The sequence below is a fragment of the Fulvimonas yonginensis genome, from assembly GCF_037137055.1.
GTDB classification, from domain to species: domain Bacteria; phylum Pseudomonadota; class Gammaproteobacteria; order Xanthomonadales; family Rhodanobacteraceae; genus Frateuria_A; species Frateuria_A yonginensis.
The window spans coordinates 1-220479 of sequence record NZ_JBBBNY010000003.1 but is presented as its reverse complement, the minus strand read 5'-3'; the positions used below and the strand labels follow the sequence as shown (position 1 = coordinate 220479).

Below are 220479 nucleotides of genomic sequence, written 5' to 3'. Positions count from 1 at the left end.
CGCGTGCCCGGCGCCTGGGAGATCGCGCTGGCCGCGCACAAGCTCGCCAACAGCGGCAGCTACGCGGCGGTGATCGCGCTGGGTGCGGTGATCCGCGGCGCCACCCCCCACTTCGACTACGTCGCCGGCGAATGCGCCAAGGGCCTGGCCCAAGCCGCATACAGCTCGGGCGTGCCGGTGGCGTTCGGCGTGCTCACCACCGACAGCATCGAGCAGGCGATCGAGCGTGCCGGCACCAAGGCTGGCAACAAGGGCGCCGATGCCGCACTCGCCGCGCTGGAGATGGTCAACCTGTACGGGAAGCTGTGATGGCCGCACCCCAAGGTATCGACCTGGCCGCCCGTTCGCGCGCCCGCCGGCGCGCGTTGCAGGCGCTCTACGCCTGGCAGCTGTCCGGCAGCCACATGAACGCGGTGATCGACCAGTTTCGCCACGAGCAGGACATGGAGGTGGCCGACCAGGACTACTTCGAGGACCTGCTGCACGGCGTGGAGACCCACGTCGACACCCTCGACGCCGCGCTCGAGCCCTACGTGGACCGCGAGGTCGCGCAGATCGACCCGATCGAGCGCGCGGCGCTGCGCCTGGCCGCGTATGAACTGAAGTACCGCCTGGACGTGCCCTACCGCGTGGTGATCAACGAGGCGATCGAGGTGACCAAGCGCTTCGGCGCCGACCACGGGCACAGCTACGTCAACGGCGTGCTCGACAAGCTCGCCGGCGAGCTGCGCGCGGCCGAGAAGGGCGCCCGCTAGGCAGGCCGGGTGTCGGCCCGGCCTGCCGGCCAGAGCCCGGTCACTTGCCGCAGTCGCGGCTGTTGTCGGCGATCGCCGCGATGCGCCACTGTCCGTCGACGCGCACCAGGTTGAACACGTCGGTGCCGCAATGATGCGGTTTGCCCTCCAGCAGGAAGGTGTAGGGCGCCCAGACCACGGCCAGGTCGTCGTCCACCAGCACCTTCGGTGTGCCGATGCGCTCCTCGATGCGCTCCTTGCCCGGCTTCACGTGGTCGACGAAGGCGCCGAGGGTGAGCTGCACGGGCTTGCCGTGGCGCATCAGCGTGGCGGTGCCTTCGGGCAGCACCTGCGCGCGCATGGCAGCCTGGTCGTAGCGGGCCATGCCGTCGAAGAAGGCATGCACCGGCGCGAGCGGCGCGGCGCTGGGCGCCGCCGCGATGGCCGGCGCGACCCCGGCGGCGGCCAGGGCGAGGCCCGCCAGCAGCATCCGCTGCGGGCGCGAGGCGGGGAGCGTACGGATGAAACGGGGCAGGGCATGGCGCATGGGTGTCTCCCGTGGAATCGCGCCGATTCTGCCAGCATCCCGGCGGGCCGGCGGCATGCCCTTCGGCACAGATGCGGCTTGCCATCGGCCCCGCGCGAATGCTCTGCTTGCATGCCCCCCTTGAGGCGCTGCGATGGAATTCCGCCTGATCGACCGCATCCGCGAACGCACCGCGCTGGCGCGCGGGGACGTGCGCCTGGGCATCGGCGACGATGCGGCGGTGCTGGCCGTGCCGGCCGGGCAGGAACTCGCGGTGGCGATCGACACGCTGGTCGAAGGCGTGCACTTCCCGCGGGGCACCGCGCCGGCCGCCATCGGCTGGAAGGCGCTGGCGGTGAATCTGTCGGACCTGGCCGCGATGGGGGCCGCGCCGGCCTGGGCCCTGCTCGCGCTGACCCTGCCGTCGGCCGAGCCCGGCTGGGTCGACGGCCTCGCCGAGGGCTTCGCCGAGCTCGCCGGCGAGCACGGCCTGGCGCTGGTCGGCGGCGACACCACCCGCGGCCCGTTGTGCCTCAGCGTGGCGGTGCACGGTTTCGTGCCATCCGGCCAGGCGCTGACGCGGGCGGGCGCGCGACCGGGCGACGCGATCATGGTCACCGGCACGCTCGGCGACGCGGCCGGCGGCCTGCGCCTCACCCGGGAGGGCGCCATGCCGGATCGCATGCGTGTCGATCACGCCCATCTGCTCGCCCGGCTCGACCGTCCGACGCCACGCGTGCGCGCAGGGCTGGCGTTACGCACGCGTGCGCACGCGTGCATCGACGTGTCCGACGGCCTGCTGGCCGACCTCGGACACCTCTGCGCGGCCAGTGGGGTGGGAGCCGAGCTCGACGTGGAGACGCTGCCGCTGTCGGCCGCCCTGCGGACGGTGTTCGGTGCGGCGGCCGCGCGCGAGTGCGCGCTGGCGGGGGGCGACGACTACGAACTCTGCTTCACCGTGTCGCCCGAGGACGTGACCGACGTGGAGTCGGCGCTGGCCGCCGTGGCCTGTCCGGTGAGCCGCATCGGTCGCATCGTGGCAGGCGAAGGTGTGCGCGTGCCGGGCGCGGCGGTACCGTCATCGGTCGGCTGGGATCACTTCGCTCGGTAGCACGGGCGCCGCATTTGTAGGAACGGGCGTGCCCGCGATAGCTTGTGCGGCCCCTTGCGAAGCGCATCGCGAGCACGCTCGCTCCTACAGGTACGGGAATACCGATGGTCGACAGGAAAAAACTCACCCCCGCGCAGCGCCGCCGGTTGCTGGCCTCGCCCGCGGGATGGATCGCCTGCGGCCTGGGCTCCGGCCTGGCGCCGGTCGCGCAGGGCACCTTCGGGTCGCTCGCCGCGCTGCTGCCCTGGCTGTGGCTGCGCACCCTGTCGCCATCGCTGTACGTGGCGGCGTTGGCACTGGCTTTCGCATTGGGCGTGTGGGCCTGCAACGTCGCGGGACGCGCGCTGGACGTGGACGACCACCGCAGCCTGGTGTGGGACGAGTTCGTCGGGCAGTGGCTCGCGCTGCTGCCGCTGCTCTGGCTGCCGGCGCCCGGGTGGATGGTCGCGGCGGGCTTCGTGCTGTTCCGCCTGTTCGACGTGTGGAAGCCCTGGCCGATCGGCTGGCTGGATCGGCACCTCAAAGGCGGGCTGGGCGTGATGGCGGACGATGCCGTGGCGGGCGCGCTCGCCGGCATCGTGCTCGCGCTTGCTGCTGCCATCATCTGAGTTGCGATTGCAGAGACCCGATTCACGCGGCATGAATCCGCCCTTGGCGAGCCCCGTTATCCAATGAACGTTCAGGCGTAGAGCCTGCTGCGTTCCGACCGTTGGGCGGACGCTGCGGGTTCGACCGCGCGAGGAACGGTCGAGACGGGCCACGGACCTGCCCCGGCTGCACATGGGTGCGGTATGCGTGGAGGGTTTCCCCATGCGTCGTGGCCGATTGTCTCATCACGCCAGTGCGCTCCACGAAACGAGCGAGCAGCAGGCAACCGTCCGGGGCCTCGATCCCACCCAACTGGGGGAGCGGATCAAGCAGGCCGAGCTCGGTTTCATCACGCACAACGACCCGGTGTTGCAATCAGGCAATGAGTGGCCGTGGGGCATCGCTCTGTCCGGTGGCGGCATACGCAGTGCGACGTTCTCGCTGGGCGTATTGCAGGCGCTGGCCGAAAACAACCTCCTGCGCTGCTTCCACTACCTGTCGACAGTCTCCGGTGGCGGGTATGCCGGGGCGTTCGTGCAAGGGCTCATCCAGCGCAAGGGTGTCGAGCGCGCGCGTGACATCCTCGCCTCGCACGTCGACCGGGAGGATCTGCAGAAGCCGGTGCTCCATCTTCGCGAGTACAGCAACTACCTGAGTCCCCGCAAGGCGCTGCTTTCCGGCGACACGTTGGGAATGGTGGGTACCTACATCCGCAACGTCGTGCTCATCCAGATCCAGGTGCTGGCGCTGGCTGAAGGGGGACACCAGGTTTGAGGAACCGGGACAAGGCGAAAAATAAAGGGATGAATCGGGACGAAAACCACGAACGGCGCGGGTTTGCGGTGCATTGAGGCGCGCCAGGCGCGTGGGACGTAGGTTTGCAAAGTCGGGCCGCGATTCCACCGCACAGACACTACATTTGCAAATTGAAGCCGGCAGCGAGCCGGCTTTTTTGTGCCTTCGAAAAGCGTTCGAGGCGGGGGCGAAGGCAGGTCACGGGCGCGTCAGCGCGCCGGCGGAACGCCGGGCGGGTCGCAGGCGGCGTCCAGGTTGGCGCCCAAGCGCCCCAGGTGAGCGACCAGCTGCTCGAGCTGGTCCACGTCGAGGCCCGTGATGGCCTCGTGGTCCTGGGCATAGACAAACGCGTCCAGGTGTTCCTGGAGCGAGTAACGCGAGGCCAGCAGCCGTGCCTCCTGCATGAGCCAGCGGCGCCGCGTAAGCCCGATCGGGCCCTGCTTGCGGCGAATGGTGGCGATATCGGGCACGGAGGCGCTGGCCAGGAGGCGCCTCACGCGGGTGACGCGAGCTTCATTCATGGGTTGAGCCCCTGTTGTGGTGGCCTCAGACCCCGGCAGCCTTCCTTGCAAAGCGCAGAACCGTGGCCTGGGGCAGCCCTTCCACCAGGAGCTCGTAGAGCAAGCTGACCAGCTCGGCGTGATCCGCCGGCGACAGCACCTTGTTGCCCAACGACTCGCTGGCAAGCTGCATCGCCATCATCAAATCTTCACGTCTCACAGCCTGCGAAGCGTGTTCTGGCGCGGGTTCCCACGGGTTTGCCTTCTTTTCGCCGATGCCGGTAGCGACCCACTCCATCCGCACGTTTGCGGCCAAGCAGAGTCGAGCCACGGCAGTGAACGGCGGCTCCGCCGCGCCACGCTCGTACTTGTTGAGCATGTCGGTCGAGCGGCCAGCAATGTCCGCCGCCTTTTGGCGTGATGGCAGCTCGTCCAGTACCGCAGATAAGCGTCGTCCGAGTTCAACCAGGTAACCCGGATGGCTCGTCTTTGTTTGGCCGCTCTCGTCCGACATCGCTGCAAACCCTTGTTTTGACCGCATAAAGTAGCCTGCGCCGCCTAATGTCGGCGCGGCATGAACACGGATGCCGCTTATCTGCTTGACCATGCCGCAGATAAGCGTATATTTGCGCCGTAGACATGACCCAAGGGGACCCACAGACATGACCACAAGCGCGGCGCCAAAAAAGCCAGTCCCGCAGGACTGGCATCCGGCTGATGTGATCGCGGCCTTACGCAAAGTCGGCTGGTCGCTGCAGCAGCTGGCGCTGGCCCACGGCTACACCTCCCGCACGGCGCTCGCGAATGGAATGCACCGGCCTTACCCCAAGGCCGAGCAAATCATCGCCGGCACCCTCGGCATGAAGCCGGGCCAGATCTGGCCAAGCCGCTACGAGGCTGACCAGGTCACACCCAACCGCGGTGCGCCCGGCGCGAAGCCGCGCCGGCCGGACCACATCAAGCTGGTTCAGCCTATCACCCGGCGTGCCCGGGGCAATAACCAATCCGCGGCGCAGAAGTAGATATGCGTCGCCGCGATTCCAGCACCCTGGACCTCTTCGAAGTTCCACGACCGGTGGCGCCGTTGCCCGGGTCTATGGACTACCGGGCCGTCGTGGCGCACCTGGTTGGCGAGATGCTGCGTGAATCCGGCAAGGACCGCTGGACGGTGGCATCGGATATGAGCCGCCTAGCCGGCAAGGAAGTGAGCAAGTACATGCTCGACGGCTACACCGCCGAGAGCAGGGACGAGTTCAACATCCCCGCCTATCTGGTACCGGTGGCCGAAGTGGTCTGCCAGTCCCACCTCTATTCCAACTGGCTGGCCAGCATCCGCGGGGGGCGCATGCTCATTGGGCGCGATGCCCTAGCAGCGGAGCTGGGCCGAATTGAGCGACAGCGCGATGAACTGGCTACGCAGGCCCGCCAGTTGAAGGACACGCTGCGGAGGTCCAACTGATGGCCGACGGCAGCATCTCCGAGCGCTGGTACGCCGCAACCGATCTGGTGGGGCTCCCGGGCATGCCGGGCACCGACCGAAACATTCGCGCCAAAGCCGACCGAGAGGGATGGACATCCCGCCCGCGTACCGGACGCGGCGGCGGCAGGGAATACGCCTTCAGTAGCCTCCCACCGGCCGCCCAGGCGGCACTGCTGCTGCGCGAGCGTCCGCAGCAGGCGCCCACCCGTCGCAACAGCCTGGCCCCGACCGACGAGCAGCTCCGCTCCGCCTGGCAACGCTTCGAGCGGGCCAAGCAGCCGATGAAGGACGTGGCCGCCATGCGCCTGCGGGCCTTGCACACGGTCAACGCCCTGGTCCGCGCCGGCACGCCGCTGATGCAGGCGCGCGACACCGTCGCCGCTCAGCTCCAGCGCGATGGCATCCGGGGCGGCAGCGCGGCCAGCATCGCCCGCTGGCAGCAGGACGTGGCCCACGCCGGTCCGCAGGACTGGCTGGCGCTGCTGCTGCCGCACTACACCGGCCGCACGGCTACCGCCGAGATCGAGCCGGAAGCCTGGGAGCTGTTCAAGGCGGACTATCTGCGCCTCGAGCAGCCCACCGCGAGCAGCTGCTACGACCGCCTGCAGCGTATCGCCGCCACCCGCGGCTGGGAGCTGCCCAGCCTCAAGACCTTCACCCGCAAGGTGGAGCGCGAGCTGCCGCGCGCGGTGCGCGTGCTGGCCCGCCAGGGCGAGGAGGCTTTGCTCAAGACCTACCCGGCGCAGGAGCGCGATCGCTCCCTGATGGCCGCCCTGCAGGGCGTCAACGCCGACGGCCATCGCTGGGACCTGATGGTGCGTTTCCCGGATGGATCCGAAGGGCGCCCCTGCATCCTGGGCTGGCAGGACCTCTACAGCGGCAAGCTGCTGGCCTGGCGCCTGGGCGACAACGAAAACAGCGACATGGTGCGCCTGAGCTTCGGCGACATGCTGCGCCAGTTCGGCATCCCGGGCAGCGTGTACCTGGACAACGGCCGCGCCTTCGCCAGCAAGTGGATGACCGGCGGCGCGCCCAACCGCTACCGCTTCAAGATCCGCGAGGAAGACCCGGCCGGCCTGATCACCACCCTGGTCGGCGCCGAGAACGTCCACTGGGTCACGCCGTATCACGGCCAAGCCAAGCCGATCGAGCGCATGTGGCGCGACTTCTGCGACCGCATCGCCAAGCACCCGGAGTTCGCCGGCGCCTACGTCGGCAACAACACCCTCAACAAGCCGGAGAACTACGGCAGCCGGGTGATCGAGTGGGCCGACTTCGAGCGCGTGGTCACCAGCGAGATTCACGCGCACAACGCCCGAATCGGTCGCCGCACCAAGGTCTGCGCCGGCGTGCACAGCTTCGACCAGGTGTTCGCAGCCAGCCTCGCGCACATCACGGTGCGCCGGGTCAGCGAGGAGCAACTGCGCCTGCTGCTGCTCGCCGCCGAGGCCGTCACCGCCAGCCCGATCGACGGCAGCGTGCGCCTGGCCGGCAACCGCTACTGGACCGAGGCCCTGTCCGAGCACGCGGGCCGCAAGGTGGTGCTGCGCGTCGACCCCTGGCACCTGCAGGGCGTAGCGCACGTCTATGCGCTGGACGGGACCTACATCGCCGAGGCGCCGTGCACCGCCGCCGTGGGCTTCGCAGACGTCAACGCAGCCCGCGAGCATGCACGTGGCCGCAAGCAGTACAAGCGCGCCGCCAAGGACATGCTCGCCGCAGAGCGCCTGATGGACGCTGCCCAGGTCGCCGCCCAGCTGCCCGATGCCACGCCGCCGAGCCTGCCGCAATCGACCGTGGTCGCGCCGGTCTTCGTCCGCCACGGGCAAAAGCCTGAACCCAAACCCGAGCGCGCCGCCGCTACCGGCACCGAAGGCCCGAGTGCGCTCGACCTCCTGATGTTCCAGCGGGCCCAGCAGATGAAGAAAGACCACCTTTAAAAGCGCCGCGGCGGGTGTTGGCGCACCCGCCGCGACTAGGCCGAAGCACCACCACCGAAGGGGAAACCAACAATGAGCGACACCGCAGCCGTAACCGCAATCTATCAGGGCGACGACGCCCTCCGCGAACAGGTCCGCGCCGCAATGGCGCGCGACAAGCGCCTCAGCCAGGCCATCGTTTCCAAGGAAGCGGGCGTCAGCCCGACCACCTTGAACCAGTGGCTCAACGGCAAGTACGCCGGCGACAACGAAGGCATCGACAACAAGGTGCGCATCTGGCTGGAAGCCGACCAGGCGCGCCGCGCCGCCGGCAGCACCATGCCCACGGCGCCGGGCTTCGTGACCACGCCCACTGCCGCGCGCGTTCTTGGTGCGCTGGCCTACGCCCAAATGGCCGGCGACATCGCCGTGACCTACGGCGGCGCCGGCCTGGGCAAGACGAGCGCCTGCGAGCACTACCGCGCCTCCAGCCCGAACGTCTGGATCGCCACTATGCGGCCCAGCACCGCGGGCGTGGTCACCTGCCTGCAGCAGGTGTGCAAGGCCCTGGGGCTGGACACGGTCGGCGGCGCGCTCGCACTCTCCGAGCGCATTGCCAAGCGCATCCGCGACACGCACGGCCTGCTGATCGCCGACGAGGCGCAGCACCTGTCGGTGGCTGCCCTGGACGAAATCCGCGCGATCCACGACGAGACCGGCGTCGGTATCGCGCTGGTGGGCAATGACGGCGTGTTCGCCCGTATGGCTGGCGGCCGCAACGCGCAGCAGCTGGATCGGCTGTACTCGCGCGTCGGCAAGCGCCTCAACCTGCGCCAGAGCAGCGAGGCCGACATCGTCGCGCTGATCAGCGCCTGGGGTGTGGACGACGCCAAGTGCCGCGCCACCCTGATCGAGATCGCCCGCCGCCCGGGCGCACTGCGCACGCTCACCAAGACCCTGCGCCTGGCCAGCATGCATGCCAGCGCCGAAGGCCGCCAGGTGTGCTGCGAGGACGTCCGCGCGGCGGCCACCGAGCTGATGGAGGGCGGCAAGTGAACATGCCCGCCATTGCCGCCAACACCGCCGCTCCCTGCGCTGCGGTCACGCATCACAGCCAGGTTCGGTACGAGCTGGGCATGGTCGCCAACGGTAGGGAGCCACGCGCCCATCGCGCGCTGCTCCTGCGCGCCATCGCCGCCGAGGCCATGCAACTGGCTCGGAACCTCGAGAGCCTGGACGCGGATCCGAGCATCCGCGCCCGCCGCGACGAGGACCTGATCCGCGTCGAGCTACCCGGGCAGCCGCCCAGGCTGATGTGCGACGCGGACGCCGCGGCCCTGCGTGACCAGTTGGAGGTGGCGCTGCACGTGCCGCCATCCGACCAGGCCAACCGGCCGAGCCGGCTGTGAGGTAGCCGCCATGCAGCCCGACCTGTTCTGCAGCCAAGACCTGACGCCCGACACGGTGCTGGCGGTCCTGCAGCACTGCGTCGGTGAGGGACACGGACGCACCGCCGAGCAGCTGGTGCACACGATCACGGGGCGCAAGGGCGAAGCCGACCAACGGCGCCTGCGCCAGGTGATCGAGGCACTGCGCACCGCTGGCCACCGGATCTGCGCCCATCCCTCGCATGGCTACTACCTCGCGGCCACCGACGACGAATTGGACCGGGCGTGCGGCTTCCTGCTCGACCGGGCCATGACCTCTCTCCGCCAGGTGAGCGCGATGAAGCGCGTGGCCCTGCCGGATCTACGCGGGCAGCTGGGGCTGCCCCTGGAGCCACAACCATGAAGGTTTTGAAGGGCATTCAAGAGGCGATTGAACTGCGCCTGCAGCGCCAGAGCGTTGCTGTGCTCGAAACCGCCCGCAAGGTCGCCAAGTGCGTCACCTACCTGCACGTGCACGGCTGCACCGTACAGCAGGTGGTCATCCGCCCCGACTACGCCGTGATCGACATCGACCAGCCATCGGAATGGCTCAAGGGCTCGATCGCGGTCCGCCGAGTTCGCGGTGACCAGCGCGAGCTGCAGATGGTCACCAAGGTCCTGGATTGCCAGGTGCAGTGGATCGTGCGCGAAGCGCACCCGCTGCTGCGCCGGGAGGGCTGACAGATGAAGTTCGCAGTCCACACCGACCAAGGCGTGTTCCACGTCGACGCCAAGAGCCCGAAGGAAGCCCGGGAGATCGTGGAGAAAAAGCACGATGTCCTGATCTCGAAGGTGAAGGTTGTCGGCAACCAACCCCGCCAGAGGGAGGGCTAAGCCGTGCCCCGCACCCGGACCGAGCTGCTGCGCGTGCTCACGGCCGCCGCAGGCCTGCCCATGAACGTCGACCAGATCGTGGAGCAAATGCCCGTCGGCACCGACCGCAAGAAGGTCGGCGAGCTGTGCCGCGAGCTGAAGGACCAGGGCCTGCTCACCGCCACTGTCGAGGAGGGACGCGTGGCCTACGCCCTGGCCGACCCGCTGCCCGCGAACGTGACGCCCATAAACGGGCGGCGCCAGAACAGGCCCGAGTCGACGATCGACAAGGTCCGGGAGCTGCTCGGCAAGGCCACGGAGCCCATGACGCTGTCCGACATCGTCGCCGCCCTGCCAGGAGAAGAGCAGAAGAAGATCCAGCGGGTGCTGCACCAGGGGACACACCGCGGCGAGTTCGAGTCCAAGCCCGCCGGTGCGCGCGCCAAGGCCTACGCGCCCAAGGGCGGCGGCATCGCGATCGCGATCGCCAGCTCGCCCGCGTCCGCCGATGCCCCGGCACCCAGCGACTCGACCGACCAGGCCGCGCCCGGCTCGCCGCTCGAACAAGCGCTGCACAGCGCCGAAAAGGCCCGCGACGCCTACCTGGAGTTCGTCGTCGCCAGCCAATCCGTGTGGCAGGCACTGGAGACCAGCGTCACCGCCTGTCGCGCCGCCCTGGAGGCCCAGCGCCATGCCTGACCAAGACGACGACGAGCTGCCGCCCTGGCTGGGCGAACGCATGCGCCGCACCACCAACGAAATTTTCCGCGCCGATTGGGAGCGCGGCCTAGACGAGGAACCGCAGGAATGAACCAGATGACTATCCCGCCCGGCCACCGCATGGACGCCCAGGGGCGCCTGGTGCCGGAATCCAAGATCAAGCCGATCGACAAGACGCGCGACGAGCTGGTGCGCGAGCTGTACGCCGAGGCCGAGGACCTGAACCAGCGCATACGCGCCTTCAAGACCAAGGTGCACCAGGACATCGCCGCGTTCGTGCAGTTGTCCGCCGAGCAGTACGACGTGAAGCTGGGCGGCGACAAGGGCAACGTCCACCTCACCAGCTTCGACGGCGAGCTCAAGGTGCTGCGCGCGATGGCCGAGCTGATCATGTTCGACGAGCGACTGCAGTCGGCCAAGGACCTGATCGACCAGTGCCTGCGCGAGTGGACCGCCGATGCGCGACCCGAGATCTCGCTGCTGGTCCAGGACGCCTTCCGCGTCGACGCCACCGGCAAGATCCGCACCGGCGCCGTGCTGGCCCTGCACCGCCTCGACATCGAGGACGAGCGCTGGCAGCGCGCCATGACCGCGATCTCCGAGGCCGTCCAGGTCGTGGGCACCAAGAGCTACGTGCGGTTCTACAAGCGCGACGCCAACGGCCAGTACAAGGCCCTGTCCCTCAACATCGCGGAGGTCTGACATGGAGATTGGGGGAGACCTCCTGCAGCTGCAGGTGAACACGTCCGGCGCCTGGCGCAATGTGCTGGCCTTCGAGGCCGACCGCCGCGACCAGGTGCTGGCAGGCCTATCCGCCCTCGCTGGCGTGCTGGGTGACAGCGCCCAATGGTGTCTCCTGCACCCGAATGGCCGCCGCGAGTGGCTCCACGACATCGGCGCCCGGGTGCGTGCCTGGGCCCCGGTGACCGGCGAGGAGCCTGCGCCGCTGCAGGACGTGGAGATCAGCGTCTTCGCGCCGGGTGACGAAGAGCCGACCACGTTCATGGCCTATCGCAAGCAGGCCGGCTCCGAGCTGTTCTACCTCAGCGGCACGCCTGACCAGGTGGTGCGGGGCGCGTACGCGTGGCGCGAGACCGACCAGGCCGCGCCGCTCAGCCTGCGGAGGAAGGCAGCATGAGCCGAGGTGAGTACACGGCACGCTGCGCGGCAAGGGATACGCGCCGCGCGATCGAGAAGGTCCGCAAGGCGATGGAAGCGCTCCGCGACTGCGCGCGGTGCTGGGGAGACCTCGACCATATCGCCGAGATGGACCTCGCCTGCTTGGCGGAGCTGCCTGAGGACGTCGGTCGCCTCCAGGACTGGCTTGACGAGCAGTACCCGAAGCGGCCCCGCCGCAAGCGGGGTGTCGCATGAAGGCCGGCGTGCTGTTCCGCTGGGGCAGCCTGTGGGTGGGCGCGCATTGGTCGCGCGCCAACCGCCGGCTGTGCATCAACCTGGTCCCGTGCGTCACGCTCTGGATCACCGCGCCAGGCGGGGTGACGCCATGAACCGCGCCGCCATCCTTCGCAAGATCAAGGCATGCCTGCGCCTGGCCGCCTCGCCGAACGCCAACGAAGCCGCCGCGGCGCTTCGCCAGGCGCAGGCCATGATGGCCGCCCACGGCATCAGCCACGCCGAGGCGATGGACGTGGGCGAGGCCGAGGTAGGCACGCGCTGCCGTGGTGCGACGCTCACGCAGTCGCTCAGCTTCCTGGTGTCGGTGGTGGCGGATGGCTTCGGTGCCAAACCGGTGATCATCCGCACGTGGGGCAAGACCGTCATTCGGTTCTACGGGGTGGACGGCGCCGCCGAAGTCGCGGCGTATGCCTTCACCGTTCTGCGCCGCCAGATGGATGCCGATCGACTGAGGCACATCGCCCGCGTGCGCAAACGCGCCAACCGCGAGGCCCGCGGCGAAACCTTCGCCCTGGCGTGGGTGAGTGCCATCTACCACCTATTCCCCAAGGCCGAGTTGGTCGAGGGCAAGGGCAAGGCCATCGATGACCTGATGCGGCTGCGCCACCCCAACGCCACCACCAGCGCCGGGCGTGACCTGACCAGCAAAGGCAAGACCAACGACAACGATGCCGAGGCCGGCTACCTGGCCGGTAAGGCGGCGCAGCTGCATCGGGCCATGAAAGGCGCGTCGCCGCGAGCCCTGGAGCACCAGTCATGAGCGCGCAACGCGACCCTCGCACCGACCCGCGCCAAGGCGACCGCATCACGGTAGCCGACGAGACCCGCGAGGTCGAGCTCGTGCGCGGCGGGCGGGTCTACTACAGCTGGCCCGGCAGGCTGGCAGTGCGCTCGATGTTCGCCAGCAGCTGGGAAGCCTGGTCGGCGAACGCCACTGAAGTCGTGGCAGCACCCGAGGCGGGAGGCTAGATGTGCCATGTCGAAGCTCCGCGGTTTCCAGGACACCTCTCCGTCCGACGTCGTCTGGTGGCTCGCGCATTGGCTGCTCTTGCATGGGCGCCTGCCTCGTCCCGCTCAGATTCAGGAACGCTTCGGCATGAGCCGGGCGACTTCCTGGCGGTATTACGGCTGGGCGAAAGAGAAGCAACAGCAGATCAAGGCCCGGGAGGGCTCGTATGACCTATCCGAACTCTAAGAAGGGCGACCCTCGCGTGCGCCAGCTCGCGGCGATCCACGTGCTGGCCAGCAAGCGTCTGCGCCTGGACCGCGAGACCTACGAGCTGCTGCTGCAGCGCGTGGCTGGCGTGTCCAGTTCGGCCGACCTGGACGCGCGCGGGCGGGCCAAGGTGCTCGACGAGATGCGCCGCCTGGCTGACGAAGGCGAGAAGCAGATGGACAACGCCGTGAGCCTGCCCGACGCGCCGCAGAACGTGCGTGATGAGGTCGCCGGCATGGTGGCCAAGGTGGGCGCCATCCTGGCCGAGTTGGGCAAGGGCTGGAACTACGCGCACGGCACCGCGAAGCGGATGTTCAAGACTGACCGTGTCGAGTGGCTGCGCCCGGACCAGTTGCACCGCTTGGTGGCGGCACTGCAGATCAGCGCCAACCGGCAAAGGAGGAAGTGATGGCCGGCAAAACGAAGAACGAGCCCATGTGCGCGGTGAAGATCGGCTACTACACCTACCTGATGCCGGCGACAGCCGGCATGAAACTGGTGCAGCTGCTCCAACAGGCCGTGGAGTGCGAAGAGCACTACGAAGACGCCGGCTACGTGTATGTCGCCGGCGACCAGGTGAATGTGTCCTACCGCAATGTGCGCAACGGCCAGATCAGGATGCCGAGCGGCAGCATGACGCCCGCACGGCGAAGTCTGCCGAGCCTTCCGAGGCAGCTTGGCTTCGACGACTGATGCATATGCACCCTGAAGAGGTCGAGGAGCGCAAGACCGCCTTCCAGGACCACTGGCGCCGACGGGCGCTGCCGGAGGTCATGAAAATCCGGCCCGTCTATCAGGGCGTCATCCACCAGCTGCTCAAGGCAGCGTTCTACGCCGGCTCCAACTGGGAGCGGCGCAAGCATGAACCCACGCAGCTAGGGGGCTGCGACTGATGACCGAAAAGACCATTTCCGTGGAACAGAAGATCGGCTGCACTGCAGGCGCGCGATTCGCTGAGGGCGTCATCAGCGGATTGAAGGCCGAGCCGATCAGCGACCAAGCCTTCGAGGCGTTCCTGCTCAACCTCAACGCAGGTCTGATGGGTTACGCGGCGGGCCGCCTGGGACACGACCGCGCGCGTGCGCTGGCTGCAGCGATGGCGTCGACGGTCGAGAAAGGGATCGCCATCATCAGTGAAGGCGCGCCGTCGCGGGTGCAATGACGATGCACGTGACCTGTCCCACCTGCAGCGAAGCCTTCCCGATCGCCGCCGGCTTCCAGGAGGCGGATGGCAAGCGCTTCGGCGTGTTGCTGGCCAGCATGGAGCCGGCGCTCGGCCGCGCCACCGTCGAGTACCTCTCGCTGTTCAGCCCCGCCAAGCAGAAGCTGCGCCTGTCGAAGGCGGTGAAGCTGGTAGAGGCGTTGGATGTCCTGGTGCGCACCGGCATCGTGTGCCTCGACGAGCGCACCAGCGCCAGCCGACCGGCCACCGTGGCCATGTGGGTCGACGGCATCCAGCAGATGCTCGCCCAGCGCGCCCGCCTGACCCTGCCGCTGCAGAACCACCACTACCTGCGCAGCGTGGTCTACGGCATCGCGGACCAGGCCGACGCCCAGGCCGAGCGCAGCGCCGAGGCCAACAAGCGTGCCGGTCGGCACCTGGAGCCCGGCGCCAGCCAGGCACCCACCGATGCCGCCGCTCGCCAGCGCCGCGTGGAGTTGAACAACGCCCTGATGGGCGTCGATTCGGACGTGCGCCTGGGCCTGTTGACGCCGGAGCAGGCCGAGGTGCGCAAGGCGGAGATTCGCACCAGGTTCGGAGGCGGCAATGGGTGACATGTTCGAGACCGCGCCGGTCGACGCGACGCTCGCCGGCATCGAGGCGCCCAGCGACAACTGGCCCAGCATGCTGGCCGAGCTGGTCGACGTGCTGCGCGCCACCTTCCAGCGGCGCGGCCGCAGCGAAGCGGAGGCGATCACCGAGGCCCAGCAGGCCGCGATGGCGATCGGCGAATACCTGGGTGGCCGCCAGGTCTACCTGCCGCGCGGCGATCGCCTGCGGGACTGGCTGCGTGACCGGACGATCTACCTCGAGTACAACGGGCGAAACAAGGCACTGCTGGCGCAGCGCCACGGCATCACTGAACGCCGCGTGGAGCAAATCGCGGCCGAGCAGCGGGCGATCCACATCCGCCGGATCCAGCCCGAGCTGTTCCCGCGCTGATCGCCGGCAAATTGCGCGCGCGATCGGCGCGCTGTTAGGATTCCTCGCATCCCACCTCCAAGCCCTCGCCTCACCAGCGGGGGCTTTTTCTTGAGCGAAGCCCTTCGCCCACGCTCGCCTCACCCGCTCGCACATCCTGACGCCACGGCGTGTTTCCCCTGCACGCCGTAGCCGGCGGGCCGGGTTACCTCCCCTGAGCCCGGCTCGCCGGCACCTCTTCAGCCGAAGGAGTGCACATGGCGAGCATCAAAGACCGTTTGAGCAGGGCTTACGAGCACTTCGCGGCCGTGTTGGATGGCTTCGGCCGCATGGCGCTATGGGCGCTCCTGTCGATCGTGGTGCTGCTGGTGATCGCGGTGCTGTTCAACCCCGCCAAGTTCGGCAGCTACCTGTGGATCGTCTCGAAGCTCAGCCTGGCGGCCGTCATGGGCTACGGCTTCGATCGCGCCGCCAGCCCGGACGCGCGGCCCTCCCAGTTGGAGGGCATCGAGCGCGCAATGGCGCAGACGCGCCGCGCCACGCTGATGGCGGCAACGATCATCGCGGCGGGGCTGATGCCGTGAACGCCAGCCTGATCATCTTCATCGTCATGGTGGTGCTGGGTGTATGGAAAATCCCCAGCACCGAACGCGAGGCGCGCTCGCCACTGGCTCCGTACCGGGCGTTGTGGGGCGTGCTTTACCTCCTGATCGCATTCGTGGCGTGGTGCGCCTGGGCAGGTGCCCGATGAGCCTCCTGGGCCTTGTTCTCGGCATGCTGGGCATCGGCTGGATGTTCTGCGCGGTCCTGCCGGTGGTGCCGTACGCCTGGCCGAGCCGGCGCGCATCCAGCCTGCTCGGCGGGCTGCTGTTCCTGATCGGGGTGGTCCTGGTCTTCGCGAGCCCCGCCGAAGCCGCAACGCCGGCGAGCGTGAGCCCCGTCGTCCGACCCACAGTGGCCGTGCCCGAAGTGAGCGCCATGTACCGGCGCTGGGTGGAGCAGGCGGTCGCCGAGGAATGGGGCGTGGACGGCTCGCCCGCACGCCTGGCTGCGCAGCTCCACCAGGAGTCCAGCTGGAACCCGAAGGCTCATAGCCCCGTGGGTGCCGAGGGCCTGGCGCAATTCATGCCCGGGACCGCCCGCTGGATCGCCCAGCGCTTCCCCGATCGGCTGGGTGGGTTCGACCCCTGGGACCCGCAGCAGGCCGCGCTGGCGGCGGCGATCTACGACGCCTGGCTGGCCGATCGAAATCCAGGCGCCAGTCAGTGCAGCACCTGGTCCTTCGCGCTGTCGGCCTACAACGGCGGTGAGGGCAACCTACGCCAGGAGCAGGCGCTCGCTGTCAGGGCTGGGCGCGATCGCCGACGCTGGGCCGGCAACGTGGCGGACATGCGGGCGCGCTCGCAGGCGGCGTGGCGCGAGAACCGGGCCTACGTGCGCCGCATCCTGATGGTGCTGGAACCCGCCTACATCGACGCCGGCTGGGCCGGCCAGGCGGTGTGCGCATGAAATGGAGCGAGGGCTTTGCGCTTCTACTCTGCTGCGCCGCGCTGCTCGTGCTGGGCTTCGGCCTTGGCAGCCAGCACCAGGCAGGCAAAGACAGCGCTCGCATCGTCCAGGCCGAGAGCAAGGTGGCGTCGGCGGCCGAGGACACCCGGGCAGCGCGAGCGACGGTCGCGGACGTCCAGGCCCGCCTGGATCAGCAGAAGCGCGACCTCCAGACCGCCCGCTTCATTGCCAACGCCGCGCTCGATGCGCGCGATGCGCTGCAGAAGCACCTTGACGACATGACCGCTCAACGAACCGCCGAGGCGGAGAAGGCTGCCCGTGAAAGCCCCGACTGTGCCGACCTGCGTCGGCTTCCTATCTGTCCTGCTGTTGCTGAGCAGTTGTTCGGCGCTGCACCGGCAGCCGCCGCCTCGGCCGCAAGCGGTCATTGAGGTGCCGGTCCCGGCCTACCGGCCGCTGGACCGCAGCCTCACCCGGCCGATCGCCGAGCCACCGGTGCCGCCGCAGCGCTGCAGCCTCAAGGGCAAGCCCGCCTGGTGCGCGATGGACGGACTGATCTGGATCGAGCAGTGGCGCGGCAAGGTACGGGAGGCGAACGCCGACCGGGCAACGGCCGCCAAGGTCTCGGCAGGCACCGACCCGTGACGCCCTTCGAGAAGGACGTGGACGCGCTGGTGCGGCGTCTGCGGTCCGAGCGGGCCGAGGTGGAGCAGACCGCCCGGCGCCTCACGGGAGCAGAGCGCAGCGCCGCCGTCGCACACGGCAACGTAAAGGAGGCCGTCGCCAACGAACTGCGGCGGCTGATGTGGAAGCACGGTCTGGGCGAGCAGCCGGCCGAGAAACCGAAACGGTGACCCTTGAACGACGACATCGACCGCGCCCAAGAGCAGCAACAGCGTGACAACGACATGGCGCTGCAGCGCGTCCGCGAGCGCATCGCGGCCAGCTTCCAGCCGCGCGACGCCTCGGTGGATGGCACGTGCATCGACTGCGACGACGCTATCGAGCCCGAGCGCCTGAAGGTGCTCGCCGGCAAGACCAGCCGTTGCGCGAGCTGCGCCCACGACCACGAACAGCGCACCCGGGGGTTCCGATGAACGAGACGATCGCCGCCGTGATCATCGCCCTGCTGGTGGTCAATCTGATCGGCCTGCTGGTGGTCGGTGTCCGCGTGAGCGGCCAGAGCACCGAAACCCGGAATCACGAAGGCCGGATCACGAGGTTGGAGGAGCAGGTGAAGAACCTGCCCACCCACCGCGATCTGACCGACCTACGTGGCGCCATCAGCGAAGTGGTGGAGACCGTCGCCCAGATCAGCGGGCAGACCCAAGCCATGACCCAGATGCTCCGCTCGATCCAGGAGCACTTGCTGGAGAACGATCGATGACCAAGACCTTTGCCGAACGCCTGCGCGAAGACCGCCGGCTGGTCATGTTGCGGCTGCTGTCCGAGCAGCCGGGCTACCGCATGAACAGCTCCAACCTGCACGCCGGCCTGCACCACCTAGCTGTGGCCGCCACCCGCGACGACGTCGCCACGGACCTGCACTGGTTGAAGGACCAGGGCATGGTGCTGCTGGAGCCGGTGCCGGAGGTGCCCAGCCTGTACCTGGTCACCATTACGGCCCGCGGCGGGGACGTCGCGGCCGGCCACGCCAACGTGCCGGGCATCAGCCGCCCGACGCCGCGCTAAGTCCATGCCGCGCCAGTCGAGCATCAAGCGCCTACCGGCCGCGCAGCGCAGCTTCCTGGAGAAGCTGATCCGCGAGGACCGCTTCACCCTGGACGAGATCATCGCCCAGGTGCGTGAGCGCTTTCCCGCCGCGCAGGTCCCCAGCCGCAGTGCGGTGGGCCGGTACAAGCAGAACGTCGACGAGCTGGCCGGAAGGATGCGCGACATCCAGGCCGCCGGTACCGCGCTGGTGACCGAGTTGGGTGAAGACCCGAACGATCGCGCCGGCCAGCTCCTGGTGCAGGCGGTGACCACGCTGGCCACCCACGCCGCGCTCAAGGCGACCGACGCCGAGGCCGAGGAGCTGTCGATCAAGGAGATCGGTCAGTTGGCGCGCGCCGCGCACGCGACCATGCAGAGCCGAAAGATGAGCCTGGCGGAACGGCAGGAGATCGCGCGCCTGGCCCGCGAGCAGCTGCAGGCCGAGCAGGCCGAGAAGCTCAAGGACGTGGTCAAGGCCGGCGGCATGACCGAGGCGACCGCCGAGGCCATCCGCAAGCAGATCCTGGGCATCGCAGCGTGACTACGCTCGACACCGCCATCCGCGAGGCGCTCCCGAACACCGCCAGCAGCGCGGTGCCGGCGGCGCTGCTGCCTTACCAGCAGCGCTGGCTGGCCGACGACAGCGACCTCAAGGTGGCCGAGAAGAGCCGCCGTACCGGCCTGACCTGGGCCGAGGCGGCCGACGACGTTCTGATTGCTGGCCGCGCCCGCGACGCGGGCGGCATGAACGTCTATTACATCGGCTACAACATGGACATGGCCATCGAGTACATCGAGGCCTGCGCCATGTGGGCGCGCACCTTCAGCCAGGCGTGCGGCACCGTCGAGGAAGGCGAGGAGCTGTTCGACGGAGGCAACGACGAGAAGGCGATCAAGACCTACACGATCCGGTTCGCCTCGGGCTTCCGCATCGTGGCCTTGTCCAGCCGCCCGGCCAACCTGCGCGGCAAGCAGGGCGTGGTGGTGATCGACGAAGCGGCTTTCCACGGCCAGCTCGACGAGCTGCTCAAGGCGGCGATCGCGCTGCTGATGTGGGGCGGCAAGGTGCGCGTGATCAGCACGCACGACGGCGTGGACAACCCGTTCAACCAGCTGATCGAGGACATCCGGGCCAAGAAGCGCGCCGGCAAGGTTCACCGCATTACCTTCGAGGAGGCGTGCGCCGAGGGGCTCTACAAGCGCGTATGCCTGCGCCAGGGCAAGGCCTGGACGCAGAAAACGGAAGACGCCTGGAAGGCCGCCATCCGCAAGACCTACGGCGATGCGGCCAGCGAGGAGCTCGACGCAATCCCGTCCCAGGGTTCCGGGAGCTGGCTTTCCGGCGCGCTGATCGAGGCGCGCATGGAGCCGGTGCCGGTGCTGCGCTACACGTGCCCGCCGGGCTTCGAGAAGGAACCGGACACCTACCGCTACCAGGTGATCCAGGGGTGGCTCGACTTCGAGGTGGCGCCGCTGCTGGCGGCGCTGGATCCGCGCCTGCAGAGCGTGCTCGGCGAGGACTTCGGCCGCACTGGCGACCTGACCGTGATCACGCCGGCGCAGATCCAGCAGAACATGACGCGCCGCGTGCCGTTCATGCTGGAGCTGCGCAACATGCCGCACCGCCAGCAGGAACAGATCTTGTTCTTCATCGGCGATCGGCTGCCCAACTTCGTCAAGGCCGCCGTCGACGCCCGTGGCAACGGCAGCGCCGTGGCTGAGTTCCTCGCGCAGCGCTACGGCTGGTCGCGCGTCGAGCTGATCATGGCCACCGACGGCTGGTACCGCGAGCAGATGCCGCCGCTCAAGGCCGCGTTCGAGGACGGCACGATCAGCATTCCGCGCGACAAGGACGTCGCCAGCGACCTGCGCCTGGTGAAGATGATCCGCGGCGTGGCTCGCGTACCGGAGGAGCGCACCACCGGCAAGGACGGCAACAAGCGCCACGGCGACGCGGCGATCTCCATCGCGATGATGCATTACGCCAGTCGCCACCCCGGCGCCCCGATCGAGTTCGAGTCAGTACCGCAGCACCCGCGCGGCTTCGACAACCTGCGCGACGCGCGCCTGTCCATGCGCGCGGATGACGGCGAAGACCTCGCCCTACCGGAACCGAAAGCATGGTGACCACCTCCCGCATCCTGGGCCCCGACGGGCAGCCCATCCGCACGGCCGACCTGGTCGAACCGCAGACCAGCCGCACGCTGCAGCTGCGCAACGAATGGCAGAACCATCCCAGCCGCGGCCTCACGCCCTCACGCCTGGCGGCCATCCTGGACAACGCCGAGCAGGGCGACCTGGTCGCGCAGTGCGAGCTGTTCGAGGACATGGAGGAAAAGGACGGCCACCTGGCCAGCGAGATGCTCAAGCGCCGCGGCGCCATCAAGCAGCTCGACTGGGACATCGTGCCGCCGTCCAGCCCCTACGCGAAGGAAAAGGCCAACGCCAAGCAGCTGAAGGAGCTGCTCGCCGAGATCCCGGACTTCGAGGAGATGCTGTTCGACGTCACCGACGCGATCGGCAAGGGCTACTGCTGCCTGGAGATCGAGTGGCACCGCCTGGACGGCTACTGGCTGCCCAAGACCGTCACGCACCGCCCGCAGAGCTGGTTCACCGTCCATCGCGGCTACCGCGAGGAGGTGCGCCTGCGCGACGGCACCGCCGAAGGCGAGCTGCTGCAGCCGTTCGGCTGGATCACGCACACGCACAAGGCCAAGAGCGGCTACCTGCCGCGCGCGAGCCTGTTCCGCGTGCTGGTGTGGCCGTACCTGTTCAAGAACTACAGCGTCGCCGACCTGGCCGAGTTCCTGGAGATCTACGGCATCCCGCTGCGGGTGGGCAAATACCCGCCGGGCAGCAGCAAGGCCGACAAGCTCACCCTGCTGCGCGCGCTCTCCGAGCTGGGGCACAACGCCGCCGGCATCGTGCCCGACGGCATGAGCCTGGAGTTCCACGACGCGGCCACGGGTGACCCGGACGCCTTCCAGGCCATGATCGACTGGTGCGAGAAAACCCAGTCCAAGGTGATCCTGGGCGGCACCCTCACCAGTCAGGCCGACGGCAAGACCAGCACCAACGCCCTGGGAAAGGTCCACGACGACGTGCGCAAGGACCTGCGCGACGGTGACGCCAAGCAGATCGCCACCACGCTCAGCCGCGACCTGATCTACCCGATCGCGGTGCTCAATGGTCTGGCGGACAACATCCGGCGCGCCCCGCGCATGATGTTCCCGGTCGAGGAGACCGAGGACATCACGGCCTATTCGACCGCGCTTCCTGCGCTCGTCAGCATCGGCATGAAGATCCCGCGCAAGTGGGCGCAAGAGCGGCTAGGCATCCCCGAGCCCGAGGCCGACGACGAGGATCTGCTGCAGGCGGCGAAGCCGGCCGCGCCGACCAACCACGTGGCCGGCGAGGATCCCGCCGCCACCGCGGCGGCGACCGCCCAGCTGCCGGGCACGCCGCAGGATCCGCCGGCCCGCATGGTCGACCAGCTGGACAAGACGGTGTCGCCGGTGATCGCCGGCTGGCTGGAGCAGATCCGCGCCCTGGCGAACCAGGCCGAGTCGCTCGACCAGCTGCGGGAGGGCCTGATGGAGCTGCTGCCCGACCTCAGCCTCGACGACTACGCCGAGGCCATGCGCCAGGGCCTGGCGGCGGCGGCGCTGGCCGGTCGCTACGAGATCCTGCGGGAGGCGGGTGCATGAACGCCGCACAGCGTCGGGTCAACCTCCGCAGGCTGCGCCGCGAAGTCACGCGCCTGGGCCTGAAACCAAACGCCTGGCAGTGGGGCAATGCCTACGCCCTGCACCGCCTCATCAAGTGGTCGCCGTACTGTGGCTGACGGCTCCGTCTCCTACGGCTCGGTCCCGTTCAAGGAACAGATCGCGTTCTTCCGGCGCAAGACCAACACGCCGACCGAGCGCTGGACCGACCTGTGGCAGGAGGAACACGACCACGCCTTCATGGTGGCCGGCGCCAACCGCATCGACCTGCTGGTCGACCTGCGCCAGGCGGTGGACAAAGCAATCGCCGAAGGCGCCGGCCTCGAGGCGTTCCGTCGCGACTTCGACCAGATCGTGGCCAAGCATGGCTGGAGCTACACGGGCGGGCGCGACTGGCGCACGCGGGTCATCTTCGAGACCAATCTGCGCACCAGCTACGCGGCCGGCCGCTACGCCCAGCTGCAGGCGCTCAAGCAGGTGCGCCCGTTCTGGCGGTACCGGCACAGCGACAGCGTGCAGCACCCGCGGCCGCAGCACCTCGCATGGAACGGCCTGGTGCTGCACGCAGACGATCCCTGGTGGCAGACGCACTATCCGCCGAACGGCTGGGGCTGCCAGTGCACCGTCGAAGCGCTGAACCTGCGCGACCTCAAGCGGCTGGGCAAGGATGGCCCTGACCAAGCGCCGCCGATCGACCTGCAGGACGTGGTGGTAGGGCAGCGCGGTCCGGCGCCCACGACGGTGCAGACGCCGGCCGGCGTGGATCCGGGCTTCGGCTACGCGCCCGGCCGCAGCGCCTACGAGCAGCTCGCGCAGGGCGTGGTGACCAAGGCGGCCGAGCTGCCGGCAACGACTGCCGCCAAGGCGCTCGCGCCCATCCTTGCACTGCCACGCGCCCAGCAGGCGCTGGATGCGGCCTACGGGGCGTGGCAGGCCGAGGTGTTGACCACGCGCCAGGCGCGCAACCTGACGGTGCCTGTCGGCGCCCTGGACCAGGAGCTGGTGCAGCGGATGACCGCCGAAGGGCTGGAGCCGGCCACCGCCCCAATCGTGGCCCGCGACGTGGAAGTACTCCACGCCTTGCGGGACGCCAAGTCGACCACCCCAAGCGGCAAGCCGGTGGCGCTGACACCCGACGAGCTCGCGCACCTGCCCAACCTGCTGGCCAGCCCCAAGGCGGTCCTGCTCGACCGAGCGGACGGCACGCTGCTTTACGTCGTGGACGCATCCGACCGGCGCGAGGCCGGTAAGGTCGTGGTGGCGATCAACTACCGCTTGAAGACCGAGACCGGCAAGCGGCTGGTCAACTCGTTCCGCACCGCCTCGCTGCTCGACCTGGTCGACGTGGAGGCGGGGGTGAAGTCCGGCGAGCTGGTCCTGTTGCGGGGCTCGCTGGCATGAAGGTGGTGCGCGGCGCCGGACTCGAACCGGATCATGACGTGGCCGAAGCCACCCCAACCTTTCCACTAGGAAACTACCGCGCGGGAGGAGCCTAGCACCGATGGCCGGCGCACGCATCGAGTTCGAGGTTGACACCACCCTGGCCAGCACCGCGCTGCAGCGTGCTCTGGGCGTCCTGGGCGGCGACGGGCTGACCCTGCTGCTGTCGGATATCGGCGAGTACCTGCTGCGGTCCACCCGCGATCGCGCCGCCCTGGAGCAGGCGCCGGATGGGTCGCATTGGCGGGCGCTGGAGCCCAGCTATGCCCGCTGGAAGGGACGCAAGCGGCCGGGCGTGCCCATCCTGAAGTTCGACAACCACATGCTGGGCGACCGGCTCGCACACCAGGTCGACGGCAGCACGCTCTACGTCGGCACCAATGCGCCCTATGGCGCCATCCATCAGTTCGGCGGCACGATCCACATCGCCGCGCGCTCACAGCAGGCCTACTTCCACCACAGCAAGGGCGAGGTGAGCCCGCAGTTCGTGGACAAGCGCAAGGCCAACTTCGCGCAGTGGGTCACCTTGCCGGCGTACGACATCGATATGCCGGCGCGCCCCTTCCTGGGCATCAGCGACCAGGACGCCAGCGAGATCGTCCAGATCACCCAGGATCACCTGCAAACGGCGCTTTCCGGGTCAGCCGCGTGAGGGGCCCGTGAAGGCCCTTTCAGCCCCCTGGGCGCGGCAAGGGTACCGCCCGAGGGGCGGGCCGAGCTTTTAAACGGGTTTCAAATGCCTTCAAATGCGTCCCGGGGATGCCAGGCGCGGTGCCTGAGACACGGACGGGGGGAAAATGGACGTCATGGCCGATCGATTCAGCTTCAACCTGGTGTACGACGGGCCGGCGCTGCAGGAGCACCGGATGGACGTGCGTGCCCTGGCGCCGGCGCTGCTCGCCCTGGGCGAGCTGGTCGAACGAGCCAACGAAATTCTCAACGGCGAGCAGGCCAAGGTCTCCGTGGATGTGCATGCCTCGTTTCGCGAGGGTTCGTTCGGCATTGAGCTGGATCTCGCACAAACCTTGTGGCAGCGGATCATCGACTTTGGTGGTGGTCATCCCATCGCCAGCATCAGCACGTTGGCCGGCCTTCTAGGTCTGAGCGCGAGGGATGGCGTCGTCGGGCTGGTGCAGCTCATCCGCTGGATCCGCGGACGCGCCATCCGGCGCATCGAGACGATCGACGGCGGCAAGGTCCGGTTCCTGATTGATGATGAGTCAGTCGAGGTCGAGGAGCGGGTCTACAAGCTCCTGCGGGACTACAAGCTGCGCAAAGCGCTGGAGGGCGTCATTGCCGAGCCGCTGGAGCGGGAGGGAATCGACTCGGTCGCCTCGGTGGACAAGAAGGTGAAAACCGTCAGCTTCCTCATCGAGCGGGATCAGGCGCGCCACTTCAAGGCTCCGGATCCCCAGGAGGAGGAGCTGGCCAGTGACGAGTACACCGCGACGCTGCAGGTGCTCACTCTGGCCTTCCAGGACGGCAACAAGTGGCGGTTTACCGAGGGTGGTGGAAATACCTTCTACGCAACGATCCTTGATGAGGGCTTCCTCCAGCGGATACGCTCCAACGAGCAGTTCGCGCGCGACGACATCATTCGCGCGCGAGTCCGCCGCACCCAGCGGCTGACGAAAGATGGTCTCAAGGCGGATTACGAGATCGTCGAGGTGCTCGAGCACCGCAGCGCCATGCCGAAGGTCCAGCTGAAAATGGACTTCGACAACCCCCAGGATCCCAGGTAAGCAGCGAAGCGCTTCGCTCCAGCTGACTGACGAGGGGTGCGGAAACTGGCCGCATGGCCCGTTCCCCCCTCGCAATCGCCCTTGCCGCCTGCGCCTTTCAGCTGCCCGCCCTTGCGGACGGTAACGCTCAACGCATCCAGCTAACCCCCGCCGGCAACTTCAAGCCGTGGGACGGCCGCGACATTCCCTCCGGCCACTGGCACATCGACCAGGCGGTCGCCAATGCGGTGATCGCCCGCTTCCAGGCGCGAAAGAACCCGCGCGTGCTCGACTACGAGCACCAGACCCTCCGCAAGGAGGAGAACGGCCAGCCGGCGCCCGCCGCCGGCTGGATCACCGACCTGCAATGGGTCGACGGCCAGGGGCTGTTCGGCACCGTCGAGTTGACGGCGCGTGCCCGGCAGCTGATCGCCGATGGCGAGTACCGCTACGTCAGCCCCGTTTTCAGCTACGACCGCCACACCGGCGACGTGCTGGACATCCAGATGGCGGCCATCACCAACAACCCCGCCATCGACGGCATGGAGCCGCTCGCGCTCCGCGCCGCCGCCACTTTCGGCTTCCACTCCGACGAGGACCCCTCCATGAACAAGCTTCTCCTGGCGGTCTGCGCCGCGTTGGCGCTGGGCGCCGACACGACCGAGGACCAGGCCATCGCGGCGCTCAACGCGCACGCCAAGAACGACCCGCTGGCCGGCGTGCGCAAGGCGCTGGGTGTGGACGACAAGGCCGCGCCCGAGGCGATCGTGACCGCCTGCAGCGCGCTCAAGACCAAGGCCGAGCAGGCCGGCAATCCCGACCCGGCCAAGTTCGTCCCGATCACCGTGGTCGAGGACCTCAAGGGCAGCGTCGCGGCGCTCACTGCGCAGATCAACGGCGACAAGGTCGAGCAGCTGGTGACCGACGCGCTCGAAGACGGCCGCCTGCTCAAGGCCCAGGAGAACTGGGCGCGCGACCTGGGCAAGAAGGACATCGCGGCGCTTACCGCGTACCTGGAGACCGCCCAGCCGATCGCGGCCCTCGCCGGCACGCAGACCGGCGGCCGCGGCCCTGCCCAGGGCAAGGATGCCAACGGCCTCACCCCCGACGAGCTGGCGGTGTGCAACGCCACCGGCATCGACCCCAAGGACTTCGCCGCGGCCAAGACCGCCTGAGGAACCGACGCCATGCTCTCTGCCGATCGCAACACTCCGCGCCGTGATGGCGTGAACTTCGCTCACCCGGTGGCCGCCGCAGTGCTGATCTTCGCCGGCGCGCTGGTCGCGCTGGACGCCGCCGGCAACGCCGTGCCGGCCGGCACCGCCGGTTCCGGCGCCGCCATTGGCGTCGCCCAGGCGGTGGCCGACAACAGCGGCGGCGCCGCCGGCGACATCAACGTCGACGTCCGGGTGGGCACCTTCCGCTTCGACAACTCCGCCGCCGGCGATCTGATTGCCCGCACCGACATCGGCGCGACCGCCTACGTGGTCGACGACGCCACCGTGGCCAAGACCGACAACGCGGGCGCGCGTGAGGCGGCCGGAACCATCGTCGACGTCGATGACGTCGGCGTCTGGGTCCGCGTCGGCTAAGCCAGCCCAGGACAAACGAGGACACCCATGATCATCAACAAAGGCAATCTCACTGCCCTGGCGCTGGCCTTCAAGGCTGCTTTCCAGGGTGTGCTCGGCCAGGCCCCGAGCCAGTACCTGGAAATCGCCACCGTGGTGCCCAGTACCACCGGCGCCGAGGAGTACGGTTGGCTGGGCTCCCTGCCGAACGTGCGCGAATGGGTCGGCGACCGTGTGGTGCATGGCATCACCAGCCACGGCTACACCATCCGCAACAAGTCCTACGAGCTGACCGTGGCGGTGCCGCGCCCGGCGATCGAGGACGACCAGTACGGCGTCTACACCCCGCTGATGGCCGAGATGGGCCGCTCGATGGGTGCCCACCCGGACCAGCTCTGCTACGGCCTGCTGGCCGCCGGCCGCACCGAGAAGTGCTACGACGGCCAGGCCTTCTTCAGCAAGACGCACCCGGTCACCGGCGCCAACGGCAAAGACGCCAACCAGGCCAACCTGGACGACTCCGGCGGCGCCAACGCCTACTGGTACGTGCTCGACACCAGCCGCGCCCTCAAGCCGCTGATCTTCCAGAACCGCAAGGCGCCCAACTTCGTCAGCAAGACGGCGGAGACGGACGACAACGTGTTCGACCGGGCCGAGTACGTCTATGGCGCCGATCGCCGTTGCAACGTCGGCTTCGGCTTCTGGCAGCTGGCCTACGCGAGCAACAAGACTCTGGACGCAGCCGGCCTCAAGGCCGCGATCGTGGCCATGACCAGCCGCAAGGGCGACAACGGCCGTCCGCTGGGCATCAACCCGACCGTCCTGGTCGTGCCGCCCACCCTGGAGTTCGAGGCTCGCCAGCTGCTGGAGAACGCCGTCAACGAAGCCGGCGCCACCAACGAGCTGAAGGGTCGCCTGAAGGTCCAGGTCGCCAGCTGGCTGTAACGGATGCGACGCCCCCGCGAGGGGCAATCCGAAAGGCGCTCAAGCGCCGTTGCAGGTGGCGGCCGGGGAGAGCCCCGGCCGCCTTTTAAAGGAGCCTCGCAGGTGAACGACGAGCAGATCGAACAGGAGATCCAGACCAAGGGTCTGACCGCTCCACGCGTGACCAAGGCTGACGTGGACGACGAGATCGCCAGCGAGCATTTCTTCACGGCCTTTGACGGTGCACTCGGCGCCGCTTCCGCCGACAACCAGGACGCTGAGTCCGCCGTCCGGGTTGCGATGGGCATGCCGCCGCAGCTGCAGCTGCTGACCATCTGTGTGCTGGTTCTGCGCAACGGCTACACCGTGACCGGCGAATCGGCCTGCGCTAGCCCGGAAAACTTTGACGCGGAGATCGGTCGCAAGCTCGCCCGCGAAAAAGCGGTCGAGAAGATCTGGCCGCTGATCGGCTTCCGGCTGCGTGACTTCCTCAGTGCGACTCAGGCGCGCGGCTGATCATGTACGTCACCCCTGTCCAACTCGCCGAACGCCCGGGCGCCCGTGAGCTGGCCCAGGTGGCGACGCGCGAGCGTGACGCTATCGTGGTGGACGAGCTGATGGACGCCACCCTGCGGGCGCTCGATCGCAGCGCCTGGTCTGCAGACGACATTGCCGTGGCGGACGAGGCCCTGGCTCGCATCCAGGAGGCGATCACCGACGCCGATGGCGTGATCGACGGCTTCCTGGCCAGGCGCTACCCGCTGCCGCTGGCCACGGTGCCGGGCGTGGTGGTGGCCTGGTCGCGCGCGATCACCCGCTACAACCTGCACAAGGACCGTCTCAGCACCGACCAGAACGATCCGATCGTGCGTGACTACCGGGACGCACTGAAGCTGCTGCAGCTCACCGCCGACGGTAAGTTCAGCTTGGGCGCGAACGACCCGGTGCTGACGGATCCGGGCGATGCTGATGTCCAGTTCGTCAGCGACGGCCACGTATTCCGGCGCGATCGGTCGAGGCGCTACCCGTGAGCTTTGCGCCGTTCGACGTGCAGCCGGTGGCTGACCGCCTGCGTGCCCAGGTGAGCATGCTGCGCCAGGTGGGCCTGGCGGCGGACTATGCGGCCGTGCAGAACCTGCGCGACTTCGTGGTGCCGAGCTGCTTCGTGATTCTCGCCAAAGAGCTGTTCGAGCCGGCGGCTCCTGGTCATGGCCGCCGCGGCGACCAGGTCAGCACGCCCCAGCGGGGCGTCGTCTCGTTCGGCGTGGTCACGGTCGGGCGCAACTACCGCGAGCAGCGTGGCGCTCAGCTCGTCGGCGAGATCGGCCAACTCCTCAAGCAGGTGCGCCAGTGCCTGCAGGGCTGGATCCCGGATGTTCCGGGCGCCCGCCCGCTGCAGCTGCGGCAGGGCGACTTGCTGCAGTACGACAACAGCACCGCGCTGTGGTGCGACGTGTGGACCACCCAAATCATTCTCGCCCCGGAGGCGGCAACACCATGAGCGACAAACCCAACACCCAGCTGGTGACCCTGATCAAGGACGGCCATACCCACGCCGGCCGCGTCTGCAAAGCCGGAGACCGCATCCCGGTCACGGCGAGCCAGGCCGCATTCCTGGCCGAGAAGGGCCTGATCGACAAGCCCACCACCACTGCCGTGTCGCCCGCCTCGGGCGCCAAGGGCAAGGAGTAAGCCATGAACCTCAACGAATACTTCTCGATGCAGGGCAAGGTGTACATCGGGCTGCGCAACGCCGATGGCACCCGTCAGCCGGCGCGCTGGGTCTACGACTCCAGCAAGCTGGAGTGGGCGCAGTCGGTCAGCGAGGAAGAGCAGGACGAGAGCTGGTCGGGCCAGCGCGGCCTGGCGGCCACGCTCAAGACCAAGAAGAGCCTGCAGGTGAACCTGACCCTCGGCCAGCTCAACACCGACAACGCCGCCCGCGCGATGTCCGGCGTGGCCACCGACGTGGTGGCAGGCACGGTCACCGCGGAGGCGATCGGCGACGTGAAGGCCGGCGACGTGGTCGCCCTGGCATACGGCGCTGTCAGCGCGGAGGCGCTGAAGGACGGCACCTCGGCCGCCCTGGTCGCCGGCACCGACTACACGATCAACGCGGACACCGGCGTCATCTCGTTCCTGACCGCCAAGACGGGTGTGGTGGCGGACAGCTACAGCTACGCCGCCCACAGCATCGTGACCGCGCTCAGCCAGAACGCGCCGAACGTCTACGTGGTGTTCGATGGCGAGAACACCGTGGACGGCGCCTCCATGAAGGTGCGCGGCGAGGTCTATAGCGTCGTGTTCAATCCGGCCTCGACCATGAGCTGGATCAACGACAACTTCGGCAGCATGGAGCTGCAAGGCAAGGCGCGCGTCGATCCCTTCCGCCAGCCCGATCCGAAGTGGGGCCCGTTCGCCCGCGTGCTGATGGTGGATCCCAATGGCTAAGCGCCTTGGCAATGCCGAGCCCAAGCCAACCACGTCCGCGCCCGAGGGCGCGGACGATCTTTCGGTGCTCCACCCGGACGTGACCGTGAAGATCGCGGGCCGCTCGGTGACCATCCGGGAGTACGGCTTCACCGAGGGACTGCGCGTGCGCGCGTACATGGCCCCGTTCACCGCCGACCTCGGCCGCCTGTTCGACGCAGGCGAGGTGCTGGTGGAGGATGTACTGGACGTGGTGGGCGCTCACGTCGACCTGGTGCAGCGGGCGATGGCTCAAAGCATCGCGCCGGCGGGTGAGCTGGCCAGCGACCAGGACATCGCCTGGGTTGCACAGCTGGATGACACAGCCGGCGATGCCCTGGTGAACCACTGGTGGGGTGTGTGCGGCCTTTTTTTCGTCCGCCAGATCGTGCGCAGGTCGGGCGAGCGGGCCAAGCGCGCAACGCTGGCGCGGGCGGCCGCCCAAGCAAAGGCGACCGATGGGCAGACGTCTACGTCGAGCTCGTCAGCGCCGGCTTCGGCACGCCCGAGCAGCTCGGACGATACACCGCCCGCCAGCTCCAGCTCTTCCACGAGCGACTCGCCGCGGGGCGGAACCGACAACGGGCCGACCTAATCGAGGCGATCGCCTTCGGCTATTCAGGCTGCCGGTCGGACAAGGGGGCGGCGGCGTTGGAAAGGATGCTGGCGCAGCTGCGGCGTTAGCCGTGCCGCCACCAGGCGGCAACCACGGCGAAGAGGTAGAGCCCAAGACACACCATCGCGAAAGCGAACGGGGGCCAGATGGGAAAATTGGCGACCGACGCTATGCCGGAGAGCACTAGGCCGACCAAACAACCGATGAAGCCGAACGCCAGCATCCCTTTGTAACGCTTGCCCGTCTGTTCGATCTGCACCGGGACGATCGGACGGCCACAGCTAGGACACGCTGGTGCAGCGTCGGAAACATCATGGGAGCAGTCCGGACACGTGATGAGAGCCATTGTCTATTCCCCTTGTTGGCCCGGCTGAGAATAGCAGCCGCGTTGCCGCTGCGTTCCGGCAACTGCTAAGCTCGCGCCAAGCCCTCGCCTCACCGCGAGGGCTTTTTGTTTGAGCGAAGCGCTTCGCTCCCGAGGCCTTCGACCCGTCACGCATCCTGACGCCATAGCGCGTTGGCAGATGCCAAGGGCCGGAGAGCATGAACGATCGCAACCTAGACATTGCACTCCGCATCAAGGCCGACCTCGCGGAGGGTCGCAAGGGCCTGCAGGCCATCGGTCAGTCGATCGAGGAAACCGGTAAGAAAGCCGAGTCCACAAATACGTCTCTCGCGCGGACGGGCCAGCGTTTTGACAGCCTGTTAGGCAGCGTCGACCGCGTGGTCCGTGTCCTGGAGAACATCGACACGCGCATGGCGGCGATGGCGACCAGCTCGGTCCAAGTAGCCAAAGCCACAGAACAGGTGTCCGCGGGAACCCAGGCGGCCGTCGACGGCGTCCGGCGCCTCGCCGAGACGGAGGAAGAGGCTGCGGCGCGGATTCGCGCAGTGATCGCAGCTTCCCGCGACCAGGTTGCCAGCCAGGAAGCGTCTGCAGCTGCCGCACGGGAGGCCGCGACGCAAGCGCGCGGACATAGCGATGCTGCCGAAGATGTATCGGCGAGTGTCGCTCGTCAGAACGCGCAGATGAGGCAGGCGAGCGTCTCCGCTGCCGAAGCGGCCGCGGCCGAGCGCCAGGCTGCAGGTGCGGCGCAGGACCATGCTGCGGAGCTCACGCGGTTGCTGGGGCAGATCGATCCCACCATCGCCGCTCTTGAGCGCCTGGACGCGCAAGAAGCCGAGCTGCAGCGTTATCGCAGCATGGGACTGGTGGACCCAGACAGTTTCGCGCGTTTTCAAGGGCAGATCGAAACGAGCCGCCAGTCACTTAGCCGGATGGGCGTCACGTCCGCGCAGACAGCGATGGCAATGCGCCAGCTTCCGGCGCAGATCAGCGACATCACTGTCAGCCTCGCGGCCGGCATGCCCGTGTGGATGGTGTTCCTGCAGCAGGGCAGCCAGATCAAGGACTCGTTCGGTGGCGCAAAACCGGCCCTCGAAGGCGTGTTGTCCGTGCTCACTCCCCTGCGACTGGCCATTGGGGGCGTCGTGGGCGCCGTAGCACTTCTGACGGCAGCGGCGGTGGAGGGATATCTCGAGAACGAGCGTCTCGCGCGCGCAATCATCACCACGGGCAACTATGCAGGCACGACCACGGGCCAGGTCGACCAACTGGCAGCCGCCTATGGCTCGGTGAACGGCCGCGTTGGCCAGGCGCGACAGATCCTCAACGGACTGATCGACACCGGCCGAGTGTCTGCGGAAACGTTGAATGAAGTGGGTCGCGCCGCGGTGAATATGGCGGCCCTCGGAGGCAAGAGCGCCCAACAGGTGGTCTCCGAATTCAGCCGCTTGGCTGACGATCCGGTTCGCGCGGCCATCGAGCTCGACCGCCAGTACCACTTCCTCAACACTACCCTGCTGCAGCAGATCCAGACGCTGCAGCGCGCAGGCGACCAATACGGCGCCGTGAACCTCGCCGCCAAAGCTTTCGCGGACGAAACCGGCCGACGCATGGATGAGCTGCATGAGCGGATGGGCTGGCTCGAAACGTTCGCCGACAAGTGGTCGCGGGGCGTCGACAACATCAAGCAGGGCCTGCTGGACCTTGGCAAGCCAGCCACCGAGATCGAGAAGTTCCAAGCCGCGCTGGCCAAGTACAACAAGGTGTACGACGCCTATCGACGCAGTCTGACGGCCGGCTCGACCAAGGAGTACCAGGACCAACTGTTCGCCCAGTCGCAGCAGGCCTATCGGGAGCTACAGGCTGCCCAGCAGGAAGCGCTCCAGGTGCGCACGGATGCAGCGGCGCAAGGCGTCGCCCAACAGGTTCAGACCGAGGGCAAGGCGGCAGCCGAGGCCATCGATAAGCTGACCACGAGCCTTGATCGAGCGAAACAACGCCAGGATGCCCTGAACGAAGCGGCAGAGAACCTCTACAAGATCCACCTGGCGGGAGGGAAGTTGCCAGAGGGCGTCAACTTCGAAGGTCCTCAGGCGGACATGCCGCAGGGACCTGGCTGGGACCGGCTGAAAAAGGCGATCGAGCAGCGCTATGCGGATCCGAAGTCGAGCAACGCCGGCGCACGCGAAGCAGAGGCGCAGGCGCGTGCGGCCGCGGCCGCCCAACAGGGCCTGCTGCAGAGCCTTCAGCAGATGCAGGGCCAGCTGGATCCGGCGGCCGCGGCATGGGTGAAGTACAACCAGGCGGTCGCCCAGGCGAACGAGCAGGCCGCGCAGGCCAAAAAGGCCCCGGGCGCCGACACGCGTGCGATCGAGGCCGAGCGCGTGGCGGTCATCGGCCTGGCAAAGACCATCCGCGACGCGGAGCTGGACAAGCTTGCCGAGCAGGACCGCCAGGCATGGGAGCAGCTGCGCCAGAGCCTGCGCACGCCGACCGAGGCGTCGGTGGAAACGGCCGAGGCGCAGATCAAGCAGCTGAACGACCTGCTGGCCAAGGGCGTCATCAACGCCCAGCAGTACCACGACAGCATCCATAGGATCGGCGAAAGCAGCGTCATCACTGCGCCGCAGTATCAGGGCGTCGATGCGTCCGTGGGCGGCGTGTCCAGTGAATTGTCCAAGAACTTCGAGGCGCAGCGCGCCCTCGACGAATGGCATGCGCAGCAGCTCGCCGCCAACGAAGCGTTCCGCGCGGAGGACGAAGCGAACGAGGAGGCCTACCAGGCCCGCAAGGCGACGATCGAGCAGCAGTATGCGGACCAGCGCCTCAACATCGAGCAGTCGCGCCACCAGCTGTCGCTGACGGCCTCGTCGGACTTTTTCGGCCAGCTGGCGGTGCTGCAGCAGAGCAGCAATCGCAAGATCGCCACCATCGGCAAGGCTGCGGCGATCGCCAAGGCGATGATCGACACGTACCAGTCCGCGACCGCAGCGTATGCCGCGATGGCGTCGATCCCCTACGTCGGCCCCGCGCTGGGCGCCGCCGCGGCGGCCGCCGCGATCGCCGCCGGCCTGGCCAACGTCGCGCAGATCCGCTCGCAGCCCACCGGCTATGCCACGGGCGGCGAGATCCGCGGTGCCGGTACCGCCACCAGCGACAGCATCCCGATCATGGCCAGCAACGGCGAGTTCATGCAGCGCACGGCCGCAGTGGACTACTACGGCCTGGACTTCATGCACGCAGTGAACAACCTGGAGTTCCCGCGCTACGCCGATGGCGGTGCGATCGGGGACGCCCCGCGGCTGTCGGCGCCGCCCGCGCCGACCATGCGCCTGAGCAGCGCGCTCTCGACCCGTGAGCAGGGTAACGGCCGCGATCGCGCCCAGAAGCACGTGCACGTGTGGGACCGCAACCAAGCGGCCCAGGAGATTGCCGGCACCGATGCCTTCGAAGAGGCGGTGCTGCACGTGGTCGGAAGCAACCCGACCACCATCCAGGGGCGGTGGAACAGCTGATGGGCTATGTCGCTGACGCGCTGCCGCTGTGGCCGGTGCCGGCCAACTGGATCGAGGCGGTCCGGGAAACGCTCGCCTGGCTGACGGACGTGCAGACCGCCCGCAACGGCACCCAGCAGAAGCGCCAGCTGCGCCTGGCGCCGCGGCGTGCCTTCCAGTTCCTGGTCACGGCAGGAGGCGCCGATCGCCGCCTGCTCGATGCGCTTCGCTTCACCCAGGGCGTGCGTCAGTGGTTGCTGCCCATCTATCCCGACGTGCAGCTCCTGGCCAGCGAAGTGGCCGCTGGCGCCATGACCATTGCCTGCCGCACTGCGGGCTTTGATTTCGTGGCGGGCGGCCAGGCTGTGGTCTGGCTCTCGGCCACGCGCTGGGAGCTGCTCTCGATCGACACAGTGGACGCCGGCGGGCTGATGCTGCTGACCGCGACGCAGAGCAGCTGGCCGATGGGTGCGCGCCTCTATCCGGTGCGCAAGGCGCGCATGGTCGAGCCGGCGAAGGAAACCCAGCGCAGCGACGACGTGGGCAAGGTCAGCGTGCAGCTGCTGATCGACGAGCCGTGCGACTGGCCCGCCGCTTGGCCGAGTGCGGCCATCTACCGCGGCGTGCCCGTGCTGGAGTGGCGCTCGGACGAATCCCAGGATCCAGAGGAGCAGTACGTGCGCACCTACCAGACGGTCGACGAGGAGACCGGCCCGGTGTCCTACTTTGATCTGCCGGGCATGCCGTTCCGCACCCAGGCGCACCGGTGGGCACTGGACGGGCGCGACCAGCAGGCCGTGTTCCGCAGCCTGCTGTATCAGCTGGCCGGGCGCGCCGGGCAGCTGTGGGTGCCGAGCTGGCGGGCGGACCTGCAGCTCGCGCAGGCGGCCGATGGTAGCGACACGCTGACCGTCGACTGGTGCGGCAACACGCTGTTCGGCCAGATGCAGCCCAACCGCCGCGACATTCGCATCGAGCTGTATGGCGGCACGGTGCTCTACCGGCGTGTGACCGCCAGCATCGAACTGGGTGATACCGAGCAACTGCTCCTGGATGCGCCGGTGGGCATGTCGGTCGAACCCGCCGCGGTGCGCGCGATCAGCTTCCTGTCGATGTGCCAGCTGGCCTCTGACACCGTCGAGATCAACCATCTGACCGACGCCGACGGCGCCGCGTTGGCCAGCACGTCCTGGCAGGCGGTGCGCAATGACGTCTGAGGCCCGCGACGCCGCGCTGCTGGGTGGTCAACCGCTCAAGCTATTCCGCTTCACGCGGGCGAACCTGTCCTGGTTCTACACCAACGCGGATCGGGCGATCACCTACAACGGCGACACGTACCTGCCGACTGCGATCAGCCACGATAAGATCAAGGACGGCGGCGACAGCCAGCAGCGCACGATCAAGATCAGCCTGCCCAAGGACCTCGAGGTGGCCGCCAACTGGCGTCCGTACCCGCCGGCCGACCCGATCATGGTGACGATCTGGACGCAGCACGTGGGCGAGGTGGACTACCTGGTCGACTGGATCGGCCGCCTGACCAGCCCGCAGTTCGATGACACCAAGCTGATCTTGTCCAGCGAACCGAGCCAGACGCGCAACAAGCGTGGCGGTCGCAGCCGCATCTGGCAGCGCCCCTGCGACCTGGTGCTCTTCAGCCAGGGCAATGGGCTGTGCAATGTCGACCGCGCGGCGCATGCGCTGCCGGCGACGCTCACGGCGGTCGACGGCCTCTCCCTGACCGCCGCCGAGTTCGCAAACGTGCCCAATGGCCGCCTTGCCGGGGGCTGGATCGAATGGCCGCGCAGCGATGGCCTGATCGAGCGTCGCAGCATCAACAGCCATAGCGGCACCACCATCGTCGTGACCTACGGCGCTGCGGATCTCGCCCCGAACCTGGCCGTCACTGCATATCCGGGCTGCTCGGGCAGCTGGGCCGACTGCGCCTACTTCAACAACACACCGAACTTCGGCGGGGAGCTCTGGATCCCCGGCCGCGACTATTACGACGGCAACCCCATCTGAGGCATCGCATGATCTGGGCTTTTGTCGCAGTAGTGATCGTCAGCGTGTTCCTGGCCGCCTCGGCCAGCGCCAGGGTGCAGACGCCCCAGCCCGAGCGCGGTGACGTGCCGACCGTGCAGGACGGGAAACGCATCATCCGGGTCTACGGCACCGTGTGGATCGACGATCCCATGCAGCTGGCCATGCAGCAGGTGGGTACCGACGCCATTCGCAAGAAGGGAGGCAAGAAGTGAGCGGCTTGATCGTCCGCCTGGAACACGTGCGCAGCGTGCCGGGCTTCGGCGTGCGCCCTGGGCTGTGCACGGGCGGCGCCCGTGCGTGGTTCGCCCGCTATGGCTTGGACTGGAACGCCTTTCGCCGCGACGGCATCGATGCCGCGGTGCTGGAGGCCACCGGCGACGCCTTCGCCCTTGCGGTGGTGGCATACGCGCGCGAGGTAGAAGCCCGTGGGCGGTAGCAAGAAGCAAACGGTCGGCTACTGGTACAAGTGGCTGCTGCACTTCGGCTGGTGCCGCGGCCCGGTGGATGCCGTGCTCGAGCTCCGCGGCGGTGGCGCCACCATGTGGAGCGGGCGCCTGACCGAGAGCGGGCGTATCCATATCGACAAGCCCGAGCTGTGGGGCGGTGAGGATGCGCAAGGCGGCGTCCAGGGCGATTGGGACATCATGTTCGGCGAGCCCACCCAGCAGCCGAACGACTACCTCACCGCGACGCTGGGTGGCTCGCCGTCTGAGACGCCGGGCGGCGATCTCAGCTTCAAGGACCTGATCGAGCTCTTGTTTTCGCGGCATGGCCTGCCCGACGAGAACACCACGCCAGCCGATACCTTGCGCGGGCAGAGCGCGCATCGCGGCAAGCTGACCACGGTCGCGCGGGGCGGCCGCTTCGGCGCCAACATCCCCAACCCCAAGCCGGTGGCCATCAAGGTGGAGCGCATCCTTGCCGACTGGCAGGACGATGTCACTTGGTATCCCGAAAAGGCCGTCATCGACGTCTTCGCTCGAGTCTCGAGCGCCGAGTTGGGGCCGACCTCAAATGGCTGGCGTTACAAAGTGCTTCCGCTTAGCGATGAGACCGACTATTCCGCTGACGCCTTGGACGATTCTGCTTGGCCTACAGGGCAGATGCCCTTTGCAAGCGCACCAGGGCATCCGTACGCCGCCGGCGCTGGTTTCCCGGCAATCGAGAACACGTATTGGCCTCTCAATACGCGGATATGGCTACGGCGGATATTCAACGTCTCGCGGGTTGCCGATATCACGCTGACCGTCTTCATCGATAACTACGCTACCGTTTGGGTCAACGGCCAACTGGTGTTGGCGCGCTCGGGCGATGACCCGAACCCTTCCTCCGAGGCGTTCACGCACCAGATCAACGTGCCGGCCAGCGTTCTTCGCTTGGGCGGAAACACCATCGTGCTCCTAGGCGAAGACTACGGCACCTACAGCTATGCCGCCTTCAACTTGGATGTGTCCAGCAGCGACCTGCGCGCCATGAACCCGGCGCATCTGCTTTACGACTCAATCGTTCACGAGGAGCTGCAGGGCGAACCCTCGGGCATGATCAACGACGCGAGCTTTCGCGCGGCTGCCGACAAGCTCTATGACGAAGCGCTTGGCCTTTGCACCGTCTATGACAGCAGCAGCGAGACGCCGGAGCAGTTCCAGCAACGCATTTGCAACCTGATCGCGGGCAACCTGAACCAGAGCCGGGTCGACGGCCTCTATTACCTGGACCTTATTCGCGCACCGGATAATCTCGACGCCCTCCCGATCATCACGGAAGACGACGTCGTAGCCTTCAAGCAGACACCCGGCGTGATCGCCGAGGCGCCCAACCTCATGCGCGTCGAGTGGTTCGACCCGACCACCAAGGAGACGCGCACTACCGCGCCCATCTATGCGGCCGGCGCGATCCAGGCCTCAGGCGCTGTGATTACCGATACCCGCAAGTACCACGAGGTGCCAGCGGAGAACCTGGCGCTGCGCCTGGGCAAACGGGAGTTGGATGCGGGCTGCGCGCCGCGTTCCACCTTCGACCTCACCGTGCTCCCCCGATTCCGCGGCCTTCGGCCGGGTATGAACGCGCGCCTGCAGTTGCCCAGCGAGGGGATCGCCGACCTGGTCGTCACCGTGGGCCAGGTGGGCCAGGGAACCCTGCGCGACAGCAAGATGCAGCTCGCGTTGGTGCAGAACGTGTTCTCGATGCCGGACGCGGTCTATGTAAACCCCGACCCCACTGTATGGCAGCCGCCGTCCACGACGCCGAAGCCGTCGCCATGCCAGATCGCGATGGAGGCGCCCTACGTCGAACTCGCAGCGGCCCTCTCCAATGCCGACCTGCAGGCGCTGGCAACCGACAGCGGATTCTTGGTAGCCGCCGCCGTACGGCCTGTCAGCGGCTTGAGCTATGAATTGGACACTGCGGTCGGTGGCGGGGACTACGAAGCGGCTGGCAGTGGCGACTGGTGTGGAACGGCGCTCATCAACGAGGCGGCTACGCCGGCCGACGTCGCCTTTACTTATGCCGCTGGCCAGGACCTCGATCGCGTGGCCGTGGGTTCCTGGGCCCGCTGGGATGATGAGATCGTGCGGGTCGATGCCCTCGACACAGGCGCGGGCACGGTGACGCTCGGCCGAGGCTGTGCGGATACGGCCCCTCTACCGCACGACGCCAGCTCGCGCATCTATTTCTGTGGCGACTGGCTGGCGGCCGACGCGCGGGAGTACGTGGGCGGCGACACGGTGAACGCCAAGCTGCTGACCCGCACGACTGCCGGAAAGCTCGACCTGGCCAGTGCACCCACGCTCGCCGTCCTGATGAACGAACGTGCTGCGCGGCCTTACGCTCCCGGCAAGCTCGCGATCAATGGCAGCACCTACCCGCGCTTTGCCGAAGGTGCCATCCAGGCGACATGGGCGCACCGCGACCGTGTCCTGCAGGCCGACCAGCTGGTGGACACCACCCAGGCCGACGTGGGCCCCGAGGTCGGCACCACCTACACGGTCCGCTATTACCAGCCACCTGGCACGCTGGTCTCGAGCGAGGCGGGAATCGCCGGCACCAGCGCAACGGCGTACACCTTTCCCGACGACGGCCCGGTAACCGTAGCGGTGAGTGCGGTGCGCGACGGCCTGGAGAGCTGGCAGGCCCTGGAAGCGACTTTCGACTATGCGCGCGTCGCGCGTACCACCACTGCGGGCGAGTTCCGCGTCACGACGTCCGGCGAGATCCGGACTCTGGAGTAACCCATGAGCAAGACCATTGGACAACTCGATCCTGCCGCAGCGCTCGACGGTACCGAGACGGTGGAGGTGGAGCAGGCCGGTGTGAGCGCCCGCACGACCGTCGACGATATCGCCGCCCGTGCTGGCGCCGCCAGCGTGGGTCGGCTCGCCGGCATCAATGACCAGACCGGCACCGCCTACACCGTTGCCGCCGCGGATGCAGGGAAAGACATTCGGTGCACGAACGCCGCCGCCATCGCACTGAACCTGGACATCGAGGCGACCAGCGGCATCACTGCCGGGTTCTGGTGCCTTTTCTCGCAGGGTGGTGCGGGTGCGGTCACCGCAACCGCCCTGGCTGGCGTCGATCTACGTGCACCCAATGGTGCAGCGACGACGCAACAGGATGACCCCCGGGGGCTCGAGTACCTGGGCGGCGATGTCTGGAGAGTCCTGTGAGTTTGGCCCTTGCCAGGATCGCGGCCGCGCATCGCTCGGGCGGGACCCCGGGAACGACGTACTTCGATGCTGTTATGGCTGATGCGCCGACCGCATTCTGGCGGCTGAACGAGTCCGGCGGCACGGTGGCAGTCAATGCCGCCAACGCGAGCAACAACGGCACTGTCCAAGGCGGCACGTTACTTGGCCAAACCGGCCTGCCAGGGGACCAAGGCGGCGGGGCATTTGCCTTTAACTCCGTTGGAGACCGGGTGACCTATCCCTCTGGAGCCATTACAGGCAGCTCGTTCACGCTGGAAGCTTGGATCAACACAACCCACACTGGCGCCAGGAAGAACATCGTCGGGGCTGGTGATCCCCGCGCTACCAATAACGGCGTGGCGCTCTATGTTGGAAGCGACAATTGCCTGCATTGCGATCTTTCGAACGTTGCGGGCCCGAATAGCGGCGTAGCTGTCTGCAATGGCGCTTGGCGGCTGTGCCACGTGGCGTTCACCGGCGGCACGGCCCAGCTTTACGTCGATGGTGCTGCTGCCGGCTCGGCTGTTGCGATGTCTCCAGCGATCGCGAACATGGGTGCTTCGATCGCCTACAACGTCAGCGCTTATCCCTTCCAATTCGTGGGAAGGATCTGCAACGTGGCGATCTATAACCAAGCTCTATCTGCCGCGCGGATCGCGGCTCGATACGCACAGGGAGCAGCCCCCTGAAGATGACCGAGAGCATGATGCCTTCGGAGATAGTTGCACGTCACGGCATTTCCTTTCGCGTAGCGAAATCCAACGGGGCTGCTTTTATCAACTCACCTGCGAGCGTTTTATCAAGTCGCGCGTTACAATCGGGCGATGACCACTCCGGTTCGCGCGGCCCGAGCAGCACGCTAGGCGCGAGCTCCAGCCTGCAGGTCATGGGCGTGGCCAAGACGAGCACCGCCGCAGGATACGCGTTCACCAATGGAGCCAGCCAGTCGGTGACCTTTCCCACGCTGAATACCAGCAGCGGAACGCTCTACATGGGCTACTACGAGGCCTCAGGCGCCTGGTGGCTCAACGGCCATATTTCCGAGGCGATCATGCTCAACGGCTATGTCGAAACGGATCGCAGCGCCCTGGAGGCAAACCAGCGTACCTACTTTGGTGTTTAACCTTTCCGGCGTTGCTCCCTCGGCAACAAGGTGGTTTCGCTTCGCGGCATTTGTTTGCGCCTGGCGAATCTAAATGGCTTACCTAACGGGGTTTACCTAACGTACCGAACCCTTTACCTCGAAGTCAGGGCGCCGGGCTGCGCCAACAGCCCGGCCCTCTCCACGGTGAGGCGTGGATCAGCGTGTCCCCTAGCCACATGCGGCGTGGGGAAGCGTACGAACCCGCGTTCTCACAGTTGGAGATTTCATGGCACTACCCATCATCCCCTGGCTCGGCGGCAAACGCCGCTTGGCGGACAGGATCTTCAAGTTCTTTGACAACCAGCACACCTGCTACGTCGAGCCTTTCGCCGGCGGCGCCGCGTTGTTCTTCCTGAAGGCGCCCAGCGAGGTCGAGGTGCTCAACGACATCAACGGCGAGCTGGTCAACCTCTACCGTGTGGTGCAGCACCATCTGGAGGAGTTCGTACGCCAGTTCAAATGGGCGCTCTCCAGCCGGAAGGTGTTCGAGTGGCTGGGGGTCACTCGGCCGGAAACCCTGACGGACATCCAGCGCGCGGCGCGCTTCTACTACCTCCAGCAGTCCGCCTTCGGCGGCAAGATCGAAGGGCAGACCTACGGCACGGCCACCACCGCGCCGCCCGGGCTCAACCTGCTGCGCCTCGAGGAGACACTGTCGGCCGCGCACCTGCGGCTGGCCAACGCCTACATCGAGCATCTGCCGTGGGCGGACTGCGTGGCCAGTACGATCGGGCGCACACGCTGTTCTTCATGGATCCGCCCTACTGGGAAACCGAAGGGTACGGCGTGGACTTCGGCTGGGAGCAGTACGAGGCGCTGGCAGCCACGCTGGCCAGCCTCAAGGGCCGGGCGATCCTCACCCTCAACGATCACCCAGCCATCCGCCAGCTGTTCTGCCGTTTCCACATCGAACGGGCCGAGCACACCTATACCGTCGCCGGCGGTGCCAAGGCGAAAGACGTAGGCGAGGTGCTGATCTTCAGCTGGGATATCCAGGCCGCGCCGGCCGGATTGTTCTGACCAGGAGGCCACGCCAGTGCCCGTATCATTCGGGCGATGGAAGATCGGGCTGTCATCCTCGCCACCGTTTCAAGCCTCGCGCGCCTGCAACTGCGCGTGCATGCCAAGCTTGCCGAGGCCAGGCGAATGCCCAACGGTGTTATCTGGGGTGGCCGGGACGCGCGGTGGAAGGTTGGCGAGCTGACGCCGCCGTCGCCTTGGCTTGACCGGGCGGAGGCAGGCGAGCCGCTCTACAACGTGCTTCCGCGCATCGCCCTGGTCCAGGTCTATCTGCTGGCCCTGCTGGCAGAAGAAGAGATCGATCGGCGGTGGGCCTGCGTCGCCCTGCAGCACCTGGCGCACAGCCAAGCCTATTGGAGCGCGCCGGTCCTCCGCTTGGCGAGCCGGTTCGGCATCACGCTGGGCAGCAGGCCGTGGGACGAGACCAACGGAACCGGCTTGCTTGACGCGGCGCTCCCGCGCCGGCCGCGGGGCGGGACCTGACGGCGTCTGTTCAGCGTATCCTTCGCCTCGGACTTACTACGGAGGGGAGCCATGCCGAATTACACCAGTGACCAGGACCTCGAAGTGGGAGAGGAGGAGGTTACCCCTGAGCTTCTTGATCGGTACCGGGTGGTCTCGGCCACCGCCGGAGACCGGTCTTACGTGCCGCTGAGGCCGGATCGTCGCCTGGGCCGCCTGTATCACCGGGACACCGAACCGGAGGTCACCCAGCCGCTTCCCACGCTGTGGATCAGGGTGCCCGACTACGAGGACGAGACGCTGGCCAGACTCCAGGAGCTGATCGCCCGCTCCGACGAGCGCCGCCTCGGCGTTTGGGCCATCGAGTGATGCCCCTTTTGATGGTCTTCAAACACCCTTTAAGCGCCTGGTCGCTTGCCTTGCAAAGCAAGTGTCCCGATTCGGCAAACTAAGTGGCCGCTTACACTGGCCGTCGCGCTGAGCCTGTTGCCCCTGGTGCTCTATCCCTTCCTCCTGGCATTGGCGGGCCACACCGCTATCTGCCTCCTCAGTGCCGGGGTCTGCGCCGTCGCCGCGGCCTCTCTCCTGCACTTCATCAGTGGAACCGAGGCGACAGCCGCACCTCCGCTTTCGAACCCGCATGGCGGCCCGGTGACCGAGCAACCGAACAACACCGTGCTGGCCCAGGCGCTGGTCATCGTGTACCTGGTCGCGATGGCGGCGGTGCTCTGTGCGCTCGGCTTGTGGGGAGGCCGGCACGGGCCCCAAGGCGTGGCCTTGATGGCGACCATTTCCGGTTGCTACTTCGCGATCTGGTCGCTCTGGCTCGTCAGTGCCTTTGGCGGGCGCACGCGTCGGACGAAGGGGGGCCTCGATCAGGCCACCCTTCGTCATCCGTTCGCGCGGTTTGTGCTGGCCACGATCGCGGCTGCGACACTGGCCGGCCCACTGCTGGTCGGGCTGCAGACATGGACAAGTCGCTGGTACCACAACGGACTGTGGAACATCATCACGTTCGGGCCCACCTGTGTGTTGGCCGGAGTCATGCTCACCGGCATCGTGCACGTGGGGCTCGCCGGTCCGGCACTGACCGACCTGCAGCGGGAGATATGGGCACGCGTGGCCGGGAAGGCTGCGGCCGTGATCGTCGGTTCAGCGACGATCCTGCTTCTTGTGCTTTATCTCCCCAGGGGGATGGCGAGGGTCGCCGGCGTCACCGTCAACTGGGTATCGGTAGGTACCTGGGTCCTCACGACGGGGATGGGCGTCTTTGCCGCTTACAGCAAGAAGAGTTCCAGCCCGAAGAGCCGCTTCATCGCGGTAAGGCTTCTGGCGCGGGCCGCGCCGGCGGTGTTCCTCGTCGGCCTGATCGTGGCGATCAGTTGGGCGACGATGACGAGCCTGAACGTGCTTGCCGGGAGTTGCACGGAGCACTGTCTGGCCTTTCCCGACCTGCGCACGCTGGAAGACCTCGCTATCGGGCGCGGCAGGCTGGCGACCGTGCTCGCTTTCGATGGTGCACTGGCCGTATGGGCGCTTTTCGGCATCGCCATCGATGTGAACGAGTTCAGCATGAACGCGTTCTATCGCAACCGGCTCGTTCGTTGCTATCTGGGGGCCAGCAACGACAGGCGAAAGCCCGAGCCGACGACCAACTTCGACCCGGACGACGACATGCTGCTGGCGCGCGTGGCCGAGGGACCGCGGGACAGGGACGGCGCCCGCCCGCTTTACCCGTTGATCTGCGCCACGCTCAACCTGGTGGACACCAAGCAGTTGGACTGGCAGGACAGGAAGGCCGCCTCCTTCGTGTTCACGCCGGGGTATTGCGGCTACGTGCCGCCGCCCTCGCATTCCGCCGCGACACCCATCGGCGACAGGAGCGTTCCGCAGCCTCCCTGCCCGCCGGAAGAAGGCCACGCTGGCAACGCTTTCCTTTCGCAGACCCTCATGCTCGGCAGTGCACTGGCCATTTCCGGCGCGGCGGTGAGTCCGAACATGGGCTACCACAGCTCGCCGGCGGTGACGCTGCTGCTCACCCTGTTCGATGCGCGTCTGGGCTGGTGGTTGCCCAATCCCGTCGCCAGGGACCGGGCGGTGAGGAAGAAGGCGCCGCAGATCACCTTCTACGGCGAGTGGCTGGTGCGCGAGATGCTCGGTCGGACTCGGGAAGAGGGCGATTACCTCTATCTTTCCGATGGCGGGCACTTCGAAAACCTGGGCATATACGAATTGGTGAGGCGCCGGTGCGGGTTCATCCTTTGCGTTGACGGCAGCGCCGACCCGGACCGCTGCTTCGCCGATCTGGGCAACGCCATCCAGAAATGCCGCACCGATTTCGGCTGCATCATCGACATTGACGTGTCCGACCTGCGCTGCGGGCCGGATGGACTCTCCCGGCGGCACTGCGCGATCGGGCGCATCGAATACGAGCGCGGCAAGCCGGGGGGCGTGCTGTTCTACATCAAGCCGTCCTTGACCGGAAACGAATCGGCCGACATCGCGTACTACGCACGCACGCATCCGAGCTTTCCCCACGAGTCGACCGCGGACCAGTACTTCGACGAGGCGCAGTTCGAGAGCTACCGGCGGCTGGGGCGGGACATCGCAGCCGGCGCTTTCCGCCAGGTGATCGAGCGAGTCACTTCCGAAAGCCGCGCGGTCGCGCGACCGATGCAAGGCTTCGGTCTGGCCAGGTCCGACCTGCGGGACTCCCTCTTGCGGGAGCTGCAGTACCACTGGGTCGCACCGCTCAAAGGCATGGACGCGCATTTCTCCCGCCACGCCCATGCCATGGCATCGCTGTTCGCCAAGCTCCGGCGGGAGCCCTCTCTTTCCGCCCTGGATGCCCACCTCTATCCCGCGTGGGACGACATGATGCGGACCGTACCGGCACGCACCGCCTGGCCGCTGACCACCCTGCCGAACGACAAGGACTTCCGTGCCTGCTTCTATTTCTGCCAGGAGCTTGTCCAGCTGATGGAGTCGGTCTACCACGACCTGGATCTCGAGCACGCCTGGGACCACCCGGACAACCGAGGCTGGCTCAACGCTTTCCGGCAATGGAGCTGGTCCCCCATGTTCCGCATCGCCTGGGCCGCCGGTTCGGCCATGTACGGCAAGCCGTTCGTGAGCTTCTGCGAGTTGCGCCTCGGTCTGCCCGCCCTGGAGAAGCGGGAGTTCACGGAGACCGAACACCACCTCGTGGCACCGGGGGCCTCCTGGAGCGAGCGCTGCAACGCCTTGCTGGAGGGCAGAAAGATCAACCCGCTGGAGCACGGCATCCTGCTGGCTCCTGCCCTGGCGCCCGCCGTGGGCAACGCGCGGGTCGTGCGGGAACTGTTCCTGCTGCGGCTCCGGTGGAGTTCGATCACGGTCCGCAGTGCATGCCCTCTGGGCAACACGACCGTCGGGTTGGCGGTGATCGCCGATAGCGTCCTGTGCACTCTGCGCATCCAGGACCACGTGCGGCGGATGGGCCTGGCCGGCGTGTTCATGTGGCATATAGCAAGGTCGAGCCCGAATCTGGCCGGCGTGAACATCAGGGAAGGGGACTACGGGCAGGCGGGCTTCTACACCCGGGAGCAGGCGGAGATGTACACCCGCCGGCTGAAAGCCATGCTCGAGCACGCCAGATCGGTTGCGTGCTGAAAGTGAACCTCTGTGCGCTCGCAGTCCTCAAGCGGCCTCATGCGCCTTTCAGGATCGCTGATGTCTACTCCACCCCTCCTTCCCGTCCCGAGCAGGAGTCGCGTCATGCTCTACCGCCGTCTCGGCCGCACCGGCCTGCAGCTGTCCGCGCTGTCGTTCGGCGCATGGGTCACCTTCGGTCGACAGGTCGGACGCGGCGAGGCGCGCGACCTGCTGGCGCTGGCCTACGACCACGGCATCAACTTCTTCGACAACGCCGAGACCTACAACGCAGGCGAGGCCGAGCGGCTGATGGGGGACGTGCTGGCGGATCTGCGCTTTCCGCGCGACGGCTACTGCGTGTCGAGCAAGGTGTTCTTCGGCGCGGTGGAGAGCCCCAAGCCGACCCAGCGCGGGCTCTCGCGCAAGCACGTGATCGAGGCATGCCACCAGGCGCTGCAGCGCCTGCGGGTCGACCATCTCGACCTGTACTTCTGCCACCGTCCCGACCCGGAAACCCCGATCGAGGAAACCGTGGCGGCGATGGACACGCTGGTACGCCAGGGCAAGGTGCTGTACTGGGGTACCAGCGAATGGCCGGCCGAGGCCATTGCCGAGGCGCACCGGATCGCGCGCGAGAACCACTGCTATGCCCCGGTCGCGGAGCAACCGCAATACAACCTGCTGCACCGCGACCGCGTGGAGCGCGAGTACAAGCCGCTGTACGAGCGCTACGGCATGGGCACCACGGTCTGGTCGCCGCTGGCCTCCGGCCTGCTGAGCGGCAAGTACAACGACGGCATCCCGGACGACTCGCGGCTGGCCCAGCCCGGCTACGAATGGCTGCGCGAGAGCGTGCTCGGCCCGGGGCGCGAGCAGGTGGAGCGCGTGCGCCAGCTCGCGCCGATCGCCGCCGAGCTCGGCGTGACGCAGGCCCAGCTCGCGCTGGCCTGGTGCCTGACCCACCCGCACGTGTCCACCGTGCTGCTCGGTGCGAGCCGGCGCGAGCAGCTCGAGCAGAACCTCGGCGCGCTGGCGGTGTTGCCGCGCATCGACGCGGTGATCAAGCAGCGCATCGAGCGCGCGGTCGGGCCGGTCACGGCCTGACGCTTCGGACGGCAGGCCGGCGCCTGCCCGCCCACCGCGTGTTCCGCCCGTGGTGGAAGCGGGCGCTGCCGGTCGTGGCCTGTCCGGGCTGTCCGTGTCCGGGTGTCCGCGGACACGACAGGTGACGCCGGGAATCCCCACGGAGCGCGGATCCGCCGCTTGGCACGCGGCTTGCTGACGGTACCCGGGGCCGCTTTCCTGCGCGGCCAGGGACAGCACGATGATCCGCGATACTTCCGCCCAAGACCGCCTGGTCGAGGTCAAACCCAACCGCAAGCGCCAGCTGCTGCTGATCGGCATCGGCGTGGCCGTGCTCGTCGCGCTCGGCCTGGCCATGCCGACCGCGATGCGACTGTTCTCGGCCGACGCCTCGGTCAGCGCCTCGCGGCTTTCCTTCGCCACCGTGGAGCGCGGCCCGTTCGTGCGCGACATCGCCGCCGAGGGCAAGGTGGTGGCGGCGGTCAGCCCCACCTTGTACGCCACCTCCGGTGGCGCGGTCACGCTCAAGGTGCACGCCGGCGACACCGTGAAGAAGGGCCAGGTGCTGGCGGTGATCGACAGCCCCGAGCTCACCAACAAGCTGCTGCAGGAGCAATCCAATGCCGACGCCATGGAAGTGGAGTACATGCGCGCGCAGATCGAAGCGCGCAAGCGTCGCGGCGAGCTGCAGAAGGCCTACGACAACGCGCTGATCGACCAGCAGGCGGCCGAGCGCGATCTGGCCCGCAACGAGAAGGCGTTCAAGCAGGGCGCCGTTTCGGGCATGGACGTGGACCGCGCCAAGGACACCCTGCAGAAGGCCAAGCTCACCACCCAGCACGCCAAGGCGGACCTGGGGATGGACAACGAGAGCCTGAACTTCGACATCCAGTCCAAGAAGCTCGCGCACGAGCGCCAGGTGCTGCTGGTCAAGGACCTGCAGCGCCAGGTCGACGACCTCAACGTGAAGTCGCCGGTCGACGGCCAGGTCGGCCAGCTGTTCATCGCCGAGCGCGCGACGGTGGCCAAGGACGCCAAGCTGCTCAGCGTGATCGACCTCTCCGCGCTGGAGGTGGAAATGCAGGTGCCCGAGAGCTTCGCGCGCGACCTCGGCATCGGCATGACCGGCGAGATCACCGGCAACGGCCACACCTGGAAGGGCATCGTCAGCGCGATCTCGCCCGAAGTGGTCAACGGCGAAGTGGCGGCCCGCCTGCGCTTCGACGGTGCCACACCCAAGCAGCTGCGCCAGAACCAGCGCCTGTCGGTGCGCATCCTGCTCGACAAGCGCGACAACGTGCTGACCGTGCAGCGCGGCTCGTTCGTCGACGAATCCGGCGGCAACTACGCCTACGTCGTGCACGACGGCATCGCCGAGAAGAAGCCCATCCGCGTCGGCGCCAGCAGCATCGACAAGGTCGAGATCCTGGACGGCCTGAAGGAAGGCGACAAGATCGTGATCTCCGGCACCGACAACTTCAAGGACGCCGCCAAGGTCGCGATCAGCGACTGACGACCCGCTCCTCCCCGCGAAGGGGAGGGGCAGCAGCAAGCCCGACACCACCACCGAAGGACGTAACCATGCTGAAGATGACCCACCTGTCCAAGGTCTACCGCACCGAAGTGGTGGAGACCTACGCCCTGCGCGATTTCAACATCGACGTGAAGGAAGGCGAGTTCGTCGCCGTGACCGGCCCCTCGGGTTCGGGCAAGACCACCTTCCTCACCATCGCCGGCCTGCTGGAGACCTTCACCGGCGGCCAGTACCACCTGGATGGCGTGGAGGTGAGCAACCTCAACGACAACGCCCGCTCGAGGATCCGCAACGAGAAGATCGGCTTCATCTTCCAGGCGTTCAACCTGATCCCCGACCTCAACGTCTACGACAACGTCGAGGTGCCGCTGCGCTACCGCGGCATGAAGGCGGCCGAGCGCAAGCAGCGGATCATGGACGCGCTCGAGCGCGTGGGCCTGGCCTCGCGCGCCAAGCACTATCCGGCCGAACTCTCCGGCGGCCAGCAGCAGCGCGTGGCGATCGCCCGTGCGCTCGCCGGCTCGCCAAGGCTGCTGCTGGCGGACGAGCCCACCGGCAACCTGGACACCCAGATGGCCCGCGGCGTGATGGAACTGCTGGAGGAGATCCACCGCGAAGGCGCCACCATCGTGATGGTGACCCACGATCCGGAGCTGGCCGCCCGCGCCCAGCGCAACGTGCACATCATCGACGGCCAGGTGGTGGACCTCGCGGAGGATCCGCGCTTCCACGCGCACGTGGCGCGCACCGCCGACGCCTGAGCCGGCAGACCCGCAGGAGCGAGCTCGCTCGCGATGCCTTTCCTTCGTCGAGGCATCAAGACCGAGCACGCGAGCAGCCGCTCCCACGGCACACGACATCTACACAGGGCCCGACCGATGTTCGCCTACTACTTCCAGCTTGGCCTGCGCAGTCTTCGCCGCAACCCGCTGCTGACCGCGCTGATGGTGATGGCGATCGGCTTCGGCGTGGCCGCCTCGATGATCACCTACTCGGTGTTCCGCGCCACTTCCAACAACCCGATCCCGCAGAAGTCCGACCAGCTCTACGCGGTGCAGATCGCCAACTGGAAGCCGGAGGACCTGGACCACGGCGAGCCGCCCAGCGCGATCAACTACACCGACGCGATAGCCTTCATGCAGGCCCACAAGGCCAAGCGCCAGACCGCGCTGTATCCGATCGCGCCCTCGGTAATCCCGGCCGATGCCAGCCGCTTGCCGATCGAGGAGAACAGCTATGCCTGGTACGGCGACGCGTTCGCCATGTTCGACGTGCCGTTCCTCTACGGCGGCCCCTGGACCCAGGCGCAGGACGATGCGCGCGCCGCGGTAGTGGTGATCGGCAAGAAGCTCAACGACAAGCTGTTCAACGGCGCCAACAGCGTCGGTCGCACGATCAACATCGATGGCCACGACTACCGGATCACTGGCGTGATCGACGAGTGGGACCCGCAGCCGTTGTTCTTCGACCCGGTGAACACCGGCGGCTTCGGCGACCCGATCGGCCTGTTCATTCCCTTCACCCGCGCGGTCGACCTGCAGATGCCCTCGGCGGGCAACAACAACTGCAACGACACCCCGGGGCCCGGCTGGGACAACTGGCTGCACTCCGAATGCATCTGGATCGAGTACTGGGCCGAGCTGCCGACCACGGCCGACGCGCAAGCCTACAAGCGCTGGCTCACCGGCTACGCCGCCGAGCAGCAGCGCGCCGGCCGCTTCAAGTGGGCGCCGAACGTGCGCCTGCGCAACGTCACCGAGTGGCTGGACTTCAACAAGGTGGTGCCGCCGGAGTCGAAGATCTCGCTGCTGGTGTCGCTCGGCTTTCTGCTGATCTGCCTGGTCAACACGATCGGCCTGCTGCTGGCAAAGTTCATGCGCCGCGCCCCGGAGATCGGCGTGCGCCGCGCGCTGGGCGCCTCGCGCCGGGAGATCTACACGCAGTTCCTGATGGAGGCGGGCACGGTGGGCCTGACCGGCGGCGCACTGGGGCTGCTGCTGACCGGCCTCGGCGTGCTCGGCGTGGGCTGGGTGTTCGACGAGCAGATCGCCCGCCTGGCCACGCTCGACGTCAAGCTGGTGGTCCTCACCCTCGTCGTCGCGGTGCTGGCCACCCTGCTGGCCGCGTTCTATCCCACCTGGCGGGCCGCGCAGGTCCAGCCGGCCTGGCAACTCAAGTCCAACTGAAGGCGAGGCTACGACCATGCTGCAGATCAAGCCCATCCTCGCCGCGCTCAAGCGGCACAAGGCCGGTACCGTGCTGATCGCGCTGCAGATCGCGCTGACCCTGGCGATCGTGTGCAACGCGCTGTTCATCATCCGCCAGCGCACCGAGCACCTCTCGCGTCCGACCGGCCTGATCGAGGACAACCTGCTCACGGTGGCCAACCGCTGGGTCGGTGCCGACGACAAGACCACGCCCTCGCTGGGCAAGACCGACCTGGATGCGCTGCGGCGCATGCCCGGCGTGGTCGACGCGACGATGACCAACTCCTATCCGCTGCGCGGCGGCGGCTGGTCCACCAGCGTCAACATCACGCCCGATTCGAAGAAGGAGATGGCGCACACCACGCTCTACTTCTCCGACGACCACGCGGTGCCCACCATGGGCCTGAAACTGGTGGCGGGTCGCAACTTCCGGCCGGACGAGGTCAGCTGGGTGGATGCGAAGGAATTCCGCACCACGCCGGTGGTGATCGTCAGCAAGGCCCTGGCCGACAAGCTGTATCCGGACGGCAGTGCGCTCGGCAAGGTGCTCTATCACTCCGGCGAGACCTCGCCGAGCACCATCATCGGCATCGTGGATCGCCTGCAGGTGCCATGGACCGGTACCTGGGCGGGTACCTTCGCCGAGAACGCGATCCTGGTGCCGCGCCTGCTGACCGGCAACTTCGGCAGCTACCTGGTGCGTACCCAGCCCGGCGAGCTGGCGCGCATGAGCAAGGCAGTGCCGGCGCTGCTGTTCAAGACCAACCGCATGCGCGTGATCCCGGAGGAGCGCGGCGTGCGCACCTTCGCCGAGGTGCGCGAGCAGGCCTACAAGAGCGACCGCGGCATGGCGATCCTGATGGGGGTCGTGTGCGCGGTGCTGCTGGCGATCACCGCCGCGGGTATCGTCGGCCTGACCAGCTTCTGGGTCGGCCAGCGGCGCAAGCAGATCGGCGTGCGCCGTGCGCTGGGCGCCACCAAGCACGACATCCTCAGCTATTTCCTCACCGAGAACCTGTTGATCGGCGCGGGCGGGGTGCTCCTCGGCGCGGCCATGGCGGTGGGCATGAACCTGTGGCTGGTCAGCCATTTCGAGATGGAGCGCCTGTCGCTGCTGTACGTGGCGGTCGGCGTGATCGTGCTGCTGCTGCTGGGACAGGGCGCCGTGCTCGCCCCGGCGATGAAGGCCTCGCGCGTGCCGCCGGTGGAGGCGACCCGCTCGGTGTAAGGGCTCGGCTCTCTCTCTTCCCCGGCTTCGATACGGCCAGGGGCAGAGCACCGGGTCAGGGCGGGGCTCGCCCGACCATTCCATAGACGGCGGATGGACCCGGGGCAGGCGTGGACGTTCGCGTCCCGCCCGGTCCCTCGCCCCAACCCTCTCCCCGAACGGGGGAGGGAGCAGATACGGGATTTCGGATGTTCGGTTACTACCTACAACTGGGCCTGCGCAGCTTGCGCCGCAATCCCGTGCTGACCGGGCTGATGGTCATCGCGATCGGTTTCGGCGTGGCCGCCTCGATGATCACCTATTCGGTGTTCCGCGCCGTCTCCGGCAACCCGATTCCGGACAAGTCCGAGGTGCTGTTCACCCCGCAGATCGACAGCTGGGGGCCGCAGCAGAACATCCATGGCGAGCCGCCCTACGCGCTCAACTACGTCGACGCCATGGCGCTGTGGCGCGCCCATCGGGCCAAGCGCCAGACCCTGTTGTACTCGGTGTGGCTGTCCGCCCAACCCGACCAGGGACACGGCCTGCCGCAGGGCGCCGACGGCTATGCCGTGACCGCGGACTTCTTCCCGATGTTCGAGGTGCCGTTCCTCTACGGCAGCGGCTGGAGCGCGAACGCCGACGACGGGCACGCGACGCAGGTGGTAATCAGCGAGGAGTTCAACCAGCGCATGTTCGGCGGTGCGAACAGCGTGGGCCGTGAGGTGGTACTGGGCGGGCATGCCTACCGGGTGGTCGGGGTGACCCGGCATTGGAACCCGAAGCCGCGCTTCTTCGCCGCCAGCGGCAGCACCAGCGGCTTCCGGGATCCGACCGATTTCTATATCCCGTTCGCCCGCGCGGTGGACCTCCAGCTCGACACCGCCGGCAACAACAGCTGCCGCGGCAACCCCGGCTTCAACGGCTACGCGGGCTGGCTGCAGAGCAACTGCGTCTGGGTCACGCCCTGGGTGGAGCTGGACAACGCTGCCGATGTCGCCGCCTACCGCCGCTTCCTGGAGAGTTACGCGGCCGAGCAGCAGCGGGCAGGGCGCTTCGCCTGGGCACCCAACGTGCGCCTGCGCGACGTCATGCAGTGGCTGGATTACCGGCAGATGGTGCCGCCGGAGAGCCGCGTCGCGCTGGTCGTGGCGCTCGGGTTCTTCATCATCTGCCTGGTCAACACCGTGGGCCTGCTGCTGGCGAAGTTCATGCGCCGTGCGGGTGAGATCGGCGTGCGCCGGGCGCTGGGCGCGCCGCGCAAGCAGATCTACGCGCAGTACCTGATCGAGGCCGCCTCGGTGGGGGGCGCCGGCGGCGTGCTGGGGCTGGTGCTCACCGCGCTGGGGATCTCCGGCGTGGGCATCCTGTTCCGCCCGCAGATCGCGCGCCTCGCGCACCTGGACCTCTCGCTGGTGGGGCTGTGCCTGGTGCTGGCGGTGCTGGCCACGCTGGTCGCGGCGTTCTACCCGGCCTGGCGTGCCGCGCAGGTGCAGCCGGCCTGGCAGCTCAAGTCGCACTGAGGGTCCCGTCCATGATCTCCACCTACTCCGCATCGTCACCGAATGGCCGCCAGGCAGGGCGTGGCGCCGGCCTGCCTGGCTGGCAGGCCAGGCCGCGCGCTGGCGCCTGGCGGGCACCCTGTGACGGCCCGTGCGGGCCGGGGCTGTCCGCCCGCCTCCGGGCGGCGCCCCTCCGTCATGGGCGGACGTCCACTCCTTCGCTCTTCCCCCTTGGCCTGCGCGCAAGCCGTTCCGCGAGGCACGGGAAGCCCATGAACCGGCTCTAAGGGACGACCATGCAGATCAAGCCCGTCCTGACTGCGCTGCGCCGCCACAAGGCCGGCACCGTGCTGATCGTGCTGCAGATCGCGCTGACCCTGGCGATCGTGTGCAACGCGCTGTTCATCATTCACCAGCGCCTGCAGCACCTGTCTGCGCCGACCGGCATCGACGAGCCCAACCTGTTCGTGATCTACAACCAGTGGGCCGGCGAGCAGAAGTCGAAGCAGGAGATCGACGCGCAGGTGCGTGCCGACCTCGATGCGCTGCGCCAGCTGCCGGCCGTGCTGGATGCCGCACCCAGCAACTCCTATCCGCTGCGTGGCGGCGGCTGGGACAACTTCGTCGGCCTGACCCCCGACCAGGTGCAGCCGACATCCGACGCCGCCGTCTACCTCGGCGACGAGCACCTGCTGAATGCACTGGGCGTGAGGCTGGTGGCCGGGCGCAACTTCCGTCCCGACGAGATCGGTACCCTGGGCCTGCGCGAGGAAGTGCATCCGGCGCAGGTGATCGTCACCCGCGCGCTGGCGCAGCGCCTGTATCCAGACGGTTCCGCGCTGGGCAAGCCGCTGTACTCGATGAGTACCACGCCCAGCACCATCATCGGCATCGTCGATCGCCTGCAGACGCAGGTCGTGGACGACTGGCAGCTTGCCTACGCCTACCAGTCGATGATCTGGCCGCTGCGGCTGGACTGGCCCTCCGGCGTGTACTACATCGTCCGCGCCCGCCCGGGCCAGCTGGACGCGGCGATGCGCGAGGCGCCCAAGGCGCTGTTCGCGCTGGATCCCCAGCGCATCATCGATCCTACCGACAGCGGCAGCTTCGCGCAGATCCGCCAGCGTGCCTACGAAAGCGACCGCGGCATGGCGATCCTGATGGGCGTGATCTGCTCCGTACTGCTGGTCATCACCGCCGCGGGGATCGTCGGGCTGACCAGCTTCTGGGTCGGCCAGCGGCGCAAGCAGATCGGCGTACGCCGCGCGCTGGGCGCACGCCAGCGCGACATCCTCGGCTACTTCCTCACCGAGAACCTGCTGATCAGCGGCTGTGGCGTGCTGATCGGGCTGGTGCTCGCGGTGGCGCTGAACCTGTGGCTGGTGCTGCGCCTGGGTTCGCAACCGATGTCGCCCGCGTACCTGGCCGGCGGCGTGGTGCTGTTGCTGTTGCTGGGGCAGGGCGCGGTGCTCGCCCCGGCGATGAAGGCCTCGCGCGTGCCACCGGTGGAGGCGACGCGCAGCGTGTGACGGTCCGCCCTCCCGGGCAGCCAATGGAGTTCCGATGTTCGGCTACTACCTCAATCTTGCGCTGCGCAGCCTCGGTCGCAACCGCGTCCTCACCACGCTGATGGTGCTGGCGCTGGCGCTGGGCATCGGCGCGTGCATCACCACGCTGACCGTACTGCGGCTGCTCTCGGGCGACCCGCTGCCGGGCCGCAGCGCGCAGCTGTACTACCCGCAGATCGATCCCTACCCGAAGGATGGCTACATCCCCGGCCAGAGCAAGCCGCAGGAAAACCTGACCTGGGTCGACGCGACCCGCCTGTTCGAGGCGCACCACGCGCCACGCCAGGCGCTGGTGGCGCTCGGTTCGACCAAGATCCAGCCGCGCGAGGCCGGCGGCCGGCCGTTCTTCGGCGACGCGGTGATGACGACGGCGGATTTCCTGCCGATGGTGGGCGCGCCGTTCCGCTACGGCAGCGCCTGGAGCGCCGCCGACGACACCGCCGGCGCGCGGGTGGTGGTGATCGCCGACTTCCTCAACCAGAAGCTCTTCGGCGGCGCCAACAGCGTGGGTCGCACGCTGCGCGTCAACGATCACGAGTTCCGTATCGTCGGCGTGCTCGGACATTTCTCGCCACAGCCGCGCTTCTACGCGATCAACCTGGGGCGCAGCTACGGCGAGGGCGACGGGCTGTTCCTGCCGCTGCGCGCCGCCCGCGACATGGAACTGATGCCCAACAACATCAGTTGCTGGGAGGCGGGGGACATCGAGCACCTGGAAACCGCGCCCTGCATGTGGCTGGGCCTGTGGGTGGAGTTGCCCGATGCCGCGGCAGTGGCGAACTACAAGCGCTTCCTCGACGGCTACGTGCGCGAGCAGATCGCGCAGGGACGCTTCCACCGCACGGACACGGCGCTGCCGGACCTGATGGAATGGCTGCGCATCGAGAACGTGGTGCCGGACGATGCGCAGCTGCAGGCCGGGCTCGCCTTCGGCTTCCTGCTCATCTGCGTGACCAACACGATCGGGCTGCTGCTGGCCAAATGCCTGCGGCGTTCGCGCGAGATCGGCGTGCGCCGCGCGCTGGGCGCCACGCGGGTGGCGATCTTCGGGCAGTTCATGGTCGAGGCGGCCATGGTCGGCCTGGCCGGCGGCCTGCTCGGCCTGGTCTTCGCCGAGCTGGGGCTGTGGGGCATCCGCCACCAGCCGGCGGAGTACGCCAGCCTGGCGCGCCTGGACCCGGGCATGTTCGCCTTCACCTTCGTCGTCGCCCTGGCATCCGCGCTGGTCGCGGGCTTGCTGCCGGCCTGGCGCGCCTGCGCGGTGGCGCCGGCGCCGCAATTGAAGAGCGCCTGAGGTCGCCCGCATGGAAATCCGTCCGATCCTCGCCAGCCTGCGCAAGCACCGCATCCCTGCACTGCTGATCGTGCTGGAGATCGCGCTCGCGTGCGCCGTGCTGTGCAACGCGGTGTTCATGATCAGCCGGCGCGCGAGCGAAATCCGCCTGCCCGACGCGATCGACGAGCAGAACCTAAGCGTGGTGACGCTCACCGGCGCCGATCCGGATCGGGCGTCCAGCGAAATCCCGCGCAACCTCGACGCGCTGCGGCGCATACCGGGCGTGCAGGCGGTGGCGGTGCTCAACACCGTGCCGCTGTCGGGCAACGGCTGGAACAGCAATTTCACCACCCGGCCGGACATGAAGCCGACCGACAAGGCCAGCATCAACTCGAACGTCTACCTGATGGGCGAGGGCGCCGATCGCGTGCTGGGCCTGCGCCTGAAGCAGGGGCGCATGTTCGGCAGTGACGATTACGCCGGCAGTTCGATGGGCGCCTCCTTCATGCCCGAGACGCACGTGGCCATCGTCAGTGAGCGGCTGGCCGGGCGGCTGTGGCCGGGACAGTCGGCGCTCGGCCGCAAGATGTACGTCAACCAGTACTGGTACCAGGTGGTGGGCGTGGTCGAGGACGTGCTGCGCCCGAAGGAGGCCGGCGCCGGCCTGCCGGGGATCTACGACACGGTGTTCTTCCCGATGCGGCCTACCGATGCGCTCAGCTACTACGTGCTGCGCAGCGCACCGGCCGACCGCGAGCGCGTCGCGCGGCAGGCCGAGGACGTGTTGAGCCGGCTCGATCCGGGCGCCGTCGCCGAGGGCAAGGTCTTCTCCGACATCCGCGACGATTATTTCTCCGGTGCGCAAAGCATGGTCTGGATGCTGGTGCTGGTGTGCGTGGTGATGCTGGCGGTCACCGCCTTCGGCATCGTCGGCCTGACCAGCTTCTGGGTCGCGCAGCGGCGCCGGCAGATCGGCATCCGCCGCGCGGTCGGCGCGCGCCGCAGCCACATCCTGAGCTACTTCCGCACCGAGAACTTCCTGCTCAGCGCCGCCGGCGTCGCGTTGGGCATGGTGCTGGCGTTCGGCATCAACCTCTACCTCATGCAGCACTACGAGATGGACCGCATGCCCTGGTACTACCTGCCGGTGGGAGCCGTCGCGCTGTGGCTGCTCGGGCAGGCGGCGGTGTGGGGGCCGGCCTGGCGCGCGGCCGCGGTGCCGCCGGTGGAGGCGACCCGCTCCGCCTGAAACGCAGAACGTGGGAGCGGCTTGCTCGCGCTGCTCCCGCTCCGGCCACGCGCCGGGTAAAGCGTCGCGAGCAAGCCGCCCCATCGGGGCAAAACGGAGATCAACCGATGTTCGGCTACTACCTCGATCTCGCGCTGCGCAGCCTCAGGCGCAACAAGGCACTCACCGCGCTGATGGTGCTTGCCGTCGCGCTCGGCATCGGCGCCACCATGACCACGCTGACCGTGCTGCACGTGCTCTCGGGCGATCCGCTGCCGGGTCGCAGCGCGCAGCTCTTCTACCCGCAGATCGACCCGCAGGACATGGACGGCTACCGCCCGAACGACGAGCCGCCGTACCAGATGACCTGGACCGACGGCATGAACCTGCTGCATGCCAAGCGGGCCGACCGCCAGGCGCTGATGACCGGCGGCGCGGTGCCGATCCAGCCGGCGCAGTCGGCGATCGAGCCGTTCTTCGAGGACGCGCGCTACACCACCGCCGACTTCTTCCCGATGTTCGACACCCCGCTGCTGTACGGGCGGCCGTGGACGGAGGCGGACGACGAGGCCCATGCCCGGGTGGCGGTGATCTCCCGCAAGCTCAACGAGAAGCTGTTCCAGGGCCGCGACAGCACCGGCCAGACCCTGCGCATGAACGACGAGGCCTTCCGCATCGTCGGCGTGCTCGACAACTGGCGACCCTCGCCGCACTTCTACGACCTGAACAATGGAAGCTACCACGGCGACGAGGGCGTCTACGTGCCGTTGACCACCGCCTACGAGCTGAAGTTCGACCACAACGGCTCCACCGACTGCTGGGGCAAGGGCTCCGACCCGGATCACATGGACACCGCCCCGTGCACCTGGCTGCAGTTCTGGGTGCAGCTGGACACCCCCGCGAAGGCGGCCGCGTACAAGAGCTTCCTGGTGCACTACTCGCAGGAGCAGAAGGCGCTGGGCCGCTTCCAGCGTCCGCCGAACGTGCGCCTGCACGACCTGATGGGTTGGCTGGACTACAACAAGGTGGTGCCTGGCGACGTGCGCCTGCAGACCTGGCTGGCGTTCGGCTTCCTGCTGGTGTGCCTGGTCAACACCGTCGGACTGATGCTGGCCAAGTTCCTGCGGCGCAGCCCGGAGCTGGGCGTGCGCCGGGCGCTGGGGGCGTCGCGGCGCGAGGTCTTCATGCAGCTGCTGGTGGAGTCGGGCGTGATCGGCCTGGCCGGCGGCATCGGCGGCCTGCTGCTGGCCCTTGTCGGCCTGTGGCTGGTGCGCCATCAGCCGTCGGACTACGCCGCGCTGGCGCACCTGGACCTGCCGATGCTCGCCGTCACCTTCCTGCTCGCCGTCGGCGCCACCCTGCTGGCCGGCCTGCTGCCCGCCTGGCGCGCCTGCCAGGTCACGCCCGCCCTGCAACTGAAGAGCAACTAGGAGAGCCACCGTGGACATCCTGCCCATTCTCTCCACCCTGCGCCGGCACAAGATCACCGCCCTGCTGGTGGTGCTCGAGATCGCGCTCACCTGCGCCATCGTCTGCAACGCGGTGTTCCTGATCACCCAGCGGCTCGAGCGCATGAAGATGCCCAGCGGCATTGCCGAGCACGAGCTGGTCGAGATCGAGGTCCAGGGCATCGGCAAGCCCACCGCGGCCAAGGCCCGCACGCAGGAGGACCTGGCGCTGCTGCAGCAGATCCCCGGCGTGAAGTCGGTCGCGTTGGTCAACCAGGTGCCGTTCACCAACAGCTCCTGGAACAGCAGCGTCAAGCTCGATCCCAAGCAGAAGCTGCCCACCCTCAACGCGACCCAGTATTTCGGCGAGAACGTGCTGCAGACCCTGGGCACCCGGCTGGTCGCTGGACGCTACTTCAACGCCGACGAATACCTGGACTTCGCCGACGTGGTCCGCGACGAGGCGCTGCAGAAGAAGGTCACCGGCGTGATCATCACCCGCGGCCTGGGCGAGAAGCTGTGGCCCGGGCAGGCGGCGCTGGGGCAGACCTTCTACCTGGGCGACGACCCGGTGCGCGTGGTCGGCGTGGTGGACAAGCTGATCCGTCCCTCGCTGTTCGGCGGCGACGCGACCGCGCAGTGGTCGATGGTGTTCCCGCTGCGCATGGATACCAGCAATGCCGGCCGTTACCTGCTGCGCACCGCGCCGTCGGAACGCCATCGGGTGATCGAGGCGGCGGTGGCCACGCTGCGCAAGGCCGACCCGCACCGCGTGATCATCGAAAAGAAGACCATCGACGACTACCGCGCCGAGTTCTTCCAGGACGACCGCGCCATGGCCGGCCTGCTGGCGGGCGTGTGCCTGGCGCTGCTGATCGTCACCGCGCTGGGTATCGTCGGCCTGGGCAGCTTCTGGGTCGCGCAGCGGCGGCGCACCATCGGCGTGCGCCGCGCGCTGGGCGCCACCCGACGCAGCATCCTGCGCTACTTCCAGACCGAGAACTTCCTGCTGGCCACCATCGGCATCCTGCTCGGCATGGCGCTCGCCTACGGCATCAACCTGTTCCTGATGCTGCATTACGAACTGCCGCGGTTGCCGGCGTTCTATTTCCCGGTCGGTGCGGTCGCGCTGTGGCTGATCGGGCAGATCGCCGTGCTCGGTCCCGCCATGCGCGCCGCCGCGGTGCCGCCGGTGGTGGCGACGCGTTCGGTCTGAAGGAGAAACGGATGTTCGGCTACTACCTCGACCTTGCCCTGCGCAGCCTGAAGCGCAACAAGGTGCTTACCGGGCTGATGGTGCTCGCGATCGCCGTGGGCATCGGCGCCAGCATGACCACGCTGACGGTGATGTACCTGTTGTCGGGCGATCCGCTGCCTGGCAAGAGCGCGCACCTCTACTACCCGCAGCTCGACCCGGAGACCGGCGCGAACGTCCGCTCCTATCCCCCCGACATGATCGACTACATCTCGGCGCACGACCTGTGGCAATCGGGCAAGGCCGACCGGCAGGCGATGATCATGCTGGGCTCGATCAAGGTGCAGCCGGGCCGGATCGGGCAGTCGCCGTTCATGGCGGACACGCTGGCCACGACCTCGGACTTCTTTCCGATGTTCAACGTGCCGTTCCGCTACGGCGGCGCCTGGAACCCCGCCGACGAGGCGCGCGGTGCGCGCCAGGTCGTGATCTCCGACGTGCTCAATCAGCGGCTGTTCGGCGGCGCGAACAGCGTCGGCCGCACCATCGTGCTGAATGGCGCCAGCGTCCAGGTGGTAGGCGTGCTCGATCACTGGCGACCGCGGCCGCTGTTCTACATGCTGATCGGCGCGCACTATGCCGGCGGCGACACGGGCGGCTTCTATGCCAGGACCCAGGACGTGTTCCTGCCCTTGCCTGCCGCGCTGGACATCAACGCCGGCAACTTCAGCTGGTTCACCTGCTGGGGCAAGCCCGACCGGATCAACCTGACCACCGCGCCCTGCGAATCGGTGGCATTGTGGGTGGAGCTGGACACGCCGGCCAAGGCCGCGGCATACGGCCGCTACCTGGAGGCCTACGATGCCCAGCAGCGCGCACTGGGCCGGTTCACCCATCCGGCCAACACGCGCCTCATGTCGCTGCCGCAGTGGATGGCGTTCCAGAACGTAGTACCCAGCGACGTCAAGCTGCAGACCTGGCTGGCGTTCGGCTTCCTGTTGGTGTGCCTGTTCAATACGGTGGGGCTGCTGCTGGCGAAGTTCCTGCGCCGCAGCGGCGAGATCGGCGTGCGCCGGGCGCTCGGCGCCACGCGCGGGGCGATCTTTGCGCAATGCCTGGTCGAGGCCGGCGTGATCGGTCTGCTGGGCGGCCTCGGGGGGCTGCTGCTGACCTTGCTGGGCCTGTGGCTGATGCGCCAGCAGCCGGTGGAGTATGCCGATGTGGTAGCGCTGAACGTGCCAATGTTCCTGCTCACGTTCGCCTCGTCGATCGGCGCGGCACTGCTCGCCGGCGCCTTCCCGGCGGCGCGCGCCAGCCGTGTGGCCCCGGCCCTTCAATTGAAAACGCTTTAGCGACGTCTGGCGTAGCGCGGCGTCCACGCCGCACGCCCTCCGAAGAGCACCCGACCAGGACTTCGTTCATGCAGATCCGACCCATCCTCGCCGCGCTGAGCCGCCATCGCATCGCTGCCTTTCTGATCGGCGCGGAGATCGCACTGGCGTGCGCGATCCTCTGCAATGCGCTGTTCCTCATCACCGCCCGGCTGGACATGATGCGCGTGGACAGCGGTGTCGATGAGAACCGGCTGGTGGTGCTGTCGCTGGACGGCGTCGACGACGGCACGGCCAGCGACCTGGCGGCGCGGTTGCGCGCGGGCTTCGCGGGCATCGCGGGCGTGCAATCGGTTGCGGTTGCCAATGCCATGCCCTTTACGCAGCGGGCCGGCGAATTCGGCTTCCGCCTGCGCGCCGACGACCCGCATTACAACCACCAGGGGCACATCTACGTGGGCGGGCCGAACTTCGCCTCCACGCTGGGCTTGCAACTGGCGGCGGGCCGCTGGTTCTCGCCGGACGAGTACGGTCCGGTGGGTGACTTCCTGCCCGAGTCGCGGGCCGTCATGGTGGACAGCGCCTACGCCAGCACGCTGTGGCCGGGAGAGAGCCCGCTCGGCAAGATGATCTACGTCTCCGGCGAGGACGGATACCGCGTGGTCGGCACCTACCGGTCGCTGGTACGGCCCGATCCTGACCCGTCGCATACGCACAACTCGCTGCTGATGGCCGGTGTGCCCGGCAAGCACCTGGCCAGCGTCTACGTGCTGCGCACCGGGCCGGAGCAGACCGCACGGGTCCTGGACGCTGCGCGTGCGCTGGTGACGCGCGTCGCGCCGACCGTGGTGATCAACGATGCCGCCACCGGAACCGAGGTCGCATTGCGCCGCCAGTACTTCGCGCGCGACCGCGCCATGGCCGGCATGCTGGTCGGCGTCATCGCCGCGCTGCTGCTGGTGACCGCGCTGGGCATCGTGGGCCTGGCCAGCTTCTGGGTGCAGCAACGGCGCAAGCAGATCGGCGTGCGCCGGGCGCTCGGCGCCACCCGTGGCGACATCGTGCGCTACTTCCAGACCGAGAACTTCCTGATCGTCAGCTTCGGCATCCTGTTCGGCATGGTGCTGGCCTTCGGCCTCAACCTGGTGCTGATGAGCCGCTACGAACTGCCTCGCCTGCCGCTGTACTACCTGCCCTTCGGAGCGCTGGCGCTATGGGCGTTGGGCCAGCTGGCCGTGCTGGCGCCCGCGCTGCGCGCCTCGCACGTGCCGCCGGTGGTGGCGACGCGGAGCGTATGACCGCAGGGAGAGGAGCACCAGGCAAACGCAGGCGCGCGAGCCTCGACTTCGTCCCGGACCGGCTGATCGCCCATGGCCTCGACCCGTTCCGGGGCCTGTCAGGAGCTGCGGCGCGTGACGCCGGGGTGTCTGCCGCAAGCGAAAGCGGGCCCTGGCGGCTGGGCCGACTGGCCGCATCGGCGCCGGCGGCGCGCCACGCGGGTGCTGGCGAGCCCGCCGGCGCAGCTCGCCGGCGACGATTTGCCGGCTCTGTGGCAACCTTTTGGCGTGGAGATGCATCCATGCCGGCATGTGTAGGAAAAAGATGCGCACCGTCCTGATCATCGACGACAACCCGGCCGTGGGCGAGGCCTTGTCGCTGCTGCTGTCCCTGCACGACATCCGCCCGCTGAACGCGCTGACGCCCCAGGAGGGGCTGGCCGTGCTCGACCGCGAACTGGTCGACGTGGTGATCCAGGACATGAACTTCACCGCCGACACCACCTCGGGCGAGGAAGGCGTGGCGCTGTTCCGCGAGATCCGCCAGCGCCACACCGACCTGCCGGTGATCCTGCTGACCGCCTGGACGCACCTGGAAACGGCGGTGGAGCTGGTCAAGGCGGGCGCGGCCGACTACGTGGCCAAGCCCTGGGACGATGCCAAGCTGCTGGCCACGGTGGAGAACCTGCTGGAACTGTCGGAGTCCACCCGCGAGATGAACCGCACCCGTCGCGAACGCCGTCGCCGCCGCGAGGTGCTGCGCCAGACCTACAACCTGGAGGGACTGGTGTTCGCCTCCGACGCGATGGCGCAGACGCTCGACCTGGCCTGCCAGGTGGCGCGCTCGCAGGTGCCGGTGCTGATCACCGGCCCCAACGGGGCAGGCAAGGAGCGCATCGCCTGCATCGTCCACGCCAACTCGTCGGTGCGCAACGGCCCGTTCGTCGCCGTCAACTGCGGCGCGCTGCCGGGCGAGCTGATCGAGGCCGAGCTGTTCGGCGCCGATGCGGGCGCCTACACCGGCGCCACCAAGGCACGCGAGGGCCGCTTCGAACTGGCCGACGGCGGCACGCTGTTCCTGGACGAGATCGGCAACCTGCCGCTGCCGGGCCAGGTCAAGCTGCTGCGCGTGCTGGAGACAGGGCAGTTCGAGCGGCTGGGCTCGGGCCGCACGCGGCAGGTCAAGGTGCGCGTGCTCTCGGCCACCAACGCCGACCTCAAGGCGATGGTGCGCGCCGGCACCTTCCGCGAAGACCTCTACTACCGGCTCAACGTGATCGAGGTGAACCTGCCGCCGCTGGCCGAGCGCACCGACGACATCGTGCCGTTGGCCGAGCACTTCCTGGACGGCCGCGCCGAACTGGGCGACGCCGCGCGCGAGGCGCTGCTGGCCTATCCCTGGCCGGGCAACGTGCGCGAGCTGAAGAACGCGATCGAGCGCGCCGCGCTGCTCGCCACCGATGGCGTGATCACCCCGCAACTGCTGAATCTGCCGCAGCACACGCCCAGCGTCGCGCGCAGCCTGGACGAACCCAGCCGCGAGGCGGTGGAGAGCGCGCTGCAACGGGCCGGCGGCGTGGTCAGCCGCGCGGCACAGGCGCTGGGGCTGTCCCGTCAGGCGCTCTACCGCCGCATGGAGCGCTATGGGCTGGCGACGCAGGGCCAGATATAGAATCGCCACCGTCGAGCCGCGAGCGGCGAGGGGCATGCGTGGAGGGCCGAACGCTGGGTGGTTGCCTGTCAGGGGCGGGAATGTTCCGCGGGACAGCCGTCCCACGATGGGCGACAGTTTCGGGCAGGGCAGCCACTTCGCCGCCCACGGGTACGGGATGACCAGCGACGCAGTACGGTTCACCGGACCGCAGTTCCCCTTGGACCGCCGCCCCAACTGCCCCTGCGCTCCCGAACCCCCATCGGCACGCACACGTGGGATGATCGACCACCTGTCCCTCAAGGAGTAGCGCCATGTCACGCCGTTCCCTCCTGCTGGCCTCCCTGCTGGTCGCCGCGTCCGCCCAGGCGCAGAGCGTGGCGCCCGCGCCGCAGGCCAGCGACAGCTGGGACCGTCCCGTCCCGGCGGCCAGCATCGGCTCCCGCGAGGCGGCGCCCGCGGCCACCCGCGATGCGACCGCATCCCACTTCAAGTTCAAGGAGCGGCGCAGCCGCCTGCCCGACACCAATGCCGCGCAGGAGCACTCCGGCAAGGCCGGGGTCGGCGGGATGGGCGAACTGGACCGCAGTGGCCGCCCCGCGGTGAACTGTCCGCAGACGCCGATGGACCCGGCGTGCCACTGAGCGCTGGCGCCCCGAGCCGGAGTCCCGGATGCGGCTGAACTCCCTGCAGGCCCGCCTGAGCGGACTGCTGCTGCTGGCCGGCCTCAGCGGCGCGCTGGTCTATGCGGGCATCACGCAGTGGCCGGTGCCGCAGTTGCTCGCCTGGTTGCGGCACGATCCGCGCGTGGCGACGCACCTGCCCGTGCAGCCGGGCGTGTCCGGCGGGCTGCTGGTCAGCATGCTGGTGTTGCTGCCGCTGGCGCTGTGGCTGGGCGGACAGGTGATGGCGCCGATCCGCCGGCTGCTGCGCGCCCTGGAAGGCGCGGTGGCGAGCTACCGGGACGGCGATTTCAGTTTCTCCATCGCCGCCGAGCGGCGTGACGAGCTGGGCGACCTGATCCGCATGCACAACGCGCTGGGCCAGACCCTGCGCGAGCAGCGCCAGCACCTGGTGCAGCGCGAGCTGTTGCTGGACACCGTGGTGCAGCACACGCCCGTCGCGCTGGTGCTGGCCAACGCCGCCGGCCGCATCGCCTACGCCAACATTGCCGCGCGGCACCTGTTCAACGAAGGCCGCAGCCTCAACGGGCTGGATTTCAACGAGGTGCTGGTCGAGGTGCCCGAGCCGCTGCGCCGCGCCGTGCAGAGCGGTGAGGACGCCCTGCTCAGCGTGCAGATGGACGGCAGCGAGGAGACCTTCCACCTGTCGCAACGCGTGTTCCGCCTGCAAGGTCGGCCGCACAAGCTGTACTCGTTCCGGCGCATGACGCGCGAGCTGTCGCGCCAGGAAGTGGCGACCTGGAAGCGGGTGATCCGGGTGATCAGCCACGAGCTCAACAATTCGCTCGCACCGATTTCCTCGCTCGCGCACTCGGGTGCGGAGCTGGCCCGGCGGGGCGACCTGGCGCGGCTGCCGGGCGTGTTCGCCACCATCGGCGAGCGCGCCCGCCACCTGCACGGCTTCATCGCCGGCTACGCGAGCTTCGCCAAGCTGCCGGCCCCGCAACCCCAGGTGATCGACTGGCAGGCCTTCCTCGACAGCCTCGCGCTGCACTGCCGCTACCGGCTGGTGGGCCAGGTGCCGGAACAGCCGGGCTGGTTCGACGCTGCGCAGATCGAGCAGGTGCTGATCAACCTGATCAAGAACGCGCACGAGGCCGGCGGTACCGAGGACGGCGTGACGCTGGCGCTGGCGCAGGTGGGCCACGACTGGCGCATCGAGGTGGCCGACCGTGGTCCGGGCATGAGCGAGACGGTGCTGGCCCAGGCCCTGCTGCCGTTCTATTCGACCAAGCGTGCCGGTACCGGGCTGGGGCTGGCACTGGCGCGCGAGATCACCGAGGCGCACGGCGGTCGCATCACGCTCGCCAATCGCGAGGAGGGTGGTCTGCGCGTGAGCCTGCTGCTCCCCGGACGTCCCCAATGACGGGTGCCCGTCTTCGGTAGGAGCGACTTGATCGAGATGCTGCTGCCCCCGCTTCGGGTTGGCCATTCCAGTAGCGCGAGACCATCGCGAGCAAGCGCGCTCCTGCGGTTGCCGGCCGCATGGCCGTGACGGCGGTCGCCTATACTCCGCCCACAACCAACGGAGGGGGACTCATGGGCAGCATGCTGGTAGGGCTGGTGTTGATCGTGCTGGCGATCGTGGTGATCGCCAAACTGGTGCGCATCGTGCCGCAGGGGTACGAATGGACGGTGGAGACGTTCGGCCGCTACACGCGGACGCTCACCCCCGGCCTGCATTTCCTGGTTCCGTTCTACCAGGCCGTCGGTGCCAGGATGAACATGATGGAGCAGGTGCTCGACGTGCCCTCGCAGGACGTCATCACCAAGGACAACGCGGTGGTGCGCGTTGACGGCGTGGTGTTCTACCAGGTGCTGGACGCGGCCAAGGCCGCCTACGAGGTGGCCAACCTGGAGCAGGCGACGCTGGCGCTGGTGATGACCAACATCCGCACGGTGCTGGGCTCGATGGACCTGGACGAGAGCCTGAGCAAGCGCGACGCGATCAACGCCCAGCTCCTGCGCGTGGTGGACGAGGCCACGCACCCGTGGGGCGTCAAGGTCAACCGCATCGAGATCAAGGACATCGCCCCGCCGCGCGACCTGGTCGATGCGATGGCGCGACAGATGAAAGCCGAGCGCGAGAAGCGCGCCAACATCCTGGAGGCCGAGGGTTTTCGCCAGGCGGCCGTGCTCAAGGCCGACGGCGAGAAGCAGAGCGCCATCCTCGCCGCCGAGGGCAAGAAGGAGGCCGCCTTCCGCGAGGCCGAGGCGCGCATCCGCCTGGCCGAGGCCGAAGCGCAGGCGACCCAGCTGGTGTCCGACGCGATCGCCAGCGGCAACCTCAACGCGCTCAACTACTTCGTGGCCAACAAGTACGTCGAGGCGTTGAAGGAGATCGCGCACTCGCCCAACCAGAAGATGCTGCTGCTGCCGATGGAGGCCACCGGCGTGATCGGCTCGCTCGCCGGTATCGCGGAGCTGGCCAAGGAATCGCTGGCGCAGCAGGGGGCAGGGCGGGCGGCCCCGCCGCCGCGCTGAGAACCGTCGCCTGCCTGCACGCCCTCGGCGCGGTAGGGACCGGCCAGGCGGCCCCGCCGCTCGTTTCCGTTCACCGCCGGATGAGCGGGCAAGGCGGGGATTCTTTGAGCTCGCCTTTGCGGCGCCGGCATCCGCCACGGCCCCTCCGCGCCGACTTGCTCGGCCCATCCCGCCACGACACCATCGCACCAGCTGACGGAGCCGCACATGTTCTCCACTCTTGCAACCTATCACCTGTGGTGGCTGCTGGCGCTGCTGCTGATCGGCCTGGAAGTCGCGCTGCCGGGCTACTTCCTGCTCTGGATCGGCATCGGCGCGGCCGCGACCGGCGTGCTCGCGTGGTTGCTGCCGGGGATGTCCATGCTGGCGCAGGCCATCGCGTTCGCCGTGCTGGCCTTTCTGGCCTGTGCCGTCTACGCGTACGGCGTGCGGCCGCGACTCCGGCGCACCGATGCCGCCGGCGAGCGCCTGAATCGCCGCGGCGCGCAGATGGTCGGTCAGCGCTACGTGCTGATCGAGCCGATCGTCAACGGGCGCGGCAAGGCGCGCGTGGGCGACGGCGAATGGCTGGTCAACGGACCGGACCTGCCGCTGGGCGCCACGGTCGAGGTGGTCAGCGTGGACGGCAACACGCTGCGGGTCCGACCGGCGGCATGAACGGGCTGATCGGTGACGCGGCACAGGCGGCGCTGGAGACGCGCATCGCCTTCCTGGTCGAGCTGGCGCGCCGGCTGCACCAGTACGGCACTTCGGCGCAGCGCCTGGAGGTCGCGATCGCCGGGGCGGCCCAGCGCCTGGGGCTCAGCGCGGACGTCTGGTCCAGCCCGACCGCGATCATCATCTCGTTCGCGGAACTCAGCCGCGGCGAGGAGGGGCTGGCGCAGGTCACGCAGGTGATGCGCCTGTCGCCGGGCGACGTGAACCTGGCGCGGCTGTGCGAGGCCGACGCGATCGCCGATCGCGCCATCGCCGGCGAGCTGGACCTGCGCGAGGGCTTCCGCCTGCTGCGCGCCCTGGGCCGGCCGGATACCCGTCGTGCGCAGGCCGGCGTGGTCGCCAGCTACGGCCTGTCGGCCGCCAGCGTGGCGGCACTGTTCCTGCACAGCTCCTGGGCCGACCTGATCGTGGCCGGCGCGATCGGCCTGCTGATCGGCCTGATCACGGTGCTCTCGGCCACGCGGCCCCGGCTGGCGGTGGCGAGCGACGCGATCAGCGCGCTGGTGGCGACCGCCGGCGCGATCCTGGTCAGCGCCTTCGTGGTGCCGCTGGCGATCAAGTCGGTGGTGCTGGCCAGCCTGATCGTGCTGGTGCCGGGCATGTCGCTGACCACCGCGGTGCGCGAGATCTCCAGCCAGCACCTGGTGTCCGGCGTGGCGCGCATGGGCGGCGCGATCGCTACCCTGCTCAAGCTGACCTTCGGCACCGTGGCCGCCAGCCAGCTCTGTGCGGCACTGGGCATCGATCCGGGTACCTACGTGCTGCCCCCGCTGCCGCGCTGGATGGACTGGCCCTCGCTGCTGGTCGGCGCGCTGGGCTTCGCGATCCTGTTCCGCGCCGCACGCCGCGACTGGCCGGTGGTGGTCGGCGCGGTGGTGGTCGGCTACCTCGCCACGCGCTGGGGTGGCCTGCTGTCGGGGGCGATCCCCGGCGCGCCGTTCGGCGTGTTCCTGGGCGGGCTGCTGCTGGGCGCGCTGTCCAACCTCTACGCCCGCTACAAGCACCGGCCCGGCGCGGTGGTGCGCGAGCCCGGCATCATCCTGCTGGTACCGGGGAGCGTCGGCTTCCGCAGCGTGTCCTACCTGTTCGAACGCGACACCACGCTGGGCATGGACAGCTTCATCCTGCTGCTGACGCTGCTGATCTCGCTGGTGGCCGGGCTGCTGTTTGGCGACCTGCTGGTGTCGCCGCGACGCTCGCTCTGATGGTTCGACTCCGGGGGCGTTGTGCGAAGACATGCCCCTCTCCAGGGAGAGGGCAGGGGGAGGGGGCGAGGTTCGTCTGGGCGCTTGAGCAGGGCGACGTGCGCGCCTCGGCCCTAGGCGTCCTCACCCTCGTCGCCGCCATCCTGCTGCAGTTCCTTGAGCAGCTGGAAGATCTCCCGGTACGCCCGCGGCGGCTTGTTCGCCGCGCGCTCGCTGCGCGCCTGGCGGATCAGCGAGCGCAGGTGCTGGCGGTCGATCGACGGATGCTCGGCGATCAGTGCGGCGGCGGCCTCGTCGTCTTCCAGCAGCCGCTCGCGCAGTGCCTCCAGTCGGTGCATGGCCGCGGCTTCCAGCCGCTGGCGCTCGCGGTTCTCGCCGAGTTCGGCACGCACACGGTCGAACACGGCGTCCTCGTGCCGGCGCATCAGCTTGGCCAGGAACGCGAGCTGGCGCTTGCGCGCGATGTGCGAGGTGATGCGGCGCACGTTGGCGATCTCGTCGCGCACGTCGTCGGGCAGGTCCAGCTTGGCCAGCCGGCTGGGCGGCAGCTCGACCAGCTGGCCGGCGAGCGCCAGCACGGCGAGCGCCTCGCGGCGCTGCTGGGTGCGGCTGGGGCCGTAGTCCTGCTCGTCGAGTTCGGTCTGGTTGCGGCTGCGGCTGGGGCTCACGTTGATCCTTGGGTCAGGGGCTGGCGTCGTCGGCCTGTTCCAGCGCGAAGCGGGGCGTCGGCACGCCGTCGACCACGACGGTTTCGGCGAACATGGCGGCCGGACGCACCCACAGGCCGCGCTCGCCGTAGAGCGCGCGGTACACCACCAGCTCTTCCAGCGTCTCGCTGTGGCGGGCAGTGCCGAGCACCTGGTAATGCTGGCCCTTGTAGTGGCGATACACGCCGGCGACGGGTGGCACGGCACGCTCCTCCTGCGCATTCCCTTTTTTCGGGCGGCGGCGACCCCATGTCCTGAAGTCGTGCGATTTTTTTCCGCGCCCATTCTACCTGCCAGAAGGAACGCCCCGTGAGTGCTGCCGTCCTGTCCGCCGACACCAGCCACCAGGAACTGGACCGTCTCGCCGAACTGGCCGAGGACGTGATCCGTCGCGCCCGTGCCGCCGGCGCCAGCGCGGCGGAGGTGGCCGCGAGCCTCGATAGCGGGCTCAACGTGAACGTGCGCCTGGGCGAGGTGGAGACGGTCGAGCACACGCGCGACCGCGGTTTCGGCCTCACCGTCTACTTCGGCCAGCGCAAGGGCACCGCCAGCACCGCCGACCTCGACCCGGCCTCGGTCCAGGCCACCATCGAGCAGGCCTGTGCTATCGCGCGCTACACCGAGCCCGACCCGGCCGCCGGTCTGGCCGATCCTTCCCGCATGGCCACGCAGTTTCCCGACCTGGACCTGTGGCACCCGTGGGACATCGACACCGCCGAGGCGATCGAACTGGGCCGGCGGATGGAGGATGCCGGCCGCGCCCACGCCGGCATTACCAACTCCGACGGCGCTGCCGTGCAGGCGGGCCGCACCCTGTCGGTGTACGCCAACTCGCACGGCTTCGTCGGGCGCGAGCGCAACACGCGCCATGCGCTCTCGCTGTCGCTGATCGCCGGCGAGGGCGACGGCATGCAGCGCGACTACTGGTACGACAGCGTGCGCGCACCGGGCGACTTCATGAGCCCGCAGGCGCTGGGCGACAAGGCCGCCGAACGCACGCTGGCGCGGCTGGGCTCGCGCAGTCTCAGCACGCGGCAGTGCCCGGTGCTGTTCGTGCCGGAGCTGGCGCGCGGGCTGATCGGGCACCTGGTCAGCGCGGCCAGCGGCGGCGCGCTGTACCGGCGCGCCAGCTTCCTGGTCGACCATGCGGGCAAGCGCGTGATGCCCGAATGGATGAACATCGTCGAGCGGCCGTTCCTGCGCCGCGGCATGGGTTCGGGCGCCTTCGACGCCGAAGGCGTGGCGACCGCCGACAGCGCGCTGATCGAGCACGGCGTGCTGGCGCGCTACATCCTCGGCAGCTACTCGGCGCGCAAGCTGGGGCTGGAGTCGACCGGCAACGCCGGCGGCATCCACAACCTGGTGGTGGAGCCGGGCAGCGACGACTTCGCCGCGCTGCTCAGGCGCATGGACACCGGCCTGGTGGTGACCGAAGTGATGGGGCAGGGGGTCAACACGCTGACCGGCGACTACTCGCGCGGCGCCGCCGGCTTCTGGGTCGAACACGGCCGGATCGCCTACCCGGTGGAGGAGATCACCATCGCCGCCAACCTGCGCGAGATGTATGCGGGCATCGTGGCGGTGGGCAACGACGTGGACCGGCGCGCTCAGATCATCACCGGTTCGATCCTGATCGAGCGGATGACGGTGGCCGGGCAGTAGCCAACTGTCCTATGGCGCGGTGGCCCGGCTTTGCTAGCATCGGTCGTTGCCGGCACAGGGCCGGAATTGCGAAGGTTGAAAGGAGACACGCATGAGCGTCCCACCCGATTCCGTCGTCCCGCCCCCGCCGCCCGGTGACCAGGCGCCGCCGCCCGAGCCGATCGAACCCTCCGGCATGCCGACCCACGAGGAGCGCCAGTGGGCGCTGTTCGCGCACCTGTCGGCGCTGCTCGGCGGTCTGGTCACCAGCACCTTCCTCGGCCTGGGCTGCCTGATCGGTCCGCTGATCATCTGGCTGCTGAAGAAGGATTCCCTGCCGTTCGTCGACGACCAGGCCAAGGAAGCGCTGAACTTCAACATCACCGTGGCCATCGCCGCCATGGTGTGCGGCGTGCTGATGTTCGTGCTGATCGGCTTCGTACTGCTGCCGCTGCTGGGCCTGGCTTGGCTGGTGTTCGTCATCATTGCCTCGATCAAGGCGAACGAGGGCGAGCGCTACCGCTATCCGTTCACGCTGCGGCTGATCAAGTAAGCCGCGGTCGGTAGGAGCGGCTTGCCCGCGATGCCTTTTGCTCTGGTGCGACACCGGAGTCCGGGAGCACCGCGGGCAAGCCCGCTGGTTCCCGCGCGGCGCGATCAGTGCCGCCGTTCGGCGGCGTAGTGGGCCAGCTCGTCCAGCAGCTCGCCGCGGGCACCGAAGGACGCGACGGCGTCCAGCGCGGTGCGGGTGAGTTCCGCCAGCCGCTCGCGCGAGGCTTCCAGGCCGATGATCGAGGGGAAGGTCGGCTTGTCGGCGGCCGCGTCCTTGCCGGCGGTCTTGCCGATCACGGCCGATTCGCCTTCCACGTCCAGGATGTCGTCGCGCACCTGGAAGGCCAGGCCGACGGCCGCGGCGTAGCGGTCCAGCACGGCCAGCGTCGGCGCATCGGCGCCGGCGGCAAGGGCGCCCAGCCGCACCGAGGTGCGGATCAGCGCGCCGGTCTTGCAGGCGTGCATGTGTTCCAGTTCGGCCAGCGTGAGGCGGCGGCCCACCGCGGTCAGGTCCAGCGCCTGGCCGCCGGCCATGCCTTCGGCGCCGCAGGCGTGGCCCAGCGCGCGCAGCATCGCCAGCGTGCGCTGGGCATCCGCATGCGGGTCGTGCGCGAGGATCTCGAAGGCCAGCGCCTGCAGCGCGTCGCCGGCCAGGATCGCCATCGCTTCGCCGTAGACCACGTGGCAGGTGGGGCGGCCGCGGCGCAGAGCATCGTCGTCCATCGCCGGCAGGTCGTCGTGCACCAGCGAGTAGGCATGGATCAGCTCGACCGCGCAGGCGGGCGCGTCCAGCGCCTCGCCGTCCACGCCCAGCGCGTGGCCGGCCGCGTACACCAGCAACGGGCGCAGCCGCTTGCCGCCGCCGAGCACGGCGTAGCGCATGGCCTGGTGCAGTTCCAGCGGCTGCTGCTGCTCGGCCGGCAGCACGCGGGCGAGCGCCGCATCGGCGCGGGCGGTCAGCGCAAGCAGCCGGGGGCCGAGTTGGGGCGCCGGATCAGGGGAGGGGTTCGAAGGGTTCGGCGTCGTCGGGCGCATCGGGGTCGAGCAGCAGGCGCACGCGCAGCTCGGCCCGGTCGAGGGCCTGCTGGCAGTGACGGTAGAGGCCGATGCCGCGCTCGAACGAGGCCAGCGATTCGTCCAGGCTCAGCTCGCCGCCCTCCATGCGCGCCACCAATTGCTCGAGCTCGTCCAGCGAATGCTCGAAGTCGGCGACGGACGGGGAATCCGCGGGGGCGGGAGCGGGTTTGGCCATGGCCCGCAACGCTAGCGCAGGCACCGGTCGGAATCAATCGCCGCAGGCCCTGCAGGGGCGAGCTTGCGCGCCATGCTTTCGCTCGGGAAGCGCGTGGGGCCAAGAGCATCGCGAGCGAGCTCGCTCCTGCGGGGTATGGATCAGGGGGCAGGGGTCCAGCGCGGCTGGCGGCCGAGCGCCTGGAACAGGGCCGCGCCGCGCGCCGTCTGCCAGCGGTCGGCGACGGCGACCAGCTCGCCGTCGGCGTGGAGCAGCGGGCAGGCCTGGCGCAGCCACGGCGGCAACGCGGCCTGCTGGAACAGGTCGCGCAGCTCCCGGGTGTGCCGGTCGCCGGCTGGCCGGAGGCGTTCGCCGCCGCGGCGCAGGCACACGGTGAGCGGTGCGGACAGGCGCCCGGGGGGATCGAGGCTGAGCCGGCCGCCGTCGGGCAGCGTCAGCGGCTCGCCGTGCCAGACCGCCTCCCAGTGCGGGTCGAGCGGACGCCGGGGCGGGCGAGCCCACAGCCGGCCCTTCCAGATGTGCAGCTCCGCGCCGGGCCAGCGTACGCATGGTTGCTGGCCGGCGCGCGCGCCGCACTGGCGCTCGATCTGGCGCCGCTGCGCGGCGGTGGGGGCGGGCAGGCCGCGTGCATGCAGCCAGTGATCGAGCAGGGGCTCGCGCAGCGCCGGGTCGAGTGCGAGCCAGCCGTCGGCGTCGAGGCTGCCGGTCGGCGCGTCGAGCAGCCGCTCGAAGGCCGGCTGCCAGGCGGCACGCAGGGTTTCGTCCGCGGCGCGGCAGAGCGTGGCGCTGTGCAGGATCGAATCCACCGCATGCGGCCAGTGCGTGCGCAGGCGCGGCAGGATCTCGTGGCGCAGGTGGTTGCGGCGCAGGCGGGGATCACGGTTGGACGGATCCTCGATGCTGGGCAAGTGCCATGCCCGCACGTAGTCGCGCAGCACCTCGCGCGGCAGGTCGAGCAGCGGGCGCCACAGCCGGCCACGGCCGAGCGGGCGCGTTTCGCACATGCCGCCCAGCCCCCGCGGCCCGGCGCCGCGCAGCAGCTTGAGCAGCACGGTCTCGGCCTGGTCGTCGCGGTGGTGGCCCAGCAACAGCCATTCGTCCGGCGCGAGCGCCGCGGCGAAGGCGGCGTAGCGGGCGCGCCGCGCGGCGGCCTCCGGCCCCTCGCCGGCATCGCGCGCGACTTCCACCGTACGCAGCTCGCAGGCGACCTCGAGCGTCGCGCAGAAGGCCTGCACCTGGGCCGCCCAGCGCGCGCTGTGCGGATCCAGGCCATGGTCGACGTGCAGCACGCGCAGGCCGCGTGCGCGCGCCTGGGGCAGCATCGCCAACGCGTGCAGCAGGGCGGTGGAATCGGGGCCGCCGCTGAAGGCCACGCACAGCGGGCCGTCGGGATGGCGGTCCAGGGCGCGGCGCAGGGTATCCGGCAGCGCGCTACTCACGGCTGGCCGGTTTCTTCTTGTTGCGCACGTAGATGTGCTTGCCGCTGCCGAGCTGGCGGTCCTCGGTGTCGAACAGCCCGATCGCGCCGATCAGGCCGCTCAACTTGCCGTAGCCCCAGTTGCGCGAGTCGAACTCGGGCGCGCGCTTGCTGACGATGTTGCCGACGGCGCCCAGGCTGGCCCAGCCGGTGTCGTCGGCGGCGTCCTCGATAGCGTGGCGCAGCAGGTTCACCAGCCGCGCGTCCTGGCGCAGTTCCTGCGTGGTCATGCGCGGCGTCGGCTCGGCCGGCTTCTCCTCGCCGCTGTCCGGCTCGCCCAGCACGTCGGTGTAGATGAACTTGTCGCAAGCGGCGACGAACGGCGCCGGCGTCTTGCGCTCGCCGAAGCCGTACACGGTGAGGCCCGATTCGCGGATGCGCCCGGCCAGCCGGGTGAAGTCGCTGTCGCTGGAGACGATGCAGAAACCGTCGAAGCGGCCGGTGTACAGCAGATCCATCGCGTCGATGATCATCGCCGAGTCGGTGGCGTTCTTGCCCTTGGTGTAGCCGAACTGCTGGATCGGCTGGATCGACAGATCGAGCAGCCGGTCCTTCCAGCCGCGCAGGTGGCTGTCGGTCCAGTCGCCGTAGGCGCGCTTGACGTGGGCGGTGCCGTAGCGGGCCACCTCGGCGAGCAGGCCCTCGGCCAGCCCCGGCTGGGCGTTGTCGGCGTCGATCAGCACGGCGAGCTTGGCGTGGTCGGCCATGGCGCGGAACCTGGTGGAAGCTGCCACGATGTTACCGCGAGGGGTAGGGGCGAGCTTGCTAGCGATGTTTTTCGCTCCAGGCTCCGGGGAACCAGCGCGCCGCGAGCAAGCTCGCTCCTACGGGCGGCGTGCCGGAGCGAAGTTGAGTTCGATGGCGAACCCGCAGGGGTCGCGCAGGAACAGCTGGACCTGGCCCAGGTCGTCCACCGCATCGACCCGGTAGGCCAGGCCCGCGGCATCGAGGCGGGCGCGGGTGTCGGCGAGGTCGTCGCATGCGAACGCCAGGTGGTTGAAGTGGCCGGTCGGCTGCGGCGCGGCGTCGCCCGGGGTGGCGACGGTCAGGTGCAGCACGTCGGCGTCGCCGGCGTAGAGCCAGTAGCCGCGCGAACGGAAGCGCGGACGCGGCCCTTCGCGCAGCCCGATCACTTCGACATAGAAGCGGCGCAGGCGCTCGATCAGCGCCTCGGGCGCGCGCAGGTTCGCATGGGCGAGGCCGCGCACGCCGGCCATCGCCTACTCCTGGTAGGCGCCGTAGCCGCGCAGGCGCCTGTAGCGAAGCTCCAGCAGGTCGGGCGCAGGGATCGCCTCCAGCTCGTCCAGCTGCTTGAGCAGCACCGCCTTCAGGCGGATCGCCATCGAGCGCGGGTTGCGGTGCGCGCCGCCCAGCGGCTCGCGGATGATCTTGTCGATCAGCCCCAGTTCCAGCAGGCGCGGCGCGGTCATGCCGAGCGCCTCGGCGGCGTCGCGCGCCTTGTCCTGGCTCTTCCACAGGATCGAGGCGCAGCCCTCCGGCGAGATCACCGAGTAGGTGGCGTACTGCAGCATGTTCACGCGGTCGCCGACGCCGATCGCCAGCGCGCCGCCGGAGCCGCCCTCGCCGATCACCGTGCAGACGATCGGCGTCTTGAGGTCGGCCATTTCCAGCAGGTTGCGCGCGATCGCCTCGCTCTGGCCGCGTTCCTCGGCGCCCACGCCGGGGTAGGCGCCTGGGGTGTCGATGAAGGTCAGCAGCGGCAGGCCGAAGCGCTCGGCCATCTTCATCAGGCGCAGCGCCTTGCGGTAGCCCTCCGGGCGCGGCATGCCGAAGTTGCGGCGCACCTTGGTCTTGGTGTCGCGGCCCTTCTGGTGGCCGACGATCATGACCGGTCGCCCGTTGATGCGTCCCAGGCCGCCGACGATGGCGGCGTCGTCGGCGAAGGCGCGGTCGCCGGCCAGCTCGTGGAATTCCTCGCAGATCACGCCGACGTAGTCCAGCGTGTAGGGACGCGCCGGATGGCGCGAGAGCTGGGTGATCTGCCAGGAGTTGAGGTTGCGGAAGATCTCGGCCGTCTTGAGCTTGAGCTTCTCGCGCAGGCGCGAGACTTCCTCGTCGATGTTGAACGCCTGGCCGTGGCTGGCGTGGCGCAGTTCTTCGACCTTCGCTTCCAGTTCGGCGATCGGCTGTTCGAAATCGAGGAAGTTGGGGTTCATTCGCTGCGGTTCGTGACGCGGAGCGGCGCAGTATAGCGGGGCGGGTGCAAAGGCGGGGAACGGGGGCGTATGGGGCCGCGCACCCCCGGGCATGGCGGCGTAGCCAAGGGGCGCCAGCGTGGGAGGTGGCCTTCGGCTCCGGCCCTGCGGGCCTGCGCCGGGGGCGAACGCGTTCGTGGCCCCCCGCTTGCGCGGGTGAGAGGACCCGCAGGGCGGCCGGGGCTTCGCGCGAAGCGGAATGTCCGGCACCGCATCCCCCCAGCCCCGGGGGCGGCAGGCTCGCGATCAGGCCTCGGACTTGACGATCCGCAGCTTGGCCGCCTCCACCCAGGACAGCCCGCGCAAGGTGCGCAGCAGGTCGGGGATGGCGTCCACGCGCCATTGCTCGCCCAGTTCGAGGTCGGCCTGGGCGGTGCGGTTGTGGTAGCCGTGCAGGATCACGGTGGCGCGGCCGCCGCGGTAGCCGGCCAGGGCCTGCTTCAGCTCCTGCTCGAAGCCGGGGTGGATCCCGTTGAGTTTGACCCGCAGCGCGCGGGCATGGCGCCGGCAGGCGTCGGCCAGGGTCATGGCGCCGCGGGCGCGCAGCTGGAAGCCGCCGCCGGAGAACTCGTCGATGCGCAGGCCGCCCTCGACGATCAGCAGCTCGTCGCGGGTGAGCAGCGGCGCCACCTGCTGGTAGAGCTCGCCGAAGAAGCTCACCTCGATCGCGCCGGTGCCGTCCTCCAGCCGCACGAAGGCGTCGCTGTCGCCGCGCTTGCGCACGGCGGTGACCATGCCGGCCACGGTCCAGGGCGTGTCCGGACCGCGGCGGAAGCGGTTCTCCTCGCCGTCGCCGCGGCGCGGACGGGGCGGCTGGTAGCGTTCGGCGATCTCGCCCAGCGGGCAGGTGGACAGCTGCGCCAGCTCGTCCCGCCAGGGGTCGGTGGGATGGCCGGAGAGGTAGTGGCCCAGCGTGTCGCGCTCGCCCTGCAGCTTCCGCTCCAGCGGCCATTCCGGCGCGGTCGGCAGCTCGATCTGCACCACCGGCGCGGCACTGCCCAGCAGCGCGCCGAACATGTCGTTCTGGCCGGACTGCTTGTCGCGCAGGTGCTGCTCGGCCGCCTTGATTGCGTCGGGTAGCTGCAGCATGAGGCTGGCGCGGGTCGGCGCCAGGGCATCCAGGCTGCCCGAGAGCACCAGCGCCTCGAGCACGCGGCGGTTGAGCCTGGCCGGGTCGACACGCCGGCAGAAGTCGGCCAGGTCCTTGTACGGGCCGCCGCGGCGGCGCTCCTCCACGATCGACTCGCAGGCGCCTTGGCCGACGCCCTTGATCGCGCCCAGGCCGTAGCGGATGACCCGGGGCTCGACCGCCACGAACATGTAGTCCGAGGCGTTCACGTCCGGCGGCAGCACGGTGAGGCCGATCGCGCGCGCCTCGTCCAGGAACGTCACCGCCTTGTCGGTGTTGTCCATGTCCGAGGAAATCGTCGCGGCCATGAACTCGGCGGGGTAGTGCGCCTTCAGCCAGGCGGTCTGGTAGGAGACCAGCGCGTAGGCGGCGGCGTGCGACTTGTTGAAGCCGTAGCCGGCGAACTTCTCCATCAGGTCGAAGATCTGGTCGGCCTTCTCGGCGGAGAGGCCGTCCTTCGCCGCGCCCTCGCGGAACAGAGCGCGGTGCTTGACCATCTCCTCGGGCTTCTTCTTGCCCATCGCGCGACGCAGCAGGTCGGCGCCGCCGAGCGTGTAGCCGCCCACGATCTGCGCCATCTGCATCACCTGCTCCTGGTAGACCATGATGCCGTAGGTCTCTTTCAGGACGGGCTCGACGCGCGGGTCGGGGTAATCGACCTCCTCGCGGCCGTGCTTGCGCGCCACAAAGCTCGGGATCAGGTCCATCGGACCGGGCCGGTAGAGCGCGCCCAGCGCGATCAGGTCCTCGAAGCGGTCCGGCTTGGCGTCCTTGAGCATGCGCTGCATGCCGGCCGATTCGAACTGGAAGATGGCGACGGTCTGCGCCTTCTTGAACACCTCGTTGTAGGTGGTGGCGTCGTCCAGCGGCAGCTGGGCGATGTCCAGCGGCGGCTCGCCGGCGTGCGCGCGGCGCGCGTTGATGGCCTTGACCGTCCAGTCGATGATGGTCAGCGTGCGCAGGCCCAGGAAGTCGAACTTGACCAGGCCGACCGCCTCGACGTCGTCCTTGTCGTACTGGGTCACCACGCCGCCGCCACCCGGTTCGCAGTACAGCGGCGCGAACTCGGTGAGCGGCTTCGGGCCGATCACCACGCCGCCGGCGTGCTTGCCGACGTTGCGGGTGAGGTTCTCCAGCTTGAGCGCGAGGTCCACCAGCGTGCGCGCTTCCTCGTCCTGCTCGTACAGCTCGCAGAACTCGCGCACCACGCGCTCCGGTTCCTTCTTCGACTTCTCCGAGCGGCCCAGCGCGTCGGAGAGCGTCAGGTCCAGCGGGCGCGGCGGGATCAGTTTCGCGATCTTGTCGACGGCGTTGTAGCCCATGCCGAGCACGCGGCCCGAGTCGCGCAGCACCGCCTTGGCCGCCATCGAGCCGTAGGTGATGATCTGGCTGACGTGGTCGCGGCCGTACTTGCGCGCCACGTAGTCGATCACCTCGTCGCGGCGGTCCATGCAGAAGTCGATGTCGAAGTCCGGCATCGAAACGCGTTCGGGATTGAGGAAGCGCTCGAACAGCAGGTCGAACTGCAACGGGTCGAGGTCGGTGATCTTCAGCACCCAGGCGACCAGCGAGCCTGCGCCCGAACCGCGACCGGGACCGACCGGAATGCCGTTCTGCTTACCCCAGTTGATGAAGTCGGCCACGATCAGGAAGTAGCCTGGAAAGCCCATCTCGATGATGACGTCGAGCTCGCGCTCCAGCCGCGCCTCGTAGTCGGCCAGGGTGCGGCCGGGCGCCATCGGCGCGGCGGCGAGCCGTTCCTTCAGGCCGTTGCGCGCGGTCTCGCGGATGTAGCTGGCCAGGTCGTGGCCGGGCGGCACCGGGAAGTCGGGCAGGTAGTAGGTGCCGAACGTCAGCTCCAGGTTGCAGCGCTTGGCCAGCTCGACGGTGTTCTCCAGCGCCTCGGGCAGGTCGGCGAACAGCCTGGCCATCTCGGCCGGCGACTTGAGGTACTGCTGGTCGGAATAGTCGCGCGGGCGCTTGGGGTCGGCCAGCACGCGGCCCTGGTTGATGCACACGCGCGCCTCGTGCGCCTCGAAGTCGTCCTGGCGCAGGAAACGCACGTCGTTGCTGGCCAGCAGCGGCAGCTCGAGCGCGTCGCCCAGCGCCAGCGCCGCGGCGTTCCAGGTCTCCTCGCCTTCGCGGCCGCAGCGGGTCAGCTCCAGGTACAGGCGGTCCGGGAACAGCCGGGCGAGCGGCTGCAGTCGTTCGCGTGCCGCGTCCACGCCCTGGCTGGCGGCGGCACGGCCGACCTCGCTTTCGCGCCCGAGCAACGCGATCAAGCCGCCGGTGGCCCCGGCGGTGAGCCAGTCGGACTCGACCAGCGCGCGGCCGCCGTGCTGGCCTTCGCGCCAGGCGCGCGAAACCAGGCGGGACAGGTTGAGGTAGCCCTCGCGGTCCTGGCACAGCACGGTCAGCCGCCACGGGCGCGGATCGTCCGGCGCGCCGATCCACAGGTCGCAGCCGCCGATCGGCTTGATGCCGGCCGCGCTGCACGCCTTGTAGAACTTCACCAGCGCGAACATGTTGCTGTCGTCGGTGAGCGCGACCGCCGGCATCCCCTCGCGCACGCAGGCCTCGACCAGCGCCTTGATGCGGATGGTCGAATCGACCAGCGAGTACTCGCTGTGCAGGTGGAAATGGACGAAGCGTGCGGACATGCGGACTCACGGTGAGTCCGTGAAGGCTACGCTGCGGCGCCGGCTTCCCACAAGCTTGACAGCGGGGAAGCCGGGCCGGTCGGTTGCCTCAGTGGACGACGAACCGCTCGTCGTCCTCGTTCCACTCGACGTAGTGGTCGAACCCGCGGGTGTCGAGTGGATGGCGGTCGTAGTCGGCGTGCGGGAGGGTGACGGTGACTCCCGGGCCGGTACGGTCCGCCGCCGGCGCGGCGGGTTGTGGGGAGACGACGAACAGCTTGAGGCCGGAGCGCACGTGGAAGAAGCGGGACAACATGGCACGACTCCTGCGGAGGGGCATCCGCGATTCGAGGAGGGCGTCCGTGCGAACGCTGGAAGCGGAGCCGGCGGGGCCGGGCGCATTCCTCGGTAGCTAGGATGCACCCAGCGGAGGAAAAGTTGAATGGGTCGGATGGCACGGGCGGCCGTCGCGGCCGTACGCCGCGCCCGGGGCGGTGGCGGGGAACGGGTCGCGACGCAGCATCAGCATGAACCTATCCCCTTGTCGGCACCGCAGGGCCTGCCGGTCCCGCCGTGGTGGTCCCCGGTGGCCAGCGCGCCGGGCGCCGGCCGGTGCAGCGCCTGGCTGGCGTGGGCGAACACGTCGGTCTTCCTCGTGGCGCAGGGCGGTCAGGACGACCGCGTCGCGCGGGAGCGCGTACCGAGCGCTTCGGGCGGGACGCCGACCGGCTCGAGCGCCGCCCGGCGGCGACGCGCAGCACCAGCCCCATCAGGGCCGGGCCGGTGTCGCGAAGCATGCGTTTGTCCCCCCGGGGCGTGGCGCCACGGCGGAGCCCGGCTCGGCCCGGCACGAACGTCAGAACAGCCGGCCCTGGTCGCACAGCAGCTTGACCGGCGCAAAGCTGCGCCGATGCAGGGGACAAGGGCCGAGCCGCTGCAGCGCGGCAAAGTGCTCGGGGGTGGAATACCCCTTGTGGCTGGCGAAGCCGTAGCCCGGGTAGCGTCCGTCCATGACGCACATCAGCCGGTCGCGGGTGACCTTGGCGAGGATCGAGGCGGCGCTGATCGCCGGCTCGAGCGCGTCGCCGCCGACGATGGCGCGGCCCGGGCAGGACAGCGCCTTCGGCAACTGGTTGCCGTCGACCAGCGCCTCGTGCGCGGCCAGCTGCAGGCCGGCCACCGCGCGGCACATGCCGGCCATGGTCGCCTGGAAGATGTTGATGCGGTCGATCTCCTCCACCTCGACCAGCACTACGTGCCAGGCCAGGGCGCGCTCGACGATCTTCTCGTAGAGCGCCTCGCGGCGTGCCTCCGTGAGCTTCTTGGAATCGTCCAGGCCGCGGATGCGCCGGCGCGGGTCGAGGATCACCGCGGCGACCGCCAGCGGGCCGGCCAGCGGCCCGCGGCCGGCCTCGTCGACGCCCGCGACCAGGCGGACCGGGCGGGACGCGGCACGGGAGCGCGCCGATGGAACGAGGCTCGCGGGAAGCCCGATCGCGGCCGTTTCGCCGCCGTCGGCCACCGCGCCGCCGACCTCCACCCGTTCCGCCGCTGGAGGGGCGAGGACCATCGCGTCGTCGAGACCGTCAGGGCGCATCGCGCTCCTCCAGCAGGTCGGCCACGGCCGCAGCGGCACGTTCGCCGGCATGACCCTCCAGCGGGCCACGCAATTCGCGGTGCAGTTGCTCGAAGGCGGCCACCACCCGGCCACGCCGCTCGCTGTCGGCGAACAGGGCGAGCGTGGCCCGGGCGAGGTTGTCCGCCGTGCAGTCGTCCTGCATCAGCTCGGGCACCAGTGGCTCCGGGCCCAGGCCACAGGCGCGCGCGAGGATGTTCGGCAGCGCGTAGACGTCGGTCTTGAGCATGTTCAGCGCGCGCGCGATACGGTAGCTCAGCGGCGCCACGCGGTAGCCGACCACCATCGGCCGCTTGGCCAGCATCGCCTCCAGCGTGGCGGTGCCGGAGGCGAGCAGGACCACGTCGGCGGCGATCATGGCCTCGTGCGCGTGGCCTTCGATCAGCAGCGGCGCGCTTTCGTCGCGCGGTCCCTTCGCCAGCAGCGCCTTCAGGCGCGCATGCACCTGTGCGTTGGCGGCGGGAACGACGATGCGCAGGCCGGGCAGGGCGGCGCTCACCTGGCGCGCGGCCTCGATGAAGATGGCGCCCAGGCGCTCGATCTCCGAGGGGCGGCTGCCCGGCAGCACGGCCAGCAGCGGCGCGTCCTGCGGCAGCTGCAGGAGCTCGCGCGCGCCGACCCGGTCCGACACCAGCGCGAAGCGGTCGGCGAGCGGATGGCCGACGAAGCGGGCGTCCACGCCGTGGCGGGCGTAGATCGCCGGCTCCATCGGGAACAGGCACAGCACGCGCTCTGCGCTGCGGCCGATCTTCTCCGCACGCCGCTCGCGCCAGGCCCACACCGACGGGCTCACGTAGTGCACGGTGCGCAGGCCGGCCTGGCGCAGCCGCCGCTCCACACCGAGGTTGAAATCGGGCGCGTCGATGCCGACCACCACGTCCGGGCGCGCCTCCAGCAGGCGCGCGACCAGCGCCTTGCGCAGGCGCAGCAGCCGCGGCAGGTGGCGGATCACTTCGGCGAAGCCCATCACCGACAGCTCGCGGATGTCGTACCAGGACTCGAAGCCCTCGCGCTGCATACGCTCGCCGCCGATGCCGGCGAAGCGGGCGTCGGGATAGCGCTTGCGCAGCGCGGCGATCAGCTCGGCGCCGAGCTGGTCGCCGGAATCTTCGCCCGCGATGATGGCGATGAGGGGAGAGAAACGCATGGGGCGGGAGTGTAGCGCGCGCGGATCGGGGCTTGTCGCGGGTGGTCCCGCGCTCCGGCCCTCTCCCGCAGGGAGAAGGCCCGGGCGTTGCCGGAGGCGTTCCTATCGAGCCAGCGAGCGTTCGCTGCGATCGAGGAACGCCAGCATCTCCCGCACGTCGTCGCTGTCCTGCGCCTGCGCCTCCAGTTGCGCGCGTGCCTCCGGCAGCGACAGGCCCGCCATGTAGAGCGTGCGGTAGGCGCGCTTGATGGCGGAAATGCGTGGCGTATCGAAACCGCGGCGCTTGAGGCCCTCGCTGTTGATGCCACGCGGGCGGCCGTGCTGCTCGTTGGCCATCATCACGAACGGCGGTACGTCCGATCCGACCAGGCAGCCCATGCCGATGAAGGCATGCGCGCCGACCTTGCAGAACTGGTGCACGCCGGCGTAGCCGGAGATGATCACCCAGTCGCCGATCTCGACGTGTCCGGCCAGCGCCGAGTAGTTGGAGAACACCACGCGGTTGCCGACCTGGCAGTCGTGCGCGATGTGCACGTAGGCGAGCAGCCAGTTGTCGTCGCCGATACGGGTGACGCCGCCGCCTTCGCCGGTGCCACGGTTGATGGTGACGAACTCGCGGATCAGGTTGCGGTCGCCGATCACCAGTTCGGTGCGCTCGCCGGCGAACTTCTTGTCCTGCGGCGGGCCACCGAGCGAGGCGAACTGGCTGATGCGGTTGTCGCGCCCGATGCGGGTCGGTCCCTCGATCACCACGTGCGGGCCGATCACCGTGCCCTCGCCGATCTCCACTTCCGCACCGATCACGCTGTAGGCGCCGACGGTGACGTTCCTGCCGAGGACGGCACCGGGGTCGATCTGCGCGGTGGGGTGGATCATTTGTCGGACCTCGCGGCGCACATCAGCTCGCAACTGGCGACCTCCTTGCCGTCGACCAGCGAGCGGGCGACGAACAGCCCCATGCCGCGCATCAGGCGCTTGAGCGAGACCTCCAGCCGCAGCTGGTCGCCCGGCACCACCGGCGCGTTGAAGCGCGCGTTGTCCACCTTGGCCAGGTAGAACAGCGGGCTGCCCTGGTCGCCCTTCAGACGGCTGGAGATCTGCGTAAGCAGACCGGCGGCCTGCGCCATCGCCTCCACGATCAGCACGCCGGGCATCACCGGGTGACCCGGGAAATGGCCCATGAAGAAATGCTCGTTGATGGTCACGTTCTTGAGCGCGACCACGCTCACGTCCGGCACCAGCTCGATCACGCGGTCGACCAGCAGGAACGGGTAGCGGTGCGGCAGCAGCTGCTCGATCTGCTCCACGTTCACCGGCAGGGTCAACGTCGTGGGGTTGTCACTCATCGTTACTGTCCTTCTCCAGCGCCGAAAGCCGACGCGCGTACTCATCCAGGTGCTTGAAGCGGGCGGCGTTCTTGCGCCACTGGCGGTTGTCCTGCAGCGGCACGCCCGAGGAATACTCGCCCGGTTCGCGGATCGAATGCGTGACCAGGCTCTTGGCGGTAATGGTAACCCGGTCGGCCAGCTCCAGATGGCCCAGCACGCCCGCGTTGCCGCCGATCTGGCAGTAGCGGCCGATCTTCGCGCTGCCCGCCACCGCCGCGCAGCCGGCCATGGCCGTGTGCGCGCCGATGTACACGTTGTGGGCGATCTGGATCTGGTTGTCCAGCCGCACATCCTCCTCCAGCACGGTGTCCTCCAGCGCGCCGCGGTCGATGGTGGTGTTGGCGCCGATCTCGCAGTCGTCGCCGATGCGCACGCCGCCCAACTGGGGGATCTTCACCCAGTGGTCGCGCTCGAAGGCCAGGCCGAAGCCATCCGAACCGATCACCGCGCCCGGGTGCACCAGCACGCGCCTGCCCAGGGTGACGCGGGTGACCAGGGTCACCCGCGCCACCAGCCGCGACTGCGCGCCGACCACGCAGCCCGGGCCGACGATGCAGTGCGGGCCGAGCACCGCGCCGTCCTCGACCACCGCGCCGTCCTCGATCACGCAGTGCGGGCCGATGCTGGCGCTGGCGCTGACCTTGGCGCCCCCGGCGACGACCGCGCTCGGATGGACGCCGCGCGGCGCGGCCGGCAGCCGCTCGAACAGCGCGGCGAGCCTGGCGTAGGTGACGTACGGATCGGGGGCGACCAGCGCGGCGGTGGGACAATCGGCCAGGTTCTCTTCGCGCAGTACCACCACGCCCGCCCGGGTCGCCTTCAGCTGCGCGGCGTACTTGCTGTTGGAGAGGAAACTCAGCTGGTCGGGGCCGGCCGAGGCCAGCGTGCCCACGCCGCTGATGCGCCGCGCGCCGTCGCCCTGAAAGGCCAGGCCGAACCGTTCGGCAAGTTCGGCCACCGTGTAATTGTGCTCGCTCATGCACGCTCCCGTTGGGGCAGGGCATTGTAGGGGACGCCGCCGGGCGACACGACTGTGCCGTGGAGCCGCCGCGGGCGCCAGTTCCCGATCCGCACAAAGCAAAGGCGCGCCCTGGGGCGCGCCTTTGGCTGACAGCGGCGACCGGTCAGAACTGGCTGCCGAAGGTGAACTGGATCCGCTCCTCGTAGTGGCGATCCTCTTCCTTGGAGCGGATCGGTACGGCGAAGTTGATGATCAGCGGACCGATCGGCGCCTGCCACTGCAGGGCCACGCCGGCCGAAGCGCGCAGTTCGCTGGCATCGAACGCCTGGTAGTTGCGGAAGGCGTTGCCGACGTCGACGAAGGCCGACACGCGCGCGGTGTTGATGTCCTTGAGGAACGGCAGCGGGATGAACACCTGCGCCGTGCCCAGCACCTTGAAGGCGCCGCCGATCGGCTGCGCATACTGGTAGTAGCCGTTGGAACAGGTGCCGTTGGCGTTGGGCACGCTGGAGGCGCCGGAGGCGCCGACGCACACGCGCGGGCCCAGCGTGTTGTCCTGGAAGCCGCGCACGTCGCGCACGCCGCCGGAGTAGAAGTTCTCCCAGAACGGGAAGTCGTACGGCTGGCCGGCCTCGAACTCGCCGAAGCTGCGGCTGTAGGTCTGGTTGCCGTAGGTGTCGCCGTAGCCGACCTGGCCGTCCAGGTACAGCACGAAGCCGCCGCCGATCGGCCAGTAGTGGTTGGCCTCGCCCATGAACTTCCAGTACTGCACGGTGGAACCGGGCAGGGCGACCTCGGCGCTGGCCGAGAGCAGGCCGCCGCGGGTCGGCGCCCAGTAGCCGTTGCGGGTGTCGTGGGTCCAGCCGAGCGTGCCGGTCCAGGTATGGACGGTGCGGTTGCCGACCGCGTTCTGGTAGTCCACCAGCACCTGCGGAGTGAAGCCCGGGAAGGTGTTGATCTTGTTGCTGGACACGCCCAGGCCCACGCGCAGGCCGTCGGTTTCGCTGATCGGGATGCCGAGGTAGCTGGAGAACGCCTTGGTGCTGTTCTCGTAGTTGGCGAAGTCGGTGTTGCCGTAGTCGGTCTTCGAGTAGGTGGCGTTGTAGCCGATGCCCACGCCGCTGTCGGTGAGATACGGGTTGTAGTAGCTGGCGGTGACGCGCGAGTAGTAGGTGCTGTGCTCGGCGCCCACGCTGAAGCTGTCACCGGTGCCCAGGAAGTTGTTCTGCGACACCGAGGCGTTGAGGATCGTGCCGGAGTACTGCGAGTAGCCGATGCCGAACATCAGGCTGCCGGCCGACTGCTCCTCCACCTTCACGGTGACGTCGACCTGGTCCTCGGTGCCCGGCACGCGCTGCTTGTCGATGTCGACCTTCTTGAAGTAGCCCAGGCGCTGCAGGCGGATCTTGGAGCGGTCCACCGCCGCCTGGTTGTAGTAGGAGCCTTCGAGCTGGCGCATCTCGCGGCGCAGCACGTCGTCCTCGGTGCGCGTGTTGCCCTGGAACACCACCCGGCGCACGTAAACGCGCTGGCCCGGCTCGATGTAGAAGGTCATGTCGACCGTGCGCTTCTCCTTGTCCAGCTTGGGGATCGGCGTGACCTTGGCGTAGGCGTAGCCGATGTTGGACAGGATCGACTTGATCGCGTCGGAGGTGGCTTCCACCGCCTTGCGGTTGAAGGTGTCGCCCGCCTTGACGAACACCAGCTTGCGCAGCGTGTCCTCCGGCAGGATCAGCTCGCCGAGCAGGTGCACGTCGGATATCTTGTAGATCTCGCCTTCCTTGATGCTGGCGGCGATGTACATGGCGCGCTTGTCGGGTGCGATGGTTACCTGGGTGGAATCCACGCCGAAGTCCGCGTAGCCCCGGTCCATGTAGTACGACTGGAGCTTCTCCAGGTCGCCGGAGAGCTTCTCGCGCGAGTACTGGTCGTCCTTGGAGTACCAGGACATCCAGTTGGTGGTGTCGGACTCGAAGTCCTCGCGGATCTGCTTGTCGGTGAACGCGGTGTTGCCGACGATGTTGAGCTGCTTGATGCGCGCGGCCTTGCCCTCGCGGATCTCGATGTCGATCGCCACGCGGTTGCGGTCCAGCCGGGTCACGTGCGGGTCGACCGAGACGTTGTACTTGCCGCGGTTGTAGTACTGGCGGATCAGCTCCTGCTGCACGCGGTCCAGCGACAGGCGGTCGAAGGTCTCACCCTCGGACAGGCCGATCTCCTTCAGGCCCTTGCGCAGGTCCTCTTCCTTGATGTCCTTGTTGCCGCGCAAGGTCAGCTTGGCGATGGACGGCCGCTCGACCACCTTGATGACCAGGATGTTGCCCTCGCGGGACAGTTCCACGTCGCTGAAGAACTTGGTGTCGTAGAGCGCACGGATGGCGCGCGCCGCCTCCTCGTCGGTGAGGCGGTCGCCCTTGTTGATGGGCAGGTAGTTGTAGACCGTGCCGGCCGAGATGCGGTTGAGGCCATCGATGCGGATGTCGGAGACGACGAACGGTTCGAACGCCAGCGCGTTGGCGGAGAGGGAGGCGAGCAGGAGCAGGGCGGCGATACGCTTCATCGTCGATTCCGGTGGGTTATTCCGACGGCCGGCCGCAAGGCCGTTCCATTGCATGGATCGGGGAAAGGGCCTGGGCCCGTCCCGCAACGCATCCGCGCGCCGTTCCTGGCGTCGCTGCCGCGTCGGGGCCGATAGCCGCGGAAAGTGGCGCGCGCGTCACGAAAACAGGGTGCGGTGGATGTCGTTGTAGAACGCCAGCCCCATCAGCGTGAACAGCAGAACCAGGCCGATGTACTGGCCGATCATCTGGGTCCGCTCGCTTACCGGGCTGCCTTTGACCAACTCGATAAGGTAATACAGCAGGTGACCGCCGTCCAAGACGGGGATCGGCAGCAGGTTGAGGATGGCCAGGCTGAGCGACACCAGCGCCAGGAAATTGAGGAACCAGGCCAGGCCCATCTGCGCCGAGGCGTTGGCTACCTGGGCGATGCCGATCACGCCGGAAAGGTTCTTGGTGGACGCCTGCCCGCTGACCATCTTGCCGATCATGGTGAAGGTCTGGCGGGTGCTGTCCCAGGTGGATTCCAGCGCCGCGCCCAGCGCCCTGACCGGCCCGTAGCGGCGGACCGCGCTCTCGCCCGGGAGGGCGCCCACGCCCACCGACCAGCGGGCCGGCTGGCCTTCCAGCGATTCGTAGCGGGCGACCACCGGCAGGTGCAGGGTCTGCTGGCCGCGGCGCACGGTCACGTCCAGCCGGGGTGACCGGGGCGCCGCTTCCCTGACCGCCCTGGCGAAGGCATCGAAGTCGGCCACCGGCGTGCCGTTGACGGCCAGCAGCACGTCGCCGCTCTTCATGCCGGCCAGCGCCGCCGGCTGGCCCGGCATCACCACGCCGGCAACGGCGGGCGGCGGCGCCAGCTTGAGGCCCAGCATGTCGAAATAGGTGTCGATGCCGCGGCCGGCGGGCAGCTGCTGCAGCGGCAGCACCACCTGGCGCTCGCGGCCGTCGCGGCCGCGCACCACCAGCGCCAGCGGATCGCGGCCCAGCAACGCGGTGGCGACGTCGTCCATCGCGTCGCTCATCGTCGCCACCGGCTCGCCGTCCACGCGCAGGACGCGGTCGCCGGGCTGGATGCCGGCCGCGGCCGCCATGCTGCCGGGCGTCGCGGTGACCACCGGGGCCGCATCCGGCCGGCCCAGCACGAACATCAGCCACAGCGCCGCCACCGCGAAGATCAGGTTGAAACCCGGGCCGGCGATCACGATGGCGATGCGCTTCCACACGCTCTTGCCGGTGAACTCCACGCCGCGCAGCGCCGGGTCGACCTCGCCCTCGCGCGCATCGAGCATCTTGACGTAGCCGCCCAACGGGATCATCGCGACCTGGTACTCGGTACCGTCGCGGCCGATGCGCCGCCAGATTGCCTTGCCGAAGCCGACCGAGAAGCGCAGCACCTTGACGCCGCAGCGGCGCGCGACCCAGTAGTGGCCGAATTCGTGAAAGGTCACCAGCACGCCCAGCGTGACCAGCAACCAGAACACCGAGCCGAAGAAGGGAGTCATCGAAAACCTGGGAAAACGTCTCTGCCCGAGCTTATCAGCAAGCCGTGCGCAACTTCCGCCGCGCCACTGAACGCGCCTGCGCATCGCGTTCGCGCAGGGTCTGGACATCGACCACGGGCTGGGCCGGCAGTTCCGCGAGCACCCCCTCGACCAGCTCGGCGATCGCCAGGAACGGCAGCGTGCCGGCCAGGAAGGCGTCCACCGCGACCTCGTTGGCCGCGTTGAGGATGGCCGGCGCGTCGCCGCCCTCGCGCAGCGCCTGGAAGGCCAGCGCCAGGCAGCGGAAGGTATCGAGGTCCGGCCGCTCGAAGGCCAGCGGCGCGCAGGCGGCCAGGTCCAGCGGCGTGACGCCCGCCTCGATGCGCTCGGGCCAGGCCAGCGCGTGGGCGATCGCCGTGCGCATGTCGGGGTTGCCCAGCTGCGCGAGCACCGAGCCGTCGGCGTACTCCACCATGGAGTGGATCATGCTCTGCGGATGCACCACCACCTCGATGCGCTCGGGCGCGGCGCCGAACAGGTGATGCGCCTCGATCACCTCCAGGCCCTTGTTCATCAGGGTGGCCGAGTCGACCGAGATCTTCCGGCCCATCACCCAGTTGGGGTGCTTGCACGCCTGCTCGGGCGTGACCGCGGCGAGTTCGGCGCGGCTGCGGCCGCGGAACGGGCCGCCCGAGGCGGTGAGGATCAGCCGGCGCACGCCGTGCGCATCGAGATCGGGCCGCCCGCCGGGCAGGCACTGGAAGATGGCGTTGTGTTCCGAATCCACCGGCACCAGTTCGCCGCCGCCTTCGCGCAGCGCGGCCAGCAGCAGCGGCCCGGCCATCACGATGGATTCCTTGTTGGCCAGCAGCAGGCGTTTGCCTGCGCGCGCGGCGGCCAGGGTCGATTCCAGCCCCGCCGCCCCGACGATGGCGGCGACCACGACGTCGCACAGCGACCCGCCGGCCGCCGCGACGATCGCCTCGGGTCCGCTGGCCACCGTGCAGCGCACGCCGGCGGCGTCGAGCTGGCGGGCAAGCGCGCCCTCCATGGCCGGGTCGGCGACGATCGCCAGCTCCGGACGGTGCGCCGCGCACAGCGGCACCAGCGCATCGACGTTGCGGTGTGCCACCAGCACGCTGGCGCGGAAGCGGTCGGGATGGCGGCCGATCACGTCCAGCGTGCTGCCGCCGATCGAGCCGGTGGCGCCGAGCACGGCGACGCGGCGGGGGTGGCCGGCGTTCATAGGCCGAGCAGCAGCTTGCCCAGCGCGAACACGGGCACCGCAGCGAACACGCTGTCCATGCGGTCGAGCAGGCCGCCGTGGCCGGGGAACATGCGGCCGGAGTCCTTCACCTGGGCATGGCGCTTCATCAGGCTCTCGACCAGGTCGCCGACGATCGAGGCCGCCACGGTGAGCACCGCCAGCACCGCCAGCCCGACCAGGCCGAAGCCTTGCACGTCGAGCAGCCAGCCGCCGAGCACCGCGATCAGCGCGCCCGCGGCGAGCGCGCCATAGACGCCGGCCCAGGTCTTGCCGGGGCTGATGTTGGGCGCGAGCTTGCGCTTGCCCAGGAAACGGCCACTGAAATACGCGCCGATGTCGGCGGCCCACACGACCAGCAGGATCAGCAGGGTCCACCACTGGCCGTGCACGCCGCCATGCAGCGTGAGCAGGCCCACGAAGGCGGGAAACGCGACCAGCGCGCCGGCGGCGAGCTTGAGGTTCCGGTTCTCGGTGGTGGGCGCCGCGGCGAACGCGAAGTGCCGGAGCCACAGGCAGGCCAGCGCCCACCAGGCGACGCCGGCGACCAGCAGGGCCGGCCACAGCAGCGAGTCGCGCACCCACCAGAGCACGCCGAACAGCGCCAGCACCACGCCCAGCATCGCCGCGCGCACGCGGCGGTTGCGCAGACCCGACAGGCGCGTCCACTCCCACAGGCCGGCGAGGAACACGGTCGCGACCACGAGCCCGAACAGCCACGTCCAGTCCGGCGGCAGCAGGATCACCAGGATGGCCACGGGGGCGAGCAGCAGGGCGGTGAGGGTGCGTTGCAGCAGCATCGAGGGTCCTTGGGGCTATCGCCCGATCATACGGATCGTGCGACCTGTTCGCCGGTGAGGCCGAAGCGGCGCTCGCGGCGGGCGAAGTCCTCGATGGCACGGGCCAGGCAGGCCTGGTCGAAGTCCGGCCACAAGGTATCCGTGAAATACAGCTCGGCGTAGGCGATCTGCCAGAGCAGGAAGTTGCTGACGCGCACCTCGCCGCCGGTGCGGATGAACAGGTCCACCGGGGGCTGGTCGGCCAGGCTCATCCAACCGCCGAGGCGCGCTTCGTCGATGGCGTCCGGTGCGAGCTCGCCGCGCGCGACCGCGGCCGCCGCCTCGCGCGCGGCCTGTGCGATGTCCCAGCGGCCGCCGTAGTTGACCGCCACGTTGAGCGCGAGCTTGCGGTTGCCCGCCGTGCGCGCCATCGCGGTCTCCATGCGCTTGCGCAGTTCCGCATTGAACGCCGCCAGGTCGCCGATGAAGCGCAGCCGCACGCCCTGCTCGTGCAGTTCGTCCACCTCCTTGTCGAGCGCGCGCAGGAACAGTTCCATCAGCGCGCCCACTTCCTCGTCCGGCCGGCGCCAGTTCTCGCTGGAGAAGGCGAACAGGGTGAGCGCCTCCACCCCCTGGCGCAGGCAGCCTTCCACCACCTCGCGCACCGCCTTGCGGCCGGCGCTGTGGCCGAAGCTGCGCGGGCGCAGCCGGGCCTTGGCCCAGCGGCCGTTGCCGTCCATCACGATGGCGATGTGGCGGGGGACGGGGGAGGTGGTCATGGCCGTACGACGCGTTCGCCGGCCTTGGCAGGACGGCACCGGATCCGGGACGCCGGGGGCTCCGGGGAAGCCCCGCTCCCGCGGGGAGGTGGGAAAGCGTGGCGGGCCGGCCCGCCATGCCGGCCCCATCCCTGCGGGGAACAGGGGGCGGAATGCGGGTTGGGCGGAAGGGCGTGCATGGCGGCGCGAGCGGATGGCCGCTCAGATGGCCATCAGCTCCTCTTCCTTGGCCTTGACCACGGCGTCGACCTCCTTCACGAAGCGGTCGGTGAGCTTCTGGATCTCGTCGTCCGCCCGGCGCTCCTCGTCCTCGGTGATCTGCTTGTCCTTGAGCAGGTCCTTGACCTTCTGCATGGCGTCGCGGCGGATGTTGCGGATCGCGATCTTGGCGTTCTCGCCCTCGTGCGCCACGTGCTTGGCCAGCTCCTTGCGGCGCTCCTCGGTGAGCGGCGGCATGTTCAGGCGGATCACGGTGCCGGCGGTGGTCGGGGTGATGCCCACGTCCGAGGCCATGATCGCCTTCTCGATCGGGCCGACCATGCTCTTCTCGAACGGCGTGATCTGGATCGAGCGGGCATCGGAAAGCGAGACCGACGCGACCTGGTTCAATGGCATGTCCGAACCGTAGTACGGCACCTTGATGTGCTCCACCAGCGCGGTGCTGGCGCGTCCGGTGCGCAGGCGGGTCAGGTCGTGCTTGAGCGCGTCGATGCTCTTGCCCATGCGGGTCTGGGCATCGTTCTTGATGTCGTTGAGCATGGGAATCACCCGGCGTTGCGAAGCGGGGAAGTATAGCAGCGCGGGTGGCGGGGCGAGGGATGGGCGGACGCGGATGCGCGAGCTCGCGGCGCGACCCGCCCGCGCGCCCGCGGATGTCGCTCAGTCCGCCCTGACCAGCGTGCCCACCGGCTCGCCACGCATGATCCGCATCAGGTTGCCCGGTACGGTCATGTCGTAGATGCGCAGCGGCATGCCGTGGTCGCGGCAGAGCGCGATGGCGGCGGTGTCCATCACCTGCAGGTTGCGCTGGATCACCTCGTCGTAGGTCAGCGCCTCGTAGCGCACCGCGTCCGCGTGGCGGGTCGGGTCGGCGGTGTACACGCCGTCGACCTTGGTGGCCTTGAGCAGCAGGTCGGCGCCGATTTCGACCGCGCGCAGCGCGGCGGCCGAATCGGTGGTGAAGAAGGGATTGCCGGTGCCGGCCGCGAACAGCGCGATACGGCCCTTCTCGATGTGGCGGATGGCACGCCGGCGGATGAAGTCCTCGGCCACGTCGTGGATCTGGATGGCGCTCATCACGCGGGCGTAGCCGCCGCGCTTCTCGATCGCATCGGCCATCGCCAGCGCGTTCATCACGGTGGCCAGCATGCCCATGTGGTCGCCGGTGACGCGGTCCATGCCGGCTGCGGCCAGGCCCGCGCCGCGGAAGATGTTGCCGCCGCCGATGACCACGCCCACTTCCACACCGGCCCGGCGCACCTCGATGATCTCGTCGGCCAGGCGGCCGATCACCTTCGGGTCGATGCCGTAGTCGGCCTCGCCCATCAGCGCTTCACCGGAGAGCTTGAGCAGGATGCGGCGGTACGTGGGCTGGTCGCTCATGGGTTCTCCGGATTGTATGGGGCAAACCGGCGCATTGTAGCGGCGCGAGGGCGGCCCGTCAGGAACCATGCGCCGCGACGCCGCGGGATCGTTCATGCTCGTGCCACTGCCGGAGGAACGCCATGCATCTCGGTTCGCTCGCCCTGCTCGTACGCGACTACGACGAGGCCATCGCCTACTTCACCACCTGCCTGGGCTTCGCGCTGATCGAGGATCGCCCGCTGGGGCAGGACAAGCGCTGGGTGGTGGTGTCCCCGCCCGGTGCGCGCGAGACGCGCCTGCTCCTGGCCAGGGCGGTCGGTGCGCGCCAGGAGGCGGCGATCGGCAACCAGGCGGGCGGGCGCGTGTTCCTGTTCCTGGAGACCGGGGATTTCCAGGCCAGCTACCGGGCGATGCGGGAGCGGGGCGTGCGCTTCTGCGAGGAGCCGCGACAGGAGCCCTACGGCACCGTCGCGGTCTTCGAGGACCTGTACGGGAACCGCTGGGATCTGCTGCAGCGGCGGGGCACGGCCGGCTAGGCCGGGGCCAGCATGTCGCGTACGCGCTGGGCCAGGGCCGAGGTGGTGAACGGCTTGGTGATCAGCGCCATGCCGGGCGCGAGGAACCCGTCGGGCGAAGCTGCGCCCGCGGCGTAGCCGGTCATCAGCAGGACCTTCAGCTCGGGGCGCGTCTGCCGCGCCGCGTCGGCCAGCTGGCGGCCGTCGAGGCCGGGCAGCCCGATGTCGGTGACCAGCAGTTCCACGGGGTGGCTGGCGAGCAGCCCGATCGCCTGTTCGGCGTCGGACGCCTCGATGGCTGCGTAGCCGAGCTGGTGCAGCACCTGCACCACCACCTCCCGCACCACCGCCTCGTCCTCGACCACCAGCACGGTTTCGCCGTTGCCCGGGTCGGGCCCGACGGGCTGGCCACCCGCCTCGGCGACCGGGACCGTCCCCACGTGGCAGGGCAGGTAGAGCCGCACGCGCGTGCCCGCACCGGGCGCGCTGTCGATCTCGCAATGTCCCTTGGACTGCCGGGCGAAGCCGTACACCATCGACAGGCCCAGTCCCGTGCCCTGTCCGGACGGCTTGGTCGTGAAGAACGGTTCGAACACGTGCTCCACGACGTCGGCGGTCATGCCCACGCCGGTATCGGCGACCTCGACGTGGATGTAGCGGCCCGGCGCCAGGTCCACCGCTTCGGTGGCGCGCACGTCGTCTTCGGCAATGACGGTCTCGCCGGTGCGGATGGTCAGGCGGCCGCCCTGGGGCATGGCGTCGCGGGCGTTGATGCAGAGGTTCAGCAGGGCGCTTTCCAGCTGGTTCGGGTCGCACATCGCAACCAGGCCCTGCGCCTCCGCGAGCAGTTCGATCGCGATCCGCTCGCCCATCGTGCGGCGCAGGAGTTCCTCCATCGAGGCGACCAGCGGGCCGACGTCGACCGGGTGCGGGTCGAGCGGCTGGCGCCGCGAGAAGGCCAGCAGCCGGTGGGTGAGCGCGGCGGCCCGCTTGGCCGATTCCTGCGCGCCGTGCAGCAAGCGGTCGAGGCCGTCCGTGCGGCCCGACTGCACCCGCAGCTCGAGCAGGTCGAGCGAACCGATGATGCCCTGCAGCAGGTTGTTGAAGTCGTGGGCGATGCCGCCGGTGAGCTTGCCGACGGCCTCCATCTTCTGGGCCTGGCGCAGCTGGGTCTCGGTCTGGATCTTCTCGGTCAGGTCGCGCAGGAAGACGTTGTACAGCCGGCCCTGGTCCAGGTGCAGCACGCTCGAACTCATCTCGACGACCAGCTCCCGGCCATCGCGCCGTCTCGACCGGATCTGCCGGACCTGGTCCCGGCTCGGGGTCGAGGCCGTCGTGTGGCCAGGCAGGCCCTGCCTGAACGCGTCGCGCTCGGCCGGCGCGAAGATGAGGTCATCCAGCCGGCGCCCCAGGGCTTCGTCGCGGCGCCAGCCGTACATCGCCTCGGCGCGCGGATTCCACTCCAGGATCACGCCTGTGGCGTCGAGCTGGACGAAGGCATCGAGCGCCGTGTCGATCACGCCGCGCACCCGCCGTTCGCTGTCGGCCAGCGCCCGCTGCGCGTTCTTCTGCGCGGTCACGTCGCGGGTGACCTTGGCGTAGCCGATCAGCTCGCCCTCGTCGTACACCGGATCGAGCAGAACGTTGGCCCAGAAGCGCGTGCCGTCCTTGCGGACGCGCCAGCCCTCGGCCTCGTAGCGGCCCTCGCGCCGGGCGGTCGCCAACGCGCGCTGGGGCAGGCCGGCATAGCGGTCTTCGTGCGTGTAGAAGCAGGCGAAGCTGCGGCCGATGATCTCGCCCGCGCGATAGCCCTTGATGCGTTCCGCGCCCGCGTTCCAGCTCACCACGTGCCCGTCCGGGTCGAGCATGTAGATCGCGTAGTCGGTCACGCTGTCGATCAGCAGTGCGAAGTTCCGCTCGCTGCGGTGCAGGCGCAGGAAGGCGTCCTGCACCTGTCGCGTGCGTTCGCGGGCGTGCTCCTCGAGCGCCTCGTTGAGGTCGCGCAGCGCCTGCTCGGCCTGCTTGCGGTCGGTGATGTCCACCAGCATGTTGACCGCGCCGACCAGAGTTCCCTGCGCGTCGAACAGCGGCGTCGGGAAGGGGGTGAAGATGATGCGGCTGCCGTCGGGCCGCTCCGCCACCGCCTCGGCACCGCGCACGCTGCGTCGCTCGCGCAGCGCCACCGCCATGGGGCACGCCTCGTGTGGCATCGGTCGGCCGTCCAGGTGGAACAGCTTCCAGGTGACGCACCACTTGTCCCCGAGCACCGGGCGCCGCCCGGCGAAGACGGTGGCCGCCTCGTTGAAGAACGTGATCCGGCCGTCCGCGTCGGTGGTGTAGATCGCCACCGGAAGGGCGTTCAGCAGGTCGCGCAGCTGGTCCTCGCGCTCGCGCGCCTCGCGGTCGAGCCGACGCTGCTCGGTGACGTCCACGGTGATGCAGCGCGTGTTGCTGAAGTGCCCGTCGATGAAGCGCGGGCTGGAGCTGATCAGCACTTCGCGGATCGATCCGTCGCGCGCACGCAGGCGCGCCGGGAAGCGATCCAGGCGCTCGCCCGAGTGCAGGCGGGAAAGAATGGCCTGGAGCGCCACGGCGTCCTCGTGGAACGCGGCGATGTGCTGGCCGATGTATTCCTCCGGCGCGTAGCCAAGCAGGTCCAGCTCGGCCTGGTTGGCGCGCAGGATGCTCCCGTCGGCGCCGACCAGGTGCATCGCGACCGACGCGTGGGCGAAGAAGTCCTCCAGATCGGACTGCAGCTCCTAGTCGGGCTGCCGCTGAAGGCTGCACACCACCCGGGCGATGGCGCCGTCGGCGGTCGGCAGCGGGACGATCGCGGCAGCCGCATGCATCGTGGCGCCTTCGGCTCCCACGAGGCTGACGCTCGCGCCATGCAGGGGCTGGCCGCTGGCGAGCACGTGCGAGACCGGTGCGCTCCGGCGGGGGCTGCCGTCGGCCGGCGGCGGAGCGAGCAGGTCGTCCGCGTGCACGCCCGGACAGAGCGCCTCACCCCAGAATGCCCCGGCGGCGGCGTTGGCCGTGACCAGGCGTCCGCTCCCGTCGAACAGCAGAACGGGAAAGGGCAGGGCGTCGAGCAGCAGCGGGTGCATGCCTGCCGGGTCCGGCGGCAGCTCGGCCGTGGCGCTGGGTGCCTGCGCGCGTTCTGCGCTGGACATGGAGACCTCCGGGGGGCGGCGGGGAGTCCGGGCGCATGACTGGCACGTGCACCGGGTGCCGAACCATACCGCCCCGGAGGCCTGCTGACAAAAAAAGGCCGCGAGTGCCTCCCTCGCGGCCTTTTTCGTTCAGCCTTCTTTACGGCGATGCGACGGTCAGGCGAGACCCGCCTGCTTCATGACCTCGGCGTGGAAATCCTCTTCCACCTTCTCGATGCCCTCGCCGACGGCCAGGCGCACCACCGTCTGCACGTCGGCGCCTTCCTTCTTCAGCGCCTCGCCCACGGTCATGTTGGTGTCCAGCACGTAGGCCTGGCCGAGCAGGGTCACTTCCGAGACGATCTTGTTGATCTTGCCGGAGATGATCTTCTCCAGGATCTCGGCCGGCTTGGCCTTGTCCTTGTCGGACATCTGGCTCAGTGCGATTTCCTTCTCCTTGGCGACGAAGTCGGCCGGCACGTCCTCGGCGCGCACCCACTGCGGGTTCATCGCCGCGACGTGCATGGCCACGCCCTTGGCCAGCTCCTCGGAGCCGCCCTTGATCGCCACCAGCACGCCGATGCGGCCGCCGTGGATGTAGCTGCCGATCTTGCCGTCGGTAGTCTCGACGCGCGCCATGCGGCGCACTTCGATCTTCTCGCCGATGGTGGCGACCAGGCCCTTGGCGGCCTCTTCCACGGTGGAGCCGCCCGGGTAGCCGGCGGCGTTCAGTGCGGCCACGTCGGCGGCGCCGGAGGTCAGCGCGACGTCGGCGACGGCATCGCTGAACTTCACGAAGTCAGGGTTCTTGGTGACGAAGTCGGTCTCGCAGTTGACCTCGACCAGCACGGCCTTGCCGTCCTTCTGCGCGGTGACGATGCGGCCTTCGGCGGCCACGCGGCTGGCCTTCTTGTCGGCCTTGGCCAGGCCGGACTTGCGCAGCCATTCCATCGCCACGTCGATGTCGCCGTCGTTCTCGACCAGCGCCTTCTTGCATTCCATCATGCCGGCGCCGGAGCGCTCGCGCAGCTCCTTGACCAATTGTGCGGAGATATTGCTCATCTTGAATCCTCGGATCTTGGTGCGCCGTGGCGGGTGGATCGCCACGGCGGCGTTGAAGGCTTACTCGGCGTCGGCGGACTCGCGACGGCCACGGCCGCCGCGCGGGGCGCCGGCACCCTTGCGGGCCGGGCCGCGGCTGTCGCGCTCGCGGCGTGCCGGAGCGGCCTTGCGCTCGTCCTTGGCGACCGGGTTGCCTTCCTCGTCCAGCTCGACGAACTCGTTGGCGTCGCCGTGGGCGGCGTCCGGGGCGGCAGCCTTGCCTTCCAGGATCGCGTCGGCGGCGGCGCGGGCGTACAGCTGGATCGCGCGGATCGCGTCGTCGTTGCCCGGGATGGCGTAGTCGACCAGCTCCGGGTTGTAGTTGGTGTCAACGACCGCGACCACGGGGATGCCGAGCTTCTTGGCTTCCTGCACCGCGATATCCTCGTGACCGATGTCGATCACGAACAGCGCGTCGGGCAGGCGGTTCATGTTCTTGATGCCGCCGAGCGAGTTCTCCAGCTTCTCGCGCTCGCGACGCAGGGCCAGCACCTCGTGCTTGACCAGCTTGTCGAAGCTGCCGTCGGTCTCGGCCGCTTCCAGTTCCTTCAGGCGCGCCACCGACTGCTTGACGGTGCGGAAGTTGGTCAGCATGCCACCCAGCCAGCGGGCGGTGACGAACGGCATGCCGGCGCGGGCGGCCTCTTCGGCCAGCGGCTCGCGGGCCGAGCGCTTGGTGCCGACGAACAGGATGGTGCCGCGCTTCTGCGCCAGGCCCGACAGGAAGTTCATCGCGTCGGTGAACAGCGGCAGGGTCTTCTCGAGATTGATGATGTGGATCTTGCCGCGCGCGCCGAAGATGTACGGCGCCATCTTCGGGTTCCAGTAGCGGGTCTGATGACCGAAATGCACGCCAGCTTCGAGCATCTGGCGCATGGTGACTTGTGCCATGGTTCGTTCTCTAGATTGTTGGGCCGCAGGCAGCGACCCGGGGGTTGGGACCTCCACGCATCCCCGGCCTCGACCGCGGGGCCTTCGAAAGGCGGACCGCGGCACCCCGAGGGCGGTGCCGATGCGTGTGTGGCGTTGGTTGGGCTTGGTACCGCGGGGCGGTTACAATCCCGTTTCGCTTTGCGGCGTCGGCCCGTGCGAAAGAACGTCGCCGGCCGCAAAACCGTGAAATTGTAGCCGGGACACCGGCTTGGCGGCAAGCGGCCTTGCCCGGTGGCCGGCCGCCCTCCACATAGCGGATTCCATGGCCATCACCCTCAAATCCCCCGAAGACCTCGAAGGCATGCGCGCCGCCGGCAGGCTGGCGGCCGAAGTGCTGGCGATGCTCAAGGAGCACGTCCGGCCCGGCGTCACCACCGACGAGCTCGACCGCATCGCCCACGACCACATCGTCAACGTGCAGAAGGCGGTGCCCGCGAACGTGGGCTACAACGGCTTCCCCAAGACGCTGTGCACCTCGGTCAATCACGTGATCTGCCACGGCATCCCGAGCCCCGGCAAGGTGCTCAAGGACGGCGACATCATCAACATCGACGTCACCGTCATCAAGGACGGCTGGCACGGTGACACCAGCCGCATGTACTTCGTCGGCACGCCGTCGGTGCTGGCCAAGCGGCTGGTCGAGACCGCCTACGAGGCGATGATGCGCGGCATCGCGCAGGTACGCCCCGGCGCCACGCTGGGCGACGTGGGGCATGCCATCCAGAGGCACGCCGAGGCGGCCGGCTTCTCGGTGGTGCGCGAGTACTGCGGCCACGGCATCGGCAAGGTCTACCACGACGAGCCGCAGGTGCTGCACTACGGCAAGCCGGGCACCGGCGTGGAGCTGAAGAAGGGCATGACCTTCACCGTCGAGCCGATGATCAACGCCGGCAAGCCGCACACCAAGCAGTTGCCCGACGGCTGGACGGTGGTCACCAAGGACCATTCGCTGTCCGCCCAGTGGGAGCACACCGTGGCGGTGACCGACGACGGCTTCGAGATCCTCACGCCCTGGCCCGACGCCTGAGGCCGCGCCAGGGGCCGTCTTCGCGGGGCAGGGGCAGGCCACCGCATACCCCAGCGCTGCTTTGGGGAGCGGTCGAGTCCGCCTGGGAGCCCAGGCTTCGCGCCCCGATCAGCCTCCTGGGCACCTTCCTCCGCAAGCGGGGGAGGCATCGCTCTCAGGGGGAGATGCCTCTGTAAGAGGCGCAAGCATGCGAGTGCGCTCTTCGCCTCGGCTCCCAGGCGCTCGCGGGGTAGCCGCTGTAGCTCCTCGTGACGCGACCAAGGCACCGGCAAGGCGCAGCGGCCCGCCGCTCTGCTGCACCGGGTTGCGCCCAGGCCATGTCTCTTGGTCACTTGTCCTTGGGCCAGCAAAGGGAAGTGACCCGAGCGCCGGCAGGTGATCGGAAGCCCGCCGCAGGCGAGCCCGGTCGCGGGAATGCCGCACAGGGGCGATCAATCCAACGCGCGCCCAGCGCAAAAGCCAGCGCTACCGCGAGCACCCGCCCCTCACCCAGCCCTCTCCCCGGCGGGAGAAGGGGCAGGCCGGTCGCGGGAAGGCAGAACATGGGACGGGGATCCGAAGAAGCCACAACGGCCAGTGAGGAACGAGCACGTCAGAGCCACCGGGAGCGGGTACGACGATGCCTCCCCCCGCCGAGGCCCGCTAAGCTTCCCCGGTGACGACCGCCACCCTACCCGCACTCCCGCGTCTGCCCCCCGCGGTACCCCGCTCGGGCGTCTCGGCCGAAGCCCGCCAGGCCCTGCGCCAGTTGCTGGGGGATGTCGACCGCGCGTTGGCAAGGGCCTTCCACGACGGCGCCGATGCCGGCGCGCTGGCGCGGCGGCGTGGCGATGCGGTGGCGCGGGTGGTGGCTCACGTGTGGACCGCCTGCCTGGGCGAGGCTGCCGGCGCCGCGTTGTTCGCGGTGGGCGGCTTCGGCCGCGGGCTGCTGTTTCCATATTCGGACGTCGACCTGCTGGCGCTGGTGCGCGAGGCGGAGCCGGCGCGCCTGCGTGCGCTGGAGCAGTGTTTCGCCACGCTGTGGGACGTCGGCCTGAAGGTCGGCCACGCGGTGCGCGATCCGGCGCAATGCCGCGCGCTCGCGGCACGGGAGGCGAGCGTCTTCACCAGTCTGCTGGATGCGCGGCGCCTCGCCGGCGACGCGACACTGGACGCGGAGCTGCGCGCGATCGTCGCGGATCCGGCGCTGTGGCCCCCGGCGGCCTACCTCGCCGTGCGCCTGGCCGAGCGCGACGCGCGGCACGCCCGCTACGACGACACCGCCTACAACCTCGAGCCGAACATCAAGGAAGGCCCCGGCGGCTTGCGTACGCTCGACGCACTGCGTTGGCTCGGGCTGCGCCTGGCCCACGCCGATGGCTTCGCCGCGATGGTCGGCGAGGGCCTGCTCGATCCCGCCGAACAGGCCACGCTGGAGCGCGCCGAGGCGACCCTGCGCCGCTATCGCTACGCGCTGCACCTGGAGGCCGGGCGCGCCGAGGAACGTCTGTTGTTCGACTACCAGCGCGCGCTGGCCGCGCGGCTGGGCTTCGTCGACGAGCACGCCACCAACCTGGGCGTGGAGCAGTTCATGCAGGGCTATTACCGCGCCGCCAGCCAGATCGAGCGCCTCGGCGTGCAGATCGTGGAGCGCTTCGAGGAGATGCTCGAACCGCCGCAGGCGCCGGTGCCGGTAGGCGAGGATTTCCTGCGCTACGGCACGCGCCTGGCTGCGCGCGATCCGGACCTGTTCGTGCGCCGGCCGGCCGCACTGGTCGAGGCATTCATGGCGCGGCTGGACGAGCCGGGCATCGTCGGCTTCACCGCCGACACCATGCGCCGCATCCACCAGGCGACCGCGCAGCTCGACGGCGCCCTGGCCGACGACCCGGCCGTGCTGGCCGCCTTCCTGCGCCTGCTGCGCCAGGGCGCGCGCGCGGTGGATGCGCTGTGGCGGATGAACCGCCATGGGCTTCTGGCGGCGATCCTGCCCGCGTTCGGCCGCGTGTTCGGGCGCATGCAGTACGACCTGTTCCACGTCTACACCGTGGACGAGCACACCCTGCGCGTGCTGCACAACGTGGCGCGCTTCGCCGATCCGGCCGCGCGGGCGGAGTTCCCGCTGGCGCGCGAGATCTGGCCGACCCTGCCTACGCCCGAGGTGCTGCTGCTGGCGGCACTGTTCCACGACATCGCCAAGGGCCGCGGCGGCGACCACTCGCTGCTGGGCGAGGAGGAAGCCCGCGCGTTCTGCGGCAAGCTCGGCCTGCCGCCCAACGACGTCGAGCGCGTGGCCTGGCTGGTGCGCCACCACCTGCTGATGAGCGTTACCGCGCAGCGCCAGGACATCACCGACCCGGACGTGGTGGCGCGCTTCGCCGCGGTGGTGGAGAACCGCGAGCAGCTCGGCCAGCTCTACCTGCTCACCGTCGCCGACATCATCGGCACCAGCCCCAAGCTCTGGAACGGCTGGAAAGACCGCCTGCTGGCCGACCTCTACAACGCCACCCGCTACGCCCTGCGCAGCGACGTCGAGCTGCCGCGCGACGCCGCCACCCGCGTGCGCGAGTGCCAGGAGTACGCCATGCCGCTGCTGCAGGCGGACGGCTTCGATCCGGCGCGCGTACGGCAGGTCTGGGCGGACTTCCCCCAGGCCGCCTTCCTGCGCCACCGGCCCGAACAGATCGCCTGGCAGACCGCGGCGATCCTGCGCGTGGACGGCGCGCTGCCGCTGATCGCGGTGCATCCGCTGTCGGTGCGCGGCACCACCGAGCTGTTCGTGTACACGCCGGACCGCGACGGCCTGTTCGCCACCGTGACGGCCGTGCTCGACCGGCTGCGCCTGTCGGTGGTCGAGGCACGCGTGCTGGTCTCGCCGCGCGGCATGGCACAGGACACCTTCCTGCTGCTGGACACCGAGCTGCAGCAGCCGGCCTTGCCCGCGCGCGCCGAGGAGCTGCAGCTGCGGCTGCAGCGGGCGCTGGCGCAGGCCGCGCCGGTGCACCCGGCGCGGCGCAGCGCCTCGCGCCAGCTCAAGCACTTCCAGATGACACCGCGGATCGGCTTCCATGCTGCGGGCGGACGCACCCAGCTGGCGCTGGTGTGTACCGACCGGCCCGGCCTGCTGGCCGCGGTGGCGCAGGCGATGGTGGAGGCGCAGGTGCGCGTGCACGACGCACGCATCGCCACCTTCGGCGAACGCGTGGAGGACTTCTTCCAGCTCACCGACCGCCATGACGCGCCGCTGGACGAAGCACAGCAGGCGCGGCTGCGCCAGGCGTTGCTGGCAAGGCTGGGGCAGAGCTGAGCGCGAGCGCTGGGAGCGGTCTTGCCCGCGATGCCCTTTGCCTGGCATTCCGGAAGCGCAGGAGCAAGCTCGCTCCTACCGGGCAGGCGAGGGTGGGTGGCATCGCCCGCATCAGGCGCGTGCGTCCGCTCCCCACAGCGCTTCCATGCTCACCTCGATCCCGAGTGCCGCCAGATCGGCCACCTCGCTGACCGTGTGCGCCTCCACGTCGCCGCGGCGGCGGATCGGCGAGCCGACGCGGAGACCGTCCTGGGTGGTGAGCGAGGCCACCACCGGCTGGTGCCCGGCCGGTCCGCGCTGGATGACCACCGCCAGCGAACCGTTGCGCAGGCGCACGCCGGTGCCTGGCGGATAGACGCCGAGGGTCTTGATGAAGCCGCGGGCGAGCCGCTCGTCCAGCGCCGCGCCCTCGTTGAGGAACAGCCAGCGCAACGCCAGCGTGGGCTGCAGCGGCGGCCGGTAGTCGCGGCCGGACACGCGTGCGCAGTAGACGTCCGCCAGCGCGAGCAGACGCGCCGGGCGGCCGATCTCGTCGCCACGCTTGCCGCCGGGGTAGCCGCTGCCGTCGGCGCGCTCGTGGTGGTCGCGCACGGCATTGAGCCAGGCCGCGCTGGTGATGCCGTGGTCGCGCAGGCGGGCCACGCCGAGCTGGCAATGCGCCCGCACGGCGGCGTGCTGCGCGTCCGAAAGCGGCCCTTCCAGCGCCAGCAGTTCCTCCTGCAGGTCGAACATGGCGATGTTCATGGTCAGCGCGGCGCAGACGGTGGCGGCGAGTTCGCCACCGTCCAGGCCGAGCGCGCTGCCGGTGAGCTGGCAGGCGATCGCCGCGTTCACCGCGTGGCGTACACCGTAGGGACCGTCCGTGCGCAGCAGGATCGTGGCCAGCGCCACGTCCGGGTTGGCATGGCAGGCGTCGCGCACCCGTTCGGCGATGGCAGCCACGGAGCCGGGGAAATCGGCCGGCGCCGGATCGGTGAACAGGGCCTGCAGCCGGTCACGTGCCTCCAGTATCTGCGCCACCGGGGAAGGCGGGGGCGGCTGCGGCGGGCCGCGGCACTCCTCCTCCGTCCCGTAGAACAGCCCGTGTTCCAGCAGCTTCTCCAGTTGCGCCTCGCTGCCGATCACCTGGCCCAGGCGCAGCAGGAGCTTGCCCTTGGCGTCGTAGGCGTTGAACCGCAAGGGCTGGCCGACCATCAGTTCGGTCGGATCGAGCGGGCGCCGCGGCACGGTTCGTTCCTCCCCTGCAATCCTCGGCCTTTCGCGTGGGTCCGCCGCCCGGCGGCGCGAGGCGAAGCCCGTGGTGATCGGCACGCCGGCGGCAAACTTGAGCGCGGGGCGCCGCTCCCTTGTCCGTATACTTGTCGGCCCCTGCCGCAGGCGGTACGTCCATGCCCTCCATCGAAACCCTCATCGAGGACGCCTTCGAGCGTCGCAACGACCTTGGCCAGACCGAGATCGAGACCCACCTGCGTCCGGCCCTCGCGCAGGTGATGGAACTGCTCGAAGCGGGCGAGCAGCGCGTGGCCGAGCCCGACGGGCAAGGCGGCTGGAAGGTCAACCCGTGGCTCAAGAAGGCGGTGCTGCTGTTCTTCCGCATCAACGGCAACCGCGTGGTCGACGGCGGCCCGGCGCTGGCCTTCGACAAGGTGCCGCTGCGCTTCGGCCACGGCAACGACGCCGAACTGGAATCGCTCGGCGCGCGCGTGGTGCCCGGCGCGCTGGTGCGCCGCGGCGCGCACATCGCGAAGGACGCCGTGCTGATGCCCTGCTACGTCAACATCGGCGCCTACGTCGGCCCCGGCACCATGGTCGACACCTGGGCCACGGTCGGCTCCTGCGCGCAGATCGGCGCGCGCGTGCACCTGTCCGGCGGCGTGGGCATCGGCGGCGTGCTCGAACCGCTGCAGGCCAACCCGACCATCATCGAGGACGACTGCTTCATCGGTGCGCGCTCGGAAGTGGTCGAGGGCGTCGTGGTGGAGAAGGGCAGCGTGATCGGCATGGGCGTGTTCCTGGGCCAGTCCACCCGCATCTACGACCGCGCCACCGGCGAGGTCAGCTACGGCCGCGTCCCGGCCGGCAGCGTGGTGGTGGCCGGCAGCCTGCCGGCGAAGGACGGCAGCCACAGCCTGTACGCGGCGGTGATCGTCAAGCAGGTGGACGAGAAGACGCGCGCCAAGACCGGCATCAACGAGCTGCTGCGCAGCGCCGGCTGACCCACTACCGTGTAGGAGCGGGCCCGCCCGCGATGCTCCGGTTCTCCGAGCCGCAACGCAAAGGCATCGCGAGCAGCCGCTCCCGCGAAAACCGCCAGACCTTCGGACCGAGCGATGACCATCACCCTCTACGGCCTTCCCAACTGCGACACCTGCAAGAAGGCGCGCAACTGGCTCGCCCGCTTCGAGGTGCCGCACGCCTTCGTCGACTACCGCGCGAACCCGGTGCCCGCGGCCACCCTCAAGCAATGGGCGCAGCAGTTGGGCGGCTGGGAGAAGCTGGTCAACAAGTCGTCGACCACCTGGCGCAACCTGCTGCCGCAGCGCAAGAACCCGGGCAGCGACCCGGAGTGGACGCTGCTGCTGAAGGAGTACCCGGCACTGGTGCGCCGGCCGGTGGTGGTGCAGCCGGATGGCGCGGTGAGCGTGGGTTTCACCGACAACGGCTTCAAGAAGCTGTTCGGCACATGAGCGGCGCGGCTTCGGAGGACATTGCCGGATCGCCGTATCCGCGGCGGCCTGGAGACGCCCATGCGTGACGTGCTCGAGCTGGCCTGCGAGCTGATCCGCCACCCGTCGGTCACGCCCGACGACGCCGGCTGCCAGGCCCTGATCGCCGCCCGTCTGGCGCGCGCCGGCTTCGCCATCGAACACCTGCGCTACGGCGAGGTGGACAACCTCTGGGCCACGCACGGCAGCGGCGGCCCCACGCTGGTGTTCCTCGGCCATACCGACGTGGTGCCGAGCGGCCCCATCTCGGCCTGGCGGACGCCGCCGTTCGAGCCGGTGGTACGGGACGGCGTGCTGTACGGCCGCGGCGCGGCCGACATGAAGGGCTCGGTGGCGGCGATGGTGGTGGCACTGGAGCGCTTCGTCGCGACCCATCCGCGGCACGCGGGCCGGGTCGCCCTGCTGCTGACCAGCGACGAGGAGGGACCGACCAACCTCGACGGCGTGCGCCGTGTGGCCGAGACCTTCCGGGCGCGCGGCGAGTGCCCGGACTGGTGCGTGGTGGGCGAGCCCTCGTCGAAGGCGCGGCTGGGCGACCTGATCCGCGTCGGCCGGCGCGGCTCGCTCTCGGCGACCCTCACCGTGCGCGGCGTGCAGGGCCACGTCGCCTACCCGGAGAAGGCGAGCAATCCCATCCACTCCTTCGCGCCGGCACTGGCCGAGCTGGCCGCCACGCGCTGGGACGAGGGCAACGCGGACTTCCCGCCGACCTCGTTCCAGGTGTCCAACCTCAACGCCGGTACCGGCGCCACCAACGTGATACCGGGCGAGCTGGTCGCCGCGATCAACTTCCGCTACTCGACCGCCAGCACGGCCGACAGCCTGCGGGCACGCACCGAAGCCGTCCTGGCCCGCCACGGCCTGGACTGGCAGCTGGACTGGATCCTTTCCGGCGAGCCGTTCCTGAGTCCCGCCGGCGGCCGCCTGCGCGAGACGGCGTGCGCGGTGTGCCGCGAGCTGTGCGGCATCGAGCCGGAGCAGAGCACCGGCGGCGGCACTTCCGACGGGCGTTTCATCGCGCCGCTGGGCGTGGAGGTGGTGGAGCTGGGGCCGGTCAATGCGACCATCCACAAGGTGGACGAGTGCGTGGCGGTAGAGGACCTGGAACGGCTGCCGGCGGTCTACGCGGCGATCTGCGAGCGGCTGCTGGCCGACGCCGTCGCTGCACCGTAGGGGTGAGCCTGCCCGCGGGGCTCCGGCTCGAGCATCGCGTCGGAGCAGAAGAGCATCGCGAGCAAGCTCGCTCCTACAGGGGGGCGGGAGTGGGCGGGGTGACGCAGGCTTGCGCCCGCTCGAGCATCACCTTGCGTTCCTGCGCGTTGCGCGTGAGCTGCGCCGCCCGCTCGAATTCCGCGCGGGCCTCGTCGCGACGGCCGAGCTTCGCCAGCAAATCGCCCCGCACCGCAGGCAACAGGTGGTAGTTCGCCAGCGCCGGCGTGTCCCCCAGCGCGTCGACCAGCGCCAGGCCGGCCGCCGGACCTTCGGCCATCGCCACCGCCACCGCGCGATTGAGCTCCACCACCGGCGAGGGCGCGACGCGCGCCAGCGTGGCGTACAGCGCGGCGATGCGCGGCCAGTCGGTGGCCTCCGCCGTGGCGGCGCGCGCGTGGCAGGCGGCGATCGCGGCCTGCAGCGCGTACGGGCCTTCGGCGCCGCCCAGCTTGCGCGCGCGTTCCAGCGCATCCAGGCCGCGGTGGATCAGCAACTGGTCCCACAGCGCGCGGTTCTGCTCCAGTAGCAGCACCGGGCGTCCGTCGGACGCCACCCGGGCGTGCAGGCGCGAGGCCTGGATCTCCATCAGCGCCTGCAGGCCCAGCACCTCCGGCTCGCGCGGCATCAGCCCGGCGAGGGTGCGGCCCAACCGCAACGCCTCCTCGCACAGCGAGGGGCGGATCCAGTCGTCGCCGGCGGTGGCGGTGTAGCCCTCGTTGAAGATCAGGTAGATCACGCCGAGCACGGCGGCCAGCCGCGCGCCGAGCTCCTCGCCGCGCGGCACCTCGAACGGCACGCGCTTGTCGGCCAGCGTGCGCTTGGCGCGCACGATGCGCTGCGCGATGGTGGGCTCGGAAGTGAGGAAGGCGCGGGCGATCTCGCCGGTGGTCAACCCCCCGAGCAGGCGCAGGGTGAGCGCGACCTGGGCGTCGGCCGAAAGCGCAGGATGACAGGCGGTGAAGATCAGCCGCAGCAGATCGTCGCCGATGTCGTCGTCGAGGGCTTCCAGGTTGGGCATGGTGAACGCCTCGCTCTCCGGGTCACCGTCCAGCGCCGCATGCTTGCGCTCGACCAGCTGGCGGTGCCGCAGCAGGTCGATGCCGCGCCGCTTGGCCGCGGTCATCAGCCAGGCGGCCGGGTTGTCCGGCACGCCGGCCGTGGGCCAGTGCTCCAGCGCCGCGACCAGCGCGTCCTGCGCCAGCTCCTCGGCCAGGTCGATGTCGCGCACGACCCGGATCAGCGCGGCGACCAGCTTGGGCGCCTCCAGGCGCCAGACGGCTTCGATTGCACGGTGGGTGTCGGCTCGGCTCATGCGGCCGATCAGACCACCGCCCGCCGGAGGCGGCAAGCCCGCGCGAGCCGGGAGCCGCGCAGGCCGCCCTAGCGCTGACCAGCCAGCTCCCCGCGCATGCGCTGCTCGGTCGCGCGCAGCTCGGGCGTCAGCGCGTCACCGAAGTCCTCCGCCTCGACCAGCGGGCGGATCTCGATCGCGCACTCGCCCTCGAACGGCGCCGGGCAGCGGCGCACCCATTCCAGCGCCTCGTCCATCGAGCGCACCTGCCACAGCCAGAAGCCGGCGATCAGCTCCTTGGTCTCGGCAAACGGACCGTCCACCACGCTGCGGCCGCCGCCGGCGAAGTACACCCGCTTGCCCGCCGCGCTGGGCTTCAGGCCCTCGCCGGCGAGCATCACGCCGGCCTTCACCAGTTCCTGGTTGAACGCCATCATGTCCGCCAGCAGCTTCGCGCTGGGCGGCACGCCCGCTTCCGACGCGGCGGTCGCCCGCACCATCACCATGCACCGCATACCGGTTCTCCTCACGTGGGAGGCCGGCGGGATGCCGGCTCCTGTCGGCACGACGGCTGGGCGCGAGGGTTTTCGACACGCCCCGGGCAGTCGCGGCCGGTCAGCCGCAGCGGGCACACTCGGGCTCGGCACGACCATCCAACAGGAGCCCCCATGCACGCCAGCGGTACCTTCGACGTCCAGCTCGCCCCGCACCGCTCGCCCCCGGCCTGGAGGACGCGCCACTGGGGCGCCTGACCATCGACCAGCGCTTCCACGGCGACCTGCAGGCGACCAGCCGGGGCGAGATGCTCTGGGCCGGCACCGCGGTGCAGGGCTCGGCCGGCTACGTGGCGATCGAACGCGTCATCGGTGAGCTGCCTGGCCGCCCGGAGAGCTTCGTGCCGATGCACTTGGGCCTGATGGAGCGCGGCGCCCCGGCTGCGCGTATCGGAGGAACTGCTGGGTCTGCGCGGCGAGCTGGCAATCCGCGTCGACCACGGCCGCCACGCATACACATTCGAGTACGCGTTGCCCTGAAGGAGTCCCCTCCTCCGGCGGGGCTGCACGCATTAGCGTTGCGGGGGCCGCAGCGTCAGCGTCCATTTCGCCGGACCCGGCAGCAGGGGCGTGGGTCGCCCCTCGACCCAGTCGGCATGCCCGGCGCCGTAGTAGGGCGAGAGCGGGTTGTCGCTCTGCCCGGACGGCATCTGCAGGATCCCCTGCGCCTCGTGGCCCGGCGAGACCACCAGCCGTTCGGACGCGCCGAAACCCGGCGCAGCCACGCGCGGCATGTTGGCGTCGCCGGGCAGCGGCTGGTCGGGCATGTCGAGGAAGCGCGCCAGCATGGCGGGCAACGCCGCCGAGAGCGGATGACGGATGCCGCTGCGGTTGACCTCGCCCCAGCGGCGCGCGGCCAGGCCGCCCGGCTCGCCGCCCAGCCGGGTGGCGACGGCCCGGGCCGCATCCAGCAGCAGCGCGTCCCAGTCCTTGTACGTCGGGTCGAGCAGCCACGCCGGCTGCGCCCGCAGCAGGGTCCATACCGCCGCCTCCGGATCGCTGCCGACGGGCCAGGCGAAGGCCGGGAAGCGCGCCTGCACGCGCGCCACGAACGGCGCCAGCACCGTGCGGTGCACCTCGTCGCGGAAGGCGCGCACCAGCCGGTAATCCACGCTGTCCGGCGCGGCCCGGTTGCGCCAGTTGGCGGTGAGCCCGCGCAACTGCCGCAAGGCCGGGTCGCGGGTGCCAGCCAGCACGTCCTGCAGCAGCCGCTGCCAGGGCGTGAGCAGCACCGCACGATTGTCCAGCTGGATGTCGAGCAGGTTGCCGGGCGAGAACACGCTGTACGTGGCCAGGTCGTCGCGGATCTGCTGCGCGCGTGCGCCCAGGTCGTGGCCGCCGTTGCCGAGCAGCTCCAGTTCCGGGCCGTCGACGGTGCGGTTGTTGGCGGTCCACAGCCGCCCGTCCACCGGATCGACCAGGCGCGGGTACCGGGCCGGTGCGGCCCAGCCGTGCCAGCCGCTGCCCGGCTGCGAGCCGTCGACCGGCTGCTGCGGGTCGGTGCCCGGCGTGCGCAATGGGATCGCGTTGCCGGCGATGGTCCAGCCGATGTGTCCTTCGCGGTCGGCCACCAGCAGGTTCTGCGGCGGCAAGCCCAGCGTCGGCGCCAGGTGCAGCGCGTCGCTGACACTGGGCGCGCGCTCGAGCTGCATCAGGCCCAGGTTGTAGGCCTGCGGATGATGCGCGATCCAGGCCAGGGCGAGCGGGGCGCCATCGGTGTCCCTGGCCAGGATCGGGCCCCAGCGGGTGTCCTCCACCTCCAGCACGCGGTCGGGCGCGCCCTTGACGCGGATGCGCTCGGCATGGCGCTCGATCGTCGCCCAGCCGCCCGGCACGGCGTAACGCGAGGGGGCTGCCGGGTCGCGGGTCACCCGCACCCAGTCCAGCCAGTCGCCGTAGCTGTTGGTGAAGCCCCAGGCGATCTGCCCGTTCGAGCCGGCCACCAGCACCGGCGTGCCGGGCAGGGTGACGCCGACGGCGTCGCGCGTGCCGCCGGGAGCGCCGGCATCGGGGTAGCGCAGCCGTGCGCGGAACCAGATGTCGGGCACGCGCAGGCCCAGGTGCATGTCGTTGGCGAGCATCGCCGCACCGGTGTCGGTGAGCCGCCCGGCGACGGCGAAGCTGTTGCTGCCCGGCGCACGGGCCTGCAAGGCCGGCGCCAGCGCGGCGGCGACCGACCGCGCGGACGTCGCCGCCGCAGGAGGCCCGCGCAGGTCGAGCACCGCCGGGCCAGGGAGCAGGGGCGGGTGCGACAGCGTGCCGCTGAGCGGCGCCTCCCAGTCCGGGTCCGGCGCGAGCAGGAAATCCACCAGCGGTGCGGGCAGCGCGGCGCGCATGCGCGCGATGTCCAGTTCGCGGGTGTTGTGGCCGTGGCCGTTGAGGTCCAGGTACATCGCGGCGACGACCAGCAGGCTGTCCTCGGCGCGCCAGGGGCGCGGCTGGCTGGCGAGCAGGTCGTATTCCCACGGTTTCCTGCGCAGGTCGGCGAGCCCCGCGTTGACGCCGTCGCGGTAGCGCTCGAGCACCTGCCGCTGCGCCGGCGCCAGTGCCGCGTAGGCGGCCTGCGCCACCGCGCGCAGGCGGTGGCGGCGCAGGTCCAGGTCGCTGTCCAGCGCGGCGGGCCCGACCAGTTCGGCCAGCTCGCCGGCCGCCGCGCGGCGCATCAGGTCCATCTCGAAGAAGCGCTCCTGCGCGTGCACGAAGCCCAGTGCGAAAGTGATGTCGGCGCGGCTGCGCGCGGCGAGGGTGACCGCCCCGTTGGCGTCACGGATCACCCGCACGGGGGCGGCGAGGCCCGCCAGCGTGACCTCGCCTTCCAGGCGGGCGCGGCTGCCGGCGAGCAGGTACCACCCGGTCGCGAACGCGCCGACCAGCAGCAGCGCCACGGCCAGCGACAGCCCGAGCAACAGGCGGGATGACCGGCGCCTCATTCGCGCTCGAACACCGCGAAGATACCGGCATAGGGCTTGACCATGAAGGCCGGCGCGCCCGCGTAGCCTTCGCCGTCCAGGTAGAACTGCGAGATGGTGCCGTCCAGGAACAGCGCGTCACGGCAGCCCAGCTCGTCGCGGAACAGCCGCGCGAAGGTGTGGAAGTTGACCGGTCCCTCGCTCACTGCGAACACCACCTCGTGCGGGGTGCGCGCGCAGACGCCGCTGCGCCACTTGAGGCTGTCCGAATCGTGCACGAAGGCCGGGTTGATCTGGCCGTCGATCACCAGCATGGGCCCGGACTGGGTGGCCCACTGCGGCTTGCGGCCCTGCGCCTTGAACGCGGCGCTGGTCTCCACCTCGGCGCGGCCGTCCGGATAGATGGCGAACACGCCGTTGGGGAGCAGCGAGAAATTGCCGGAGGCAGGATTGCCGTGGGCGAGGTTCAGCGGCACCAGCGCCTTGCCGTCCTCGACGTAGAGGCCGAGCGGCCGGTAGGCGGCGTCGTAGATGCCGGCGTTGGCCGCGAACAGCAGGCGCCGCCCGTGCTTCTCGCCCCACAGGCGCAGGCTGTCGATGTCGCCGAACGGCTCGCCGTCTTCCGGCGCGCGCCAGTGCAGGGTGAGCGGCTCGCGCCGGAGGTCGATGCTGACCACGCGGTAGCTCTGCCCCTCGAAGCTGCGCTCCTCGCTGTCCAGCGCGCGCGCCTGCGGCGCACAGCCGGCCAGCGCAGCCAGCAGCAGGGCGGCGATCGGCGCGAGCGGCAGGCGGCAGACGAAGCGGATCATCCCGCTGATGGTCGCCGCCCGGGTGCGGCGGGTGCAAGTGTGCGCGCGGCGTGCGTTCAGCCGCGGCGCTACACTTGCCGCTTTGCCACGACGCCCGCCGATGTCGAACGCCTACTGCCCGATCGTCGCCACGCTCGGCTACGTGCTCTCGCCCGACCGCGAGCACGTGCTGATGATCCACCGCAACGCGCGCCCGGACGACCAGCATCTGGGCAAGTACAACGGCCTGGGCGGCAAGATGGAGCCGGGCGAGGACGTCGCCGCCTGCATGCGACGGGAGATCCGCGAGGAGGCCGGCATCGAGTGCACTTCGATGCGCCTGCGCGGCACGCTCAACTGGCCCGGCTTCGGCAAGCACGGCGAAGACTGGCTGGGTTTCATCTTCCTGGTCGACGGCTTCGAGGGCGTCGCGCACGCGGGCAACCACGAGGGCACGCTGGAATGGGTGCCGCGCGCGCGGCTGATGGAGCTGCCGATGTGGGAGGGCGACCGCCACTTCCTGCCGCTGGTGTTCGACGCCGACCCGCGGCCCTTCCATGGCGTCATGCCGTACAAGCACGGACGCATGCTGTCGTGGTCGTACAGCCGGCTGTGAACGGGGCGCCGCCGGTCATCCGCATCGTGGCGGCGGTGATCCGCGACGCCCACGGCCGTACCTTGCTGGTGCGCAAGCGGGGCGCGGCGGTGTTCCAGCAACCCGGCGGCAAGCGCGACCCGGACGATGCCGGGGACCTGGCCACCCTGGCGCGGGAACTGCGCGAGGAACTGGGCTGCCGGCTGCTGCCGGGCTCGGTGCGCCGGCTCGGCCGCGCGAGCGCCCCGGCGGCGAACGAGGCCGGGTACCTGGTGGAGGCCGAGGTGTACGAGGTGGCGGTCGATGGCACGATCGCGGCGCAGGCGGAGATCGCCGAACTTGCCTGGGTCGATCCAGCCGCGCCCGGCGACCTGCCGATCGCCACGTTGAGCCGCGAGCACATCCTGCCGCGGCTGGCCGCGCCGGGGCCGAGCGGCGGCTAGCGCCGGCCTGCGCTCAGGGCACCTCCGCCGTCCAGGCCGCGCCGGCGAACTTGTCGCGGGCCAGCGCCTCGGCGCGGGCCAGTTCCTCCGGGCGCAGCGTGTCGTCGGCGAGGCCGTGGCGGCGACGGAAGGTGGCGACCATGTGCTCGATGATGGCGGCGCGCGCCAGGCCGGTCTGGCGGCGCAGGGGATCGACACGCTTGGCGGCGCTGCGCGTGCCCTTGTCCGACAGCTTCTCGCGGCCGATGCGCAGCACCTCCAGCATCTTCATGGCGTCGATGTCGTAGGCCATGGTCACATGGTGCAGCACCGCGCCGCCGCGGTGCGCCTGCGCGGCGCCGGCGATCTTGCCGCCTTCGGAGGTGATGTCGTTGAGCGGCTGGTACCAGGCCTTGATCCCCAGTTCGGCCAGCGCCTCGATGGTCCAGGCGTCCATGAAGGCGTAGCCCTCCTGGAAGCTCATCCCGGTGGTCAGCGACAGCGGCGCGTAGATGGAATAGGTGATGGTGTTGCCCGGCTCGACGAACATCGCGCCGCCGCCGGACACGCGCCGCACCACCTCGATGCCATGCCGCCGCGCCGCGTCCGCGTCGACCTCGTTGCGCAGCGACTGGAAGCGGCCGATCACCACCGCGGGAGCGGCCCACTCCCAGATGCGCAGGGTGGGCGCGCGGCGGCCGGCGCCGACTTCGTGGGTGAGCACCTCGTCCAGTGCCATGTGCAGGGCCGGTGCCTGGGGGCCGGCATGGATCAGGCGCCAGGTGTGGTCGCGCCAGCCGGTGCGGTTCATGCGGCCGGATCTCCGGTCACCGCGCGACGTACCGCGACCGCCACCGCTTCCGGCGAGATGCCGTACATGATCACGCCCGGCGCGAGCTGCGCGCGCACGGCGGCGGCCAGGACCTGTTCGTCCGCGTCGGCGGGATGACCCTCGAGCGCCGCGTCGATGGCGTGCAGGGCGTCGTCCGGCTCCAGGAAGAAGTCCCCGCTCACCTGCACCTCGGCGAGGCAGCCGTCGCGGACCGCCAGGTCCACCACGATCAGCTTGCCGCCGGGCATCTTGTACTCGCCGTGCATGCGGGTTCCTTCGGCCACGCTCCGCTGCAAGGCTAGCGCAGCACTGCGCGTTCGTCAGTGGCCGCGGTCGTGAAAGTGGCCGGTGCCGGCACCGATCGACACGCTGATGCCTCCGCTCGGGTGCTGGCAGCTGCCGAAGGCCTTGCTGAGGTTGACCGTGCCGCGCTGGTAGCTGCCGCCGACGTGGCTGCCGGCCACCACGCCGGTGCCGACGCTGCCGTGCACCTGTGGCTGGTTGTAGTTGGCGTCGTCGCACGCGTCGGCGAGGGTCTGCTCATCGGCGGCGGTGCGGCCGCTGGTGTCGCCGTAATAGACGCCCGGGGCGCTCGCCGGCTTCGGCGCCGTGGACGCCGCCGGAGGCACGTCGCTCGGCGGCAAACGGAGGTCGAGCGGCTTGCCCGAGGTCTGTGCCGCGGCCGGCAGGGCCAGCAGGGCGGCGAGGAGAACGGCGGCGGGGAGCTGGGGGCGCATGGGGAGATCCGGTGGGGGCGGTGCCTGTCTCAACGGCGGGAGAACGGTCGCGTGTACCAGGTTGGAGCGGCGGCGGGCGCGAAAGTTCGGCGGCCGTGCTTCCGCCCCACCGAGGAGAGACCGAGGTGAGGGCGGGCTCGCCGGACGGTCGGCCCGGAGGGGCCCATCGCGAGCGAGCGCCCCTCACCGCGCCCCTCTACCCGGAGCGAGGCGGAGCCCGTTTGCAGTGGCCGCCTCAGCCGGTGGTTCCGATGCGCTCGACGCGGCGCAGGCCGCGCGGCAGCAGGCTGCCGCGGGTGGCGCGGTTGCCGCCGTACTCGACCAGGTCGTTCCAGCGGAGGGTGAGCTTGCGCTGGCCGGCGTAGAGCGTGACTTCACCCTTGCCCTCGGCCACCACGGCGACGCCCGCCACGCGCTCCTCGCCGCTGGCGAGTTTCGCCTTCGGGATCTCGATCAGCTTGTTGCCCTTGCCCTTGTCCAGTTCCGGCAATTCGGCGACCGAGAACATCAGCAGGTGACCCTCGGTGGTCACCACCACGATGCGGTCGCGCGCCGGGTCGGCGCTGGCCTGCGGCTGCAGGATCCTGGCCCCCTCGGTCAGGCTGATGATCTGCTTGCCGGCCTTGTTGCGGCCGGTGAGCGCTTCGAAGCGGGTGACGAAGCCGTAGCCGAAGTCTGTGGCGAGGATCAGCCGCGTGTCGTTGTCGCCGGCGGCAAGCGCGTCGAAGCTGGCGCCGGCGGGGGGGGTGAAGCGGCCGGTCAGGGGTTCGCCGTTGCCGCGCGCCGAGGGCAGCGTGTGCGCAGGCGTGGAGTAGCTGCGGCCGGTGGAGTCGATCACCGCGACCTGCTGCGTGGTGCGCGCCTTCACCGCCGCGAGCAGGCCGTCGCCCTCGCGGTAGCTCAAGCCCTCGGCGTCGACGTCGTGGCCCTTGGCGGCGCGGATCCAGCCCTTCTGCGAAAGCACCACGGTGACCGGCTCGCTGGCGACCAGCGCGCTCTCGTCCAGCGCCTGCGCCACCTCGCGCTCGACCAGCGGCGAGCGGCGCGCGTCGCCGTACTTGGCGGCATCGGCGCGCAGTTCTTCCTTGATCAATCCCTTGAGTTTGGCGGGCGACTTGAGCAGCACGTTGATGCGTGCGCGCTCCTCCTCCAGCTGGCTGCGCTCGGCCTCGATCTTCATCTCCTCCAGGCGGGCGAGCTGGCGCAGCTTGGTCTCGAGGATGTAGTCGGCCTGCTCCTCAGACAGCTTGAAGCGCTTGATCAGCACCGGCTTGGGCTCGTCCTCCGAGCGCACGATGCGGATCACCTCGTCCAGGTTGAGGTAGGCGATGTGCAGGCCTTCGAGCAGGTGCAGGCGCCGCTCCACCTTGCCCAGGCGATGGTTGAGGCGGCGCGTGACGGTGTCGGTGCGGAAGCTCAGCCACTCGCCGAGGATCTTCCTGAGGTCCTTGACCTGCGGGCGGCCGTCCAGGCCGATCATGTTGAGGTTGACGCGGTAGCTCTTTTCCAGGTCGGTGGTGGCGAACAGGTGCTGCATCACTTCGGCCGAGTCGACGCGGCTGGAGCGCGGCACGATCACCAGGCGGATGGGGTTCTCGTGGTCGGATTCGTCGCGCAGGTCCTCCACCATCGGCAGCTTCTTGGCGCGCATCTGCGCGGCGATCTGCTCGAGGATCTTGGAGGGGCTCACCTGGTGCGGCAGCGCGGTGATGACGATGTTGCCGTCCTCGACCTGGTACACCGCGCGGGCGCGCAGCGAGCCGGTGCCGGTCTGGTAGATCGAGAGCAGCTCCTTGCGTGGGGTGATGATCTCCGCCTCGGTGGGATAGTCCGGACCGGGCAGGTGCTGGGCCAGCTCCTCGACGCTGGCGTCGGGGTTGTCCAGCAGGTGGATGCACGCGGCGACCACCTCGCGCAGATTGTGCGGCGGGATGTCGGTGGCCATGCCCACGGCGATGCCCATCGAGCCGTTGAGCAGCACGTGCGGCACGCGTGCCGGCAGCCAGGAGGGCTCCTCCAGCGTGCCGTCGAAGTTCGGCACCCAGTCCACCGTGCCGTGCGCCAGCTCGCCCAGCAGCGCCTCGGCGATGGGGCTGAGTTTGGACTCGGTGTAGCGCATCGCCGCGAAGCTCTTCGGATCGTCCGGCGAGCCGAAGTTGCCCTGGCCTTCGATCAGCGGATAGCGGTACGAGAACGGCTGCGCCATCAGCACCATCGCCTCGTAGCAGGAGCTGTCGCCATGCGGATGGAACTTGCCGATCACGTCGCCGACGGTGCGCGCGGATTTCTTGGGCTTGGCGGTGGCGGCCAGGCCCAGCTCGCTCATCGCGTAGACGATGCGCCGTTGCACCGGCTTGAGGCCGTCGCCGACGAACGGCAGGGCGCGGTCGAGCACCACGTACATCGAGTAGTCGAGGTAGGCCCGCTCGGCGTATTCCTTGAGCGGGATCTGTTCGAAATTGGCTTGCAGGTTCATCTAGGGGTCCAGGCTTCGGGCGCGCTCGGCGCCGGCAACCGGACGATGGTGCCAGAACGGACGGTCGTGGGGACAGGGCCACCGCCCGGGTGTCCGATGTGCGGGGCCCATCGCTTGCACGGAAGAGCGGCTCCGGTGGATACGGAGCCGCCTTCCCGCGTCAACCGGCCGGCTGCATCTGGAGCACCACGCTGCCGATGTGGTTCTGCTCGGCCCGCTTGCACACCGCCTGCAGGGCCGCCGCGCCATGGGCGAACCGCAGCGGCACGCGGACGGCGACGGCGTCCTTGTCCGAGGCCACGATCGCCGCGTCGCCGCGCGAGACGTAGGCGCCCGCGTCGTGCAGCGTTGCGTTCCACAACTCGCTGAGGTGCTCGGCGCTCATCATCATCTTCATGAAACCGTCCATATCGCGCGTGGCGCCCTGGAAGTCCTGGTGGACGAGCGCGTCGGCAAGGGCGACGACCTTGCCGGCGCAGTCATCGGAAGCGTGGGCCGGTGGCGCCCCGAGGGCGAGGATGCAGGCGAAGGCGAGGGTGGCGGAACGGAGCGCAAGCATGGGTTTCTCCCGGGATGGATGGCAATGGATCGGCGCGCGGCCGGGCGGTCAATGGACAATGTTCCCGCCGGCGTCCTGGCAACCGTTGAGGGGATCGGAGAAGCCGATCACGGTGTTGCCGATGCAGATCGTGTCGGCGTTGCCCCGGCCGGCGATGCCGAACCCGGTCGCCGGGTCGATGAACACCTGGTTGTCGTCCACCCGGATGCCGGTGTTCTGCGCGAAGATGCCGAACGCGGTGCTGGCCGTGATGCCACGGATGCGATTGCGCCAGGCCACGCTGCCCGCTTCGTGCAGCTGGATCGCGCGCGCTCGTGCCGGTCACGCCGGCGATGGTGTTCTCCGTGACGTCACCGGCCACGTCGATGGCGACCGGGGCGTACACCGAGGCGTTGCCGGTTGCGGTGACGAGATTGCGCCGCACGCGGTTGCCGGTGCCGTCGACCAGGATGCCGGTGGCGATGTTGCCGTCCAGCCGGTTGTCCTCGACCAGGATGCCTGCGCCGCCGCCGAGATCGATCCCGCGTCGAAAGCCGCGAACGATGCAATGGCGGATCGTCGTGCCTCGCCAGCCGTAGCCGTGGATGCCCTCGGCTCCGCTGCCGCTCCCGGCGGTCGAGCCGTCGAGCCGGAAGCCGTTGCAGTCGAGGGTGACGTCGTTCGCGGCAATGGCGATGGCGTCGCCGCTGGCGGCCGCAGTCGCCAGGTCGTGGCGCAGGCACCACGTCCCCGGCGCCGTGAGGGTCGCCGGAACCGTATCGATGAAACCGGTGCAGTTGTCGTAGCTCTCGGCGGCCCGGGCGGGTCGCAGGACGAGCAGGCCGCCGAGCAGTAGCAGGGCGATCACGATGTGTCGAAGGGTGGGCATGGGAGAGTTCCTGGAAGGGTGTGGAGGGCGGCCGGCGTGGTTTTCACGCCCGGTCCGGCCCGGGCGGTCAATGCAGGTCGAAGCTGTCCACGCCCTCGCCCTGCACCGGGTCGCAGGTCAGCCAGCCGGTCGGCGTGAAACGCGCGAACCGCAGCGGGACCTGCACCGTGGTCGAGCCGTCCTCGTTGCGCACCACCGTGGGGTCGCCGTGCGAGAGGTAGGCGCCGAAGCCGCTGTCGCCGACCAGCGAATCCCACAGGTCGGGCAGCTGGCGCGGAAAGGAGATCTGCCTCATGTGCGCATCCATTTCCCGCGCGGCCGCGGCGTAGTCGTGCCGGCCGAGCGCGCCCAGCAGCGCGTCGGCGTGCGCTACGCACGGGTCGGCCGCGGCGCCGGCTGCGGGCGCGGGCGCGGGCGGCAGGGCCACGACGCCGGCGAGAAGGACGAGGCGCGCCGCGTTCATGGCGCATCCGGCTGGAACGACCAGCGCACGTCGGCCTGGACCGGGATGCGCAGGTCCATGGCGTGCGCGGGCATCCGGTCCAGCACCCGGTAGGCGATCACCTTGCGTCCCGAGAAACCGCCGCCGTGGAAAGGTTGCGGGTCGAGGGCGATCGGGGCGATCTCCACCGTCGAGGCGTGGGTTCCCTGGCTGTCCTTGACGGTGACCGGAATGGACAGCATGGGCAGCCGGAGCCGGTATGCGTGGCCGTCGTAGTCGACATCCAGGCGGGGCACCAGCCGCGAATCGGTGAGCGCCGGGCGGCAACCCAGGTGGCGCTCGCCGCGGCGCCAGCCGTTGCCGCTCACGGGTGTGGCGTAGCCCTCGCCGATGTCGACGTCCTTGAACGCGTCGGTGTCGGCCACCGTTGCGTTCACCGTGCACTCGCCGTCGCGGTAGTACCACTGGGTCCGCTCGACGACCTTTCCGGCCACCGGGTGCCGGCCTTCCTCGGCGAGCGCCGCGCGCTGGGCGGGGGACATGCGGTCGGCCATGCGCATGGCCGCGGCCGTCGCACAGGCCTCGTCGTCGCCGCAGGCCTGCATGGCCGCGACCAGCTCGCCCCGGTCGGCGCCCATCAGCGCCTGCATCCGGTTGGCATGCGCCATGAGCCTGCCCGCGTCGGTCTTCACGCTGACCTGCCCGGTCGCGTCCAGATGCCAGTGCGCTTCGATGCGCTGGTCGACGGTGCCCTCGCGGAAGTGCGGGCCGTGCGGGTCGCCCTGCTCGGCGTGGCCGTGCAGGACGATGGTGTAGTTGAGCGTGCCGCCCCGGTCGGCGTGGCCCGCAAAGGCGGAGCCGCAGGCGAGCAGGGCGACGGCCATCGTCGCCAGGCGTAGGGAGCGTCGAGCGGTGGGTGCGGGTGCGGTCGGGGCCATGTCGGTTTCCTCGTTGCGGTGTCGCCCGCCCGGTCAGGCGGTGCGCGCAGTGGAACCAGCGCGGCCCCGGCAAGCTTGATGCCCGGCTTACCCTCGGATTACGGATTCTTACGTGCTTTCCGATCAACCACTTGCAAGGTTGCCGAGCGCGGCCAGTGCGGCCTGGCGCGCCTCACCGAGCGCAGCGCGGGCCCGCTGCGCCAGCGTGGCGTCGCCGTGGCGGGTGGCCCAGGCGGCGTACAGGCGCAGGGTGTCGGCGCTCGCCTGCTTCTGCAGCGGGTCGTAGGCGCGCAGCACCTCGCCTGCCAGCGCGTCGTCGGCGGTGGTCAGCGCGATCTGCAGGGCGAAGGCGGCGCGCAGGTCGGCGGGGGCCTGCCCCGCGGCCGCGAAGGCGGCATGTGCGGCCGCCCGGTCGCCGCGGACGGCCGCCGCCAGGGCATGCATCATCGCCACGTGCCAGCGGACTACCGTGGTGGCGCTTCGCCCGCCCAGCCGGTCCGCCACGTCCTGCAGCGCCGGCAGGGTGGCTGGCGCCGCGCGCAGGGCGACGAAGGCCTCGTTGAGGAGCTGGTCGAGCGCGGCTTCCGGGTCGGGATCGTCCTGCACCAGCAGGCGCGCCCGGTGCGCGGCGGCGAGGGCTTCGCCGGTCTGCCCCGCGAAATAGTCGCTCCCCGCCAGCAGGCCGAGCATGCGCGCCTGCATGAACCGGTTGTCCTGCGCCTGGGCGAGCCGGGCCACCGTCTCGCTGACCGACCGCACGCGATCGAACGCGCCCTGGTCGTACACGATGCTGGCCAGCAGGTTGCCCGCCGCGACCTGCAGGGGAACCTCGCGGTGCGTGGCGGCCCACTGCCAGGTCGAGACGAGCAGGGGCAGCGCCTGCAGCGGCTGCCGGTCGTCGTCGAGGGCGTTGGCCAGGTTGAACCGGGCGATCGCGGCGCCGCGTTCGTCGCCGAGCGCCTCGTCGGCCTGCAGCTGCTCGCGCGCGGCCGCGATGCCGGCCTCGGCGTCGCCGCGCGCATAGGCGACGAAGGCCTGCGCGTTGGCCAGACTGCCGCGCCATTGGGCGAGGTGATGCCGGTCCACCACCTGGCGTGCCCGCGCCAGGAAACGCAGCGCCGCCTCCGGATGGCCCAGCCGTGCGTCGATCCGGGCGGTGCCGATCAGCGCCTGCGCCAGCACGTCGGGATCGTCGGCGCGCTCGGCGGCGGCGAGCGCCTGGGTCGACAACCGCAAGGCCTCCGCGTCGTCGTGGCGATTGATTGCCGAGGCCAGTTGCGCGCCCAGCACGTGGGCGGCCAGGCGCGGATCGCCCGCCTTCGCCGCGTCGTCGAGCAGCGCGGCGAAGGCCTGCCGGGCGGCCGCGGGCTGGTCGGTATCGGCCTGGGCCTGCGCCAGCATCAGCCGTGCCCAGGCGAAGCGCGGCTCCCCTTGCGCGACCACCAGGAAATACGGGATCGCCGCCTTCCACTCGCCGTGCAGGGCCTGGTCCATGCCCCTGGCATAGGTCTGCGCCAGGTAGGCATCGTGCGGGCGCTGTCCCAGCACCGGCGCCGTGGGCGCCAGGTCGAGGGCGCGACGGAGCCGGGCCGCGGCCGCCATGCCGAGGGCGCCCAGATCGGTGTCGGTCACCTCGAACGCCGTCCGATCCGCGAACGCCGGCCCCGAAAGCGCGAGCCGCAGCGCGAACAGCCCGCCGGGCAGCTTGCGCAGGCGGCCGTCCACGACCACGTCGGCGGCGGTCGCGGGCCCGACCCGGGAACGCACGTCGCCGCCGGCCGGCGCGGCATAGCCCATGGCCTGCTCGATCTGCTGCGGGTCCACCACGTCCAGCGCAGGTTCGCTTTCCAGCAGGCCCGCGACCAGGCCGGGCAGGCCGTGCGCGGTCCAGTCCAGGTGCGGATCGCCGGTATCGTTCGCGACCGGCAGCAGCGCGAGCCGCTCGCGTGGCGGCGCTGGCGGAGGGCCATGCGGCGCGAAGGCCATCCAGCCCGCCGCCGCCGTGCCCAGCACGAGGACCGCCAGCGCGATCGCACCCGCGACCCGCCAAGGGCCGCGCTGCCGGGTCTTTCTCGCCGCCGCAGGGGCATCCTGGGCGACCACACTGACCGGGGCGACCCATTGCAGGCCGCGTCCGTACACCGTGCGGATCACCGCCTGCCGCTCGCCGTCGTCGTCAAGTGCGCGGCGCGCCTTGAACACCAGCTGGCTGAGCGCGGCATCGGTCACCGGGCGGGGGCCCCACAGCGCGTCGACCAGTGCCTGCTTGCCCACCGCCTGGGCGCGCTGCTCCACCAGCAGCAGGATCAGGTCGAAGACCTTCGCCTCCAGCGGCACCTCCTGACCGTCCCGCAGCAGACGGCGCGCTGCCGGATCGATGTGGAACGGGCCATAGGCGTACGTCGGTCGGTGGGCGTCCTGCATGCGGATGGAGCGCGTGTTCGCGGACGGCCAGCATACGACAGCTCCCCGGCCGTTCCGGGTGGATGGTTACAGGCGCGTGCTGTCGACCCCGTCGCGGGCGAGCTGGGCCTGCACGCTGTCCGGGCCGGCCAGGTGCGCCGCGCCCACGGCGATGAACACCGTGCCGGGTTGCGCGAGCATCGCCTCGATGCGCTTGGCCCAGGTGGCGTTGCGCTCCACCAGCAGACGCTGGTAGAGCTGCGGCTCCTCGCGGCGCATCAGATCGTTCTCCAGCCGCGCCAGGGCGGCGTCGTCGCCGCTTTTCCAGGCTTCGATGATGGCCTTGAGGTCGACCGTGGCGCGGTCGGCGTCGCGCAGGGTCGAGCGCAGCATGGCCAGTTGCATGGACTGCGGCATCTCGGCGAGGAAGCGGATCTGCTGCTCGGCCGTTTCCAGGCCGTGGACCGGCTTGCCCGCCTTCTCCATGGCGGCGCGCAACTGCCGGTCGACGCCTTGCGCGGGGTCCAGCCCGGCCTTGGTCAGCGGTGCCACGGTGAGGGTCAGTGCCGCCAGCCAGGGACGCATCACCTCGAGCGCGGCGACCCCGCCGGGCACGTCCGCCAGCCGCGCGGCCCGCTCCAGGCGGCCGCGGTCGAACGGCGAGAGCAGGCCCGAGAGCGGGTGCGCGGTATCGATGCCGTAACGAAGCACCAGCGCGGTCATGTTGGCCTGGTCGTCGTCGACGATCTCCACGTACATCGCGCGGCTGTCGGCCAGCGCCCGGTCCAGCGCGGGGAAATGCCAGTCGGTGTCGTGCGGCAGCAGGTGCACCGTGCCGAACAGGTAGATCGTGGTGTCGGCGTCCCTGACCGCCCACAACGCCGGGTGCGCCAGCGCGGGCGCGGCGACCAGCCCGAGCAGCAGGACCAGTGCGCAGGCGCGCAACCGGGTGTACGGGCCCCTCACCGGCCCTGCTCCACGCCGTGCAGGAAGCCGATCAGGCCGTCGAAGTAGGTCTGCTGGTCATCGTACATCGCCATGTGGCTCCCCTTGGGGCAGAGCAGGAACCGGCCCCTGGGCAGCTTCTTCGCCATGCCCGCCATGTAGGCCGGGTCCATGGTGTCGTACCGCGCCGCGATCACCAGCGTCGGCACGGCGATGCGGTGCAGGTCGGCGCTGCGGTCCCAGTGTTCCAGCCGACCGCTCGCGCCCAGCTCGCTGGGGCCCTGCATGAGCTGGTAGATGTGCTCGTTGACGTGGCCGAAGGAGCGCACCACCGGCTCGGGCCACTGCGCCTGGGGCATGCGCAGCAGATGCTTCTCGTAGTGCATCGGGATCAGCAGTTGCATGTAGCGCGGATCGGCGGTGCGATGCTCGGCTTCCAGCGCCTGCACCTGGGCCAGCGCCTCGGGATCCATCGCCGGCATCAGCACCTTGTGCGCGTAGGCGTTGTAGGCCGGGATCGAGTCGACCATGTTGGAGATCACCAGGCACTTGAGGTGCTGCTGGTACTTGAGCGCGTACTCCATCGCCAGGATGCCGCCCCAGGAATGGCCGAGCAGGCAGAAGTCGTCCTTGTCCAGGTGCAGCGCCCGGCGAACCTGCTCGACCTCGTCCACGAAACGGTCGGTCGTCCACAGATCGTCGCTGCCGAGGCCCTTGGGCTGGTCGGAATACGCCGAGCCCAGCTGGTCGTAGTAGTAGTACTCGATGCCGGCGGCGGGGAAATAGCTGTCGAAGGCCTCGAAGTACTCGTGGGTCATGCCTGGACCGCCATGCAGCAGCAACACCTTCAGCTTCGGGTTGTTGCCCACGCGCTTGGTCCAGACCTTGAATTGCCCTCTCGGCGTGTCGATGGTGATCATCTTCACGCCGCCGCTCAGCACGTCGTCGTGGCCGGCGCGGGCGAAGTAGCCGGACCCGGCCTGGTCGGCGCGGGCGGCGCCGGCGCAGCCCAGGGCGAGGATGGCGAGCAGGGCGTACAGGAAGTGCTTCATGGCGGTCCCCCGATGGTCCGCCGCACTATCCCGCGCCGCCCGCCCGGGTTCAACCGCCGCCCGACGGTACGGCCTGGTCAGGCGGCACGGGCCGCCGAGGCCCCATCCACGACGGACAGCAACCGCTCGACCAGCCGGTCGACCGCCGCATCCGCCTCGGCCAGCGAACGGGCCAGGGCCTCGCCGCCGAACTCGTCGTATTCCGCCGCCACGGCGTAGGTTTCGGTGATGCCGATGTAGCCCAGCGCCGTGCGTATGCCGTCCTCCACGTGGTTCATCGCACGCAGCCGGTCGGCATAGCCGAAGTCGCCACGCGAACTCAGGATCACCAGGCGGCGCGGCCGGTCGGTGAGCAACGGCCAGTACGGCGTGCCCTGGCGCGACCGGTCGAAGCCGAAGGTGCGGCCGACGCGGACGATCTGGTCGATCCAGGCCTTGAACGCGGCCGGCATGCCGAAGTTGTACATGGGCACGCCCGCGACGATCAGGTCGGCGCGGACCAACTCGTCCACCAGGGCATCGCTGAGGGCCAGGGCCTCGTGCATCCACGGTTCCCGCCGTGCGGGCGGGGTGAAGGCGGCATGGATCCAGCCGCCACTCACCGGTGGAGGCGGGTCCTTGCCCACGTCGCGGTAGACCAGCGTGTCGTGCGGACGGGCCGCCTGCCAGCGCTCGACGAAACGGGCGCCGAGACGGCGGGTGTGCGAGCCATGGGGTTGACGGTCGGAGCGCCCGGGCCGGGCGCTGGCATCGATGTGGAGCAGGGTGGTCATGGCCGGGTTCCTCGTCGGATGAAGCAGGCTCACCTGCCTGCGGCCCGAAAGCGTGGAACTGGCCAGGGAACCGGACAAACGATAGTTTTTCTGCCGACGGATGAACTGCAATCATCTTCGGGAGCGGCCGTGCGAAAGCTACCACCCCTCGCATCGCTGCGCGCCTTCGAGGCGGCGGCGCGCCATTCGAGCTTCAAGCGGGCCGCCGAGGAGCTGGCGGTCACGCCGACCGCGGTCAGCCACCAGATCCGCCAACTGGAGGAGCGGCTCGGAGTGCGGCTGTTCGAGCGGCACGCCCGCCAGGTGGTGGCGACCGATGCCGCGATGGAGCTCTACCCGGTACTGCGCGACGGCTTCGATGCCTTCGCGCGGGCGGTGGAGGCGCTCAGCGACCGCCGCGCGCGGCGCAGCCTCACGCTCTCCGCGACCAGCGCCTTCGCCGCGCGCTGGCTGGTACCACGGATCAGTTCGTTTCGCCGGGCGCACCCGGGACTGGACCTGCGCCTGCATGCCTCGGACGAGCCGGTGCGGCTGGAGGGCCGGGACATCGATGCGGCCATCCGCTACGGCCGTGGCCCGTACCCGGGGCTGGTGGCGCTGCCGCTGGCAGCCGACCGTTTCGCGCCGGTGTGCAGCCCCACGTTGCGCCTGCGCCGGCGCGCGGACCTCGGGCGCTGGCCGCTGCTGCATTTCGAATGGCGGCACCGGCGTGCCGACAACCCGACCTGGCGGCGCTGGCTGGAACAGGCCGGCGTGCGCGACGTGCGGCCGGACTCGGGCGTGGTGTTCACCGACGAGAGCCATGCGATCCAGGCGGCGCTGGCCGGGCAGGGCGTGGCCCTGCTCAGCCTGCTGTTGGTGGCGCCGGATCTTCGCAGCGGCGCGCTGGTGCAGCCGTTCGGGCCGGAACTGGAGGGCTACCGCTATCACCTGGTGCATGCGCCGGACAGCCCGCGCCGCGCCGAGCTGGCGGCACTGGGCGCCTGGCTGCAGGCGGAGATGGACGGCGACGGCAACCTTGCTAGCGCGGCACGCGGTAGCCGCCGGGCACGCCACGCGGGCTCAGCGTGAGCTGCCACAGCTGGTCGCGACGGCTGCGGAACACCGCGGTCGAGGCCGAAAGGTAGTAGTGCCACATGCGCCGGAAGCGCTCGTCGTAGCGGTGCGCGAGCGCCGGCCAGGCGGCGTCGAAGTTGGCGCGCCAGGCGGTCAGCGTGCGGTCGTAGTCGGCGCCGAAGTTGTGCCAGTCCTCGACCACGAACAGGCCTTCCAGCGCCGCGGCGACCTGGCTCATCGCCGGGATCACCGAGTTGGGGAAGATGTACTTCTCGATCCACGGGTCCGGCCGCGCCGGCGCGCCGTTGCTGCCGATGCAGTGCAGCAGGAACAGCCCGCCGCCGTCGGGGCCGTCGTCGCGCAGGCAGCGGCGGGCCACCTCGAAGTAGCTGCGGTAGTTGAGCGGCCCGACGTGCTCGAACATGCCGATCGACATGATCGCGTCGAACGGCTCGTCCAGCTCGTGGTAGTCCTGCAGGCGGATCTCGACCGGCAGACCGGCGCACAGCGCCTGCGCGTAGGCGGCCTGTTCCTTCGAGACGGTGATGCCCACGCCCTCCACGCCGTACTTTTCCGCCGCGTACTTGAGTGCCTCGCCCCAGCCGCAGCCGATGTCCAGCACGCGCTGGCCCGGCTGCAGGCGCAGCTTGCGGCAGATCAGGTCCAGCTTGGCCACCTGCGCGTCGTCGAGGTTGTCCGCCTCGGCCCAGTAGCCGCAGGAATACACCAGCCGCTCGCCCAGCATGGCCTGGAACAGGTCGTTGCCCAGGTCGTAGTGGGCCCGGCCGATCTCGAAGGCGTGCTGGCCCCGCTGCAGGTTGATGAAGCGGGCCTTCAGGTGCGCGATCAGCGTGTCGAGGGTCTTCAGTTCCTCGTCCAGCTGCGCGCGCAGCATGCGGGTGAACACGCCCGGCAGGTCGTCGCTGTCCCACCAGCCGTCCATGTACGCCTCGCCCAGGCCCAGGGAGCCGTGCGCGAAGACGCGGGCATAGAGGCGCTCGTCGTGCACGCAAAGGTCACAGGGCGGCTTCTCGCCGAGGCGGATGCCGGCCTGCGCCAGCAGGTCGACGGCACGTTGCTTGAGGGACGGCTGGCGCATGGGCATGGCAGCACTCCTTACGTACGGCGGCGCGCCTCACTGCGCGCCCAGAACACCGAAGCGTATGGTCGAGGTTGCATAGACGACGTCGACACCCGCGTCACGTACCCGCGCGAGCAACGCCTCGGCCTGGTCCGGCCGCAGCAGGAACTCGACCTTCAACGGCAGATTGTCGGCCAGCTCGAAGAACGCCTCCTCGTGCAGCACGCCGTGCCTGCCGAAGCCGGCCGTGGCGCGGAACACCGAGCCGCCGCCGATGCCCTGGCGCCTAGCCGTCTCGAGCAGCCACTCGGACAGCAGCATGCCGTCGTGGCGGGCGCGCAGGTGCGCGTAGAAGCTCAATTGCACGCCTTCGGTCAGTGTGTCGCCCATCCGTCATCTCCTCGATCGGTAGGATCGAACTCGCCGGCGATGCGCCTGCCTTGCCGTGACGCGCTGAAGAACATGGCCGGCAAATGGTTCCTACATGGCGCGCAGCAGGCCGCGGCTGATCGCGATGCCCAGCACCGTCAGGCCCACCGAGCCGACCAGGTGCACCATGAGGTGGCCGCCGAACCACAGGTACTGCTGGCGCAGCAGCAGGGTTGAGGATTCCGCCGAAAAGGTGGAGAACGTGGTCAGGCCGCCGAGAAAGCCGGTAAACACGAACAGCCGCAGTTCGGGCGGCAGCGTCTGGAAATGGTCCCACACGCCCATCGCGCAACCCATCAGCAGGCCGCCCAGCAGGTTGGCCGCGAGCGTACCGGGCGGCAGCGTGGGAAACAGGTGGTTGAGCAGCTGGCCGAGCAGCCAGCGCAGCCAGCAGCCGACGGCACCGCCGAGCCCGATGGCGAGGAATCCGGTGTAGCCCACGAAAGCGTCTCCTCAAGGTTCCAACCGTTCGGACGTCCGCGCTACGGGCACGCGCCCGCACCCGGATGGTCCGGTGTGCAGGCATCATCAACCCCTCGGCCGGGGTGGTTCGTTCCAGGGAACGGGAGGCATGCCATCTCCCATCCGGGGATGCTAGCGGATGGGCGAAGAGCCGCCAACGGGTGGGCCTGCGCGTGCCGGGCCTGTGCCGCGTGCCGGGCGGGCATGCTGCTGCGGGCGCCCACGATCCTGCGGAAAGGCGTACGCCACGGCGGTCACGGCGGCGCGCTCCGCCCGCGCGGCAAGCCGTCCGCACGGCGGATGGGGAGGTCCCTGTGCGCGGCCTTTCGAAATGCCTACCCGGCGCACAGGCGCTCCTTGCGCGCATGGCATACTCGCCGCGCTTCCGGCGCCCATTCCATGACCACCACGCAACCCCCCATCCGGCGCAGCCTGCCCTGGCTGCTGGCCGGGCTCTCGATGATCGGGCCGTTCTCGATCGATGCGGTCTTTCCGGCATTCCCGCTGGTCGGCGCCGCCTTCGGCGTGGAGGAGGTCGCGCTGCAGCAACTGCTCAGCGTGTACCTGATCACCTACGCGGCGATGAGCCTGTTCCATGGGGCGATCTCCGACGCCGTCGGCCGCAAGCCGGTAATCGTGGCCGGCATGCTGGGTTACTCGCTGGCCTCGGTCGGCGCGGCGCTTTCGGTCTCCTTCGGCATGCTGCTGATCTGCCGTGGCATCCAGGGCGCCTGCGCCGGCGCCGGCCTGGTGGTCGGCCGCGCGGTGATCCGCGACAGCCTCGAGGGCGAGGCGGCGCAGCGCCTGATGTCGCGGGTCATGATGATCTTCTCGGTCGCGCCGGTGATCGCCCCCATGGTCGGTGCGCAACTGCTCGGTCTGGACGGCTGGCACGGCATCTTCTGGGTGCTGACCGGGTTCACCGCACTGCTCGCACTGCTGCTGACGCTGTTGCTGGAGGAGACCCACCCGCCGCAGCGACGCACCCGCTTCGCGCTCGCGCCGCTGCTGGCAGGCTACGCCTCGTTCGGCCGCGACCGGCCGTTCTGGCCGTTGCTGGTCTCGGTCTCGGTGAATTTCGCCGGGCTGTTCCTGTACATCTCGTCCGCGCCACGCATCGTGCGCGAGCTGCTGCACCTGTCGCCGCAAGGCTTCCCGTGGCTGTTCATCCCGGTGGTAACCGGACTGGTGGGGGGTGCCTGGATGTCCGGGCGGCTGGCCGGCCGGCGCAGCGTGGGCTTCACCGTCAACCTGGGCTACGCGGTGATGCTGCTGGCCTGCGCGCTGCACCTGGGGCTGGCCTGGTGGCTGCCGCAACCGCAGCTGCCCTGGTCGATGCTGCCGCTGGTGCTGCACGGCGTGGGCGTGCAGCTGGCGTTTCCCACCCTGACCCTGCTGCTGCTCGACCGCTTCCCGCGGCAGCGCGGCGGCGTCTCCTCGGTACAGGCGTTCGCCAGCCTCCTGCTGTGCAGCGTGGTGGCCGGGGTGCTCTCGCCGCTGCTGGCGGTGGACATGCTGCACCTGGCGCTGGGCGCCTGTGCGATGACCGTGCTGGGCGTGCTCGGCTGGATGATCTATGGCCGCCTGACCCGGCCGCGCACGCCGCCGCCGCGCGACGTCGAACTGCAGGCGCAGATCGCCGAGCCGCGCTAGGCGCGCGCCGCGCTGTCCGCGGACAGCACGGCCGGCATGACTTTTGCCAGTCGGCTGGCGCGCAGGCGCTTCCTATCCTGCAGGACATCCCCACGCTCACTCGATGCCATGCGCTTTCCGGTTCCATCCCACGCCCGGTCGCGCGGCCAGCGCGCCGCACGCGTCCTGATCGCCTCGCTCGCCCTGCTGGCCCTGCCGGCGCTGGCGGTGGAGGTGGACGGCCACATCGACCCGGTCGAGTGGCAGGGCGCCCGGCACATCACCGATTTCCGCAAGGTGCAGCCGCTCAACGGCGAGCCCGGCAGCCTGCCGACCGAGGCCTGGGTGCTGTCCACGCCGGAAGGCCTGGCGATCGCGTTCCGCTGCATCCAGCCGCCGGGCGTGCCGCGCACGCACCAGCGCATCCGCCGCGACGAGCAGGCGCAGGTCGACCGCGTCAACCTGATGGTCGACTTCGACGACGACGGACGCACCGGCTACAACTTCATGGTCACCCTCACCGACGACATCAACGACGCGGTGATCACCAACGAGAGCCGCTTCAACACCGACTGGGACGGCAACTGGAAGCACGCCGCCAGCGAGGATGCGCAAGGCTGGAGCGTGGAGATGCTGATTCCCTGGTACATCGCGCCGATGCGCAAGGCGGTCGGCGGCGAGCGCACCATTGGCCTGTACCTCGACCGCGTGATCGGCTCGACCGGCGAGCGCGACGCCTGGCCGGTGGCCAGCTTCAACAAGCCGCGCTTCCTCTCCGACTTCACCCCGGTGACGCTGCCGGCCTACACGCAGTCGCTGTTCGCGGTGACGCCCTACGTGGTGGGCATCCGTGACCAGGTGCACGGCAGGAACACCTTCGACGGGGGCGCCGACATCTTCTGGAAGCCCAACGGCCAGACCCAGCTCACCGCCACCATCAATCCCGACTTCGGCCAGGTCGAGAGCGACGACCTGGTGGTGAACTTCGGCGCGGAGGAGACGTTTTTCACCGACAAGCGCCCGTTCTTCACCGAGAACCAGGGCATCTTCGACTTCGGCCTGCTGATCGACAACAGCCAGCTGATCTACACGCGCCGCGTGGGCGGCCCGGCCGACGACGGCAACGGCGCCGGCGACGTCACCGGGGCGCTCAAGCTCAACGGCAGCGTGGGCGCCACCCGCTACGGCGTGATGGCCGCGCAGGAAAGCGGCGATGCCGGGCGCACCTTCTCCGCGCTGCGCCTGATCCACGACTTCGGCACGCAGACCCTCGGCATGGAAGCCACGCGCGTGGAGCGCCCATGGCTGGACCGCGACGCGAACGTGCTGGGCATCGACCACCGCTGGCAACCCAATGCCCAGCTCACGGTCACCAGCAACGTGGTCGGCAGCGCGATCGACCAGCACGGGCGCACGGTGCGCGGCACCGGCGGGACCACCGTCATCGAGTACGAGATGAACCAGCGCTGGACGCAGGAGTGGCTGGCGATGCACTTCGACGACAAGCTCGATCTCAACGACTTCGGGTACCTGCCGCGCAACAGCCTCAACTACCTGCACTACGAGGTGCGCCGGCGCTACGCCGACCTGCCGGCCGGATCGCGCTACGCCTCGCACCTGTGGCACTGGCGCATCATCGGCATGGACAACGACCACGGACTGTCGCTGCAGCGCGAGTTCCGCGTGGTCCGCGAAAGCGAACTACGGGACGGCAGCCAGGAAGAATGGCGGCTGCGAGTGGATGCCGCCGCGCACGACGACCTGCTCACCCGCGGCCACGGCGCCCTGTGGACGCCGCCCAGCGCGCTGCTGGACTGGGAACGCAAGAGCCCGCGCAAGGGCAACTGGGCGTGGGACGTGGAAGCCACGCTGATGGGCAGCGACCGCGTCGGCCTGCACCGCATCGGCTACGAGGCGATGGTCGAGCCCACCTACTTCGTCAACGATGCCTTCAGCGTGTTCAGCGGCGTCACCTACCAGTTCAGCCCCGACTGGCTGATCTGGCAGCGCGACAACCTGATCGGCAGCTTCGACGGCCACTCGATCCTGCTGGATGCGGGCGTGAACTGGAACATCGGCAACCGCCAGGAGCTGCGCGTGAAGCTGCAGGCGTTGGGCCTGGACGCGCGGCTGCTGCAGGCCTACCGCGTGAACGGCGACATGCGCGCGGTGCCGGTGGACGATCCGGTGAACGACTTCAGCGTGCGCAATTTGGGTTTCCAGATCCGCTACCGCTACGAGCTGGCGCCGCTGTCGGACCTGTACGTGGTCTACGGGCGCGGCGGGTATGCCTTCGACCCGCGCTTCGACCGCGCGGGCACCCAGTTCGGCCGCGCCTTCGACCTGCGCGACAGCGAGCAGTTGCTGGTCAAGCTGGCCTACCGCTTCGAGCTGTAGCGCGCGTGCAGGAGCGGGCTCGCAATGCCTTTGTCGCATCTTCATCGAAGAAGGCACCGCGAGCGGGCCCGCTGCCGCGAGACGCCTCTTGCTTTGCCGCCGACGTGGCGCACGGCATGCTGTGCGGATGACGCCCGACTTCATCGCCTCGCTGCTGGGACGCCCGGCCGCCGTCCTGCCGCGCGACTTCTACCGCCGCGACCCGCGCGAGGTGGCGCCGGCCCTGCTGAACAAGGTGCTGCTCGCTGCGGACGGACGCAGCGGGCGCATCGTCGAGACCGAGGCTTATTGCGGCGCGAGCGATCCGGCCGCGCACTCCTGGCGCGGGCGCACCGCCCGCAACGCGACGATGTTCGGCCCGCCGGGCCGGCTGTACGTGTACTTCACCTACGGCATGCACTGGTGCTGCAACCCGGTGTGCGGCGAGGACGGCGAGGGCGTGGCGGTGCTGCTGCGTGCGCTGGCGCCATTGACCGGCCTGTCCGCCATGCGCACCGCGCGCCCGGCCTGCCGGCACGACCGCGATCTGTGCCGCGGCCCCGCGCGGTTGTGCCAGGCACTGGGCATCGCCGGGGCGCAGGACGGCATCGACCTGGTCGAGGGCACCGGCGGCTTCACCCTGGTCGACGACGGCACGCCCCCGCCCGCAGCGCCGGGCGTGTCGGCGCGGATCGGCATCACCCGCGCGGCCGACGCGCCCTGGCGCTGGTTCGTGCCGGGCGACCGGCACGTCTCGCGCTAGCCGCGGGTCCGGCTTCGCCGTGAAGCCGGCTTGACGCCCGCTTGATGGAGCGGGGCGGACGGTAGGCGGCGGTCCCCCGGGAGAACCGCCATGCCCTACAAATCCACCAGCGACCTGCCCGATGCCGTCCGCGACAACCTCCCCGAGCACGCGCAGGAGATCTTCAAGGAAGCGTTCAACAGCGCCTGGGACGAATACGCGGACCCGGACAAGCGCCGCGGCGAGGAATCGCGCGAAGAGGTCTCGTTCAAGGTCGCCTGGGCCGCGGTGAAGAACGAATACGCGAAGGGCGATGACGACAAGTGGCACCGCAAGTGACGCCGGCGGATGGACGGGCCCGGCGGTCCCCCGCAAGTTCGCGCTTGCGATGGAGCCGGGGCAACGCTGCCGCACCCGGGCGGTCGCCCCGGCCCGCTCCGCGGCGGGCGAGGGCGTCCAGGCATCAGGCCAGGCCGCGGGCTTGCAGGAACGCCCGCGCCTCGGCCGCGTCCTGCTCGAACCACGCCCGCGTCGAACCCAGCCGGAAGCTGTAGCCCCAGGCGTCCATGTCGGTCATCATCCGCTCGCGGCCGACGCCCGGAAGCCGGTCGGCGAGCAGGATCTGCAGGTAGCAGGTGGCGTCTTCCTCTTCCACCGAGTCGGTGGCGTCGGTGTGCACCCGCGCGCGCCGCTCGGGCGGCAGCACCAGCAGGTGGCAGGCCTCATGCAGTAGCGAGTGCACCGGCGTGTCGTCGCGCGCGTAGACGGCGTTGCCGATGATGCCGGCCTCCTCCTCGCCCCAGTAGCTGCCGGGGATCGGTTCGCCCGTGGGGACGCGATGCAGTGCGAGCCCGTGGCGCGCGAGCAGGGCGGCGGGCGCGTCGAAGCCGATGTCGGCCAGGCGCAGGACGTGGGGAGCGTTCATGGGCATGGGCGGGGCTCGCCCGCCGGTCGGGTGTCCGCGGGTGGGCGCGAGCCCACCCGCGACTTACGGCGCGCCGCCGGCCTTGCCGTCGGGCAGGGCGACCGAGAGTTCCAGCACCTCGTGGCCGCTGTCGCGCTCGACGTTGATGTTGATCGCGTCGAGGTCGACGTTGACGTACTTCTTGATCACCTCGAGCAGCTCGTTGCGCAGCAGCGGCAGGTAGTCCGGCGCACCGCGGGTGGAGCGCTCCTGCGCCACGATGATGCGCAGGCGTTCCTTGGCGACCGAGGCGGTGGGTTCCGGCTTGCGCTTCAGGAAATCGAGAATGCCCACGATCAGCCTCCGAACACGCGCTGGAGAAAGCCCTTCTTGGCCACTTCGGTGAAGCGTAGCGGACGGGCCTCGCCGAGGATGCGCGCGACCGTGTCGCGGTAGGCCTGCCCCGCGTTGGAGTTCTCGTCCAGGATCACCGGCACGCCGGCGTTGGACGCCGCCAGCACGTTCTCCGACTCGGGGATCACGCCGATCACCGTGATCCCTAGGATCTCCTCCACGTCCTTGACGCTCAGCATCTCGCCCGCGGCCACCCGCGTGGGGTTGTAGCGGGTCAGCAGCAGGTGCTGGGTGATCCCGGTCTCGCCGCGCTCGGCACGGCGGGTCTTGCTGGCGAGCAGGCCCAGGATGCGGTCGGAGTCGCGCACCGAGGACACTTCCGGATTCACCACCACGACCGCGTGGTCGGCAAAGTACATGGCCAGGTGCGCGCCCTTCTCGATGCCGGCCGGCGAGTCGCACACGATGTAGTCGAAGCCGTCGTTGGAGAGGTCGTTGAGCACCTTCTCCACGCCTTCCTGGGTCAGCGCGTCCTTGTCGCGGGTCTGGCTGGCGGCGAGCACGAACAGGTTCTCGTGGCGCTTGTCCTTGATCAGCGCCTGCTTGATCGTGGCCTCGCCGTGCACGACGTTGACGAAGTCGTACACCACGCGGCGCTCGCAGCCCATGATGAGATCGAGGTTGCGCAGGCCGACGTCGAAGTCGATCACCGCGACCTTCTTTCCGGCCATCGCCAGGCCGGTGGCCAGCGAGGCGCTGGTGGTGGTCTTGCCGACGCCGCCTTTGCCGGACGTAACGACGATAATCTCAGCGGTCAAGGCTGTTCTCCGGGAATGCTTGGGTGGGAATCGCCGGTCACAGCCGGGCGATCATCAATTTTTCACCATCGAGCCAGCATTGCACAGACTGGCCTTCGAGGTCCTTGGGGATCTGTTCAAACACGCGGTAGTGCCCGGCGATGGCGACCAGTTCGGCGCGGAAGTCGGACACGTAGATGCGTGCCTTCTCGTCGCCCTGCGCGCCGGCCATGGCCCGTCCGCGCAGGCTGCCGTAGACGTGGATGGAGCCGTCGGCGATCACCTCGGCGCCGTTGGCGATGGCGCCGGTCAGCACCAGGTCGCGATCGCGCGCGTAGACCTGCTGGCCCGAGCGCACGGTGCCGTCGTGATGCTGCGCGCCCAGCACCGGGCCGGCCGGCGGCGCGGCGTGGATCGGCTCGCGCACCGGTGCCGCGCGTGGCGCCGGCGCCGCGGCGGGCGGCGCGATGCTGCCGCCGTCGGCCGGCTCGTAGGCGGCGCGGAACTTGGCGATCAGCGGCAGGCCCATGCGCTGGGCCAGCGCCTCGGTGGCGCTGGTGCCGTAGGCCAGGCCCACCGGCAGCATGCCGGCGCTGCGCACGGCTTCGAGCAGGGCGTCGACGGTGCCGTCGTCCGGCAGGTCGAGCAGGTGGGAGAGATCCAGCACCACGGCGGCGCGGGAGAACAGTTGCGGGGCCGAGCGCACGCGGCGCTCGAGCTCCTCGCACAGCGCGGCGGCGTCGACGCGGCGCACGCGCACGCAGGCTATGCCGACCTGGCCGAAACGCAGGTCGCAGGCGTCGGATGTATCCATCTTGGAGCTTGCATTCATGTGCCAGACACCTCGCGCCGGCGGCAGGTTGCCCGCAGGGCAAGGAAGGACGAAGGAGTGTGGGTCACGGGCGCCGCTCTCCGGCAAGGCGGCGCGGCAGGGACTCGGGGAGCAGGGGCAACTGGCGTTCGGCCAGCCAGGGCACGTCGGGCAGGCCGCCGTGGTCGAGCCAGGTTTCGCGCACGAAGGCGTAGCTCGGCAGGTCCTTGGCAAGCAGGCTCACGTGCGGGCCGTGCTCGCCCATCCGTTGCTGGCCGACCTCCTGGAAGCCGTAGGTGCCGTGGAACAGCACCACCACGTCGTCGCGCGGCTCCAGGAACACCTCGCAGGTGAGCAGCGGCACGCGGACTTCGGCGTAGCTGGTGACGTCGCAGTAGAACACGCGGCCCAGGCCGTGGCGGCGGTAGGCGTTGGCGATGACGATGCGGTCGATGTAGACGAACGACTCGTAGTGCTCGCAGAACCAGCGGTAGTTGGGGCTGTCGTAGTCGCCGCCGTTGCGCAGGGCGACCAGGAAGCCGGCCAGGTGGCCGTCGATCTCGGCCACGCGGAAGTACTCGGCGTGCTCGTAGAAGAAGCGCAGCTGCACGGCGTCCAGAGCGAGGATGGAGCGGCCGGCGGCGTTGTTGAGCGCCAGCACGGCATCCAGATCGTGCTCGCGCACGTCGCGGATGGCTAGGGCCATTCGTTGCTCCGCAGGTAAGGCGATGAACCGGTGGACCGCCGGGGCGGCCCGCAAGCGCGCATTATGGCACGCGGTGACCGGGCGCACACCTTCCGGTGCGCCGTAAAACCTTTGTAAAACGCGACCCTGCGCCGGGGGTGGGGTGACTTCCCGCGCATTGCGCGGGGGCGGCGTGGTCCTATGATGCCGCTCATGCCGACCAGCAACTTCAACCACATCCGCCTGCTGCGCTATGCGGGGCTGTTCACCTACCTCTGCGTGGGCACCCCGCTGCTGACGCAGTGGGCGACCGAGCGGTTGACGCAGTTGCACCGGCCCAGCTTCTCCCTGCTGCTGTGGACGCTCTGCTACCTGATCTTCGGCCTGCTCTACTGGGCCGTGACCGCCAATCTGGGGGCGCGGCGCTACCTGGGCCTGCGCCTGTCCGGTCTGGCGGTCATGAGCGCCGCGGCGGTCGCCGTGGGCTGGTACAGCCACAGCGGCCTGTCCGCCATGCTGATGGCGGTGACCGCGGTGGTACTGCCGTGGTTGCTGCCGTTCTGGCAGGGCGTGCTCTGCATCGTGCTGCAGAACGCCACCCTGGTGTTCGTGTTCATCAATTTCCCGGAGTACGAGCGCAGCATCTGGCTCGCCTTCCTGCAGACCAGCATCTATCTGGGCATCTCCGCCCTGGGCTTCGTCGCGTCGGTGGTCGCCAGCCAGCAGACCGAGGCGCGCGAGGCGCAGCGGCGGCTCAATTCGGAGCTGCGCGCGACCCGGGCGCTGCTGGCCGAATCGACGCGGATCGCCGAGCGCATGCGCATCGCGCGCGAGCTGCACGACCTGATCGGCCACCACCTGACCGCGCTCAGCCTGAACCTGGAAGTGGCCAGCCACCTGGCCAACGACGCGGCCGCCGAGCACGTGCGCAAGGCGCAGGCCACCGCGCGGCACCTGCTGTCGGACGTGCGCGAGGCGGTCAGCGAGCTGCGCCAGGACGACGCGATCGACCTGACCCAGGCGCTGCGCAGCCTGATCGAGGGCGTGCCCGGGCTGAGCGTGCACGTGGACATGCCGCCGCGCTTCAGCCTTGAAGATCCGCGCCGAGCGCAGGTGCTGCTGCGCTGCGCGCAGGAGATCATCACCAATTGCGCCCGCCACGCCGGCGCGCGGCAGCTGTGGCTGACCTTCGCCTATGCCGACAACAACCAGATCGGCCTGCACGCGCGCGACGACGGCCGCGGCGCGGCGCATTTCAAGCCCGGCAACGGGTTGTCGGGCATGCGTGAGCGACTGGCCGAGCTCGGTGGCAGCGTGGCGGTGGATACCGGCGTGAGCGAGGGCTTCGCGCTGACCGTGCGCCTGCCGCTGGGCGAGTCCCCCGAGCTGGCCCATTCGCCCTCGCGCCTGGAGCCGCCGGCGCTGAGCGTGCCGTGACGCCGAGGTCGCCACCGCCGTGCGAGAATGGCCGGCAGCGCCCGGCCGCCACCAGGACCTGCGTGGGAACGCGGGCCGCCACCGCCAACGAGGAACCGCGATGATTTCCGTCTGTCTCGTCGATGACCAGAACCTGGTGCGCCAGGGCGTCCGCTCGCTGCTGGACCTGGCCGAGGACATCCGCGTGGTGGCCGAGTGCGCCGACGGGGCGCAGGCGGTGGCCGACATCCCGAGGATCAAGCCCGACGTGGTCCTGCTCGACCTGCGCATGCCCAACATGAGCGGGCTGGAGGTGCTGCAGGCGCTGTCCGCGCGCGGCGAGCTGCCTCCGACCATCATCCTGACCACCTTCGACGACGACCAGCTGGTGCTGCAGGGCCTCAAGGCCGGGGCGCGCGGCTATCTGCTGAAGGACGTCTCGCTGGAGCAACTGGTCGAGGCGGTGCGTACGGTCGCCGCCGGCGGCTCGCTGGTGGCGCCGATGGTCACCCAGCGGCTGCTGGCCGGGGTGGGGCGCATGCAGAACCAGTTCACCAGCCTGGAGCAGCCCGATCCGCTGACCGAGCGCGAGACGGAGATCCTGCGCCTGCTCTCCGGCGGCTACTCCAACAAGGAGATCGCCAACTCGCTGAAGGTGGCCGAGGGCACGGTCAAGAACCACGTGTCCAACATCCTGTCCAAGCTGGGGGTGCGGGACCGCACCCGCGCCGTGCTCAAGGCGCTGGAACTGGGCATCGTCTAGCCGTCCGGCCGTCCGTCGATCCCGTGCGCCGGGGTATGGGCGCCCGCCGGCAGGCAGGCGCCCGTGTGCCCGATGGCGTTCCCGCTCGCGAGCAAGTACCATCCGGAACTTCGGTGAATTGCCGACCCTCGCCCGTGCCTTCCTCCGGGGCTCCATGCTCCGCGGCGCGGAATTGACGGGGAACCATTAGCGCTGCGTGGAAAACGCTCGGAGAACCCTGGTAATGATGCGTGTCCTTGAACTCATTGTGGCTCTGGTCATCGTCGCCGTGCTCGGCGTCGTGGTCGGCGTGATCATGCCCAGCAGTGGCCATGTGGAACGGTCGCTGGTCATCGGCAAGGACATGCGGCAGGTCTACGACATCCTCAACAACTTCCGCCGCTTCGGGGACTACTCAGTACTGCGCCAGTACGACCCCAAGATCAAGTTCGAGCTCTCGGGCAACGCCTACGGCCCGGGCTCCGAGTTGACCTGGAGCAGCGACGACCCGAAGGTGGGTGACGGCAAGCTGACCATCGCCAGCGCCGATCCGGCCTTCTTCAAGGTCAACGAGACCGCCAACCAGGCCAAGATCATCTGGAACCTGGACAACAGCTGGCGCGGCCAGGACAAGCACTTCACCATCGACATGGAGCGCCAGGGCAGCCGCCACCAGCTGACCAAGGTCACCTGGGCGTACGACGTCGCCTACGGTTTCAACCTGGTCGACCGCTATTCCAACCTGTACATCCACGGCGACCCGGACTCGTTCATCCAGTTCAGCCTGAACAACCTGCAGAACGTGCTCGCCGCGGTGCCGAACACCGACTACGGCAACCTGATCCCGTACATCCAGCAGACCCAGCCCACGCCGGTGTTGCTGGTCTCGACCTCGATCGAGCGCAAGGGCGGCCTGGCCGCGCTGGACGACGCCACCGCCACCGCGGTCAAGCAGATCCAGGACGCCGCCAAGAAGCTCGGCGTGAACGTGGTCGGCCCGCGCGTCATCTTCACCACCAACTACGGCGACCAGAACTACACCTTCGACGTGGCGATGCCGATCGACGCGACCAGCCTGACCGTCGCCGGCCAGACCCAGGAGCTGACCCCGGCGCAGCCGCCGAAGCTCGGCGACGAGGAGCCGGCCGACGCCTCCAGCGCGCCCGCCGCCGCGAGCAGCGCCGCCCCGGTGGCCAAGCCCGCCGGTCCCAAGCCCGGCGATCACGACCGCTTCGGCCGCCTGATCGTGGACGACAACGTGCGCGCCACGCTGGCCTTCGGCGGCCCGGCGCTGATGGGCGTGTGGAACGGCACCGCCGCCGGTGTGCCGCAGACCCGCGAGATGCTCAAGGCCTACGCGCAGACCCACGGCTACAAGTTCGACGAAGTGACCAACCGCCTGTACGACATCGAAGTGCAGCCGGAGGTCAAGGACCAGAGCGGCGCGGTCACCACCTACGCCAAGTACCAGGTCTACCTGCCGCTGCTCGGCGACGACGTCCCCGCGCAGACGCCGGAACAGGCCGCGGGCATCCCGCAGCCGACCCTGGAGCCGGCCCCGGCCGCCTCCTCCTCGGCCCCGGCGGCCGCCGGTTCCGCCGCCGCTCCGGCCGAATCGGCCAGCGCCGGCCAGTAAGCCGAGCGCATACCGCAAGCCAGTGCCTGCCCGCCTCGTGCGGGCGGGCTTTTTTTGTCCGGGACGCGCGGCGGCCTTCCCGGTCAACTTTTCAAATCGAGCGGCAGGACACGCCGTCCTTGCGACCGACATGGCAGCCTGCTCCGCGCAGGGGGAGGCTGCCGCCATGTCGCGGCGTTCATTCGGGAGGGAGCGAACGCATGTCGCATCAACGTCACGTGGTCCGTCCGGGCCGCGCAGGGTCCATGGTGTCGCGCACGGGCGCGACGGTACTCGCTCTTGGGCTGGCCTTGCCGGCGTGGGCCCAGCAATCGCCGCCGGGGGATACCGGGAAGGGCAGGAAGGTCACCGAGCTGGAAAGCGTGCAGGTGATCGGCTCGCGCGCCAAGGACCGGACCGCCGCCGAGGCGGTCGCGCCGGTCGACGTGATCAGCGCCGAGCAGTTGCAGAACGCCGGCGTGGTCGAGGTGGGCCAGGCGCTGCAGATGCTCGAGCCCAGCTTCAACTTCTCGCGCACCTTCGTGAGCGACGGCACCGACATCATCCGTCCCGCCACGCTGCGTGGCCTCGGCCCGGACCAGGTGCTCGTGCTGGTCAACGGCAAGCGGCGGCACCAGCAGGCGCTGGTGAACGTGCAGCAGACCATCGGCCGCGGCTCGGCCGGCACCGACATCAACGCCATCCCGATCTCCGCCATCGAACGCATCGAAGTGCTGCGCGACGGCGCCGCGGCCCAGTACGGCTCCGATGCGATCTCCGGTGTGATCAACATCGTGCTGAAGAAGCAGACCGGCCACACCGACGTGTCGCTGGAAGGTGGCCAGACCTACAAGGGCGACGGCCTGATGCGCCAGGGCAGCGTCAACACCGGCCTCAAGCTGGGTGGCGACGGCTACCTCGACCTCACCCTGGAATGGCGCAAGCGCGACGCCACCAACCGCGCCGGCCTGGATACCCTGCGCGTGGATCCACCCCGGGTGACCCAGCGGTTGGGCGACGCCGATGCCAAGGACGCCTACTTCTGGCTCAACGGCGGCTTGCCGGTCGGTGGCGGCGAGCTGTACTGGTTCGGCGGCGTGTCCAAGCGTGACGGCAGCTCCTATGGCTTCTTCCGCCCGGCGGGCGACAACCGCACCGTGCCGGCACTCTATCCCGACGGCTTCCTGCCGAACATCGTGACGACCGTGAAGGACGCCTCGCTGGCGGTGGGCTTCCGCCGGCCGCTCGGCGACTGGGAGATGGACGTATCGCTCAATCGCGGCCGCAACCACTTCGGCTTCCACGAGGCCGATTCGGTCAACGTGAGCTGGTGGTACGAACCGGCGCCCGGCGGCGGCATCTACGCGCAGTCGCCCACCGAGGCGGACACCGGCAAGCTCAAGCTGACCGAGACGACCTTCAACCTGGATTTCCGCGGTCCGGTCGACTGGGGCGTCGGCGCCAATCCGCTGGACCTCGCCAGCGGTGTCGAGTGGCGCAAGGACGAGTATGCGATCACCCCCGGTGACCCGGTTTCCTATACCTACGGCCGCAGCAACGATCGCAGCATTCCGATCTACGGCCAGACCGGCGCCATCGCGCAGCCGGGCATGCAGGGCTTCCCGGGCTTCTCGCCCACCGAGGCGGTGAACGACGGCCGGCACGACTGGGCGTTCTACCTGGATGCCGAGTCGCAGTTCACCGAGCGCTGGTTGCTCGGCGCCGCGGCCCGCTACGAGAAATACTCGGATTTCGGCGACACCACGACCGGCAAGCTCTCGGCCCGCTTCGACGCCACCGACAGCTTCGCGATCCGCGGCACGCTGGCCACCGGCTTCCGCGCGCCGGGCGTGCAGCAGCTGTTCTACAGCCAGCGCTCGACGAACCTCGATCCCAGCGGCGTGCTGGTCGACACCCTGACCGCCCGCCAGGACAGCCCGGTGACGCGCGCCTTCGGCATCCAGCCGCTGAAGCAGGAGACTTCCCGCAGCGGCACGCTGGGCATCGTCTACAAGCCGATGGGCGACTTCACGTTGACCGCCGACGTGTACCGCATCGACATCGACAACCGCATCATCTTCTCCAGCAACATCGTGCCGGAGACGGTGGGCACCGACGGGCAGCCCTGTGCGCCGGGCAACGGGAATTGCCCCATCCGCGCGATCCTCGATCCGTTGGGCGTGGGCCAGGTGCTGTTCTTCACCAACGCGATCGACACCCGTACCGAGGGGGCCGACGTGGTGGCGCAGAAGGGGTGCGCGTTGGGCGGCGGCAGTCTGGATCTCACCGCGTTGCTCAGCTACAACCGTACCGAGGTCACCAAGCGCAAGTCGCAGTCGGCCATCCTGCCGCCGGAGAAGCTGTTCGACGACACCCAGGTCACCCTCGTCGAGCAAGGCCAGCCCCGCGTGCACCATATCCTGCAGGGGGTGTATCGCACCGGCGCATGGGACTTCACCCTGCGCGGCAACTACTTCGGCCCGGTCAGCGGCGAGGGCTTCACGCCGGGCATCAAGCAGACCTGGGGCGGCAAGTGGCTGGCCGACGTGGCGCTTGGCTACCGGTTCTCGGAAGCGGCCAGGCTGACGGTGGGCGCGGACAACGTGTTCGACACCTACCCGGACAAATGGAACCCGCAGACCGGCGCCCCGTTCCCGCAACTGGGCTTCACCTATGGATGGGAGACGATGCCGTTCGGCATGAACGGCGGGTTCTACTACGCGCGGCTGGATCTGCGCTTCTAGCCCAGGCGTGACCGTGGGAGCGAGCTTGCCCGGGAAGGCTCTTGCCCTCGAACGGAGCAAAGGCTTCGCGAGCGAGCTCGCTCCCGCAGGGCGATAATTTGCCGCCGAGGGTGCGCTAGAGTGACGGGCCATCCCCCGGAGCCGATTGCCGCCGCATGATCGAAGCCGACCGACTCACCCGCTGCTATGGCCGCCTGATCGCGGTCGACGCGCTGTCGATCCGTGCCGAGCCGGGCCAGGTGCTGGGGCTGCTCGGCCCCAACGGCGCCGGCAAGTCCACCGCGATGCGCATGATCGCCGGCTTCCTGGCGCCGACCTCCGGCACGGCGCGGGTCTGCGGCCACGACGTGCAGCGCGAGCCGTTGAAGGCCAAGCGCGCGCTGGGCTACCTGCCGGAGGGCGCCCCGAGCTACGGCGAGATGACCGTGCGCGAGTTCCTCGTCTTCATCGCGCGGGTGCGTGCGCTGCCCGCGGACGTGGGCAGGCGCCGCTTCGACGAGGTGGTCGCGCGGCTGCAGCTGGAGGACGTGCTCGAGCAGTGCATCGACACGCTGTCGAAGGGCCTGCGCCGGCGGGTGGGCCTGGCCCAGGCGATCCTGCACGATCCGCCGGTGCTGATGCTGGACGAACCGACCGACGGCCTGGACCCGAACCAGAAGCACGCCGTCCGCCGGCTGATCGACGCGATGGCACGCGAGCGCACCATCCTGATCTCCACCCACCTGCTGGAAGAGGTGCATGCGCTGTGCAACCGCGTGGTGATCATCGCGCAGGGCAAGCTGCTGGCCGATGCCACCCCGGCCGAGCTGGAGGCCCGTTCGCGCTACCACGGCGCGGTCTCCTTCAGCGCGCCCGGCAGCGGCATCTCGCAGGAGATGCTCGGCCGCCTGCCGCAGGTGGCCGCGATCGAGGTGGACCCGCTGGACGGGCGCATCACCGTGTTCCCCCGTCCGGGCGCGCGCATCCTCGAGCCGGTGGAGAACCTGCTGCGCCAGCAGGGGCTGGAGGTCTCGGAGATCCAGCTCGAGCGCGGACGGCTGGACGAGGTCTTTCGCCAGATCACGACGGGGGAGGGCGCGTGAGGACGGGGCACGGGCAACGGGCAACGGGGACCATGGGGCCCCGCAGAGCCCTTGCAGACCCGCGTGCCGCGCTCGGCCACGCCGGTGCAGGGCACCGGCCTCCCGGCACGGGCCTGCCCGCTCCCCGTTCCCCATTCCCGGTTCCCGGCACCTCACAGGAAGCCCGCTCTTGAGTCCCGTCGCCGCCGTCATGCGCCGCGAGCTGCGCAGCTATTTCGTCACCCCGGTGGCGTACGTGTTCCTGGTGATCTTCCTGGTGCTGGCCGGGCTGCTCACCTTCTACGTGGGCGATTTCTACGAGCGCGGGCTGGCCGACCTGCAGCCGTTCTTCGTGATGCACCCGTGGCTGTACCTGATCCTGGCGCCGGCGTTGTCGATGCGCATGTGGGCCGAGGAGGCCAAGGCCGGCACGCTGGAGCTGCTGCTCACGCTGCCGGTGACGCTGGTGCAGGCGATGCTGGGCAAGTTCCTCGCCGCCTGGCTGTTCCTGGGGCTGGCGCTGGCCTTGACCTTCCCGATCTGGATCACGGTCAACTACCTGGGCGACCCCGACAACGGGGTGATCTTCGCCGGCTACCTCGGCAGCTGGCTGATGGCCGGCGGCTTCCTGGCGATCGGCGCCTGCCTTTCCACGCTCACCCGCAGCCAGGTGGTGGCCTTCATCCTCACCGCGCTGGTCTGCGTGCTGCTGATCCTGGTCGGCCAGCCGCAGGTGCTGGATTTCTTTCAGGGCGCGCTGCCGCGCAAGCTGGTCAACGGCGTGGCCCACCTGTCGATCCTGCGCCATTTCGAGGCGATCGCCCGCGGCGTGCTCGACGTGCGCGACCTGCTGTACTTCCTGTTCACCATCCTCGCCTGGCTCACCGCCGGCGTGCTGGTGCTCGACCTGAAACGGAGCCGCTGAGCATGCGCCGCCCGCACCTCAGCCGCCGTACCCTGCTGGCCGCCGCGCTGGTCGCGCTGATCCTGGCCTTCGTCGGCCTGACCCTGGCCAGCAGCCGCTGGCTGCGCGCCGCGCGTATCGACCTGACCGCGGACCGGCTCTACACGCTCACCACCGGCACGCAGCAGATCATCGACGACGTGCACCGACCGCTGAAGCTGACCCTGTATTTCTCCGAGCATGCCACCCGGGACCTGCCGCAACTGCGCAGCTACGAGCAGCGCGTACGCGAGATGCTGCAGGAGATGGTGGCCCGCTCGCGCGGACGCATCCGCCTGCAGGTGATCGATCCGGTGCCGTATTCGGACGACGAGGCCAGCGCCGAAGGTGGCGGCCTCACGCCGATCAACGGCGGCAGCAACGGCGAGCGGGTGTTCTTCGGCCTGGTCGGCACCACGTTGCCGGGGGGCGAAGGCGAGGGCGGCGAACGCAGCCTGTCGATCCCGTTCTTCGACCCCGCACGCGAGACCTTCCTCGAATACGACATCGCCAAGCTGCTCTACGAACTGGACCGTTCGAGCAAGCCGCACGTCGGCCTGATCAGCCCCCTGCCGCTGGCCGGCAACCCGGCGATCGGCGAGGCGCCCTGGGCGGTCATGCAGCAGCTCGAGCAGCTGTTCGAAGTGAAGACCCTGGACGCCGACAGCCTCACCCGCGTCGGCGACGACATCAAGGTGCTGCTGCTGGTGCATCCCAAGCGGCTGCCGGAGGCGGCGCTGTATGCGATCGACCAGTACGTGCTGCGCGGCGGCCACCTGGTCGTGTTCGTCGATCCCGACGCCGAGCTCGACACCACTCCTTACGTCGACAGCAACGGTGTCACCGACGACCACAACTCCAACCTGCCGCGCCTGTTCGCCGCCTGGGGCGTGGTGTTCGATCCACGCTCGGTCGTGCTCGACCGTTCACGCGCGCTGCAGATCGAGCTGGCCGGCAGCAACCTCAACCACCCGGCGATGCTGGGCCTGGGTCCGCAGGAGCTCAACCACAGCGACGTGGTGACCGCCAGCCTGCAGCGCATCAACGTATCCACCGCAGGCAGCTTCGACCTGGCGCCCGATGCGCACACGCGCCTGCTGCCGCTGATGCAGAGCAGCGCCGAGGCCGAGAAGGTGCCCACCCAGCGCGTGGTGGAGGCCGCCAGCGATCCGACCACGCTGCTGCAGGGCTACCAGCCGGACAACCAGCACTACGTGATCGCCGCGCGCCTGCACGGCACCCTCACCAGTGCCTTCCCGCAGCGCGCCGGCACGCCGGGGCACCTGGCGCATTCCCAACCCGACGCCGAAGTGGTGCTGGTGGCCGATACCGATCTGCTCAGCGACCGCCTGTGGGTCGAGTCGCAGAGCTTCCTGGGCCAGCCCATGCTCTCGGTGTTCGCCAACAACGGCGACTTCGTCACCAACCTGGTCGACAACCTCAGCGGGTCGTCGGCGCTGCTGTCGATCCGCGGCCGTTCGGCCTCGCAGCGTCCCTTCACCCGTGTGCGCGCGCTGCAGGCGGCGGCGGACCAGAAGTTCCTGCTGAAGAAGCAGGAACTCGAACGCGAGCTGGCCGAGACCCGCCAGCGCCTGGATGAACTCCAGCCCGGCAAGGGCGGGCGCCCGGGGTCGAGCAGCGCGCAGCAGAAGAGCGAGATCGAGCAGTTCCAGCAGCGCCGCCTCGCGATCAACAAGGAACTGCGCGACGTGCAGCACCAGCTCAACGCGGAAATCGACGCATTGGGGCTGCGGTTGAAGGTGATCAACATCGTGCTGGTGCCGGCGCTGGTGACGCTGGTCGGACTGCTCTACGGCTGGCGTCGCGTGCGCCGGAGCCGCTCCCGCCTCTGAAGCCCCGGTCGCCGGCCGTGCGGTCGCCGGGGCGGCAATCTGCCGCAAGCGCCCCGGTGCCCCGGCGTGAGGTCTATCCTTGCAGGCTGGTGGATGTGCGGGCCGCTGATGGCGCTGTTGCTCAAATGGATCGTGCCGTGGGAGTTCTCGTGGGTGTTCCTCGCGAGCTTCCTGCTGGCTGCCGTGCTGTACTGGCGTGGCTCGCGTGCGCTGGGCATGAGCTTCGGCCGGCGCCTGTCGTTCTGGGTGGGCATGGCGATGATCTACCTGTCGCTGCACACCTACCTGGATTACTACGCGGAGCACGAGTTCTTCATGCACCGCATCCAGCAGGTGCTGCTGCACCACCTGGCGCCGCTGCTGATCGTCGCCTCGTATCCGGGCGCTGCGCTGCGCGCCGGTCTGCCGCTGCGGTGGCGGGCGCGATGGTTGCGCCCGGCGCGGCGGTCGGCGCCGTGGCGGGCGGCGAGTGCGGTGCTGTTCAATCCCGCGCTGGCGACCTTCCTGTTCATCGCCTTCATCCTGGTCTGGCTGATCCCGTCGATGCAGACGCTGGCGATGCTGGACTGGCGCATCTACCGGTTCATGAACTGGACCATGCTCGCCAGCGGCTTCATCTACTGGGCGCTGGTGCTGGACCACCGGCCGCGGCCGCCGGGGCGGATGACGCCGGGGCTGCGCGTGCTCTCGCCCGCGATCACCATGACGCCGCAGATCCTGGCGGGCGCGATCGTGACCTTCGCCAAGACCGACCTCTATCCGATCTTCGAGATCTGCGGTCGCGCGTTCACCTTCAACGTGCTGACCGGACAGCTGATCGGTGGCGTGATCATGTGGGTGCCGGCGGCGATGATCGAGTCGATCGGCGGGCTGCTGGCGATGCGCCAGTGGCTGTCGCTGTCGCGGCGCGGACGGATCCGGCGCGAACACCGCGTGCAACGGCCGCGCAGCGGCACCGCCCTCCGCCGCGCGCAAGGCTGACGACCGACTCGCCATGCAGCAGCGAGCTTGCTCGCGATGCCTTTGGCCTTGCTCGCGATGCCTTTGGCCCGGGCTAGCGTACAGAGCAAGGGCACTGTGTACATCCGCCACGCAGCGCCCCGCCCTCCGGCCGCAAGGTTGACGGCCGGCGATCCTGCAGGAGCGAGCTTGTCCGCGATGCGCTTCGAGCGGACTTGCGTTCAGAGCAAGGGCGTCGCGAGCAAGCTCGCTCCCACATAGCGAGTGGGGCTCAGAGCGCGTTGGCCGGCTTGGCGACGAAGTCGGTGGCGAGCGTGCTGCCGTCGGCGAAATGGAGCGCGATGCGCACGGTGTCTCCGGGCTGCACCGGCTTGGACGCCTCCATCAGCATCAGGTGGTAGCCACCTGGCGCCAGCGCGACCTGGCCGTGCGGCGGTATGTCCAGGTGCCCGACCATGCGCATGCGGCCCATGCCGGTCTCGGTCGAGCTCTGGTGCAGCATCACGCTGGCGTAGGCGGCGCTGCTGGCGCCATCGAGCACGGCCGGCTGGTCGCCGTCGTTGCGCAGCGTGACGTAGCCGCCCGCCGGCAGGCTGCCGGGCAGCACGCGGATCCAGGCGCCGCTCGCGCGTACATGGTCGGCCTGGGCTGCCATCGCGCTGCCGGCGGGCAGCAGGCCGCAGAGCAGCAGGCCGAGGGTCAGGGGGCGAAAGCTCATGGTCGGTTTCCGGTGGCAAGCAGCAGGTAGAGGTCGTGGACGAGGTCGCCCTGCGAGGCCGCAGGCGTGGCGAGCAGGCGCGCGTGCCCCTGGCGATCGAACAGATAGATGGCCGAGCTGTGGCTCACCTCGTACTGGCCGTCGACCTTGTCGGGCTCGCGGGTGAACGCCGAGCGGTAACGCTTGCTCAGCGCCTCGATCGCGCCCGGCGGGCCGGTCAGGCCCACGGCACGCTTGTCGAAGGCGTTGACGTAGGCGTGCATGACGGCGGGCGTGTCACGCGCCGGGTCGACGCTCACGAACAGGATGCGCGCGTCGTCCGCCTTCTCGCCCACGCGCTGCAACACCGCGTGCAGCCGCGCCAGGGTGAGTGGGCAGACATCCGGACAGTGCGTGTAGCCGAAGTAGAGCAGCACGACCTTGCCGCGGTAGTCCTCGGCGGTGACCGCCTTGCCGTTGTCGTCGGTGAGCTGGAAGGCGAGGTCGGGCATGTGCCCGCTCACGTTGGTCAGGCGCCAGGGCAGGTCGTCGGCGCGATGGCAGGCCGCCAGCAGCAGGGCGGCCGCCAGCAGCAGGACGAGGCGGGCCGGCCGCCAGGGCTTCATGCAAGAATCGTCGCGATGCATCGCACCAGCATACGCCACCCGGCGCGGCGGGCGCGGTCGAGGAGGAGCCTGTGCGACAACCTGTCCCTGCCACGAGCCGTCCGAACGCCTGGCTGGTGGGCGCCGCCGGCGCCAGCGCCGTGTTGCTGGGCGCGTTCGGCGCGCACGCCCTGCGCGATGTGCTGGACCCGGCCGCCGCGGGGCTCTGGCACACCGCCTCGCAGTACCACTTCTGGCATGCACTGGCGCTGGTCGCGACCTGCCTGGCGCCACCGTCGCGCGCGCGTCGCACGGCGCAATGGGCCTTTGCCGCGGGCATCGTGCTGTTCAGCGGTAGCCTCTACGCGCTGGCGTTGGGCGCGCCGCGCTGGTGCGGTGCGATCACGCCGCTGGGCGGGCTCGCCTTCATCGTCGGATGGGTGGTGCTCGGCCTGGCGCTCGGCCGGGGCAGGGCGGCGTCATAGGGCTGTCACGGCGCGGCGCGATGCTGCATGCATGCGCCACGCTCCGCTCCCTTCGCTTCGCTCGCGCCGGCTTGCCCGGTGGATCTGGCCGGCGGCTGCGTTGCTGGCGGTGGTGGCGATCGGCTTGGCGCCCGTCACGGCCCAGCGGCCGGCGACGCAATGGATGCGCTGGACCGGCGCCGGCCAGGACTGGCTGCTGGTGGCCGACCGCCAGCACGACCGCATCAGCATCTACGACGCCCGCGACGGCCGGCCGCTGGGACGGCTGGACCGCGCCTCGGGCCTGGCCGACGTCGATCGCCTGGTGCTCGAAGGCCGTTGGCTGGTGGTGCTCGGCGACGAAGGACCGAGGGTCGTCCGCCTGCCCGGACTGAAAGCCGAACCGCTGCGCTGACGGCGCCGGGCGGCTGCCGGGGAACGACTGCATATGCCGCATCGTGGCGAGCCAGGCGGCCGCCCCCATCGATGCCGACACCAGGCCAACCGGCTCGCCATTCCCCGCGGTGGCGGCACCATCACGATCGCGCGTCGTCCGCCTCGTCGTCGGCCACGGGGCGTGGCGTTCCGGGCCTGAGCCGTCCGGACTTGCGCAGCGCCTCGCGCAGCACGTACTCGATCTGGGCGTTGACGCTGCGCAGCTCGTCGTCGGCCCAGCGTTGCATCGCTTCGAGTACGGCTGCGCTGATGCGCAGCGGATAGGCCTTCTTGTCCGCCATCGACTCAGCGGCGCCTCCGCCGCCGCGAAGCCGCGATGGCAACGATCAGGACCACGACGAAGGCGGCAGCGTAGATGGGCATCGTGGTCTCCTCAGCCGTACAGGGTGCCGGTGTTGACCACCGCCTGCGTGCCGCGCTCGCCGCACAGCACCACCAGCAGGTTGCTCACCATCGCGGCCTTGCGCTCCTCGTCCAGTTCCACCACGCCGCGGCGGCTGAGCTGGTCCAGCGCCATTTCCACCATGCTCACCGCGCCTTCGACGATGCGGGTGCGCGCGGCGATGATCGCGCCCGCCTGCTGGCGCTGCAGCATGGCCTGGGCGATCTCCTGGGCGTAGGCGAGATGGCTGATGCGTGCCTCGATCACCTGCACGCCGGCACGCTCCAGCCGCGCCTGGATCTCGTCGCGCAGGTGGTTGTTGATCACCTCGCCGTGGCTGCGCAGCGAAGGCTGGCCGTCCTCGTGCGCGTCGTACGGATAGCTCTGTGCCATCTGCCGCAGCGCCGATTCGCTCTGGATGTGCACGAAGTTCTCGTAGTCGTCCACGCAGAACACGGCCTCGGCCGTATCCACCACTTGCCAGACCACCACGGCGGCGATCTCGATCGGGTTGCCGTCGCTGTCGTTGACCTTCAGCCGGCCGCTCTCGAAGTTGCGCACGCGCAGCGAAAGCCGGCGCTTGCTGTAGAAGGGGTTGGTCCAGCGCAGGCCCTCGTCGCGCACGCTGCCGGCGTATTTGCCGAACAGCTGCGTCACCTGCGCTTCGTTCGGCGCGACCTGGAAGAAGCCCTTGAGCAGGAAGCCGGTGAGCATCAGCACCAGCGCCCCCGGGATCACGTGCACGGCCGGTTGCGGGCCGTCGGCGCTTGCCAGCAGCGTGAGCCCGGCGGCGGCCAGCAGCAGGCAGAACCCGACGAAGGGGATGCCGGCGAGCGAGAAAGCCTTGCGTTCGTTCATGACACTACCTCCCTGAAGTGCGGGAAAGTAGATATCAAATCGATATCATCATGCAAGTGCCGTCAGTGCCCCGGGCCGGCGCCTCCGCCGCTGCCGTTGCCGCCGCCGGCACCGCCGGCGCTGCCGCCCGGGTTGCCGCCGCCGCCGACCGGCGTGCCCAGGTCCGGCCCGGGCATCGCCTGGCTGATGTGCAGGTTGCCGAACAGCCGCATGGTGGCGGCGAAGTGCCAGGGATCGCCGTCGCCGGTGGCGAGTGCCAGGTGGGTGCTGTCGAAGTGCTTCAGTGCGGCGTCGAAGCTCTGCCAGCGGCCGTCCACCCAGGCCTGCACCCACTCGTGCGGGACGAAGGTGCGCATCACGCCGGCGAAGCGGTCGGCATAGACCATGCCGCTGACCACCCGCGCGGGAATCCCCTGCGAGCGCGCCATCGCGGCCAGCAGCACCGCGTACTCGGTGCAGTCGCCCTCGCGGCTGCGGACCACCTCCAGCGCGGAGGCGTAGCCCACGTCCAGGCCGTGCGCGGTGATGTAGTTGCTGACGAACGCGCGCAGCCGCCGCATGCGCTGCAGGTCGTCGCGCGCATTGCCGACCGCCTGGGCGGCCAGGCGGCGGATCGCCGGCGAGTCCGATTGCAGCCAGGCGTTGGGCTCGCTGTCGGCCGGTTGCGGTGGTGCCTGCCGGCCGGCATGGGCGCCCCCCACGTCGACCATCCAGTCGTCGCCGCCGAGCGGGGCGACCTGCTGCTCGTCGGTGGTCACGAACGGCTGGCCGATGTTGCCGCTGATGTGGACGCGGTAGCGCATCGGCACGGTGCGCAGGTAGGGAGGCAGCAGGCGTGGCGAATCCACCGTGGCGGCACGCAGCATGTCCACCGGCTGGTTGGGCGCCAACGCGCAGGCACGGTCGCAGGCGAGCATCTCCAGCGGCTGCCCCAGCAGGTACATCAGCCCCTTGCGCGCGATGCCCCGGTCGTCGACCCACAGGTCCAGGTCCTGGCGCCCGTGCGCCAGCGCCAGCGTCTGGCGCTGATGGCTGAGCCGCATCGCGCCGCCGGGCAGCGCGACCGTCTCGTCGCCCAGGATCTCCACGCGCACGTCGACCACCTGCTGGCTGGACGGATCGAACTCGCGCAGGTGGTAGACGTCGCCGGGCCGGCGGCCTGCGGCGACGATCGCCTTGCGCTGCCCTTCGGCGAGCAGGGCATCGCCCGGCCAGTCCATCAGTGCGACGCGGCTATCGCCGCCGACGGTGGTGACGACGCGGTAGCGCCCGGTGTCGTCCACCTGCGCTTCCACCGTGCTGTCCATCGACGACATGTGCGTGCGCGCGGCGAAGCCCAGCGGCTCGCCGTCGGGGCCCTCCAGGCTGCGGCTCATGGTGCCCAGGTGCATGGGCTTGCCCGAGCGGCTGAGGTCCAGCGCGAGTGTCTGCGTGGTGACGACGACACCGCCGTCGTGCTGGCGCTCGACCTCGACGTGCCCGACCTTGCGGCCGCCGAGCAGCACGGTCATCCAATCGGTCTGCGGCGTAGCGGTGCCGTGCGCGACAGGTGCGATGCCCAGCAGCAGTAGGGGCATCAGGAGCAACAGGACGCGGCGCATGGTCAGCCTCGGGGACGGATGACGAGCCCAGTGGAACCGTTCGCGAAGGCCGCGTCAATGCGCAGCGCAGCGTAGCCCTACAATGCGCCCTTTGCCACGGAGCCGCCACCGATGAAGCCGTTCGCCACACCCTTGTCCGATCGTGCGCTGCGCGTGATGCTGCTGGGCTCCGGCGAGCTGGGCAAGGAAGTGGCGATCGAGCTGCAGCGCTTCGCCGTCGAGGTGGTCGCGGTGGACCGCTACGCCGGCGCACCGGCCATGCAGGTGGCGCATCGCAGCCACGTGATCGACATGCTCGACGGCGCTGCGCTGCGCTCGCTGATCGCACGCGAGCGGCCGGACCTGGTGGTGCCGGAGATCGAGGCGATCCACACGCCCACGCTGGTCGAGCTGGAGCAGGAGGGCCTGCGCGTGATTCCGACCGCGCGGGCCGCCTGGCTGACCATGGACCGCGAGGGCATCCGCCGCCTGGCCGCCGAGGAACTGCGCCTGCCGACCTCGCCCTACCGCTTCTGCGACACCGAGGCGGAGTACCGCGCCGCCGCCGCGGCGGTCGGCTACCCGTTCGTGGTCAAGCCGGTGATGAGTTCCTCGGGCAAGGGCCAGAGCACCGTACGCGATGCTTCCGAACTCGCGCAGGCGTGGACCTACGCGCAATCGGGCGGGCGCGCCGGGCAGGGGCGGGTCATCGTCGAGGGTTTTGTCGACTTCGACTACGAGATCACTTTGCTCACCGTGCGCCACCGCGACGGCACCAGCTTCTGCCTGCCGATCGGCCATCGCCAGGAGCGCGGCGATTACCGCGAATCCTGGCAGCCGCAGCCGATGGGCGAGGCGGCACTGGCCGAGGCGCAGCGCCAGGCCGCCGCGATCACCGCGGCGCTCGGCGGCTGGGGCGTATTCGGCGTGGAGTTCTTCGTCAAGGGCGACGCGGTGATCTTCTCCGAGGTCAGCCCGCGCCCGCACGACACCGGGCTGGTCACGCTGGTGTCGCAGGAGCTTTCCGAGTTCGCGCTGCACGCGCGCGCCATCCTGGGCCTGCCGATTCCGGCGATCCGCCAGCTCGGGCCGTCCGCCTCCTGCGCGGTGCTGGTCGAGGGCGAAGGGCGTGCGCCGCGCTACCACGGCGTGGCCGAGGCGCTGGCCGAGCCGGACACGCAACTGCGCATCTTCGGCAAGCCCGAGGTGAAGGGACGCCGGCGCATGGCGGTGACGCTGGCGCGGGACGCCACGGTCGAGGCCGCGCGTGCCAAGGCGGTGCGCGCCGCCGGCCACCTCGAGGTCGAGCTCTAGCCTCTACCAGGCGTCGCGGGTCCATCGGCTGCGTCGTTGGGCTAGGCTTGCCACTCCACATCCGGGGGGCGGTCGATGGCATCGGAAGGCTTCTCGCACTGGCTGATCGTGCTGGTCCAGACGCTCACGGCGCTGTTCATGCTGGCGCTGGTGCTGGCGGCCGTGATGGTGGTGGCCGTGTGGATCGGCGACCGCTACCAGACCGGCAATGCAGTGCTGCGCAACTTCCCGGTCATCGGGCACTTCCGCTACGGCTTCCTGCGACTGGGCGAGTTCTTCCGGCAGTATCTGTTCGCCAGCGACCGCGAGGAGCTGCCGTTCAACCGGGCGCAGCGCGTGTGGGTGTACCGCGCGGCCAAGAACGCCGACACCACGGTCGGCTTCGGCAGCACCCGCGACCTGTCCGCCGAGGGCGTGCCGTTCTTCGTCAACGCGCCGTTCCCTGCGCTGGACGGCCAGCACGCGCCGCCCAGGCCGGTGCGGATCGGGCCGTACGCGCGCGAGCCCTACGACCACACGGCGTTCTTCAACATCTCGGCGATGAGTTTCGGGGCGCTGTCGGCGCCGGCGGTGCGCGCGCTGTCCCATGGTGCGGCCAAGGCCGGGATCTGGCTCGATACGGGTGAGGGCGGACTGGCGCCGTACCACCTGGAAGGCGGCTGCGACCTGGTGTTCGAGATCGGCACCGCCAAGTACGGGGTGCGCACCAGCGATGGCCGGCTGGACGACGACCGGCTGCGCGCGATCTGCGCGCACGCGCAGGTGAAGATGGTCAGCATCAAGCTGGGACAGGGCGCCAAGCCCGGCATGGGCGGCCTGCTGCCGGGCGCCAAGGTCACGCCCGAGATCGCCGGTATCCGCGGCATTCCGGTCGGCGAGGACTCGCAGAGCCCCAACCGCCACCTGGACATCGCCAACGTGCCGCAACTGCTCGACGCCATCGCGCACGTGCGCGAGGTCGGCGGCAAGCCCACCGGCTTCAAGGCGGTGCTCGGCAACGCGGACTGGATCGGCGACCTCTGCGACGAGGTATGGCGGCGCGGCATCGAGAGCGCGCCGGACTTCATCATCGTCGACGGCTCCGAGGGCGGCACCGGCGCGGCGCCCCAGACGCTGATGGAAGGCATGGGCCTGCCACTGCACGAGGCGCTGCCGGCGCTGGTCGACACGCTGATCGCCAAGGGTCTGCGCGAGCGCATCAAGGTGATCTGCTCGGGCAAGTGCATCACCGCCTACGATGTGGCCTGGGCCCTTTCGATGGGCGCCGACTTCGTCAATTCGGCGCGAGGATTCATGCTGGCGCTGGGCTGCATCCAGTCGCTGCAATGCAACCGCAACACCTGCCCGACCGGCATCACCACGCAGAACCCCAGGCTGCAGCGTGGCCTGGTGGTGACCGACAAGGCCGAGAAGGTCTACCACTACGCGCGCAACCTGATGCACGAGGTCGGCATCATCGCGCACAGCTGCGGCGTGGAGGACCCGCGCCAGCTCGATCGCACGCACTGCCGGGTGGTGGGCGACGACGGCCTGTCGGTGCCGCTGGTCAGGCTCTTTCCCTATCCGCAACCGGGTTCGGCGCGGCCGCGCGGAGGCGAGGCGTGAGCGCGGCGGACCGCCATCTGGATCTCGGTTGCGGCAAGTTCCCCCGCAACCCCTACGGGCGTGGGGAACTGCACGGCATCGACGTGCGTCCGCCGCCGCCAGGGGCGGCGTTCGAGCATCACGTGGCGAACCTGGCGGTGGAGCCCATTCCCTACCCCGACGCGAATTTCGCGTCGGTGTCCGCCTATGACTTCATCGAACACGTGCCGCGCGTGCTGCCCACGCCGGACGGGCACGGCACGGTGTTCCCGTTCGTGCGCCTGATGCAGGAAATCTGGCGAGTACTGCTCCCGGACGGTCGCCTTTATGCGCTGACGCCGGCCTACCCGAACCCGGAAGCGTTCGTCGATCCCACCCACGTCAACATCGTCACCGAACGCACCCACGAGTACTTCTGCGGCGAGCATCCGCCGGGGCGCATGTACGGGTTCAGCGGCCGCTTCGAGGTGGTGCGTGCCGAGTGGGCGCACATCCATGACGCCTACAGCGCGGTCGCCGGCTCGGCCGAGAACCGCCGCCCGCCCGGCACCCTGAAAAGGCTCGCCCGCCGGCTGCGCACGGTCTCGCGGCAGCTGCGCGGCAAGGACACCGCCGGCTACGGGCGCAAGGTGTACTTCCTGTGGGAGCTGCGCGCGGTCAAGTGAGTCCGCGGCGGCTACGGCATCGGCACCCAGCCCTCGCGGGTGCGGATCTGCAGGGGGCGGAAACGGCGCTTGTAATCCATCTTCGCGTGGCCGTCGATCCAGAAGCCCAGGTACAGCCACGGCAGGCCGCGGCGGCGGGCCAGCTGCACCTGCTGCAGGATGGCGTAGGTGCCGAGGCTGCGCGCGCTTTCGTCCGGGTCGAAGAAGGTGTACACGGCCGACAGGCCGTTGAGGCAGACGTCGGTCACGGCCACCGCCAGCAGCCGTGTGCCGAGGCGGAACTCCAGGAACAGGGTCGGGCTCCAGGGCGCCGTGAGGAAGCGGCGGAAGTCGCTGGCATCGGCCTCGTCCATGCCGCCGCCGCTGTGGCGGGTGCGCAGGTAGCGCTCGTACAGGGCGTGGCGCTCGGCGTTGTAGCCGGCCATGCACTCGACCACGCTGATGTCCGCGTTGCGCTTGAGGCACCGCCGTTGAGCCCGGTCCGGCACGAAGCCCTCCACGTCGATGCGGCAGGGCGTGCAGGCCCGGCATTGCGGGCAGTTGGGGTAGTACAGGTGGCCGCCGGCACGGCGGAAGCCGCGCTCCAGCGCGGGGCCGTAGAGCTGGTCCAGCCGCGGCGCGGCCGGATCGATCACCAGGTTCTGCGCCGTGCGCTCGGCGTAGTAGCCACAGGCATGCGGCAGGGTCTGGAACAGGCGGACGCGTTCGGAGCGCATGGGCTCGATTCTATGACCGGCCCTGCGTCGGGTTGCAAATTTTCCGAGAAGGCCGCCTTGATCCTGGTCAGGCCGGCCGGCTAGATCTTGCCCATGTAGCGCAGCATCAGCACCACGAAGGCGGCCGCCAGCGCCAGCAGCACGATGCGGCGTACGCGCGTGGCGACGCTGGCGCGGCGCATCTCCGGGGTGGGGTTGCGCGCCATGGCGAGCTCCTCGCCGTGGCGCACCATCGGTTCGATGCCCAGCCCGCGCAGCAGGGCGCGGGCCTGGGTGTAGTCGTCCGCCCGGTTGACCCACACCTGCGGCCAGCTTTCGCGGTTCTCGCTGCGTTGCGAGTAGCTGAAGCGCTGGTAGCTGGGCCGGTTCCAGTTCGAACGCCCGGTCACGGTGCTCTCGATGCCGTGTTCGGCGAGCAGGGCGACCACGCGGTCGATGTTTTCCTGGCGGGGCGAGGTGTAGAGCGGACGCATGGAGGGAGTTTAGCCCCCCGCGCGGTTCCGTAGGAGCTCGCGTGCCGGTGCCGACGGGCACGGTGCCCGATCGCGGGACATCACCCGCCGCGCAGGCGGATCAGGCCTTCCTGCGCCGTGGAGGCGACGAGCTGCCCGTCGCGGCGGAAGATCTGCCCGCGCGCCAGCCCGCGTCCGCCTTGCGCAGTGGGGCTGTCGAACGAGTACAGCAGCCACTCGTCTACGCGGAAGGGCCGATGGAACCACAACGCATGGTCGAGGCTGGCCATCTGCACGTTGTGGGTGAGGTAGGAGATGCCGTGCGGCAGCGTGGCCGTGCCGATCAGGTGGAAGTCCGAGGCGTAGGCCAGCATCGCGCGGTGCAGCACCGGCGAATCGCCGATCGGGGCCGTCAGCCGGAACCAGATGTGCTGGATGGGCGGGCGCTTGGTCGGGTGCAGTTCGTCGCGCGGCCACACCTGGCGGAATTCGAACGGGCCGTCGATGCCCAGCCAGCGCTGCAGCTTCACCGGCAGCTTGGCCAGCTCGTCGGGCGGCAGGTGCCGCATGGGTTCGACGTCTTCGGGCGCCGGCACCTCCGGCATGGCGACCTGGTGCTCGAAGCCCTTTTCCGGTTCCTGGAAGGAAATCGCGCCGTTGAGGATCGGCTGGCCGTGCTGGATCGCCACCACCCGGCGCGCGGAGAAGCTGCCGCCGTCGCGCGCGCGCTCGACCGAATAGACGATCGGCGCGTCGATGTCGCCGGCGCGCAGGAAGTAGGCATGCAGCGAGTGCGCTTCGCGCTTGGGATCCACGGTCTGCTGTGCCGCCGACAGCGCCTGCCCCAGCACCTGCCCGCCGAACACGAAGCGCGTGCCGATGTCCCGGCTCTGGCCGCGGAACAGGTTGTCCTCCAGCCGCTCGAGCTGCAGCAGCTCGACCAGTTCGTTGACGTGTTCTTCCCGCATCGGTGGTCCGTGGCGCAAGGGGGAGCGCGGATTATAGGCGCCTTTGCGCCCCCGCCCCTGGGGAGAGGGCTGAGGTGTGCCTGCGTTCGCGCGAGGGCGGGTCAGGCCCTGACGCGCTCCAACCCGCATGCGGGAACGATCGCGTCCCAGGGAAACAGCGGGCCGGGATCGAGCTTGCGTGGCACCAGGACGCCGGGGTCGTCGCTCGCCGGCACCCGCGCGGTGTCCAGGTCCTCGTGACCGGCGATGGCGCGCAGGTTGGGGAACTCCCGCCGCAGCTGCGCGAGCAGGGCGAGCAGCGCCTCGATCTGCGCCGGCGGATACGCTTCGCTCATGGTCTGGTTGCCGGCCGCGAACCAGTCGGGATAGCGCCCGCGGTTGACCAGCTCGATGCCGATCGAGTCCGCGTTGCGTCCGCGCACGTGGTGCGCGATGCGGGTGCCGGGCACGTAGCGCAGCACGCGGCCGTCGCGGTCGATGTAGTAGTGCCCGCTGTTGCCGGCGCCGCTGTCGTACAGCGCCTTCTCGCCGTACTCCCGCGCGGTGGCGAGGTCCGGCAGTTCGGTGCAGTGGATCACCACCAGCGTCACCGATGCCGCGGGCCGTTCCGGCAGGCGTTCGACGTAGGGAAGCGGCTGGTCGATGATCGCGGGCATGAAAGGAAGTCTCGCACGGCACCGGCTATCATGCGCGGTCCCACGGCCGGAGACCTCGCGATGCGCGGCACGATCCTTCTTTCGCACGGCGCCGACTCCAGCCCGGACGCCACCAAGGTGAGCGCGCTGGCGGCCGTGGCCGAGGCGCGCGGCTGGCGCACGCACCGCCTCGACTATCGCAAGGACGATGCCCGCGGATACGCGGGTTCGGTCGCGCCGCGGCTCGCGCGCCTGCGCGCGGCGATCGGCGGCTGCGAGGCGCCGCCGGTGCTGGTCGGTTCCAGCATGGGCGCGTTCGTCTCGGCGCTGGCCTCGCTGGAGCACCCGGTCGCCGGCCTGTTCCTGCTGGCCATGCCGGGCGCGATCCCCGGCTCGGACAACGCCCTGGACCTGCGCCGGGACGTACCCACGTTGCTGATCCACGGCTGGCGCGACGAGCTCTGCCCGCTGGCGGCCATCCGCGCCTTCGCCGGCCACCGCCGGTTGCCGCTGCTGGTGCTGGACGACGACCATCGGCTCGGCGCCAGCCTGCCCGCGATCGAGCGGCAGTTCGCGCTGTTCCTCGACACGCTCGCATGAACGCCTTCTTCGCCACCTGCCCGAAGGGCCTGGAATACCTGCTGCGCGACGAACTGCTCGCGCTGGGCGCGACCGAGGCGCACGAGGCGCTGGCCGGCGTCCGTTTCGCCGGCACGCTCGAGACCGCCTACCGCGCCTGCCTGTGGTCGCGCCTGGCCAGCCGCATCCTGCTGCCGCTGGCGGAGTTCGACGCGGCCGACGACGAGGCGCTCTACGCCGGTGTGCAGGCGATCGACTGGTCCGCGCACCTGGCGCCGCACGGCACGTTGGCGATCGATGCACACACCGCGCAGAGCAAGCTCACGCACAGCCAGTTCATCGCCCAGCGCACCAAGGATGCGGTGGTCGACCAGTTCCGCCAGCGCGAAGGCGCGCGGCCCGGCGTGGATACCGACGAGCCGGACATCCGCCTCAACCTGCGCCTCAAGCGCGACCGTGCCACCCTCTCGCTCGATCTTGCCGGCACGCCGCTGCACCGCCGCGGCTGGCGCGAGCAACAGGGCGAGGCGCCGCTGAAGGAGAACCTCGCCGCGGCGATGCTGCTGCGCGCGCAGTGGCCCGCGATCCATGCCGACGGCGGCGCGCTGCTGGATCCCATGTGCGGCTCCGGTACGCTGCTGATCGAAGGCGCGCTGATGGCGGCGGACGTGGCGCCCGGGCTGCGCCGCGACTACTTCGGCTTTCTCGGCTGGAAGCAGCACGACATCGTCCTGTGGCGCGGCCTGCTGGACGAGGCGCGGGCGCGGGCCGAGGCAGGCCTGCGCGGCTTGCGCCCGGCGTTCTTCGGCGCCGACGCCGACTCGCGCATGGTGCAGACCGCCAAGCGCAACGCCCAGGCGGCGGGCGTGGCGGGTTTCCTCACGCTGGAGAAGCACGACGTCGCCCACGCTGCTCCGCCGCCGGGGCAGGCTGCCGGCCTGCTCATCACCAACCCGCCCTACGGCGAGCGGCTGGGCGAGCGCGCCGCGATGCCGGCGCTCTACCGTGCGCTCGGCGATGTGCTGCGCAGCCGCTTCGGCGGCTGGCACGCCGCCGTGCTGGCGGGCGACGCGGAACTCGGCCGTGCGCTGGGCCTGCATGCCCGCAAGCGCTACACGCTCTACAACGGCGCGCTGGAGACGGTGCTGCTGACCTTCGATCTCTCGCCCCAGGCCACCGCGCCGCGCGAGCCCAAGCCGCTCTCGGCCGGCGCGCAGATGCTGAAGAACCGGCTGGAGAAGACCCTGCGCCACCAGCGCAAGCGCCTGGTACGCGAGGGCATCTTCTGCTGGCGCGCCTACGACCAGGACCTGCCCGAGTACGCCGCGGCGATCGACGTCTACGGCGGCGAAGGCGTCGAGCCGTGGCTGCACGTGCAGGAGTACCGCGCACCGGCGGACGTGCCGGTGGACGTGGCCCGCACCCGCCTGCGCGAGATCGTGCGCGTGGCCGGCGAGGTGTTCGGCGTGCCCCGCGAGCGCATCGCGCTGAAGACGCGCGAGCGCGGCAAGGGCGGCGCCAAATACGGCCGCTTCGACCAGCGCGGCGAGTTCCTCGAGGTGGAGGAGGGCGGACTGACCTTCCTGGTCAACCTCACCGATTACCTGGACACCGGCCTGTTCCTCGACCACCGCCTGGTGCGCGCGCGGCTGCGCGAGCTCGCCCGCGGCCGGCGCTTCCTCAACCTGTTCGCCTACACCGCCACCGCCAGCGTGTACGCCGCCGCCGGCGGCGCGCGTGACACCACCAGCGTGGACCTGTCGGGCACCTACCTGGAGTGGGCCTCGCGCAACCTCGCACGCAACGGCTTCAGCGGCGCCGCGCATCGCCTGGTGCAGGCCGACGCGATGGCCTTCCTGCGCCAGGACCGCGGGCACTACGGTCTGATCTACGTGGATCCACCCACGTTTTCCAACTCCAAGCGCGCCGAGGACTTCGACGTGCAGCGCGACCACGCGGCGCTGCTGCTCGCCTGCGCCGACCGGCTGACGGGCGACGGCGTGATCGTGTTCTCCAACAACTTCCGTCGCTTCAGACTCGATCGCGCGGCGCTGGAGGAGCGTTTCACGATCGAGGACTGGAGCGCCGCCAGCATCCCGTTCGACTTCACCCGCCGTGCCGACATCCACGGCTGCTGGCTGCTGCGGCCGCGTGCGCCGGCCTCGCCGTGGGAGCAGAGCCTCGACCACCTGCACGGGCGCCGTTGACGGGATCGAGCGGCGGGCGCCCTCGCGGCGGCCAGGGTCGGAGCCGGAGGCCCGGCGCGCCGAACGCGGATCAGGCGTGCGGCCTGGCGGGCCTGGGCGCAGTGATCCTCAGCACCGGCGCGCCCCGCCACGCCTTCAGCGGGAAGTAGGCCAGGTGGGTGGCCGGGTCGACCACGACCACGTGCGCGTTCGGTCCGAGCACCGCGCGGCCGAGCGGGCGCACCTGCCGCCCCTTCACCTCGAACAGCGCCACCTCACCCGATTCGCTGGCCACATAGAGCCAGCCGAGCGCGGGGTCCATGGCCAGCACGTCGGGATCGCCGCCGGTGTCGAAGGAGGCGACGACCCGGCGCGTGCGCAGGTCCAGCACCAGCAGCCTGTCGTTGCCCTCGCAGGCGATGAAGGCGAACCGGGCGGGGGCATCGATGAACAGCCCATGGTTGCCCTCGGCGCCCGGCAGGCGGATGCGCGCCACCACCGTGTCCGTGGCCGGATCGATCTCGGCCAGTTCGCCCCGCGTCTGCACGTTGGCGAAGACGTGACCCGAAACCGGGTCGAACTGGGTGTTGCCCACCTCGCCGCCCAGGTCGATGGTGGCCAGCCGCCGGTGGCTGCGCGCGTCGATCACCGAATCGGTGCCGCCGTGCTCGTCGGAGACGTAGAGCTTGCCCGCGCGTGGCACGTAGGCGATGCCGTCCGGATAGTCACCGGCCGGCGTGCGGGCGACGACCTTCAGGCTGTGGGCGTCGATCGCCACCAGCTCGTCGGTCCCGGTCGCCGAGGCATAGATGCGGCCCAGTGCCGGGACGGCCAGCACGCCGTGAACGCGGCGCACGCCGGGGACATCGGCGATCACCCGCCGCCTGTCCAGGTCGAACACGGTCACCACGTCGTCGCCGAGATGGGCGAGGAACAGGCGGTGGGTGGTCGGGTCGATGCTGGCATAGTCCCAGCGCGTGGCGTGGCCGCTGAGCGGGACGTCGGCAAGCACGCGCAGTGGCCAGGCGGCATCGGGCGTGCTCGCGCAGGCCGCGGCGGCGGCCCACAGGGCCGCGCCGACGGCCGCCGAATACTGGCGTCGGAACCGGGCTGGAAACATGGTGCGCCTCCACGATCCGTCGGCATCGTGGCGCTTATACCGCCCCTGTGGTATCCAGCGCATCAAGCCGATCATCCGCTGGCTGTTCCGGCGAGTCCCAGGAGCGTCCATGAACCCCCGCGTCCCGTGCAGGCCCGATCGCCGGTCGTGTCCGCCCGCTCCTGCCCGGCGGGTTCGCCGTGGCCGATGACACGCTGCCGGCGGTCTCCCTCGGCGAGGCGACGCGCGTCTGGGCCAAGATCGGCCTGCTGAGTTTCGGCGGCCCGGCCGGGCAGATCGCGATGATGCACCGCGAGCTGGTGGAAACCCGCCGCTGGATCAGCGACGCGCGCTTCCTGCACGCGCTCAACTACTGCATGTTGCTGCCGGGGCCGGAAGCGACGCAACTGGCCATCTACATCGGCTGGCTGCTGCACCGCACCGCCGGTGGGCTGATCGCAGGCATCCTGTTCGTACTGCCTGGTTTCATCACCATCCTGGCGCTGAGCATCGCCTATGCGCTGTACGGGCAGGTGCCCTGGGTGCTGGCGGTGTTCGCCGGCCTGAAGGCGGCGGTGCTGGCCGTGGTGGTCGAGGCGGTGGTGCGGATCGGGCGCAAGGCGCTGAAGAACAGAATGATGGTGGCGGTCGCCGCGCTGGCCTTCGTGGCGATCCATTTCTTCCGGGTGCCCTTCCCGCTGATCGTGCTCGGCGCGGGCCTGTGGGGCCTGGCTGGGCGCTGGTGGATGCCGCGCAGCTTCCCCGAGCCGGCCTCGGCCGCCGCGGATGCGTCGTCCGATTTCCTGATCGACCGGCTGCTCGGCCAGGGCCGGCTCACGCACACCCGCCCCTCGGCGCCGCGCGCGATCCGCGTCACGCTGCTCTGGCTGGCGATCTGGTGGGGGCCGGTGCTGGCCGTGATGACACGGTTCGGCCCGCACAGCGTGCTGGCCCGCGAGGGCCTGTTCTTCAGCCAGACCGCCGTGGTGACCTTCGGCGGCGCGTATGCGGTGCTCGCCTACATCGCCCAGCGCGCCGTGGGCAGCTTCCACTGGATCACACCGGGCCAGATGCTCGACGGCCTGGCGCTGGCCGAGACCACGCCGGGGCCGCTGATCATGGTGGTGCAGTTCGTGGCCTTCCTGGGGGCCTACTACCACCAGGCCGGGCTGTCGCCGATGGGTGCGGGCATCGCCGGTTCGGTGCTGACCACCTGGGTGGCCTTCGCGCCGTGTTTCCTGTGGATCTTCCTCGGCGCGCCGTACATCGAGGCGTTGCGCAACAACCGTGCGTTGCACGCCGCGCTTTCGGCCATCACTGCGGCGGTGGTCGGCGTGGTGTTGAACCTCTCGGTGTGGTTCGCCCTGCACACGATCTTCGCCGGTGTGGTCGAGCATCGCTTCGGGCCGATCCGGCTGGAGGCGCCGCAGTGGTCGAGCGTGCATGGCCTGGCGGCGGCGCTGGCGGCCCTGGCGCTGGTGGCGATGCTTCGCCTGCGGCTGGGCATGGGCTGGGTTCTGTTCGGCAGTGCGGCGGTCATGTTCGCCTGGCGGGCGTGGAGCGGGCAGCTCTAGCCCCGTTGCGCTCGCGTCCGCTTAAGTGGCGATTAAGCCCGCCGGCGGGAGGATCGGCGCCAAGGGCACACCGCCCGACGGAGGTACGCAACATGACCAAGCGATGGCTCGGCAAACCCGTCCTGGCAACCGCCGCGCTCCTGCTGGCCGCGGCCACGGCATGGCCGACGGCGGCCGCGGCGCACGGCTGGCACGACCACGGCTGGCACGGGCGGGGCCATTACGATCGCGGCTGGCGCGACGGCTACCGCCACGGCTACTGGAGCGGCGGCCGCTGGATCGCCGGTGCGATCGTCACCGGCGCGGTGATCGGGCTGGTCGACAACGCGCTGAATCCGCCGCCGCGCACCGTGATCTACGAACGGCCGGTCTACCGCCGTCCGGTGCGGGTGATCTACGAGGAGCCGGTGGTGACCCGCCGCGTGGTGGAAACCCGCACCGTCTACGAGGACCGTTACCCACCCACCCGTTACGTGGGCTATTACGGCGACGACGACTGACGCCGCCCTCGGCTCGAAAGGAAAAGGCCCGGTCGACGCCGGGCCTTTTTCGTGCAGTTCGCCGTCACGGCGAGGAAGGCGGTTCCGCGCCGGTGCCCTGGCGCTTGGCGTGCAGGCGCATACGGTCGAACTCGCCCTTGTCGATCAACGTGACCGAAGCGATCCCGCACGGCGGCTGATCGCGCGCGCTTACCGTCTCGCCGACTTCGCCGCAGATGCGGCCGCTGGCGTTGGCCTTGTTGGATTCGTTCGCATGCAGCCACAGCCCGGGCACGCCGATGCCCAGCCGCGGACAATCGGCCTGCAGGCGTACCCGGTAGCGGTAAGGCCCGGTGCGGACCAGGGCGGTGCGCTGGTCGACCACGTACCACTCGTTGATCTTGTCCGTCTGGATGCATTGCGCGTACGGCAGCGGCTTGTGCTCCGAGGCATGGCCGGCGAAGGCCGCGGCCGTCGCGGCGAAGGCGAAGGTCAGCAGGGAAGGCAGGCGTTTCATGGGTTCTACCTCGCTGGGGAAAGAGGGGCCGCATCCAGCATCGCGCGCGCGGGGCGGCGGCGCCAGTGGCGGCAGCAAGAAAACTGCCATCGGCCGATCACGGTCATTGAACGATCGCTGCGGCATGCTTGAACCATGCCAGCGAAGCCGTCCTTCCTTGGATATGGTGCCGGTACCGGTGCGCACGACCAGGCACCCCGCACGGAACAGGCCATGGCGCAATTGCGTCCTGGCCACGCGCTGGCGCAGCGTTATCGGCGCACCCGCCAGCATACGCTCGCGCTGTGCGAAGGCCTTTCGGCCGAGGACATGATGGTGCAGTCGATGCCCGACGCCAGCCCGGCGAAATGGCATCTGGCGCACACCACCTGGTTCTTCGAGCAGTTCGTGCTCGGTCGCGACCCGCGCTACCGTCCGCGCGATCGGGCCTGGCACTACCTGTTCAACTCGTATTACCAAAGCGTCGGGCCGATGCACGCGCGCCCCCGGCGCGGGCTGCTCTCGCGGCCGACGCTCGACGAGGTGCTTGCCTATCGGCGCCACGTCGACCAGGCGGTCGGCGAGGCGCTGTCGCGCGATGACGACGACGCGCGGGCCGCGCTGGTGGAGCTGGGGCTGCAGCACGAACAGCAGCACCAGGAACTGCTGCTGACCGATGTGCTGCATGCGCTGTGGTGCAACCCGCTGCTGCCGGCATGGCGCGAGGACGGGGCGCCCGAGCCGGCGGGCGAGACCGTGCCGTTGCAGTTCCTGCCGGGCGCCGAGGGCGTGGCGGCGATCGGCCATGCCGGCCCGGGCTTCGCCTTCGACAACGAGACACCGCGCCACCGCGTGATGCTGGCGCCGCATGCACTGGCGAACCGGCTGGTGACCAACGCCGAGTATGCCGCCTTCGTGCACGACGGCGGCTACCGCGAGCCATCGCTATGGCTCTCCGACGGCTGGGCCATGGTGCAGAGCCAGGGCTGGCAGCGGCCGCTGTACTGGCAGCCCGACCTGGCCAGCGCGTTCGGCCCGGGCGGCGTGCGCGCGCTCGATCCGGCCGCGCCGGTCTGCCACCTGAGCTACTACGAGGCGGAGGCCTTCGCGCGCTGGGCCGGCGCGCGGCTGCCCACCGAGGCGGAATGGGAGGCGGCCGCCACCGCGTTGCCAGTCGAGGGCAACCTGCTCGACGACGTGCCGCGTCCGCCGCGCGCCGCGCGCGGCAGCGGACTGCTGCAGATGTACGGCGACGTGTGGGAATGGACCGCCTCGCCGTACGTCGCCTATCCGGGCTTCCGTCCGCTGCCCGGCTCGCTTGGCGAGTACAACGGCAAGTTCATGTGCGGGCAGTGGGTGTTGCGCGGCGGGTCCTGCGCCACGCCGCGTGGCCACGTCCGCGCCAGCTACCGCAACTTCTTCCCGCCGCACGCACGCTGGCAGTTCGCCGGGCTGCGCCTCGCGCAGGACCGCTGATCACCATGGAGACCGACACCGCATGAGCATGCACGTCTTCGACCTGCGCGACGACGGCCGCACCCCGCCGGACAGCGGGCTGCTGGAGATCGTCCAGCGTGGCCTGCGCGCGCAGCCCAAATCGCTGCCTTCTTGGCTGTTCTACGACGAGCGTGGCTCGGCCCTGTTCGAGCGCATCTGCGAACAGCCGGAGTACTACCTCACGCGCTGCGAAACGGCGCTGATGCGAGAGCACGCGGCCAGCATCGCCGACACGCTCGGGGTGGACGTGCGCCTGGTCGAGTACGGCAGCGGCAGCGCGACCAAGACCCGGCTGCTGCTGGAGCACATGGCCTCGCCGGTGAGCTATGTGCCGGTGGAGATCTCGCCCCAGCCGCTGCGCGAGAGCGTGGCGCGCTTCGCCGAGCGCTTTCCCGGCCTCCCGGTGCAGCCGCTGGGCGCCGATTTCACCCGACCGTTGCGTCTGCCGATTCCGCCGCGCGCGCCGCGGCGCACGGTGATCTATTTCCCCGGCTCCACCATCGGCAATTTCGCCACGCGGGACGCGGTCGCCCTGCTGCGCAAGATGCGCGGGGAGATGGGCGAGAACGGCGGCATCCTGGTGGGTGCGGACCTCAAGAAGGATCCGGCGCTGATCGAGGCCGCGTACAACGACGCCGCCGGCGTCACCGCGCAGTTCACCCTCAACCTGCTGGCCCGGCTCAATCGCGAGCTGGGCAGCGACTTCGATCTGTCCGCGTTCCGCCATCGGGCGCACTACAACGCGCTGGCCGGGCGTATCGAGACCAGCCTGGTCAGCCAGCGGGCGCAGCAGGTGCGGGTGGGCCGCATGCTGGCGAAGTTCGGCGAGGGCGAGCCGGTCCGGGTGGAGATCAGCTGCAAATACTCGCTGGAGGACTTCGCCGCGCTGGCCGCCAAGGCGGGGCTCGAGGTGCTGCGGGTATGGATGGACCCCGAGCGGATGTTCAGTGTGCACTACCTGGTGCGCGCGGGCGTGGTGGCCCGCTGAAGAGGTGCGGGCACGGGAAGGGAACGGGCGGCCGCGGTAGACTTTCCGCCTCTTCGCCGAAGCCCCCGCCGTGACCACCAGCTTTTCCGCGGCCGTCCCGGATAGCCTGCTCGACGCCCTGTTCCTGCCGTTCGCCGCTGGCGCTCTGCGCCTGCCGGCCGACGGCCACGCCCTGTTCCTGCACGCCCGCGACGGCTTCCGGCTGCGCGAGACGGCGGGGGCCGGCTGGCTCTGCCAGCAGAGTTTCAAGCCCTTCGCCGACGCGCTGCAGCGCGCCGGCCGGCGTGTCGGCGAGCCGGCGCCGGACCGACGCTACCCGCTGGTGCTGCTGTTGCCACCGCGCCAGCGCGACGAGGCGCGCGCAGCCTTCGCGCGGGCGTTGCGGCACCTGGAACCCGGCGGCGTGGTGCTCGCGGCGGCCGCCAACAACGCGGGGGCGAAGTCGGCCGAGGCGGATCTCGCGCGGCTGGCCGGAGCGCTGCGCAGCCTGTCCAAGTACAAGTGCCGGGTGTTCTGGGCGACACCGCGGCCGGAAACGGTCGAGTCGGCCTTGCTCGAGGCGTGGCTGGCCCTCGACGCACCGCAACGCATCGAAGGGGGCTACCTGAGTCGCCCCGGCCTGTTCGCCTGGCATCGCATCGATGCGGCCTCGGCGCTGCTGGCGGCACACCTGCCCGCCGATCTCGCCGGGCGTGTCGCCGACCTGGGCGCGGGCTACGGCTATCTCGCTGCGCAGGTCGTCGCGCGCTGCCCGCAGGTGCAGGCGATCGATCTCTACGAGGCCGAGGCGCGCGCGCTGGAGCCGGCCCGCGTCAACCTGGCCGAGGCGTGCCAGGCGAGCGGGCGCGAGGACATGGCGGGCAGCGTGCACTGGCATGACGTGACCGCCGGCCTGGCGCAGCGCTACGACGCCATCGTGACCAACCCGCCGTTCCACCAGGGGCGCGCCGATCTGCCGGAACTCGGCCGCGCTTTCATTGCCTCGGCGGCTGAGGCGCTGCTGCCGCACGGCCGGCTGTGGCTGGTGGCGAACCGGCACCTGCCCTACGAGGCCACGCTGGCCTCGCGCTTCGCACAGGTGCGCACGGTGGCGGTGCAGGACGGCTTCAAGGTGATCGAGGCGGTGCGCGCATGAAGCTGCTGCGCCTGATCGCCAACCTGGGTTACGGCAGCCGCAAGGAAGTCCTGCAGCTGTTCCGCGAGGGGCGCGTCACCGATGCCGCGGGCGAGGTGCTCTACGCCGACGACAGGGTCGAGCATGCCCAGGTGCGGCTCGACGGCGAGCCGCTGGATCCGCCGAGCGGATTGGTGCTGCTGATGCACAAGCCGCTGGGCGTGACCTGTTCGCGCAAGGATGCGGGCCGGCTGGTGTACGACCTGCTGCCGCCGCGCTGGCGCCGGCGCGATCCTGCGCTCTCCACCGTGGGGCGGCTCGATCGCGACACCTCGGGCCTGTTGCTGATCACCGACGACGGCGCGCTGCTGCACCGGATCATCTCGCCGCGCGCGGAGGTCGCCAAGGTCTACGAGGCCACGCTCGCGCGCGACCTGCGCGGCGACGAGGAAGCCGTATTCGCCGGCGGCACGCTGCTGCTCGAGTCCGAGACGACGCCGCTGGCGCCCGCGCGGCTGCAGCCGCTGGGGCCGCGCCGTGCGCGCCTGACCGTCACCGAAGGCCGCTACCACCAGGTGCGCCGCATGTTCGCCGCCGTCGGCAACCACGTCGAAGCGCTCGAGCGCGTGGCGATCGGGCGGCTGACGCTGGAGGGACTGGCGCCGGGCGAATGGCGGGTGCTGGACGCCGACGCCGTCGCCAGGGTGTTCGAGCCGCCCGCGTCCTAGCACGGCGCGCCGCGCGCCCGTGCCGCGCTAGACCAGCCGCACGGGCGTGGGCAGCGCAGTGCCGTACCACTTGCGCCGCTCGTCCTGGCAGCCCGGGCTGCCCATCGCGTACTTGCGGCAGATCACGGGGCGCTGTTCGTAGATCGTGCAACGCGAGGTGTTGGGGTCGACGGCCGCACACCAGCCGTCCTCGCCCTTGGACAGTGTCGCCAGGCCGTGGCTGTCGTGGTCGACCAGCCAGGCGGGTACGTGGTCCTCGGGCATCAGCACCACGGTGAGGCGACAGCAGACCGCGTCGCAGGCCGTGCATTGCACGGAGGGGTCGACGCTCGCGGCGTACGGTTCGGTTTCGGTATCCACGCGCCAGTATGGGACATGCGACCGTGTCCTGCGCTGAACATGGCGACGGGCGCGAGCGCACCGGTCCATGCATCCGTGGCGCGCGCCCGTGAGAAGATCGAACCATGCGCTTCCGCTTCGACAACGCCTTCCTGCGCGAACTGCCGGGCGATCCCGAGCACGGCGCGCGCCTGCGCCAGGTCGAGGGCGCGCTCTACTCGCGCGTGCAGCCCACGCCGGTGAGTTCGCCGCACGTGGTGGCGTGGTCGGCGGAAATGGCCGGCACGCTGGGACTCTCGCCCGAGGACATCGCCACGCCGCAGTTCGCCGCCGTGTTCGGCGGCAACGCGCTGGCCGAGGGCATGCAGCCGTGGGCGAGCAACTACGGCGGCCACCAGTTCGGCGTCTGGGCCGGCCAGCTCGGCGACGGTCGCGCGATCTCGCTGGGCGAAGTGCTGGATGGGCAGGGACACCGCTGGGAGCTGCAACTGAAGGGCGCGGGCCCGACGCCCTATTCGCGCGGCGCCGACGGGCGCGCGGTGCTGCGCTCCTCGATCCGCGAGTTCCTGTGCAGCGAGGCGATGCATCACCTGGGCGTGCCGACCACGCGCGCGTTGTGCCTGGTCGCGACCGGCGAGGCCGTGGTGCGCGACATGTTCTACGACGGCCACCCGCGCGACGAGCCGGGCGCCATCGTCTGCCGCGTGGCGCCGTCCTTCATCCGCTTCGGCCACTTCGAGCTGCCCTACGCGCGCAACGACGTGGCGCTGCTGCGCCGGCTGGCCGACTTCACCCTCCGGCGCGACTTCCCGCACCTGCACGGCGAGGGCGAGCGGCTGTACGCCGACTGGTTCGACGAGGTCTGCGAGCGTACCGCCCACCTGCTGGCGCAGTGGATGCGCGTGGGCTTCGTGCACGGCGTGATGAACACCGACAACATGTCCATCCTGGGCCTGACCATCGACTACGGCCCCTACGGCTGGATCGACGACTACGACCCGGACTGGACGCCCAACACGACGGACGCCCTGCGCCGACGCTACCGCTTCGGGCAGCAACCCAGCGTCGCATGGTGGAACCTGGCGCGGCTGGCCAGCGCGATCTCGCCCCTGTTCGCCGATACCGCGCCGCTGCAGGCGGGCCTGGAGCGCTACGCGGCGGCGTGGGAGGCGGCCGATCGCGCCAACGTCGCGGCCAAGCTCGGCCTGGCGCAGTGCCGCGACGGCGACGTGGCGCTGCGCGACGGCCTGCATGCCTGGATGCATGCCGCCAGCGCGGACATGACGCTGACTTGGCGTGCGCTGCTCGCGGTCGATCCGGCGGCACCATCGCCCGTACCGTTCGCCGACGTCTGCTACGACGAGGCGCGGCGCGAAGGCGCCGAGCCGCTGCTGCGCGACTGGCTGGAACGCTACGCGAGGCGGCTGCGCGAAGACCCGCTGCCGCCCGAGTCGCGGCACGCGCACCTGCGTGCGGCCAACCCGAAGTACGTGCTGCGCAACTACCTCGCGCAGGAGGCGATCGACCTTGCGGAGCAGGGCGACTACACGCGCGTGCACGAACTGCTGGACATCATGCGCCACCCCTACGACGAGCAGCCGGGCCGCGAGCGCTACGCACGCAAGCGGCCGGACTGGGCGAAGCAGCGCCCGGGCTGCTCGATGCTTTCCTGCAGCTCGTGAAGCGGGCCTCCGCCGCGCGTAGCAGCGAGCCTGCTCGCGATGCGCTCCGGGCGTGGGCCCAAGCAAAGGCATCGGGAGCAAGCTCGCTCCTGCAGGCGGACGCATGGGCGCATCGGACAGGAAGGGTTCCGGATGCTTCGATGCGGCGCGAAACATCTCCCCGCCCGACCACCCAGCATGGGCATCCCCATCCACGAGGAGCCCCCATGCCTGCCATACTGCTCGCCGCCGCGCTGTCCGTCGCGACCGTCCAGACCGTGCACCTGCCGCTGCCGCAGACGCCGGACCAGCACCTGGCGGTGCATTGCGTCGCGCCCGCCCGCCCCACCGACCGCAGCGTGCTGTTCGTGCACGGCGCCAGCTTCCCGACCCTGCTCGCGTCCGGCTTCGCGTTCGCGCCCGGGGACTCCTGGCTGGCGGATGTGGCGCGGCGCGGCTACCTGGCTTGCGGCCTGGACTTCCTCGGCTTCGGCGACGCCAGCCGGCCACCGGCCATGGCGGGCGAGGCTGCCGGCGAACCGCTGACGCGGGCGTCGCAGGCCGCGGCACAGATCGCGCTGGCGGTCGACTGGCTGCGCACCGTGCGCGGCATGAAGACGGTGCACCTGGTCGCGCATTCGTGGGGCACCATCCCGGCGGCCGCCTATGCCGCGACGCGGCCGCCGGCGCTGGCGTCGCTGACCCTGTTCGGGCCGATCGTGCCCAAGGCGGGCGTGACGGACGAGCCGGTGCGCAGCGCGTGGTGGAATATCACCGCACAGCAGCGTTACCGGCAGCTGCGCTACGCGGACGTGCTGCCGCACGGCACCGTCTTGCTGGAGCCGGCCGTCGACGCGCGCTGGGCCGGCCGCTTCGCGGCCTCCGCTCCGCACGTGGCGGGCGATCCGCCCGGGCAGCTGCGCATTCCCTCCGGGCCGCTGGCCGACCTGGCCGACGCCGAGGCCGGACGCTACCCGTATGCCGCGAAGGAGGTCCGCGTGCCGCTGTTCGTCGTCTACGGCGACTACGACACGGTGGTGGACGACACGGGCGCCGCCGCCTTCCTGGCCCGTTTCACCGGCAGTCCGCTGCGCTGGAAGCTGCGCATCGACCCGGGCACGCACGTGATGCACCTGGAACGCGCGCGCCACTCGCTCTACGCCAGCGTGGCGGCGTTCATCGAGGCGGCGGAGGCGCGGCCGTGATCGCGGTAATCTTCGAGGTCGCCCTGCGGGAAGGCCGCTCCGAGCGCTACCTGGACCTGGCCGCGCGGCTGCGGCCGCTGCTCGAGCGCATCGACGGCTTCATCTCGATCGAACGCTACCGCAGCCTGGCCGAGCCGGACCGCCTGCTCTCGCTCTCGTTCTGGCGCGACGAGGCGGCCGTGGCGCGCTGGCGTGCGCTGGAGGCCCACCGCGCGGCACAGCGCGAGGGACGCGAGACGGTCTTCGCCGACTACCGGTTGCGCGTGGCGACGGTGCTGCGCGACTACGGCATGCACGAGCGACGGCAGGCCCCCCCGGACAGCCGCCACTTCCACGGGGACGGCGACGCCCGGTCGCTCTGACGGCGCGGTCGCTCAGCGCACGCGCTGCAGGGCACCCTCGACGAACTGCGCCAGCTGCGCCGCGCCGAGGGCACCGGGCTGGCGCGCGACCTCGCGTCCGCGCTCGAACAGCACCAGGGTGGGGATGCTGCGGATGCCGAAGCGCTGGGCCAGCCGCGGCTGCGCGTCGGTGTCGACCTTGGCCAGGCGCAGGCGCGGCTCGTAGCGGCGGGCCGCCTCCGCGAACACCGGCGCGAAGCCGCGGCAGGGGCCGCACCAGGGCGCCCAGAAGTCGACCAGCACGGGCAGGTCGCCACGTCCGGTGACGGCGTCGAAGGTGGCCCCGGTCAGCTCGACCGGCTGGCCGGTGAACAGCGGTGCCTTGCAGCGCCCGCAGCGGGGCTGCTCACCCAGACGCTCGGCGGGCACGCGGTTGAGCGCGGCGCAGTGCGGGCAGGCGATGGTCAGCGTAGTCATGGCATTGCTCCGGGGGCCTGCCGCCCATATGGCGGTCGCCGCCCCCGGTGCAAGCGGGCGCTACAGCGTCCAGCTGAGCGAGAGCGACGCGTTGTCGTTCCAGTAGCCGGCGCCGCCCCCGCTGACCGAGGCGACCGAACTGCGACCCACGCCGAGCCGCAGGCGCCCGTTGCCTGGCAACCGCCCTTCCAGCGACAGGCCCACGGTGTAGGTCGAGGCGCCGTTGCCGTCGATCCACTGCCGGCCCACGTCCGCGTTGGCGCGCAGCTTCCAGCCCGGATCCAGGCCGTACACGCCGATCAGCCCGGCCTGGGTCGCGCGGTAACGTGCGGGATTGAAGTAGACGCCGCGGCTGGGGCGGCTGTCGTGGAACAGCCGGGTGGACAGCTCCGCGCCCAGCGCGCCGCGCGTATCGGCCACGTCGAGCGGGCTGAACAGCAAGCGCAGGCCGCCGCCGTCGCGGTGGTTGCCGTCGCTGAACACCTGGCGGTAGGCGCCGGGCAGCACGTACCAGTGCGTGCTCGCGCGCAGGCTCAGGTCCAGCGCGTAGCGGTTGCCGATCAGCCGCTGCGCCAGCGAGGTCGGGGTGGGAACCGGCGCGCGCTCGACGCCCGCGGACAGGCCGAAGTCGTCGCTCGGCTGCACGGTCCAGGCGGCCGAGCCCTGCAGGAAGTGCCAGTCGCCGGCGCGGCCGCTGCCCAGCACGAGATCGAGCCGCTGGGTATCCGCGTGCCATTGCCCGAGCACGCTCGCACCGTATACGCGCCGGCTGCGGCGGCCGTCGTCGACCTCCAGGGTGTCGGCACGCGCGCCCCAGGCGAGGCTGGCGCTGCCGCGCGTGGCAGGGGCGCTCAGCGCACCCACGCCGACGTGCCAGGTGTCCAGGCCCTCGCTGTCGTGGCTGGCATCGAACGTCGCGTCGATGTGCGGTGCCAGCGCGTAGGCCATGTCGTCGCTGAGCAGGCGGAACTGGGTACCGAGGTAGCCCCCGGCGGGCGCCGGCGGCGCGGCGTCCAGATAGGGGCGGCCGCGCGGCGCCTGGTCGAGCGAGCGCAGCGAACGCAGCACTTCGACGGTGGGCCGCAGTTGGCCCGCGGCGAACGGTGCCACCAGCGCCAGCGCCTCGCGCGGGCGATCCTGCGCGTTGAGCGCCTGCGCCAGGCCGGTGGCCGCCACCTGGCGCGAAGCCTCGTCCGGTGCCTGCGCAAGGGCGGCGCGATAGGCCTCGGCCGCGGCCCGGTAGTCGCCCAGCCACAGCGTGGCCTGGCCCAGGCCGAGCTGGGCCGCGCAACGGTCCTCGCGGCCGAGGCCGGGATCGGCCAGCGCTGCGGCGAAGCGTGCGCGCGCCTGGACAGGCTGTTCGGCGGCCAGCGCCGCGCGGCCGGCGCGGATGTCCGCGGCGCCGGTCTGGGCATGCACGGCAGGCAGCGCCAGCGCGAGGGCAAGGCCGAGCAGGCGCCGCTTCATTTGGTCCCCCAGTGCTTGCGCAGGTTCAGCAGTTCGGCCAGGTAGCCGAGTACGCAGCCCGGCTGCAGCACCACGCCGTAGAACAGCGCGTAGACCAGGAAGCCGATCGGGTTGCGACGGACCTTCAGGCCCTGCGCGCGGAACATGCGCGACTGGATGAAGAACATCAGGTAGTTCACCGCGAACGCCATCGGCAGCACCAGCAGCGTCATCGGCCCGGCCAGCCAGTAGATGCCGAACAGTGCCAGCACCAGGCCCGGGATGAAGAACAGCGTGTAGACCACGTCCATGTAGGGGAACAGCAGGTTCCACCAGACGAAGAGCGTGCTCATGCGCCGCGCGAACAGCAGCCGCCAGTGCGCCTTGAAGGCCTCGATCAGACCGCGCGACCAGCGCTGGCGCTGGCGGATGAACTGCCGGAAGGTGGTCGGCGCGTTGGTGAAGGTGATGGCGTCCTCGCAGTAGCCCACGCGGTCGCCGCGCGCGAGGATGGCCCAGGTCAGCACGATGTCCTCGCCCACGCACTCGGGCCAGCCGCCGACCTCGCGCAGCACGTCGGTGCGGTACAGCGAGAAGGCACCCTGCGCCACCAGCGTGCCCTGGAACAGGCTCTGCAGCCGCTTGATCGCGGCGATGCCGTGGAAGTAGTCCCATTCCTGCATGCGCGTGACCATGTTGAGGCGCGAGTTGCGCAGCAGCACGGTGCCGGCGACCGCCGCGGTGTGCGGCGGGTCGCTGAGGAAGCGGCCGACCAGTTGCCGCAGCGCGCCCCGATAGAGGTAGGAGTCGCCGTCAAGGGTGATGGTGAGCGGGTAGCTGGCCTGCTTGAGCCCCTGGTTGAGCGCGTTCGCCTTGCCGCCGTTGCGCGGCAGGTCGATCACCTTCAGCCACGGATAGGACACGCTGTGCAGCTTCGCCAGCGTGCCGTCGGTGGAGCCGTCGTTGATCACCAGCACCTCCAGTGGCGCCGGGTAGTCCTGCTGGTCGAGGCTGGCCAGCGTGGCGAGGATCGACTCCTCCTCGTTATAGGCGGCGACCAGCACGGTGACGCCCGGATAGTGCTCGATCCGCGCCCGCGCCGGGCGGCGGTCGAGCAGCAGGCCGACCACCAGGAAGGCGTTCATGAAGCCGGGCAGGATCGCAATGCCGAAGATCACCAGGTGCGCCAGCGGAGCGCCGACGAGGGCGGAAAGGTCCCCGATCCAGCGATGCGCGAGCCGGTACGACAGCAGTGCCCAGCCGAGCGAGGCCAGCACTGTCAGCGTGAACTTCAAACGCACCGGCAGGTAGCGGCGCCGGGCCGGTCCCGGTATCCCCGGGGGCGGGGCCGTGGGGGCGCCTTCCTTGGGCACCGCCGGCGCAGGCGGCTCGAGGAGATCGGTAGTCATGCGTCGGTGTGCCTGGTTTGGGTTGGCGCACGCTCGTCCCCGCGTGCGAAAGGTGCCTGTCTGCCGGGGGAGCAGGCAGGCGCCGAGGTGGCGCACTATACACATGCATTTCACGTGCCGCGCAAGTTCTGTGAACCACGGCACGGCGGCGGGCGCCTCGATCTGCTTGACGCGCAGCCGCCTGCCGCGCGACCGAGGCGAACGGGAGCATGGCGGAAGGTGCCGCGCCGGGCCCAAAAGCGACGCGGACGGCCCAGGATGGACGGCTCAGGCGTGCTGCGGCACCGCCGGATGAACCGGCTCCCGTGCCGGAGGCGGGGCCATCCTTGCGGTCCAGGTCGCCGCGGCGCCCATGAACGCGGACAGGGCCGCCCGCAGCGAGGCATCCGCCAGGTCGCCCTGCGCGTCGAAGCGTTGCGCCGCGTGGGCGACATACAGCGTGGGCGAGGGCATCACCAGGGCGCCGCAGGTGTGCAGCACCTGGCGCAGCGAGGCCTGTGCCAGACGCGTGCCCCAGGGCCCGCTGCTCGCGCCGAGCACGGCGACCGGCTTGCCGGCCAGTACCTCGCCCTGCGGGCTTTCGCGGGACAGCCAGTCGAGCGCGTTCTTCAGCACGCCCGGCATGGCGTGGTTGTACTCCGGGGTGGCGATCACCAGCCCGTCGGCGGCGGCGATCGCCTGGCGCAGGGCGCGTACGCCCGCAGGGCCGGCCGGATCGGCCTGCTCCAGGTCCTCGTCGAACAGGGCGGCGGCGGCCAGGTCGGCGAAGACGGTCGCGTGGACGCCGGCCGGAACCAGGCCGGTGGCCGCCTGCAGCAGGCGGCGGTTCCAGGATTCGCGGCGCAGGCTGCCGGCGAGGCAGAGGAGGTGGCGGGTCGGGGTCATGGTTGTCTCCAGGGTCAGTGTTCGATCAGCAGCAGGCCGGCGCTGGCCAGCAGCAGGGCGCCCATGCCGGCGTCGAGGCCTCGACGGAACGGCGGGTGGGCCAGCCCTTTCGTCAGCAGCCGGCCGCAGGCGCTCCACAGCAACAGGCAACCGAGCGGGATCGCCACGAACAGCACGGCCAGGGGGATCCAGCCGCGCGCTCCGGAGGCGCCCCACGCCGCGACGACCGTCAGCGTCATCACCCAGGCCTTGGGGTTGAGCAGCTGGAAGCCGAACAGACCGAGGGCGGTGGCGGGCAGTGCGTCCGCCGGGGCGTCGGCGGGCGTCTCGCGCAGGCTCGTGACGAGCAGGCGCAGTCCCAGCCAGCCCAGGTAGGCCGCACCGCCGGCCCCCAGCCAGGTGCGCCACGCCGGATGGTTGCCGGTCACCGCGGCCAGGCCCGACAGCGCCAGCGCCAGCAGCGCCAGGCTGCCACCGACGATGCCGGCGATGGCGGGCAGGGCGGCGCGTACCCCGGCCCGGCTCGCGATGCGCAGCACCACCAGGTTGTTCGGACCGGGGGTGATCGCGGCGGCAAGCAGCAGGCCGGCGGGGGCGAAAAGATCGTTCATGGTCGGCTCGGTACACCGGCGGACAGGCCGGACAGGCGCCAGCTTGGCGCGGCAGGGTGGTCCAGAGGCGACCCTCATCGGTCTAGAATTCCGACCATGACCGATCTGCCGCTCAACGCCCTGCGCGCCTTCGGGCTGGTCTACGAGCACCGTGGGGTGCGCGCCGCCGCACGCGAACTGGGGCTGGCACATTCCTCGGTCAGCCGCCACCTGGGCGAGCTGGCGCGTTGGCTGGGCGTGCCACTGCTGCATGCGGCGGGCGGCCGCGCCGGCCTGGTCTTCACGCCGCAGGGCGAAGCGCTGGGCCGCGCGGTGCAGTCGGGACTGCGCGAGATCGAGCAGGCGGTGGCGTCCCTGCGCGAGGTACGTCCGGCCCATGCGGTGGCGTTGTCGACCACGCCGTCCTTCGCGATCCGCTGGCTGCTGCCGCGGCTGCCGGCCTTCGAGAGCGCGCACCCCCGGGTCGAGCTGTCGGTGCTGGTCGACCAGAAGCTGGAGGCCTTCGACGGCGGGCGGGTGGACCTGGCCATCCGCATGGGGCAGGGCCCCTGGCCGCAGCTGCATTGCGAACCGCTGATGGACGAGGCGCTGTATCCGGTGATGAGCCCGGCGTTCTGGCAGGCCCATGGGCGACCGTCCCGTCCTGCGCAGTTGCGCGGCCTGCGCCTGCTGCACGACCGCGACCCGCAGGCGTCGTGGGAGGCGTGGCGGCGCGTCCACGGTCCGGCGGGGCTGTCCCTGCAGGGCGGTGCGCGCTATGCCTCCTCGGACCTGGTGCTGCGCGCGGCGCAACAGGGCCAGGGCGTCGCCCTGGCGCGCCACCGGCTGGCGGCGCAGGACATCGAGACGGGCAGCCTGGTGCGCCCCTTCGGTGCGCTGGAGGTACCGCTCGGGACCGCCTACTGGATCGTGCGGCCGCAGGCCGCACCACCGCGCCCGGCGGTGGCCGCGGTGCTCGACTGGCTGCGCTGGCAGGCCGCCGGCCGCTAGGTGTGTAAACCCACCAGGTTGTTCATGGCAATGCGGGTGATAGGAGGCTGGTAGTCAACGCTGGCATGCGGACGGTGCCAGTTGTATTGATGCAGCCAGGTCAGCCAGTGGTTGGCGCGCTGGCCCGAGTGTTCATAGCTGCGCGCATAGGCCCACTCGCGCAGGGCCGTCTGGATGAAGCGCTCGGCCTTGCCGTTGGTGCGGGGGGTGTAGGGGCGCGTGCGTACGTGCCGCAGGCCCAGGCGGCGCAGCAGCCGCCGGAAGATGCGTGACTTGTAGCAGGAGCCGTTGTCGGTCATGACACGGGTGAACCGCACGCCCAGTGTGCGGTAATGGCGCAAGGTTTTGAGCAGGGCACGGCAGGCGGTCATGTGCGTATTCCGGGGAAGTTGATCACCTCATCCAGTGAAGGCTGATCATGCCGCTGGTGTTGAGCAGGTCGCTGGTGTTGAGCAGGTCGCTGGTGTTGAGCAGGTGGCTCATCCTTGAGCCTCGATATCGTCCCCTCAGCTTCGGCGGTTCGCCGTCTTGCTCTTGAGCTTTCTCATGGACTCTCCCTGAAGCTGGATTCGGTGGGCGCTGTGCACGAGACGATCGAGGATGGCATCGGCGATCGTCGGTTCGCCCAGGTAGGCGTGCCATTCGGTGATCGGTAGCTGCGAGGTGATGGCAACCGAGCCGCTGCCGACACGATCGTCGATGACCTCCAACAGATCCTGCCGGGCACGGCGCCCTAGCGGGTTGACGCCCCAGTCATCCAACACCAGCAGCTTCATGCGAGCGAGCTGGGTGCGAACCGTAGTGAGATTGCCTGCCTCGCGTGCAATTTCCAGCTCCTCCAGAAGGCGGGGAAGCCGGCGATAGACCACCGGCATGCCCCGCCGAGCCGCCTGATGCGCCAACGCGCATGCCAACCAGGTCTTCCCCACCCCGGTGGGTCCGGTGATGATCAGGTTCTGGTGCTGGGTGATCCAGTCGCAGGCGAGGAGCCCTTGCACTTGTTGCTTATCGATCCCTCGCCCCACCCGGTAATCGATGTCCTCGGCGCACGCCTCGACCTTCAGTCGTGCTTGTTTGAGCAGGCGGGCAAGCCGACGGTTCTCGCGAGTCACGCGCTCGCTGTCGACCAAGACGGCCAGGCGTTCATCAAAGGGGCTGTCCTGCAGCGATGGGCTGGCATGCTGCCGCTCCAGGGCGTCAGCCATGCCATCCAGCTTCAGTTCTCGCAGAGCGGTGAGGGTGTGTTGCCGGCTCATGCGCTGACCTCCTTGGCCGAAGCGAAATAGGCGCTACCACGGATATTGCGATGCGCAGGGAGTGCCGTGGCAGCTTCTTCTACGACATCGCCGCTGGCGTGATGCCGGCCGCTGCTCAGCAATGCGCGCACGGTTTTTTCCGAAGGTGAGCGGATATCTAGGGCACGCTGCACTGCGGACTCCAATTCCGCCGCACCATGTTTGCGTGTCAAGGCCTGAAGTCGGTCGCAACAAGGCAGACCGAGACCTGGGTGGGGCCGCTCAAACTGCTTTTGGACGAAGGCCGCCGTCGCCGGTCCGATGCTTTCGGCCCATCGGGCAAAGTGCTCCGGCGTCCTCGCGGCATACATCGCGTGGTGCTTGGGCAGGTGCCCAGGATCGGTGGTGGTGCCATCCGCGGCGCCGCGGCGATGGCTGGCGATACGGACCCCGCTGCAGTAGATCTCCACGGCATCGGCCGACAAGCGTCCCTCCACCGCGCACCCAATGTAGGTAAATGGCACCGAGTACCAGTGCTTGTCGAGCCGCACGTGATAGTCGGCTGGGACAGTCTGGGAAGCGGTCCAATCGCCGTGTTCGTAAGGCTGCTCCGGCAGCGGGCGAAGCGCTGCAGACTCGCTGGCTTCGAACCGCTCAAGGCGGGAGCCCTCCATCTTCTTGAACGGGCGGCGATTCAACTCGGCGACCAGCTCGGCAATGGCCTGGTTGAGCTCGGTCAGGGAAAAGAAGGTGCGGTGGCGCAGGCGCAGCAGCACCCAGCGCTGCACGATCAGGACGCTCCCCTCGACCTTGGCCTTGTCTTTCGGGCGCCGGGCACGAGCCGGCAGCACGACGCTGTCGTAGTGGCTGGCCATCTCCTGATAGGTGCGGTGGATGATCGGATCGCGACCGGCTCGCGTCACTGCGCTGCGCAAATTGTCCGGCACGATCACCTGCGGTGACCCGCCGAAGGCCTCGAACATCTGGACATGCGCCTTGATCCACTGCGGGACTTGCTGGCTCGGACAGGCAAGGGCGAACACGTAGTTGGAATAGCCCAGGACCCCGATGAACAACTCGACGTCGACACGCTCGCCGGTCTCCGGCTTGATGTAGGTCGGACGGCGTCCGGAGAAATCCACGAAGACCCGCTCGCCCGGCGCGTGGTGCTGCCGCATCACGGGATGGAGTTTGCGCAGGTAGGCCCGGTAGTAGTGCGAGAACTGGGAATAGGCCAAGGCGTGCTCCGGACACGCTCGGCGGTATTCCTCCCACAGCAGCGTACGGGTCATGCCCCGATGCTGCATCTGTTCGTGAACCCATGCCCAGTCAGGGTGCTGCTTTTCCTCGGTGCGGTGCGTGACGCGATTGAAGAGTGCATCGAGCTCGTCGAGGGGGCGCTCGGCCAGATCGGACCAGGTGAGCGAGTGAATGCGCACCAAGTGGCGGTAGCGTGCCACGGTGTTGTACGACCGGCCGACCACGCGGCCAATCTGACGGTTGGACCACGAGGTGGTCAGAACGAGACGTAGGATTTCCTTGAGGGAAGACATGCTGACTCCAAAGTTGCGCCACCGCGATTAGGTGGTGACATGGATATCAGCGGGCGCGACGCCGTCCGTCCTGCCTGCATGACTGCCAAGCGAGGGGCTTGACCGGTCGAGGCGGGAGGAGGACATTAGGCGCTGATGGGGTTCGCATCCATCGCACCTTGAAAGCCCGAGAGTCGCAAGCTCTCGGGCTTTCGCGTCTGGCGCTCCGCAACGGAAACTGGGCGGAGGACTTGAGCGCTAACGCATCGGCACCTCCTGTGCATCGGCAGGATCGACAGCACCTTGCCGCAAGGCTGCCAGCCAGGCCGCGATATCCCGAATCAGAGCGAATTTCCCGCGCCGGTGCGGCACGGCGAACACGGGAACCGGCACGGTCCCTCGCGAAATGGCTTGCCTCAGGGCCTCTGCGGTGGGGTATCCCAGCGCTGCCCGAAGCTCCTCGCCCCCAATCAGCGGTGTGCCGAAGCGCATCAAGAGGTCGCGCTCCAGCAGATCGGTCAGCGTGGGACTGTGAGGTGCGGCCATCGGCTCGGTCACGTCGGGTCACGACCGATGCTAGGGCGCCCGAGCCAGAACGGGTAGCCGGTAAATGCGGCCTTCGTTTTACCCTATTCTTGCGCCTAAGTGATTGAAATACCGGAGAACCGATGATTCTCTCAGAGGCCTGCGGAAAATCGGCACCAGGGCGTGGTCGGTCGCCCCTGCGGCAGCGCATCGACCAGCAGCGGGTTCAATTGTGGTTTCAATGGATTCAGCTGCGCTCCCAGGGCGCGACCTATTACGCCTTGGAAAAGCAGCTGATCGGCGACGGCTTCGGTCGCAATGCAGAGGGCGTGCTCTCGCACCGCCATCGAATGGCCCGCTATGCGCAGGGCAAACATGTGCCGCGTAGCGCCCTGATCGAGCGGGCCGAACTCGCATTCCCTCGCAGTCGAGCCCTGCTGGAACACGTGTACTGGGACATCATCGACCCGGAAAAGGACCTGATGACGCACCGGCCTCGATGGCTGGCCGGCTTGGGGCCGGAGACACAGCGGGTCCTGCATCGCTCCGGCTCCAGGGCCAGCGAGTTCATGGTCGATCGTGAAAAAACCTCACGCCGCCTGTTGCGGCGGCTGGAGCAGCTGGGCAGTTTCGAGGCCTTGGCCGCGACGGCATTGCTGCTGCGCGAGGCGCAGGCGGAGGGCCACGAATCGTTGGCCTATCAGTGTGCCCAGTCGTTCTGGGTCATTCTGCTGCTGATCGGCTCAACGGTGCCCTTCATCAATCTTCTGCCCGCGATGGCGGCCTTGGCGGGAGAGGCGCTGATTGACCATGTCCAGCACGATGACGAGCAAGTCGAGATCGCCACGGCACCGGTGCGGCTCTATGAGCAGATTCTTAGGCACCACTGCCTGGCTCGGGAAGATCGGGGACTACTGGATCCGCGTTGGAACAGTTGGGTGCGCTACCGACTTCAGCTCATGCGCGGAGACTATGGGTTTGACCTGCTGTTCGCCCTTGGGCTGCCGACGAGGGCGACTGAGGCGCTTCATGCGGACCCGGCGCGGTATCTCGCCTTCCAGAGGGACGCGTTTGTGCGGTGGAAGGCGTTGGACTACATCACTCAGGCGGAATGGGCTAAGCGGTCGTTTATGGACGACTGGGTCGCTTACATGGGTGATCCCGAAGGGCGCTGGCCCGAGCTTAGCGATGGTCCGGTGCCACTTGCGGAACCACCCTCTGACGGGTGAGCATGAGGCGGCAATCTACAGGGGAGTAGCGATGAGAAAGGGACTTGGCGGGTTTGTCCTGCCGCTATTACTGGCAATGGGCACCGCCCATGCACAGCCGGGCAAGGTCACGTATGTGTACACCGATCCACAGGGCACGCCCCTCGCGGAGGCGGACGCCAACGGGAATATCACAGCGACTTTCGATTACAAGCCATATGGTCAGGCGCTGGGCACTCCGCCCACAGGGCCGGGGTATACAGGACACGTAAATGATCCTGACACCGGACTCGTTTACATGCAGGCGCGGTACTACGATCCGATCGCCGGGCGCTTTCTAAGCATCGACCCGGTGGTGCCGAGCGCGGGTGCGCTGTTTGGCTTTAACAGATATGACTACGCAAATAACAATCCGGCCAATAATATTGATCCAGATGGTCGCGACAACTGCCCAGGGCAAAGTCGGTCGCAGTGCATACGTTCTGATTCAGGAACAGCGCGCGATCTTCGCTCAACTCCCCAACAAGACTCGGCTGCAATAGCGAACAAATCCAAGGTGGAAACGTCTCAAAGCCGGAGAAGGTTTTGGCCCTTATAGGGACCACGAACGTCACCGCGCAACCTGTGAATGGTCAGATCATCCAGACGACCGCCAAAGATGGGGTGAATCTGAGTAACTTACCGCCAGGAACAACGGCCGTGGAACATAGTCACATTGATGGAAAGACTCCCGGCGTTTCTTCAGACGGATTCGTCAGCCCGGGTGACGCTCAGCCACTGGGTCATGGGGTTCTCAACTATGCTGTAAGTGAGCGACGCGTAGCCAAATACGAAATCGTAGGTGGACGAATTCAGGTTACAGCAATCAAGGGCTCATTCACTCCTCGCGAGGCGAATAAGCTCGAGCAATCAGTGAACGCACAGCAGCAAGCAATTGATGCTGTAAGGCCAGCCGAATGAAAATGCTCTCACTACTCCTGGCATTTTTACTGGTACCAATAACCAGTTTCGGTTCAGTGACAGATAACTCATTGGACATACAGGCGTTAAACGCCAATCGCGCAAAATATGATGGCAAGCAATTGACCCTGCACGGCTTCCTTGTTATTGGACCGGAGTCGATGTACTTGGTGAAACGTCTAGGATATGACAAGGACTATTGGGCAAAAGATTCTGGCTGCCTAAGCCTTCTAAACACTGGCGATCTCGGCAACAAGGAAGATTTATATAATGGTAAATATGTCGAGATTACGGGCTTGTTTCGTGCGAATAATTATTCGTATGGAATCAGCCTGTCTGAGTGCGGCCTGACCGGGCTAGACATTAACGGCGACCCTGATAATCACATAGTGATTGAGCATCGCAGTCATGGCGAGCAGCCTTAGCTAGAGCTAGCAGAGCCTCTGCCCGTAATCTTAAAAATGGAGTAAGTAACTACGACGATCGTGATGGCCCAACAGTTGGCCTACCTGCGCAGCACCAGCACGGTGCTCAACACCGGCAGTGTGATCAACCCTAGTCGGACGGCTGGTCAGGGGTGACCGGAATCTGCAGTCATGCCACGCTCGTCAGGCTCGATGGTGCCGAAGGCGACCCGGGAATGGTCATCGATCGCCACATGGACGAATTCCCAGCCTGCGCCGTCCGAGGCGCCTTGGCGGTCCCCGGTGACGCGGTGCCCCGGGCGCCAGAAGCGCCCCAGCTTCTTGATGTCCAGGTGCAGCAGGTCACCGGGTGAGGGGTATTCGTACCGTTTGGACGGGCGCGCCGGCTCCAGTTCGGCCAACCGGTGGAGCCCGGCGCGCTTGACCAGGCGGCCGACCGTACTGGGGGCGACCGCCAGATGCTGGGCGATCTGCCGATAGGTCCAGCGCTCGCGACGGTGTTCCATGACCTGCTCCGCGACGGCGGCGTCCGTCGCATGCGGGCAACGGTGTGGCCGGGAGGACCGATCGAGCAGCCCGGCAGGCCCTTCCTCGCGAAAGCGCGCCAGCCACTTGTATGCCGTGCGCACACTGACCCCAGCTGCATGGGCCGCCTCCTCCACCCGCAGGCCGTGATCAAGCACCCGCTGCACGAGCAGGGCTCGACCTCGAGGCGTAAGACGGGCATGTTTATGCAGGTTCATCCGGGGTTCCTGGTGTGCTGGTTGGGTCGCACCTCCAGAATCCCGGGATCGCCCCGGGTGAACAACCTACTGAGAGATCACAGCTAGGTCGGGCCGGCGGCGTCGCTAGGGCTTGCGCGCGAGCCGCGGACGGCGCTGCCACAACAGCACCGGTACCCCCAGGGCGACCAGCACGCCGGCCCACAGCAGCGATTCGGTGCCCGTGCCGGCCAGCGCCCACAAGGCGTAGGCCAGCGCGCCCGCCGCCACCAGTCGGCGCGGCCAGCGTGCGCCCGGCTCGACGCGCCACCATGCCAGCACGCTGACCACGTAGGGCAGCAGCGTGGTGGCGGTGGAGAGCAGGATCGAGAAGGTGAACAGCGCCACCAGCGTGCGGCTGTAGTTGGCCACGATCAGTGCGCTGGCCAGGCTGCTGCTCAGCAGCAGGCCGAAGGCGGGCGTGCCACGCGCGTCCAGCCGGCCGAAGCGGCGCGGGAACAAGCCATCCTGTGCCGCCGCCAGCGGCGTCTGCGCCTGCAGCAGCACCCAGCCGTTCAGTGCGCCGAAGCAGGAGACCGTGGCGACCAGCGCCAACGCGAATCCCGCCGCGGGGCCCCAGGTCCGCGCCGCGGCCGCCACCATCGGCGCCGCCGAACGCTGCAGTTCGCCGATCGGCAGCAGGCCGATCACCACGGTGCAGGCGAGCATGGTGGCCAGGCCCGCGACCAGCATGCCGATCACGGTGGCGCGCGGCACCGTGCGTTCCGGGTCGCGCACCACGCCGGTGGGCACGGTGGCGGCCTCGAAGCCGAGCATCGCCCACAGCGTCAGCGCAGCCACCGAGGTGGCCACGCCGAACAGGGGCAGGCCGCTCGGGTTGAACGGGCGGTACGCCGCTGCATGCACCCAGCCCAGGCCGATCAGGCCGAACAGCACCAGCGGCACCAGCTTGAGCAGGGTGGTGAGCATCTGCACCCGCGCCGCCTCGCGCACGCCGGCCAGGTTCACCGCGGTACAGGCCCACAGCGCGCCCAGTGCGCAGGCGGCCGCGCGCACCGGCGTGGCGGTGGCGGCGGGCCACACGGCGCCGAGGCTGCCGGCAAAGGCCACCGCGATGGCCGCGTTGGCGCTCCAGGTGCAGACCCAGTAGCTCCAGGCCACCACGAAGCCGACCCCGTCGCCGAATGCGCGTCGTGCGTAGCCGTAGGCGCCGCCGTGGTTGCGGATCGTGCGCGCGAGCCAGGCGTAGACCGTCGCCAGCAGCAGCGCGCCGGTGATCGTCAACGTCCAGCCGAGCAGGCTCGCCGCACCGTAGGGCGCGAGCGCCGCCGGCAGCAGGAACACGCCCGAGCCGATCATGTTGCCGACCACCAGCGCTATCAGCGCGGCCTGGCCGAGCGGCTTCACGTCACTGCCCATGGCTCTGCCTCCTGTGGACGATCTCCCGTCGCCCTGACTGCTCCCGCGCGGGCAACGGGGCCGGACGGGCGGCGATTCACGCGAACTCGCGGTAGGCGCGCCGCAGCAATTCGTGGAAATGGTGGACGGCGTTCTCGCGCAACGGGTTCAGCCGGCCGGTCTCGTAGGAGCCGGAAGCCAGCCCGCGCTGCACGTCCTCGCAGATGGTCACGTCCTCGTCCTGCACCTCGTCGCTGAAGGCAACGTCGCGCTCGCGGCGCGCGCGCGCCGCCTCGCCCGGATCGGGCGCGTAGTAGAAGTCGAACTCCACCCGGCAGCGGTCCACGCCCAGCGGCAGCACGCGGTTGGTCTGCAGCCGGCCCGGCAGGATGTTGAGCATGGTGTTGGGGTAGAGGAAGTAGTACAGCGCCTCGCCGCTGCCGTAGAGGTCGGTGCCGCTTTCCAGCGGGCTGTACTGGTAGGAGTACCAGCGCGCCGTCTCGGTGACGTAGCTGCGGTAGTCCAGCACGCTGTTGAGTCCCGGATGGATGTGCGGCACGTGGTAGCCCTCCAGGTAGTTGTCCACGTACACCTTCCAGTTGCAGGCCACGTCCCAGGCGGCGCGATGGTGGAACTCGAAGCCGGCCAGCGAGCGGCCCACGCCCAGCCGCGCGTCGATGCCCTCGACGAACTCGGCGAACGGCGGCGCGTCACCGGTGGCGACGAACACCAGCCCCTGCCAGACCTGCACGCGCGCTTCCGGCAGGCGGATCGACGAGGGGTCGAAATCGGGCGCGCGGCCCATTTCCGGCGCGCCTCGAAGCACGCCGTCGAGGCCGTAGGTCCAGCCGTGATAACGGCAGCGCAGGGCCTTGGCGCCCTTGCCGTCGCAGCTGGCCACGGGGCCGGCGCGATGCCGGCAGACGTTGTGGAAGGCGCGGATGGTGGAGCCGTCGCTGCGCACCACCAGCAGCGGCAGGCCGGCGATGGTGGTGACCCGGTGGTCGCCGACGCCGGCCAGTTCCGACTGGTGGCACACCAGTTGCCAGCTCCGCGCGAACACCGCCCGCGCATCCAGCGCGGGCATGCGCGGGTCGGTGTAGCAACGCGCCGCCAACGCGTGCGCATGGTCGAGCGGCTGGGCGGCGAGAACCTCGGGCGTGAGCAGATCGGGCATGGCGGCACCGCACTGGGTGGTTGGGACGCACGTTCGCCCGCCCAAGCTACATCATCAGCGGGCGCCGTAGAGCGCCTTGACGTCCTTCAGCAGCGCCGCCTGGCTGTCCGGGCGGGCGTAGAACATGTGGCCGCCGGGGTACTCCTTGACCTGCACGCGGGTGGGGTCGCCCATCGGCGGCATCTGGTCGACGATCAGTACCGAGGCCATGAACGGGCAGGAGAGATCGTCCCAGCCGTGCGCGATGAGCACGCGCAGGCCCGGGTCGTTCGCCACCGCTTCGCGCAATTGCGAGACCGAGCCTTCGATGGCGTCGTCGTCCTCGTGCCAGAGCTTGTTCACCTCGTAGCTGAGCGCGTTGTAGCGGCCGTCGTACTTCCAGCCCACGGTGCGCGTGACGAAGTCGACCATCGCGGTGGTGGTCGGCGCGATGATGCCGTTGAGGATCGGATCGCCGGTCATCTGCCGCGGCGCGTACGGGAACGGGTCCCAGGCGGTGACGTTGGAGTCGTAGCGGCTGCCCAGCTTGCCCTCGGCGCGGTACACCTCGCGCAGGTAGGCCTGCGTCTCCAGCCGGCCGCCGGAGCGGCGCACGAACAGCGGATCCAGGCCGGTCAGCTCGGTCACCTTCCTGACCACCCGCTCGGTCGCCTGCGGGTCGGAACGGCCGCGCATCAGGTCGACCGCATACTCGCCGCGGGTGTACTCGATGATCGGCGCCATCGCTTCGGCGGTGAGCTTGTGCTCGCGCTCCAGGTGGGCGGCCGCGATCGAGGGGAGGGTGAGCATCCACGGCAGCGGTGAGACGTTCTCGTCGCTGGAGGCCGCCGGATCGAGGTACGGCGAGACCAGCACCACGCCCTTCATCGCCACGCCCAGCCGGGTCTGCAGGTAGTCGGTGATACGCGGGCCGCGGAAGCCGCCGTAGCTCTCGCCGACGAGGTACTTGGGCGACTGCAGGCGGCCGTGCTTCACCAGCCAGTCGTAGATGATCCTGGAGAGGTACCTGATGTCGTTGTCGTGCTGTAGAACAGCTCCGTGGCTTTCTTGTCGTCCACCAGCGCGCGGCTGAACCCGGTGCCGACCGGATCGATGAACACCAGGTCGGTGAAGGGCAGCCAGCTGCCCGGGTTGTCGTGCAGCGTGGCGGGGTCGGAGGGGTGGTCGCCGTCCATGCCGAAGGCGACCCGCTTGGGACCGATCGCGCCGAGGTTGAGGTAGACCGAGGACGCGCCCGGGCCGCCGTTGAGCGCAAAGGTCACCGGGCGGTCGCGGCCGCCGTCCACCGTGTAGGCGGTGAACACCACCTCGGCGACGACGTTGCCTTTCTCGTCGCGCACCGGCAGCGAGCCGACCGTGGCCGTGTACTTCAGGGTGCGGCCGTCGATCTGCGCGCTCTGCTGCACGTGCGCGTCGGCCGGGAAGGGCGGCAGGTGGTAGTCGCCGTGGTCCGCGGCGGCGGGCTTCGCGGCGTCGGCGGCGAAGGCCGGAGCGGCGGTGCCGGCCAGTAGCGAGGCGGCCAGCAGGGTGGCTTGCAGGGTCTTGCGCACGTGGAGATTCCCCCTGGAACGAAAGCTCCCAGCCTAGCGGCTGGCACCGGGGCGGGACTGTGCCCAAAGGCACGGGTGTCGGCTTCCGTGCAGCCCGATGGGCGTCCGCAGCAGGGACGGCCGTCAGGCCGGCACCGCCTCCAGTTGTCCCTGCACGTCGTTGATCGCATCGCGGATGCGCTTGCTGAACACCGAGTCGTCGTGGTGGATCAGCAGCAGCCGCTCGGTGGCGCGGGTCATCGCCACGTACAGCAGCCGTGCCTCCTCGGCCTCGTCCTTGCCTTCCTTGGGCAGCGAGCCCAGGCCCGGGATGATCACGAACGGGAACTCCAGGCCCTTGCTCGAGTGCATGGTGACCAGCTTGACCGTGTCGCCGACGGCGAACAGGGCGCCCTTGCCGCGGCCCTCGGCGAGCCGGCTGGGAATGCCTTCGCGCTCCAGCGCCTCGTGCAGCTTCTCGCCCTCCCACTGGTTGCGGAAGATCACCGCCATCTGCGACCACGGCCGGCCGTGTGCGTGCTCGTCGCGCAGCTGGGCGATCAGGACGGTGAGCTGGGCGGGTGCGGTATCGACCCGGATCAGCTCCGGCACCGGGCCGCGCCGGCCGGCGCTCTCCGGTGCGATCAGCGGCACGCCGTCCTCGTCCTCGGCGCGCTCGATGAGCAGCTCGTTGGCGAAGCCGCGCGCCACCGCGAGGATCTCCAGCGTGTTGCGGTAGTTGAGCTTGAGGATGGTGGTGCGCCCCTGCGCCTGGATACCCAGGCTCTTCCAGCTCACCTTGCGCCGGTCGGCCTTGCCGTAGATGTTCTGCGCGTCGTCGTAGAGCACCAGCAACGAGTTGGTCGCCGGGTCGATCATCTGCACGATCAGCTTGTACCAGTCCGGCTCGAAGTCGTGGCCCTCGTCGACCAGCACGGCACCGTACTGGAAGCGGGGTATCTGGCCGCGATCGACGCCGGCGATCACCCGCTCGACCATCTGCCCGAAGAAGTCGTCGCTGCCCTTCGGGGGGAGCTCCACGTGGTAGGCCGTGAGCATCTTGTGGCACCACTTGTGGAAGTTGTAGACCTGCACCTTCTCGGCCAGGCCGCGCTCGCCGATCAGTTGCTCCAGTCGCGCGGCGAGCGTCTTGTTATAGCAGAGCACCAGGATCGGCCGGTTCATCACGCGCGCCAACTGCATGGCGCGGAAGCCCAGGATCATGGTCTTTCCGGAGCCCGCCACGCCGTGGATGATGCGGTGCTCGTCGCCGAGCGAACGCGCCAGCTGCTCCTGCTGGGCGTCCATCACCTTGACCAGCTCGGGGATCTGAAGCGGGCGTATCGCCGCGTCGGTCGGTCCGAACAGGCCGAACTGGCCGCTGCCCGGCTCGACCCGCAGTTCGGGAAACAGGTGCCAGCGCACGCGATCGATCTGCGGCAGCGTGAGCGCCACCGGGAACACCTGCGGGAACATCGCCCACAGCCGCTCCTGGAAATCCTCGGCGTCAACCGACTCGTAGAACTCGTCGCGGCACAGCGCCAGGTGCGGCGGGATCACCGCGTCCAGCCCGCCTTCCTCGAACTGCTTGCGGCTGATGTTGGACAGCACCACGCCCCAGGCCCAGGGCATGATCAGCTTGCCGGCATGGCGATGCCCCGGCGGGAAGCGCAGCGCCGGATCGCGCTCGAGCACCACGCCGATCTCCAGCGCATAGGCGCGTGCCTGCAGCAGCGGGTGGTTCTCCTTGACCAGGCCGCGCTCGGTGACCAGGGTGAACTGGGTGCTGTCCGCATGCCGGATGGTCTCGGCCTTCCAGTCCTTCACTTCCAGCACCAGCAGGCCCCGGCGCGGGTGGAACACCACGAAGTCCGGCCGGCGCTGCTTCAGGCCCACCGGCACGTCGTACCAGAGCAGGTAGTCGTCCTCCAGCTTCTGCTCCAGTCGCTCGGAGAAGCGCTTCTCGCCGGCTGTCATGCGCGGCAGGCAGCTGTTGCGGGTGGGAATGAGCGAAGCCATGGCGCGTCCATTCATAATTTTGCGTGGAAAGTAACGGACTTGCGCGGCCTGTCAACGTTAAAGTCGTGCTTGCCAGCGCCGATACGACGGGCGAGGACGACGGATCCGCCGCCAGCAAGGCTTCCGGAACCGGCCGTCACGTTCGGGCGCGGGGAGAGCCCAGCATGCCCATGCACATCGAAACGCTGTCGCTGATTGCCGCCATCCAGTCGCTGGCCTTGGCGGCCATGCTGTGGGTAGGGACCCAGGGCAGCCCCGGACCGGCCCGCACCAGCCTCAAGCTGCGCGCCGCGGCCCTCGCGGTGGAGTCCGGCGGCTGGTGGATGCTGGCGATGCAGGCGTGGATGCACCCCGCGCAGCTGGTGCTGGGAGGCAACGCGCTCAACCTGCTGGCGCAGGGCATGTCGGTGATCGCCCTGCGCATGCTGCTCGGCGTGCCGTTGTACTGGCGGGCAGCGCTGGCGATCGGCGTGGTCGGCTGGCTCGGGGTCGGCTGGTTCGGCGTGGTGCAGGAGGACTACCGCCTGCGCGTGCTGTGGGGCTCGATCGCGATCCTGGCCGACATCGGCCTGCGCATGCACGCGTTGCTGAACGGCGAGGTGCGGCGCCGCTCGCGGGCGCGGCTGGTCCTGCTGGCCTTGTGCGTGCTGTCCGCCTTGCTGCTGGCGTGGCGCTGCGGCCGGCTGTGGTTCGACCTCAACCCGCCCACCGGCATCGTCCAGCCCGACACGGTCAACTACCTCTATGTCCTGCTTTCGGGCATGCAGCCGCTGTTCCTGAGCATCGGCTTCCTGCTGCTGTACAGCGAGGTGCTCCAGCGCGAGATGCACCTGCTGGCGCGGGTCGATCCGCTGACCGGCGTGAAGAACCGGCTGGCGCTCAGCGAAGCGGCGACGCAGATGCTGGCGCACGCGGCCAGGATGGGCCGTCCGCTGGGCGTACTGATGATCGATGCGGACCACTTCAAGAGCGTCAACGACCGCTTCGGCCACGGCGGCGGGGACAAGGTGCTGCTGGCGCTGGTGGAAAGCATCCGCCGCACGCTGCGCGCGGGCAACGTCATCGGCCGCATCGGCGGCGAGGAGTTCGTGGTGCTGGCGCCGGACAGCTCGCAGGAGCAGGTGATGGTGCTGGCCGAACGCATCCGCGCGACGGTGGAGACCACGCCGCTGGCGATCGACGGCCACATGCTGCAGTTGACGGTATCGATCGGCGCCGCCGCCGCCTTGCCGGGGGAGCGCGACGTGACAGGGCTGCTGCGGCGCGCGGACGCGGCGCTCTATGCGGCCAAGCGCGCCGGGCGCAACCGCGTGATGGCGCCGGACCCGCAGCGGCCCGAGCCGCTGCCGAGCTCGGTCGTGGCCAGCCTGTAGGGCCGGCGCTCAGTCTTCCAGCGCGGCGTCCAGCGTGATTTCCGCCCTGAGCACCTTGGAGACCGGGCAACCCTGCTTGGTTTCCTGCGCGATGCGGTCGAAGGCGGCCGTATCGGCGCCGGGCACGCGGGCGCGGCAGCGCAGATGCACGGCGGTGATGGCGAAGCCTTCGCCCTGCCTGTCCAGCGTGACCCGGGCGCGGGTCTCGATGCGCTCGGCGGTCAGCCCGGCATTGCCCAGGCCCAGCGACAGGGCCATCGAATAGCAACCCGCGTGGGCCGCGGCGATCAGTTCCTCCGGGTTGGTGCCGGGGCCGTCCTCGAAGCGGGACCGGAAGCCGTAGGGTGCCTCGCGCAGGACGCCGGTCTCGGTCGACAGCGTGCCCTGGCCATCCTTCAGACCGCCGGTCCAGACGGCGGATGCGGATCTCTTCATGGCGCTCTCCCAACGTGGATGCCCAGTGTGGTGCGGCGCCCATGGAGACGGTGCGAACGGGTAGCGGCCGCCGTTTCACGCGTGTTTTGCCGGTGGCCGTCGTATGCTCCGCGATTTCCGCCACGGCGAGACGGCATGGGTTACGAGATCAGGCACGACCCGCGTGCGCAGCGCTTCGAGACCCGGGTGGAGGGCCAGCTCTGCGAGCTGGACTACCGCCTGGCCGGCAGCGTCATGACCATTACCCACACCGGCGTGCCGTCGGCCGTGGAGGGGCGCGGCATCGCTTCCGCACTGACCCAGGCGGCCATGGAGACGGCCCGCGCCAGCGGCTGGAAGGTGGTGCCCGCCTGCGCCTACGCGGCCGCGTGGCTGCGCCGGCACCCCGAATTCGCCGACCTGCAGGCGTAGCCGGGGCCGTTGTGCCTGCCACGGCGCCGGCACACACTGCGCAGCGTCCGACGCAGGAGGCAGGCATGAGCGAATCCCGTACCCCGCGGCGCCGCGGGCCCTGGCACGCGCTGAGCGCGCGGCCCTCGCTGGCGATCGGCGGCACGCTGTTGCTGCTGGTCGCCGGTGCCGCCTGGCTGCTCGGCATGCACCCGGCGCCGGCGTTCCTGCTCGGCTTCGACGCCGGCGCCCTGGTGTTCATCGCACTGCAGGTGCGCGAGTTCCGTCACGCCACGCCCGCGACCATGCGCGAGACCGCCCGCCGCCAGGATGCCGGGCGCTGGGGCATCCTGTGGAGCGGCGTGACGCTGTCGGTAGTGGTGCTGGTCGCCCTGGGTACCGAACTGCAGGCCGGCAAGACGGGCGGCCTGGCGGCGATCCTCATCGCGGCGGCGAGCATCGTGCTCAGCTGGGGCTTCCTCAACACGCTGTTTGCGCTGCACTACGCGCACGGCTACTACGGCGACTACGGCAAGCAGCACGAGGGGTTGGACTTTCCCGGCGGCCAGCCGCCGGACTACTGGGACTTCGCCTACTTCGCGGTGGTGGTCGGCATGACTTTCCAGGTGTCCGACGTGCAGGTGAGCAGCCGCTACCTGCGCCGCATGGTGCTGGTCCACGGCATCGTCGCGTTCTTCTTCAACGTGTTCATCATCGCGGTGAGCGTGAACGTGGTGGCCGGCCAGGGTTCCTAGCCCGGCGGGCCGTCAGTCGCGGAAGTTGTCGAACTGCAACGGCACCTCCACCGTGGACTTGCGCAGCAGCGCGATGGCCAGTTGCAGGTCGTCGCGCTTCTTGCCGGTAACGCGAAGCTTCTCGCCGTTGATCTGCGCCTCGACCTTGAGCCTGGCCGCCTTCAGTTCGGCGACCAGCTTCTTGGCGACCGGCTGCTCGATGCCCTGCTTGACGGAGATCCTCTGCCGCGCGCCGCCCAGGTTGACCTCCGGCGCGGCCACGTCCAGCGCGCGGATGTCGATCTTCCGCGAGGTCAGCCGGCCGCGCAGGATGTCCAGCATCTGCTGCAGCTGGAACTCGCTGGGCGCCCGCTGGGTGATCACGTAGCCGTCCAGCTCGAAGGTGGCGTCGGTGCCCTTGAAGTCGAAGCGGTTGGCCAGCTCACGGTTGGCCTGGTCGACCGCGTTGGTGAGCTCGTGCTTGTCCACTTCGGAGACGACGTCGAAGGAAGGCATGGAATGGCCCGGCAAAAGGAGGGGAAAGTGTACGCGCTCGGCGATAATGCGCGATTCGCCGTGCTCCCGTGGGTCGCTGATACCGATGAAAACCGACGTACTGGTCCTCGGCGCCGGTGCCGCCGGCCTGATGTGCGCCATCACCGCCGGCCGGCGCGGCCGGCGCGTGCTGGTGCTCGACCATGCCAGCAAGCCCGGCAAGAAGATCCTGATGTCCGGCGGCGGGCGCTGCAACTTCACCAACCTGGATACGAGCCCGGCCAACTACCTTTCGGCCAATCCGCATTTCGCCAAGTCGGCGCTGGCCCGCTACACGCCCGCCGACTTCGTCGCGCTGGTGGAGAAGCACCGCATCGCCTACCACGAGAAGGAGCTGGGGCAGCTGTTCTGCGACGAGTCGTCCAAGCAGATCGTGCGCATGCTGCTGGACGAGTGCGTGGCGGCGGGCGTGCGGGTGGAAACCGGCTGCGCCATCCAGCGGGTGCGCCACGGCGAGGCCGGTTTCAGCGTGGCCACCTCGCGCGGCGAGCTGCACGCCGAAGCGGTGGTGGTGGCGACCGGCGGCCTGTCCATCCCCAGCATGGGCGCGACCGGCTTCGGCTACGAGCTCGCGCGGCAGTTCGGTCACGCCATTCGGCCGACCCGCGCCGCGCTGGTGCCGCTGACGCTGAGCGGCAAGCACCTGGAGCACTATGCGGACCTGGCCGGGGTGGCCCTGCCGGCGCAGGTGCAGTGCGGGCGGCAGTCCTTCCGCGGCGGCCTGCTGTTCACCCATCGCGGGGTGAGCGGCCCATCGATCCTGCAGATCTCCTCGTACTGGGAGCCGGGGCGGGAGCTGCGCCTGAATCTGGCGCCCGACCGGGAGGCCGGCGCCTGGCTGGTCGCCCAGCGTGCCGCGCGGCCGGCCGCGGAGCTGAAGACCGTGCTGGCCGACCTGTTGCCCAGGCGGCTAGCCCAGCGCCTGGGCGAGCTTCACCTGGACAACCGCCCCATGCGCCAGTACCGCGAGGCCGAACTGGTCGCCATCGGCGCGCGCCTGCACGCCTGGCCGCTGGTCGCCAGCGGCACCGAGGGCTACCGAACCGCGGAGGTCACCCTGGGCGGCGTGGATACCGACGGGCTTTCCTCCAGCACCCTGCAATCCAGGCTCGTGCCGGGGCTGTACTTCATCGGCGAGGTGGTCGACGTGACCGGCTGGCTCGGCGGCTACAACTTCCAGTGGGCATGGGCGTCCGGGCACGCCGCGGGCGAGGTCGCCTAGGCCAACGCTTTCCCGCTCCTACACGGGAGGGGCGGCGGCTCGCGAGCATCCGTCGGGACGCTTTCTTGCCCATCGGCCGGCTACAGTGGCCGCAGACGACTTTCCGGAGAACGGCATGAACCTCGGATTCATCGGCCTGGGTGCCATGGGCAGCGCCATGGCGAGCAACCTGCTCGCGGCCGGGCACGCCGTCACCGTGTGGAACCGCTCCGAGGCGGCCACCGAGCCGCTGGCCTCACTGGGCGCTAAGGTCGCCCGCACGCCCGGTAGGGCCATGCAGTGCGCCGTGGTGCACAGCATGCTGGCCAACGACCAGGCGGTACGCGAGGTATTCCTCGAGAGCGGCGCGCTCGACGACATGGACCGCGGCACCGTGCACGTCAACCACGCGACCATCTCGGTGGCGCTGGCGCGCGAGCTGGCCGAGGCGCACGCGCAGCGCGGGCTGGGCTACGTCGCGGCGCCGGTGTTCGGTCGACCGGACATGGCCGCGGCGGCCAGGCTCAACATCGTGGTGGCCGGCCGCCCCAGCGTGGTCGACTCGGTACGGTCGCTGCTGGACGCGCTGGGCAGCCGCATCTGGCCGGTGGGCGAGGCCCCCGAGCGGGCCAACGTGGTCAAGCTCGCCGGCAACTTCATGCTGGCCGCCGCAATCGAGAGCATGGCCGAGGCCAGCGCGCTCACCCGCGCGCATGGCGTGGCCGCCGCCGATTTCCTGGAGATCATGACCAGCACCCTGTTCGCCGCGCCGGCCTACCAGGGCTACGGCAAGCTGATCGCCGAGGAGCGCTACGCGCCGCCGGGCTTCGCGTTGCCGCTGGGCCTGAAGGACGTCAACCTGGCGCTGGCCGCCGGCGAGGCCGCGCGGGTGCCGCTGCCGTTCGCAGGCGTGTTGCGCGATGCGCTCATCGAGGCGCTGGCCGCCGGCGGCGAGGGGCTGGACTGGGCGGCGCTGGCGCAGGTGGCGGCGCGGCGCGCGCACCTGGAGTGAACCCGCGGGACGCACGCCCGCGGATCGTTCGCGGGCGGGTCAGGCCAGGTCGTCGGCGCCGGCTTCCTGGCTGAGCCGGTCCACGATCGCGCCCATCGCGCGATCGAACAGCGGCTCGGAGGGCAGGATCCGGGCGCTGCCTGCGACCAGCGCCTCGGCCAGTTCATGCGGCGCGTAGTCGCCCACCTTCAGGCCGCGGCGGTTGACGAACAGGTAGCGCCCGCTCATCGGGCTCACCCACGACAGCTTGGCGCGGGTGACCGCGTCGCCGGTCGGGCAGAACTCGAGCCAGGTGCCGGGCTTGAGCTGGCGGACGCGTTCCATGGTGTCGCCGTCGGCGCCACGGGCTTCCGCGGTGGACGGCTCGCTGGCTTCGGGGACGGGTTCGGCCGCTTCGCCGTCCAGCAGCGGCTGGATGCTGTCGGGAATGGGCAGCGGCGCATCCTCCGGCGTCGCCGGCGCCGGTTCGCCGAGCTGCTGGCGGTAGTAGGCGTGCAGCTGGCCGAGCAGGCGCTCGATGTCGCTTTCCTGGAAGGCCACGTTGGCCAGGCCGCGGCGCAGCGCCCGTTCGACGCCGGGAAGCATGCGCAGCAGCGTGCGCCGGTCGTCGGGCGTGCGCACCGGCCGCGCGCTGGCGATGAACTCGTCGACGAAGCGCAGTGCCTCGGCAAAGGCGGGCGAGTCCTCGCCCTGGCGCAGGATGGTCAGCACCAGGTGGTTGGCCCAGGCGCGCGCCAGCACGCCGTGGATCAGGTGCGGCAGGTTCTGCGTGCCGATGCGGTCGAGAATCTCCCGCGCGGCGCGCCGGCGGGCCAGCTCCAGCTTCTCGCGGCCGCGCGCCGATTCGGCGACGCGCTGCTCGGCCAGTTCGGCGCGTCGGCGGCTCTGTTCCTGGAAGGCCTGCAGTTCGGCGTTGAGGCGCTCGAACAGGCTCATGTCGTCGTCGAACTCGTGCAGCAGGCGCTCGACGATGGACTTGATCTTGTCGTAGACGCGGTGGTCGCGGTCGGACTCCTCCGACCAGCCCTTGGCCAGCTCCGCCAGGCCGTCGAGCAGGCGGCGCGCAGGGTGCTGCCGGTGGCCGAACAGGCGACGGTCGAGGATCGCCGCCTTGAGATAGGGAATCTGCAGGCGTGCCAGCAGCACCTGCATCTCCGCGGGCAGTGCGCTGTCGGACAGGATGAACTCGAACAGCATGCCGACCAGGTCGATGGTGTCCTCGTCGATCGCCGAGACCTGGCTCGGGCGCTCGCCGCGCAGGGCACCGAGCTGGCCGAGCAGATGCTCCTTGAGCTGGGTGACCTCGCGGCTGATCGCCGCCGGGTCCGCCGTGTGGACGCTCGGCAGCGGGCCGGCGGCGAGCTGGCTCTGCAGCACGCTCAGCGCGCCGAGCAACTCGTTGGCGGTCGGCACCGCGACGGCGCCACCGGTGGCGCCACGCACGCCGCCGGCCGCCGGCACCGCGCCGATGCCGGCGTGCGCACGGCGCGCACTGAACAGCGCGCGCACCGTGTGCAGCAGCTCGCTCGCCAGTTCGGCGTCCTGGTCGGCGACGACCGGGGCCTCCTCCGGCGCGGCGGCGGTCGCCTCCGCCGGCTGCGCGGGCTCGCCCTCGCCGCGCGCCACCTGGTGGCGCAGCTGCGGCAGCACGCCTGCGCGGATCAGCTCCGCGTTGATTTCCTGGTACAGCTCTTCCAGCGCCGACAGCACGTAGCGATCGAACAGCTTGTAGATGATCAGCTTCACGCGCATGTCGGCGGACAGCTCGCGCATCGCCTGGCGGAACGCCTGGGCCAGCGTCGCCGGCGCCACCGGATTGGTCGCGTCGTCGAGCTTGATGCCGCCGCAGATCACCGACAGGCGCTGGTTGACCGCGAACAGGTCGCGCGCCAGGCGCGACTCGTTCTTGCTGATCATGCTGGTGATGGCGAGCGATTCCTCCAGCTCGTTCTCCGCCACCAGCGACAGCTCGACCGGGCCGGTGGACGCGGGCGGGGCCGCGGGGGCGGGTGCTGGGCGCGTGTTCAGCACGGTGAGCTCGCGGCTGACCTGCACCAGGTAGGCGCGCTCGATCATCGGACGGCGCTTGCGCACCTCGCGCATGCCGTCGAAGTAGTGCATCTGGGCGGCGTTGTTCTCGGCCTTCTCGGCAAGGTCGAACAGCGCGTCGTCGACGTGCTCGAACATGTTGCCCAGGAACTGCTGCAGGCGGCGGCTCGCGATGGAGCGCACGGCGCCGAGCAGGTCACCGACGTGTTCGGCTGGCGGCTGACGCTGGCTGAGGCTCACCACCTTGCCAGATTCATTGGCTTCTTTCATCGCCACACCCCTGACGCATCCCCTGCTGACGATCGCGGCCTCCGCGGCCGCGCAAAGCCGGAAGATATACGGCAAAACGTGAACTGGTCATGCACTGACGTACACATTAGTGCACGTTTCGTCGAAAAGCATGGAGTCCGTCGCTGTTTTCGACACATCCCTCAGGCGGCGGGGGGGAAGTCGTTCAGCTGGACGGTGCCGATGCCCTCCTCGGGCAGCATCACGGGGATGCCGTCGTCCACGCGGTAGATGACCTTGCGGTCGACCGTGATCAGGCCCTCGTCCAGTCGCGTGCGCACCGGCGCACCGGCCACGGTGTCGACGGCGCCGCGCTCGATCGCGGCATTGAGGGCGTCCAGCTCGTTGCGGCCCAGCAGACGGACGGGCGTCTTGCTTACCGGGCAACACAGGATGTCGAGCAGGCGCTTGTCCATGGGCAGGTCGTGTCGGGCTGCGGAAAGCCCGTACAATAGCCTTTTTGGGGTGGCATAACCATGACATCGACCGCCGAGCCGGCCCGTGTGGGCGTGGTGATGGGCTCCCGTTCCGACTGGGAGACCATGGAGCATGCGGCCAGCGTGCTGGACGCACTGGGCGTGCCGCACGAGGTACGCGTGGTCTCCGCCCATCGCACACCCGACCTGCTGTTCCGCTATGCCGAAGAGGCGGCGGCACGCGGCATCCAGGTGATCGTCGCCGGCGCCGGCGGCGCCGCCCACCTGCCGGGCATGCTCGCGGCCAAGACGCGGCTGCCGGTGTTCGGCGTGCCGGTGCAGTCCAAGGCGCTCAACGGCATGGATTCGTTGCTCTCCATCGCGCAGATGCCGGCCGGCATTCCGGTTGGCACCCTGGCGATCGGCCGTGCCGGCGCGGTGAACGCGGGCCTGCTCGCCGCTGCCGTGCTGGCATTGCACGATCCGGCCATCGCGCAGGCCCTGGACGCCTACCGGGCACGCCAGACGCAGAGCGTGCTCGAGCAGCCGGACCCGCGCGCATGAGCGGTCGGCGCCAACCCGTGCTGGGCATCCTCGGCGGCGGCCAGCTGGCGCGCATGCTGGCGCTGGCCGCCGCACCGCTGGGCGTCAAGACGCTGGTGGTCGACAGCGCGGCCGACGCCTGTGCCGGCCAGGTCGCGCCGCTGCTGGTGGCCGACTGGAAGGACTACGTCGCACTGGAACGCTTCGCGCGTGAGGTCGACGTGGTCACCTTCGATTTCGAGAACGTGCCCGCCGAGACCGCCCATTGGCTGGCCGAGCGCGTGGCCGTCTCGCCGGTGCCGCGGGCGCTTGCGGTGGCGCAGGACCGCCTTGCCGAAAAGACCCTGTTCCGCGAATGCGGGCTGCAGACGCCGGCCTTCGTGGCCGTGGACACGCGCGAGGATCTCGATCGCGCCTTGGCCGAGGTGGGCGCGCCGGCCATCCTCAAGACCCGCCGGCTGGGTTACGACGGCAAGGGCCAGTTCCGCCTGAGGACGTCGCAGGACGCCGACGCCGCCTGGGCCGCACTGGGCGAGCAGGGCGCCGCGCACGGGCTGATCCTGGAGGCGTTCGTGCCGTTCGAGCGCGAGCTGTCGGTGGTCGCCGTGCGCAGCCGCGAGGGCGATTTCCGTACCTGGCCGCTGACCCGCAACTGGCATACCGACGGCGTGCTCAGCCTGAGCCTGGCGCCGGCGCCGGATATCGAGGAACTGCAGCGGCGTGTCACCGGCCTGGCCCGCACCCTGGCCGAACGGCTGGAATACGTGGGCGTGTTCGCGCTGGAGCTGTTCGTCGAGGACGGCGAGCTGCTCGGCAACGAGATGGCCCCGCGCGTGCACAACTCCGGGCACTGGACCATCGAGGGCGCGCACACCAGCCAGTTCGAGAATCACGTGCGTGCCGTGCTCGGGTTGCCGCTGGGGGATACCGGCGCGCGCGGCCTGTCGTGCATGTTCAACTGGATCGGCGAGCTGCCGGACCCCGCGCCGGTGCTGACCACGACGGACGCGCACTGGCACGACTACGGCAAGCAGGCCCGTCCCGGCCGCAAGGTGGGGCACGCCACGGTATGCGCACCGGATGCGCGGACGCTGGCCGAGCGCATGGCCACCATCGCCGGCGCGCTGCATCGCGAGGCGCAGGCCGGCCCTGCGCTGGACCTCCTGCGCCACCTCTAACGCCACCCCGACGCGAGGAGCGAGCTGGCCCGCGATGCCTTCAACCCGGGACGCCCGGCCAGGAGCTCGCCAGCAAGCCCGCTCCTGCGTCGTGACGAGGATGCAGGAAGGCCGGGCCCCCTGCGCTCGGGTTGCCAGGCCAGGTTGCCCAGGCGCCAGGCACCCGCGACACGGCCCGATGCAATGCAATGTAGGAGCAAGCTTGCTCGCGATGCCTTTGACCCCACATGCCGGGGCCAGGAGCACTGCGAGCAAGCTCGCTCCTACGTCGTGGCAGGGGCGCAGGGAAGGGCGAGCCCCGCCCTGCGCTCGGGTTGTCAGGCCAGGTTGCTGGCCGCGAAGTCCCAGTTCACCACGTTCCAGAACGCCTCCAGGTACTTCGGGCGCGCGTTGCGGTAGTCGATGTAGTAGGCGTGTTCCCACACGTCGCAGGTGAACAGCGGCTTGTCGCTGCCGGTGATCGGCGTGCCCGCGTTGGAGGTGTTGACGATGCCGAGCGAGCCGTCCGGACGCTGCACCAGCCAGGTCCAGCCCGAACCGAAGTTGGTGGCGCCCATCCTGGCGAACTCTTCCTTGAACTTCTCGACCGAGCCGAACGCCTTGTTGATCGCGTCGGCGAGCTTGCCGGTCGGTTCGCCGCCCCCGTTGGGGCTCATCGAGTTCCAGTAGAACGTGTGGTTCCAGGTCTGCGCGGCGTTGTTGAAGATGCCACCCGAGGACTTGCGGACGATCTCTTCCAGCGGCATGCCCTCGAACTCCGTGCCCTCGATCAGCTTGTTGAGGTTGGTCACGTAGGCCTGGTGGTGCTTGTCGTGGTGGAACTCCAGCGTCTCGGCCGAGATGTGCGGCTCCAGCGCGTTCTTTTCGTAGGGCAGGGGGGGAAGTTCGATCGCCATGAGGGACTCCTTGGGCTGCGGCTTGAAAGGAAACCGGTCAGGCTGCCAGGCGGCGGCAGTCCTTGCGCGGCTGATACACTTGTGGTCCTGCACGCATTGTAGAACTCCCCACCTATGGACGTTAACGAGCGAATCAAGGCGGTGCTCGCCGAGCATCCCATGGTGCTTTTCATGAAGGGCACGCCGCAGTTCCCGATGTGCGGCTTTTCCAGCCGGGCCGCGCAGGCGCTGAAGGACGCCGGCGCCGAGTTCCACGCGGTCAACGTGCTGGCCGATCCGGAAGTGCGCGCCGCGTTGCCGCATTTCGCCAACTGGCCGACCTTTCCACAGCTGTTCATCCAGGGCGAGCTGATCGGCGGCTGCGACATCGTGGAGGACCTCAAGGCTTCGGGCGAGCTGGCGCGCATGGCCGCCGACGTGAGCGGGACGGTACGCGCATGACCCTGCCGATCGTGCGCCTGCCGCAGGACCGGGCGCCTGCGGCCGACAGCCTGGCCGGCCGCGTGATCCTGGTGACCGGCGCCTACGGAGGCCTGGGCCGCGAGGTGTCGCTGGCCGCGGCGCGCGCGGGCGCGACCGTGGTGGTCACCGGCAGGCGCAAGCGCCAGCTCGAGCAGCTCTACGACCTGATCGTGGCCGAGCAACTGCCCGAGCCGGTGATCCATCCGCTGGACATGGAAGCGGCCACGCCGCGCGACTACGAGACGCTGGCCGACGGACTCCAACAGGACCTCGGCCGGCTGGACGGCATCGTGCACTGCGCGGCCAGTTTCGGCGGACTGACCCCGATCGGCATGCACAAGCCGGACGAATGGCTGCGCACGCTGCACGTCAACGTGTCGGCGCCGTTCGCCCTGACCCAGGCCTGCCTGGCGCTGCTGGGCAAGGCGCCGGATGCCGCAGTGGTGTTCGTGCTGGACAACCCGGACCTGGTCAACCGAGCCCACTGGGGCGCCTACGGCGTGTCCAAGGGGGCGCTGGAGCGGCTCGTCGAGATCCTGCACCAGGAAACCGACACCACCGCCATCCGCACCCATGCGCTGCTGCCGATGCCGATGCGCACGGCGCTGCGCCACCAGGCCTATTTCGGCGAGGACCCCAACACCCAGCCACTGCCCGATGCCGCGGCCGCGGCCGCCGTGTGGTTGCTCGGCCCGCAGGGGATGGCGGCGCGTGGTGCCGTACTGGACCTGCGTCCGGCCTGAACACCGCGCCGAATACGTGGGCGCGAGCTTGCTTGCGATGCTTTTTTGCCCCGGCTTTTCCGGAAGCAGGGGCATCGCGAGCAAGCTCGCTCTTACGGAGTAACCGGTCGCAATCCCCCTCGCAGGATGCCGCCACGTGGCATCCTGTTGCCGATCACGCCGCCAGGAGCCCGTCCATGGAAACGCAGATGACCACCCTGTCGGCGGGCATCCTGCTGTTCCTGATCATGGACCCGCTCGGCAACGTGCCGTTCTTCCTGAGCCTGCTCAAGCACGTGCCGCCCAAGCGCCGGCGCGTAGTCATGATCCGCGAGCTGCTGATCGCGCTGGGCGTGCTGCTGGGGTTCCTGGTGGGCGGGCAGCACATCCTCAAGCTGCTGCAGCTGCGCCAGGAATCGATCAGCATCGCCGGCGGCATCGTGCTGTTCCTGATCGGCATCCGCATGGTCTTTCCACCCGCCGAAGGCGGCATCTTCGGCAAGCCGGGCGAAGGCGAGCCCTTCATCGTGCCGATGGCGATCCCCGGCGTGGCCGGCCCGTCGGCGATGGCCGCACTGCTGCTGCTGACCAACACCGCGCCGGGCCGCACCGCCGACTGGGCGACCGCGCTGTTGCTGGCGTGGCTGGCGACCTCGGCGATCCTGCTGTCCTCGACCTACCTGTTCCGCTGGCTGGGCGAAAGCGTGCTGACCGCGCTGGAGCGGGTGATGGGCATGCTGCTGATCGCGCTTTCCGTGCAGATGTTCATGGGCGGCGTGGCGGCCTTCCTGCACATGCGGGTCTGAAGGAGGGCCGCAGCGGCCCGTCCGCGCATCGCCGGTCCCCGCTCCCCGTCTCCCTGCTGTCATACTCGCGCCCCAGCATGGGCGAAACATCTGGAGGCGGTCATGCTCAGTGTCGAACGGACCCTCACCGCGCGCTTGCCGTGGCTGGCACAGCATCCGCGGATCCGTCGCCCGGTCGCCGGGCTGCTCGGCCGCCTGGCCGACGAGGCCGGCTTCAACCGGGTGCTCGGGGCCGTCGGCCAGACCGAGGGCTTCGACTTCGTCGAGCGGGCCCTCGACCTGCTCGGCGTCAGCTATCACGTCAGCTCGCGCGAACGCGAGCACATCCCGGTGGACGGCCCGGTGCTGGTGGTGGCCAACCACCCGCTCGGCATGGTGGACGCGCTGGCGCTGCTGCAACTGGTCGGCTCGGTGCGCAGCGACGTGCGCGTGCTGGGCAACGACTGGCTCGCCGTGGTGGAGCCCCTGCGCCGGCTGCTGCTGCCGGTCGACGTCTTCGGCAAGGGCGCCGGCTCGCGCCTGCGCGAGGTCCATCGCGCGCTGGCACGTGGCGAGGCGCTGATCGTGTTCCCGGCCGGCGAGGTGTCCCGCATGGGCCCCGGCGGCGTGCGCGACGGCCGCTGGTCCGACGGCTTCGCGCGGCTGGCGCGGCGCAGCGGTGCGCCCGTGCTCCCGGTGCACATTGCCGCGCGCAACTCGGCGATGTTCTACGGCCTGTCCATGCTGGCCAAGCCGTTGAGTACCGCCATGCTGCCGCGCGAGGCGGTCGCGCCCGTCAGTCGGCGGATCGGTTTCAGCGTGGGCGCACTGGTCAGTGCCGGGGAACTGTTCGAGCGCAGCGGCGGCTCCTCCGAGCAGGCCGCGCGCCTGATGCGGCGGCACGTCTACCGGGTCGGACGCCGGCGCGGGCTGGTCTTCGGTGGCCAGGTGCCGCTGGCGCACCCGGAACCGGCCGACCGCGTCGCCGCCGAGCTGGCCTCGCAGGCGGAGAAGCTGGCCGACCTCAACGACGGCAAGCAGGTCTGGCTGTTCAAGGGCGCGGCCGACAGCACCGTGCTGCGCGAGATCGGCCGCCTTCGCGAGCTGACCTTCCGCAAGGTGGGCGAGGGCACCAACGCCCGGCGCGACCTGGACGCCTTCGACCCGCACTACGAGCACCTGCTGCTGTGGGACCCGGCCGCCCTGCGCATCGTCGGTGCCTATCGCTTCGGCCACGGCGGCCGGCTGATCGCCGAACGCGGGCTGCAGGGGCTGTATACCGCGAGCCTGTTCAACTACTCGCCGGCGCTGGACTCCCGCCTGGCGCAGGGCCTGGAGCTGGGGCGCAGCTTCATCGCCCCGGCCTACTGGCGTTCGCGCGCGCTGGACCAGCTGTGGCAGGGCATCGGCCTGTACCTGCAGCGCCACCCGGAGCTGCGCTACCTGTTCGGGCCGGTCAGCATGTCGGTCAACCTGCCGCGGGAGGCGCGCGAATGGATCGCGGCCGCGCACCAGCATTACTTCGGCGCGCCCGGGCTCGCCGCGGCCCGGCAGCCGTTCGTGATCTCGCCCGACGTGATCGCCATGGTGCGCCGTGCCCTGGACGGGCTCGACGCGCAAGCCGGGCTGGGCAAGCTCAAGCACCATCTGGACGCGCTCGGCGTCAGCCTCCCGGTGCTCTACCGCCAGTACGTCGACCTGGTCGAGCCCGAGGGCGTGCAGTTCCTGGATTTCGGCGAGGATCCCGGGTTTTCCGGCTGTGTCGACGGCCTTGTCATGCTCGACCTCGCCACGCTCAAGCCGGCCAAACGCGCGCGCTACCTGGGCAAAACCCCGGTTTGAGCTTTCCGAAGCGTGAAATCGGACACCGTCTTGTCATACACTGTCGTTAAGTTTGCTTAACAACTGGTCGGTAGATGGGGCGGACCCATCGCTGCTGGACGATAGCTGCGCCAAGACGTTAGGGGAGACATCACCGCACCGACGCATGCCTGGCCCGAGGCCCGGCAGAGGGTGCGTTTTTGTCCCGACATCGAATTTCCGTTGCAAACACACAGGTCGACATGACTATGAACCGTTCCTTCCGCGCCAAAGCCCTGCCATTCGCCATTGCCTCGCTGCTGGCGATCGGGGCGCCTGCCATCGCGCAGAACGTGACCTCCTCCGCCGTGAGCGGCCGCGTGGTCGACGCCTCCGGCCAGCCGGTCGCCGGTGCCACCGTGCAGATCGTGCATGAGCCTTCGGGCACCACCAAGGTCGTCACCACCGACGCCGACGGTCGCTACACCGCGCAGGGCCTGCGCGTGGGCGGTCCGTTCGACATCACCGCGACCAAGTCCGGCATGACCCAGGCCGAGCAGGACAACGTGTACCTGCAGCTGGGCCAGAGCTCCGCCGTGAACCTGAAGATGGCCCCGGTCGAGGCGCAGAACCTCGCCGGCGTGACCGTCACCGCCTCGGCGCTGATGCAGACCTTCACACCGGACAACAAGGGCCTGTCCACCAACGTCTCGGGCCGCCAGCTCGAGAGCACCCCGCAGGGCAACCGCTCGATCGACGACATCGCGCGCCTCGACCCGCGCATCAACGTCTCCGACCAGGGTGACGGCTCGATCTCCATGGCCGGCCTGCCGAATCGCTACAACAACATCAGCGTCGACGGCATCTCCCAGGGCGACCCGTTCGGCCTGAACGCCAACGGCCTGCCGTACCAGGGCTCGCCGATCTCGGTGGACACCATCGCCGAGTACAACATCTCCACCGCCAACTTCGACGTCACCTCCGACACGGTCGGCGCGGACGTCAACGCGGTCACCAAGTCGGGCACCAACGACTTCCACGGCTCGGTCTACTACGCCTACCGCAACGCCAACAAGATGGTGGGCGACGCCGGCTGGCTGGACCACGATGCCCCGGGCTACAAGTACACCGGCTACAGCCGTGACTGGACCGGCGGCGTCACGCTGGGCGGTCCGATCATCAAGGACAAGCTGTTCTTCTTCGTCTCGGCCGAGCAGGAAAAGACCACCGGCATCGGCGCCGATTCGGCCAACGGCCTCGACACCTCGCTGGGCAACGGTCCGTCGACGTCGAACAAGATCTCCCCGGGGGACCTGCAGCGCGTGATCGACACCGCCAAGGCGCTCGGCCTGCAGCCGGGCTCGTTCGGCGCGGGCGGCGTGACGCTGGAGGACAAGCGCTACCTGGGCAAGATCGACTGGAACATCACCAACAACCATCGCGCCAGCCTGACTTACCAGTACACCAAGGAAACCCAGCCGATCGTGCAGGGCAACAGCTCCAACCAGATCGGCCTGAGCAGCTACTGGTACACCAAGGACAGCCTGACCAAGAACGGCGCACTGCAGTTCTTCGACGACTGGACCGAGAACTTCTCGACCGAGGCGAAGGTCAGCTACCAGTCGTTCGAGCAGCTGGCGGGCAACGCGATCAACCAGCCGCAGGTGAAGGTCTACCTCGACCCGTCGGGCCGCGGCGCGTCGATCAACCTGGGCGAGGACCAGTACCGCCACGAGAACGCGATCAGCACCAAGAAGTGGTCCGCGTTCCTGGCCGGCACGCTGTACCTGGGCGACCACACCCTCAAGGGCGGTATCGACTACCAGCGCTCGAAGATCTACAACCTGTTCGGCCGCACCGAGCACGGCAACTACACCTTCTACGGCCTGGACAACTTCGCCGCCGGCAACTACGACTCGTACTTCCTGTACCAGCCGGCCGCCGGCTACACGCTGGACGACGTCGCCGCCAAGTGGACCTACACCCAGTACAGCCCGTTCCTGCAGGACACCTGGCAGGTCAACGACAACCTGTCGCTGACCTACGGCGTGCGCGTGGACATCCCGCAGGCCGACAAGGCGCCGCTGTACAACCCGGCCTTCGAGCAGGCGTTCGGCTATCCGAACAACACCAAGCTCGGCGCCAAGAACAAGGTGATCGAGCCGCGCCTGGCCTTCAACTACGCCTTCGACACCGAGCGCATGACCCAGCTGCGTGGCGGCTTCGGCCTGTTCCAGACCACCCCGCCGACGGTGTGGATGACCAATCCGTACCAGAACAACGGCCTGACCGTGGCGAGCTACTCGTCCTTCAATCCGGCCGATGCCCCGTTCAGCCCCGATCCGTACAACCAGAACATCCCGACGGGCCCGCAGAATCCGCCGGCGATGGACGTCGACACGATCGATCCCAACTTCAAGCTTCCGAGTGTGTGGAAGACCACCCTGGCGTTCGACCGCGAGCTGCCCTGGTGGGGCATGATCGGATCGGTCGAGCTGCAGCACATCAAGACGCGCAACGGCATCTACTACCAGGCGATCAACATCGGCCGACCGACCGGCGTGCTGCCGGACGGCCGTTACCAGTACTGGGCCACGCCGGGCGAGTTCCCGAACAGCCGTGACGCGGCCGCCAATCGCAACAAGGCGTTCGACCGCGCCTCCACGCTGCTGACCAATACCAGCAAGGGTAAGTCCGACACGCTGACCCTGGCTCTGTCCAAGCCGTTCTCCAACGACTGGTCCGGCAGCCTGGCCTTCAGCCTGAGCCATGCCACCGAGGTCAACCCGGGCAACAGCTCGCAGGCGTCCTCCGGCTATGCCTACGTGGTGCGCACGAACGTCAACGACGAAGTGGCCGAGACCGCCGACCGCAACATCGCCCGCACCGTCAAGCTCGCCCTGACCTGGCAGCACGCGTTCTTCGGCAACTACAACACCACCGTGTCGGCCTTCTACGACGGCCACGACGGCCTGCCGTACAGCTGGATCTTCTCCGGCGACGTCAACGGCGACGGCATCACCTACGAGGATCCGGCCTACATCCCGACCGTCAACGACCCGAAGGTGAGCTACGGCAACGCGTCGCCCGAGCTGATCCAGCAGTTCCAGGACTTCATCTCCAACGACAAGTACCTGAGCAAGCACCGCGGCCAGATCGCCAGCCGCAATGGCGCGCGCTACCCCTGGGTGAACCAGCTCGACATGAGCTTCTCGCAGGAGGTGCCCGGCATCTTCAAGGGCAACAAGGGCGTGGTCCGCCTGGACATCTACAACTTCCTCAATTTCCTCAACAAGGACTGGGGACAGACGGTCAACACGCAGTTCAACACCCGTACGCTGGCCGGCTACAGTGGTGTCAACGCGCAGGGTCAGTACGTGTACTTCCTGCCTACCGACCAGAACGGCAACTACCAGCCGCAGCAGCTGATCCGCTACGACGCGGGCAGCAACCCGACCCGCGTGGTGTCGCGCTGGTCGGCCATGCTGACGCTGCGTTACGCGTTCTGAGAGGCTTCGCCTCGAACGACCGGAAACCGGCGCCCGCGAGGGCGCCGGTTTTTTTTCGGCTTGACCCCTCGGACCCCAACGCGGGAAGCTAGGCGGTCCGCCACGGCGCCGGCATCAGGCCGGAGGCCGTCAGCGGCAGGAGAAGGTACGAATGAACGACATCCAAGCCGGCCGCGCCGGCAAGCCCGCCACCGTCAGTGCACGCATCTCGCCGGCGGGCGGACTGGACATCCTCTCGCGCAACGAGGTCGCGCGCCTGCGCGACGCCAGCGGCTCGGGCCTGCACGCCTTGCTGCGTCGCTGCGCGCTCGCGGTGCTCACCTCCGGCAACATCAGCGACGATCCTCGCTCGATGTTCGAACAGTACCCGGATTTCGACATCCAGGTGCTGCAGCAGGACCGCGGCATCAAGATCGAGCTTTCCCACGCGCCGGCGCAGGCCTTCGTCGACGGCCAGATCATCCGCGGCATCAACGAGCTGCTGGTGGCGGTGGTGCGCGATATCGTCTACGTGTCCACCCAGCTCGAGCAGGGCGGTTTCGACCTCGACGACACCGTGGGCATCACCCATGCGGTGTTCGAGATCCTGCGCAACGCGCGCATCCTCAAGCCGCACGTCGACCCCAACCTGGTGGTGTGCTGGGGCGGCCATTCGATCTCGCGCGACGAGTACGAGTACACCAAGTCGGTGGGGTACCAGCTCGGCCTGCGCGGCATGGACATCTGCACCGGGTGCGGCCCGGGCGCGATGAAGGGCCCGATGAAGGGCGCCACCATCGCCCACGCCAAGCAGCGCCGGCGCAACAACCGCTACATCGGCATCACCGAGCCGGGCATCATCGCCGCCGAATCCCCGAACCCCATCGTCAACCAGCTGGTGATCATGCCGGACATCGAGAAGCGCCTGGAGGCCTTCGTCCGCATGGCGCACGGCATCGTGGTGTTTCCCGGCGGCGTGGGCACGGCGGAGGAGATCCTCTACCTGCTCGGCATCCTGCTGCACCCGGACAACGCGGGCATCCCGTTCCCGCTGATCTTCACCGGCCCCAAGCAGTCGGCCGCCTATTTCGAGCAGATCGACCGTTTCCTCAAGCTCGCCCTGGGCGAGGAGGTGGCGCAGCACTACCAGATCATCGTGGACGACCCGGCTGCCGTGGCGCGCGCCATGGTCAAGGGCGTGGACAAGGTGCGCAACCACCGGCTGGACACCAAGGACGCGTTCTTCTTCAACTGGGCGCTGGACATTCCGTTCGCGTTCCAGCTGCCGTTCCGTCCCACCCACGAGGCCATGCGCGGCCTGGCCCTGCATCGCGCGCGGCCGCGGCACGAGCTGGCGGCCGACCTGCGCCGCGCGTTCTCCGGCATCGTCGCCGGCAACGTGAAGGAGGAGGGCGTGCGCGCGATCGAGCAGCACGGGCCGTTCGACATCGACGGCGAGCCGGAGATCATGCGGGCGCTGGACGCGCTGCTGCAGGCCTTCGTCACCCAGCAGCGCATGAAGCTCCCGGGCGGCACCGCCTACGTGCCCTGCTACCGCGTGCGCGCCGCGGGCAAGGAGACCGCTCCGCTCGCTTGACAGCCCGCACGACGCTATTCAAACTACGCAGCTCACCCCGCCCGAATAGCTCAGCTGGTTAGAGCACTTGACTGTTAATCAGGGGGTCGTTGGTTCGAGTCCAACTTCGGGCGCCATCTTGAAGGCCCTGCAGCGATGCAGGGCCTTTTTCTTTGCCTGGCCGGGGCTCGCGGCCACCTGTGGCGGGATCATCGCGCCGCCGCGCAGTCCACGGCCTGTCGCGCCGTCGGGCGGCTCCCGCGCGGCCGCCCCGAATTGGCCACCACCACGCCCAGCGCCGTCTGCGCGCGACCGGGCGGGCAGAGGATCAGGGTGAGGTTGCTGCCGCCGGCGCTGCCGTCGGGCAGGAAGGTCACGTGGCGGCGTGCCCGGCTGCTGCGGATCACCAGTTGCGTGTAGCCCTCGCCGACGCGCAGCGGCGGACCGTCCGGCTGGTTGTCGCGGTTGCGGTCGATGCCGACCAGCCAGCCGCTCTCCCAGCGGTTGCTGTTGCTGCAGCGCAGGCGATCCCGCGTCGGGCAGAACAGCACGCGGGTGCGCCGCAGCACGGCCTCGCCGCGGGCGTAGCCCAGCGCCTCCATCATGTCCATCTGCGCCGCCTGTGTGCGGTTGCGCCGCACCAGCCCGGCGAGGGACGGCGCGGCGACGCAGGTCAGCGTGGCGAGGATCAGCACCGTCGCGACCTGTTCCACCAGCGTGACGCCGCGCATGCGGCGCCGGGGGCATCCTTGCCTCGGTTCCATGCCATCGCTCCCTGCGGGGAGCCGGCATCATCGGGCGACCGGCGCGGCCGAGGGAATCGGCCTTGACACCAGCATGCCGTGGGTCTGTGCTGACACGGCCTGTCAGCAGGGCGGCTTTAAGATCGACCCATTCGCCCGCATATCCGTCAGCCATGACCGACCGTTTCCAGCTCGTCTCCCCGTACCAGCCCTCCGGTGACCAGCCGCAGGCCATCGCCAAGCTCAGCGAGGGCTTCGAGGCCGGCCTGGCCGCGCAGACGCTGCTGGGCGTCACCGGCTCGGGCAAGACCTACACCATCGCCAACGTGATCCAGCGGGTGCAGCGCCCCGCGGTGATCCTGGCGCCGAACAAGACGCTGGCCGCGCAGCTCTACGGCGAGTTCAAGGAGTTCTTTCCGCACAACGCGGTGGAATACTTCGTCAGCTATTACGACTACTACCAGCCCGAGGCCTACGTGGTGTCCTCGGACACCTACATCGAGAAGGACGCCTCGATCAACGACCACATCGAGCAGATGCGCCTGGCCGCGACCAAGGCGCTGCTCTCGCGGCGCGACTCGATCATCGTCGCCACCGTCTCGGCCATCTACGGCCTGGGCGACCCGGAGGACTACCTCAGCCTGCGCCTGATCCTCTCGGTCGGCGAGCACATCGACCAGCGCAAGCTGATCCACCAGCTCACCGAGCTGCAGTACACGCGCAACGAGATGGAACTGCGCCGTGGCACCTACCGCGTGCGTGGCGAGATCATCGACGTGTTCCCCGCCGAATCGGAAACCGAAGCGCTGCGCATCGAGCTGTTCGACGGCGACATCGAGAACCTCTCGCTGTTCGACCCGCTCACCGGCGAGACCCTGCGCAGGATCCCGCGCTACACCGTCTACCCGCGCACCCACTACGCCAGCACCCGCGAGAGCGTCCTGAACGCGATCGAGACGATCAAGATCGAGCTCAAGGAACGGCTGGAGCAGCTCTACCGCGACAACAAGCTGGTCGAGGCGCAACGGCTGGAGCAGCGCACCCGCTTCGACATCGAGATGATGGCCGAGGTCGGCTTCTGCCAGGGCATCGAGAACTACTCGCGCCACCTCACGCGCCGCGGCCCCGGCGAGCCGCCCCCGACCCTGTTCGACTACCTGCCGCCGGATGCGCTGCTGGTGGTGGACGAATCGCACGTTACCGTCCCGCAGCTCGGCGCCATGTACAAGGGCGACCGCTCACGCAAGGAGACGCTGGTCGAGTTCGGCTTCCGCCTGCCCTCGGCGATGGACAACCGCCCGCTGCGCTTCGAGGAGTGGGAGCAGCGCGCGCCGCGCACCATCTACGTCTCCGCCACTCCGCGCGACTACGAGCTGCAGAAATCCGGCGACGCCGTGGTCGAGCTGGTGGTGCGCCCCACCGGCCTGGTCGACCCGGAAGTGGAGGTGCGCCCGGTGCGCACCCAGGTCGACGACCTGCTCGGCGAGGCCAGGAAGCGCATCGCCATGGGCGACCGCATCCTGGTCACCACGCTGACCAAGCGCATGGCCGAGAACCTCACCGAATACCTCTCCGAGCACGACGTGAAGGTGCGCTACCTGCACTCGGACATCGAGACGGTCGAGCGCACCGAGATCATCCGCGACCTGCGCCTGGGCGAGTTCGACGTGCTGGTCGGCATCAACCTGCTGCGCGAGGGCCTGGACATGCCTGAGGTCTCGCTGGTCGCGATCCTGGACGCCGACAAGGAAGGCTTCCTGCGCTCCACCGGCTCGCTGATCCAGACCATCGGCCGCGCCGCCCGCAACGTGCGCGGCAAGGCCATCCTCTACGCCGACCAGGTCACCCGCTCGATGCAGGCGGCGATGGACGAGACCAACCGCCGTCGCGAGAAACAGATCGCCTACAACGAAGCCAACGGCATCACCCCGCAAACCGTGGTGCGCCGCATTGCCGACATCATGGAAGGCGCCCGCGCCGAGCCCGCCGCCCGCGGGAGAGGCAAGGCCGCCAAGGGCGCGCGCGGCAAAGCCGTGGCCGAAGGGGCAGGGGAGTACGCCAACTTGAGCGCCACCCAGGCCGCCGCCGCGATCAAGAAGCTCGAATCGCAGATGTACAAGCACGCCCAGAACCTGGAGTTCGAGGAAGCCGCCCGCCTGCGCGACCAGATCCACAAGCTGCGCGAACAGGTCATGCAAAGCTGACCCGCCTTTAAGCGCCCGCTCCCCTAAGGGAGAGGGCCGGGGCGAGGGGCCGCTCTACCCCCGCCAGGCCCAAAAGCTTGGCATCCCCACCCACCCTTGCTAAACTTCGCGGCTCTTGGGCGGTTAGCTCAGCGGTAGAGCACTACCTTGACATGGTAGGGGTCACAAGTTCGATCCTTGTACCGCCCACCAAGAGTTGAAACGAAAAGGCCGGCGCGTTGCGCCGGCCTTTTTCATTGCCTGCCGGTGCCTTGCGCTCAGCTCTTGGGAACGACGGTCTCGAGCTTTTCAAGGCAGGTCTGTTGATCGAACGGCCTCGTCTTTTCCGGCAACTGCTGGATGCACGCCAGGATGCCGGATACGAGCCGAATGCGGTTGCTCACCCAGCTTTCCTCACACAGGACGGCGTAAGTGGTCTGCCGTGACCCGCCAGCTTGGGTCAACGTACCCTCCAACTGGCATTGCGCCTGCCGATACGCCACCCAGGCGACGTAGTCTCCCTTGATGGCGGCGATCAAGCGCTCGTCCGTGAAGCCGTCGATCTGGCTCTTCTCCACGAGCGCGACCAGGGCTTCCTGCTGCGCATCGAGGTGCTTCTGCGTGCGAGCCAGTCTTTGTCCCGCTGCAAGCCCTTCATGCATGGCACTTCCCGTGGGCCAGCATTCCGGCCGATCGGTGCACCGGGCGTCTTGGCCGGCTGCGCCCCCACTGGCCAGGGAGAGAACCGCCGCAATCAGCATGACACGCATAGGTTGTCCTCCGTTCGGTCATCGCACTCAACGAGAATGCCGCGCCGACCTGACCAAAAGCGGGCGCTGTGGGGCGACCCAAGGGAGGGCCGTTCGATGGAAGCGGCGTGGTTGTTTACCGATCGCCCGCGATGTACGCGTCTCCTTTGGAAGGAGGGCCCGTGGATCGGGCCCTCGAGGTAGCTCATGCTGTCGCCGGCTCGGGCGTTTCCGTAACCCGGCTCTTGCGGGCAAACCGGGCCGACAGCGCCTTGCGTGCCTCGTCCAGGCCCTGACCTTGCCGGCCACCTTGAGCATCGCGTAGCCCTCCAGCGCGTTGGTCATCAAGTCGCTGCCGATCGCCATCTCGGTATCCAGCGCCCGCTGGTGCAGCGTCGCCAGTCGCATCAGCCGCGGCCGCAGCGCATTCAGCGCGGCCAGGTCGCGCTGGTAACCCTCCAGGTCGAAGTTGCGCGGCAGCACGCCCGGGTTCTCGCCGAACACGTGGCCCGCCTGCCGGCAGAACGCCTCGGACTTGTCGCCCATCTTGGTGAGCTGGTGGCGCTGCTCCGGCGTCAGCGCGATCAGGCCGGTCATGCTCGCCTCCAGCGCACCGAGCGCGTTGTCCATCGCGGTGAGCGCGTCTTTGTCCAAGGTTCGGCTGACGGGGTGCCCGGTTGGCTCTGCAAAAGCCACGCGCCGACGGAAAAGTGTCACGCGTGGCGCAAAAAGCCCCGCGTGCCGGGGGAAAAGACCCAGGCGCGGGTCGAAAGAGCCATGTCCTGAGCCATGAGACCCAAGTGCCGGGCAAAAAGAGCCAAGCGTGAACCAGATAGACCCACGCGCCAGGCAAGCACACCCGAACGCCTGGCCCGGAGAGCCTCGCCCCACCGAAAAAAGACCCGCTTGCCCTTTAAAAAGAGCCAAGCGACGGGCAAAGAGACCCACGAGCGGGGGCGCGAGAGCCGAGCGCGTTTCAAAAGGTCCGGCGAGTCAAAAGGTCCTGCGAGCGAGCCGACGAGAGTCGGGCGAAGAGCAAACGATCGATGCGGACGAACGGGTTCGCACTCGGTTTGCCCCAGACCCCTCGGCTGGGTGGCTCGTCTGCATCGGCGATAGCCTGCCGGGGGAATGCAGGGATCGGTGCGCGATCGTTTGGATAGAGGGCTACTTATTTCCCCGTTTCCACCGGGATAAGTGATAGTGACGCGGATCCGCAGATATGCACCGAGCGTTCTGTGCCTATGGTGGCCGGTGCCATGAGTCCAGGTGTTTGATCTTACCTGGGTTTCGCCAACTTGACCCGGGCCCGTCGATGAGGTGAGGATCGGTGCATATGCCCCGATTTGGGGTCTACTAAGCGTTAGGTGCAATGGACACTGCGCAGCAAATCGAATGGGCAGCAAAGCAGGTTGAGGCGCTCCCGCACGAGCTGTCTTGGCGTGCTTCAGTCCTGCGCCAGCTTCAGTACTGTCAGGCGGTGCTCTCTGGCACTGAGCCGCCCGAGCGCCTCGAAGAGCTCACCATGGGCTTCATCGCCGTGCGTGAACTCGAGGGGTGGCAGCCAGAAGAGCTGCCGAGAACAATTTCAGCAGTCCAGTACGAGCTTCAGCAAAGGTATCTTCCGTACGCAGCAAAGGTGCGCCTGGGCATCCATCGCCGCACCTAACAACTCGTTCAAGGCGGACGCGCGTACCGCGCGCCGCTTAACTCCAGCGTTAGGCCCCATATGAAAGTTCTCGCAACTGCTTTTCTCATCCTTCTTTCCTTCCCGGCATGTGCCGCGATCGAGAAGATTG

At 69.5% G+C, this 220479-nt stretch carries 229 protein-coding genes, 3 tRNA genes, 6 pseudogenes and 1 riboswitch (1 of these 239 only partly in view); of the genes and pseudogenes, 146 read left to right on the top strand and 92 right to left on the bottom strand.

What is annotated here, in order from left to right:
* A protein-coding gene (gene ribH, locus WAT24_RS06925; protein ID WP_336807103.1) for a 6,7-dimethyl-8-ribityllumazine synthase crosses the window boundary here: on the top strand, positions 1–309 show its 3' portion. Its footprint begins 153 nt before the window's first position; only the last 309 of its 462 coding nucleotides appear in the window; its start codon lies off the left edge, out of view; its stop codon occupies positions 307–309.
* The gene (gene nusB / locus WAT24_RS06920) at positions 309–755 is read left to right on the top strand and encodes a transcription antitermination factor NusB (protein ID WP_336807102.1); all 447 of its coding nucleotides are present in this window, start codon (positions 309–311) and stop codon (positions 753–755) included. Before ribH ends, nusB begins: the two co-directional genes overlap by 1 nt.
* 40 nt (positions 756–795) lie before the next feature.
* Here the strand turns inward: nusB and WAT24_RS06915 are convergent, their stop codons facing one another.
* Positions 796–1281 carry a nuclear transport factor 2 family protein gene (locus WAT24_RS06915; protein WP_336807101.1) on the bottom strand — a complete coding sequence of 162 codons (486 nt, stop codon included), beginning with the start codon at positions 1279–1281 and terminating at the stop codon, positions 796–798.
* A 133-nt stretch (positions 1282–1414) separates the two neighbouring features.
* Here WAT24_RS06915 and thiL point away from each other — a divergent pair, with 133 nt between their 5' ends.
* From thiL to WAT24_RS06900, 3 genes are all read left to right on the top strand, one after another.
* A complete protein-coding gene (gene thiL, locus WAT24_RS06910) occupies positions 1415–2371 on the top strand; it encodes a thiamine-phosphate kinase (protein WP_336807100.1) in 957 nt (318 codons plus the stop codon).
* 104 nt (positions 2372–2475) lie between these two features.
* Positions 2476–2979: a phosphatidylglycerophosphatase A family protein gene (locus WAT24_RS06905; protein WP_336807099.1), complete on the top strand. Its 504-nt coding sequence runs from the start codon at positions 2476–2478 to the stop codon at positions 2977–2979.
* 202 nt (positions 2980–3181) lie between these two features.
* A complete protein-coding gene (locus tag WAT24_RS06900; RefSeq protein WP_336807098.1) occupies positions 3182–3733 on the top strand; it encodes a patatin-like phospholipase family protein in 552 nt (183 codons plus the stop codon).
* A gap of 230 nt (positions 3734–3963) precedes the next feature.
* Here WAT24_RS06900 and WAT24_RS06895 read toward each other — a convergent pair whose 3' ends face one another.
* Both WAT24_RS06895 and WAT24_RS06890 read right to left on the bottom strand, forming a co-directional pair.
* Entirely contained in the window at positions 3964–4275 is a 312-nt protein-coding gene (locus tag WAT24_RS06895; RefSeq protein ID WP_336807097.1) for a hypothetical protein, read from the bottom strand.
* Positions 4276–4300: 25 nt separating this feature from the next.
* The gene (locus tag WAT24_RS06890) at positions 4301–4861 is read right to left on the bottom strand and encodes a hypothetical protein (protein WP_336807096.1); all 561 of its coding nucleotides are present in this window, start codon (positions 4859–4861) and stop codon (positions 4301–4303) included.
* Positions 4862–4916: 55 nt separating this feature from the next.
* On the opposite strand from WAT24_RS06890, the gene WAT24_RS06885 reads away from it, so the two are divergent.
* The 36 genes from WAT24_RS06885 to WAT24_RS06710 all read left to right on the top strand — a co-directional run bounded on the left by WAT24_RS06885 (position 4917) and on the right by WAT24_RS06710 (position 23736).
* Entirely contained in the window at positions 4917–5276 is a 360-nt protein-coding gene (locus WAT24_RS06885) for a helix-turn-helix domain-containing protein (RefSeq protein ID WP_336807095.1), read from the top strand.
* 2 nt (positions 5277–5278) lie between these two features.
* Positions 5279–5713 (top strand): hypothetical protein, encoded by a 435-nt coding sequence (locus WAT24_RS06880; RefSeq protein ID WP_336807094.1) that lies wholly within the window; start codon positions 5279–5281, stop codon positions 5711–5713.
* The gene (locus WAT24_RS06875) at positions 5713–7674 is read left to right on the top strand and encodes a transposase domain-containing protein (protein ID WP_336807093.1); all 1962 of its coding nucleotides are present in this window, start codon (positions 5713–5715) and stop codon (positions 7672–7674) included. Before WAT24_RS06880 ends, WAT24_RS06875 begins: the two co-directional genes overlap by 1 nt.
* Before the next feature lie 72 nt (positions 7675–7746).
* Positions 7747–8709: an AAA family ATPase gene (locus WAT24_RS06870; protein WP_336807092.1), complete on the top strand. Its 963-nt coding sequence runs from the start codon at positions 7747–7749 to the stop codon at positions 8707–8709.
* Complete coding sequence (locus WAT24_RS06865) at positions 8706–9062, top strand: hypothetical protein (RefSeq protein WP_336807091.1); 357 nt, start codon at positions 8706–8708, stop codon at positions 9060–9062. Before WAT24_RS06870 ends, WAT24_RS06865 begins: the two co-directional genes overlap by 4 nt.
* A gap of 10 nt (positions 9063–9072) precedes the next feature.
* Positions 9073–9444 (top strand): hypothetical protein, encoded by a 372-nt coding sequence (locus WAT24_RS06860; protein WP_336807090.1) that lies wholly within the window; start codon positions 9073–9075, stop codon positions 9442–9444.
* Complete coding sequence (locus tag WAT24_RS06855; RefSeq protein ID WP_336807089.1) at positions 9441–9761, top strand: hypothetical protein; 321 nt, start codon at positions 9441–9443, stop codon at positions 9759–9761. Before WAT24_RS06860 ends, WAT24_RS06855 begins: the two co-directional genes overlap by 4 nt.
* Positions 9762–9764: 3 nt before the next feature.
* On the top strand, positions 9765–9914 hold the full coding sequence (locus WAT24_RS06850) for a hypothetical protein (protein WP_336807088.1): 150 nt from the start codon (positions 9765–9767) through the stop codon (positions 9912–9914).
* 3 nt (positions 9915–9917) lie between these two features.
* On the top strand, positions 9918–10592 hold the full coding sequence (locus tag WAT24_RS06845) for a hypothetical protein (RefSeq protein ID WP_336807087.1): 675 nt from the start codon (positions 9918–9920) through the stop codon (positions 10590–10592).
* A 108-nt stretch (positions 10593–10700) separates the two neighbouring features.
* On the top strand, positions 10701–11315 hold the full coding sequence (locus tag WAT24_RS06840; RefSeq protein WP_336807086.1) for a DUF3164 family protein: 615 nt from the start codon (positions 10701–10703) through the stop codon (positions 11313–11315).
* Position 11316: 1 nt separating this feature from the next.
* Entirely contained in the window at positions 11317–11751 is a 435-nt protein-coding gene (locus tag WAT24_RS06835) for a hypothetical protein (RefSeq protein WP_336807085.1), read from the top strand.
* Positions 11748–11987, top strand: coding sequence for a hypothetical protein (locus WAT24_RS06830; RefSeq protein WP_336807084.1), 240 nt, complete (start codon positions 11748–11750; stop codon positions 11985–11987). Before WAT24_RS06835 ends, WAT24_RS06830 begins: the two co-directional genes overlap by 4 nt.
* Positions 11984–12121, top strand: a complete 138-nt coding sequence (locus tag WAT24_RS06825; RefSeq protein ID WP_336807083.1) for a hypothetical protein — start codon at positions 11984–11986, stop codon at positions 12119–12121. Before WAT24_RS06830 ends, WAT24_RS06825 begins: the two co-directional genes overlap by 4 nt.
* On the top strand, positions 12118–12789 hold the full coding sequence (locus WAT24_RS06820) for a DUF7168 domain-containing protein (protein ID WP_336807082.1): 672 nt from the start codon (positions 12118–12120) through the stop codon (positions 12787–12789). Before WAT24_RS06825 ends, WAT24_RS06820 begins: the two co-directional genes overlap by 4 nt.
* Positions 12786–12998, top strand: coding sequence for a hypothetical protein (locus WAT24_RS06815; RefSeq protein WP_336807081.1), 213 nt, complete (start codon positions 12786–12788; stop codon positions 12996–12998). The genes WAT24_RS06820 and WAT24_RS06815 overlap by 4 nt, the downstream gene beginning before the upstream one ends.
* Before the next feature lie 7 nt (positions 12999–13005).
* Entirely contained in the window at positions 13006–13224 is a 219-nt protein-coding gene (locus WAT24_RS06810; RefSeq protein WP_336807080.1) for a hypothetical protein, read from the top strand.
* Positions 13205–13654 carry a phage protein GemA/Gp16 family protein gene (locus WAT24_RS06805; protein WP_336807079.1) on the top strand — a complete coding sequence of 150 codons (450 nt, stop codon included), beginning with the start codon at positions 13205–13207 and terminating at the stop codon, positions 13652–13654. Before WAT24_RS06810 ends, WAT24_RS06805 begins: the two co-directional genes overlap by 20 nt.
* On the top strand, positions 13654–13938 hold the full coding sequence (locus WAT24_RS06800; protein WP_336807078.1) for a hypothetical protein: 285 nt from the start codon (positions 13654–13656) through the stop codon (positions 13936–13938). Before WAT24_RS06805 ends, WAT24_RS06800 begins: the two co-directional genes overlap by 1 nt.
* A 5-nt stretch (positions 13939–13943) precedes the next feature.
* Positions 13944–14138 (top strand): hypothetical protein, encoded by a 195-nt coding sequence (locus tag WAT24_RS06795; RefSeq protein WP_336807077.1) that lies wholly within the window; start codon positions 13944–13946, stop codon positions 14136–14138.
* On the top strand, positions 14138–14407 hold the full coding sequence (locus WAT24_RS06790; protein WP_336807076.1) for a hypothetical protein: 270 nt from the start codon (positions 14138–14140) through the stop codon (positions 14405–14407). Before WAT24_RS06795 ends, WAT24_RS06790 begins: the two co-directional genes overlap by 1 nt.
* An 8-nt stretch (positions 14408–14415) precedes the next feature.
* The gene (locus WAT24_RS06785; RefSeq protein WP_336807075.1) at positions 14416–15021 is read left to right on the top strand and encodes a hypothetical protein; all 606 of its coding nucleotides are present in this window, start codon (positions 14416–14418) and stop codon (positions 15019–15021) included.
* Complete coding sequence (locus WAT24_RS06780) at positions 15014–15409, top strand: Mor transcription activator family protein (RefSeq protein ID WP_336807074.1); 396 nt, start codon at positions 15014–15016, stop codon at positions 15407–15409. The genes WAT24_RS06785 and WAT24_RS06780 overlap by 8 nt, the downstream gene beginning before the upstream one ends.
* Before the next feature lie 236 nt (positions 15410–15645).
* The gene (locus tag WAT24_RS06775) at positions 15646–15972 is read left to right on the top strand and encodes a putative holin (protein ID WP_336807073.1); all 327 of its coding nucleotides are present in this window, start codon (positions 15646–15648) and stop codon (positions 15970–15972) included.
* Positions 15969–16139, top strand: coding sequence for a hypothetical protein (locus tag WAT24_RS06770; RefSeq protein ID WP_336807072.1), 171 nt, complete (start codon positions 15969–15971; stop codon positions 16137–16139). The genes WAT24_RS06775 and WAT24_RS06770 overlap by 4 nt, the downstream gene beginning before the upstream one ends.
* On the top strand, positions 16136–16897 hold the full coding sequence (locus tag WAT24_RS06765; RefSeq protein WP_336807071.1) for a transglycosylase SLT domain-containing protein: 762 nt from the start codon (positions 16136–16138) through the stop codon (positions 16895–16897). Before WAT24_RS06770 ends, WAT24_RS06765 begins: the two co-directional genes overlap by 4 nt.
* Positions 16894–17328 carry a hypothetical protein gene (locus tag WAT24_RS06760; RefSeq protein ID WP_336807070.1) on the top strand — a complete coding sequence of 145 codons (435 nt, stop codon included), beginning with the start codon at positions 16894–16896 and terminating at the stop codon, positions 17326–17328. The genes WAT24_RS06765 and WAT24_RS06760 overlap by 4 nt, the downstream gene beginning before the upstream one ends.
* A gap of 1 nt (position 17329) precedes the next feature.
* Positions 17330–17542: a hypothetical protein gene (locus tag WAT24_RS06755; protein WP_336807069.1), complete on the top strand. Its 213-nt coding sequence runs from the start codon at positions 17330–17332 to the stop codon at positions 17540–17542.
* Positions 17539–17751, top strand: coding sequence for a hypothetical protein (locus WAT24_RS06750; protein WP_336807068.1), 213 nt, complete (start codon positions 17539–17541; stop codon positions 17749–17751). The genes WAT24_RS06755 and WAT24_RS06750 overlap by 4 nt, the downstream gene beginning before the upstream one ends.
* Before the next feature lie 3 nt (positions 17752–17754).
* Positions 17755–17994, top strand: coding sequence for a TraR/DksA C4-type zinc finger protein (locus WAT24_RS06745; RefSeq protein ID WP_336807067.1), 240 nt, complete (start codon positions 17755–17757; stop codon positions 17992–17994).
* Complete coding sequence (locus tag WAT24_RS06740) at positions 17991–18284, top strand: DUF2730 family protein (protein WP_336807066.1); 294 nt, start codon at positions 17991–17993, stop codon at positions 18282–18284. Before WAT24_RS06745 ends, WAT24_RS06740 begins: the two co-directional genes overlap by 4 nt.
* The gene (locus WAT24_RS06735; protein WP_336807065.1) at positions 18281–18589 is read left to right on the top strand and encodes a VpaChn25_0724 family phage protein; all 309 of its coding nucleotides are present in this window, start codon (positions 18281–18283) and stop codon (positions 18587–18589) included. The genes WAT24_RS06740 and WAT24_RS06735 overlap by 4 nt, the downstream gene beginning before the upstream one ends.
* Before the next feature lie 4 nt (positions 18590–18593).
* Positions 18594–19151 carry a phage protein Gp27 family protein gene (locus tag WAT24_RS06730; RefSeq protein WP_336807064.1) on the top strand — a complete coding sequence of 186 codons (558 nt, stop codon included), beginning with the start codon at positions 18594–18596 and terminating at the stop codon, positions 19149–19151.
* On the top strand, positions 19148–20737 hold the full coding sequence (locus WAT24_RS06725; protein ID WP_336807063.1) for a hypothetical protein: 1590 nt from the start codon (positions 19148–19150) through the stop codon (positions 20735–20737). Before WAT24_RS06730 ends, WAT24_RS06725 begins: the two co-directional genes overlap by 4 nt.
* Positions 20731–22317, top strand: a complete 1587-nt coding sequence (locus tag WAT24_RS06720) for a DUF935 domain-containing protein (protein WP_336807062.1) — start codon at positions 20731–20733, stop codon at positions 22315–22317. Before WAT24_RS06725 ends, WAT24_RS06720 begins: the two co-directional genes overlap by 7 nt.
* Positions 22314–22454, top strand: coding sequence for a hypothetical protein (locus WAT24_RS06715; RefSeq protein WP_336807061.1), 141 nt, complete (start codon positions 22314–22316; stop codon positions 22452–22454). The genes WAT24_RS06720 and WAT24_RS06715 overlap by 4 nt, the downstream gene beginning before the upstream one ends.
* A complete protein-coding gene (locus WAT24_RS06710; protein WP_336807060.1) occupies positions 22447–23736 on the top strand; it encodes a phage head morphogenesis protein in 1290 nt (429 codons plus the stop codon). Before WAT24_RS06715 ends, WAT24_RS06710 begins: the two co-directional genes overlap by 8 nt.
* 3 nt (positions 23737–23739) lie before the next feature.
* Here WAT24_RS06710 and WAT24_RS06705 read toward each other — a convergent pair.
* A tRNA-OTHER gene (locus WAT24_RS06705) sits at positions 23740–23818 on the bottom strand.
* 18 nt (positions 23819–23836) lie between these two features.
* On the opposite strand from WAT24_RS06705, the gene WAT24_RS06700 reads away from it, so the two are divergent.
* From WAT24_RS06700 to WAT24_RS06650, 11 genes are all read left to right on the top strand, one after another.
* Positions 23837–24427 carry a phage virion morphogenesis protein gene (locus WAT24_RS06700; protein ID WP_336807059.1) on the top strand — a complete coding sequence of 197 codons (591 nt, stop codon included), beginning with the start codon at positions 23837–23839 and terminating at the stop codon, positions 24425–24427.
* 154 nt (positions 24428–24581) lie between these two features.
* On the top strand, positions 24582–25517 hold the full coding sequence (locus WAT24_RS06695; protein ID WP_336807058.1) for an LAPAL motif-containing putative phage structural protein: 936 nt from the start codon (positions 24582–24584) through the stop codon (positions 25515–25517).
* Between the two features lie 53 nt (positions 25518–25570).
* Complete coding sequence (locus tag WAT24_RS06690) at positions 25571–26671, top strand: phage protease (RefSeq protein ID WP_336807057.1); 1101 nt, start codon at positions 25571–25573, stop codon at positions 26669–26671.
* 12 nt (positions 26672–26683) lie between these two features.
* A complete protein-coding gene (locus WAT24_RS06685; protein WP_336807056.1) occupies positions 26684–27088 on the top strand; it encodes a hypothetical protein in 405 nt (134 codons plus the stop codon).
* Positions 27089–27115: 27 nt separating this feature from the next.
* On the top strand, positions 27116–28012 hold the full coding sequence (locus WAT24_RS06680; RefSeq protein ID WP_336807055.1) for a Mu-like prophage major head subunit gpT family protein: 897 nt from the start codon (positions 27116–27118) through the stop codon (positions 28010–28012).
* 102 nt (positions 28013–28114) lie between these two features.
* On the top strand, positions 28115–28507 hold the full coding sequence (locus WAT24_RS06675) for a Gp49 family protein (protein ID WP_336807054.1): 393 nt from the start codon (positions 28115–28117) through the stop codon (positions 28505–28507).
* Between the two features lie 2 nt (positions 28508–28509).
* Entirely contained in the window at positions 28510–29022 is a 513-nt protein-coding gene (locus WAT24_RS06670) for a gp436 family protein (protein ID WP_336807053.1), read from the top strand.
* The gene (locus WAT24_RS06665) at positions 29019–29492 is read left to right on the top strand and encodes a phage tail terminator protein (protein WP_336807052.1); all 474 of its coding nucleotides are present in this window, start codon (positions 29019–29021) and stop codon (positions 29490–29492) included. The genes WAT24_RS06670 and WAT24_RS06665 overlap by 4 nt, the downstream gene beginning before the upstream one ends.
* Positions 29489–29683 carry a DUF7210 family protein gene (locus WAT24_RS06660; protein WP_336807051.1) on the top strand — a complete coding sequence of 65 codons (195 nt, stop codon included), beginning with the start codon at positions 29489–29491 and terminating at the stop codon, positions 29681–29683. The genes WAT24_RS06665 and WAT24_RS06660 overlap by 4 nt, the downstream gene beginning before the upstream one ends.
* Positions 29684–29686: 3 nt before the next feature.
* Positions 29687–30442, top strand: coding sequence for a phage tail tube protein (locus WAT24_RS06655; protein ID WP_336807050.1), 756 nt, complete (start codon positions 29687–29689; stop codon positions 30440–30442).
* A complete protein-coding gene (locus tag WAT24_RS06650) occupies positions 30435–31055 on the top strand; it encodes a DUF6631 family protein (protein WP_336807049.1) in 621 nt (206 codons plus the stop codon). Before WAT24_RS06655 ends, WAT24_RS06650 begins: the two co-directional genes overlap by 8 nt.
* Before the next feature lie 85 nt (positions 31056–31140).
* On the opposite strand, the gene WAT24_RS06645 is transcribed toward WAT24_RS06650, so the two are convergent.
* Complete coding sequence (locus WAT24_RS06645) at positions 31141–31335, bottom strand: hypothetical protein (RefSeq protein WP_336807048.1); 195 nt, start codon at positions 31333–31335, stop codon at positions 31141–31143.
* A 284-nt stretch (positions 31336–31619) separates the two neighbouring features.
* On the opposite strand from WAT24_RS06645, the gene WAT24_RS06640 reads away from it, so the two are divergent.
* From WAT24_RS06640 to WAT24_RS06480, 33 genes and pseudogenes are all read left to right on the top strand, one after another.
* The gene (locus tag WAT24_RS06640; RefSeq protein ID WP_336807047.1) at positions 31620–34937 is read left to right on the top strand and encodes a phage tail length tape measure family protein; all 3318 of its coding nucleotides are present in this window, start codon (positions 31620–31622) and stop codon (positions 34935–34937) included.
* Positions 34937–36133, top strand: a complete 1197-nt coding sequence (locus WAT24_RS06635; RefSeq protein ID WP_336807046.1) for a hypothetical protein — start codon at positions 34937–34939, stop codon at positions 36131–36133. The genes WAT24_RS06640 and WAT24_RS06635 overlap by 1 nt, the downstream gene beginning before the upstream one ends.
* Positions 36123–36938, top strand: a complete 816-nt coding sequence (locus WAT24_RS06630) for a phage BR0599 family protein (protein WP_336807045.1) — start codon at positions 36123–36125, stop codon at positions 36936–36938. The genes WAT24_RS06635 and WAT24_RS06630 overlap by 11 nt, the downstream gene beginning before the upstream one ends.
* Positions 36939–36946: 8 nt before the next feature.
* On the top strand, positions 36947–37171 hold the full coding sequence (locus WAT24_RS06625) for a hypothetical protein (protein WP_336807044.1): 225 nt from the start codon (positions 36947–36949) through the stop codon (positions 37169–37171).
* Entirely contained in the window at positions 37168–37395 is a 228-nt protein-coding gene (locus tag WAT24_RS06620; RefSeq protein WP_336807043.1) for a hypothetical protein, read from the top strand. The genes WAT24_RS06625 and WAT24_RS06620 overlap by 4 nt, the downstream gene beginning before the upstream one ends.
* Positions 37385–40186: a hypothetical protein gene (locus WAT24_RS06615; RefSeq protein WP_336807042.1), complete on the top strand. Its 2802-nt coding sequence runs from the start codon at positions 37385–37387 to the stop codon at positions 40184–40186. The genes WAT24_RS06620 and WAT24_RS06615 overlap by 11 nt, the downstream gene beginning before the upstream one ends.
* A 3-nt stretch (positions 40187–40189) precedes the next feature.
* Positions 40190–40624 (top strand): hypothetical protein, encoded by a 435-nt coding sequence (locus WAT24_RS06610; protein WP_336807041.1) that lies wholly within the window; start codon positions 40190–40192, stop codon positions 40622–40624.
* Complete coding sequence (locus tag WAT24_RS06605; protein ID WP_336807040.1) at positions 40621–41334, top strand: LamG domain-containing protein; 714 nt, start codon at positions 40621–40623, stop codon at positions 41332–41334. The genes WAT24_RS06610 and WAT24_RS06605 overlap by 4 nt, the downstream gene beginning before the upstream one ends.
* 2 nt (positions 41335–41336) lie before the next feature.
* Positions 41337–41768 carry a hypothetical protein gene (locus tag WAT24_RS06600; RefSeq protein ID WP_336807039.1) on the top strand — a complete coding sequence of 144 codons (432 nt, stop codon included), beginning with the start codon at positions 41337–41339 and terminating at the stop codon, positions 41766–41768.
* Positions 41769–42015: 247 nt separating this feature from the next.
* Positions 42016–42330: pseudogene (locus WAT24_RS06595) on the top strand (DNA adenine methylase); the annotation flags it as partial.
* A 161-nt stretch (positions 42331–42491) separates the two neighbouring features.
* A complete protein-coding gene (locus WAT24_RS06590) occupies positions 42492–42809 on the top strand; it encodes a DNA adenine methylase (protein WP_336807243.1) in 318 nt (105 codons plus the stop codon).
* 36 nt (positions 42810–42845) lie between these two features.
* The gene (locus WAT24_RS06585) at positions 42846–43292 is read left to right on the top strand and encodes a hypothetical protein (protein ID WP_336807038.1); all 447 of its coding nucleotides are present in this window, start codon (positions 42846–42848) and stop codon (positions 43290–43292) included.
* 51 nt (positions 43293–43343) lie between these two features.
* The gene (locus WAT24_RS06580) at positions 43344–43640 is read left to right on the top strand and encodes a hypothetical protein (protein ID WP_336807037.1); all 297 of its coding nucleotides are present in this window, start codon (positions 43344–43346) and stop codon (positions 43638–43640) included.
* Between the two features lie 126 nt (positions 43641–43766).
* A complete protein-coding gene (locus WAT24_RS06575) occupies positions 43767–46922 on the top strand; it encodes a hypothetical protein (RefSeq protein ID WP_336807036.1) in 3156 nt (1051 codons plus the stop codon).
* A 105-nt stretch (positions 46923–47027) separates the two neighbouring features.
* Positions 47028–48008, top strand: a complete 981-nt coding sequence (locus WAT24_RS06570; protein ID WP_336807035.1) for a potassium channel beta subunit family protein — start codon at positions 47028–47030, stop codon at positions 48006–48008.
* A 220-nt stretch (positions 48009–48228) separates the two neighbouring features.
* The gene (locus tag WAT24_RS06565) at positions 48229–49500 is read left to right on the top strand and encodes an efflux RND transporter periplasmic adaptor subunit (RefSeq protein ID WP_336807034.1); all 1272 of its coding nucleotides are present in this window, start codon (positions 48229–48231) and stop codon (positions 49498–49500) included.
* 68 nt (positions 49501–49568) lie between these two features.
* Positions 49569–50282 carry an ABC transporter ATP-binding protein gene (locus tag WAT24_RS06560; protein WP_336807033.1) on the top strand — a complete coding sequence of 238 codons (714 nt, stop codon included), beginning with the start codon at positions 49569–49571 and terminating at the stop codon, positions 50280–50282.
* 117 nt (positions 50283–50399) lie between these two features.
* Positions 50400–51707 (top strand): ABC transporter permease, encoded by a 1308-nt coding sequence (locus WAT24_RS06555; RefSeq protein WP_336807032.1) that lies wholly within the window; start codon positions 50400–50402, stop codon positions 51705–51707.
* 16 nt (positions 51708–51723) lie between these two features.
* Positions 51724–52956 (top strand): ABC transporter permease, encoded by a 1233-nt coding sequence (locus WAT24_RS06550; protein ID WP_336807031.1) that lies wholly within the window; start codon positions 51724–51726, stop codon positions 52954–52956.
* A 188-nt stretch (positions 52957–53144) separates the two neighbouring features.
* Positions 53145–54458, top strand: coding sequence for an ABC transporter permease (locus WAT24_RS06545; protein WP_336807030.1), 1314 nt, complete (start codon positions 53145–53147; stop codon positions 54456–54458).
* 275 nt (positions 54459–54733) lie between these two features.
* Positions 54734–55966: an ABC transporter permease gene (locus WAT24_RS06540; protein ID WP_336807029.1), complete on the top strand. Its 1233-nt coding sequence runs from the start codon at positions 54734–54736 to the stop codon at positions 55964–55966.
* A gap of 34 nt (positions 55967–56000) precedes the next feature.
* Entirely contained in the window at positions 56001–57299 is a 1299-nt protein-coding gene (locus WAT24_RS06535) for an ABC transporter permease (RefSeq protein WP_336807028.1), read from the top strand.
* A 10-nt stretch (positions 57300–57309) separates the two neighbouring features.
* Positions 57310–58530, top strand: a complete 1221-nt coding sequence (locus WAT24_RS06530) for an ABC transporter permease (RefSeq protein WP_336807027.1) — start codon at positions 57310–57312, stop codon at positions 58528–58530.
* Between the two features lie 107 nt (positions 58531–58637).
* Positions 58638–59939: an ABC transporter permease gene (locus WAT24_RS06525; protein WP_336807026.1), complete on the top strand. Its 1302-nt coding sequence runs from the start codon at positions 58638–58640 to the stop codon at positions 59937–59939.
* Positions 59940–59949: 10 nt separating this feature from the next.
* Positions 59950–61173 (top strand): ABC transporter permease, encoded by a 1224-nt coding sequence (locus WAT24_RS06520; protein ID WP_336807025.1) that lies wholly within the window; start codon positions 59950–59952, stop codon positions 61171–61173.
* Between the two features lie 11 nt (positions 61174–61184).
* Positions 61185–62504 (top strand): ABC transporter permease, encoded by a 1320-nt coding sequence (locus WAT24_RS06515; RefSeq protein ID WP_336807024.1) that lies wholly within the window; start codon positions 61185–61187, stop codon positions 62502–62504.
* Positions 62505–62572: 68 nt separating this feature from the next.
* On the top strand, positions 62573–63781 hold the full coding sequence (locus WAT24_RS06510; protein WP_336807023.1) for an ABC transporter permease: 1209 nt from the start codon (positions 62573–62575) through the stop codon (positions 63779–63781).
* A gap of 304 nt (positions 63782–64085) precedes the next feature.
* The gene (locus tag WAT24_RS06505; protein WP_336807022.1) at positions 64086–65432 is read left to right on the top strand and encodes a sigma-54-dependent transcriptional regulator; all 1347 of its coding nucleotides are present in this window, start codon (positions 64086–64088) and stop codon (positions 65430–65432) included.
* 293 nt (positions 65433–65725) lie between these two features.
* Positions 65726–66055: a hypothetical protein gene (locus WAT24_RS06500; protein ID WP_336807021.1), complete on the top strand. Its 330-nt coding sequence runs from the start codon at positions 65726–65728 to the stop codon at positions 66053–66055.
* 28 nt (positions 66056–66083) lie between these two features.
* On the top strand, positions 66084–67460 hold the full coding sequence (locus WAT24_RS06495; RefSeq protein ID WP_336807020.1) for a sensor histidine kinase: 1377 nt from the start codon (positions 66084–66086) through the stop codon (positions 67458–67460).
* 173 nt (positions 67461–67633) lie between these two features.
* Positions 67634–68578, top strand: a complete 945-nt coding sequence (locus WAT24_RS06490; protein WP_336807019.1) for an SPFH domain-containing protein — start codon at positions 67634–67636, stop codon at positions 68576–68578.
* A gap of 207 nt (positions 68579–68785) precedes the next feature.
* On the top strand, positions 68786–69235 hold the full coding sequence (locus WAT24_RS06485) for an NfeD family protein (protein WP_336807018.1): 450 nt from the start codon (positions 68786–68788) through the stop codon (positions 69233–69235).
* Positions 69232–70500 carry a threonine/serine exporter family protein gene (locus tag WAT24_RS06480; RefSeq protein WP_336807017.1) on the top strand — a complete coding sequence of 423 codons (1269 nt, stop codon included), beginning with the start codon at positions 69232–69234 and terminating at the stop codon, positions 70498–70500. Before WAT24_RS06485 ends, WAT24_RS06480 begins: the two co-directional genes overlap by 4 nt.
* 113 nt (positions 70501–70613) lie before the next feature.
* Here WAT24_RS06480 and yjgA read toward each other — a convergent pair whose 3' ends face one another.
* Both yjgA and WAT24_RS06470 read right to left on the bottom strand, forming a co-directional pair.
* Positions 70614–71168: a ribosome biogenesis factor YjgA gene (gene yjgA / locus WAT24_RS06475; protein WP_336807016.1), complete on the bottom strand. Its 555-nt coding sequence runs from the start codon at positions 71166–71168 to the stop codon at positions 70614–70616.
* Between the two features lie 13 nt (positions 71169–71181).
* Positions 71182–71409, bottom strand: a complete 228-nt coding sequence (locus WAT24_RS06470; protein WP_336807015.1) for a DUF1653 domain-containing protein — start codon at positions 71407–71409, stop codon at positions 71182–71184.
* Between the two features lie 107 nt (positions 71410–71516).
* On the opposite strand from WAT24_RS06470, the gene pmbA reads away from it, so the two are divergent.
* The gene (pmbA, locus tag WAT24_RS06465; protein WP_336807014.1) at positions 71517–72869 is read left to right on the top strand and encodes a metalloprotease PmbA; all 1353 of its coding nucleotides are present in this window, start codon (positions 71517–71519) and stop codon (positions 72867–72869) included.
* Between the two features lie 91 nt (positions 72870–72960).
* The gene (locus tag WAT24_RS06460; RefSeq protein WP_336807013.1) at positions 72961–73401 is read left to right on the top strand and encodes a DUF4870 domain-containing protein; all 441 of its coding nucleotides are present in this window, start codon (positions 72961–72963) and stop codon (positions 73399–73401) included.
* Positions 73402–73505: 104 nt separating this feature from the next.
* Here WAT24_RS06460 and WAT24_RS06455 read toward each other — a convergent pair whose 3' ends face one another.
* From WAT24_RS06455 to pyrH, 20 genes are all read right to left on the bottom strand, one after another.
* Complete coding sequence (locus tag WAT24_RS06455; RefSeq protein ID WP_336807012.1) at positions 73506–74435, bottom strand: polyprenyl synthetase family protein; 930 nt, start codon at positions 74433–74435, stop codon at positions 73506–73508.
* A complete protein-coding gene (locus WAT24_RS06450; protein WP_336807011.1) occupies positions 74395–74652 on the bottom strand; it encodes an exodeoxyribonuclease VII small subunit in 258 nt (85 codons plus the stop codon). Before WAT24_RS06450 ends, WAT24_RS06455 begins: the two co-directional genes overlap by 41 nt.
* A 140-nt stretch (positions 74653–74792) precedes the next feature.
* Entirely contained in the window at positions 74793–76091 is a 1299-nt protein-coding gene (gene tilS / locus WAT24_RS06445; protein WP_336807010.1) for a tRNA lysidine(34) synthetase TilS, read from the bottom strand.
* The gene (locus tag WAT24_RS06440; RefSeq protein ID WP_336807009.1) at positions 76084–76836 is read right to left on the bottom strand and encodes an NYN domain-containing protein; all 753 of its coding nucleotides are present in this window, start codon (positions 76834–76836) and stop codon (positions 76084–76086) included. Before WAT24_RS06440 ends, tilS begins: the two co-directional genes overlap by 8 nt.
* A 117-nt stretch (positions 76837–76953) precedes the next feature.
* On the bottom strand, positions 76954–77346 hold the full coding sequence (locus WAT24_RS06435; RefSeq protein ID WP_336807008.1) for a VOC family protein: 393 nt from the start codon (positions 77344–77346) through the stop codon (positions 76954–76956).
* A gap of 3 nt (positions 77347–77349) precedes the next feature.
* Positions 77350–78306: an acetyl-CoA carboxylase carboxyltransferase subunit alpha gene (locus WAT24_RS06430; RefSeq protein WP_336807007.1), complete on the bottom strand. Its 957-nt coding sequence runs from the start codon at positions 78304–78306 to the stop codon at positions 77350–77352.
* A 285-nt stretch (positions 78307–78591) separates the two neighbouring features.
* Entirely contained in the window at positions 78592–82134 is a 3543-nt protein-coding gene (dnaE, locus tag WAT24_RS06425; protein ID WP_336807006.1) for a DNA polymerase III subunit alpha, read from the bottom strand.
* An 88-nt stretch (positions 82135–82222) separates the two neighbouring features.
* Positions 82223–82429 carry a hypothetical protein gene (locus tag WAT24_RS06420; RefSeq protein WP_336807005.1) on the bottom strand — a complete coding sequence of 69 codons (207 nt, stop codon included), beginning with the start codon at positions 82427–82429 and terminating at the stop codon, positions 82223–82225.
* A gap of 540 nt (positions 82430–82969) precedes the next feature.
* A complete protein-coding gene (gene rnhB / locus WAT24_RS06415) occupies positions 82970–83710 on the bottom strand; it encodes a ribonuclease HII (RefSeq protein WP_336807004.1) in 741 nt (246 codons plus the stop codon).
* On the bottom strand, positions 83700–84896 hold the full coding sequence (gene lpxB / locus WAT24_RS06410) for a lipid-A-disaccharide synthase (protein WP_336807003.1): 1197 nt from the start codon (positions 84894–84896) through the stop codon (positions 83700–83702). Before lpxB ends, rnhB begins: the two co-directional genes overlap by 11 nt.
* Positions 84897–84998: 102 nt before the next feature.
* Positions 84999–85772 (bottom strand): acyl-ACP--UDP-N-acetylglucosamine O-acyltransferase, encoded by a 774-nt coding sequence (gene lpxA, locus WAT24_RS06405; RefSeq protein ID WP_336807002.1) that lies wholly within the window; start codon positions 85770–85772, stop codon positions 84999–85001.
* Positions 85769–86242, bottom strand: coding sequence for a 3-hydroxyacyl-ACP dehydratase FabZ (gene fabZ / locus WAT24_RS06400; protein ID WP_336807001.1), 474 nt, complete (start codon positions 86240–86242; stop codon positions 85769–85771). Before fabZ ends, lpxA begins: the two co-directional genes overlap by 4 nt.
* On the bottom strand, positions 86235–87263 hold the full coding sequence (gene lpxD, locus WAT24_RS06395; RefSeq protein ID WP_336807000.1) for a UDP-3-O-(3-hydroxymyristoyl)glucosamine N-acyltransferase: 1029 nt from the start codon (positions 87261–87263) through the stop codon (positions 86235–86237). The genes fabZ and lpxD overlap by 8 nt, the downstream gene beginning before the upstream one ends.
* A 145-nt stretch (positions 87264–87408) precedes the next feature.
* On the bottom strand, positions 87409–89805 hold the full coding sequence (gene bamA, locus WAT24_RS06390; protein ID WP_336806999.1) for an outer membrane protein assembly factor BamA: 2397 nt from the start codon (positions 89803–89805) through the stop codon (positions 87409–87411).
* A gap of 156 nt (positions 89806–89961) precedes the next feature.
* Positions 89962–91308 (bottom strand): RIP metalloprotease RseP, encoded by a 1347-nt coding sequence (rseP, locus tag WAT24_RS06385; protein WP_336806998.1) that lies wholly within the window; start codon positions 91306–91308, stop codon positions 89962–89964.
* A gap of 34 nt (positions 91309–91342) precedes the next feature.
* Positions 91343–92533, bottom strand: coding sequence for a 1-deoxy-D-xylulose-5-phosphate reductoisomerase (locus WAT24_RS06380; protein ID WP_336806997.1), 1191 nt, complete (start codon positions 92531–92533; stop codon positions 91343–91345).
* On the bottom strand, positions 92530–93351 hold the full coding sequence (locus WAT24_RS06375; RefSeq protein ID WP_336806996.1) for a phosphatidate cytidylyltransferase: 822 nt from the start codon (positions 93349–93351) through the stop codon (positions 92530–92532). Before WAT24_RS06375 ends, WAT24_RS06380 begins: the two co-directional genes overlap by 4 nt.
* A 26-nt stretch (positions 93352–93377) precedes the next feature.
* The gene (gene uppS / locus WAT24_RS06370; protein ID WP_336806995.1) at positions 93378–94109 is read right to left on the bottom strand and encodes a polyprenyl diphosphate synthase; all 732 of its coding nucleotides are present in this window, start codon (positions 94107–94109) and stop codon (positions 93378–93380) included.
* Between the two features lie 201 nt (positions 94110–94310).
* Positions 94311–94868 (bottom strand): ribosome recycling factor, encoded by a 558-nt coding sequence (gene frr, locus WAT24_RS06365; RefSeq protein WP_336806994.1) that lies wholly within the window; start codon positions 94866–94868, stop codon positions 94311–94313.
* A 120-nt stretch (positions 94869–94988) separates the two neighbouring features.
* A complete protein-coding gene (gene pyrH / locus WAT24_RS06360; protein WP_336806993.1) occupies positions 94989–95711 on the bottom strand; it encodes a UMP kinase in 723 nt (240 codons plus the stop codon).
* Positions 95712–95833: 122 nt separating this feature from the next.
* Here pyrH and WAT24_RS06355 point away from each other — a divergent pair, with 122 nt between their 5' ends.
* Positions 95834–96229 (top strand): VOC family protein, encoded by a 396-nt coding sequence (locus tag WAT24_RS06355; RefSeq protein ID WP_336806992.1) that lies wholly within the window; start codon positions 95834–95836, stop codon positions 96227–96229.
* Here the strand turns inward: WAT24_RS06355 and WAT24_RS06350 are convergent.
* From WAT24_RS06350 to rpsB, 4 genes are all read right to left on the bottom strand, one after another.
* On the bottom strand, positions 96226–98952 hold the full coding sequence (locus tag WAT24_RS06350) for a PAS domain S-box protein (protein WP_336807234.1): 2727 nt from the start codon (positions 98950–98952) through the stop codon (positions 96226–96228). The two genes, WAT24_RS06355 and WAT24_RS06350, sit on opposite strands and share 4 nt — an antisense overlap.
* Positions 98953–98967: 15 nt before the next feature.
* Entirely contained in the window at positions 98968–99381 is a 414-nt protein-coding gene (locus WAT24_RS06345; RefSeq protein ID WP_336806991.1) for a PAS domain-containing protein, read from the bottom strand.
* A gap of 156 nt (positions 99382–99537) precedes the next feature.
* Positions 99538–100422 (bottom strand): translation elongation factor Ts, encoded by an 885-nt coding sequence (tsf, locus tag WAT24_RS06340; RefSeq protein WP_336806990.1) that lies wholly within the window; start codon positions 100420–100422, stop codon positions 99538–99540.
* A 60-nt stretch (positions 100423–100482) separates the two neighbouring features.
* Positions 100483–101352 carry a 30S ribosomal protein S2 gene (gene rpsB / locus WAT24_RS06335; RefSeq protein ID WP_336806989.1) on the bottom strand — a complete coding sequence of 290 codons (870 nt, stop codon included), beginning with the start codon at positions 101350–101352 and terminating at the stop codon, positions 100483–100485.
* A 304-nt stretch (positions 101353–101656) separates the two neighbouring features.
* Here rpsB and map point away from each other — a divergent pair, with 304 nt between their 5' ends.
* Both map and glnD read left to right on the top strand, forming a co-directional pair.
* Complete coding sequence (gene map, locus WAT24_RS06330) at positions 101657–102421, top strand: type I methionyl aminopeptidase (protein ID WP_336806988.1); 765 nt, start codon at positions 101657–101659, stop codon at positions 102419–102421.
* Between the two features lie 655 nt (positions 102422–103076).
* A complete protein-coding gene (gene glnD, locus WAT24_RS06325; RefSeq protein WP_336806987.1) occupies positions 103077–105707 on the top strand; it encodes a [protein-PII] uridylyltransferase in 2631 nt (876 codons plus the stop codon).
* A 111-nt stretch (positions 105708–105818) separates the two neighbouring features.
* Here the strand turns inward: glnD and WAT24_RS06320 are convergent, their stop codons facing one another.
* Positions 105819–106934: an HD-GYP domain-containing protein gene (locus WAT24_RS06320; RefSeq protein ID WP_336806986.1), complete on the bottom strand. Its 1116-nt coding sequence runs from the start codon at positions 106932–106934 to the stop codon at positions 105819–105821.
* Between the two features lie 161 nt (positions 106935–107095).
* Here WAT24_RS06320 and dapD point away from each other — a divergent pair, with 161 nt between their 5' ends.
* The 3 genes from dapD (at position 107096) to dapE (ending at position 109606) form a co-directional block, all read left to right on the top strand.
* A complete protein-coding gene (gene dapD, locus WAT24_RS06315) occupies positions 107096–107923 on the top strand; it encodes a 2,3,4,5-tetrahydropyridine-2,6-dicarboxylate N-succinyltransferase (RefSeq protein ID WP_336806985.1) in 828 nt (275 codons plus the stop codon).
* Between the two features lie 114 nt (positions 107924–108037).
* Positions 108038–108394, top strand: coding sequence for a Spx/MgsR family RNA polymerase-binding regulatory protein (locus WAT24_RS06310; RefSeq protein ID WP_336806984.1), 357 nt, complete (start codon positions 108038–108040; stop codon positions 108392–108394).
* 60 nt (positions 108395–108454) lie between these two features.
* Positions 108455–109606 (top strand): succinyl-diaminopimelate desuccinylase, encoded by a 1152-nt coding sequence (dapE, locus tag WAT24_RS06305; RefSeq protein ID WP_336806983.1) that lies wholly within the window; start codon positions 108455–108457, stop codon positions 109604–109606.
* 73 nt (positions 109607–109679) lie between these two features.
* Here the strand turns inward: dapE and WAT24_RS06300 are convergent, their stop codons facing one another.
* A complete protein-coding gene (locus WAT24_RS06300; RefSeq protein WP_336806982.1) occupies positions 109680–110957 on the bottom strand; it encodes an RNA polymerase sigma factor in 1278 nt (425 codons plus the stop codon).
* 68 nt (positions 110958–111025) lie between these two features.
* Complete coding sequence (locus tag WAT24_RS06295) at positions 111026–111451, bottom strand: YciI family protein (RefSeq protein ID WP_336806981.1); 426 nt, start codon at positions 111449–111451, stop codon at positions 111026–111028.
* 41 nt (positions 111452–111492) lie between these two features.
* On the opposite strand from WAT24_RS06295, the pseudogene WAT24_RS06290 reads away from it, so the two are divergent.
* A pseudogene (locus WAT24_RS06290) lies at positions 111493–111819 on the top strand (DUF3224 domain-containing protein); the annotation flags it as partial.
* 183 nt (positions 111820–112002) lie between these two features.
* Here the strand turns inward: WAT24_RS06290 and WAT24_RS06285 are convergent.
* Positions 112003–114420 (bottom strand): penicillin acylase family protein, encoded by a 2418-nt coding sequence (locus WAT24_RS06285; protein ID WP_336806980.1) that lies wholly within the window; start codon positions 114418–114420, stop codon positions 112003–112005.
* A complete protein-coding gene (locus WAT24_RS06280) occupies positions 114417–115208 on the bottom strand; it encodes a phosphodiester glycosidase family protein (protein ID WP_336806979.1) in 792 nt (263 codons plus the stop codon). The genes WAT24_RS06285 and WAT24_RS06280 overlap by 4 nt, the downstream gene beginning before the upstream one ends.
* Positions 115209–115308: 100 nt before the next feature.
* Here WAT24_RS06280 and WAT24_RS06275 point away from each other — a divergent pair, with 100 nt between their 5' ends.
* On the top strand, positions 115309–115803 hold the full coding sequence (locus WAT24_RS06275) for an NUDIX hydrolase (RefSeq protein WP_336806978.1): 495 nt from the start codon (positions 115309–115311) through the stop codon (positions 115801–115803).
* Positions 115782–116225, top strand: a complete 444-nt coding sequence (locus WAT24_RS06270) for an NUDIX hydrolase (RefSeq protein ID WP_336806977.1) — start codon at positions 115782–115784, stop codon at positions 116223–116225. The genes WAT24_RS06275 and WAT24_RS06270 overlap by 22 nt, the downstream gene beginning before the upstream one ends.
* Positions 116226–116238: 13 nt before the next feature.
* On the opposite strand, the gene WAT24_RS06265 is transcribed toward WAT24_RS06270, so the two are convergent.
* The 13 genes and pseudogenes from WAT24_RS06265 to WAT24_RS06205 all read right to left on the bottom strand — a co-directional run bounded on the left by WAT24_RS06265 (position 116239) and on the right by WAT24_RS06205 (position 128229).
* The gene (locus WAT24_RS06265; protein ID WP_336806976.1) at positions 116239–117015 is read right to left on the bottom strand and encodes a lipoate--protein ligase family protein; all 777 of its coding nucleotides are present in this window, start codon (positions 117013–117015) and stop codon (positions 116239–116241) included.
* Entirely contained in the window at positions 117012–117302 is a 291-nt protein-coding gene (gene lplB / locus WAT24_RS06260; protein WP_336806975.1) for a lipoate-protein ligase small subunit, read from the bottom strand. Before lplB ends, WAT24_RS06265 begins: the two co-directional genes overlap by 4 nt.
* A 54-nt stretch (positions 117303–117356) precedes the next feature.
* Entirely contained in the window at positions 117357–117773 is a 417-nt protein-coding gene (locus WAT24_RS06255; RefSeq protein ID WP_336806974.1) for a hypothetical protein, read from the bottom strand.
* Between the two features lie 235 nt (positions 117774–118008).
* Positions 118009–120249 (bottom strand): DNA topoisomerase IV subunit A, encoded by a 2241-nt coding sequence (parC, locus tag WAT24_RS06250; RefSeq protein WP_336806973.1) that lies wholly within the window; start codon positions 120247–120249, stop codon positions 118009–118011.
* A gap of 160 nt (positions 120250–120409) precedes the next feature.
* A complete protein-coding gene (locus tag WAT24_RS06245; RefSeq protein WP_336806972.1) occupies positions 120410–120808 on the bottom strand; it encodes a DUF3887 domain-containing protein in 399 nt (132 codons plus the stop codon).
* Positions 120809–120856: 48 nt separating this feature from the next.
* Positions 120857–121087: a hypothetical protein gene (locus WAT24_RS06240; RefSeq protein WP_336806971.1), complete on the bottom strand. Its 231-nt coding sequence runs from the start codon at positions 121085–121087 to the stop codon at positions 120857–120859.
* 154 nt (positions 121088–121241) lie between these two features.
* Positions 121242–121676, bottom strand: a pseudogene (locus tag WAT24_RS16515) (hypothetical protein); the annotation flags it as partial.
* Positions 121677–121743: 67 nt separating this feature from the next.
* Entirely contained in the window at positions 121744–122139 is a 396-nt protein-coding gene (locus tag WAT24_RS06230; RefSeq protein ID WP_336806969.1) for a hypothetical protein, read from the bottom strand.
* Entirely contained in the window at positions 122136–123056 is a 921-nt protein-coding gene (locus WAT24_RS06225; protein WP_336806968.1) for a hypothetical protein, read from the bottom strand. Before WAT24_RS06225 ends, WAT24_RS06230 begins: the two co-directional genes overlap by 4 nt.
* A 123-nt stretch (positions 123057–123179) precedes the next feature.
* Positions 123180–125480, bottom strand: coding sequence for a winged helix-turn-helix domain-containing protein (locus tag WAT24_RS06220; RefSeq protein ID WP_336806967.1), 2301 nt, complete (start codon positions 125478–125480; stop codon positions 123180–123182).
* 66 nt (positions 125481–125546) lie between these two features.
* Positions 125547–126425 carry a TraB/GumN family protein gene (locus WAT24_RS06215; protein WP_336806965.1) on the bottom strand — a complete coding sequence of 293 codons (879 nt, stop codon included), beginning with the start codon at positions 126423–126425 and terminating at the stop codon, positions 125547–125549.
* Positions 126422–127456, bottom strand: coding sequence for a proline iminopeptidase-family hydrolase (locus WAT24_RS06210; protein ID WP_336806964.1), 1035 nt, complete (start codon positions 127454–127456; stop codon positions 126422–126424). Before WAT24_RS06210 ends, WAT24_RS06215 begins: the two co-directional genes overlap by 4 nt.
* Before the next feature lie 77 nt (positions 127457–127533).
* A complete protein-coding gene (locus tag WAT24_RS06205) occupies positions 127534–128229 on the bottom strand; it encodes an FMN-dependent NADH-azoreductase (protein ID WP_336806963.1) in 696 nt (231 codons plus the stop codon).
* Between the two features lie 129 nt (positions 128230–128358).
* On the opposite strand from WAT24_RS06205, the gene gcvA reads away from it, so the two are divergent.
* The gene (gcvA, locus tag WAT24_RS06200; protein WP_336806962.1) at positions 128359–129300 is read left to right on the top strand and encodes a transcriptional regulator GcvA; all 942 of its coding nucleotides are present in this window, start codon (positions 128359–128361) and stop codon (positions 129298–129300) included.
* Here the strand turns inward: gcvA and cfa are convergent.
* The 3 genes from cfa to crcB all read right to left on the bottom strand — a co-directional run bounded on the left by cfa (position 129251) and on the right by crcB (position 131236).
* Positions 129251–130384, bottom strand: a complete 1134-nt coding sequence (cfa, locus tag WAT24_RS06195; protein WP_336807233.1) for a cyclopropane fatty acyl phospholipid synthase — start codon at positions 130382–130384, stop codon at positions 129251–129253. The genes gcvA and cfa overlap by 50 nt on opposite strands.
* 36 nt (positions 130385–130420) lie before the next feature.
* A complete protein-coding gene (locus tag WAT24_RS06190; protein ID WP_336806961.1) occupies positions 130421–130756 on the bottom strand; it encodes a DUF190 domain-containing protein in 336 nt (111 codons plus the stop codon).
* 90 nt (positions 130757–130846) lie between these two features.
* Positions 130847–131236: a fluoride efflux transporter CrcB gene (gene crcB, locus WAT24_RS06185; protein WP_336806960.1), complete on the bottom strand. Its 390-nt coding sequence runs from the start codon at positions 131234–131236 to the stop codon at positions 130847–130849.
* 71 nt (positions 131237–131307) lie between these two features.
* A riboswitch (Fluoride riboswitch) is annotated at positions 131308–131386 on the bottom strand.
* Between the two features lie 270 nt (positions 131387–131656).
* Between crcB and WAT24_RS06180 the strand changes: the two genes are divergently transcribed.
* From WAT24_RS06180 to chaB, 4 genes are all read left to right on the top strand, one after another.
* Positions 131657–132910 (top strand): multidrug effflux MFS transporter, encoded by a 1254-nt coding sequence (locus WAT24_RS06180; RefSeq protein ID WP_336806959.1) that lies wholly within the window; start codon positions 131657–131659, stop codon positions 132908–132910.
* A 108-nt stretch (positions 132911–133018) separates the two neighbouring features.
* On the top strand, positions 133019–135286 hold the full coding sequence (locus tag WAT24_RS06175; RefSeq protein ID WP_336806958.1) for a DUF5916 domain-containing protein: 2268 nt from the start codon (positions 133019–133021) through the stop codon (positions 135284–135286).
* Positions 135287–135413: 127 nt separating this feature from the next.
* Positions 135414–136028 (top strand): DNA-3-methyladenine glycosylase, encoded by a 615-nt coding sequence (locus WAT24_RS06170; protein ID WP_336806957.1) that lies wholly within the window; start codon positions 135414–135416, stop codon positions 136026–136028.
* 90 nt (positions 136029–136118) lie between these two features.
* The gene (chaB, locus tag WAT24_RS06165; protein WP_336806956.1) at positions 136119–136346 is read left to right on the top strand and encodes a putative cation transport regulator ChaB; all 228 of its coding nucleotides are present in this window, start codon (positions 136119–136121) and stop codon (positions 136344–136346) included.
* A 124-nt stretch (positions 136347–136470) separates the two neighbouring features.
* Here chaB and WAT24_RS06160 read toward each other — a convergent pair whose 3' ends face one another.
* The 5 genes from WAT24_RS06160 to WAT24_RS06140 form a co-directional block, all read right to left on the bottom strand.
* Positions 136471–136932 carry a hypothetical protein gene (locus tag WAT24_RS06160; protein WP_336806955.1) on the bottom strand — a complete coding sequence of 154 codons (462 nt, stop codon included), beginning with the start codon at positions 136930–136932 and terminating at the stop codon, positions 136471–136473.
* A gap of 63 nt (positions 136933–136995) precedes the next feature.
* Complete coding sequence (gene minE, locus WAT24_RS06155) at positions 136996–137265, bottom strand: cell division topological specificity factor MinE (protein ID WP_336806954.1); 270 nt, start codon at positions 137263–137265, stop codon at positions 136996–136998.
* A 2-nt stretch (positions 137266–137267) separates the two neighbouring features.
* The gene (gene minD, locus WAT24_RS06150) at positions 137268–138083 is read right to left on the bottom strand and encodes a septum site-determining protein MinD (protein ID WP_336806953.1); all 816 of its coding nucleotides are present in this window, start codon (positions 138081–138083) and stop codon (positions 137268–137270) included.
* Between the two features lie 37 nt (positions 138084–138120).
* Positions 138121–138894, bottom strand: coding sequence for a septum site-determining protein MinC (gene minC, locus WAT24_RS06145; RefSeq protein ID WP_336806952.1), 774 nt, complete (start codon positions 138892–138894; stop codon positions 138121–138123).
* A gap of 64 nt (positions 138895–138958) precedes the next feature.
* Complete coding sequence (locus WAT24_RS06140) at positions 138959–139579, bottom strand: GNAT family N-acetyltransferase (RefSeq protein ID WP_336806951.1); 621 nt, start codon at positions 139577–139579, stop codon at positions 138959–138961.
* Between the two features lie 192 nt (positions 139580–139771).
* Between WAT24_RS06140 and WAT24_RS06135 the strand changes: the two genes are divergently transcribed.
* The 8 genes from WAT24_RS06135 to WAT24_RS06100 all read left to right on the top strand — a co-directional run bounded on the left by WAT24_RS06135 (position 139772) and on the right by WAT24_RS06100 (position 150913).
* Positions 139772–140995 carry a sensor histidine kinase gene (locus tag WAT24_RS06135; protein WP_336806950.1) on the top strand — a complete coding sequence of 408 codons (1224 nt, stop codon included), beginning with the start codon at positions 139772–139774 and terminating at the stop codon, positions 140993–140995.
* 100 nt (positions 140996–141095) lie between these two features.
* Entirely contained in the window at positions 141096–141737 is a 642-nt protein-coding gene (locus WAT24_RS06130) for a response regulator (RefSeq protein ID WP_091333901.1), read from the top strand.
* Positions 141738–141960: 223 nt separating this feature from the next.
* Positions 141961–143352: an SRPBCC family protein gene (locus WAT24_RS06125; protein WP_336806949.1), complete on the top strand. Its 1392-nt coding sequence runs from the start codon at positions 141961–141963 to the stop codon at positions 143350–143352.
* A gap of 200 nt (positions 143353–143552) precedes the next feature.
* A complete protein-coding gene (locus WAT24_RS06120; RefSeq protein ID WP_336806948.1) occupies positions 143553–146075 on the top strand; it encodes a TonB-dependent receptor plug domain-containing protein in 2523 nt (840 codons plus the stop codon).
* A gap of 155 nt (positions 146076–146230) precedes the next feature.
* A complete protein-coding gene (locus WAT24_RS06115) occupies positions 146231–147157 on the top strand; it encodes an ABC transporter ATP-binding protein (protein WP_336806947.1) in 927 nt (308 codons plus the stop codon).
* Between the two features lie 169 nt (positions 147158–147326).
* Positions 147327–148061 carry an ABC transporter permease subunit gene (locus WAT24_RS06110; RefSeq protein WP_336806946.1) on the top strand — a complete coding sequence of 245 codons (735 nt, stop codon included), beginning with the start codon at positions 147327–147329 and terminating at the stop codon, positions 148059–148061.
* A 2-nt stretch (positions 148062–148063) separates the two neighbouring features.
* On the top strand, positions 148064–149932 hold the full coding sequence (locus WAT24_RS06105) for a Gldg family protein (protein ID WP_336806945.1): 1869 nt from the start codon (positions 148064–148066) through the stop codon (positions 149930–149932).
* Between the two features lie 105 nt (positions 149933–150037).
* Positions 150038–150913, top strand: coding sequence for a cytochrome c oxidase assembly protein (locus WAT24_RS06100; protein ID WP_336807232.1), 876 nt, complete (start codon positions 150038–150040; stop codon positions 150911–150913).
* Positions 150914–151163: 250 nt separating this feature from the next.
* On the opposite strand, the gene WAT24_RS06095 is transcribed toward WAT24_RS06100, so the two are convergent.
* Together WAT24_RS06095 and WAT24_RS06090 are read right to left on the bottom strand one after the other, a co-directional pair.
* Positions 151164–151610, bottom strand: a complete 447-nt coding sequence (locus tag WAT24_RS06095; protein ID WP_336806944.1) for a copper chaperone PCu(A)C — start codon at positions 151608–151610, stop codon at positions 151164–151166.
* On the bottom strand, positions 151607–152215 hold the full coding sequence (locus tag WAT24_RS06090; protein WP_336806943.1) for an SCO family protein: 609 nt from the start codon (positions 152213–152215) through the stop codon (positions 151607–151609). Before WAT24_RS06090 ends, WAT24_RS06095 begins: the two co-directional genes overlap by 4 nt.
* Before the next feature lie 71 nt (positions 152216–152286).
* On the opposite strand from WAT24_RS06090, the gene WAT24_RS06085 reads away from it, so the two are divergent.
* Both WAT24_RS06085 and WAT24_RS06080 read left to right on the top strand, forming a co-directional pair.
* Complete coding sequence (locus WAT24_RS06085) at positions 152287–152679, top strand: DUF423 domain-containing protein (protein ID WP_336806942.1); 393 nt, start codon at positions 152287–152289, stop codon at positions 152677–152679.
* 31 nt (positions 152680–152710) lie between these two features.
* Positions 152711–153073: a hypothetical protein gene (locus WAT24_RS06080; protein ID WP_336806941.1), complete on the top strand. Its 363-nt coding sequence runs from the start codon at positions 152711–152713 to the stop codon at positions 153071–153073.
* A 121-nt stretch (positions 153074–153194) separates the two neighbouring features.
* Here WAT24_RS06080 and WAT24_RS06075 read toward each other — a convergent pair whose 3' ends face one another.
* The 4 genes from WAT24_RS06075 to WAT24_RS06065 all read right to left on the bottom strand — a co-directional run bounded on the left by WAT24_RS06075 (position 153195) and on the right by WAT24_RS06065 (position 155955).
* Positions 153195–153395 (bottom strand): type II toxin-antitoxin system antitoxin, encoded by a 201-nt coding sequence (locus tag WAT24_RS06075; protein ID WP_336806940.1) that lies wholly within the window; start codon positions 153393–153395, stop codon positions 153195–153197.
* A 4-nt stretch (positions 153396–153399) separates the two neighbouring features.
* Complete coding sequence (locus tag WAT24_RS16510) at positions 153400–153477, bottom strand: hypothetical protein (protein ID WP_425605271.1); 78 nt, start codon at positions 153475–153477, stop codon at positions 153400–153402.
* A 10-nt stretch (positions 153478–153487) separates the two neighbouring features.
* Positions 153488–154354, bottom strand: a complete 867-nt coding sequence (locus WAT24_RS06070; protein ID WP_336806939.1) for an SPFH domain-containing protein — start codon at positions 154352–154354, stop codon at positions 153488–153490.
* Between the two features lie 62 nt (positions 154355–154416).
* A complete protein-coding gene (locus WAT24_RS06065; protein ID WP_336806938.1) occupies positions 154417–155955 on the bottom strand; it encodes a transglutaminase domain-containing protein in 1539 nt (512 codons plus the stop codon).
* A gap of 111 nt (positions 155956–156066) precedes the next feature.
* On the opposite strand from WAT24_RS06065, the gene purT reads away from it, so the two are divergent.
* The 3 genes from purT (at position 156067) to WAT24_RS06050 (ending at position 159497) form a co-directional block, all read left to right on the top strand.
* The gene (gene purT, locus WAT24_RS06060) at positions 156067–157248 is read left to right on the top strand and encodes a formate-dependent phosphoribosylglycinamide formyltransferase (RefSeq protein ID WP_336806937.1); all 1182 of its coding nucleotides are present in this window, start codon (positions 156067–156069) and stop codon (positions 157246–157248) included.
* A 75-nt stretch (positions 157249–157323) separates the two neighbouring features.
* Positions 157324–158853: an FMN-binding glutamate synthase family protein gene (locus tag WAT24_RS06055; protein ID WP_336806936.1), complete on the top strand. Its 1530-nt coding sequence runs from the start codon at positions 157324–157326 to the stop codon at positions 158851–158853.
* Positions 158850–159497: a hypothetical protein gene (locus WAT24_RS06050; RefSeq protein ID WP_336806935.1), complete on the top strand. Its 648-nt coding sequence runs from the start codon at positions 158850–158852 to the stop codon at positions 159495–159497. The genes WAT24_RS06055 and WAT24_RS06050 overlap by 4 nt, the downstream gene beginning before the upstream one ends.
* Positions 159498–159508: 11 nt before the next feature.
* Here the strand turns inward: WAT24_RS06050 and WAT24_RS06045 are convergent, their stop codons facing one another.
* The 4 genes from WAT24_RS06045 to WAT24_RS06030 form a co-directional block, all read right to left on the bottom strand.
* Positions 159509–160213 (bottom strand): arginyltransferase, encoded by a 705-nt coding sequence (locus WAT24_RS06045; RefSeq protein ID WP_336806934.1) that lies wholly within the window; start codon positions 160211–160213, stop codon positions 159509–159511.
* An 80-nt stretch (positions 160214–160293) separates the two neighbouring features.
* Complete coding sequence (locus WAT24_RS06040) at positions 160294–160686, bottom strand: hypothetical protein (protein WP_336806933.1); 393 nt, start codon at positions 160684–160686, stop codon at positions 160294–160296.
* A gap of 80 nt (positions 160687–160766) precedes the next feature.
* Entirely contained in the window at positions 160767–161633 is an 867-nt protein-coding gene (gene tesB / locus WAT24_RS06035) for an acyl-CoA thioesterase II (RefSeq protein WP_336806932.1), read from the bottom strand.
* Between the two features lie 101 nt (positions 161634–161734).
* Entirely contained in the window at positions 161735–162289 is a 555-nt protein-coding gene (locus WAT24_RS06030) for an N-acetylmuramoyl-L-alanine amidase (RefSeq protein ID WP_336806931.1), read from the bottom strand.
* Positions 162290–162349: 60 nt separating this feature from the next.
* On the opposite strand from WAT24_RS06030, the gene WAT24_RS06025 reads away from it, so the two are divergent.
* Positions 162350–162868: an alpha/beta hydrolase gene (locus tag WAT24_RS06025; RefSeq protein ID WP_336806930.1), complete on the top strand. Its 519-nt coding sequence runs from the start codon at positions 162350–162352 to the stop codon at positions 162866–162868.
* Entirely contained in the window at positions 162865–165054 is a 2190-nt protein-coding gene (gene rlmKL, locus WAT24_RS06020) for a bifunctional 23S rRNA (guanine(2069)-N(7))-methyltransferase RlmK/23S rRNA (guanine(2445)-N(2))-methyltransferase RlmL (RefSeq protein ID WP_336806929.1), read from the top strand. Before WAT24_RS06025 ends, rlmKL begins: the two co-directional genes overlap by 4 nt.
* A gap of 70 nt (positions 165055–165124) precedes the next feature.
* Here rlmKL and WAT24_RS06015 read toward each other — a convergent pair whose 3' ends face one another.
* Positions 165125–166153, bottom strand: a complete 1029-nt coding sequence (locus WAT24_RS06015) for a YncE family protein (RefSeq protein WP_336806928.1) — start codon at positions 166151–166153, stop codon at positions 165125–165127.
* A 179-nt stretch (positions 166154–166332) separates the two neighbouring features.
* Between WAT24_RS06015 and chrA the strand changes: the two genes are divergently transcribed.
* Positions 166333–167706, top strand: a complete 1374-nt coding sequence (gene chrA / locus WAT24_RS06010) for a chromate efflux transporter (RefSeq protein ID WP_336806927.1) — start codon at positions 166333–166335, stop codon at positions 167704–167706.
* Positions 167707–167798: 92 nt separating this feature from the next.
* Positions 167799–168206 carry a hypothetical protein gene (locus tag WAT24_RS06005; protein ID WP_336806926.1) on the top strand — a complete coding sequence of 136 codons (408 nt, stop codon included), beginning with the start codon at positions 167799–167801 and terminating at the stop codon, positions 168204–168206.
* A 64-nt stretch (positions 168207–168270) separates the two neighbouring features.
* On the opposite strand, the gene WAT24_RS06000 is transcribed toward WAT24_RS06005, so the two are convergent.
* Positions 168271–168702: a DUF6491 family protein gene (locus WAT24_RS06000; RefSeq protein ID WP_336806925.1), complete on the bottom strand. Its 432-nt coding sequence runs from the start codon at positions 168700–168702 to the stop codon at positions 168271–168273.
* Between the two features lie 213 nt (positions 168703–168915).
* Between WAT24_RS06000 and egtB the strand changes: the two genes are divergently transcribed.
* The 4 genes from egtB (at position 168916) to WAT24_RS05980 (ending at position 173008) form a co-directional block, all read left to right on the top strand.
* The gene (gene egtB, locus WAT24_RS05995) at positions 168916–170157 is read left to right on the top strand and encodes an ergothioneine biosynthesis protein EgtB (RefSeq protein ID WP_336806924.1); all 1242 of its coding nucleotides are present in this window, start codon (positions 168916–168918) and stop codon (positions 170155–170157) included.
* A gap of 22 nt (positions 170158–170179) precedes the next feature.
* Complete coding sequence (egtD, locus tag WAT24_RS05990; RefSeq protein ID WP_336806923.1) at positions 170180–171166, top strand: L-histidine N(alpha)-methyltransferase; 987 nt, start codon at positions 170180–170182, stop codon at positions 171164–171166.
* A gap of 70 nt (positions 171167–171236) precedes the next feature.
* The gene (locus WAT24_RS05985) at positions 171237–172301 is read left to right on the top strand and encodes a class I SAM-dependent methyltransferase (RefSeq protein WP_336806922.1); all 1065 of its coding nucleotides are present in this window, start codon (positions 171237–171239) and stop codon (positions 172299–172301) included.
* On the top strand, positions 172298–173008 hold the full coding sequence (locus WAT24_RS05980) for a pseudouridine synthase (RefSeq protein ID WP_336806921.1): 711 nt from the start codon (positions 172298–172300) through the stop codon (positions 173006–173008). Before WAT24_RS05985 ends, WAT24_RS05980 begins: the two co-directional genes overlap by 4 nt.
* A 27-nt stretch (positions 173009–173035) precedes the next feature.
* Here WAT24_RS05980 and WAT24_RS05975 read toward each other — a convergent pair whose 3' ends face one another.
* Positions 173036–173368 (bottom strand): YkgJ family cysteine cluster protein, encoded by a 333-nt coding sequence (locus WAT24_RS05975; RefSeq protein WP_336806920.1) that lies wholly within the window; start codon positions 173366–173368, stop codon positions 173036–173038.
* A gap of 104 nt (positions 173369–173472) precedes the next feature.
* Between WAT24_RS05975 and WAT24_RS05970 the strand changes: the two genes are divergently transcribed.
* From WAT24_RS05970 to WAT24_RS05960, 3 genes are all read left to right on the top strand, one after another.
* Positions 173473–175029, top strand: coding sequence for a protein adenylyltransferase SelO (locus WAT24_RS05970; protein WP_336806919.1), 1557 nt, complete (start codon positions 173473–173475; stop codon positions 175027–175029).
* A 206-nt stretch (positions 175030–175235) separates the two neighbouring features.
* Positions 175236–176213, top strand: coding sequence for an alpha/beta hydrolase (locus WAT24_RS05965; RefSeq protein ID WP_336806918.1), 978 nt, complete (start codon positions 175236–175238; stop codon positions 176211–176213).
* Positions 176210–176575 carry an antibiotic biosynthesis monooxygenase family protein gene (locus tag WAT24_RS05960; RefSeq protein ID WP_336806917.1) on the top strand — a complete coding sequence of 122 codons (366 nt, stop codon included), beginning with the start codon at positions 176210–176212 and terminating at the stop codon, positions 176573–176575. The genes WAT24_RS05965 and WAT24_RS05960 overlap by 4 nt, the downstream gene beginning before the upstream one ends.
* A gap of 12 nt (positions 176576–176587) precedes the next feature.
* Here WAT24_RS05960 and trxC read toward each other — a convergent pair whose 3' ends face one another.
* From trxC to WAT24_RS05935, 5 genes are all read right to left on the bottom strand, one after another.
* Complete coding sequence (trxC, locus tag WAT24_RS05955; RefSeq protein ID WP_336806916.1) at positions 176588–177031, bottom strand: thioredoxin TrxC; 444 nt, start codon at positions 177029–177031, stop codon at positions 176588–176590.
* A gap of 60 nt (positions 177032–177091) precedes the next feature.
* Positions 177092–178498, bottom strand: a complete 1407-nt coding sequence (locus tag WAT24_RS05950; protein ID WP_336806915.1) for a hypothetical protein — start codon at positions 178496–178498, stop codon at positions 177092–177094.
* Complete coding sequence (locus tag WAT24_RS05945; RefSeq protein WP_336806914.1) at positions 178495–179886, bottom strand: glycosyltransferase family 2 protein; 1392 nt, start codon at positions 179884–179886, stop codon at positions 178495–178497. Before WAT24_RS05945 ends, WAT24_RS05950 begins: the two co-directional genes overlap by 4 nt.
* A 267-nt stretch (positions 179887–180153) precedes the next feature.
* Positions 180154–180771 (bottom strand): NADPH-dependent FMN reductase, encoded by a 618-nt coding sequence (locus WAT24_RS05940; RefSeq protein WP_336806913.1) that lies wholly within the window; start codon positions 180769–180771, stop codon positions 180154–180156.
* Positions 180772–180785: 14 nt separating this feature from the next.
* Complete coding sequence (locus WAT24_RS05935) at positions 180786–181382, bottom strand: LysE family translocator (protein ID WP_336806912.1); 597 nt, start codon at positions 181380–181382, stop codon at positions 180786–180788.
* A gap of 96 nt (positions 181383–181478) precedes the next feature.
* Between WAT24_RS05935 and WAT24_RS05930 the strand changes: the two genes are divergently transcribed.
* Positions 181479–182372, top strand: a complete 894-nt coding sequence (locus WAT24_RS05930; RefSeq protein WP_336806911.1) for a LysR substrate-binding domain-containing protein — start codon at positions 181479–181481, stop codon at positions 182370–182372.
* On the opposite strand, the pseudogene WAT24_RS05925 reads toward WAT24_RS05930, so the two are convergent.
* The 4 genes and pseudogenes from WAT24_RS05925 to WAT24_RS05910 all read right to left on the bottom strand — a co-directional run.
* Positions 182369–182743: pseudogene (locus WAT24_RS05925) on the bottom strand (integrase core domain-containing protein); the annotation flags it as partial. The gene WAT24_RS05930 and the pseudogene WAT24_RS05925 overlap by 4 nt on opposite strands.
* 135 nt (positions 182744–182878) lie before the next feature.
* A complete protein-coding gene (istB, locus tag WAT24_RS05920) occupies positions 182879–183628 on the bottom strand; it encodes an IS21-like element helper ATPase IstB (RefSeq protein ID WP_336806910.1) in 750 nt (249 codons plus the stop codon).
* Entirely contained in the window at positions 183625–185160 is a 1536-nt protein-coding gene (gene istA, locus WAT24_RS05915) for an IS21 family transposase (protein ID WP_336806909.1), read from the bottom strand. The genes istB and istA overlap by 4 nt, the downstream gene beginning before the upstream one ends.
* Before the next feature lie 237 nt (positions 185161–185397).
* Positions 185398–185697, bottom strand: coding sequence for a hypothetical protein (locus WAT24_RS05910; protein ID WP_336806908.1), 300 nt, complete (start codon positions 185695–185697; stop codon positions 185398–185400).
* Positions 185698–185807: 110 nt separating this feature from the next.
* Between WAT24_RS05910 and WAT24_RS05905 the strand changes: the two genes are divergently transcribed.
* The 3 genes from WAT24_RS05905 (at position 185808) to WAT24_RS05895 (ending at position 188257) form a co-directional block, all read left to right on the top strand.
* Positions 185808–186893, top strand: coding sequence for a hypothetical protein (locus WAT24_RS05905; RefSeq protein WP_336806907.1), 1086 nt, complete (start codon positions 185808–185810; stop codon positions 186891–186893).
* Between the two features lie 31 nt (positions 186894–186924).
* Complete coding sequence (locus WAT24_RS05900; protein WP_336806906.1) at positions 186925–187470, top strand: RHS repeat-associated core domain-containing protein; 546 nt, start codon at positions 186925–186927, stop codon at positions 187468–187470.
* A gap of 358 nt (positions 187471–187828) precedes the next feature.
* A complete protein-coding gene (locus WAT24_RS05895) occupies positions 187829–188257 on the top strand; it encodes a hypothetical protein (protein WP_336806905.1) in 429 nt (142 codons plus the stop codon).
* Positions 188258–188421: 164 nt separating this feature from the next.
* Here the strand turns inward: WAT24_RS05895 and WAT24_RS05890 are convergent.
* The 5 genes and pseudogenes from WAT24_RS05890 to WAT24_RS05870 form a co-directional block, all read right to left on the bottom strand.
* Positions 188422–189000: pseudogene (locus WAT24_RS05890) on the bottom strand (leucine zipper domain-containing protein); the annotation flags it as partial.
* Positions 189001–189105: 105 nt separating this feature from the next.
* On the bottom strand, positions 189106–190398 hold the full coding sequence (locus WAT24_RS05885) for an amino acid permease (RefSeq protein ID WP_336806904.1): 1293 nt from the start codon (positions 190396–190398) through the stop codon (positions 189106–189108).
* Positions 190399–190474: 76 nt separating this feature from the next.
* On the bottom strand, positions 190475–191554 hold the full coding sequence (locus WAT24_RS05880; RefSeq protein WP_336806903.1) for an aromatic ring-hydroxylating oxygenase subunit alpha: 1080 nt from the start codon (positions 191552–191554) through the stop codon (positions 190475–190477).
* A gap of 54 nt (positions 191555–191608) precedes the next feature.
* Positions 191609–193104, bottom strand: a pseudogene (locus WAT24_RS05875) (S10 family peptidase).
* Positions 193105–193227: 123 nt separating this feature from the next.
* Positions 193228–195102: a 3'-5' exonuclease gene (locus WAT24_RS05870; protein WP_336806902.1), complete on the bottom strand. Its 1875-nt coding sequence runs from the start codon at positions 195100–195102 to the stop codon at positions 193228–193230.
* Positions 195103–195266: 164 nt separating this feature from the next.
* On the opposite strand from WAT24_RS05870, the gene WAT24_RS05865 reads away from it, so the two are divergent.
* The gene (locus tag WAT24_RS05865) at positions 195267–196475 is read left to right on the top strand and encodes a GGDEF domain-containing protein (RefSeq protein WP_336806901.1); all 1209 of its coding nucleotides are present in this window, start codon (positions 195267–195269) and stop codon (positions 196473–196475) included.
* A 9-nt stretch (positions 196476–196484) separates the two neighbouring features.
* Here WAT24_RS05865 and WAT24_RS05860 read toward each other — a convergent pair whose 3' ends face one another.
* Positions 196485–196910, bottom strand: a complete 426-nt coding sequence (locus WAT24_RS05860) for an OsmC family protein (RefSeq protein ID WP_336806900.1) — start codon at positions 196908–196910, stop codon at positions 196485–196487.
* Between the two features lie 135 nt (positions 196911–197045).
* On the opposite strand from WAT24_RS05860, the gene WAT24_RS05855 reads away from it, so the two are divergent.
* Both WAT24_RS05855 and WAT24_RS05850 read left to right on the top strand, forming a co-directional pair.
* Entirely contained in the window at positions 197046–197321 is a 276-nt protein-coding gene (locus WAT24_RS05855) for a GNAT family N-acetyltransferase (RefSeq protein WP_336806899.1), read from the top strand.
* A gap of 65 nt (positions 197322–197386) precedes the next feature.
* Positions 197387–198055: a DUF1345 domain-containing protein gene (locus WAT24_RS05850; RefSeq protein WP_336806898.1), complete on the top strand. Its 669-nt coding sequence runs from the start codon at positions 197387–197389 to the stop codon at positions 198053–198055.
* A gap of 12 nt (positions 198056–198067) precedes the next feature.
* On the opposite strand, the gene WAT24_RS05845 is transcribed toward WAT24_RS05850, so the two are convergent.
* Entirely contained in the window at positions 198068–198550 is a 483-nt protein-coding gene (locus WAT24_RS05845; protein WP_336806897.1) for a YajQ family cyclic di-GMP-binding protein, read from the bottom strand.
* 85 nt (positions 198551–198635) lie between these two features.
* On the opposite strand from WAT24_RS05845, the gene WAT24_RS05840 reads away from it, so the two are divergent.
* Both WAT24_RS05840 and WAT24_RS05835 read left to right on the top strand, forming a co-directional pair.
* Entirely contained in the window at positions 198636–199811 is a 1176-nt protein-coding gene (locus tag WAT24_RS05840; protein WP_336806896.1) for a BaiN/RdsA family NAD(P)/FAD-dependent oxidoreductase, read from the top strand.
* A 115-nt stretch (positions 199812–199926) separates the two neighbouring features.
* Positions 199927–200802: an NAD(P)-dependent oxidoreductase gene (locus WAT24_RS05835; protein WP_336806895.1), complete on the top strand. Its 876-nt coding sequence runs from the start codon at positions 199927–199929 to the stop codon at positions 200800–200802.
* Between the two features lie 39 nt (positions 200803–200841).
* On the opposite strand, the gene WAT24_RS05830 is transcribed toward WAT24_RS05835, so the two are convergent.
* Positions 200842–203121 carry a DUF1631 domain-containing protein gene (locus tag WAT24_RS05830; protein WP_336806894.1) on the bottom strand — a complete coding sequence of 760 codons (2280 nt, stop codon included), beginning with the start codon at positions 203119–203121 and terminating at the stop codon, positions 200842–200844.
* 161 nt (positions 203122–203282) lie between these two features.
* A complete protein-coding gene (locus tag WAT24_RS05825; protein ID WP_336806893.1) occupies positions 203283–203555 on the bottom strand; it encodes a Trm112 family protein in 273 nt (90 codons plus the stop codon).
* 60 nt (positions 203556–203615) lie between these two features.
* Here WAT24_RS05825 and purE point away from each other — a divergent pair, with 60 nt between their 5' ends.
* Together purE and WAT24_RS05815 are read left to right on the top strand one after the other, a co-directional pair.
* Positions 203616–204119 (top strand): 5-(carboxyamino)imidazole ribonucleotide mutase, encoded by a 504-nt coding sequence (gene purE / locus WAT24_RS05820; RefSeq protein WP_336806892.1) that lies wholly within the window; start codon positions 203616–203618, stop codon positions 204117–204119.
* A complete protein-coding gene (locus WAT24_RS05815) occupies positions 204116–205276 on the top strand; it encodes a 5-(carboxyamino)imidazole ribonucleotide synthase (RefSeq protein WP_336806891.1) in 1161 nt (386 codons plus the stop codon). Before purE ends, WAT24_RS05815 begins: the two co-directional genes overlap by 4 nt.
* A 317-nt stretch (positions 205277–205593) precedes the next feature.
* On the opposite strand, the gene WAT24_RS05810 is transcribed toward WAT24_RS05815, so the two are convergent.
* On the bottom strand, positions 205594–206172 hold the full coding sequence (locus WAT24_RS05810) for a superoxide dismutase (RefSeq protein ID WP_336806890.1): 579 nt from the start codon (positions 206170–206172) through the stop codon (positions 205594–205596).
* A gap of 114 nt (positions 206173–206286) precedes the next feature.
* On the opposite strand from WAT24_RS05810, the gene grxD reads away from it, so the two are divergent.
* The 7 genes from grxD to WAT24_RS05775 all read left to right on the top strand — a co-directional run bounded on the left by grxD (position 206287) and on the right by WAT24_RS05775 (position 215142).
* Positions 206287–206613 (top strand): Grx4 family monothiol glutaredoxin, encoded by a 327-nt coding sequence (grxD, locus tag WAT24_RS05805; protein WP_336806889.1) that lies wholly within the window; start codon positions 206287–206289, stop codon positions 206611–206613.
* Complete coding sequence (locus WAT24_RS05800; protein WP_336806888.1) at positions 206610–207377, top strand: SDR family NAD(P)-dependent oxidoreductase; 768 nt, start codon at positions 206610–206612, stop codon at positions 207375–207377. The genes grxD and WAT24_RS05800 overlap by 4 nt, the downstream gene beginning before the upstream one ends.
* 188 nt (positions 207378–207565) lie before the next feature.
* The gene (locus WAT24_RS05795; protein WP_336807231.1) at positions 207566–208162 is read left to right on the top strand and encodes a YhgN family NAAT transporter; all 597 of its coding nucleotides are present in this window, start codon (positions 207566–207568) and stop codon (positions 208160–208162) included.
* Positions 208163–208264: 102 nt separating this feature from the next.
* A complete protein-coding gene (olsF, locus tag WAT24_RS05790; RefSeq protein ID WP_336806887.1) occupies positions 208265–209983 on the top strand; it encodes a bifunctional ornithine lipid synthase OlsF in 1719 nt (572 codons plus the stop codon).
* 227 nt (positions 209984–210210) lie between these two features.
* Positions 210211–213450 carry a TonB-dependent receptor gene (locus tag WAT24_RS05785; RefSeq protein WP_336806886.1) on the top strand — a complete coding sequence of 1080 codons (3240 nt, stop codon included), beginning with the start codon at positions 210211–210213 and terminating at the stop codon, positions 213448–213450.
* A 151-nt stretch (positions 213451–213601) separates the two neighbouring features.
* On the top strand, positions 213602–215026 hold the full coding sequence (gene ppnN, locus WAT24_RS05780; protein ID WP_336806885.1) for a nucleotide 5'-monophosphate nucleosidase PpnN: 1425 nt from the start codon (positions 213602–213604) through the stop codon (positions 215024–215026).
* 39 nt (positions 215027–215065) lie between these two features.
* Positions 215066–215142, top strand: a tRNA-Asn gene (locus WAT24_RS05775).
* A gap of 72 nt (positions 215143–215214) precedes the next feature.
* Here the strand turns inward: WAT24_RS05775 and WAT24_RS05770 are convergent.
* Positions 215215–215736, bottom strand: coding sequence for a GspH/FimT family pseudopilin (locus tag WAT24_RS05770; protein WP_336806884.1), 522 nt, complete (start codon positions 215734–215736; stop codon positions 215215–215217).
* 185 nt (positions 215737–215921) lie between these two features.
* Here WAT24_RS05770 and uvrB point away from each other — a divergent pair, with 185 nt between their 5' ends.
* Both uvrB and WAT24_RS05760 read left to right on the top strand, forming a co-directional pair.
* A complete protein-coding gene (gene uvrB, locus WAT24_RS05765) occupies positions 215922–217952 on the top strand; it encodes an excinuclease ABC subunit UvrB (RefSeq protein WP_336806883.1) in 2031 nt (676 codons plus the stop codon).
* A gap of 117 nt (positions 217953–218069) precedes the next feature.
* A tRNA-Val gene (locus WAT24_RS05760) sits at positions 218070–218144 on the top strand.
* Positions 218145–218209: 65 nt separating this feature from the next.
* Here the strand turns inward: WAT24_RS05760 and WAT24_RS05755 are convergent.
* Positions 218210–218701 carry a lysozyme inhibitor LprI family protein gene (locus tag WAT24_RS05755; RefSeq protein WP_336806882.1) on the bottom strand — a complete coding sequence of 164 codons (492 nt, stop codon included), beginning with the start codon at positions 218699–218701 and terminating at the stop codon, positions 218210–218212.
* Between the two features lie 27 nt (positions 218702–218728).
* Positions 218729–219277 carry a hypothetical protein gene (locus WAT24_RS05750; RefSeq protein ID WP_336806881.1) on the bottom strand — a complete coding sequence of 183 codons (549 nt, stop codon included), beginning with the start codon at positions 219275–219277 and terminating at the stop codon, positions 218729–218731.
* Between the two features lie 775 nt (positions 219278–220052).
* On the opposite strand from WAT24_RS05750, the gene WAT24_RS05745 reads away from it, so the two are divergent.
* Entirely contained in the window at positions 220053–220349 is a 297-nt protein-coding gene (locus WAT24_RS05745) for an immunity protein Tsi6 family protein (protein WP_253565997.1), read from the top strand.
* The last annotated feature ends 130 nt before the right edge of the window (positions 220350–220479 follow it).

What these genes read in the sequence shown, in the direction of transcription:
- WAT24_RS06885 (WP_336807095.1), top strand. Translation starts at nt 4,917, where the DNA reads ATGACCACAAGCGCGGCGCCAAAAAAGCCAGTCCCGCAGGACTGGCAT.
- WAT24_RS05870 (WP_336806902.1), bottom strand. Translation starts at nt 195,102, where the DNA reads ATGGCTTCGCTCATTCCCACCCGCAACAGCTGCCTGCCGCGCATGACA.
- WAT24_RS06310 (WP_336806984.1), top strand. Translation starts at nt 108,038, where the DNA reads ATGACCATCACCCTCTACGGCCTTCCCAACTGCGACACCTGCAAGAAG.
- WAT24_RS06485 (WP_336807018.1), top strand. Translation starts at nt 68,786, where the DNA reads ATGTTCTCCACTCTTGCAACCTATCACCTGTGGTGGCTGCTGGCGCTG.
- WAT24_RS06420 (WP_336807005.1), bottom strand. Translation starts at nt 82,429, where the DNA reads ATGTTGTCCCGCTTCTTCCACGTGCGCTCCGGCCTCAAGCTGTTCGTC.
- WAT24_RS06565 (WP_336807034.1), top strand. Translation starts at nt 48,229, where the DNA reads ATGATCCGCGATACTTCCGCCCAAGACCGCCTGGTCGAGGTCAAACCC.
- nusB (WP_336807102.1), top strand. Translation starts at nt 309, where the DNA reads ATGGCCGCACCCCAAGGTATCGACCTGGCCGCCCGTTCGCGCGCCCGC.
- uvrB (WP_336806883.1), top strand. Translation starts at nt 215,922, where the DNA reads ATGACCGACCGTTTCCAGCTCGTCTCCCCGTACCAGCCCTCCGGTGAC.
- WAT24_RS06680 (WP_336807055.1), top strand. Translation starts at nt 27,116, where the DNA reads ATGATCATCAACAAAGGCAATCTCACTGCCCTGGCGCTGGCCTTCAAG.
- WAT24_RS05830 (WP_336806894.1), bottom strand. Translation starts at nt 203,121, where the DNA reads ATGAAAGAAGCCAATGAATCTGGCAAGGTGGTGAGCCTCAGCCAGCGT.
- WAT24_RS06450 (WP_336807011.1), bottom strand. Translation starts at nt 74,652, where the DNA reads ATGGCCAAACCCGCTCCCGCCCCCGCGGATTCCCCGTCCGTCGCCGAC.
- WAT24_RS06530 (WP_336807027.1), top strand. Translation starts at nt 57,310, where the DNA reads ATGGAAATCCGTCCGATCCTCGCCAGCCTGCGCAAGCACCGCATCCCT.
- WAT24_RS06535 (WP_336807028.1), top strand. Translation starts at nt 56,001, where the DNA reads ATGTTCGGCTACTACCTCAATCTTGCGCTGCGCAGCCTCGGTCGCAAC.
- lpxD (WP_336807000.1), bottom strand. Translation starts at nt 87,263, where the DNA reads ATGAGCGAGCACAATTACACGGTGGCCGAACTTGCCGAACGGTTCGGC.
- WAT24_RS06600 (WP_336807039.1), top strand. Translation starts at nt 41,337, where the DNA reads ATGACCGAGAGCATGATGCCTTCGGAGATAGTTGCACGTCACGGCATT.
- WAT24_RS06515 (WP_336807024.1), top strand. Translation starts at nt 61,185, where the DNA reads ATGTTCGGCTACTACCTCGACCTTGCCCTGCGCAGCCTGAAGCGCAAC.
- purT (WP_336806937.1), top strand. Translation starts at nt 156,067, where the DNA reads ATGAAGCCGTTCGCCACACCCTTGTCCGATCGTGCGCTGCGCGTGATG.
- WAT24_RS06075 (WP_336806940.1), bottom strand. Translation starts at nt 153,395, where the DNA reads ATGGCGGACAAGAAGGCCTATCCGCTGCGCATCAGCGCAGCCGTACTC.
- WAT24_RS06735 (WP_336807065.1), top strand. Translation starts at nt 18,281, where the DNA reads ATGACCAAGACCTTTGCCGAACGCCTGCGCGAAGACCGCCGGCTGGTC.
- WAT24_RS06835 (WP_336807085.1), top strand. Translation starts at nt 11,317, where the DNA reads ATGGAGATTGGGGGAGACCTCCTGCAGCTGCAGGTGAACACGTCCGGC.
- WAT24_RS06480 (WP_336807017.1), top strand. Translation starts at nt 69,232, where the DNA reads ATGAACGGGCTGATCGGTGACGCGGCACAGGCGGCGCTGGAGACGCGC.
- WAT24_RS06080 (WP_336806941.1), top strand. Translation starts at nt 152,711, where the DNA reads ATGCGCCACGCTCCGCTCCCTTCGCTTCGCTCGCGCCGGCTTGCCCGG.
- WAT24_RS06830 (WP_336807084.1), top strand. Translation starts at nt 11,748, where the DNA reads ATGAGCCGAGGTGAGTACACGGCACGCTGCGCGGCAAGGGATACGCGC.
- WAT24_RS06700 (WP_336807059.1), top strand. Translation starts at nt 23,837, where the DNA reads ATGGCCGGCGCACGCATCGAGTTCGAGGTTGACACCACCCTGGCCAGC.
- WAT24_RS05935 (WP_336806912.1), bottom strand. Translation starts at nt 181,382, where the DNA reads ATGAACGATCTTTTCGCCCCCGCCGGCCTGCTGCTTGCCGCCGCGATC.
- WAT24_RS06455 (WP_336807012.1), bottom strand. Translation starts at nt 74,435, where the DNA reads ATGCGCCCGACGACGCCGAACCCTTCGAACCCCTCCCCTGATCCGGCG.
- WAT24_RS06170 (WP_336806957.1), top strand. Translation starts at nt 135,414, where the DNA reads ATGACGCCCGACTTCATCGCCTCGCTGCTGGGACGCCCGGCCGCCGTC.
- WAT24_RS06245 (WP_336806972.1), bottom strand. Translation starts at nt 120,808, where the DNA reads ATGCTTGCGCTCCGTTCCGCCACCCTCGCCTTCGCCTGCATCCTCGCC.
- purE (WP_336806892.1), top strand. Translation starts at nt 203,616, where the DNA reads ATGACATCGACCGCCGAGCCGGCCCGTGTGGGCGTGGTGATGGGCTCC.
- WAT24_RS06435 (WP_336807008.1), bottom strand. Translation starts at nt 77,346, where the DNA reads ATGGCCGGCGTGCGCGGCCTCGCCCATGCGAACCTGCGCGCGCCCGAG.
- WAT24_RS06660 (WP_336807051.1), top strand. Translation starts at nt 29,489, where the DNA reads ATGAGCGACAAACCCAACACCCAGCTGGTGACCCTGATCAAGGACGGC.
- WAT24_RS06495 (WP_336807020.1), top strand. Translation starts at nt 66,084, where the DNA reads ATGCGGCTGAACTCCCTGCAGGCCCGCCTGAGCGGACTGCTGCTGCTG.
- dnaE (WP_336807006.1), bottom strand. Translation starts at nt 82,134, where the DNA reads ATGTCCGCACGCTTCGTCCATTTCCACCTGCACAGCGAGTACTCGCTG.
- WAT24_RS06805 (WP_336807079.1), top strand. Translation starts at nt 13,205, where the DNA reads ATGACCTATCCGAACTCTAAGAAGGGCGACCCTCGCGTGCGCCAGCTC.
- WAT24_RS06855 (WP_336807089.1), top strand. Translation starts at nt 9,441, where the DNA reads ATGAAGGTTTTGAAGGGCATTCAAGAGGCGATTGAACTGCGCCTGCAG.
- WAT24_RS06225 (WP_336806968.1), bottom strand. Translation starts at nt 123,056, where the DNA reads ATGGCCCCGACCGCACCCGCACCCACCGCTCGACGCTCCCTACGCCTG.
- WAT24_RS05895 (WP_336806905.1), top strand. Translation starts at nt 187,829, where the DNA reads ATGAAAATGCTCTCACTACTCCTGGCATTTTTACTGGTACCAATAACC.
- WAT24_RS06005 (WP_336806926.1), top strand. Translation starts at nt 167,799, where the DNA reads ATGACCAAGCGATGGCTCGGCAAACCCGTCCTGGCAACCGCCGCGCTC.
- WAT24_RS06140 (WP_336806951.1), bottom strand. Translation starts at nt 139,579, where the DNA reads ATGGCCCTAGCCATCCGCGACGTGCGCGAGCACGATCTGGATGCCGTG.
- WAT24_RS06190 (WP_336806961.1), bottom strand. Translation starts at nt 130,756, where the DNA reads ATGGGCGACACACTGACCGAAGGCGTGCAATTGAGCTTCTACGCGCAC.
- WAT24_RS06905 (WP_336807099.1), top strand. Translation starts at nt 2,476, where the DNA reads ATGGTCGACAGGAAAAAACTCACCCCCGCGCAGCGCCGCCGGTTGCTG.
- WAT24_RS06135 (WP_336806950.1), top strand. Translation starts at nt 139,772, where the DNA reads ATGCCGACCAGCAACTTCAACCACATCCGCCTGCTGCGCTATGCGGGG.
- WAT24_RS06555 (WP_336807032.1), top strand. Translation starts at nt 50,400, where the DNA reads ATGTTCGCCTACTACTTCCAGCTTGGCCTGCGCAGTCTTCGCCGCAAC.
- istA (WP_336806909.1), bottom strand. Translation starts at nt 185,160, where the DNA reads ATGTCTTCCCTCAAGGAAATCCTACGTCTCGTTCTGACCACCTCGTGG.
- WAT24_RS06800 (WP_336807078.1), top strand. Translation starts at nt 13,654, where the DNA reads ATGGCCGGCAAAACGAAGAACGAGCCCATGTGCGCGGTGAAGATCGGC.
- minC (WP_336806952.1), bottom strand. Translation starts at nt 138,894, where the DNA reads ATGAATGCAAGCTCCAAGATGGATACATCCGACGCCTGCGACCTGCGT.
- WAT24_RS05860 (WP_336806900.1), bottom strand. Translation starts at nt 196,910, where the DNA reads ATGAAGAGATCCGCATCCGCCGTCTGGACCGGCGGTCTGAAGGATGGC.
- WAT24_RS06850 (WP_336807088.1), top strand. Translation starts at nt 9,765, where the DNA reads ATGAAGTTCGCAGTCCACACCGACCAAGGCGTGTTCCACGTCGACGCC.
- WAT24_RS06685 (WP_336807056.1), top strand. Translation starts at nt 26,684, where the DNA reads ATGCTCTCTGCCGATCGCAACACTCCGCGCCGTGATGGCGTGAACTTC.
- WAT24_RS06630 (WP_336807045.1), top strand. Translation starts at nt 36,123, where the DNA reads ATGACGTCTGAGGCCCGCGACGCCGCGCTGCTGGGTGGTCAACCGCTC.
- WAT24_RS05855 (WP_336806899.1), top strand. Translation starts at nt 197,046, where the DNA reads ATGGGTTACGAGATCAGGCACGACCCGCGTGCGCAGCGCTTCGAGACC.
- WAT24_RS06540 (WP_336807029.1), top strand. Translation starts at nt 54,734, where the DNA reads ATGCAGATCAAGCCCGTCCTGACTGCGCTGCGCCGCCACAAGGCCGGC.
- WAT24_RS06025 (WP_336806930.1), top strand. Translation starts at nt 162,350, where the DNA reads ATGCGCGGCACGATCCTTCTTTCGCACGGCGCCGACTCCAGCCCGGAC.
- WAT24_RS06175 (WP_336806958.1), top strand. Translation starts at nt 133,019, where the DNA reads ATGCGCTTTCCGGTTCCATCCCACGCCCGGTCGCGCGGCCAGCGCGCC.
- WAT24_RS05770 (WP_336806884.1), bottom strand. Translation starts at nt 215,736, where the DNA reads ATGCGCGGCGTCACGCTGGTGGAACAGGTCGCGACGGTGCTGATCCTC.
- WAT24_RS06810 (WP_336807080.1), top strand. Translation starts at nt 13,006, where the DNA reads ATGTCGAAGCTCCGCGGTTTCCAGGACACCTCTCCGTCCGACGTCGTC.
- WAT24_RS06650 (WP_336807049.1), top strand. Translation starts at nt 30,435, where the DNA reads ATGGCTAAGCGCCTTGGCAATGCCGAGCCCAAGCCAACCACGTCCGCG.
- WAT24_RS06730 (WP_336807064.1), top strand. Translation starts at nt 18,594, where the DNA reads ATGCCGCGCCAGTCGAGCATCAAGCGCCTACCGGCCGCGCAGCGCAGC.
- WAT24_RS06460 (WP_336807013.1), top strand. Translation starts at nt 72,961, where the DNA reads ATGAGCGTCCCACCCGATTCCGTCGTCCCGCCCCCGCCGCCCGGTGAC.
- WAT24_RS06230 (WP_336806969.1), bottom strand. Translation starts at nt 122,139, where the DNA reads ATGAACGCGGCGCGCCTCGTCCTTCTCGCCGGCGTCGTGGCCCTGCCG.
- WAT24_RS06090 (WP_336806943.1), bottom strand. Translation starts at nt 152,215, where the DNA reads ATGAAGCCCTGGCGGCCGGCCCGCCTCGTCCTGCTGCTGGCGGCCGCC.
- WAT24_RS06105 (WP_336806945.1), top strand. Translation starts at nt 148,064, where the DNA reads ATGCGCCGCCCGCACCTCAGCCGCCGTACCCTGCTGGCCGCCGCGCTG.
- WAT24_RS06585 (WP_336807038.1), top strand. Translation starts at nt 42,846, where the DNA reads ATGGAAGATCGGGCTGTCATCCTCGCCACCGTTTCAAGCCTCGCGCGC.
- lpxB (WP_336807003.1), bottom strand. Translation starts at nt 84,896, where the DNA reads ATGCGTTTCTCTCCCCTCATCGCCATCATCGCGGGCGAAGATTCCGGC.
- WAT24_RS05950 (WP_336806915.1), bottom strand. Translation starts at nt 178,498, where the DNA reads ATGAAGCGGCGCCTGCTCGGCCTTGCCCTCGCGCTGGCGCTGCCTGCC.
- WAT24_RS06875 (WP_336807093.1), top strand. Translation starts at nt 5,713, where the DNA reads ATGGCCGACGGCAGCATCTCCGAGCGCTGGTACGCCGCAACCGATCTG.
- WAT24_RS05970 (WP_336806919.1), top strand. Translation starts at nt 173,473, where the DNA reads ATGCGCTTCCGCTTCGACAACGCCTTCCTGCGCGAACTGCCGGGCGAT.
- rlmKL (WP_336806929.1), top strand. Translation starts at nt 162,865, where the DNA reads ATGAACGCCTTCTTCGCCACCTGCCCGAAGGGCCTGGAATACCTGCTG.
- WAT24_RS06065 (WP_336806938.1), bottom strand. Translation starts at nt 155,955, where the DNA reads ATGCGCCGCGTCCTGTTGCTCCTGATGCCCCTACTGCTGCTGGGCATC.
- rpsB (WP_336806989.1), bottom strand. Translation starts at nt 101,352, where the DNA reads ATGGCACAAGTCACCATGCGCCAGATGCTCGAAGCTGGCGTGCATTTC.
- WAT24_RS05885 (WP_336806904.1), bottom strand. Translation starts at nt 190,398, where the DNA reads ATGGGCAGTGACGTGAAGCCGCTCGGCCAGGCCGCGCTGATAGCGCTG.
- WAT24_RS06255 (WP_336806974.1), bottom strand. Translation starts at nt 117,773, where the DNA reads ATGCGCCCCCAGCTCCCCGCCGCCGTTCTCCTCGCCGCCCTGCTGGCC.
- WAT24_RS05800 (WP_336806888.1), top strand. Translation starts at nt 206,610, where the DNA reads ATGACCCTGCCGATCGTGCGCCTGCCGCAGGACCGGGCGCCTGCGGCC.
- WAT24_RS06655 (WP_336807050.1), top strand. Translation starts at nt 29,687, where the DNA reads ATGAACCTCAACGAATACTTCTCGATGCAGGGCAAGGTGTACATCGGG.
- WAT24_RS06695 (WP_336807058.1), top strand. Translation starts at nt 24,582, where the DNA reads ATGGCCGATCGATTCAGCTTCAACCTGGTGTACGACGGGCCGGCGCTG.
- WAT24_RS06780 (WP_336807074.1), top strand. Translation starts at nt 15,014, where the DNA reads ATGGGTGACATGTTCGAGACCGCGCCGGTCGACGCGACGCTCGCCGGC.
- WAT24_RS06840 (WP_336807086.1), top strand. Translation starts at nt 10,701, where the DNA reads ATGAACCAGATGACTATCCCGCCCGGCCACCGCATGGACGCCCAGGGG.
- WAT24_RS05965 (WP_336806918.1), top strand. Translation starts at nt 175,236, where the DNA reads ATGCCTGCCATACTGCTCGCCGCCGCGCTGTCCGTCGCGACCGTCCAG.
- WAT24_RS05980 (WP_336806921.1), top strand. Translation starts at nt 172,298, where the DNA reads ATGAAGCTGCTGCGCCTGATCGCCAACCTGGGTTACGGCAGCCGCAAG.
- WAT24_RS05755 (WP_336806882.1), bottom strand. Translation starts at nt 218,701, where the DNA reads ATGCGTGTCATGCTGATTGCGGCGGTTCTCTCCCTGGCCAGTGGGGGC.
- WAT24_RS05940 (WP_336806913.1), bottom strand. Translation starts at nt 180,771, where the DNA reads ATGACCCCGACCCGCCACCTCCTCTGCCTCGCCGGCAGCCTGCGCCGC.
- thiL (WP_336807100.1), top strand. Translation starts at nt 1,415, where the DNA reads ATGGAATTCCGCCTGATCGACCGCATCCGCGAACGCACCGCGCTGGCG.
- WAT24_RS06580 (WP_336807037.1), top strand. Translation starts at nt 43,344, where the DNA reads ATGCCGAATTACACCAGTGACCAGGACCTCGAAGTGGGAGAGGAGGAG.
- WAT24_RS06715 (WP_336807061.1), top strand. Translation starts at nt 22,314, where the DNA reads ATGAACGCCGCACAGCGTCGGGTCAACCTCCGCAGGCTGCGCCGCGAA.
- WAT24_RS06890 (WP_336807096.1), bottom strand. Translation starts at nt 4,861, where the DNA reads ATGGTCAAGCAGATAAGCGGCATCCGTGTTCATGCCGCGCCGACATTA.
- WAT24_RS06740 (WP_336807066.1), top strand. Translation starts at nt 17,991, where the DNA reads ATGAACGAGACGATCGCCGCCGTGATCATCGCCCTGCTGGTGGTCAAT.
- WAT24_RS05905 (WP_336806907.1), top strand. Translation starts at nt 185,808, where the DNA reads ATGATTCTCTCAGAGGCCTGCGGAAAATCGGCACCAGGGCGTGGTCGG.
- dapE (WP_336806983.1), top strand. Translation starts at nt 108,455, where the DNA reads ATGCGTGACGTGCTCGAGCTGGCCTGCGAGCTGATCCGCCACCCGTCG.
- WAT24_RS06545 (WP_336807030.1), top strand. Translation starts at nt 53,145, where the DNA reads ATGTTCGGTTACTACCTACAACTGGGCCTGCGCAGCTTGCGCCGCAAT.
- WAT24_RS06635 (WP_336807046.1), top strand. Translation starts at nt 34,937, where the DNA reads ATGGGCTATGTCGCTGACGCGCTGCCGCTGTGGCCGGTGCCGGCCAAC.
- olsF (WP_336806887.1), top strand. Translation starts at nt 208,265, where the DNA reads ATGCTCAGTGTCGAACGGACCCTCACCGCGCGCTTGCCGTGGCTGGCA.
- WAT24_RS05750 (WP_336806881.1), bottom strand. Translation starts at nt 219,277, where the DNA reads ATGACCGGCCTGATCGCGCTGACGCCGGAGCAGCGCCACCAGCTCACC.
- WAT24_RS06285 (WP_336806980.1), bottom strand. Translation starts at nt 114,420, where the DNA reads ATGAGGCGCCGGTCATCCCGCCTGTTGCTCGGGCTGTCGCTGGCCGTG.
- WAT24_RS06880 (WP_336807094.1), top strand. Translation starts at nt 5,279, where the DNA reads ATGCGTCGCCGCGATTCCAGCACCCTGGACCTCTTCGAAGTTCCACGA.
- WAT24_RS06815 (WP_336807081.1), top strand. Translation starts at nt 12,786, where the DNA reads ATGAGCGCGCAACGCGACCCTCGCACCGACCCGCGCCAAGGCGACCGC.
- WAT24_RS06275 (WP_336806978.1), top strand. Translation starts at nt 115,309, where the DNA reads ATGTCGAACGCCTACTGCCCGATCGTCGCCACGCTCGGCTACGTGCTC.
- WAT24_RS06095 (WP_336806944.1), bottom strand. Translation starts at nt 151,610, where the DNA reads ATGAGCTTTCGCCCCCTGACCCTCGGCCTGCTGCTCTGCGGCCTGCTG.
- WAT24_RS06045 (WP_336806934.1), bottom strand. Translation starts at nt 160,213, where the DNA reads ATGCGCTCCGAACGCGTCCGCCTGTTCCAGACCCTGCCGCATGCCTGT.
- WAT24_RS06900 (WP_336807098.1), top strand. Translation starts at nt 3,182, where the DNA reads ATGCGTCGTGGCCGATTGTCTCATCACGCCAGTGCGCTCCACGAAACG.
- WAT24_RS06160 (WP_336806955.1), bottom strand. Translation starts at nt 136,932, where the DNA reads ATGAACGCTCCCCACGTCCTGCGCCTGGCCGACATCGGCTTCGACGCG.
- WAT24_RS06790 (WP_336807076.1), top strand. Translation starts at nt 14,138, where the DNA reads ATGACCGAAAAGACCATTTCCGTGGAACAGAAGATCGGCTGCACTGCA.
- WAT24_RS05840 (WP_336806896.1), top strand. Translation starts at nt 198,636, where the DNA reads ATGAAAACCGACGTACTGGTCCTCGGCGCCGGTGCCGCCGGCCTGATG.
- WAT24_RS06550 (WP_336807031.1), top strand. Translation starts at nt 51,724, where the DNA reads ATGCTGCAGATCAAGCCCATCCTCGCCGCGCTCAAGCGGCACAAGGCC.
- WAT24_RS06380 (WP_336806997.1), bottom strand. Translation starts at nt 92,533, where the DNA reads ATGAACGCCGGCCACCCCCGCCGCGTCGCCGTGCTCGGCGCCACCGGC.
- WAT24_RS06795 (WP_336807077.1), top strand. Translation starts at nt 13,944, where the DNA reads ATGCACCCTGAAGAGGTCGAGGAGCGCAAGACCGCCTTCCAGGACCAC.
- ppnN (WP_336806885.1), top strand. Translation starts at nt 213,602, where the DNA reads ATGAACGACATCCAAGCCGGCCGCGCCGGCAAGCCCGCCACCGTCAGT.
- WAT24_RS05850 (WP_336806898.1), top strand. Translation starts at nt 197,387, where the DNA reads ATGAGCGAATCCCGTACCCCGCGGCGCCGCGGGCCCTGGCACGCGCTG.
- pyrH (WP_336806993.1), bottom strand. Translation starts at nt 95,711, where the DNA reads ATGAGCGACCAGCCCACGTACCGCCGCATCCTGCTCAAGCTCTCCGGT.
- WAT24_RS05785 (WP_336806886.1), top strand. Translation starts at nt 210,211, where the DNA reads ATGAACCGTTCCTTCCGCGCCAAAGCCCTGCCATTCGCCATTGCCTCG.
- egtB (WP_336806924.1), top strand. Translation starts at nt 168,916, where the DNA reads ATGGCGCAATTGCGTCCTGGCCACGCGCTGGCGCAGCGTTATCGGCGC.
- parC (WP_336806973.1), bottom strand. Translation starts at nt 120,249, where the DNA reads ATGAACCTGCAAGCCAATTTCGAACAGATCCCGCTCAAGGAATACGCC.
- WAT24_RS06895 (WP_336807097.1), bottom strand. Translation starts at nt 4,275, where the DNA reads ATGAATGAAGCTCGCGTCACCCGCGTGAGGCGCCTCCTGGCCAGCGCC.
- WAT24_RS05865 (WP_336806901.1), top strand. Translation starts at nt 195,267, where the DNA reads ATGCCCATGCACATCGAAACGCTGTCGCTGATTGCCGCCATCCAGTCG.
- lpxA (WP_336807002.1), bottom strand. Translation starts at nt 85,772, where the DNA reads ATGATCCACCCCACCGCGCAGATCGACCCCGGTGCCGTCCTCGGCAGG.
- WAT24_RS06690 (WP_336807057.1), top strand. Translation starts at nt 25,571, where the DNA reads ATGGCCCGTTCCCCCCTCGCAATCGCCCTTGCCGCCTGCGCCTTTCAG.
- WAT24_RS05845 (WP_336806897.1), bottom strand. Translation starts at nt 198,550, where the DNA reads ATGCCTTCCTTCGACGTCGTCTCCGAAGTGGACAAGCACGAGCTCACC.
- WAT24_RS06265 (WP_336806976.1), bottom strand. Translation starts at nt 117,015, where the DNA reads ATGAACCGCACCGGCTGGCGCGACCACACCTGGCGCCTGATCCATGCC.
- WAT24_RS16510 (WP_425605271.1), bottom strand. Translation starts at nt 153,477, where the DNA reads ATGCCCATCTACGCTGCCGCCTTCGTCGTGGTCCTGATCGTTGCCATC.
- WAT24_RS06130 (WP_091333901.1), top strand. Translation starts at nt 141,096, where the DNA reads ATGATTTCCGTCTGTCTCGTCGATGACCAGAACCTGGTGCGCCAGGGC.
- frr (WP_336806994.1), bottom strand. Translation starts at nt 94,868, where the DNA reads ATGCTCAACGACATCAAGAACGATGCCCAGACCCGCATGGGCAAGAGC.
- WAT24_RS06610 (WP_336807041.1), top strand. Translation starts at nt 40,190, where the DNA reads ATGAGCAAGACCATTGGACAACTCGATCCTGCCGCAGCGCTCGACGGT.
- WAT24_RS06625 (WP_336807044.1), top strand. Translation starts at nt 36,947, where the DNA reads ATGATCTGGGCTTTTGTCGCAGTAGTGATCGTCAGCGTGTTCCTGGCC.
- WAT24_RS06510 (WP_336807023.1), top strand. Translation starts at nt 62,573, where the DNA reads ATGCAGATCCGACCCATCCTCGCCGCGCTGAGCCGCCATCGCATCGCT.
- WAT24_RS06040 (WP_336806933.1), bottom strand. Translation starts at nt 160,686, where the DNA reads ATGCGTCCGCTCTACACCTCGCCCCGCCAGGAAAACATCGACCGCGTG.
- WAT24_RS05930 (WP_336806911.1), top strand. Translation starts at nt 181,479, where the DNA reads ATGACCGATCTGCCGCTCAACGCCCTGCGCGCCTTCGGGCTGGTCTAC.
- lplB (WP_336806975.1), bottom strand. Translation starts at nt 117,302, where the DNA reads ATGCACGGCGAGTACAAGATGCCCGGCGGCAAGCTGATCGTGGTGGAC.
- WAT24_RS05745 (WP_253565997.1), top strand. Translation starts at nt 220,053, where the DNA reads ATGGACACTGCGCAGCAAATCGAATGGGCAGCAAAGCAGGTTGAGGCG.
- WAT24_RS06180 (WP_336806959.1), top strand. Translation starts at nt 131,657, where the DNA reads ATGACCACCACGCAACCCCCCATCCGGCGCAGCCTGCCCTGGCTGCTG.
- WAT24_RS05900 (WP_336806906.1), top strand. Translation starts at nt 186,925, where the DNA reads ATGAGAAAGGGACTTGGCGGGTTTGTCCTGCCGCTATTACTGGCAATG.
- WAT24_RS05835 (WP_336806895.1), top strand. Translation starts at nt 199,927, where the DNA reads ATGAACCTCGGATTCATCGGCCTGGGTGCCATGGGCAGCGCCATGGCG.
- WAT24_RS06720 (WP_336807062.1), top strand. Translation starts at nt 20,731, where the DNA reads ATGGTGACCACCTCCCGCATCCTGGGCCCCGACGGGCAGCCCATCCGC.
- trxC (WP_336806916.1), bottom strand. Translation starts at nt 177,031, where the DNA reads ATGACTACGCTGACCATCGCCTGCCCGCACTGCGCCGCGCTCAACCGC.
- WAT24_RS06500 (WP_336807021.1), top strand. Translation starts at nt 65,726, where the DNA reads ATGTCACGCCGTTCCCTCCTGCTGGCCTCCCTGCTGGTCGCCGCGTCC.
- WAT24_RS06820 (WP_336807082.1), top strand. Translation starts at nt 12,118, where the DNA reads ATGAACCGCGCCGCCATCCTTCGCAAGATCAAGGCATGCCTGCGCCTG.
- WAT24_RS06915 (WP_336807101.1), bottom strand. Translation starts at nt 1,281, where the DNA reads ATGCGCCATGCCCTGCCCCGTTTCATCCGTACGCTCCCCGCCTCGCGC.
- WAT24_RS06505 (WP_336807022.1), top strand. Translation starts at nt 64,086, where the DNA reads ATGCGCACCGTCCTGATCATCGACGACAACCCGGCCGTGGGCGAGGCC.
- WAT24_RS06280 (WP_336806979.1), bottom strand. Translation starts at nt 115,208, where the DNA reads ATGATCCGCTTCGTCTGCCGCCTGCCGCTCGCGCCGATCGCCGCCCTG.
- WAT24_RS06120 (WP_336806948.1), top strand. Translation starts at nt 143,553, where the DNA reads ATGTCGCATCAACGTCACGTGGTCCGTCCGGGCCGCGCAGGGTCCATG.
- WAT24_RS06490 (WP_336807019.1), top strand. Translation starts at nt 67,634, where the DNA reads ATGGGCAGCATGCTGGTAGGGCTGGTGTTGATCGTGCTGGCGATCGTG.
- tsf (WP_336806990.1), bottom strand. Translation starts at nt 100,422, where the DNA reads ATGAGCAATATCTCCGCACAATTGGTCAAGGAGCTGCGCGAGCGCTCC.
- WAT24_RS06430 (WP_336807007.1), bottom strand. Translation starts at nt 78,306, where the DNA reads ATGAACCCCAACTTCCTCGATTTCGAACAGCCGATCGCCGAACTGGAA.
- uppS (WP_336806995.1), bottom strand. Translation starts at nt 94,109, where the DNA reads ATGACCACCTCCCCCGTCCCCCGCCACATCGCCATCGTGATGGACGGC.
- WAT24_RS06570 (WP_336807035.1), top strand. Translation starts at nt 47,028, where the DNA reads ATGCTCTACCGCCGTCTCGGCCGCACCGGCCTGCAGCTGTCCGCGCTG.
- WAT24_RS06210 (WP_336806964.1), bottom strand. Translation starts at nt 127,456, where the DNA reads ATGAAGCACTTCCTGTACGCCCTGCTCGCCATCCTCGCCCTGGGCTGC.
- WAT24_RS06345 (WP_336806991.1), bottom strand. Translation starts at nt 99,381, where the DNA reads ATGTCCAGCGCAGAACGCGCGCAGGCACCCAGCGCCACGGCCGAGCTG.
- istB (WP_336806910.1), bottom strand. Translation starts at nt 183,628, where the DNA reads ATGAGCCGGCAACACACCCTCACCGCTCTGCGAGAACTGAAGCTGGAT.
- WAT24_RS06670 (WP_336807053.1), top strand. Translation starts at nt 28,510, where the DNA reads ATGTACGTCACCCCTGTCCAACTCGCCGAACGCCCGGGCGCCCGTGAG.
- dapD (WP_336806985.1), top strand. Translation starts at nt 107,096, where the DNA reads ATGCCCTCCATCGAAACCCTCATCGAGGACGCCTTCGAGCGTCGCAAC.
- WAT24_RS06775 (WP_336807073.1), top strand. Translation starts at nt 15,646, where the DNA reads ATGGCGAGCATCAAAGACCGTTTGAGCAGGGCTTACGAGCACTTCGCG.
- WAT24_RS06300 (WP_336806982.1), bottom strand. Translation starts at nt 110,957, where the DNA reads ATGAGCCGAGCCGACACCCACCGTGCAATCGAAGCCGTCTGGCGCCTG.
- bamA (WP_336806999.1), bottom strand. Translation starts at nt 89,805, where the DNA reads ATGAAGCGTATCGCCGCCCTGCTCCTGCTCGCCTCCCTCTCCGCCAAC.
- WAT24_RS06765 (WP_336807071.1), top strand. Translation starts at nt 16,136, where the DNA reads ATGAGCCTCCTGGGCCTTGTTCTCGGCATGCTGGGCATCGGCTGGATG.
- WAT24_RS06205 (WP_336806963.1), bottom strand. Translation starts at nt 128,229, where the DNA reads ATGACCACCCTGCTCCACATCGATGCCAGCGCCCGGCCCGGGCGCTCC.
- WAT24_RS06220 (WP_336806967.1), bottom strand. Translation starts at nt 125,480, where the DNA reads ATGCAGGACGCCCACCGACCGACGTACGCCTATGGCCCGTTCCACATC.
- rseP (WP_336806998.1), bottom strand. Translation starts at nt 91,308, where the DNA reads ATGACTCCCTTCTTCGGCTCGGTGTTCTGGTTGCTGGTCACGCTGGGC.
- WAT24_RS06375 (WP_336806996.1), bottom strand. Translation starts at nt 93,351, where the DNA reads ATGCTGCTGCAACGCACCCTCACCGCCCTGCTGCTCGCCCCCGTGGCC.
- WAT24_RS06640 (WP_336807047.1), top strand. Translation starts at nt 31,620, where the DNA reads ATGAACGATCGCAACCTAGACATTGCACTCCGCATCAAGGCCGACCTC.
- WAT24_RS06295 (WP_336806981.1), bottom strand. Translation starts at nt 111,451, where the DNA reads ATGCGGTGCATGGTGATGGTGCGGGCGACCGCCGCGTCGGAAGCGGGC.
- WAT24_RS06115 (WP_336806947.1), top strand. Translation starts at nt 146,231, where the DNA reads ATGATCGAAGCCGACCGACTCACCCGCTGCTATGGCCGCCTGATCGCG.
- WAT24_RS06030 (WP_336806931.1), bottom strand. Translation starts at nt 162,289, where the DNA reads ATGCCCGCGATCATCGACCAGCCGCTTCCCTACGTCGAACGCCTGCCG.
- WAT24_RS05880 (WP_336806903.1), bottom strand. Translation starts at nt 191,554, where the DNA reads ATGCCCGATCTGCTCACGCCCGAGGTTCTCGCCGCCCAGCCGCTCGAC.
- WAT24_RS06870 (WP_336807092.1), top strand. Translation starts at nt 7,747, where the DNA reads ATGAGCGACACCGCAGCCGTAACCGCAATCTATCAGGGCGACGACGCC.
- WAT24_RS05825 (WP_336806893.1), bottom strand. Translation starts at nt 203,555, where the DNA reads ATGGACAAGCGCCTGCTCGACATCCTGTGTTGCCCGGTAAGCAAGACG.
- WAT24_RS05945 (WP_336806914.1), bottom strand. Translation starts at nt 179,886, where the DNA reads ATGACTACCGATCTCCTCGAGCCGCCTGCGCCGGCGGTGCCCAAGGAA.
- egtD (WP_336806923.1), top strand. Translation starts at nt 170,180, where the DNA reads ATGAGCATGCACGTCTTCGACCTGCGCGACGACGGCCGCACCCCGCCG.
- grxD (WP_336806889.1), top strand. Translation starts at nt 206,287, where the DNA reads ATGGACGTTAACGAGCGAATCAAGGCGGTGCTCGCCGAGCATCCCATG.
- WAT24_RS06000 (WP_336806925.1), bottom strand. Translation starts at nt 168,702, where the DNA reads ATGAAACGCCTGCCTTCCCTGCTGACCTTCGCCTTCGCCGCGACGGCC.
- WAT24_RS06525 (WP_336807026.1), top strand. Translation starts at nt 58,638, where the DNA reads ATGTTCGGCTACTACCTCGATCTCGCGCTGCGCAGCCTCAGGCGCAAC.
- WAT24_RS06825 (WP_336807083.1), top strand. Translation starts at nt 11,984, where the DNA reads ATGAAGGCCGGCGTGCTGTTCCGCTGGGGCAGCCTGTGGGTGGGCGCG.
- WAT24_RS06860 (WP_336807090.1), top strand. Translation starts at nt 9,073, where the DNA reads ATGCAGCCCGACCTGTTCTGCAGCCAAGACCTGACGCCCGACACGGTG.
- map (WP_336806988.1), top strand. Translation starts at nt 101,657, where the DNA reads ATGGCCATCACCCTCAAATCCCCCGAAGACCTCGAAGGCATGCGCGCC.
- WAT24_RS06015 (WP_336806928.1), bottom strand. Translation starts at nt 166,153, where the DNA reads ATGTTTCCAGCCCGGTTCCGACGCCAGTATTCGGCGGCCGTCGGCGCG.
- WAT24_RS06055 (WP_336806936.1), top strand. Translation starts at nt 157,324, where the DNA reads ATGGCATCGGAAGGCTTCTCGCACTGGCTGATCGTGCTGGTCCAGACG.
- WAT24_RS06125 (WP_336806949.1), top strand. Translation starts at nt 141,961, where the DNA reads ATGATGCGTGTCCTTGAACTCATTGTGGCTCTGGTCATCGTCGCCGTG.
- WAT24_RS05795 (WP_336807231.1), top strand. Translation starts at nt 207,566, where the DNA reads ATGACCACCCTGTCGGCGGGCATCCTGCTGTTCCTGATCATGGACCCG.
- chaB (WP_336806956.1), top strand. Translation starts at nt 136,119, where the DNA reads ATGCCCTACAAATCCACCAGCGACCTGCCCGATGCCGTCCGCGACAAC.
- rnhB (WP_336807004.1), bottom strand. Translation starts at nt 83,710, where the DNA reads ATGCGCCCTGACGGTCTCGACGACGCGATGGTCCTCGCCCCTCCAGCG.
- WAT24_RS06560 (WP_336807033.1), top strand. Translation starts at nt 49,569, where the DNA reads ATGCTGAAGATGACCCACCTGTCCAAGGTCTACCGCACCGAAGTGGTG.
- WAT24_RS06760 (WP_336807070.1), top strand. Translation starts at nt 16,894, where the DNA reads ATGAAATGGAGCGAGGGCTTTGCGCTTCTACTCTGCTGCGCCGCGCTG.
- WAT24_RS05815 (WP_336806891.1), top strand. Translation starts at nt 204,116, where the DNA reads ATGAGCGGTCGGCGCCAACCCGTGCTGGGCATCCTCGGCGGCGGCCAG.
- cfa (WP_336807233.1), bottom strand. Translation starts at nt 130,384, where the DNA reads ATGCGCCAGCCGTCCCTCAAGCAACGTGCCGTCGACCTGCTGGCGCAG.
- WAT24_RS06355 (WP_336806992.1), top strand. Translation starts at nt 95,834, where the DNA reads ATGCATCTCGGTTCGCTCGCCCTGCTCGTACGCGACTACGACGAGGCC.
- tesB (WP_336806932.1), bottom strand. Translation starts at nt 161,633, where the DNA reads ATGCGGGAAGAACACGTCAACGAACTGGTCGAGCTGCTGCAGCTCGAG.
- fabZ (WP_336807001.1), bottom strand. Translation starts at nt 86,242, where the DNA reads ATGAGTGACAACCCCACGACGTTGACCCTGCCGGTGAACGTGGAGCAG.
- WAT24_RS06070 (WP_336806939.1), bottom strand. Translation starts at nt 154,354, where the DNA reads ATGAACGAACGCAAGGCTTTCTCGCTCGCCGGCATCCCCTTCGTCGGG.
- WAT24_RS05810 (WP_336806890.1), bottom strand. Translation starts at nt 206,172, where the DNA reads ATGGCGATCGAACTTCCCCCCCTGCCCTACGAAAAGAACGCGCTGGAG.
- WAT24_RS06440 (WP_336807009.1), bottom strand. Translation starts at nt 76,836, where the DNA reads ATGGCCGACCACGCCAAGCTCGCCGTGCTGATCGACGCCGACAACGCC.